This is a genomic window from Streptomyces peucetius (genome assembly GCF_025854275.1).
GTDB classification, from domain to species: domain Bacteria; phylum Actinomycetota; class Actinomycetes; order Streptomycetales; family Streptomycetaceae; genus Streptomyces; species Streptomyces peucetius_A.
In genome coordinates, this window is the sequence record NZ_CP107567.1 from 4,668,982 (window position 1) to 4,898,922 (window position 229,941).

Annotated in this window: 201 protein-coding genes, 3 tRNA genes, 7 pseudogenes and 2 riboswitches (1 of these 213 only partly in view); of the genes and pseudogenes, 88 read left to right on the forward strand and 123 right to left on the reverse strand. The window is 70.5% G+C overall.

The genetic code is table 11. From position 1 onward, the window contains the following. Positions 1-177 precede the first annotated feature (177 nt). Complete coding sequence (locus tag OGH68_RS21580; RefSeq protein WP_264246424.1) at positions 178-2,205, forward strand: tyrosine-type recombinase/integrase; 2,028 nt, start codon at positions 178-180, stop codon at positions 2,203-2,205. A gap of 58 nt (positions 2,206-2,263) precedes the next feature. Here OGH68_RS21580 and OGH68_RS21585 read toward each other — a convergent pair whose 3' ends face one another. The 6 genes and pseudogenes from OGH68_RS21585 to OGH68_RS21610 form a co-directional block, all read right to left on the reverse strand. After that, complete coding sequence (locus OGH68_RS21585; RefSeq protein WP_187065105.1) at positions 2,264-2,893, reverse strand: class I SAM-dependent methyltransferase; 630 nt, start codon at positions 2,891-2,893, stop codon at positions 2,264-2,266. Between the two features lie 77 nt (positions 2,894-2,970). Further along, a pseudogene (locus OGH68_RS21590) lies at positions 2,971-3,330 on the reverse strand (GGDEF domain-containing protein); the annotation flags it as partial. Then, positions 3,327-3,704 carry a hypothetical protein gene (locus tag OGH68_RS21595; RefSeq protein ID WP_264250464.1) on the reverse strand — a complete coding sequence of 126 codons (378 nt, stop codon included), beginning with the start codon at positions 3,702-3,704 and terminating at the stop codon, positions 3,327-3,329. The gene OGH68_RS21595 and the pseudogene OGH68_RS21590, both read right to left, overlap by 4 nt. 338 nt (positions 3,705-4,042) lie before the next feature. Beyond that, positions 4,043-4,552, reverse strand: coding sequence for a GyrI-like domain-containing protein (locus tag OGH68_RS21600; RefSeq protein ID WP_264246426.1), 510 nt, complete (start codon positions 4,550-4,552; stop codon positions 4,043-4,045). A gap of 114 nt (positions 4,553-4,666) precedes the next feature. Then, positions 4,667-5,323, reverse strand: a complete 657-nt coding sequence (locus OGH68_RS21605; RefSeq protein WP_264246429.1) for an NAD(P)H-binding protein — start codon at positions 5,321-5,323, stop codon at positions 4,667-4,669. Positions 5,324-5,401: 78 nt separating this feature from the next. Next, positions 5,402-6,634 carry an amidohydrolase family protein gene (locus OGH68_RS21610; protein ID WP_264246431.1) on the reverse strand — a complete coding sequence of 411 codons (1,233 nt, stop codon included), beginning with the start codon at positions 6,632-6,634 and terminating at the stop codon, positions 5,402-5,404. Between the two features lie 361 nt (positions 6,635-6,995). Between OGH68_RS21610 and OGH68_RS21615 the strand changes: the two genes are divergently transcribed. From OGH68_RS21615 to OGH68_RS21640, 6 genes are all read left to right on the forward strand, one after another. After that, positions 6,996-7,068: transfer RNA gene (locus OGH68_RS21615), tRNA-Thr, on the forward strand. Positions 7,069-7,114: 46 nt separating this feature from the next. Then, positions 7,115-7,187, forward strand: a tRNA-Met gene (locus OGH68_RS21620). 117 nt (positions 7,188-7,304) lie between these two features. Then, the gene (rpmG, locus tag OGH68_RS21625; protein ID WP_003956487.1) at positions 7,305-7,469 is read left to right on the forward strand and encodes a 50S ribosomal protein L33; all 165 of its coding nucleotides are present in this window, start codon (positions 7,305-7,307) and stop codon (positions 7,467-7,469) included. Positions 7,470-7,588: 119 nt separating this feature from the next. Next, positions 7,589-8,041 carry a MaoC family dehydratase N-terminal domain-containing protein gene (locus OGH68_RS21630; RefSeq protein WP_264246434.1) on the forward strand — a complete coding sequence of 151 codons (453 nt, stop codon included), beginning with the start codon at positions 7,589-7,591 and terminating at the stop codon, positions 8,039-8,041. Next, entirely contained in the window at positions 8,041-8,469 is a 429-nt protein-coding gene (locus tag OGH68_RS21635) for a MaoC family dehydratase (protein WP_264246436.1), read from the forward strand. The genes OGH68_RS21630 and OGH68_RS21635 overlap by 1 nt, the downstream gene beginning before the upstream one ends. Before the next feature lie 163 nt (positions 8,470-8,632). Further along, positions 8,633-9,688 carry a UDP-N-acetylmuramate dehydrogenase gene (locus OGH68_RS21640; protein ID WP_264246437.1) on the forward strand — a complete coding sequence of 352 codons (1,056 nt, stop codon included), beginning with the start codon at positions 8,633-8,635 and terminating at the stop codon, positions 9,686-9,688. A gap of 19 nt (positions 9,689-9,707) precedes the next feature. Here the strand turns inward: OGH68_RS21640 and OGH68_RS21645 are convergent. Beyond that, a pseudogene (locus tag OGH68_RS21645) lies at positions 9,708-9,968 on the reverse strand (NAD(P)H-binding protein); the annotation flags it as partial. On the opposite strand from OGH68_RS21645, the pseudogene OGH68_RS21650 reads away from it, so the two are divergent. After that, positions 9,958-10,188 (forward strand): annotated as a pseudogene (locus OGH68_RS21650) (TetR/AcrR family transcriptional regulator); the annotation flags it as partial. The pseudogenes OGH68_RS21645 and OGH68_RS21650 overlap by 11 nt on opposite strands. A gap of 9 nt (positions 10,189-10,197) precedes the next feature. Here the strand turns inward: OGH68_RS21650 and OGH68_RS21655 are convergent. Together OGH68_RS21655 and OGH68_RS21660 are read right to left on the reverse strand one after the other, a co-directional pair. Then, positions 10,198-11,226, reverse strand: coding sequence for an adenosine deaminase (locus OGH68_RS21655; RefSeq protein WP_264246440.1), 1,029 nt, complete (start codon positions 11,224-11,226; stop codon positions 10,198-10,200). Between the two features lie 119 nt (positions 11,227-11,345). Further along, the gene (locus OGH68_RS21660; RefSeq protein WP_264246442.1) at positions 11,346-12,572 is read right to left on the reverse strand and encodes a pyridoxal phosphate-dependent aminotransferase; all 1,227 of its coding nucleotides are present in this window, start codon (positions 12,570-12,572) and stop codon (positions 11,346-11,348) included. 227 nt (positions 12,573-12,799) lie between these two features. Between OGH68_RS21660 and OGH68_RS21665 the strand changes: the two genes are divergently transcribed. From OGH68_RS21665 to OGH68_RS21705, 9 genes are all read left to right on the forward strand, one after another. After that, positions 12,800-12,872, forward strand: a tRNA-Trp gene (locus tag OGH68_RS21665). Positions 12,873-12,977: 105 nt separating this feature from the next. Next, on the forward strand, positions 12,978-13,265 hold the full coding sequence (gene secE / locus OGH68_RS21670) for a preprotein translocase subunit SecE (RefSeq protein ID WP_264246445.1): 288 nt from the start codon (positions 12,978-12,980) through the stop codon (positions 13,263-13,265). Positions 13,266-13,338: 73 nt separating this feature from the next. Continuing rightward, positions 13,339-14,214: a transcription termination/antitermination protein NusG gene (gene nusG, locus OGH68_RS21675; RefSeq protein ID WP_264246447.1), complete on the forward strand. Its 876-nt coding sequence runs from the start codon at positions 13,339-13,341 to the stop codon at positions 14,212-14,214. Positions 14,215-14,381: 167 nt separating this feature from the next. Continuing rightward, positions 14,382-14,816: a 50S ribosomal protein L11 gene (rplK, locus tag OGH68_RS21680; RefSeq protein ID WP_005313632.1), complete on the forward strand. Its 435-nt coding sequence runs from the start codon at positions 14,382-14,384 to the stop codon at positions 14,814-14,816. A gap of 103 nt (positions 14,817-14,919) precedes the next feature. Beyond that, complete coding sequence (gene rplA, locus OGH68_RS21685) at positions 14,920-15,648, forward strand: 50S ribosomal protein L1 (RefSeq protein WP_100108591.1); 729 nt, start codon at positions 14,920-14,922, stop codon at positions 15,646-15,648. A gap of 1,077 nt (positions 15,649-16,725) precedes the next feature. Next, positions 16,726-17,256, forward strand: coding sequence for a 50S ribosomal protein L10 (gene rplJ, locus OGH68_RS21690; protein WP_264246449.1), 531 nt, complete (start codon positions 16,726-16,728; stop codon positions 17,254-17,256). Positions 17,257-17,365: 109 nt separating this feature from the next. Further along, on the forward strand, positions 17,366-17,749 hold the full coding sequence (rplL, locus tag OGH68_RS21695) for a 50S ribosomal protein L7/L12 (RefSeq protein WP_264246451.1): 384 nt from the start codon (positions 17,366-17,368) through the stop codon (positions 17,747-17,749). A 557-nt stretch (positions 17,750-18,306) separates the two neighbouring features. After that, a complete protein-coding gene (gene rpoB, locus OGH68_RS21700; protein WP_264246452.1) occupies positions 18,307-21,789 on the forward strand; it encodes a DNA-directed RNA polymerase subunit beta in 3,483 nt (1,160 codons plus the stop codon). A gap of 97 nt (positions 21,790-21,886) precedes the next feature. After that, a complete protein-coding gene (locus OGH68_RS21705; RefSeq protein WP_264246454.1) occupies positions 21,887-25,786 on the forward strand; it encodes a DNA-directed RNA polymerase subunit beta' in 3,900 nt (1,299 codons plus the stop codon). Between the two features lie 87 nt (positions 25,787-25,873). Here OGH68_RS21705 and OGH68_RS21710 read toward each other — a convergent pair whose 3' ends face one another. Together OGH68_RS21710 and OGH68_RS21715 are read right to left on the reverse strand one after the other, a co-directional pair. Then, entirely contained in the window at positions 25,874-26,962 is a 1,089-nt protein-coding gene (locus OGH68_RS21710) for a hypothetical protein (protein WP_264246456.1), read from the reverse strand. Next, entirely contained in the window at positions 26,959-27,249 is a 291-nt protein-coding gene (locus OGH68_RS21715; protein WP_264246457.1) for a hypothetical protein, read from the reverse strand. The genes OGH68_RS21710 and OGH68_RS21715 overlap by 4 nt, the downstream gene beginning before the upstream one ends. Positions 27,250-27,850: 601 nt before the next feature. Between OGH68_RS21715 and rpsL the strand changes: the two genes are divergently transcribed. The 5 genes from rpsL (at position 27,851) to OGH68_RS21740 (ending at position 35,095) form a co-directional block, all read left to right on the forward strand. Further along, the gene (gene rpsL / locus OGH68_RS21720) at positions 27,851-28,222 is read left to right on the forward strand and encodes a 30S ribosomal protein S12 (protein ID WP_003948652.1); all 372 of its coding nucleotides are present in this window, start codon (positions 27,851-27,853) and stop codon (positions 28,220-28,222) included. A 2-nt stretch (positions 28,223-28,224) separates the two neighbouring features. Then, positions 28,225-28,695, forward strand: a complete 471-nt coding sequence (gene rpsG, locus OGH68_RS21725; protein ID WP_006347241.1) for a 30S ribosomal protein S7 — start codon at positions 28,225-28,227, stop codon at positions 28,693-28,695. 38 nt (positions 28,696-28,733) lie between these two features. Then, positions 28,734-30,860 carry an elongation factor G gene (gene fusA, locus OGH68_RS21730; protein ID WP_264246458.1) on the forward strand — a complete coding sequence of 709 codons (2,127 nt, stop codon included), beginning with the start codon at positions 28,734-28,736 and terminating at the stop codon, positions 30,858-30,860. Between the two features lie 154 nt (positions 30,861-31,014). Next, positions 31,015-32,208: an elongation factor Tu gene (gene tuf / locus OGH68_RS21735; protein ID WP_100108599.1), complete on the forward strand. Its 1,194-nt coding sequence runs from the start codon at positions 31,015-31,017 to the stop codon at positions 32,206-32,208. Between the two features lie 259 nt (positions 32,209-32,467). Continuing rightward, positions 32,468-35,095 (forward strand): peptidoglycan recognition protein, encoded by a 2,628-nt coding sequence (locus OGH68_RS21740; RefSeq protein ID WP_264246460.1) that lies wholly within the window; start codon positions 32,468-32,470, stop codon positions 35,093-35,095. A gap of 171 nt (positions 35,096-35,266) precedes the next feature. Here OGH68_RS21740 and OGH68_RS21745 read toward each other — a convergent pair whose 3' ends face one another. Continuing rightward, complete coding sequence (locus tag OGH68_RS21745) at positions 35,267-37,423, reverse strand: PIG-L family deacetylase (protein WP_264246462.1); 2,157 nt, start codon at positions 37,421-37,423, stop codon at positions 35,267-35,269. A 259-nt stretch (positions 37,424-37,682) separates the two neighbouring features. Next, positions 37,683-38,930: an FG-GAP repeat protein gene (locus OGH68_RS21750; RefSeq protein ID WP_264246464.1), complete on the reverse strand. Its 1,248-nt coding sequence runs from the start codon at positions 38,928-38,930 to the stop codon at positions 37,683-37,685. On the opposite strand from OGH68_RS21750, the gene OGH68_RS21755 reads away from it, so the two are divergent. The 3 genes from OGH68_RS21755 to OGH68_RS21765 all read left to right on the forward strand — a co-directional run bounded on the left by OGH68_RS21755 (position 38,892) and on the right by OGH68_RS21765 (position 45,082). Continuing rightward, the gene (locus OGH68_RS21755; protein ID WP_264246465.1) at positions 38,892-39,686 is read left to right on the forward strand and encodes a LamG-like jellyroll fold domain-containing protein; all 795 of its coding nucleotides are present in this window, start codon (positions 38,892-38,894) and stop codon (positions 39,684-39,686) included. The genes OGH68_RS21750 and OGH68_RS21755 overlap by 39 nt on opposite strands. An 84-nt stretch (positions 39,687-39,770) precedes the next feature. After that, the gene (locus tag OGH68_RS21760; RefSeq protein ID WP_264246468.1) at positions 39,771-43,694 is read left to right on the forward strand and encodes a hypothetical protein; all 3,924 of its coding nucleotides are present in this window, start codon (positions 39,771-39,773) and stop codon (positions 43,692-43,694) included. A 260-nt stretch (positions 43,695-43,954) separates the two neighbouring features. Then, positions 43,955-45,082 (forward strand): LAETG motif-containing sortase-dependent surface protein, encoded by a 1,128-nt coding sequence (locus OGH68_RS21765; RefSeq protein ID WP_264246469.1) that lies wholly within the window; start codon positions 43,955-43,957, stop codon positions 45,080-45,082. Between the two features lie 112 nt (positions 45,083-45,194). Here the strand turns inward: OGH68_RS21765 and OGH68_RS21770 are convergent, their stop codons facing one another. The 6 genes from OGH68_RS21770 to OGH68_RS21795 all read right to left on the reverse strand — a co-directional run bounded on the left by OGH68_RS21770 (position 45,195) and on the right by OGH68_RS21795 (position 58,479). Continuing rightward, positions 45,195-47,012 (reverse strand): GMC family oxidoreductase, encoded by a 1,818-nt coding sequence (locus OGH68_RS21770; protein ID WP_264246471.1) that lies wholly within the window; start codon positions 47,010-47,012, stop codon positions 45,195-45,197. A gap of 56 nt (positions 47,013-47,068) precedes the next feature. Beyond that, the gene (locus tag OGH68_RS21775) at positions 47,069-48,691 is read right to left on the reverse strand and encodes a succinic semialdehyde dehydrogenase (protein WP_264246473.1); all 1,623 of its coding nucleotides are present in this window, start codon (positions 48,689-48,691) and stop codon (positions 47,069-47,071) included. Between the two features lie 111 nt (positions 48,692-48,802). Next, positions 48,803-50,449 carry a serine/threonine-protein kinase gene (locus OGH68_RS21780; protein WP_264246475.1) on the reverse strand — a complete coding sequence of 549 codons (1,647 nt, stop codon included), beginning with the start codon at positions 50,447-50,449 and terminating at the stop codon, positions 48,803-48,805. A 113-nt stretch (positions 50,450-50,562) separates the two neighbouring features. Then, positions 50,563-53,532, reverse strand: a complete 2,970-nt coding sequence (locus tag OGH68_RS21785) for a protein kinase (RefSeq protein ID WP_264246477.1) — start codon at positions 53,530-53,532, stop codon at positions 50,563-50,565. A 128-nt stretch (positions 53,533-53,660) separates the two neighbouring features. After that, positions 53,661-55,928 carry a serine/threonine-protein kinase gene (locus tag OGH68_RS21790; protein WP_413471014.1) on the reverse strand — a complete coding sequence of 756 codons (2,268 nt, stop codon included), beginning with the start codon at positions 55,926-55,928 and terminating at the stop codon, positions 53,661-53,663. Positions 55,929-56,772: 844 nt separating this feature from the next. Beyond that, on the reverse strand, positions 56,773-58,479 hold the full coding sequence (locus OGH68_RS21795; protein ID WP_264246480.1) for a glycerol-3-phosphate dehydrogenase/oxidase: 1,707 nt from the start codon (positions 58,477-58,479) through the stop codon (positions 56,773-56,775). Positions 58,480-58,721: 242 nt separating this feature from the next. Here OGH68_RS21795 and OGH68_RS21800 point away from each other — a divergent pair, with 242 nt between their 5' ends. Together OGH68_RS21800 and OGH68_RS21805 are read left to right on the forward strand one after the other, a co-directional pair. Further along, a complete protein-coding gene (locus OGH68_RS21800; RefSeq protein ID WP_264246482.1) occupies positions 58,722-59,945 on the forward strand; it encodes a nucleotide sugar dehydrogenase in 1,224 nt (407 codons plus the stop codon). Between the two features lie 137 nt (positions 59,946-60,082). Further along, complete coding sequence (locus tag OGH68_RS21805) at positions 60,083-60,568, forward strand: hypothetical protein (RefSeq protein WP_264246484.1); 486 nt, start codon at positions 60,083-60,085, stop codon at positions 60,566-60,568. A gap of 68 nt (positions 60,569-60,636) precedes the next feature. Here the strand turns inward: OGH68_RS21805 and OGH68_RS21810 are convergent, their stop codons facing one another. From OGH68_RS21810 to OGH68_RS21825, 4 genes are all read right to left on the reverse strand, one after another. Next, positions 60,637-61,761: a GuaB3 family IMP dehydrogenase-related protein gene (locus OGH68_RS21810; protein ID WP_264246487.1), complete on the reverse strand. Its 1,125-nt coding sequence runs from the start codon at positions 61,759-61,761 to the stop codon at positions 60,637-60,639. Between the two features lie 122 nt (positions 61,762-61,883). After that, entirely contained in the window at positions 61,884-63,383 is a 1,500-nt protein-coding gene (guaB, locus tag OGH68_RS21815) for an IMP dehydrogenase (RefSeq protein WP_264246490.1), read from the reverse strand. Between the two features lie 211 nt (positions 63,384-63,594). Next, positions 63,595-64,182 carry a sigma-70 family RNA polymerase sigma factor gene (locus OGH68_RS21820; protein ID WP_189886773.1) on the reverse strand — a complete coding sequence of 196 codons (588 nt, stop codon included), beginning with the start codon at positions 64,180-64,182 and terminating at the stop codon, positions 63,595-63,597. Between the two features lie 220 nt (positions 64,183-64,402). Then, on the reverse strand, positions 64,403-65,014 hold the full coding sequence (locus OGH68_RS21825; protein ID WP_003948568.1) for a response regulator transcription factor: 612 nt from the start codon (positions 65,012-65,014) through the stop codon (positions 64,403-64,405). A gap of 513 nt (positions 65,015-65,527) precedes the next feature. Here OGH68_RS21825 and OGH68_RS21830 point away from each other — a divergent pair. Then, complete coding sequence (locus tag OGH68_RS21830) at positions 65,528-65,869, forward strand: WhiB family transcriptional regulator (protein ID WP_264246493.1); 342 nt, start codon at positions 65,528-65,530, stop codon at positions 65,867-65,869. Positions 65,870-66,087: 218 nt separating this feature from the next. Here the strand turns inward: OGH68_RS21830 and OGH68_RS21835 are convergent, their stop codons facing one another. Continuing rightward, positions 66,088-66,984 carry a LysR family transcriptional regulator gene (locus tag OGH68_RS21835; RefSeq protein WP_264246495.1) on the reverse strand — a complete coding sequence of 299 codons (897 nt, stop codon included), beginning with the start codon at positions 66,982-66,984 and terminating at the stop codon, positions 66,088-66,090. 81 nt (positions 66,985-67,065) lie between these two features. Between OGH68_RS21835 and OGH68_RS21840 the strand changes: the two genes are divergently transcribed. From OGH68_RS21840 to OGH68_RS21855, 4 genes are all read left to right on the forward strand, one after another. Beyond that, on the forward strand, positions 67,066-67,770 hold the full coding sequence (locus tag OGH68_RS21840) for an MOSC domain-containing protein (protein WP_264246497.1): 705 nt from the start codon (positions 67,066-67,068) through the stop codon (positions 67,768-67,770). 269 nt (positions 67,771-68,039) lie between these two features. Beyond that, the gene (locus OGH68_RS21845; protein ID WP_264246499.1) at positions 68,040-69,551 is read left to right on the forward strand and encodes a multicopper oxidase family protein; all 1,512 of its coding nucleotides are present in this window, start codon (positions 68,040-68,042) and stop codon (positions 69,549-69,551) included. A 9-nt stretch (positions 69,552-69,560) separates the two neighbouring features. Next, complete coding sequence (locus tag OGH68_RS21850) at positions 69,561-70,334, forward strand: SDR family NAD(P)-dependent oxidoreductase (RefSeq protein ID WP_264246501.1); 774 nt, start codon at positions 69,561-69,563, stop codon at positions 70,332-70,334. 79 nt (positions 70,335-70,413) lie between these two features. Next, on the forward strand, positions 70,414-71,106 hold the full coding sequence (locus tag OGH68_RS21855) for an ester cyclase (RefSeq protein WP_264246503.1): 693 nt from the start codon (positions 70,414-70,416) through the stop codon (positions 71,104-71,106). A gap of 146 nt (positions 71,107-71,252) precedes the next feature. Here the strand turns inward: OGH68_RS21855 and groL are convergent, their stop codons facing one another. The 3 genes from groL to OGH68_RS21870 form a co-directional block, all read right to left on the reverse strand. Beyond that, complete coding sequence (gene groL, locus OGH68_RS21860) at positions 71,253-72,881, reverse strand: chaperonin GroEL (RefSeq protein WP_264246504.1); 1,629 nt, start codon at positions 72,879-72,881, stop codon at positions 71,253-71,255. A gap of 115 nt (positions 72,882-72,996) precedes the next feature. Then, positions 72,997-73,305, reverse strand: a complete 309-nt coding sequence (gene groES / locus OGH68_RS21865; protein WP_005313390.1) for a co-chaperone GroES — start codon at positions 73,303-73,305, stop codon at positions 72,997-72,999. 363 nt (positions 73,306-73,668) lie between these two features. After that, positions 73,669-74,631: a polysaccharide deacetylase family protein gene (locus tag OGH68_RS21870; protein WP_264246505.1), complete on the reverse strand. Its 963-nt coding sequence runs from the start codon at positions 74,629-74,631 to the stop codon at positions 73,669-73,671. Between the two features lie 90 nt (positions 74,632-74,721). On the opposite strand from OGH68_RS21870, the gene OGH68_RS21875 reads away from it, so the two are divergent. Next, the gene (locus OGH68_RS21875; protein ID WP_264246507.1) at positions 74,722-75,900 is read left to right on the forward strand and encodes a class I SAM-dependent methyltransferase; all 1,179 of its coding nucleotides are present in this window, start codon (positions 74,722-74,724) and stop codon (positions 75,898-75,900) included. Positions 75,901-75,933: 33 nt separating this feature from the next. Here OGH68_RS21875 and OGH68_RS21880 read toward each other — a convergent pair whose 3' ends face one another. The 7 genes from OGH68_RS21880 to tsaB form a co-directional block, all read right to left on the reverse strand. Continuing rightward, positions 75,934-76,584 (reverse strand): hypothetical protein, encoded by a 651-nt coding sequence (locus tag OGH68_RS21880; RefSeq protein WP_264246509.1) that lies wholly within the window; start codon positions 76,582-76,584, stop codon positions 75,934-75,936. A 10-nt stretch (positions 76,585-76,594) separates the two neighbouring features. Further along, a complete protein-coding gene (locus OGH68_RS21885) occupies positions 76,595-77,845 on the reverse strand; it encodes an RNA polymerase sigma factor (RefSeq protein ID WP_264246511.1) in 1,251 nt (416 codons plus the stop codon). Positions 77,846-77,879: 34 nt separating this feature from the next. After that, a complete protein-coding gene (locus OGH68_RS21890) occupies positions 77,880-78,236 on the reverse strand; it encodes a YciI family protein (protein ID WP_264246517.1) in 357 nt (118 codons plus the stop codon). A gap of 152 nt (positions 78,237-78,388) precedes the next feature. After that, positions 78,389-78,646, reverse strand: a complete 258-nt coding sequence (locus OGH68_RS21895; protein WP_264246519.1) for a hypothetical protein — start codon at positions 78,644-78,646, stop codon at positions 78,389-78,391. Then, positions 78,643-79,737 (reverse strand): tRNA (adenosine(37)-N6)-threonylcarbamoyltransferase complex transferase subunit TsaD, encoded by a 1,095-nt coding sequence (gene tsaD / locus OGH68_RS21900; RefSeq protein WP_264246520.1) that lies wholly within the window; start codon positions 79,735-79,737, stop codon positions 78,643-78,645. The genes OGH68_RS21895 and tsaD overlap by 4 nt, the downstream gene beginning before the upstream one ends. Further along, on the reverse strand, positions 79,737-80,195 hold the full coding sequence (gene rimI / locus OGH68_RS21905; RefSeq protein ID WP_264250209.1) for a ribosomal protein S18-alanine N-acetyltransferase: 459 nt from the start codon (positions 80,193-80,195) through the stop codon (positions 79,737-79,739). Before rimI ends, tsaD begins: the two co-directional genes overlap by 1 nt. A 20-nt stretch (positions 80,196-80,215) precedes the next feature. Then, positions 80,216-80,869 (reverse strand): tRNA (adenosine(37)-N6)-threonylcarbamoyltransferase complex dimerization subunit type 1 TsaB, encoded by a 654-nt coding sequence (gene tsaB, locus OGH68_RS21910; protein ID WP_264246522.1) that lies wholly within the window; start codon positions 80,867-80,869, stop codon positions 80,216-80,218. Between the two features lie 134 nt (positions 80,870-81,003). On the opposite strand from tsaB, the gene OGH68_RS21915 reads away from it, so the two are divergent. Then, positions 81,004-81,543: a hypothetical protein gene (locus tag OGH68_RS21915; RefSeq protein WP_264250211.1), complete on the forward strand. Its 540-nt coding sequence runs from the start codon at positions 81,004-81,006 to the stop codon at positions 81,541-81,543. Between the two features lie 60 nt (positions 81,544-81,603). Here OGH68_RS21915 and OGH68_RS21920 read toward each other — a convergent pair whose 3' ends face one another. From OGH68_RS21920 to OGH68_RS21965, 10 genes are all read right to left on the reverse strand, one after another. Beyond that, positions 81,604-81,813: a hypothetical protein gene (locus tag OGH68_RS21920; RefSeq protein WP_264250465.1), complete on the reverse strand. Its 210-nt coding sequence runs from the start codon at positions 81,811-81,813 to the stop codon at positions 81,604-81,606. Positions 81,814-82,002: 189 nt separating this feature from the next. Beyond that, positions 82,003-82,515, reverse strand: coding sequence for a tRNA (adenosine(37)-N6)-threonylcarbamoyltransferase complex ATPase subunit type 1 TsaE (gene tsaE / locus OGH68_RS21925; RefSeq protein ID WP_264246523.1), 513 nt, complete (start codon positions 82,513-82,515; stop codon positions 82,003-82,005). Continuing rightward, the gene (locus OGH68_RS21930; protein WP_264246525.1) at positions 82,487-83,731 is read right to left on the reverse strand and encodes an alpha/beta fold hydrolase; all 1,245 of its coding nucleotides are present in this window, start codon (positions 83,729-83,731) and stop codon (positions 82,487-82,489) included. Before OGH68_RS21930 ends, tsaE begins: the two co-directional genes overlap by 29 nt. Positions 83,732-83,743: 12 nt before the next feature. After that, positions 83,744-84,943: an alanine racemase gene (alr, locus tag OGH68_RS21935; RefSeq protein WP_264246527.1), complete on the reverse strand. Its 1,200-nt coding sequence runs from the start codon at positions 84,941-84,943 to the stop codon at positions 83,744-83,746. A 368-nt stretch (positions 84,944-85,311) separates the two neighbouring features. Further along, complete coding sequence (locus OGH68_RS21940) at positions 85,312-86,754, reverse strand: NAD(P)H-hydrate dehydratase (protein WP_264246529.1); 1,443 nt, start codon at positions 86,752-86,754, stop codon at positions 85,312-85,314. A 394-nt stretch (positions 86,755-87,148) separates the two neighbouring features. Beyond that, positions 87,149-87,517, reverse strand: coding sequence for a holo-ACP synthase (locus tag OGH68_RS21945; protein ID WP_264246532.1), 369 nt, complete (start codon positions 87,515-87,517; stop codon positions 87,149-87,151). A 6-nt stretch (positions 87,518-87,523) separates the two neighbouring features. Further along, the gene (glmS, locus tag OGH68_RS21950) at positions 87,524-89,371 is read right to left on the reverse strand and encodes a glutamine--fructose-6-phosphate transaminase (isomerizing) (protein ID WP_264246534.1); all 1,848 of its coding nucleotides are present in this window, start codon (positions 89,369-89,371) and stop codon (positions 87,524-87,526) included. A 36-nt stretch (positions 89,372-89,407) separates the two neighbouring features. After that, on the reverse strand, positions 89,408-90,175 hold the full coding sequence (locus tag OGH68_RS21955; protein WP_264246536.1) for a hypothetical protein: 768 nt from the start codon (positions 90,173-90,175) through the stop codon (positions 89,408-89,410). A 126-nt stretch (positions 90,176-90,301) separates the two neighbouring features. Beyond that, positions 90,302-91,114, reverse strand: a complete 813-nt coding sequence (locus OGH68_RS21960) for an ABC transporter permease (RefSeq protein ID WP_264246538.1) — start codon at positions 91,112-91,114, stop codon at positions 90,302-90,304. Continuing rightward, positions 91,111-92,145 carry an ATP-binding cassette domain-containing protein gene (locus OGH68_RS21965; RefSeq protein WP_264246540.1) on the reverse strand — a complete coding sequence of 345 codons (1,035 nt, stop codon included), beginning with the start codon at positions 92,143-92,145 and terminating at the stop codon, positions 91,111-91,113. Before OGH68_RS21965 ends, OGH68_RS21960 begins: the two co-directional genes overlap by 4 nt. A 161-nt stretch (positions 92,146-92,306) precedes the next feature. Here OGH68_RS21965 and coaA point away from each other — a divergent pair, with 161 nt between their 5' ends. Continuing rightward, a complete protein-coding gene (gene coaA, locus OGH68_RS21970) occupies positions 92,307-93,302 on the forward strand; it encodes a type I pantothenate kinase (protein ID WP_264246542.1) in 996 nt (331 codons plus the stop codon). Positions 93,303-93,450: 148 nt separating this feature from the next. On the opposite strand, the gene glmM is transcribed toward coaA, so the two are convergent. From glmM to OGH68_RS21990, 4 genes are all read right to left on the reverse strand, one after another. After that, complete coding sequence (gene glmM, locus OGH68_RS21975) at positions 93,451-94,809, reverse strand: phosphoglucosamine mutase (protein ID WP_264246544.1); 1,359 nt, start codon at positions 94,807-94,809, stop codon at positions 93,451-93,453. A 133-nt stretch (positions 94,810-94,942) separates the two neighbouring features. Further along, a complete protein-coding gene (gene rpsI, locus OGH68_RS21980) occupies positions 94,943-95,455 on the reverse strand; it encodes a 30S ribosomal protein S9 (protein ID WP_264246546.1) in 513 nt (170 codons plus the stop codon). Positions 95,456-95,496: 41 nt separating this feature from the next. After that, on the reverse strand, positions 95,497-95,940 hold the full coding sequence (rplM, locus tag OGH68_RS21985) for a 50S ribosomal protein L13 (RefSeq protein ID WP_264246548.1): 444 nt from the start codon (positions 95,938-95,940) through the stop codon (positions 95,497-95,499). A 536-nt stretch (positions 95,941-96,476) separates the two neighbouring features. After that, complete coding sequence (locus OGH68_RS21990; RefSeq protein WP_264246550.1) at positions 96,477-98,096, reverse strand: ABC-F family ATP-binding cassette domain-containing protein; 1,620 nt, start codon at positions 98,094-98,096, stop codon at positions 96,477-96,479. 56 nt (positions 98,097-98,152) lie between these two features. Between OGH68_RS21990 and OGH68_RS21995 the strand changes: the two genes are divergently transcribed. Continuing rightward, positions 98,153-99,139, forward strand: a complete 987-nt coding sequence (locus OGH68_RS21995) for a hypothetical protein (protein ID WP_264246552.1) — start codon at positions 98,153-98,155, stop codon at positions 99,137-99,139. On the opposite strand, the gene truA is transcribed toward OGH68_RS21995, so the two are convergent. From truA to secY, 10 genes are all read right to left on the reverse strand, one after another. Further along, the gene (gene truA / locus OGH68_RS22000; protein WP_264246554.1) at positions 99,110-99,994 is read right to left on the reverse strand and encodes a tRNA pseudouridine(38-40) synthase TruA; all 885 of its coding nucleotides are present in this window, start codon (positions 99,992-99,994) and stop codon (positions 99,110-99,112) included. The two genes, OGH68_RS21995 and truA, sit on opposite strands and share 30 nt — an antisense overlap. A 79-nt stretch (positions 99,995-100,073) precedes the next feature. Next, positions 100,074-100,598: a 50S ribosomal protein L17 gene (rplQ, locus tag OGH68_RS22005; protein WP_264246555.1), complete on the reverse strand. Its 525-nt coding sequence runs from the start codon at positions 100,596-100,598 to the stop codon at positions 100,074-100,076. Between the two features lie 107 nt (positions 100,599-100,705). Beyond that, entirely contained in the window at positions 100,706-101,728 is a 1,023-nt protein-coding gene (locus OGH68_RS22010; protein ID WP_003956430.1) for a DNA-directed RNA polymerase subunit alpha, read from the reverse strand. A gap of 122 nt (positions 101,729-101,850) precedes the next feature. Further along, complete coding sequence (gene rpsK / locus OGH68_RS22015) at positions 101,851-102,255, reverse strand: 30S ribosomal protein S11 (RefSeq protein WP_003948617.1); 405 nt, start codon at positions 102,253-102,255, stop codon at positions 101,851-101,853. Positions 102,256-102,319: 64 nt separating this feature from the next. After that, positions 102,320-102,700, reverse strand: coding sequence for a 30S ribosomal protein S13 (rpsM, locus tag OGH68_RS22020; protein ID WP_264246556.1), 381 nt, complete (start codon positions 102,698-102,700; stop codon positions 102,320-102,322). A gap of 190 nt (positions 102,701-102,890) precedes the next feature. Beyond that, the gene (gene rpmJ / locus OGH68_RS22025) at positions 102,891-103,004 is read right to left on the reverse strand and encodes a 50S ribosomal protein L36 (protein WP_003956441.1); all 114 of its coding nucleotides are present in this window, start codon (positions 103,002-103,004) and stop codon (positions 102,891-102,893) included. A gap of 56 nt (positions 103,005-103,060) precedes the next feature. Continuing rightward, positions 103,061-103,282, reverse strand: a complete 222-nt coding sequence (gene infA / locus OGH68_RS22030; protein ID WP_003956442.1) for a translation initiation factor IF-1 — start codon at positions 103,280-103,282, stop codon at positions 103,061-103,063. A 167-nt stretch (positions 103,283-103,449) separates the two neighbouring features. Further along, complete coding sequence (gene map, locus OGH68_RS22035; protein ID WP_264246558.1) at positions 103,450-104,292, reverse strand: type I methionyl aminopeptidase; 843 nt, start codon at positions 104,290-104,292, stop codon at positions 103,450-103,452. A 105-nt stretch (positions 104,293-104,397) separates the two neighbouring features. Further along, a complete protein-coding gene (locus tag OGH68_RS22040; RefSeq protein ID WP_264246560.1) occupies positions 104,398-105,063 on the reverse strand; it encodes an adenylate kinase in 666 nt (221 codons plus the stop codon). After that, positions 105,063-106,382 (reverse strand): preprotein translocase subunit SecY, encoded by a 1,320-nt coding sequence (gene secY / locus OGH68_RS22045; protein ID WP_264250213.1) that lies wholly within the window; start codon positions 106,380-106,382, stop codon positions 105,063-105,065. The genes OGH68_RS22040 and secY overlap by 1 nt, the downstream gene beginning before the upstream one ends. 345 nt (positions 106,383-106,727) lie before the next feature. On the opposite strand from secY, the gene OGH68_RS22050 reads away from it, so the two are divergent. The 3 genes from OGH68_RS22050 (at position 106,728) to OGH68_RS22060 (ending at position 108,600) form a co-directional block, all read left to right on the forward strand. Continuing rightward, positions 106,728-107,177 carry a hypothetical protein gene (locus tag OGH68_RS22050; RefSeq protein WP_264246562.1) on the forward strand — a complete coding sequence of 150 codons (450 nt, stop codon included), beginning with the start codon at positions 106,728-106,730 and terminating at the stop codon, positions 107,175-107,177. A 1-nt stretch (position 107,178) separates the two neighbouring features. Next, positions 107,179-107,835 (forward strand): hypothetical protein, encoded by a 657-nt coding sequence (locus OGH68_RS22055; protein WP_264246565.1) that lies wholly within the window; start codon positions 107,179-107,181, stop codon positions 107,833-107,835. Positions 107,836-107,964: 129 nt separating this feature from the next. Continuing rightward, positions 107,965-108,600 carry a LuxR C-terminal-related transcriptional regulator gene (locus tag OGH68_RS22060; RefSeq protein ID WP_264246567.1) on the forward strand — a complete coding sequence of 212 codons (636 nt, stop codon included), beginning with the start codon at positions 107,965-107,967 and terminating at the stop codon, positions 108,598-108,600. A gap of 79 nt (positions 108,601-108,679) precedes the next feature. Here OGH68_RS22060 and rplO read toward each other — a convergent pair whose 3' ends face one another. From rplO to OGH68_RS22170, 22 genes are all read right to left on the reverse strand, one after another. Then, positions 108,680-109,135: a 50S ribosomal protein L15 gene (gene rplO, locus OGH68_RS22065; RefSeq protein WP_264246569.1), complete on the reverse strand. Its 456-nt coding sequence runs from the start codon at positions 109,133-109,135 to the stop codon at positions 108,680-108,682. 1 nt (position 109,136) lies between these two features. Continuing rightward, positions 109,137-109,319, reverse strand: a complete 183-nt coding sequence (rpmD, locus tag OGH68_RS22070) for a 50S ribosomal protein L30 (RefSeq protein WP_005313525.1) — start codon at positions 109,317-109,319, stop codon at positions 109,137-109,139. Further along, positions 109,319-109,924, reverse strand: coding sequence for a 30S ribosomal protein S5 (rpsE, locus tag OGH68_RS22075; protein ID WP_018847493.1), 606 nt, complete (start codon positions 109,922-109,924; stop codon positions 109,319-109,321). Before rpsE ends, rpmD begins: the two co-directional genes overlap by 1 nt. Positions 109,925-109,970: 46 nt before the next feature. Beyond that, a complete protein-coding gene (gene rplR, locus OGH68_RS22080) occupies positions 109,971-110,354 on the reverse strand; it encodes a 50S ribosomal protein L18 (RefSeq protein ID WP_100108608.1) in 384 nt (127 codons plus the stop codon). Positions 110,355-110,357: 3 nt separating this feature from the next. After that, positions 110,358-110,897, reverse strand: coding sequence for a 50S ribosomal protein L6 (gene rplF, locus OGH68_RS22085; RefSeq protein WP_100108607.1), 540 nt, complete (start codon positions 110,895-110,897; stop codon positions 110,358-110,360). A gap of 21 nt (positions 110,898-110,918) precedes the next feature. After that, a complete protein-coding gene (gene rpsH, locus OGH68_RS22090; protein ID WP_005313538.1) occupies positions 110,919-111,317 on the reverse strand; it encodes a 30S ribosomal protein S8 in 399 nt (132 codons plus the stop codon). 208 nt (positions 111,318-111,525) lie between these two features. After that, positions 111,526-111,711, reverse strand: a complete 186-nt coding sequence (locus tag OGH68_RS22095; protein ID WP_003956452.1) for a type Z 30S ribosomal protein S14 — start codon at positions 111,709-111,711, stop codon at positions 111,526-111,528. 5 nt (positions 111,712-111,716) lie between these two features. Continuing rightward, positions 111,717-112,274, reverse strand: coding sequence for a 50S ribosomal protein L5 (gene rplE, locus OGH68_RS22100; protein WP_018847497.1), 558 nt, complete (start codon positions 112,272-112,274; stop codon positions 111,717-111,719). Continuing rightward, positions 112,274-112,597 (reverse strand): 50S ribosomal protein L24, encoded by a 324-nt coding sequence (rplX, locus tag OGH68_RS22105; protein WP_159688581.1) that lies wholly within the window; start codon positions 112,595-112,597, stop codon positions 112,274-112,276. Before rplX ends, rplE begins: the two co-directional genes overlap by 1 nt. A 2-nt stretch (positions 112,598-112,599) precedes the next feature. Beyond that, positions 112,600-112,968 carry a 50S ribosomal protein L14 gene (gene rplN / locus OGH68_RS22110; RefSeq protein ID WP_003956455.1) on the reverse strand — a complete coding sequence of 123 codons (369 nt, stop codon included), beginning with the start codon at positions 112,966-112,968 and terminating at the stop codon, positions 112,600-112,602. Between the two features lie 108 nt (positions 112,969-113,076). Next, complete coding sequence (gene rpsQ / locus OGH68_RS22115) at positions 113,077-113,361, reverse strand: 30S ribosomal protein S17 (RefSeq protein ID WP_264246571.1); 285 nt, start codon at positions 113,359-113,361, stop codon at positions 113,077-113,079. Next, positions 113,361-113,585 (reverse strand): 50S ribosomal protein L29, encoded by a 225-nt coding sequence (rpmC, locus tag OGH68_RS22120; RefSeq protein ID WP_017949657.1) that lies wholly within the window; start codon positions 113,583-113,585, stop codon positions 113,361-113,363. Before rpmC ends, rpsQ begins: the two co-directional genes overlap by 1 nt. Then, positions 113,585-114,004 (reverse strand): 50S ribosomal protein L16, encoded by a 420-nt coding sequence (rplP, locus tag OGH68_RS22125; RefSeq protein ID WP_005313579.1) that lies wholly within the window; start codon positions 114,002-114,004, stop codon positions 113,585-113,587. The genes rpmC and rplP overlap by 1 nt, the downstream gene beginning before the upstream one ends. Before the next feature lie 5 nt (positions 114,005-114,009). Then, entirely contained in the window at positions 114,010-114,840 is an 831-nt protein-coding gene (gene rpsC, locus OGH68_RS22130; protein WP_264246574.1) for a 30S ribosomal protein S3, read from the reverse strand. Then, positions 114,840-115,187: a 50S ribosomal protein L22 gene (gene rplV, locus OGH68_RS22135; RefSeq protein WP_058848120.1), complete on the reverse strand. Its 348-nt coding sequence runs from the start codon at positions 115,185-115,187 to the stop codon at positions 114,840-114,842. The genes rpsC and rplV overlap by 1 nt, the downstream gene beginning before the upstream one ends. Positions 115,188-115,230: 43 nt before the next feature. Then, positions 115,231-115,512: a 30S ribosomal protein S19 gene (gene rpsS / locus OGH68_RS22140; protein WP_264246576.1), complete on the reverse strand. Its 282-nt coding sequence runs from the start codon at positions 115,510-115,512 to the stop codon at positions 115,231-115,233. Between the two features lie 12 nt (positions 115,513-115,524). Then, entirely contained in the window at positions 115,525-116,361 is an 837-nt protein-coding gene (gene rplB / locus OGH68_RS22145) for a 50S ribosomal protein L2 (RefSeq protein ID WP_264246578.1), read from the reverse strand. A 40-nt stretch (positions 116,362-116,401) separates the two neighbouring features. After that, a complete protein-coding gene (gene rplW / locus OGH68_RS22150) occupies positions 116,402-116,725 on the reverse strand; it encodes a 50S ribosomal protein L23 (RefSeq protein WP_005313587.1) in 324 nt (107 codons plus the stop codon). Continuing rightward, complete coding sequence (rplD, locus tag OGH68_RS22155; protein WP_037773993.1) at positions 116,725-117,375, reverse strand: 50S ribosomal protein L4; 651 nt, start codon at positions 117,373-117,375, stop codon at positions 116,725-116,727. The genes rplW and rplD overlap by 1 nt, the downstream gene beginning before the upstream one ends. 5 nt (positions 117,376-117,380) lie before the next feature. Continuing rightward, positions 117,381-118,025 (reverse strand): 50S ribosomal protein L3, encoded by a 645-nt coding sequence (rplC, locus tag OGH68_RS22160; RefSeq protein WP_264246580.1) that lies wholly within the window; start codon positions 118,023-118,025, stop codon positions 117,381-117,383. A 14-nt stretch (positions 118,026-118,039) separates the two neighbouring features. Next, positions 118,040-118,348, reverse strand: a complete 309-nt coding sequence (rpsJ, locus tag OGH68_RS22165) for a 30S ribosomal protein S10 (protein ID WP_003948644.1) — start codon at positions 118,346-118,348, stop codon at positions 118,040-118,042. A gap of 423 nt (positions 118,349-118,771) precedes the next feature. Then, the gene (locus OGH68_RS22170; RefSeq protein ID WP_264246582.1) at positions 118,772-119,944 is read right to left on the reverse strand and encodes a hypothetical protein; all 1,173 of its coding nucleotides are present in this window, start codon (positions 119,942-119,944) and stop codon (positions 118,772-118,774) included. Between the two features lie 190 nt (positions 119,945-120,134). Here OGH68_RS22170 and OGH68_RS22175 point away from each other — a divergent pair, with 190 nt between their 5' ends. Continuing rightward, a complete protein-coding gene (locus tag OGH68_RS22175; RefSeq protein ID WP_264246584.1) occupies positions 120,135-120,599 on the forward strand; it encodes a hypothetical protein in 465 nt (154 codons plus the stop codon). Positions 120,600-120,647: 48 nt separating this feature from the next. Here the strand turns inward: OGH68_RS22175 and OGH68_RS22180 are convergent, their stop codons facing one another. Next, positions 120,648-120,824, reverse strand: coding sequence for a DUF397 domain-containing protein (locus tag OGH68_RS22180; RefSeq protein WP_264246586.1), 177 nt, complete (start codon positions 120,822-120,824; stop codon positions 120,648-120,650). Next, a pseudogene (locus OGH68_RS22185) lies at positions 120,821-121,021 on the reverse strand (Scr1 family TA system antitoxin-like transcriptional regulator); the annotation flags it as partial. The gene OGH68_RS22180 and the pseudogene OGH68_RS22185, both read right to left, overlap by 4 nt. Before the next feature lie 319 nt (positions 121,022-121,340). Between OGH68_RS22185 and OGH68_RS22195 the strand changes: the two are divergent. The 4 genes from OGH68_RS22195 (at position 121,341) to OGH68_RS22210 (ending at position 127,596) form a co-directional block, all read left to right on the forward strand. Then, the gene (locus OGH68_RS22195; protein WP_264246588.1) at positions 121,341-122,225 is read left to right on the forward strand and encodes a hypothetical protein; all 885 of its coding nucleotides are present in this window, start codon (positions 121,341-121,343) and stop codon (positions 122,223-122,225) included. A 124-nt stretch (positions 122,226-122,349) separates the two neighbouring features. Continuing rightward, a complete protein-coding gene (locus OGH68_RS22200) occupies positions 122,350-123,984 on the forward strand; it encodes an RNA ligase family protein (RefSeq protein ID WP_264246590.1) in 1,635 nt (544 codons plus the stop codon). A gap of 2 nt (positions 123,985-123,986) precedes the next feature. After that, positions 123,987-126,731 carry a poly(A) polymerase gene (locus OGH68_RS22205; protein ID WP_264246592.1) on the forward strand — a complete coding sequence of 915 codons (2,745 nt, stop codon included), beginning with the start codon at positions 123,987-123,989 and terminating at the stop codon, positions 126,729-126,731. A gap of 169 nt (positions 126,732-126,900) precedes the next feature. Continuing rightward, complete coding sequence (locus OGH68_RS22210; protein ID WP_413471015.1) at positions 126,901-127,596, forward strand: S1 family peptidase; 696 nt, start codon at positions 126,901-126,903, stop codon at positions 127,594-127,596. A 103-nt stretch (positions 127,597-127,699) separates the two neighbouring features. On the opposite strand, the gene OGH68_RS22215 is transcribed toward OGH68_RS22210, so the two are convergent. The 3 genes from OGH68_RS22215 to OGH68_RS22225 all read right to left on the reverse strand — a co-directional run bounded on the left by OGH68_RS22215 (position 127,700) and on the right by OGH68_RS22225 (position 129,740). Beyond that, positions 127,700-128,350: a hypothetical protein gene (locus tag OGH68_RS22215; RefSeq protein ID WP_264246597.1), complete on the reverse strand. Its 651-nt coding sequence runs from the start codon at positions 128,348-128,350 to the stop codon at positions 127,700-127,702. A gap of 231 nt (positions 128,351-128,581) precedes the next feature. Continuing rightward, a complete protein-coding gene (locus OGH68_RS22220) occupies positions 128,582-129,109 on the reverse strand; it encodes an SMI1/KNR4 family protein (RefSeq protein WP_264246598.1) in 528 nt (175 codons plus the stop codon). Between the two features lie 202 nt (positions 129,110-129,311). After that, positions 129,312-129,740 carry a DNA/RNA non-specific endonuclease gene (locus OGH68_RS22225; protein WP_264246599.1) on the reverse strand — a complete coding sequence of 143 codons (429 nt, stop codon included), beginning with the start codon at positions 129,738-129,740 and terminating at the stop codon, positions 129,312-129,314. A 607-nt stretch (positions 129,741-130,347) separates the two neighbouring features. On the opposite strand from OGH68_RS22225, the gene OGH68_RS22230 reads away from it, so the two are divergent. Further along, the gene (locus OGH68_RS22230; RefSeq protein WP_264246600.1) at positions 130,348-131,748 is read left to right on the forward strand and encodes a hypothetical protein; all 1,401 of its coding nucleotides are present in this window, start codon (positions 130,348-130,350) and stop codon (positions 131,746-131,748) included. 546 nt (positions 131,749-132,294) lie between these two features. Here OGH68_RS22230 and OGH68_RS22235 read toward each other — a convergent pair. Beyond that, positions 132,295-132,582, reverse strand: coding sequence for a chorismate mutase (locus OGH68_RS22235; RefSeq protein ID WP_264246601.1), 288 nt, complete (start codon positions 132,580-132,582; stop codon positions 132,295-132,297). Positions 132,583-132,894: 312 nt separating this feature from the next. Here OGH68_RS22235 and guaA point away from each other — a divergent pair, with 312 nt between their 5' ends. From guaA to OGH68_RS22250, 3 genes are all read left to right on the forward strand, one after another. Beyond that, positions 132,895-134,475: a glutamine-hydrolyzing GMP synthase gene (gene guaA / locus OGH68_RS22240; protein ID WP_264246602.1), complete on the forward strand. Its 1,581-nt coding sequence runs from the start codon at positions 132,895-132,897 to the stop codon at positions 134,473-134,475. Between the two features lie 101 nt (positions 134,476-134,576). Beyond that, positions 134,577-135,161: a Uma2 family endonuclease gene (locus OGH68_RS22245; protein WP_264246604.1), complete on the forward strand. Its 585-nt coding sequence runs from the start codon at positions 134,577-134,579 to the stop codon at positions 135,159-135,161. 101 nt (positions 135,162-135,262) lie between these two features. Next, the gene (locus tag OGH68_RS22250) at positions 135,263-135,784 is read left to right on the forward strand and encodes a DoxX family protein (RefSeq protein ID WP_264246606.1); all 522 of its coding nucleotides are present in this window, start codon (positions 135,263-135,265) and stop codon (positions 135,782-135,784) included. Here OGH68_RS22250 and OGH68_RS22255 read toward each other — a convergent pair. Further along, positions 135,691-135,990, reverse strand: coding sequence for a hypothetical protein (locus tag OGH68_RS22255; protein ID WP_264246607.1), 300 nt, complete (start codon positions 135,988-135,990; stop codon positions 135,691-135,693). The genes OGH68_RS22250 and OGH68_RS22255 overlap by 94 nt on opposite strands. After that, a complete protein-coding gene (locus OGH68_RS22260; protein ID WP_264246609.1) occupies positions 135,977-137,251 on the reverse strand; it encodes a PspC domain-containing protein in 1,275 nt (424 codons plus the stop codon). Before OGH68_RS22260 ends, OGH68_RS22255 begins: the two co-directional genes overlap by 14 nt. A 187-nt stretch (positions 137,252-137,438) precedes the next feature. On the opposite strand from OGH68_RS22260, the gene OGH68_RS22265 reads away from it, so the two are divergent. After that, positions 137,439-138,728 carry an ATP-binding protein gene (locus OGH68_RS22265; protein WP_264246611.1) on the forward strand — a complete coding sequence of 430 codons (1,290 nt, stop codon included), beginning with the start codon at positions 137,439-137,441 and terminating at the stop codon, positions 138,726-138,728. After that, positions 138,725-139,414: a LuxR C-terminal-related transcriptional regulator gene (locus OGH68_RS22270; RefSeq protein WP_264246613.1), complete on the forward strand. Its 690-nt coding sequence runs from the start codon at positions 138,725-138,727 to the stop codon at positions 139,412-139,414. Before OGH68_RS22265 ends, OGH68_RS22270 begins: the two co-directional genes overlap by 4 nt. A gap of 50 nt (positions 139,415-139,464) precedes the next feature. Here the strand turns inward: OGH68_RS22270 and OGH68_RS22275 are convergent, their stop codons facing one another. Beyond that, positions 139,465-140,508 (reverse strand): NlpC/P60 family protein, encoded by a 1,044-nt coding sequence (locus OGH68_RS22275; RefSeq protein ID WP_264246615.1) that lies wholly within the window; start codon positions 140,506-140,508, stop codon positions 139,465-139,467. Positions 140,509-140,856: 348 nt separating this feature from the next. On the opposite strand from OGH68_RS22275, the gene OGH68_RS22280 reads away from it, so the two are divergent. Next, positions 140,857-141,210: a hypothetical protein gene (locus OGH68_RS22280; protein WP_264246617.1), complete on the forward strand. Its 354-nt coding sequence runs from the start codon at positions 140,857-140,859 to the stop codon at positions 141,208-141,210. Between the two features lie 60 nt (positions 141,211-141,270). Here OGH68_RS22280 and OGH68_RS22285 read toward each other — a convergent pair whose 3' ends face one another. Continuing rightward, positions 141,271-142,431: a C40 family peptidase gene (locus tag OGH68_RS22285; RefSeq protein WP_264246619.1), complete on the reverse strand. Its 1,161-nt coding sequence runs from the start codon at positions 142,429-142,431 to the stop codon at positions 141,271-141,273. Position 142,432: 1 nt separating this feature from the next. Beyond that, a riboswitch (cyclic di-AMP (ydaO/yuaA leader) is annotated at positions 142,433-142,595 on the reverse strand. 251 nt (positions 142,596-142,846) lie between these two features. Here OGH68_RS22285 and pcrA point away from each other — a divergent pair. Together pcrA and OGH68_RS22295 are read left to right on the forward strand one after the other, a co-directional pair. Further along, positions 142,847-145,312, forward strand: coding sequence for a DNA helicase PcrA (gene pcrA / locus OGH68_RS22290; protein WP_264246621.1), 2,466 nt, complete (start codon positions 142,847-142,849; stop codon positions 145,310-145,312). A gap of 196 nt (positions 145,313-145,508) precedes the next feature. Further along, positions 145,509-146,081 (forward strand): dihydrofolate reductase family protein, encoded by a 573-nt coding sequence (locus OGH68_RS22295; RefSeq protein ID WP_264246624.1) that lies wholly within the window; start codon positions 145,509-145,511, stop codon positions 146,079-146,081. A 23-nt stretch (positions 146,082-146,104) separates the two neighbouring features. Here the strand turns inward: OGH68_RS22295 and OGH68_RS22300 are convergent, their stop codons facing one another. Next, entirely contained in the window at positions 146,105-147,667 is a 1,563-nt protein-coding gene (locus OGH68_RS22300) for a M23 family metallopeptidase (protein WP_264246625.1), read from the reverse strand. Positions 147,668-147,899: 232 nt separating this feature from the next. Further along, positions 147,900-148,715: an esterase/lipase family protein gene (locus OGH68_RS22305; protein ID WP_264246626.1), complete on the reverse strand. Its 816-nt coding sequence runs from the start codon at positions 148,713-148,715 to the stop codon at positions 147,900-147,902. A gap of 63 nt (positions 148,716-148,778) precedes the next feature. Between OGH68_RS22305 and OGH68_RS22310 the strand changes: the two genes are divergently transcribed. Together OGH68_RS22310 and OGH68_RS22315 are read left to right on the forward strand one after the other, a co-directional pair. Then, the gene (locus tag OGH68_RS22310) at positions 148,779-148,946 is read left to right on the forward strand and encodes a hypothetical protein (RefSeq protein ID WP_264246627.1); all 168 of its coding nucleotides are present in this window, start codon (positions 148,779-148,781) and stop codon (positions 148,944-148,946) included. Between the two features lie 146 nt (positions 148,947-149,092). Next, positions 149,093-149,500: a cobalamin B12-binding domain-containing protein gene (locus tag OGH68_RS22315; RefSeq protein ID WP_264246628.1), complete on the forward strand. Its 408-nt coding sequence runs from the start codon at positions 149,093-149,095 to the stop codon at positions 149,498-149,500. A 317-nt stretch (positions 149,501-149,817) separates the two neighbouring features. Here the strand turns inward: OGH68_RS22315 and OGH68_RS22320 are convergent, their stop codons facing one another. Both OGH68_RS22320 and OGH68_RS22325 read right to left on the reverse strand, forming a co-directional pair. Beyond that, the gene (locus OGH68_RS22320) at positions 149,818-151,440 is read right to left on the reverse strand and encodes a DUF5691 domain-containing protein (RefSeq protein WP_264246630.1); all 1,623 of its coding nucleotides are present in this window, start codon (positions 151,438-151,440) and stop codon (positions 149,818-149,820) included. A 26-nt stretch (positions 151,441-151,466) separates the two neighbouring features. Continuing rightward, positions 151,467-152,855 (reverse strand): SWIM zinc finger family protein, encoded by a 1,389-nt coding sequence (locus tag OGH68_RS22325; protein WP_264246632.1) that lies wholly within the window; start codon positions 152,853-152,855, stop codon positions 151,467-151,469. 133 nt (positions 152,856-152,988) lie between these two features. On the opposite strand from OGH68_RS22325, the gene OGH68_RS22330 reads away from it, so the two are divergent. The 6 genes from OGH68_RS22330 (at position 152,989) to sucD (ending at position 160,848) form a co-directional block, all read left to right on the forward strand. Then, a complete protein-coding gene (locus tag OGH68_RS22330; protein ID WP_264246635.1) occupies positions 152,989-153,414 on the forward strand; it encodes an MmpS family protein in 426 nt (141 codons plus the stop codon). A gap of 122 nt (positions 153,415-153,536) precedes the next feature. Then, positions 153,537-154,649: an ATP-binding protein gene (locus OGH68_RS22335; protein WP_264246638.1), complete on the forward strand. Its 1,113-nt coding sequence runs from the start codon at positions 153,537-153,539 to the stop codon at positions 154,647-154,649. After that, positions 154,646-157,060, forward strand: coding sequence for a DUF5682 family protein (locus tag OGH68_RS22340; protein ID WP_264246641.1), 2,415 nt, complete (start codon positions 154,646-154,648; stop codon positions 157,058-157,060). The genes OGH68_RS22335 and OGH68_RS22340 overlap by 4 nt, the downstream gene beginning before the upstream one ends. Continuing rightward, the gene (locus tag OGH68_RS22345; RefSeq protein WP_264246643.1) at positions 157,057-158,259 is read left to right on the forward strand and encodes a VWA domain-containing protein; all 1,203 of its coding nucleotides are present in this window, start codon (positions 157,057-157,059) and stop codon (positions 158,257-158,259) included. Before OGH68_RS22340 ends, OGH68_RS22345 begins: the two co-directional genes overlap by 4 nt. 501 nt (positions 158,260-158,760) lie before the next feature. Beyond that, positions 158,761-159,942 (forward strand): ADP-forming succinate--CoA ligase subunit beta, encoded by a 1,182-nt coding sequence (sucC, locus tag OGH68_RS22350; RefSeq protein WP_264246644.1) that lies wholly within the window; start codon positions 158,761-158,763, stop codon positions 159,940-159,942. Positions 159,943-159,963: 21 nt separating this feature from the next. Further along, positions 159,964-160,848 carry a succinate--CoA ligase subunit alpha gene (gene sucD, locus OGH68_RS22355; protein ID WP_264246646.1) on the forward strand — a complete coding sequence of 295 codons (885 nt, stop codon included), beginning with the start codon at positions 159,964-159,966 and terminating at the stop codon, positions 160,846-160,848. 74 nt (positions 160,849-160,922) lie between these two features. Here sucD and OGH68_RS22360 read toward each other — a convergent pair whose 3' ends face one another. Continuing rightward, positions 160,923-162,095 (reverse strand): helix-turn-helix domain-containing protein, encoded by a 1,173-nt coding sequence (locus OGH68_RS22360; protein WP_264246648.1) that lies wholly within the window; start codon positions 162,093-162,095, stop codon positions 160,923-160,925. A 146-nt stretch (positions 162,096-162,241) separates the two neighbouring features. Here OGH68_RS22360 and OGH68_RS22365 point away from each other — a divergent pair, with 146 nt between their 5' ends. Next, a complete protein-coding gene (locus tag OGH68_RS22365) occupies positions 162,242-164,062 on the forward strand; it encodes a DUF6350 family protein (RefSeq protein WP_264246650.1) in 1,821 nt (606 codons plus the stop codon). Positions 164,063-164,164: 102 nt separating this feature from the next. On the opposite strand, the gene OGH68_RS22370 is transcribed toward OGH68_RS22365, so the two are convergent. Then, positions 164,165-164,956 carry a hypothetical protein gene (locus tag OGH68_RS22370; protein WP_264246651.1) on the reverse strand — a complete coding sequence of 264 codons (792 nt, stop codon included), beginning with the start codon at positions 164,954-164,956 and terminating at the stop codon, positions 164,165-164,167. Positions 164,957-165,193: 237 nt separating this feature from the next. Here OGH68_RS22370 and purN point away from each other — a divergent pair, with 237 nt between their 5' ends. Then, a complete protein-coding gene (gene purN / locus OGH68_RS22375) occupies positions 165,194-165,811 on the forward strand; it encodes a phosphoribosylglycinamide formyltransferase (RefSeq protein ID WP_264246653.1) in 618 nt (205 codons plus the stop codon). Beyond that, complete coding sequence (gene purH, locus OGH68_RS22380; RefSeq protein ID WP_264246655.1) at positions 165,798-167,363, forward strand: bifunctional phosphoribosylaminoimidazolecarboxamide formyltransferase/IMP cyclohydrolase; 1,566 nt, start codon at positions 165,798-165,800, stop codon at positions 167,361-167,363. The genes purN and purH overlap by 14 nt, the downstream gene beginning before the upstream one ends. A gap of 107 nt (positions 167,364-167,470) precedes the next feature. On the opposite strand, the gene OGH68_RS22385 is transcribed toward purH, so the two are convergent. The 3 genes from OGH68_RS22385 to OGH68_RS22395 form a co-directional block, all read right to left on the reverse strand. After that, positions 167,471-167,737 carry a peptidoglycan-binding domain-containing protein gene (locus OGH68_RS22385; RefSeq protein WP_264246657.1) on the reverse strand — a complete coding sequence of 89 codons (267 nt, stop codon included), beginning with the start codon at positions 167,735-167,737 and terminating at the stop codon, positions 167,471-167,473. Between the two features lie 701 nt (positions 167,738-168,438). Next, complete coding sequence (locus tag OGH68_RS22390) at positions 168,439-169,182, reverse strand: peptidoglycan DD-metalloendopeptidase family protein (RefSeq protein WP_264246658.1); 744 nt, start codon at positions 169,180-169,182, stop codon at positions 168,439-168,441. A gap of 387 nt (positions 169,183-169,569) precedes the next feature. Further along, positions 169,570-170,115, reverse strand: coding sequence for a hypothetical protein (locus tag OGH68_RS22395; protein WP_264246659.1), 546 nt, complete (start codon positions 170,113-170,115; stop codon positions 169,570-169,572). Positions 170,116-170,359: 244 nt separating this feature from the next. Between OGH68_RS22395 and OGH68_RS22400 the strand changes: the two genes are divergently transcribed. The 4 genes from OGH68_RS22400 to OGH68_RS22415 all read left to right on the forward strand — a co-directional run bounded on the left by OGH68_RS22400 (position 170,360) and on the right by OGH68_RS22415 (position 174,671). Further along, positions 170,360-171,229, forward strand: coding sequence for a bifunctional methylenetetrahydrofolate dehydrogenase/methenyltetrahydrofolate cyclohydrolase (locus tag OGH68_RS22400; RefSeq protein WP_264246660.1), 870 nt, complete (start codon positions 170,360-170,362; stop codon positions 171,227-171,229). A gap of 27 nt (positions 171,230-171,256) precedes the next feature. Continuing rightward, a complete protein-coding gene (locus tag OGH68_RS22405; protein WP_264246662.1) occupies positions 171,257-171,871 on the forward strand; it encodes a DUF3017 domain-containing protein in 615 nt (204 codons plus the stop codon). A 112-nt stretch (positions 171,872-171,983) separates the two neighbouring features. Beyond that, positions 171,984-173,213: an NADP-dependent isocitrate dehydrogenase gene (locus OGH68_RS22410; protein ID WP_264246664.1), complete on the forward strand. Its 1,230-nt coding sequence runs from the start codon at positions 171,984-171,986 to the stop codon at positions 173,211-173,213. 468 nt (positions 173,214-173,681) lie between these two features. Further along, positions 173,682-174,671, forward strand: coding sequence for a malate dehydrogenase (locus tag OGH68_RS22415; RefSeq protein WP_264246666.1), 990 nt, complete (start codon positions 173,682-173,684; stop codon positions 174,669-174,671). A 147-nt stretch (positions 174,672-174,818) separates the two neighbouring features. On the opposite strand, the gene OGH68_RS22420 is transcribed toward OGH68_RS22415, so the two are convergent. Further along, positions 174,819-175,484, reverse strand: a complete 666-nt coding sequence (locus tag OGH68_RS22420) for a GOLPH3/VPS74 family protein (protein ID WP_264246668.1) — start codon at positions 175,482-175,484, stop codon at positions 174,819-174,821. A gap of 172 nt (positions 175,485-175,656) precedes the next feature. Then, positions 175,657-175,803, reverse strand: a pseudogene (locus OGH68_RS36480) (Scr1 family TA system antitoxin-like transcriptional regulator); the annotation flags it as partial. On the opposite strand from OGH68_RS36480, the gene OGH68_RS22425 reads away from it, so the two are divergent. Then, positions 175,735-176,805 carry a DUF6415 family natural product biosynthesis protein gene (locus tag OGH68_RS22425; protein WP_264250215.1) on the forward strand — a complete coding sequence of 357 codons (1,071 nt, stop codon included), beginning with the start codon at positions 175,735-175,737 and terminating at the stop codon, positions 176,803-176,805. The pseudogene OGH68_RS36480 and the gene OGH68_RS22425 overlap by 69 nt on opposite strands. On the opposite strand, the pseudogene OGH68_RS22430 reads toward OGH68_RS22425, so the two are convergent. The 3 genes and pseudogenes from OGH68_RS22430 to OGH68_RS22440 all read right to left on the reverse strand — a co-directional run. Beyond that, positions 176,768-177,046: pseudogene (locus tag OGH68_RS22430) on the reverse strand (hypothetical protein); the annotation flags it as partial. The gene OGH68_RS22425 and the pseudogene OGH68_RS22430 sit on opposite strands and share 38 nt — an antisense overlap. 109 nt (positions 177,047-177,155) lie before the next feature. Continuing rightward, positions 177,156-178,187 carry a hypothetical protein gene (locus tag OGH68_RS22435; RefSeq protein ID WP_264246670.1) on the reverse strand — a complete coding sequence of 344 codons (1,032 nt, stop codon included), beginning with the start codon at positions 178,185-178,187 and terminating at the stop codon, positions 177,156-177,158. Positions 178,188-178,239: 52 nt separating this feature from the next. Continuing rightward, on the reverse strand, positions 178,240-178,941 hold the full coding sequence (locus OGH68_RS22440; RefSeq protein WP_264246672.1) for a DUF6882 domain-containing protein: 702 nt from the start codon (positions 178,939-178,941) through the stop codon (positions 178,240-178,242). 176 nt (positions 178,942-179,117) lie between these two features. Here OGH68_RS22440 and OGH68_RS22445 point away from each other — a divergent pair, with 176 nt between their 5' ends. The 5 genes from OGH68_RS22445 (at position 179,118) to OGH68_RS22465 (ending at position 186,514) form a co-directional block, all read left to right on the forward strand. Continuing rightward, a complete protein-coding gene (locus OGH68_RS22445; RefSeq protein ID WP_264246675.1) occupies positions 179,118-180,605 on the forward strand; it encodes an aldehyde dehydrogenase family protein in 1,488 nt (495 codons plus the stop codon). Between the two features lie 18 nt (positions 180,606-180,623). Continuing rightward, positions 180,624-182,171, forward strand: coding sequence for a GMC family oxidoreductase (locus OGH68_RS22450; protein WP_264246677.1), 1,548 nt, complete (start codon positions 180,624-180,626; stop codon positions 182,169-182,171). Between the two features lie 11 nt (positions 182,172-182,182). Then, on the forward strand, positions 182,183-183,415 hold the full coding sequence (locus OGH68_RS22455; protein ID WP_264246680.1) for a quaternary amine ABC transporter ATP-binding protein: 1,233 nt from the start codon (positions 182,183-182,185) through the stop codon (positions 183,413-183,415). Between the two features lie 52 nt (positions 183,416-183,467). Continuing rightward, positions 183,468-185,453 (forward strand): ABC transporter permease, encoded by a 1,986-nt coding sequence (locus OGH68_RS22460; RefSeq protein ID WP_264246682.1) that lies wholly within the window; start codon positions 183,468-183,470, stop codon positions 185,451-185,453. Positions 185,454-185,539: 86 nt separating this feature from the next. Next, complete coding sequence (locus OGH68_RS22465; RefSeq protein WP_264246685.1) at positions 185,540-186,514, forward strand: ABC transporter substrate-binding protein; 975 nt, start codon at positions 185,540-185,542, stop codon at positions 186,512-186,514. A 301-nt stretch (positions 186,515-186,815) separates the two neighbouring features. Here OGH68_RS22465 and OGH68_RS22470 read toward each other — a convergent pair whose 3' ends face one another. Continuing rightward, positions 186,816-187,574, reverse strand: a complete 759-nt coding sequence (locus OGH68_RS22470; protein ID WP_264246687.1) for an isocitrate lyase/PEP mutase family protein — start codon at positions 187,572-187,574, stop codon at positions 186,816-186,818. A 10-nt stretch (positions 187,575-187,584) separates the two neighbouring features. Further along, complete coding sequence (locus OGH68_RS22475; protein ID WP_264246688.1) at positions 187,585-188,082, reverse strand: carboxymuconolactone decarboxylase family protein; 498 nt, start codon at positions 188,080-188,082, stop codon at positions 187,585-187,587. A 47-nt stretch (positions 188,083-188,129) separates the two neighbouring features. Between OGH68_RS22475 and OGH68_RS22480 the strand changes: the two genes are divergently transcribed. Next, the gene (locus OGH68_RS22480; protein WP_264246689.1) at positions 188,130-189,602 is read left to right on the forward strand and encodes a PLP-dependent aminotransferase family protein; all 1,473 of its coding nucleotides are present in this window, start codon (positions 188,130-188,132) and stop codon (positions 189,600-189,602) included. 519 nt (positions 189,603-190,121) lie between these two features. After that, the gene (gene putP, locus OGH68_RS22485) at positions 190,122-193,700 is read left to right on the forward strand and encodes a sodium/proline symporter PutP (protein WP_264246692.1); all 3,579 of its coding nucleotides are present in this window, start codon (positions 190,122-190,124) and stop codon (positions 193,698-193,700) included. Positions 193,701-193,849: 149 nt separating this feature from the next. On the opposite strand, the gene rocD is transcribed toward putP, so the two are convergent. Further along, positions 193,850-195,055: an ornithine--oxo-acid transaminase gene (gene rocD, locus OGH68_RS22490; protein WP_264246693.1), complete on the reverse strand. Its 1,206-nt coding sequence runs from the start codon at positions 195,053-195,055 to the stop codon at positions 193,850-193,852. Positions 195,056-195,203: 148 nt separating this feature from the next. After that, positions 195,204-195,294: riboswitch (ZMP/ZTP riboswitch) on the forward strand. A 43-nt stretch (positions 195,295-195,337) separates the two neighbouring features. On the opposite strand from rocD, the gene glyA reads away from it, so the two are divergent. Then, positions 195,338-196,606: a serine hydroxymethyltransferase gene (glyA, locus tag OGH68_RS22495; protein WP_264246694.1), complete on the forward strand. Its 1,269-nt coding sequence runs from the start codon at positions 195,338-195,340 to the stop codon at positions 196,604-196,606. A 363-nt stretch (positions 196,607-196,969) separates the two neighbouring features. On the opposite strand, the gene OGH68_RS22500 is transcribed toward glyA, so the two are convergent. The 3 genes from OGH68_RS22500 to OGH68_RS22510 form a co-directional block, all read right to left on the reverse strand. Further along, on the reverse strand, positions 196,970-197,707 hold the full coding sequence (locus OGH68_RS22500) for a hypothetical protein (RefSeq protein ID WP_264246696.1): 738 nt from the start codon (positions 197,705-197,707) through the stop codon (positions 196,970-196,972). Positions 197,708-197,852: 145 nt separating this feature from the next. Beyond that, complete coding sequence (locus OGH68_RS22505; protein ID WP_264246697.1) at positions 197,853-198,863, reverse strand: hypothetical protein; 1,011 nt, start codon at positions 198,861-198,863, stop codon at positions 197,853-197,855. Further along, the gene (locus OGH68_RS22510) at positions 198,856-199,539 is read right to left on the reverse strand and encodes an RNA polymerase sigma factor (RefSeq protein ID WP_264246699.1); all 684 of its coding nucleotides are present in this window, start codon (positions 199,537-199,539) and stop codon (positions 198,856-198,858) included. Before OGH68_RS22510 ends, OGH68_RS22505 begins: the two co-directional genes overlap by 8 nt. Here OGH68_RS22510 and trpS point away from each other — a divergent pair. From trpS to OGH68_RS22525, 3 genes are all read left to right on the forward strand, one after another. After that, positions 199,538-200,551 carry a tryptophan--tRNA ligase gene (gene trpS / locus OGH68_RS22515; protein WP_264246701.1) on the forward strand — a complete coding sequence of 338 codons (1,014 nt, stop codon included), beginning with the start codon at positions 199,538-199,540 and terminating at the stop codon, positions 200,549-200,551. The genes OGH68_RS22510 and trpS overlap by 2 nt on opposite strands. A 117-nt stretch (positions 200,552-200,668) precedes the next feature. After that, positions 200,669-201,250 (forward strand): 2'-5' RNA ligase family protein, encoded by a 582-nt coding sequence (locus tag OGH68_RS22520; protein WP_264246704.1) that lies wholly within the window; start codon positions 200,669-200,671, stop codon positions 201,248-201,250. Between the two features lie 94 nt (positions 201,251-201,344). Further along, positions 201,345-202,397, forward strand: coding sequence for a YihY/virulence factor BrkB family protein (locus OGH68_RS22525; protein ID WP_264246706.1), 1,053 nt, complete (start codon positions 201,345-201,347; stop codon positions 202,395-202,397). Here OGH68_RS22525 and OGH68_RS22530 read toward each other — a convergent pair. Next, entirely contained in the window at positions 202,345-203,544 is a 1,200-nt protein-coding gene (locus OGH68_RS22530; protein WP_264250217.1) for a D-alanyl-D-alanine carboxypeptidase family protein, read from the reverse strand. The genes OGH68_RS22525 and OGH68_RS22530 overlap by 53 nt on opposite strands. 178 nt (positions 203,545-203,722) lie before the next feature. Here OGH68_RS22530 and OGH68_RS22535 point away from each other — a divergent pair, with 178 nt between their 5' ends. Both OGH68_RS22535 and OGH68_RS22540 read left to right on the forward strand, forming a co-directional pair. Next, positions 203,723-203,995 (forward strand): SCO4848 family membrane protein, encoded by a 273-nt coding sequence (locus OGH68_RS22535; RefSeq protein WP_264246707.1) that lies wholly within the window; start codon positions 203,723-203,725, stop codon positions 203,993-203,995. A 17-nt stretch (positions 203,996-204,012) separates the two neighbouring features. Next, positions 204,013-205,503, forward strand: coding sequence for a metallophosphoesterase (locus tag OGH68_RS22540; RefSeq protein ID WP_264246708.1), 1,491 nt, complete (start codon positions 204,013-204,015; stop codon positions 205,501-205,503). Between the two features lie 24 nt (positions 205,504-205,527). Here OGH68_RS22540 and OGH68_RS22545 read toward each other — a convergent pair whose 3' ends face one another. Genes OGH68_RS22545 through OGH68_RS22555 form a run of 3 tightly spaced genes read right to left on the reverse strand, consistent with a single transcriptional unit; the run spans position 205,528 to position 207,187 of the window. Next, positions 205,528-206,250: a TetR/AcrR family transcriptional regulator gene (locus tag OGH68_RS22545; RefSeq protein ID WP_264246709.1), complete on the reverse strand. Its 723-nt coding sequence runs from the start codon at positions 206,248-206,250 to the stop codon at positions 205,528-205,530. 11 nt (positions 206,251-206,261) lie between these two features. Then, a complete protein-coding gene (locus OGH68_RS22550; protein WP_264246710.1) occupies positions 206,262-206,726 on the reverse strand; it encodes a thiol-disulfide oxidoreductase DCC family protein in 465 nt (154 codons plus the stop codon). 5 nt (positions 206,727-206,731) lie between these two features. Beyond that, the gene (locus OGH68_RS22555) at positions 206,732-207,187 is read right to left on the reverse strand and encodes a hypothetical protein (protein ID WP_264246712.1); all 456 of its coding nucleotides are present in this window, start codon (positions 207,185-207,187) and stop codon (positions 206,732-206,734) included. A gap of 145 nt (positions 207,188-207,332) precedes the next feature. On the opposite strand from OGH68_RS22555, the gene OGH68_RS22560 reads away from it, so the two are divergent. Next, positions 207,333-208,148: an alpha/beta fold hydrolase gene (locus OGH68_RS22560; RefSeq protein WP_264246714.1), complete on the forward strand. Its 816-nt coding sequence runs from the start codon at positions 207,333-207,335 to the stop codon at positions 208,146-208,148. Between the two features lie 87 nt (positions 208,149-208,235). Here OGH68_RS22560 and OGH68_RS22565 read toward each other — a convergent pair. From OGH68_RS22565 to OGH68_RS22600, 7 genes and pseudogenes are all read right to left on the reverse strand, one after another. Continuing rightward, positions 208,236-209,084, reverse strand: a pseudogene (locus tag OGH68_RS22565) (SMP-30/gluconolactonase/LRE family protein); the annotation flags it as partial. A 627-nt stretch (positions 209,085-209,711) separates the two neighbouring features. Next, the gene (locus tag OGH68_RS22575; protein ID WP_264246716.1) at positions 209,712-210,260 is read right to left on the reverse strand and encodes a hypothetical protein; all 549 of its coding nucleotides are present in this window, start codon (positions 210,258-210,260) and stop codon (positions 209,712-209,714) included. 159 nt (positions 210,261-210,419) lie between these two features. Then, complete coding sequence (locus OGH68_RS22580; RefSeq protein ID WP_005313123.1) at positions 210,420-211,178, reverse strand: succinate dehydrogenase iron-sulfur subunit; 759 nt, start codon at positions 211,176-211,178, stop codon at positions 210,420-210,422. Beyond that, complete coding sequence (gene sdhA, locus OGH68_RS22585) at positions 211,178-212,932, reverse strand: succinate dehydrogenase flavoprotein subunit (RefSeq protein WP_264246718.1); 1,755 nt, start codon at positions 212,930-212,932, stop codon at positions 211,178-211,180. The genes OGH68_RS22580 and sdhA overlap by 1 nt, the downstream gene beginning before the upstream one ends. Before the next feature lie 24 nt (positions 212,933-212,956). After that, positions 212,957-213,433: a succinate dehydrogenase hydrophobic membrane anchor subunit gene (locus OGH68_RS22590; RefSeq protein WP_264246719.1), complete on the reverse strand. Its 477-nt coding sequence runs from the start codon at positions 213,431-213,433 to the stop codon at positions 212,957-212,959. Positions 213,434-213,441: 8 nt separating this feature from the next. Next, on the reverse strand, positions 213,442-213,822 hold the full coding sequence (gene sdhC, locus OGH68_RS22595) for a succinate dehydrogenase, cytochrome b556 subunit (RefSeq protein WP_264246720.1): 381 nt from the start codon (positions 213,820-213,822) through the stop codon (positions 213,442-213,444). 235 nt (positions 213,823-214,057) lie between these two features. Continuing rightward, the gene (locus OGH68_RS22600; protein WP_264250218.1) at positions 214,058-214,573 is read right to left on the reverse strand and encodes a 2-oxo-4-hydroxy-4-carboxy-5-ureidoimidazoline decarboxylase; all 516 of its coding nucleotides are present in this window, start codon (positions 214,571-214,573) and stop codon (positions 214,058-214,060) included. Between the two features lie 273 nt (positions 214,574-214,846). Here OGH68_RS22600 and OGH68_RS22605 point away from each other — a divergent pair, with 273 nt between their 5' ends. Together OGH68_RS22605 and OGH68_RS22610 are read left to right on the forward strand one after the other, a co-directional pair. Further along, positions 214,847-216,448 (forward strand): beta-N-acetylhexosaminidase, encoded by a 1,602-nt coding sequence (locus tag OGH68_RS22605; RefSeq protein WP_264246721.1) that lies wholly within the window; start codon positions 214,847-214,849, stop codon positions 216,446-216,448. A gap of 276 nt (positions 216,449-216,724) precedes the next feature. Next, positions 216,725-217,285, forward strand: coding sequence for a hypothetical protein (locus OGH68_RS22610; RefSeq protein ID WP_264246722.1), 561 nt, complete (start codon positions 216,725-216,727; stop codon positions 217,283-217,285). 146 nt (positions 217,286-217,431) lie between these two features. Here the strand turns inward: OGH68_RS22610 and OGH68_RS22615 are convergent, their stop codons facing one another. Further along, complete coding sequence (locus OGH68_RS22615) at positions 217,432-219,054, reverse strand: peptidoglycan recognition protein (RefSeq protein ID WP_264246723.1); 1,623 nt, start codon at positions 219,052-219,054, stop codon at positions 217,432-217,434. Positions 219,055-219,103: 49 nt separating this feature from the next. Then, positions 219,104-219,538, reverse strand: coding sequence for a hypothetical protein (locus tag OGH68_RS22620; protein ID WP_264246724.1), 435 nt, complete (start codon positions 219,536-219,538; stop codon positions 219,104-219,106). Between the two features lie 478 nt (positions 219,539-220,016). Here OGH68_RS22620 and OGH68_RS22625 point away from each other — a divergent pair, with 478 nt between their 5' ends. The 3 genes from OGH68_RS22625 to OGH68_RS22635 form a co-directional block, all read left to right on the forward strand. Next, a complete protein-coding gene (locus OGH68_RS22625) occupies positions 220,017-228,713 on the forward strand; it encodes a DNRLRE domain-containing protein (RefSeq protein WP_264246725.1) in 8,697 nt (2,898 codons plus the stop codon). 93 nt (positions 228,714-228,806) lie between these two features. Further along, entirely contained in the window at positions 228,807-229,280 is a 474-nt protein-coding gene (locus OGH68_RS22630) for a hypothetical protein (protein WP_264246727.1), read from the forward strand. A gap of 203 nt (positions 229,281-229,483) precedes the next feature. Continuing rightward, on the forward strand, positions 229,484-229,941 hold the beginning of the coding sequence (locus OGH68_RS22635) for a hypothetical protein (protein ID WP_264246729.1). It continues 1,105 nt past the right edge of the window; only the first 458 of its 1,563 coding nucleotides appear in the window; its start codon is at positions 229,484-229,486; its stop codon lies off the right edge, out of view.

The window sequence follows — 229,941 nt, forward strand, 5'->3', positions numbered from 1 at the left end:
ACCAGTCCCGCGAGCACGCGCCCTGGCAACGACTGGGCCCGGTTGGCACCCGGTTGGATCGGAACGGCTGCTGGTCCCTCGCAACGGCAGGCATTGTCGGGAGGGCTGCTGAGTCTGATCTGCGCAGACGTTGTCAGGCCCGCCCTCCCGTGGCTGCTGTCACGGACCTCGGCCAACATGACGAGCCTACGTATCGGGCTGATCCCCGCCCGTGACCCGGGAGGATTCGCTCAGCTTGAAGCGATGATCGAATCTGCCACGTGGTCCTCCAAAGTCGGGCGTCACGCCCTGCACTCCCTGGTCAAGATCGTGTCCGCCAAGGGCGGCACCTTGGCGGACATCACCGTCGGCGACGCCGTGGAGTATCTCGCCGCACTCAAAGCAGCGAACAAAGCCGCGAACGTCAAAGCCCGCGGCAACACCCTTTTCTACGCCTGGCTGCGAGAGTTGGGCACCCTGCCCGCAGAAGCACCCAGTTCCTTGCGCTACCTGGCCAACACCAGTGGCCAGGTGTCGATGGAGCAGCTCGTCGACCGGTTCGGCGTCCGCTGCCGCCCTGTCCGAGATCTCTTGGTGGACTATCTCAAAGAGCGGCAGCCGGGTCTCGACTACACGTCCCTGAACAACTTGTCCCGGCACCTGGCCAGCAACTTCTGGGGTGACCTGGAACAACATCATCCAGGGATCGACTCTCTCCACCTAGCGCCCGAGGTGAGCGCGGCTTGGAAACAGAGATGCCGGACCCGCATCGAACGGCGCCGCGAACCAGACGGCGAAGTGCGTGAAGTAGTGACCGAACGCGCCAACGTCGCCAGCATCATGCTCTCCGTCCGGGCGTTCTATCTCGACATCGCCCAGTGGGCCATCGACGAGCCGGCACGCTGGGGGCCTTGGGCGGTGCCGAGCCCGATCAAGGACGCGGATGTCGCTGTCGTGAAAGACAACAAGCGGCGCAAAGCTCGGATGGACCACCGGACGAGGGAACGCCTTCCGGCTCTGCCTGCTGTCGCCCGAGCAGCTTCATCATGCCTCCACGCAGCCAAAGCCCGACTACAGGCACTGATGGACACCCGGCCAGGCGGTCGGTTCGCTTTTGCGGGCGACACCTTCATGCGGGCAGCGAAGGACGGAACGACCTGGGCGGTGAACATTGCCACCGGCCGGCGCGTCGACCTGGCCCTCGCGGAGAGCCGAGCGTTCTGGGCCTGGGCGATGGTCGAGTTCCTTCAGCACACTGGTGTCCGCATCGAGGAGATGCTGGAGGCCAGCCATCACAGCCTGATCCAGTACAGACTGCCCACGACCGGCGAGATTGTTCCCCTCCTGCAAATCGCGCCCTCCAAAACCGATGAGGAACGAGTCATCCTGGTCAGCCCGGAGCTCGCCGATGTGCTCAGCGCGATCATCGCCCGCATCCGCGACCCTCGCACCGGTGCCGTCCCCTACGTCTCCAGCTATGACATGGCAGAGAAGACCTGGAATCCGCAGATGCCACTGCTTTTCCAGTGGTGCCGCAGCGGCGAGAGCTCCCGCCTCTCCCCGAAGCTCCTGCGCGAAGCACTCCAGGAAGTGCTGGCCTCCACGAATCTGACCGATTCAGCCGGACAGCCTTTGGACTTCTCGCCCCATGACTTTCGGCGAATCTTCATCACCGACGCCATCCGCAGCGGCCTTCCCCCGCACATCGCGCAGGTCATCGCCGGGCACACCAGCATCAACACGACCATGGGATACAACGCCATCTACCCCGGCGAGGCCATCGAAGCCCATCGCGCATTCATCGCCCGGCGCCGAACGCTCCGGCCCAGCGAGGAGTACCGAACCCCCACCAACGAAGAATGGGATGCCTTCCTCGGGCACTTCGAGCGACGCAAACTGTCCATCGGAATCTGCGCTCGCGCATTCGGAACGCCCTGCATCCACGAACACGCGTGTATTCGATGCTCCATGCTCCGACCGGACCCGGATCAGAGACACCGCCTCGTCGAGATCCGCGACAACCTGATCGCCCGAATCACCGAAGCAGAACAGGAGGGATGGCTCGGTGAGATCGAAGGACTCCAAGTCAGCCTCGCCAGCGCAGAGGAGAAGCTCATCCAGCTCGATACAGAGCAAGTCCGTCAACGCCAAGTGATCAATCTCGGCATGCCCAGCTTCAGCCAGATCGCGACACGAATCAGTACGGCAAGAGGACCTTCAAGTTAGACGAGCTTCATCCACGCGGATGATCTACACCACCCTGACCCAGGCCACGGGCCACGCTCTACGGGCGGCGGGCCAGCAAGTGAGTGTCGAGGAAACCACGCTCGGACGCTGGGTCATGGAGCAACCGAGCAACTGTGACGAGCCCGGCCCCGGTCAGCATCGCGGCAAACTGCTCCGCCGGCCAGCTATAGGCGGGCGCCACCTTGTGGTCGAAGCGGACCGGCTTCGGTCCCTCGGTCCCGAAGAAGGACACCAGGAGCAGGCCCCCTGGTGCCAGGACACGCACCTGCTCGGCGAGCAGCACGGGCAATTCCTCAGGTGGGGTATGGATCATCGAGTAGTGGGCCAGCACTCCGCCGAGCGCGCCGTCCTCGACCGGCAGGGCCTCCATTCGCGCTTCGTCGAACCGCAGCGCCGGATGGGCCCGCCGAGCGTGGTCGACCATGGCCGGGGAGAGGTCGAGCCCGAAGGCGTCCAGCCCCAAGTCGTGCAGCATGGCCGTCAGATGACCGGGCCCGCACCCGACGTCGGCTGCCCGCAGGTTCCCCGTGGCACGCACGAGCTCGGCGAAGGTACCGATCATGTTCCGCGCGAACGGCTGCGTCTCCAGCCGATTAGCGAACATCGACGCGTACAGGTCGACGACCCCGTCATAGGCCGCCCTAGTCTCGTCCTGGTGGCTTAACACGGGAAGGAAACTAACACCTTCGCCGGTCGCAGCCGTTCTCCGGCCCTTCCCCTCAGGACTGATCGTCCCCTCACCTGATCACGGGACACCCTCGGTAGTTCAGAGAAGAACTCATCGCCCCCGAGCCGCCCGGCCACACCGGACGGGCCGACGTAGTGGGCGAGCCGCTGCGCTGTCGCCTTGAGCAGCGTGTCCCCGGCCGCGTGGCCGTACCGGTCGTTGATCTGCTTGAAGTGGTCGACGTCGGCGAGGACGACGACCGCCCGCTCATCGCGCAGTAGCGCGGTCGCGCGGCGGGTGAACCCCTCACGGGTCCGCAGCCCCGTGAGCGGGTCGCGGCGGGCGGTGCGTAGGCGGCGGCGCATCCAGAGCACGGGCAGCGCCCAACCTGCCGACACAGGCGCGGCGGTGGCCAGGGCGGTTAAGAGGGTGCTCATGCCGCTGCCCCCTCGCTGTCGGCGCTGTCCTCGGTGGTGTCGGTGTCGACGGGGTGCAGGCGCCGGCCGTCGGCCCGCTCGCTCAGCAGCGCGTCCCGCAGCACACGGGAGTTGGCTGCAGAGCAGTGGAGCGTGGTCCGGATCGCCTCCGCGTTGATCGCGTCATCCGGCCAACCCGCCGTGACCTCGCGGGCTTCGGCCAGCAGCTCCGCCGCGGTGCGCTGCCCCTTGCCCGGCTTCGCCCTGGCTTTGGTGGTGCGCTTGCGCGGCGGCTTCGGCGCCTCCCGCTCCGGCGGTGCGGGAGGCTCTGGGGTTAGCTCCTCGGGCGCCGCTTCCTCGCCTGCGGGGGTGACCTCCCCGAGCTTGAGGAGCACGCGCTCGCGGCGCGGGGTGCGTGTACGCCAGCGGCGGCCGTGCCGCTCACGCAGGTCCGCACGGGCGAGCTGCCGCTCGCGCTCCCGCCCGAGAGCGTCGGCGTAGGAGGTGATCTCCCACAGATGCGGTACAGGTGGGCGACCAGCACCCCCGCCTTGCGATGGCGGGAGCGACGCATCACCTGTGCCGCGACCGGCTGCCTCGCCGGGCCGTAGGCCACGGGCGTGGAGCCGGCGGCGGGATCAGCAGCAGGTTGGCCACGGTGAACACCGGGATCGCCACGTCCGTGGCCGTCTCGTTCGCGCGCGCCCTCCGTCAGCGGTGTCGGGGGGTGCCGTCAGTCGGTCAGGCGGAAGGCGAGCTCGATCTCCCACTTCGACATGTCCGTTTCCGCCCGCGGGTCGGTCAGATACGACTCCGTCCTGCACGCCCAGTGCTCGACGCCGTCGACGACCGTCATGTCCCACTGCAGCCCTTCCCGCGCCGCCCACTCGTGCATCGCGATGACGACGCCGACGAGCTGGGCGGGATGGCCGACGTGAGTGACGGTCGCGTAGCGGCCTGCCGGCAGGACGGCCACGCCGATGTCCCCTTCGGGCTCCGGCGCCGCCCGGACGGGCACGCCGGCCTCGATCACCGACTCGCCGTCCATGTCGACGGTGTTGTAGCGGAAGAACGGCGCTCCGGCGAGTTCCGTGTTGTTGCCGGCCAGCCAGTTGACGAGTTCGGGCAGCCGGTCGGCGATCCGGGCGAACGCGTCCATCCGTACCGAGCCGCGGATGTACGCGTAGAGCTGCTCCCCGCGCTCGACGACCATCGGCCGGATCTGCTGTGTGTGATTGCTCATGACTTCAAGGACCCCACAGGGAAACAGGATTCATCGGCGTGCATCGACGCCTCATGACGCCACATGGCCGCCGCATGACGCCGCATGTCGAACGGGGTGCTGCCGCCGGCGGCTTCAGTTCCCGGCGATGTCCTTCACCGCGACGGTGACCGGCGTCGAACCGCTGATCAGCTCCAGCGTCAGCCCCGCCGTGGCCGGTGTCTCCACCATCTCCGCGAGCACCGCCGCCACGTCGTCCCGCGGCACGGGGCCGCGCCCGGTCGAGACCTCCAGCCGGACCTGGCCGTTGCCCGCGTCGTCGGTGAGGGCGCCGGGCCGCAGGATCGTCCACTCCAGGCCGGTGCGGGACCGCACGTAGTCGTCGGCCGCGCCCTTCGCCCGCAGGTAGGCGTCGAAGACGTCGTCGCCCTTGTGTTCGGCGTCGGCGCCCATCGAGGAGACGACGATGCACCGCCGTACGCCCGCCCGTTCGGCCGCGTCGGCGAAGAGCACCGCCGCGGCGCGGTCCACCGTGTCCTTGCGCTCGGCGCCGCTGCCCGGGCCCGCTCCCGCGGCGAACACCGCGGCATCCGCGCCGTGCAGCACGGTCGCGACCTCTTCCACGGAGGCGGATTCCAGATCCAGGAGCACCGGTTCGGCGCCCGCTGCCCGCAGGTCGTCGCCGTGCTTCGGATTGCGGATGACGCCCGCGACCTCGTGTCCGGCCGCCGAGAGCAGCCGCTCCAGACGGAGCGCGATCTGACCGTGTCCTCCAGCGATGACAATGCGCATGCCTACGACGTTACGTCCGAAGCCCCGGCCGCGCGCAGGGACGGCAATTCCGACCGCCGGGCCGCTTCCGCCCGGACGTCACGGGCCTGGGCCCGGCCGCCCCTGGCGCGGCAGTTCGAACGCGGCCGTCGCCGCCGAGTCGCAGTACTCGCGCACCGCGCTCGTCCGGGCCACCACCCGCCCCCGGTGGATGACGATCCGGCTGTACCCGAGCGACAGCACGCCCGAGATCGCCTCCCCCCGGACCGCGAGCAGCTCCGCGGGGAAGCCGGCCTCGACCCGTACCTCCGGCAGCCCCATCACCGCGCGGGCGGTGCCGGCCACGCAGCCGTACGCGTCCGAGGGCCGCATGCCGGCCTGCGACGACAGGAGGTACGCGGCCTCCAGCGGATCCCCGCGTCCCACCGGATTGCACACGTCCCGCAGCGCCCCACTGCCCGCCGCGACCCGCACGCCTGCCGCCCGCAGCAGCCGTACCGGTGCGTTGCCGCGCTGCTCCACGCCGGCGCAGCCGCCCTGGGGCAGGGAGACGACGGCGACGCCCGCCGCCGCGAGCTGGTCCGCCGTCCGGGAGGCGATGTCCCTGGGCAGCCGGGCGAGACCGGCACACGGGCCGACGGTCACGCCGGGCCGCAGTCCGCCCGCCATGGCGGCGAGCCGTGCCAGCCGCGCCGGGTCGTCCCCATGGGTGTGGAGGTCGACGGGGCACCCGTACTCGGAGGCGAGGTCGAGGACCGCCTCCACGTACCCGGTCGGGTCGGGATCCGCGTCGGGGCAGCCGCCCACCACGCCCGCGCCCATCTTCAGCGCGTCCCGGAGGACGGCCAGCCCGTCCGCGCCTGCCACGCCCGTCAGCAGCCTGGGCACGGCGACGGCGGTCAGGTCGGCGAGCCCGCCCAGCGAGCGGCGGCTCTCGAGGACCGCCTCGAGCGGACCGAGGCCCTGTACGTCGCCGATCCGCACGTGCGAGCGCAGTGCCGTCGCCCCGTGGCCCAGTTGCAGCAGCGCGGCTTCGGTTGCGCGCCGTTGGACGTCGTGCGTGTCGTAGGAGACGGGCCCCGGGGTCTCGGCGCTGAGCGCCGTGTCGCCGTGGAGGTGCGGTTCCGCGGGGGCGGGCAGCAGCAGGAAGCCCGTCAGGTCCACGCGGGACGAGTGCGACGGGAGGGAGCCCGCAGTGCCGACCGCCTCGATCCGACCGCCGCTGAGCCGTACGTCGACCGTGCGGCCGTCCGTGAGCCTCGCACCGCAGAGCAGCAGCGCGGTGGAGTCCGCGGTGGCGCCGTCAGGGGGGTGCGGCTGGCTGTCGGGCATCGCGCTCCTGAGTGGGGCGTTCGGACTCGGGCGGCGTTCGCACACTGCCCGGGCGGTGTGGAGCCGTGGTGTGGGAGCCGGAGGGATCACACAGCGTGCTGTCGAGCCTAGGGGCGCGCGCGGTGCGCTTCGAGGAGGAGGGCAATAGTCGTACCGGTGCGGTCGCGTGTGACGCGCGGGACGGGTGAGGGGCTTCTGGTACGGGTGGGGTGACAGGCGTGTGACGTGCGCGTCCTGCCGGGGTGATGGACGAGGGACGACGCGGGAAGCGTGCTGTGCGCACGGGCCGGAAGGGGGCGGCCGGGCGCGCGGAAACGGATTTGGGCGAACGGCGGCGGACCGTGTAATGTCTTCATCGCTCGCCCCAATAGCTCAGTCGGCAGAGCGTCTCCATGGTAAGGAGAAGGTCTACGGTTCGATTCCGTATTGGGGCTCTGATGTAGGTGATCCTCGCCTTCGGGCGAGGGAAACCGACATCGCAGCGGTGTAGCTCAGTCGGTAGAGCAAGCGGCTCATAATCGCTGTGTCACCGGTTCAAGTCCGGTCACCGCTACACACAGTAGCCGATTGTGGGGTCGGTCCTCCGGTCGGCTACTCTCTTATGTGCCCCCATGGCCTTGTGGCATGGGTGGTGCCCCATCCGTCCATCGTCCGTCCAAGGAGCACTCACGTGGCTGCCACCGACGTCCGCCCGAAGATCACGCTGGCCTGCGTGGAGTGCAAGGAGCGGAACTACATCACCAAGAAGAACCGGCGTAACAACCCGGACCGTCTTGAGATGAAGAAGCACTGCCCGCGCTGCAACTCGCACACGGCGCACCGCGAAACTCGCTGAAACAGGCTCGTATACGAGGCCGTCCCCTTTGGGGGCGGCCTCGTGTCGTTTGTCGTGGGCAGTCGACCGTGCGCCCGCGGGCATTCACGTTGTGATCAATATCAGGAGGGAGCCAGTCCATGGCGCTCGACCAGTCGTTCGTGGGTCGGACCTATCCGCCCACCGCGCCGTACGAGGTGGGCCGGGAGAAGATCCGCGAGTTCGCCGAGGCGGTGGGGGACGATAATCCCGCCTACACCGACCGGGAGGCGGCCCGTGCGCTCGGTCACTCCGATGTGATCGCTCCTTTGACCTTTGCGTTCACGATCACCTTCAAGGCCGCCGAGCAGGTCGTCCACGACCCTCAGTTGGGGCTGGACTACAGCCGCGTGGTGCATGGCGACCAGAAGTTCGCCTACCGGCGGCCGCTGCGGGCGGGGGACCGGCTGACGGTCACCTCGACGATCGAGGCGATCAAGTCGCTCGCGGGCAACGACATCCTGGACGTCCGCGGCGACGTGCACGACGAGACCGGTGAACTCGTCGTGACCGCGTGGACGAAGCTGGTGGCGCGCGCCGCCGAGGAGGCGTGATGGCAGCGAAGATCTCTTACGCGGACGTCGAGGTGGGCACCGAACTGCCGGCGCAGAGCTTCCCCGTGACCCGGGCCACGCTCGTGCGGTACGCGGGCGCGTCCGGCGACTTCAATCCGATCCACTGGAACGAGAAGTTCGCCACCGAGGTCGGGCTTCCGGACGTGATCGCCCACGGCATGTTCACCATGGCGGAGGCGGCCCGTGTCGTGACCGACTGGGCCGGCGACCCGGGCGCGGTCGTCGAGTACGGGGTGCGCTTCACCAGGCCCGTGGTCGTCCCGAACGACGACAAGGGCGCACTGATCGAGGTCAGCGCCAAGGTCGCGGCGAAGCTGGACGACAACCGGGTCCGCGTGGACCTTGTCGTGACCAGCGCCGACCAGAAGGTGCTGGGCATGTCCCGCGCGGTGGTCCGGCTCGCCTGACGGGCATGGCGGACGGCATGAGGTAAGGGGCGCGCTTTCCAGGGAGGGGCGCCCCTTACACGTGCAACCGCAAGCGCAACCGCAACGTGGTCCGACCCGCCCGGCCGCTCACGGTCCGTGGCCCCGCCCGAGCGGCGGGGCCACGGACCGTACCCTTGTCCCCGTGCAGGAACTTCACGACGCCCCCCTCGCCCCCCTGACGACCTTCCGGCTCGGCGGCCCCGCGACCCGCCTCGTGGTGGCCACCACCGACGACGAGGTGGTCGCCGCCGTGCGCGAGGCGGACGAGGCCGGCACGCCGCTGCTGATCATCGGCGGCGGCAGCAACCTGGTCATCGGCGACAAGGGCTTCGACGGCACCGCGCTGCGTATCGCGACCCGCGGTTTCGAACTGAACGGGACCGGCCTGGAGCTGGCTGCCGGGGAGACCTGGACCGACGCCGTCGCCCGCACCGTCGAAGCCGGTCTCGGCGGCGTCGAGTGCCTCGCCGGCATCCCCGGCTCCGCGGGGGCGACCCCGATCCAGAACGTCGGCGCCTACGGCCAGGAGGTCGCCTCGACGATCACGGAGGTCGTCGCGTACGACCGCCGCAGCGGCGAAACGGTCGTCCTGCCGAACGTCGACTGCGGCTTCGCCTACCGGCACAGCCGTTTCAAGCAGGATCCGGAGCGTTATGTCGTGCTCCGCGTCCGCTTCGACCTGGAGGACGCGGGCGGGCTGTCCGCGCCCGTGAAGTACGCCGAGACCGCCCGTGCCCTCGGGATCGAGGTGGGCGAGCGCGTCCCGGTCGCGGCCGCCCGCGAGACCGTGCTCCGCCTGCGCGCGGGCAAGGGCATGGTCCTGGACGCCGACGACCACGACACCTGGTCCGCCGGGTCCTTCTTCACCAACCCGATCCTCACTGCGGCCGAGTACGAGACCTTCCTCACGCGGGTGCGCGACCGGCTCGGCGACGGGGTCGCCCCGCCCGCCTACCCCTCGGGCGATGGACGCACCAAGACCTCGGCCGCCTGGCTGATCGACAAGGCCGGCTTCACCAAGGGCTACGGCTCCGGGCCGGCCCGGATCTCGACCAAGCACACCCTGGCGCTCACCAACCGCGGCGAGGCCACCACCGAGGACCTGCTGGCCCTGGCCCGCGAGGTCGTGGCCGGGGTGCGCGACGCGTTCGGCGTGACGCTGGTCAACGAGCCGGTGACCGTCGGCGTCAGCCTGTAGCGCCGTCGGCGAAGAGCCTTCAGTACGCGACGCCGACGCCCTGCTTGAGGCTCGCCGGGTCATGGGTCATGGCCAGCATGGCGTGCGCGACGTCGGCTCGGCCGATCGCCCGCGCGCTGCGCGGATTTCCGCCGACGGCCGTGCGGTACTCGCCGGTCAGCGGCGTGTTCACCAGCTTCGGCGGCCGTACGGCGGTCCAGTCGGTCGCGCTGCGCGCCAGCTCGGCCTCCATGACCCGCAGATCGTCGTAGACGGGCTTCAGGACCGCCCCGACGACCGACCTCGACGCCTATCTGCGCACCGAACAGCAGGCCGGCCGCATCAGCCCCGGCGCCGACACCCACGCCGCCGCGTCGCTGCTGCTGGGCGCCTGTGCACAACGCGCCTTCGCCTACGAGATGGCTCCGGACCGCAAGCCGCCGCAGCCCCTCGACGACTTCGCGTCCGCCCTCGCGCGCACCCTGCTGCGCGGGATCTCGGCAGCCGACGGCCCGCGCTGACCGGGGCCTTCAGGCCGCTGGGCCGGCCAGCCAGTCGTCGACCCCGGCGAGCAGCTTCTCCTTGATGTCCTCGGGCGCCGCGGAACCCCGCACGGACTGGCGGGCCAGGTCCGCGAGCTCCGCGTCCGTGAAGCCGTGGTGCCGACGGGCCAGCTCGTACTGGGCCGCCAGCCGGGAGCCGAACAGCAGCGGGTCGTCGGCGCCGAGCGCCATCGGGACACCGGCCTGGTACAGGGTCCGCAGCGGCACGTCCTCCGGCTTCTCGTACACACCGAGCGCCACGTTCGACGCGGGGCACACCTCACAGGTGATGCCCTTCTCGGCGAGCTTGCGGAGCAGACGCGGGTCCTCCGCCGCCCGGACGCCGTGCCCGATGCGGGAGGCGCGCAGATCGTCCAGGCAGTCCCGTACGGACGCGGGGCCGGTCAGCTCGCCGCCGTGCGGTGCCGCCAGCAGCCCGCCCTCGCGTGCGATGGCGAACGCACGGTCGAAGTCGCGGGCCATGCCCCGCCGTTCGTCGTTGGACAGCCCGAAACCGACGATGCCCCGGTCCGCGTAGCGCACCGCGAGGCGGGCGAGGGTCCGGGCGTCCAGCGGATGCTTCATGCGGTTCGCCGCGACCAGGACGCGCATGCCGAGCCCCGTCTCCCGCGAAGCGGTGTCCACCGCGTCGAGGATGATCTCCAGCGCCGGGATCAGCCCGCCGAGCCGTGGTGCGTACGAGGTCGGGTCGACCTGGATCTCCAGCCAGCCCGAGCCGTCCCTGATGTCCTCCTCGGCCGCCTCGCGCACCAGCCGCTGGATGTCCTCGGGGTCGCGCAGGCAGGAGCGGGCCATGTCGTACAGCCGCTGGAAGCGGAACCAGCCGCGCTCGTCCGTGGCGCGCAGCTTCGGGGGCTCGCCTCCGGTGAGCGCCTCGGGGAGGTGCACACCGTGTTTGTCGGCGAGCTCCAGCAGGGTGGCGGGCCGCATCGACCCGGTGAAGTGCAGGTGCAGATGGGCTTTCGGCAGCAGGCTGACGTCTCGTTCGCGCTCCATTGAGTGATCCTGCCAAACGGCACCGGCCCGGGGCAGCCCTTTCCCCGATCGGGTTCTTGCCCGAACGCACAAACGGGCCCCCGGCCGGAGCCGGGGGCCCGTCGTGAACGGGGTCCGAATCAGTCGCGGGCCTCGGCCAGCAGCTTCTGGATCCGGGACACGCCCTCGACCAGGTCCTCGTCGCCGAGCGCGTAGGACAGGCGCAGGTAGCCCGGCGTGCCGAAGGCCTCGCCCGGGACGACCGCGACCTCGACCTCGTCGAGGATCAGGGCGGCGAGCTCCACGGAGGACTGCGGACGCTGTCCGCGGATCTCCTTGCCCAGCAGCCCCTTCACGGACGGGTACGCGTAGAACGCGCCCTCCGGCTCCGGGCACACGACGCCGTCGATGTCGTTGAGCATCCGCACGATCGTCTGACGCCGGCGGTCGAAGGCGGTGCGCATCTCGGCGACCGCGTCCAGGCTGCCGGAGACGGCGGCCAGCGCCGCGACCTGGGCCACGTTGGAGACGTTCGACGTGGCGTGCGACTGCAGGTTCGTCGCGGCCTTGACGACGTCCTTCGGGCCGATGATCCAGCCCACCCGCCAGCCGGTCATCGCGTAGGTCTTGGCGACACCGTTGACCACGACGCACTTCTCGCGCAGGGCCGGGACGAGCGCGGGCAGCGAGGTGAACTTCGCGTCGCCGTAGACGAGGTGCTCGTAGATCTCGTCGGTCATCACCCACAGGCCGTGCTCGGCGGCCCACTCGCCGATCGCGAGCGCGTCGGCCTCGCTGTAGACGGCGCCGGTCGGGTTGGACGGCGAGACGAAGAGGACGACCTTGGTCTTCTCCGTGCGCGCCGCCTCCAGCTGCTCGACGGAGACGCGGTAGCCCGTGGTCTCGTCGGCCACGACCTCGACGGGGACGCCGCCCGCGAGCCGGATCGACTCGGGGTAGGTGGTCCAGTACGGCGCCGGGACGATGACCTCGTCACCCGGGTCGAGGATGGCGGCGAACGCCTCGTAGATCGCCTGCTTGCCGCCGTTGGTCACCAGGATCTGGGCCGGGTCCACCTCGTAGCCGGAGTCGCGGAGGGTCTTCTCCGCGATGGCCTTCTTCAGCTCGGGCAGACCGCCGGCCGGCGTGTAGCGGTGGTACTTCGGGTTGCGGCAGGCCTCGACGGCGGCCTCGACGATGTAGTCGGGGGTGGGAAAGTCGGGTTCGCCGGCGCCGAAGCCGATCACCGGACGCCCGGCGGCCTTGAGGGCCTTGGCCTTGGCGTCGACGGCGAGGGTCGCGGACTCGGAGATCGCGCCGATGCGCGCGGAGACCCGGCGCTCGGTGGGAGGGGTTGCAGGGCTCATGCGGCCCATGGTCCCAGACGGCAATCGGAGGCGGCACACAGGTTTCGAGGAGCGGACAGAACCGGTCAACGGTGGCACCACGGGCCGGTCGGAAACGGACCGCGGGGCTTTGTGTTCGACGCCGCGCCTGGGAACACGTACACTCACTGGCTGTTGGCCCTCACCAGCCACGTCCGAGCCGGGCACTTAGTGCATCCGGGCGGATGCGGTAGGTTGGGGAACCACAAAGGGTCGTAGCTCAATTGGTAGAGCACTGGTCTCCAAAACCAGCGGTTGGGGGTTCAAGTCCCTCCGGCCCTGCTACACACTGCGCCAGACTGTGTGCGCATGCAGGTATTTCTATGCACAGCCGTGCGGCTCATCCGGACGCGGCACGGCCACGACCCGGGAATCAGGTGAGAGATCGTGACGGACGCCGTAGGCTCCATCGACATGCCTGATGCCGAGGACGAGAGCCCTGAGTCGAAGAAGAAGGCCCGCAAGGGCGGCAAGCGCGGCAAGAAGGGCCCGCTCGGTCGCCTCGGCCTCTTCTACCGCCAGATCGTCGCCGAGCTGCGCAAGGTCGTCTGGCCGACTCGTAGTCAGCTGACGACGTACACCACAGTGGTGATCATCTTCGTCGTGATCATGATCGGTATCGTGCTCGCGCTCGACTTCGGCTTCCAGGAAGCCGTCAAGTACGTCTTCGGCTGATCCGCGGAGGGCGCCGGACCCGGCGCCCCTTTCGCATGTTCCACCCATCTGTATCCAGGAAGAAGCAGCCACCGTGTCTGACCCGAACCTGAACGACGCCGACCGTTCCGGCGAGAGCTTCGAGTCCGCCGAGGACGAGCTCGACATCGTCGAGACGGCGGACGCCGTGGAGCCGGTCCAGGCCGAATCTGCCGACTCCGTGGCCGACGAGCCGGCCGAGGACGAGGAACCGCACGTCGAGAGCGTCGACGAGACCGGTGACGAGGCTGTCGAGTCCGCGGACGCCGACGCGCAGGAGCAGGAAGGGGCCGAGGAGGAGCCGGCGGCGCCGGTCGACCCGATCGCCGCTCTCCGCGACGAGCTCCGCGGCCTCCCGGGCGAGTGGTACGTGATCCACACCTACGCGGGCTACGAGAAGCGCGTGAAGGCCAACCTGGAACAGCGCGCCGTCTCGCTGAACGTCGAGGAGTTCATCTACCAGGCCGAGGTCCCCGAGGAAGAGATCGTCCAGATCAAGAACGGCGAGCGCAAGAACGTCCGGCAGAACAAGCTGCCCGGCTACGTGCTCGTCCGGATGGACCTGACGAACGAGTCCTGGGGCGTCGTCCGCAACACCCCCGGCGTCACCGGCTTCGTGGGCAACGCCTACGACCCGTACCCGCTGACCCTGGACGAGATCGTCAAGATGCTCGCCCCCGAGGCCGAGGAGAAGGCCGCCCGCGAGGCCGCCGAGGCCGAGGGCAAGCCGGCTCCGGCCCGCAAGGTCGAGGTCCAGGTGCTGGACTTCGAGGTCGGCGACTCGGTCACCGTCACCGACGGCCCGTTCGCGACGCTGCAGGCCACGATCAACGAGATCAACGCCGACTCGAAGAAGGTCAAGGGCCTCGTCGAGATCTTCGGCCGCGAGACCCCGGTCGAGCTCAGCTTCGACCAGATCCAGAAGAACTAGTTCCTTCTGGACCCAAGGCTTCCGAACAGGTCAGACCGCCTCTCGCAGGTTGTCTGACCTGCTCGGTTTTTGGCCGCGCATAGATACCCGTTATCGTTGTGCGGTATGCCTGCATCCGGATGATCGGATGGCAGGCGGAACACTCTCACTAGGACCCGGAGAGAGCAATGCCTCCCAAGAAGAAGAAGGTCACGGGGCTCATCAAGCTCCAGATCCAGGCCGGTGCGGCCAACCCGGCTCCGCCGGTCGGCCCCGCACTGGGTCAGCACGGCGTCAACATCATGGAGTTCTGCAAGGCCTACAACGCCGCGACCGAGTCGCAGCGTGGCATGGTCGTGCCGGTGGAGATCACGGTCTACGAGGACCGTTCCTTCACCTTCATCACCAAGACTCCGCCGGCCGCCAAGCTGATCCTCAAGGCCGCGGGTGTGGACAAGGGCTCCGGCGAGCCGCACAAGACCAAGGTCGCCAAGCTGACGGCTGCCCAGGTCCGCGAGATCGCCACGACGAAGCTCCCCGACCTGAACGCCAATGACCTCGACGCCGCGTCGAAGATCATTGCCGGCACCGCCCGTTCCATGGGCATCACGGTCGAGGGCTGACAGCCCCTTCGCGGCGTCCGATATCGAAGACGCCGCAGCCCCAGTGGTAGGACCAAGCGCTGGCCCGCACCACGACTCCACGCTCAACACATCAGGAGCAGAAGTGAAGCGCAGCAAGACTCTCCGCGCTGCGGACGCCAAGATCGACCGGGAGCGCAACTACGCCCCGCTCGAGGCCGTCCGTCTCGCCAAGGACACCGCAGCCACCAAGTTCGACGGCACCGTCGAGGTCGCCTTCCGTCTGGGCGTTGACCCGCGTAAGGCCGACCAGATGGTCCGTGGCACCGTCAACCTTCCGCACGGCACCGGCAAGACCGCCCGGGTCCTGGTCTTCGCGACCGGTGACCGTGCTGCGGCCGCGGAAGCCGCGGGCGCCGACATCGTCGGCTCCGACGAACTGATCGACGAGATCTCCAAGGGCAACCGCCTGAACGAGTTCGACGCGGTTGTAGCCACCCCGGACCTCATGGGCAAGGTCGGCCGCCTCGGCCGCGTGCTCGGTCCGCGTGGTCTGATGCCGAACCCGAAGACCGGCACCGTCACGATGGACGTCGCCAAGGCCGTCACCGAGATCAAGGGCGGCAAGATCGAGTTCCGCGTCGACAAGCACTCGAACCTGCACTTCATCATCGGCAAGGTCTCCTTCGACGAGACGAAGCTGGTCGAGAACTACGCGGCCGCGCTGGAGGAGATCCTCCGTCTGAAGCCGTCCGCCGCGAAGGGCCGCTACATCAAGAAGGCGACCCTGACCACGACGATGGGCCCCGGCATCCCGCTGGACTCCAACCGCACCCGCAACCTCCTCGTCGAGGAGGACCCGGCCGCGGTCTGAGACCGACGGTCAGGGCCCTGACGGGCTCGTGTGCTGTACGAGCGGCCCTCGCACCTCTGATGAGGCGCGGGGGCCGCTCCGTCGTCCCCCCGGCCCCGCTGCGCCCCCGTGCACGGGGGCCGGCAGGGCCCCCGGCCCGGCGCGGGCGCCGGCTCGCCGCGTCGTCGGCCGCTGCGGCCCCGTGCCGGCCGGCCCACCGGGGCCGGCGCGTCCGGGGCCCGAAGGCCCGTCGAGCGCGGAGGCGGCCACGAGCCCACCGCGCTGCTGGCCCGGTGCGGCCACTCGTCCGTTGTGCGGCCCGCCCCGGTGTGCCAGGGGTCCCAAATCCGCTGGCCCCTGTGCGGCTCGGCTCACCGCGCCGACGGCCCGGTGCGGCCCCGTGCCGGCCGTCCGCCGGGCCCGGTGCCTCACGGGTCCGAAGGCCCTTGTCCCGGTGCTTCAGGGCCGAAAGCCCGTCCAGCGCAGTGCGGCCCATGAGCCCGCTGCGCCGACGGCCCGGTGCGGTCAGTTGCCGTGGGGCGGCCGGTACCGGTGCGCCACAGGGCCCGGAAGGCCGTCGAGCCCGGTGCGGTCGACGGCCCGCCGCGCCGCGACCCGCTGCGTGCCCCCTCCGGCGGTCCGCCGGTAGCGGTGCCAGGGGCCCGAAGGGCCCCTGGCGCGCTGGGGCAACAGGGGCGGCTGGGGGTCCCGGTCCGGTGCGGCCGGCGGGGCCGGGACCGCCGGCAAGGGTCCGCTGCGCCTGCCAGGGGTTCGAGCCGGTGCGTCGGGGGGCGTGTGGGTGTCCGCGGGCCCGGCAGGGCCCCCGGGCGGGGCGTACGGGCGGATTTGCCTGGCGGCGATGCGTTCGCGTAGTCTTCCCCGGAAGCCAAAGACCGCTGGTCGTTGCCGTGCCCTCCTTCGGGGGTCCGGTGGCCGAAGGATCCGCTCAGCTGCGGACGACCCGCGCAGGTGCCTTGAGGAAGCGAGTTCCCGGAAGTGATTCCGGTCGAGCTGAGCCCCGTGCGCCTGCGCCGGGGCGTTTCGTTTTGTTCGGCCCCTTCTGAGCGGTCCTCATCACCCGGAAGGAGGCCGACGCTCATGGCAAGGCCCGACAAGGCTGCCGCGGTGGCCGAGCTGACGGAGTCGTTCCGCAGCTCGAACGCCGCCGTGCTGACCGAGTACCGGGGTCTCACCGTGGCTCAGCTCAAGGAGCTGCGCCGTTCGCTCGGTGAGAACGCCCAGTACGCCGTGGTGAAGAACACGCTGACCAAGATTGCGGCCAACGAGGCCGGGATCACCTCGCTCGACGACCAGTTCACTGGTCCGACGGCGGTTGCCTTCATCACCGGTGACCCGGTGGTGTCGGCGAAGGGTCTTCGTGACTTCGCCAAGGACAACCCGAACCTGATCATCAAGGGCGGTGTCCTTGATGGCAAGGCGCTGTCCGCCGATGAGATCAAGAAGCTTGCGGACCTCGAGTCCCGCGAGGTTCTGCTCGCCAAGCTGGCGGGCGCCATGAAGGGCAAGCAGTCCCAGACTGCCGCGCTCTTCCAGGCGCTTCCCTCGAAGTTCGTCCGCACCGCGGAGGCGCTTCGTGTCAAGCAGGCCGAGCAGGGCGGTGCCGAGTAATTCGGCTCGCGCATTGACCGCCGCCTGAGGCGACGGTCGCAGCGGGCCGAACGTACGCCCGCCTCACATGTACACACGGCACCTGCCGAATGAGTGGAAGGACGCCATCATGGCGAAGCTGTCCCAGGACGACCTGCTTGCGCAGTTCGAGGAGATGACCCTCATCGAGCTCTCCGAGTTCGTGAAGGCCTTCGAGGAGAAGTTCGACGTCACCGCCGCCGCCCCGGCCGCCGTCGCCGTCCAGGGTGGCGCCGCCGCCCCGGCCGAGGCCGCTGCCGAGCAGGACGAGTTCGACGTCATCCTCACCGGCGCCGGCGAGAAGAAGATCCAGGTCATCAAGGTCGTGCGTGAGCTGACCTCCCTGGGCCTGAAGGAGGCCAAGGACCTCGTCGACGGCACCCCGAAGCCGGTCCTCGAGAAGGTCGCCAAGGAGGCCGCGGACAAGGCTGCCGAGTCCCTCAAGGCCGCCGGCGCCTCCGTCGAGGTCAAGTGACTCGTCGGGGTCTGCTGACTCCCGCGCTGTAACGCGCACACGCTGAAGGGCGATCACCCAAGTGGGTGGTCGCCCTTCGGGGTTCCGGCGGAGGCTGCCTTGATCTTCCCGCCGCGGGGAGTATGGTGATCTTCGCCGTGCGCCCCTCACGGCGGCGGACGAGGACCCCTGAGCAGCAGCTCAGGGCAGGGGGCCTTGACGAACTGCACGCAGCGCGCAATTCTCAGGACGCGTCGTCACAACGATCCACGTTCCGAGGCATGGATCGACGACCGAACGGGCAGTATCGATGTGCGCCTCACGGCGCATGGGGTTCGCAGCGGAGATGAGAAAAACGAGGGTCTCGAGGGTCTCGAAAACCCGCACTGGACATCAGTGTGCCAAGTGGCTACACTGACCCTTTGCGCTGCCTGTTAGCTGCCCTCTGCCCGTCACCAGGGGCATGCCCGTGTTTGAGTATCGGATGAAGAACAGCCCTTAGCTGGGCTTTCTCCCTCCGTGCACAGCATGGGACCGGTACGCGCGTAGTGAGTCCGAGCCCTCGGAAGGACCCCCTCTTGGCCGCCTCGCGCAACGCCTCGACCGCGAATACGAACAACGGCGCCAGCACTGCCCCGCTGCGCATCTCCTTTGCAAAGATCAAGGAGCCCCTCGAGGTTCCGAACCTCCTTGCGCTGCAGACCGAGAGCTTTGACTGGCTGCTCGGTAATGCCGCATGGAAGGCTCGTGTCGAGGCGGCTCTCGAAAGCGGACAGGACGTCCCCACCAAGTCCGGTCTGGAGGAGATCTTCGAGGAGATCTCCCCGATCGAGGACTTCTCCGGGTCGATGTCGCTGACCTTCCGCGACCACCGCTTCGAGCCCCCGAAGAACTCGATCGACGAGTGCAAGGAGCGCGACTTCACGTACGCGGCCCCGCTCTTCGTCACCGCCGAGTTCACCAACAACGAGACCGGCGAGATCAAGTCCCAGACGGTCTTCATGGGCGACTTCCCGCTCATGACCAACAAGGGCACCTTCGTCATCAACGGCACCGAGCGTGTCGTCGTGTCGCAGCTGGTCCGCTCGCCGGGTGTCTACTTCGACTCCAACATCGACAAGACGTCCGACAAGGACATCTTCACGGCCAAGATCATCCCGTCCCGGGGTGCCTGGCTCGAGATGGAGATCGACAAGCGCGACATGGTCGGTGTCCGCATCGACCGCAAGCGCAAGCAGTCCGTCACCGTCCTCCTGAAGGCGCTCGGCTGGACCACCGAGCAGATCCTCGAGGAGTTCGGCGAGTACGAGTCGATGCGCGCCACCCTGGAGAAGGACCACACCCAGGGCCAGGACGACGCGCTGCTCGACATCTACCGCAAGCTGCGTCCGGGCGAGCCCCCGACGCGCGAGGCCGCTCAGACGCTGCTCGAGAACCTCTACTTCAACCCGAAGCGCTACGACCTCGCCAAGGTCGGCCGCTACAAGGTGAACAAGAAGCTCGGCGCGGACGAGCCGCTGGACGCCGGCGTGCTCACCACGGACGACGTCATCGCCACCATCAAGTACCTGGTCAAGCTGCACGCCGGCGAGACCGAGACGGTGGGCGAGTCCGGTACCCAGATCGTCGTCGAGACCGACGACATCGACCACTTCGGCAACCGTCGTCTGCGCAACGTCGGCGAGCTCATCCAGAACCAGGTCCGCACGGGTCTGGCTCGTATGGAGCGCGTCGTGCGCGAGCGCATGACGACCCAGGACGTCGAGGCGATCACGCCGCAGACGCTGATCAACATCCGGCCGGTCGTCGCCTCCATCAAGGAGTTCTTCGGCACCAGCCAGCTGTCGCAGTTCATGGACCAGAACAACCCGCTGTCGGGTCTCACCCACAAGCGCCGTCTGTCGGCTCTTGGCCCGGGTGGTCTCTCCCGTGAGCGGGCCGGCTTCGAGGTCCGTGACGTGCACCCGTCGCACTACGGCCGCATGTGCCCGATCGAGACCCCTGAAGGCCCGAACATCGGTCTGATCGGCTCGCTCGCGTCCTACGGCCGGGTCAACGCGTTCGGTTTCGTGGAGACCCCGTACCGCAAGGTCACCGACGGCCAGGTCACCGACGAGGTGGACTACCTGACCGCCGACGAGGAGGACCGCTTCGTCATCGCCCAGGCGAACGCCACCCTGAGCGACGAGCTGCGCTTCACCGAGGCCCGCGTGCTGGTCCGCCGTCGTGGCGGCGAGGTCGACTACGTCCCGCCGACCGAGGTCGACTACATGGACGTCTCGCCGCGCCAGATGGTGTCGGTCGCGACCGCCATGATCCCGTTCCTCGAGCACGACGACGCCAACCGTGCCCTCATGGGCGCGAACATGATGCGCCAGGCCGTTCCGCTCATCAAGGCGGAGGCCCCGCTCGTCGGCACCGGCATGGAGTACCGCTGTGCCACCGACGCCGGCGACGTCATCAAGGCGGAGAAGGACGGTGTCATCCAGGAGGTCTCGGCCGACTACGTCACCGTCACCAACGACGACGGCACGTACACCACGTACCGCATCGCCAAGTTCTCCCGCTCCAACCAGGGCACCTCGGTGAACCAGAAGGTCATCGTCTCCGAGGGCGACCGCGTCATCGAGGGCCAGGTCCTCGCCGACGGCCCCGCCACCGAGAACGGTGAGATGGCGCTCGGCAAGAACCTGCTCGTGGCGTTCATGCCGTGGGAGGGTCACAACTACGAGGACGCGATCATCCTGTCGCAGCGCCTCGTGCAGGACGACGTCCTCTCCTCGATCCACATCGAGGAGCACGAGGTCGACGCCCGTGACACCAAGCTCGGCCCCGAGGAGATCACCCGGGACATCCCGAACGTCTCCGAGGAGGTCCTCGCGGACCTCGACGAGCGCGGCATCATCCGTATCGGTGCCGAGGTCGTCGCCGGCGACATCCTGGTCGGCAAGGTCACGCCCAAGGGTGAGACCGAGCTGACCCCGGAGGAGCGCCTGCTCCGCGCGATCTTCGGTGAGAAGGCGCGCGAGGTCCGTGACACCTCGCTGAAGGTGCCGCACGGCGAGACCGGCAAGGTCATCGGTGTGCGCGTCTTCGACCGCGAGGAGGGCGACGAGCTTCCCCCGGGCGTCAACCAGCTGGTCCGCGTCTACGTGGCCCAGAAGCGCAAGATCACCGACGGTGACAAGCTCGCCGGCCGTCACGGCAACAAGGGCGTCATCTCGAAGATCCTGCCGATCGAGGACATGCCGTTCCTGGAGGACGGCACCCCGGTCGACATCATCCTCAACCCGCTGGGTGTCCCGTCCCGAATGAACCCGGGACAGGTCCTCGAGATCCACCTCGGCTGGCTCGCCAGCCAGGGCTGGAAGGTCGAGGGCAGCGAGGAGTGGATGCAGCGTCTGCAGGCCATCGGCGCCGACGAGGTCCAGCCCGGCACGAACGTCGCCACGCCGGTCTTCGACGGTGCGCGCGAGGACGAGATCGCCGGCCTCTTCGAGTCCACGATCCCGAACCGCGACGGCAACCGGATGGTTCAGCCGTCCGGCAAGGCCAACCTGTTCGACGGCCGCTCCGGCGAGCCGTTCCCGGACCCGATCTCGGTCGGGTACATGTACATCCTCAAGCTCCACCACCTGGTCGACGACAAGCTGCACGCCCGTTCGACCGGTCCGTACTCGATGATCACCCAGCAGCCGCTGGGTGGTAAGGCCCAGTTCGGTGGCCAGCGGTTCGGAGAGATGGAGGTGTGGGCACTCGAGGCATACGGAGCGGCCTACGCCCTCCAGGAGCTGCTGACCATCAAGTCCGACGACGTGACCGGTCGCGTGAAGGTCTACGAGGCCATCGTCAAGGGCGAGAACATCCCCGAGCCCGGCATTCCCGAGTCCTTCAAGGTGCTCATCAAGGAAATGCAGTCGCTCTGCCTCAACGTGGAGGTGCTCTCCTCGGACGGTATGTCCATCGAGATGCGCGACACCGACGAGGACGTCTTCCGCGCTGCGGAGGAGCTCGGTATCGACCTGTCCCGGCGCGAGCCGAGCAGCGTCGAAGAGGTCTGACGGGTCTGGCCGGGACCTCCCTGTGAGGTCCCGGCCCTGCCCCGGACCCCCTCAGACCATGATTGAGACACGACCCCGAAAGAGGGATTGACGCACAGTGCTCGACGTCAACTTCTTCGACGAGCTGCGGATCGGCCTGGCCACCGCGGACGACATCCGGACCTGGTCCCACGGCGAGGTCAAGAAGCCCGAGACCATCAACTACCGCACCCTGAAGCCCGAGAAGGACGGACTCTTCTGCGAGAAGATCTTCGGTCCGACCCGGGACTGGGAGTGCTACTGCGGCAAGTACAAGCGCGTCCGCTTCAAGGGCATCATTTGTGAGCGCTGTGGCGTCGAGGTCACGCGCGCCAAGGTGCGCCGTGAGCGGATGGGCCACATCGAGCTTGCCGCTCCCGTCACCCACATCTGGTACTTCAAGGGCGTCCCGTCGCGCCTTGGCTACCTGCTGGACCTGGCGCCGAAGGACCTCGAGAAGGTCATCTACTTCGCCGCTTACATGATCACGTTCGTGGACGAGGAGCGCCGCACGCGCGACCTGCCGTCGCTGGAGGCCCACGTCTCCGTCGAGCGCCAGCAGATCGAGAACCGCCGCGACGCCGACCTCGAGGCCCGCGCCAAGAAGCTCGAGACGGACCTCGCCGAGCTCGAGGCCGAGGGTGCCAAGGCCGACGTGCGCCGCAAGGTGCGCGAGGGCGCCGAGCGTGAGATGAAGCAGCTGCGCGACCGTGCCCAGCGCGAGATCGACCGTCTCGACGAGGTGTGGAACCGCTTCAAGAACCTCAAGGTCCAGGACCTCGAGGGCGACGAGCTGCTCTACCGCGAGCTGCGTGACCGTTTCGGCACGTACTTCGACGGCTCGATGGGTGCCGCGGCGCTGCAGAAGCGCCTGGAGTCCTTCGACCTCGACGAGGAGGCCGAGCGTCTCCGCGAGATCATCCGCACCGGCAAGGGCCAGAAGAAGACCCGTGCGCTCAAGCGCCTCAAGGTCGTCTCCGCGTTCCTGCAGACCAGCAACAGCCCCAAGGGCATGGTGCTCGACTGCGTGCCGGTCATCCCGCCGGACCTGCGTCCGATGGTGCAGCTCGACGGTGGCCGCTTCGCGACCTCCGACCTGAACGACCTGTACCGCCGCGTGATCAACCGCAACAACCGTCTGAAGCGTCTGCTCGACCTCGGTGCCCCCGAGATCATCGTGAACAACGAGAAGCGGATGCTCCAGGAGGCGGTCGACGCCCTCTTCGACAACGGCCGTCGTGGTCGCCCGGTCACGGGCCCCGGCAACCGTCCGCTGAAGTCCCTCAGCGACATGCTGAAGGGCAAGCAGGGCCGCTTCCGTCAGAACCTGCTCGGTAAGCGAGTCGACTACTCGGCGCGTTCCGTCATCGTCGTCGGCCCGCAGCTGAAGCTGCACCAGTGCGGTCTGCCCAAGGCCATGGCGCTGGAGCTCTTCAAGCCGTTCGTGATGAAGCGCCTGGTCGACCTGAACCACGCGCAGAACATCAAGTCGGCCAAGCGCATGGTCGAGCGTGGCCGCACCGTGGTGTACGACGTCCTCGAAGAGGTCATCGCCGAGCACCCGGTGCTGCTGAACCGTGCGCCCACGCTGCACCGACTCGGCATCCAGGCCTTCGAGCCGCAGCTGGTCGAGGGCAAGGCCATCCAGATCCACCCGCTCGTCTGCACCGCGTTCAACGCGGACTTCGACGGTGACCAGATGGCCGTGCACCTGCCGCTGTCCGCGGAGGCGCAGGCCGAGGCCCGCATCCTGATGCTGTCCTCGAACAACATCCTCAAGCCGGCCGACGGCCGTCCCGTCACCATGCCGACGCAGGACATGGTGCTGGGCCTTTTCTTCCTGACCACGGACGAGGAGGAGCGCAAGGTCATCGGTGAGGGCCGGTCCTTCGGCTCCACCGCCGAGGCGATCATGGCGTTCGACGCCCGGGAGCTCTCGCTCCAGGCGAAGATCGACATCCGCTTCCCGGTCGGCACCATCCCGCCGCGCGGCTGGACGTCGCCGGTGCGGGAGGAGGGCGAGCCCGAGTGGCAGCAGGGGGACTCGTTCCGTCTGCGCACCACCCTGGGCCGCGCGCTCTTCAACGAGCTGCTGCCCGAGGACTACCCGTTCGTCGACTACTCGGTGGGCAAGAAGCAGCTCTCCGAGATCGTCAACGACCTCGCCGAGCGCTACCCCAAGGTCATCGTGGCGGCGACGCTCGACAACCTGAAGGCGGCCGGCTTCTACTGGGCGACCCGTTCCGGTGTCACCGTGGCCATCTCCGACGTCGTCGTTCCCGAGGCGAAGAAGGCGATCGTCAAGGGTTACGAGGAGCAGGACGAGAAGGTCCAGAAGCAGTACGAGCGCGGTCTGATCACCAAGGACGAGCGCACGCAGGAGCTCATCGCGATCTGGACCAAGGCGACCAACGAGGTTGCCGAGGCCATGAACGAGAACTTCCCGAAGACCAACCCCATCTTCATGATGGTCAACTCGGGTGCTCGTGGAAACATGATGCAGATGCGTCAGATCGCCGGTATGCGTGGTCTGGTGTCCAACGCCAAGAACGAGACCATCCCGCGTCCGATCAAGGCGTCCTTCCGCGAGGGTCTGTCCGTGCTGGAGTACTTCATCTCCACGCACGGTGCCCGTAAGGGTCTGGCGGACACCGCCCTGCGTACGGCCGACTCGGGTTACCTCACCCGTCGTCTGGTCGACGTCTCGCAGGACGTCATCATCCGCGAGGAGGACTGCGGCACCGACCGCGGCCTCAAGCTCAAGATCGCGGAGCGTGGCGCCGACGGCACCCTGCGCAAGACCGAGGACGTCGAGACCTCCGTCTACGCCCGGATGCTCGCCGAGGACGTCGTCGTCGACGGCAAGGTCATCGCGCCTGCCAACGTCGACCTCGGTGACGTGCTCATCGACGCGCTGGTCGCGGCCGGTGTGGAGGAAGTCAAGACCCGCTCGGTCCTGACCTGTGAGTCCGCGGTCGGCACCTGTGCCTACTGCTACGGCCGTTCGCTCGCGACCGGCAAGCTGGTCGACATCGGTGAGGCGGTCGGCATCATCGCCGCCCAGTCCATCGGTGAGCCCGGCACGCAGCTGACGATGCGTACCTTCCACACCGGTGGTGTGGCCGGCGACGACATCACCCAGGGTCTGCCCCGTGTCGTCGAGCTCTTCGAGGCTCGTACGCCCAAGGGTGTCGCCCCGATCTCGGAGGCGGCCGGCCGCGTCCGTATCGAGGAGACCGAGAAGACCAAGAAGATCGTCGTCACCCCGGACGACGGCAGCGACGAGACGGCGTTCCCGATCTCGAAGCGTGCCCGTCTTCTGGTCGGCGAGGGCGACCACGTCCAGGTGGGCCAGAAGCTCACCGTGGGTGCCACCAACCCGCACGACGTGCTGCGGATCCTCGGTCAGCGCGCGGTCCAGGTCCACCTGGTCGGCGAGGTCCAGAAGGTCTACAACTCGCAGGGTGTGTCGATCCACGACAAGCACATCGAGATCATCATCCGGCAGATGCTGCGCCGTGTGACGATCATCGAGTCCGGCGACGCCGAGCTGCTGCCCGGCGAGCTGGTCGAGCGGTCGAAGTTCGAGACCGAGAACCGTCGTGTGGTCACCGAGGGCGGTCACCCCGCCTCCGGCCGTCCGCAGCTGATGGGTATCACCAAGGCCTCGCTGGCGACCGAGTCGTGGCTGTCGGCGGCGTCCTTCCAGGAGACGACCAGGGTCCTCACGGACGCGGCGATCAACGCCAAGTCCGACTCCCTGATCGGTCTCAAGGAGAACGTCATCATCGGTAAGCTCATCCCGGCCGGTACGGGCCTGTCCCGCTACCGCAACATCCGTGTCGAGCCGACCGAGGAGGCCAAGGCCGCGATGTACTCGGCCGTCGGCTACGACGACATCGACTACTCGCCGTTCGGCACGGGCTCCGGCCAGGCCGTTCCGCTGGAGGACTACGACTACGGTCCGTACAACCAGTAGAAGCGCGTGAGGAAGGGCGGTCACCCCATCGGGGTGGCCGCCCTTCCGCGTTCCCGCGCTCCGGACGTGCTTCCGCGACGCGGGTTCTCAGGTCCCGGAGACGGTCACGGACCAGGCGTCGTCGCTGTCGACGAAGACGGCGCCGATGCCGTGCAGGCCGAGCCGGAGAGACGACCGGCCCTCGCCCTCGGCGATCAGACGGCCGGCCCGGGGGTCATGGGCGTGGGGCTCACGGATGGCGAAATCCCCGTCGCCCCGGTGCTCGAACGTGGCCAGGCGGTGCCCGGCGCGGTTCAACAGCACCTCCGAGGCGTCACCGTGCACCGTGCCGTCGAGCGCGCGTGCCTGCCGGGCCGGGAGCAGGGCGGCCCGCCATGGTCCGTCCGTGCTGATCTCGATGGTGACGGCGCCTTCGACGGGCGCGGCCGGAGCGGGCACACGGACCAGGGCCGGGCCGTGCTCGCGGGAGGCCAGCTTCACGGCCCGCCGGCCGCGGCGGCCGACTCTGGCACACACCAGGAAACCGCTGGGGGAGCTGCCCTCGAACGCGAGGAGACACTTTCCGGTCCAGCCCTCGGGCCGGGGCATCCGCACGGTGGCCGAGCCACTGCCACGGCTCCAGAGGGCCGGGTCGTTCTCCCGCTCCCGGTCGTCGCCGTCGCCGGCGGACAGCCGCTTCAGGGCCCCGTGCCCACGGGCGAGGATCTGCGGCACCAGACCCGGCTCCGCGCGTTTCGCCTCCTCGTAGACGTCGAGTGCGATCTGCCAGTCGGCGGCGTGGACGCCGCCGTCGAGGGGGCGGCGCGCGAGCAGCTCCCCGTACCGGGTGACGGCCTGTTCGGCGGCCCGGTGCCCGGACAGGGGCGGCGCCGGTGGCAGCGCGTGGCCGGGCGTTGCCGCCACGGTGCGCGGCCGTCGCGGGGTGCTCGCCCGCTCGCGCAGCCGGCGCAGACGGAGGGAGAGAGCGACGCCGGAGCCGAGCAGCAGCGCACAGAAGAGCACCGGGGCGGCGGCGGTGCCGCCCGCCGCCGCGGCCAGCACCGCCAGGGCCAGTACGAAGCAGACCAGGTGCGTCACGACCGTACGGACGAAGACCGTGGTGCTCACGCCCGGCGGCGGGCGCCACGAGCCGGCGGGGTCGAGGCCGGCGGCGGGAGACGACGGGCGCGGGCTCATGACGTCTCCCGGGGCTGGGGCTGTCCGAGGAGCGCGAGATGGACCCGGCGCAGCGCGCGTGCCCCCACCGCGAGCACCGGTGGAACGTCGGCGGGAGGGAGAGTGTGGGCGAGGGCGAGCACGTCCACGACGACGGCGTAGTCGTCGACGACGGCCTGCGGTACGCCCGGCGCGCTCACGGCGGCGGCGTAGCCGCCGGCCACGTCTGCGTATTCCATGATGGTCAGGCGCACGTCGACGGTGGTGTCGTCGAGGTCGTGGGCGTTTCGGGCTCGGTGGTCGGTCACGGCGGACCTCCTCGTACCGGACGGTTCGGCTGACCGCATTGTCCGGGCGGGCACGTGCCGGGGTCAGGGCGTACGGGGAGCCGTCTTGAGTGCCGTCCTGTTGCCGACTTCCGGCAATGAGAGGGCTCCCGGCAGCTGCGGCCGGCCGTGCCCAGCGCCACGCCCGGCGTCGTTACGGATTCCCCGGGGCCCAGGCGCGCCGACCGCCGCCGTGCCCTGCCGGCCCTTCCCCGTCCTGCCGGCCGTGCCGTGTGTCACGCTGTGCCCGGTCCCGTGCCGCACCGCGGCCCTCGGCCGCGTCTGCCGCGGTGCGTGAGCCCTGCGGGAGCCCGGCTCGGGCGCAGGTCGTGCGGGACGTCCCGCGTGTGGGCATTTGTTTTGACCGGAGTCCATGCGATAGGTACGCTCAGACCTTGTGCCTGGGGTGTGCCTGGGCTCGTGTGCGTGTCTTCAACCGCATCGCGAGTCAGATATCGGCCACCGCAATCTGCGTTGCTTCCACCTGCTCGGTGGAGGTCTGCAGTATTCGACACACCCGACCGCGTGGGTCGGCGGTGTTTCAGGTTAGCTTCACTGACGGCACACAGAAACCGGAGAAGTAGTGCCTACGATCCAGCAGCTGGTCCGTAAGGGCCGGCAGGACAAGGTCGAGAAGAACAAGACGCCCGCACTCGAGGGTTCCCCTCAGCGCCGCGGCGTCTGCACGCGTGTGTTCACGACCACCCCGAAGAAGCCGAACTCGGCCCTGCGTAAGGTCGCGCGTGTGCGTCTGACCTCCGGCATCGAGGTCACGGCCTACATCCCGGGTGAGGGACACAACCTGCAGGAGCACTCCATCGTGCTCGTGCGTGGTGGCCGTGTGAAGGACCTGCCGGGTGTTCGTTACAAGATCATCCGCGGCTCGCTCGACACCCAGGGTGTCAAGAACCGCAAGCAGGCCCGCAGCCGCTACGGCGCCAAGAAGGAGAAGTAAGAATGCCTCGTAAGGGCCCCGCCCCGAAGCGCCCGGTCATCATCGACCCGGTTTACGGTTCTCCTCTGGTGACCTCGCTCATCAACAAGATTCTGCTCAACGGCAAGCGTTCTACCGCTGAGCGCATCGTCTACGGCGCCATGGAAGGCCTCCGCGAGAAGACCGGCGCCGACCCGGTCATCACGCTGAAGCGTGCCCTCGAGAACGTCAAGCCGTCCCTCGAGGTCAAGTCCCGCCGTGTCGGTGGTGCCACCTACCAGGTGCCGATCGAGGTCAAGCCCGGTCGCGCCTCCACTCTCGCGCTCCGCTGGGTCGTGGGTTACTCCCGCGCCCGCCGTGAGAAGACCATGACCGAGCGCCTCATGAACGAACTGCTGGACGCCTCCAACGGCCTCGGCGCTTCGGTCAAGAAGCGTGAGGACACGCACAAGATGGCCGAGTCCAACAAGGCCTTCGCGCACTACCGCTGGTAGTCGCTACCCACATCGAGACCGAGAGAAGATTGAGCCTTATGGCCACCACTTCGCTTGACCTGGCCAAGGTCCGCAACATCGGGATCATGGCCCACATCGACGCGGGCAAGACGACGACCACCGAGCGCATCCTGTTCTACACCGGTGTGAGCTACAAGATCGGTGAGGTCCACGACGGCGCTGCCACGATGGACTGGATGGAGCAGGAGCAGGAGCGCGGCATCACGATCACGTCGGCCGCGACGACCTGTCACTGGCCGCTCGAGGACGTCGATCACACGATCAACATCATCGACACCCCGGGTCACGTCGACTTCACGGTCGAGGTGGAGCGTTCGCTCCGCGTCCTCGACGGTGCTGTCACCGTGTTCGACGGTGTCGCGGGTGTCGAGCCGCAGTCCGAGACCGTCTGGCGTCAGGCGGACCGCTACGGCGTGCCGCGTATCTGCTTCGTCAACAAGCTCGACCGCACCGGTGCCGAGTTCCACCGCTGTGTCGACATGATCGTGGACCGCCTCGGCGCGACCCCGATCGTGATGCAGCTCCCGATCGGTGCCGAGGCCGACTTCAAGGGCGTCGTCGACCTCGTTCGTATGAAGGCTCTTGTCTGGTCCGCCGAGGCCACCAAGGGTGAGATGTACGACGTCGTCGACATCCCGGCCACGCACACCGAGGCTGCCGAGGAGTACCGCGGCAAGCTCGTCGAGACGGTCGCCGAGAACGACGAAGAGATCATGGAGCTGTACCTCGAGGGCCAGGAGCCCACCGAGGAGCAGCTGTACGCCGCGATCCGTCGTATCACCATCGCCTCCGGCAAGGGCGGCGACACCACGGTCACCCCGGTGTTCTGTGGTACCGCGTTCAAGAACAAGGGCGTTCAGCCCCTGCTCGACGCCGTTGTGCGCTACCTCCCCTCCCCCCTGGACGTCGAGGCCATCGAGGGCCACGACGTCAAGGACCCGGAGACGGTCGTCTCGCGCAAGCCGTCCGAGAGCGAGCCGCTGTCGGCCCTCGCGTTCAAGATCGCGAGCGACCCGCACCTCGGCAAGCTCACCTTCATCCGGGTCTACTCGGGTCGCCTGGAGGCCGGCACCTCGGTGCTGAACTCCGTCAAGGGCAAGAAGGAGCGCATCGGCAAGATCTACCGCATGCACGCGAACAAGCGTGAGGAGATCGACTCGGTGGGCGCCGGCGACATCGTCGCCGTCATGGGCCTGAAGCAGACCACCACCGGTGAGACCCTGTGCGACGAGAAGAACCCGGTGATCCTGGAGTCCATGGACTTCCCGGCGCCGGTCATCCAGGTCGCGATCGAGCCCAAGTCCAAGGGTGACCAGGAGAAGCTGGGTGTCGCCATCCAGCGTCTCGCGGAGGAGGACCCCTCCTTCCAGGTTCACTCGGACGAGGAGACCGGCCAGACCATCATCGGTGGTATGGGCGAGCTTCACCTCGACGTCCTCGTCGACCGTATGCGCCGCGAGTTCAAGGTCGAGGCGAACGTCGGCAAGCCGCAGGTCGCGTACCGTGAGACGATCCGCAAGACCGTCGAGCGTCACGACTACACGCACAAGAAGCAGACCGGTGGTACCGGTCAGTTCGCCAAGGTGCAGATTGCGATCGAGCCGATCGAGGGCGGCGACGCCTCGTACGAGTTCGTGAACAAGGTCACCGGTGGCCGCATCCCCAAGGAGTACATCCCTTCGGTGGACGCGGGTGCGCAGGAGGCCATGCAGTTCGGCATCCTGGCCGGCTACGAGATGACGGGCGTCCGCGTCATTCTTCTCGACGGTGGCTACCACGAGGTCGACTCCTCCGAGCTCGCGTTCAAGATCGCCGGTTCGCAGGCCTTCAAGGAGGCCGCGCGCAAGGCTTCGCCCGTGCTGCTCGAGCCGATGATGTCCGTCGAGGTCACCACGCCCGAGGACTACATGGGTGAGGTCATCGGCGACATCAACTCCCGCCGTGGCCAGATCCAGGCCATGGAGGAGCGCAGCGGCGCTCGCGTCGTGAAGGGCCTCGTGCCCCTCTCGGAGATGTTCGGCTACGTCGGAGACCTCCGCAGCAAGACCTCGGGTCGCGCAAGCTACTCGATGCAGTTCGACTCCTACGCCGAGGTTCCCCGGAACGTCGCCGAGGAGATCATCGCGAAGGCCAAGGGCGAGTAACTCACCCGAGTTCACGCTTTAGGCTTGTCACCGGAGCCTGCTGGGGCATTTCCTCCGACATCACGGAGGGAATGCCCCGGGCCCCGGCATCCCAGCAAAGATCACCTGGCGCCGATGAGTAAGGCGTACAGAACCACTCCACAGGAGGACCCCAGTGGCGAAGGCGAAGTTCGAGCGGACTAAGCCGCACGTCAACATCGGCACCATCGGTCACATCGACCACGGTAAGACGACCCTCACGGCCGCCATTACCAAGGTGCTGCATGACGCGTACCCGGACCTGAACGAGGCCTCGGCCTTCGACCAGATCGACAAGGCTCCTGAGGAGCGCCAGCGCGGTATCACCATCTCCATCGCGCACGTCGAGTACCAGACCGAGTCGCGTCACTACGCGCACGTCGACTGCCCCGGTCACGCGGACTACATCAAGAACATGATCACGGGTGCGGCGCAGATGGACGGCGCCATCCTCGTGGTCGCCGCCACCGACGGCCCGATGCCGCAGACCAAGGAGCACGTGCTCCTGGCCCGCCAGGTCGGCGTTCCGTACATCGTCGTCGCCCTGAACAAGGCCGACATGGTGGACGACGAGGAGATCCTGGAGCTCGTCGAGCTCGAGGTGCGTGAGCTCCTCTCCGAGTACGAGTTCCCGGGCGACGACCTTCCGGTCGTCAAGGTCTCGGCGCTCAAGGCGCTCGAGGGCGACGCCGAGTGGGGCCAGACCGTCCTCGACCTGATGAAGGCCGTCGACGAGTCGATCCCGCAGCCCGAGCGTGACGTCGACAAGCCGTTCCTGATGCCGATCGAGGACGTCTTCACGATCACCGGTCGTGGAACCGTCGTCACCGGTCGTATCGAGCGTGGTGTCCTGAAGGTCAACGAGACCGTCGACATCGTCGGTATCAAGACCGAGAAGACCACCACCACGGTCACCGGCATCGAGATGTTCCGCAAGCTGCTCGACGAGGGCCAGGCCGGTGAGAACGTCGGTCTGCTCCTCCGTGGCATCAAGCGCGAGGACGTCGAGCGCGGCCAGGTCATCATCAAGCCCGGTTCGGTCACGCCGCACACCGAGTTCGAGGCCCAGGCCTACATCCTGTCGAAGGACGAGGGTGGCCGTCACACCCCCTTCTTCAACAACTACCGCCCGCAGTTCTACTTCCGTACCACGGACGTGACCGGCGTCGTGACCCTCCCCGAGGGCACCGAGATGGTCATGCCGGGCGACAACACCACCATGTCCGTCCAGCTGATCCAGCCGGTCGCCATGGAGGAGGGCCTCAAGTTCGCCATCCGTGAGGGTGGCCGGACCGTGGGCGCCGGCCAGGTCACCAAGATCAACAAGTAATTGTTGCTCTGATCGACCTGTGCCGCTCCGGACGGAGCGTCATCTGAGGGCCCCCGGCCCGCCGTTCTTCGGCGGGCCGGGGGCCCTCGCCGTTGTGCCGCAGGGCCGCGGTCCGCGTGTGTTCACGTTCCCTTCCAGCCGTGCTCAGGCTTGATTCACCCCACCCCGGTCACGGGTGTGTCAGTGGCTGCCCGTAGCATTCGCCGGGTCAGCTGTGACATGTCCACTAAGGGGTGGGGACAACTTGAGATTGGGACGAGTGCGCGGTACCGCAATCGCCGCGGCGCTCGGTGTCGTAGCGGTCCTGGGCGTCCAGGGCATCGCGGGCGGCTCCGAAGCAGAGACACAAGCGCAGAACAAGACGGGCGAGGCTCCGTCGGCATACAGCGCACGTGCCGACGAGACCGGCCCGGTCAAGAGCAAGGTGCACAAGCTCGCCCTCACGTCCAAGGGCCGTGGCGAGGCCACCCTGTCGCGGCGTACCACCGAGCCGTTCGGCATGCTCGGTGTGTCGTGGCCCGACCCGGACGCCGAGATCGAGGGCACGATCGAGGCCCGCGCCCGTGACTCGGAGACCGGTAAGTGGTCCGACTGGATCGAACTGGAGCCGTACCTGCCCGGCCTGGACGGCGAGCGTCCCGCGGAGCGCGGCTCGACCGAGCCCGTCTGGGTGGGACACTCCGACGGCGCCGAGGTGCGGGTGAGCGACGGGGCGGCCTCCGGCAAGCTGCCGTCCGGCCTTCGCCTCGACATGGTCGACCCGATCGCGGAGGACGGCGCGAAGCAGGCCGGAGACGACCTGAACGCCGAGCCGGCCGCCTTTGCCGCTGCCGCGGCCGAGCCGGGCCCGCCGTCCACCGTTCCGCAGCCGCCGGTCGTCACCCGGGCCGAGTGGGGCGCCGACGAGAGCCTCAACGACGAGGGCCCGATCTACCTGGAGAACGGCGTCATCAAGGCCGCCTTCGTGCACCACACCGCCACTGGCGAGTACTCCTGCACGGAGTCGGCGGCCATCGTCCGGTCGCTGCACGTTTACCACGTGAAGACCAACGGCTGGCGCGACCTGGGCTACAACTTCCTCGTCGACAAGTGCGGCACGATCTTCGAGGGCCGCCAGGGCGGCATCGACCAGCCCGTCCAGGGCGCGCACACCTACGGCTTCAACTCCGAGTCGACGGGCGTCTCCGTCATCGGCGACTACACGGACGTCGGCGCGTCCGACGCCGCGCAGACGTCGGTGGCGCGGATGGCCGCGTACAAGCTCGGCCAGTACGGGGGTGACCCGGCGGGCAAGACGATGCTGGTCGCCGGCGCCACGCAGACGAACTACCACGGGCAGCGTTTCACCGCCGGGCAGTCGTACGAGTTCGACCAGATCTCCGGTCACCGCGACGGCTTCAACACCCAGTGCCCGGGCATGAAGCTGTACCCGCAGCTGCCCACCATCCGCACGCTGGCCGCCGGTCCCGTGCAGAACCTCAAGGTGACCTCGGTGGGAGGTGGCGCCGTTGCGGTCGGCAGCGGTTACGAGAGCCCCGGGCCGGTCACCGTCAACTGGTCCACCACCACGCCCAGCTCGCTGATCTCCAGGTTCGAGCTGCTGGTCGACGGTGCGACGGCGGCGACCGTCGAGGGGAACGCGCGCAAGGCCACGGCGACGCTGACGCCCGGCACGCACCGGGTGTCGGTCAAGGCCGTGCACCAGTCCGGAAAGGCGACCTCCGTCACCGCGGCAACGGTGACGGTGCCCCACCCGAAGAGCTACTTCCCGGTGACGCCGAAGCGGCTGATGGACACCCGTATCGGTCTGGGTGTGCCGAAGGCGCCGGTCGGTGACGGCGGTGTCGTCACCCTCGACGTCGCAGGCGTCCAGGGCATCCCGGCCACCGGCGTCGGTGCGGTGGTGCTGAACGTGACGGCGACCCAGCCCACGGCCCCGCACAGCTATGTGTCGGTCTACCCCGACGGCACGGAGCGTACGAGCGCCTCCAGCCTCAACTTCGTGCAGGGCCAGACGAAGCCGAACCTGGTGATCGTGCCGCTCGTCAACGGCAAGGTGAACTTCTACAACCGGGACGGAACGGTCCACCTGATCGCCGACGTCACCGGCTACTACATGAGCGGTGCCGCCGCCGCAGACGGGGCGACGCACTTCCCGGTGACGCCGCAGCGGCTGATGGACACCCGTAGCGGTCTGGGTGTGCCGAAGGCGCCGGTCGGTGACGGTGGTGTCGTCACCCTCCAGGTCGCGGGTGTCCAGGACGTGCCGGCCGACGTCAGCGCGGTCGTGCTGAACGTGACGGCGACCCAGCCCACGGCTCCGCACAGCTATGTGGCGGTCTACCCGGACGGCACGGAGCGTACGAGCGCGTCCAGCCTCAACTTCGTGCAGGGCCAGACGACGCCGAACCTGGTGATCGTGCCGGTGGTCAACGGCAAGGTGAACTTCTACAACTGGGACGGAACGGTCCACCTGATCGCCGACGTCACCGGGTACTTCAGGGCGGGCGGCGAAGGCGCGTCTCACTACAACCTCACGCCGAAGCGGCTGATGGACACCCGTAGCGGTCTGGGTGTGCCGAAGGCGCCGGTCGGTGACGGCGGTGTCGTCACCCTCCAGGTCTCCGGCGTCCAGGGCGTCCCCGCGTCGGGTGTGACCGCGGTCGTGCTGAACGTGACGGCGACCCAGCCCACCGCCCCGCACAGCTACGCGGCGGTCTACCCGGACGGCACGGCGCGCACGAGCGCGTCCAGCCTGAACTATGTGCAGGGGGAGACCGTCCCCAACCTGGTGATCGTGCCGGTGGTCAACGGCAAGATCAACTTCTACAACTGGGACGGAACGGTCCACCTGATCGCGGACATCACGGGCTACTTCAGCAAGTGATGTGACGCGGGAGCTGTGAACGACACAGCGGGATGTTCCGGGGCCTCGCCCTGGAACATCCCGCTGCGTCGTTTCCGCGCCAGGTTTCTGGGTGGGGTTCTGCACCGGGGTCCGCGTGAGGATCCGCGTGAGGTTCTGCGTGAGGATCCGGGTGGGGTCCCGCGCCGGGTCTCATGACGGGTCTCGCATCGCGATCCGTGCGGGTGGCGCTGCCGGGTCCTGGCCCGCCGTGGCCGCCGCCGTGCCCGGAGACCAGTTCCACGGGTGGGCGTCCGGTCCCAGCCCCACGACCGTGGGCCCGACGGCGTCGACGTGCAGCGCCGGAGCGTCCAGGGACAGCGCGCCGGCGGTACGGGTCAGCAGCCGGCCGGCGTGGTGCAGCTGGATCCGGCCGTGCAGGTCCCGCCCGAGCAGAACGTGGCCCAGCGGCCCTGCGGCGTCCGGCCCGGCGGCTTCGGGCGCTGCGGCCGCGGTGAGCGGCCCGTACCCGTCGAAGCGGATGCCGGGGAGCCGCTCGCCGGCCGCCGTGTACCGGACCGCCTCGGGGGACGCACTGCCGCGCGAGTCCGTCGGCGACTCACGCCGCCACGGCGCCTCCGTCCGGTACAGCAGCTGCACGGAGCCGCCCGTTCCCGGACCCGCCAGCACGGCGGGCCGGTCCACGGCGGCCGGGAGCCGGCCGGCGGGGCGGTGGCGCAGCGGCTCGCCGGGTGCGTCCTGCGTCCAGTGGTGGACCGTGTCGTGCCCCGTACCGAAGACATGGACCCGGCCGGCGCCGTCCACCACGGCGGACAGACCGTCCTGGACCGCGGCGTCCCCGTCCAGCGCATGCCACGCGCCCCAGCCGCCGTCGGCGTCACGGACCCGGCTGCTCACGCCCTTGTCGGCGTTGCGCACGAACAGATGGACCCGCCCGTCGGGCGCGGCGACGGCGACCGGCACACCGATGCGCCGCCCACGGCTGTCCGAGCGCTCCGGGTTCCCCAGCCCCCGCCATGCGTGGAACCCCCCGCCCGGCGTGCGCTGCTCGAGCAGCACGATCTCCCGGGCGTTGCCCCCTCGGTGTCCGTTGAGTTCGGAGAACCGCAGTGCGAAGACGAGCCGTCGGCCGTCCGCCAGTGCCGCCGTTCCCAGCGTCGGCGCGAGCGGTCCGCCGCCGAGATCGTCCGGCTCGCCCCAGTTCCCGCTGCCCCGCTCGGTCTCCCGCCAGCGCACGGCACGCAGTCCCAGCACCCCGTAGGCGACGAGGCGGCCGTCCGGCTCGGTGGCGACGGCCGGTCGGGCGCCGGGATAGCGGTGGTGCGTCGACCGCACCCAGCCCTTCTTGTTGGTCAGGGGCCGGGTCCCGCCGACGTTGTAGTCGCCGCAGCCCCCGCTGTTGCCGCACTCCCAGTCCGGGTCGCCGCCGTAGGGGACGAGGTTCGCCGCCTTTCGCGCGATCACCCGCTGCGGCAGGTTCTTCGGCCAGTGCCGGTTGTAGTAGCCGCGGAAGGAGGTCGCGACGAAGGCCGGTATCCCGCCGCCGTCCTTGGTGCTCTCGGCGACCCAGCGCACCATGGCCGCCCAGCTGAAGCACGCCACGGCGGTGTGGTCGGCGTGGTCCGAGAAGCCGGGCTGCTCGCTGTCCCGCTTGCGGGTCGCCTCGTCGCTGAACTGGATGTCCGGATCGGGGTCGAGGGTGTGGATCACGGTCGGCCGGTACCGCTCCATCAAACCCACGAGGACGTCTATGAGGTCGTCGTAGTCGTAGCTGTCGGCCCGGCGGACGGGGGAGTCGTCGGCGATCGCCGTCCGTATGCTCAGCGCGCGGTCGTGCCAGAGACTGGGCAGGGCCGTCCAGCGGCGCGGGGCGTGCATCGACAGATTGATGAAGACCAGCTCGACGCGGCGGTTGCCGTGGGCGAGCGTGTTGATCTCCGCCCGCCGGTCGCCGCGCAGGGTGGCGACGCCCTTCTGCCACTGGGCGAACTTGTCCAGGCCGAGCAGGCTCGCGTACGCCTGGCGCAGGCCCTGGTGACGGGCGGAGGAGTAGGCGCCCTTGTCGGCGGGCTCGTCGTCCCGCCCCGGTATGTGGTTGATGCCGTTGTGCTCGCCGGCCGTGACGTAGACGCAGACCAGGGGGACACCCGAGTCCAGCATCAGCTGGGCGTCCGGGTTCATGAAGTACAGGTCGTCGTCCGGGTGGGCGAGTATCTGCATCAGTTGCGCGCGCCGCGAGGTGGTGATGTGCATCCCGGGAGCCGGATCGGCCACGGGGCCGGTGCGCCGGGGAGACGGTACGGAACACGACGTGAGCGCGGTGGAGGCGGCCGCAGCCAGAGCGGCCATGGCCGCGACGACGCTGCGCCGCCGGGGCCGGTTCGCGGCAGGGCTCCGCCCTGACACAGCTCTCTCGTTCACTTGTCCTGCTCCGTCCGCTTCCCCCCGCAGCGCACGGGCGTTCGCCCCCGTCTGCGTACCGTGAAACTGCCCAGGTCGCGGCCGGCCCGGTCGAGGCCGTGCGCCGCGATCAACTAGACGGCGGACGGGGGCCGCGGGTTGCCTGCGCGTTCGCTTCCTGTTCGAGTGGGTTTGCTCACGGGTGTGCTCACGGCCGCGGCAGCGTGACCCCGAAAGCGTCGCCGTTGGTGCCGGCCGCCCAGCCCATCGACTCCTCGGACAGCACGGTCGCGGACTCCAGCGTTCCCGGCCGCACCTTGACGACCGTCACCGTGCCGGGCCCGTTCCCCGGTGCGCCGATCAGGGCTTCGTCCCTGCCGTTGCCGTCGGTGTCCAGGGCTCCGACGGTCCAGCCGAAGTGGTCGTCCGTGGCGTTGATGCCGGGCACACCGGCAGTGTCCTGCTCGATCCACACGGCTCCGGAGGCGGAGATCCCGTTGTCCGTGCCGCCGAAAAGCACCAGGGATGCACCGGAGCCCGCAGCGGTGCCGAGTTTCTCGCTGCGCATACCAGCTACGAGGTCGTCGATGCCGTCGCCGTCGAAGTCGCCGGCTGCCAGGGACGAGGCGAAGTAGTCCTCGGTCTCCGGGGCGCCGGAGATGCCGGGGGTGTCCTGGTCGAAGACACCGACCCGGGCGGGGGACAGCCCCTGTGCGTCGGCGTACAGCACCGCCAGCCGTCCTGCCGCGCCGGAGTCACGGACCTTCTCGTCGGAAGCGCCGATGGCCACGTCGACGTACTCGTCGTCGTTGAAGCGGCCGACGGCCAGTGCACTGCCGGCGAACTCTCCTATGCCGTCGACGCGTCCGGCGTCGAGGTAGGCACTCGACGCGGGGGAGTCGTCGATCGGGCCGAACAGCACATGGACGGACCCGCGATCCGAACTGCCGGCTATCTGCTCGCCCATGGTGGCCACGACCAGGTCGCCGGTGCCATCGCCGTTGACGTCGCCGACGGCGAGTTGTTCCCCGAAGCGGTCCTCCGGCTCCGGTGTGCCAGGCACCTGAGGCGTTGTCTGGTCGATGTAGTGCGTGGCGGCGGCGGAGAGGCCATCGGCGGAGCCGAGCATCACCTTGACGGTGCCGGCATTGCTGGCGCCGCCGGCATGGTCGAGGGGCTGTCCGACTGCCAGATCGTCGTAACCGTCGTTGTTGAGGTCGCCCGCCGCCAGCGAGTACGCAAAGATCTCGTCCCACCCGACCGCGCCCGGATAGCTCGCGGTGTCCTCGGTGTAGATGTTCGTTCGGGTGCCGTGGATGCCGCCGGACGTTCCGTAGTGGACCGACAGCAGGCCGGCCCCCTGGGTGGCACGGACGGCAAGCTGCGCGGTGAGTTCTGGAACGGCTCGCCCACCCCCGTGACCACGTCCCAGCCCGTCAACGACGGTGCCTGGCACCACGCTGCCCTGACCGCCGCAGGCAACACACAGACGCTCTACCTCGACGGCGCCGAGGTCGGCACCATCACCGGGGAGATCACCCAGTACGACCAGCGCTTCGTCTACCTCGGAGCGGGCTACTGGCGAAGCTGGCCCGCGGTCTCGGGCGACATCGGCCATTTCACCGGCGACATCGACGAGGCGGCTGTCTACGCACGCCCGCTCGGTGCCCGCACCGTGGCACAGCACCATGCGTCCGGTTCCGCCGCCCAGCAGCTCACCCAGGTGACGCTGCCCAGCGACCGGATCCACTCCGAAGTGCAGTACGACACCGCGCACGACCGGGTGTCGTCCTACACCGACGCCAATGGCGGCACCTACCTGCTCTCCGGCCACAAGTTGACCGACGCCGAAGGCAAACCCGCCACCGACGACCAGGAAGCGGTGCCCGCCGACCCGTCGGCCACCGTGACGGTCACCGACCCGGCCCAGCGCACCTCAGCTACCGCTACGACCCGCTCCAGGGCAACCGGCTCATCGCCCAGACCGACGCCGCAGGCAACACCGCCCACTTCGGATACGACACCGGGGGCTTCCTCGCCACGACGACCGGTCCTGACGGTACGGTCACCCGACTCGGTCACGACAAGCGCGGCAACAAGATCTCCCAGACCACCTGTCGGGACGCCGACGACGAAGCGAGCTGCCACACCCGGTACTTCGAGTACTTCCTCAATGAGGCCGACCCGCTCGACCCGCGCAACGACCAGCTGATCGCCGAACGCGATGCCCGCTCGTCGAGCGCGACGGACAACACCTACCGGCACCGCCTACGGTTACAGCGCCGCGGGCGACCGAGTGTCCACCACCACCCCGGCCACCGCGGACTTCCCCGACGGCCGCTCGGTGCGCCACACCTTCACGGCCGGCACCGAGACCGCGATCGGCGGCGGGACCGTCCCTGCCGGACTCCTGGCGACGACCACCGATACCAAGGGCGGCACGACCACACGGGCCTACACCGCCGCGGGCGACCTCGCCCGGGTGACCGATCCAGCCGGACTGGTCACCGAGTACACGTACGACGCGCTGGGCCGCCAGACCGGCAGCTCGGTGAAGTCCGATGCTCACCCCGAGGGAGTCACCGGCACCACCGTCTACGACGGTGAATCACGCCCGCTCACTGTCACCGGCCCGGTGGTCACCGACCATGTCACCGGTGACACGCACCAGGCGAGAACCACCTACACGTACGACGCCGACGGCCGCCCGCTGAGCGAGGCCGTGTCCGACGAGGCCGGCGACGACGCCACCCGCACGACCAGGCGGGCCTACGACTCGCACGGCCGGCTCGTCACCGTCACCGACCCGGCGGGGAGGATCGAGTCGTACGCCTACGACGCCCACGGCCACCAGACCTCCCGCACCCTCCCCGGTGACCGCACGTTCCGCTACGCCTATACGGCCCTCGGCCACCTCGCCGAGGTCACCTTCACCGGCTTCACGGGTGATCCGAACAGCCCGACGGCACCCAGCGACGTGGTGCTCGACTCCTACGCGTACGACCCCGCAGGGCGCCTCGCGGAGCACACCGACGCAATGGGCCGCACCACTCGGCACACCTACTACGACGACGGACTGCCCGCCCGCGAGATCCTCGCGGGATTCCACGATCCGGACGGCACCACCCGCGACCTGGTCCTGAGTGAGCGCCACTACGACGCGGCCGGAAACCTCGTGAAGGAGACCACCGGCAACGGCTCGGTTACCGCGACGCACGACGTCGACGCCGCCGGGCGTGTGACCGCAGAGGTCCTCGACCCGGCCGGGCTGGCACGCCGCACCGCCTACACCTACGACGCCGCAGGCGCGGTGATCTCCGAGACCCGCACAGGCGCCGGAGGCAGCCGCACCGAGAAGGTCACCTACCAGCGCGACGTGACGGGAGCCGTCACCCGGCAGACCGTCGAGAACGGTGCCGACGACGTCGTCACCACCTGGGACGTCGACGACCGCGGTCTGGTCCTCTCGGAGACCTCCCCGCGCGGAAATGTCACCGGCGCCGATCCGGCCGCTCACACCACCCACCATGTCTATGACGTCCTCGGACGTCTGGTGGAGACCCGTGCGCCGCCGGTGATTGTGGAGACGCAGCAGAACGGCGCGGCCTCGGCCCGCCCGACCAGCCGCGTCGGTTACAACACCTTCGGCGAGACCACGTCGGCGAAGAGTCCGAACGGGCACACCGCCCGTACGTCGTACGACGACCTCGGCCGCCTCCTCACCACCACTCTGCCCGCCTACACCCCGCCGGGCAGCAGCACTCCGCTGGCCGCCACCACCAGCCGCACCTATGACGCGGCCGGCAACCTGGCGACGGAGACGGACGCCCTGGGCGGTGTCACCACCTACACGTACGACCAGTTCGGCAACCTGGCCAAGGCCACCGGCCCCGCGCCGTCCGAGGGCGCTGCCGCTCCGGTCAGCACCTTCACGTACGACCTGCTGGGCGAGCAGCTCTCGGCCACCGGCTCGACAGGCTCCCGCACGGAGGCGACGTACGACGACCTCGGCCGGCAGATCACCTCGACCGTCTTCGAACGCCACCCGGCCGCCGGTGTGTTCACGACGACGCTGACGTACGACGACCGCGGCAACCTGGTCTCGTCGACCAGCCCCACCGGCATCACGACGGCGGGCTCCTTCAACGCGGCCGGCCAGCCGACCGCGACCACAGACGCTGCCGGGAAGAAGACCACCTACTCCTACGGCCCCACCGGACTGACCGACTCGGTCGCCACCCCGCAGGGCCGCACGACTCGCACTGCCCACGACCTCGCGGGCCGCGTCACGTCGGTCACCGACACCGACCCCGCCGGCACGGTGCTGCGCAGCCGGGCCTCCGCCTACGACGCGGAGGGCAACCCGGTCGAGGTGACCGACGAACTCGGCCACACCGTCCGCCAGTCGTACGATGCCGTCGGCCGGCTGACGAAGCTGGTGGAGCCGGTCGACGCCGACACGTCGATCACCACCACCTTCGGCTACGACGCCGAGGGCAACCGCACCCGGCTCACCGACGGACGAGGCAACACCACCTGGACCACGTTCACCAGCCACGGTCTGCCCGAGTCTGTCGTCGAACCGGCCACGACTGCCCACCCGGGCGCGGCGGACCGCACCTACACCACGGTCTACGACATCGCCGGCCGACCGGTGAAGGAGATCCAGCCGGGCGGCGTCACCCAGCAGCGAACGTTCGACGCCCTGGGCCGCATCACCGAGGTCAGCGGTGCGGGCGCGGAGGCACCCACCACCCCGGACGTCTTCGGCTACGACCTGGCCGGCCGTGTCACCTCGGTGAACGCACCCGGCGGCACCAACACCTACACCTACGACGACCGCAGGAACCTGCTCTCCTCGTCCGGCCCGTCCGGCACGGCGACGTTCCGCTACGACGAGGAAGGCCGGCTGACCGGGCGTACGGACGCGGCGGGCGACGCGACGTTCGGCTACGACAGTGCGGGCCGGCTCAGCACGGCCGCCGACCCGCTGACCGGTACGACGCAGACGTACGGCTACGACGCCGCCTCCCGCCTGAGTTCCATCGGCTACGGCTCCTCCGGCGCGACCCGGTCCCTCGCCTACGACGTCCTGGACCAGCTCGCCGCCGACACTCTCAAGGCACCGGACGGCACAACCACGGCGTCCGTCGGCTACAGCTACGACGACGCGGGCCGCCTCACGGGCAAGACCACCAGCGGTACAGCGGGCGCGGGAGAACAGAGCTACGCCTACGACTGGGCGGGCCGGCTCACGGGATGGACCGCGCAGGACGGCACGACCACGGCGTACACGTGGGACGCGTCCGGCAACCGGGCCGGTGCGGGCGACGTCACCGCCACGTACGACGAGCGCAACAGGCTGCTCACGGCGGGCGACGTCTCCTACACCCATTCGGCCCGCGGCACCCGGACCGGCAGCAGCGGCCCGGGCGGTGCCACCACCAGCGCGGCGTTCGACGCCCACGGCCGGATGGTCAGCAGTGACGGCACGGCCTACGCCTATGACGGCCTGGGCCGCCTGGTCAAGCAGGGCACGTCGGTTCTGAAGTACGCGGACCAGTCCAACAACCTGGTCAGCGGCAGTGGCCGTCTCGTCCTCCGCGGCCCCCACGGCGAGGCGGCGCTGGCGAGCGCGGCTGATGACGGCAGCGGCGCGGCGGCGGTCCTGTCCGACCAGCACGGTGATGTGACGGGCGCCTTCGCCCCGTCCACGGGTGCGCTGTCCCGCTCCTCGGCGTACTCGCCCTTCGGCGAGGTCACCGAGAGCACGGGAGCGGTCGGAGTCCTCGGCTACCAGGGCGAGTTCACCGACCCGACCACCGGCCGGGTCAACATGCACGTCCGAGGGCAGTTCGACCTCGGCGAAGCCCTCGAGTGCGGTGGCGTCGATGGTGATCGAGTAGCCCTCGGACGGGATCGGAGCCGGGTTCGGCTCGACGTCCGGGTCGTAGGTGCCCGGCCCCTCCACCCTGATCTCCACGTTGTGCTCGGTGGGATCGACGTTGCCGCCGCTCAGCGACAGGTCGAGCTTGTCCGTCCCCTTGATGGTGACGGGCACCGGGGCTTCCTCGGCGTGCGCGGTTCCTGTGACCCCCACGGCGGCGACCGCCGCGGCAGCCAGGCCGGCGAGTGCCGTCCGGCGCCACGTGGAACGGGCGGAGACGCGTCTGATGTCCACTCTCACTTCCTCCGGTACAACGGGAGCCACTTGGGGTGACACCTCGCACATGTGACCTCGCGGTCGCGGGGAACGTTGCACGATCGCCGATCACGGATTCGTCTCGGTCCGGCCGCGGACGCAGGGCGTGGCGCAGGTCACATGAGGATCCTGTGAATTCGCGTGCAACCAATCACCCTGGTCACAGGTCATGCATGCGTAACAACGACCTCCCGTGTTCGCACCCACGGTGGTGCCGGGGGTCGCACACCAGCCTTCGTGCCGCCTTCGGGCGGCACCCAGACTTCACTGAGGTCTCAATGAAGCTTCGCCGCGCCTTGGCCGTCGCTGCCGCGACTGCCGTCATCGCACCCGCCACCTTCCTGGCGGCGCCGGCTGCGTACGCGACGATCAGCAGCACCCCGATCGCATCCGAGACGGACACCGACAACCCGGGCACCGAAGACCCGGAGGGCGAGAAGTCCGAGGCCACGACCCCGGACACGACGACGCCGGACTCGACGGTCCAGGACGGCGACAAGCCCGACGCCACCACGCCGGACGACACCACGGACGGCGACACCACGACCCCGGACGACACCACGGACGGCGACGAGCCCGACACCACGACCCCGGACGACACCAAGGACGGCGACAAGCCGGACACCACCCCGGACGACGACGACAAGCCGGACACGGAGACTCCCGGCGATGAGGACCCCGAGGAGGAGTTCCCGCCGTACTGCGAGGAGCTGGACGAGAACTTCGAGGAGAAGGCACTCGGCCTCAAGCTCTCCGGACTGCCTGCCAAGATCGTCGCCGGCAGCGGCTGGGAGGACTTCAACCTCACCATCACCAACAACTCGAAGGCCGACCTCAAGGAGGTCGCCTTCTACGCCGAGGTCGAGAACTACGAGCTCGACGAGGACAAGTGGCTCAGCAAGCACGTCGAGCTGCAGTTCCGCCTTCCCGGCACCGACCAGTGGGAGCGGATCGGCAACGAGACGTACGCCGGTGACTACTTCTGGGGCGTCGAGACCATGAAGTCCCAGGACTTCGTGAAGATCGACCTGCGTGTCAGCATCGCCAAGGAAGCGCCTGCCGGTGACAGCTACGCCATCGGTTCCGGCGGCTACCTGGGCGACGTCGAGGGCCAGGAGTGCATCGCGGAGAGCGCGGGCGCCTGGGCGGACTTCACCGTCCTGAAGCCGGGCTCCTCGAACGAGAACCCGGGCGAGGCGAAGCCGGGCGAGGGCAAGCCGGAGGACAAGGGTCCCGACCCGAAGCCGCAGGGCGGCGTGAAGGAGCTCCCGGTCACCGGCAACCTCGCCGAGACCGGTTCCGACTCGAGCCTGCCCGTCATCGGCGCGGTCGGCGGTGTCGCCATCCTCGCCGGTGCCGGCGCGGTCTTCGCCATGAAGCGCCGCCGTGGTGACGCCACCGCGTAACCGCTGACGTCCGGCGCCCACGGGCGCCGGACCCCGTGAGCCACAAAGGCCGCTGCACTCGGAGGGGGGTGCAGCGGCCTTCGTGCGTCCGGAGCCCGGAGCCCGGGCCGGGTCACTTCTTCGGCGGGACCGCCGGCATGCCCAGGAACGGAAGCTTCAGCGCGCCGAACGCCCTCTCCGGGACCGCCGGGGACTTCGGCGCGACCGGGGACAGCCGCCGGTACTCCGCGCCCTGCGCCGGCCGCGGGTCGTCCTCGCCGTTGTTGGGCCAGAAGGACATCGCCCGCTCCGCCTGGGCCGTGATGGTCAGCGACGGGTTGACGCCCAGGTTCGCCGAGACCGCGGCCCCGTCCACGACCGAGATGCCGGGGTGGCCGTACAGCCGGTGGTACGGGTCGATGACGCCGGACTGCGGCGAGTCGCCGATCGGGCAGCCGCCGAGGAAGTGCGCGGTGAGCGGGGTGCCCATCAGTTCGCCGATGTTGGAGCCCGCGAAGCCGTTGATCTCCTCGGCGAGCAGCGAGGCCGCGCGCGTGGCCTCGGGGATCTGGGTCGGGTTCGGCGCGCCGTGCCCCTGGCGGGCGGTGAGCAGGCCCTTCCCGACGCCCTTCGGCTTGCGGTACGTGGTCAGCGAGTTGTCGAGGGACTGCATGACGAGGCCGATGATCGTCCGCTCCGACCAGCGCCGGTTGGAGAGCGCGCGCACCGCGAGCCACGGGTGCTTCGCCATGTTGCCGAGCCAGCCGGCGACCCGGCCCTTGACGCGGTAGGGCACCTGGAGGACGGTGAGGCCGCCCATCGCGTTCGAGCCCTTGCCGTAGCGGACGGGCTCGATGTGGGTGTTCTCGTCGGGGTGGATGGACGAGGTGATGGCGACGCCCCGCGTGAAGTCGACACGCTCCGCGCCGTGGCGCTTGCGGTAGCGCCGGTTGTCGGTCTGCGCGCCGACGAGGCCCTCGGAGTTGGTGCGGGTCAGCTCGCCGAGCCGTGCGGAAAGCCGCGGCAGCAGTCCGGCGTCCTTCATCCGGTGCAGCAGCGTCTGCGTGCCGTACGTACCGGCGGCGATGACGACGCGGCGGGCGGTGAACGTACGGCCCTTGCCCTTGCGCCGGTTGTCGCTCGGCAGGGTCTTGACGGCGAAGCCGCCCCGGGAGTCCTCGGTGACGGCGACGACGGACGTCATCGGGTGGACGACGGCGCCCGCCTTCTCCGCGAGGTACAGATAGTTCTCGTTGAGGGTGTTCTTCGCGCCGTGCCGGCAGCCCGTCATGCACTCGCCGCACTCGCTGCACGCCTTGCGGGAGGGGCCGACGCCTCCGAAGTAGGGGTCGGCGACCTCCTCGCCGGGCCTGGCCCTCACCGTGCCGTCGGCGTCGTCGCCGTCGCCGAAGAACACGCCGACGGGCGCCATGTGGAAGCTGTCGCCGACGCCCATCGCCTCCGCGGTCGCCTTCAGATGGACGTCGGAGGGGGTCATCGTCGGGTTGAGCCGCACACCGAGCATGCGCCGCGCCTGGTCGTAGTACGGCTTCAGCTCGTCCTGCCAGTCGGTGATGTCCTTCCACTGCGGGTCGTTGAAGAACGGCGCGGGCGGTACGTAGAGGGTGTTGGCGTAGTTGAGCGAACCGCCGCCGACGCCCGCTCCGGCCAGCACCATCACGTTGCCGAGCAGATGGATGCGCTGGATGCCGAAGAGGCCGAGGGCGGGTGCCCAGAGGTAGTTGCGCAGGTCCCAGGAGTTCTTCGGCAGCGAGTCGCGGGTGAAGCGCCGGCCGGCCTCGAGCACGCCGACCCGGTAGCCCTTCTCGGTGAGGCGCAGTGCCGAGACGGAGCCGCCGAAGCCGGAGCCCACGACGAGCACGTCGTAGTCGTACGCGACGCCGGCGCCCGCGTCAGCGTCCTGGTTTCGCGCAGGGGGTACCTCGGCCATGGCTCTCCTCGTGAAATGTGCGGGGCGTCCGGGGACGGGGGCGGCGGGTTCGGGGTTCAGCGCAGGCGCAGGGCCTTCATCGCCCTGAGGCTGACGCTCATGAAGGCCGCGTACTTCTCGTCGTCCATGCCGAACGACGGGGCCAGCGGCAGCAGCCGCTGCTGGGCCACGGTCTGGGCCTCCGTGTACTTGAGGATGCCCTCGGAGCCGTGGCGCCGGCCGAGGCCGGAGTCCTTCATGCCGCCCATCGGGGCCTGGACGCTGCCGTACGCGGGTGCGTAGCCCTCGTTGATGTTGACGGTGCCGGTGCGCAGCCTGGCGGCGACGGCGTGGCCGCGCCGGGCGTCCTTGGTCCAGACGCTGGAGTTGAGGCCGTACGGGGTGGCGTTGGCGCGGGCGATGACCTCGTCCTCGTCGGTGAAGCGGTAGACGGAGACGACCGGGCCGAAGGTCTCCTCCGTGCACACGGCCATCGGCGCCTCGACGCCGTCGAGGATGGTGGGCTCGTAGAAGAGCGGGCCGATGTCGGGGCGGGCGACGCCGCCCGCGACGAGCTTGGCGCCCTTGGCGACGGCCTCCTCGACGTGGCGGGTGACGGTCTCGAGCTGACGCTCGCCCACGAGGCAGCCCATGTCGGCGCCGTAGGCCAGGGAGTTGCCGAGTCGCATGGCCTTCGTGCGGGCGGCGAACCGCTCGATGAAGCCGTCGGCGATCGACTCGTGCACGTAGAGCCGCTCGATGGAGATGCACAGCTGGCCGGCGGAGGAGAAGCAGGCGCGCACGGCTCCGGCGGCGGCCTTCTCCACGTCGGCGTCGTGGAGCACCAGCATGGCGTTCTTGCCGCCGAGTTCGAGCGAGACGCCGACCAGGCGGGCGGCGGCGCCCTGCGCCACCTCGCGGCCCGTGCGGGTGGAGCCGGTGAAGGAGACGTAGTCGGCGTGCTTGACGACCTCGGGGCCGACGACCGGGCCGTCACCGAGGACGACCTGGAACACCTCCGCGGGCAGGCCGGCCTCGATGAGCAGGTCACGCGCCCACAGGGCGGTGAGCGCCGTCTCGGTGTCGGGCTTCATGACGACGGCGTTGCCGGTGACGAAGGCCGGCAGCGCGTCGCCGACGGACAGCTCCAGCGGGTAGTTCCAGGGCGCGATCTGTCCCACGACCCCGCGTGGGTGGCGCAGTTCGGTCGTCCTGGTGAGGACGGGGACCACGCCGGTGTGCCGCCTGGCCTTGAGGTACGAGGGTGCCTTGCGCCCGTAGTGGCGGGCGGCGACGGCGACGGCCTGCACCTCCTCGTGCGCGTGCAGCCGGGCCTTGCCGGTCTCGAGCTGAATGAGGTCGAGCACTTCGGCCTGGCGTGCGAGGACCAGGTCGTGGAAGCGCAGCAGGACGGCCGCGCGGGCCCGGACCGGGGTGGCGGCCCACGCGGTCTGCGCGGCGCGGGCGCGTTCGAAGGCCGCGGCCACGTCCTCGGGCGTCGACTCGGGCAGTTCGGCCAGCCGGTCGCCGGTGAACGGCGTGTGGTTGGCGGTACGGCCGGAGCCGGCGACGCCCTTGGTCAGCCGGGCGACCACGTCCGGGGTCACCACGTCGGCGGCGGTGCGCGCGCCGGCCGGGGCGGCGGCGGTCGGATTGGTGCCCGGGGCGGTGGCGGTGGCGGTGGCCTGCGAGTCCGTCATGGGGGCGAGAGTAGGCGTAGCGAAGCACTTTGGGTACCCGTCGGTAACACCTTTTCACCAGGTGTGCACGACCATGCCAGCGATCACTGGCACATAAGCCCTGATCAGGGGCTACTCACCGCTCGGAGGCCGCCATCCGCGCAACATGATGTCGAACTGCTCACGCGTCGTCGTCCAGTCCTGCGCGGGGCCCGACATGTAGAGGGCGTACTCCGTGCCGTCGTCCTCGTAGTACATCTGGTCGATCGCCCGCCGCGGGCCGGGGTGCTCGGTGCGCTCGGTCCAGGTGAACTCCCAGAGCGCGGAGAGCATCTGGTCCCGGAAGGTGTTGGGGTGCAGCTGCACCCGCCGGTAGTCCGGCAGCCGCTTCTCAAGATTCTTCTGCATGTCGAGCATGTGCATGTACGGGTTCTCGTGGTCGGGCGCCGGATCGATGCTGATACGGATGCGGTGCCGGCCGTTGTCCGGCGTGTAGTCGATCTGGTTGCCGTCCGTCTGACGCCGCCAGCCTTCGGGCACCCAGAGGCCGAAGCCCTCCGGGTCCTCGACGCGTTCCCAGCCCTTCGGGAGCCCGGACCGGTCCTCCGCCTCAGGGGTCTTCTCGGGCTCGCCCGCCGACCGGGTCCCACCACCCCCGCCGTCCCTGCCCGCGTACTGCGTCGCCAGGCCCGCTCCCCCGCCGACCACGGCCGCCAGGACCATGACGATCAGCGCGGTGCGTATCCGCCCGCCGCGACGCCTCGCGGCGGGCCCGGCCGCAGGTGCCGTGCCGGATTCCCCCGCATAGGGCTCCGACGCGGTACCGGACCCCGGTGCCGTACGCAACTCCGGTGCCCTGCGGGACTCGTGTGCCGCAGCGTGCTGGGCCATCCGCTGCGTCGGCACGCGCATCGGATGACGCATCGGCTCCGTGGCGTCCGGCGCACGTCCTTCCATGGCCCCGGTCAGCATCCGCTCGGCCTCGGCCGCGGAGGGGCGCGCGGCCGGGTCCTTGCGCAGCAGCGCCAGGATCACCGGACCGAGCCGCCCCGCCCGCACCGGAGCCGGCGGCTCCTCGTCCACCACGGCCTGCATGGTCGACAGCGGCGACGAACGCCGGAAGGGGGACGTCCCCTCCACCGCGGTGTACAACGTCGCACCCAGCGACCACAGATCGGAGGCGGGCCCCGGGTCATGACCCCGGACGCGCTCGGGCGCGAGATAGTCGATCGAACCGACGATCTCGCCCGTCCTGGTGATCGTCGCGTCGCCCTCGATGGCCGCGATCCCGAAGTCCGTTATCAGCGCCCGGCCGTCCCTGCCCAGCAGCACGTTGGCGGGCTTGATGTCCCGGTGCAGCACCCCGGCCGCGTGCGCGGCACCCAGCGCCCGCAGGACGTCGAGACCGATCCGCGCCGCCTCCCGCTCGTCGATCCGCCCCGGTTCCTTGGCGGCGTCCGCGAGTGAGGGCCCGTCCACGTACTGCATGACGATCCAGGGCCTGGCGTCGTGCTCCAGCACGTCGTGGACGGTGACGACTCCCGGGTGGCTGATGCGCGCGGCAGCCCGCGCCTCTTTCTGGGTACGGGCGTGCAGCACGGCCCGGTCGGCCTCCGACACGTACAGCCCCGCCGTCAACTCCTTGACAGCGACCACTCTGTGCAACACCTCGTCATGGGCGCGCCACACCTTGCCCATGCCGCCACGTCCGATGGCCTCGCCCAGCCGATAGCGTCCGGCGAGCAGCAGACCGGCGTCCGCACTTCGAGTTTCTTCCACGTACCCCGTCCCGTTCCTTGGAATGACAGGTTACGGAGGGGAAGCACGGCCATGGAACCTCGCACGCCTCAAGTGACCGCACTGTAATGCGCGTTCTGTGCGCGGCTGCACACTCAGCGGGTGGCACGGTAACTGCCAGTGGCCTGCTCGAAGATCTCGGTCACCTTGTCACGCTCCGCCTCGGGCCCGATCACCTGGACCACGTGGTAGACACCGTCCACGGCGAGCGCGAGGTTGCGCACGTACACCTCACGGCCGTTGCCGTCCTGCCACGTGAACTGGCCCTCGGCCATGGACCGTCCACCGACCTCGATACGGCGCAGCCCGCTCGCACTGGCCCACGACGAGTCACGGAAGGGCTGCAGTTCCGGCTCCTTGTCCCGCTGATAGGCCAGCGGGTCGTCGCCGTTCTGCCGCACGGTGTCCCGGCCGGGGACCACGATCAACGTGAAATCGCCCCCGGTGTAGCGGACTTGGCCGACGTCGTTGATCGGCCGGCGCTGCCACGACCGGTCGACGGCGATCCGGAAGCCCTCCGGGTCGTCGCGGAGCACATACCCCTCGGGGAGCTCGCCGGCCGGGGCGGAGGTCTGCGGCTGCTGCGAGCCGGGGGTGCCGCCGGCCGTGGGCGCGGAACCGCCCTCGCCGCCCGTACGGCCGGGGCTCGGCCCGGTACCCGACGGCTGCGCGCCCGCGTTCTGCCCCTGCTGCGGCGGCTGTTGCTCGTCGGACTTCGGCATGAACAGCACCGCGTACGCGATCGCGGCCACCAGGGCGAGCAGGATCAGCAGCAGGAGCGTACGCCCGAGCGCACGCGGCGCGCGCCCCGTGTTCCCGTACGACGTCCGGTACGACGTGTCGCGGGGCGGCACCTCGTACGGCTCCTCGTACGCGCGTACCGGTGGGACGGCTTCGGCACGCGCCCCCTCCCGGACCCGGCCCCGCTCGCGCCCCTTGGCCTTCTTGTGGCGGTGGCGGCCGTGCGCCGTGTCCGCCGCGCCCCGCCGGCGTCTGCGGACCAGTTCGCCCCGCCGGCGCACGATCGGCAGCCGTGATCCGTCGACCACACCGGCGGGCAGCGGCACGACGTCCGTACCGGCCTCCGGCTCGGGAGCCGACCGCACCAGCGAGCGCAGCCAGCCGCGCAGCTCCTCGAAGTCCGGGCGCTCCGTGGGGTCCTGACGCAGCAGCGACTCGACGACCGGCCGCAGCGGGCCGCACTCCTCCGCGAAGGCGGGCGGCTCCGCGCAGACCAGCTGGACCAGCTCGGCCGCGCTGTCCTCCGGATACGGCGCGTGCCCCTGTACGGCCCGGTACAGCAGCGCCCCCAGCGCCCACAGGTCGGTGGCCGGGCCGACCGGTGCGGCCAGCTGCCAGTTCTCGTGCACGGGGCCGGCCTGCTCGGGCGCCCACCGCTCGGTGACGGCACCGACGACGGTGATCCGCGCCTGGCGGGCGCGCTCTGCCGCCAGCGGGGTGGAGGGGCCGCTGTACGCGGGCGCCCTGGTGCCGGCGACGGCGTCGTCCCAGCTGCCGGCGGGTGCTTCGCCGCCCGTCGCGGGACGGCGCTGCGCATCGGCGCGCATGGCGTCGCCACCGCGGTGCCAGCTGCCACCGGCCACGCTTTCGTTCCGCGCCGACGGAAGGGCGGGGCGCACCCCGCCCGAATACCTGCCGCCGGTGCCTCCAGGACCCGCCGGGCCGCTGTCGGCACGCGCGACGGGCGACACCGGCCGGACGCCGCGCTCGCTGTCCGCACGGCGGACGCCGTAGGGGTCGTCGCGGTACGGGTCATGGTCACGCGGACCCGGCAGGGCGGGGCGGGCGGCGATGCCGCGGGGGCCGCCGCCTGCCACGGGCAGCGAACCGGGCCCCTCGCGGCCGGGGAACGGCTCGTCGTGCCAGATGCCCGCCAGCCTGGCCCGCCCGGGGCCTTCCTGGTCCGGATCGGCCCCGGGTGCGGTCCGGTCGGACCCGCCGTCGATGCGATACACGTCGTCACGGCCGTACCGGCCGCCGTGGTCGTACTCGTCGTGGGTGCCGCGGGCGTATCGGCCGTCGCGGCCCGTGCCTGCCGCGCCGCCCGCGCCGTCCGCGCCGGGGAGGGAGCCCTCGAAACCGGGCTCCTCGAAGTCCGCGTCGTCGTCCTCGTCCCGGAGACCGAGCCCGAGCAGACCGCGGCGTCCCTCGTCGGGCCGGCGCGCCCACCAGTCGGGGTCGAGGCCGTCCTGTTCCAGGGCCTCATGGCGTCGCACCGCGTCGGCGTCCTCCGCGTGGCGCCGGTCCTCGCCCGTTCGCGCCCCGGCCCGCGCCCCGGCGCGGTACGCCGCGATCGCGCCGGCCCGGGCGGCGCGCACGTCCGGCACTCCGGCCGCCGGGCCGCCGCCGTCGGGCTCGCTCACATCGTCGGCGACGGCGTGGTCGTCACCGGACTCGCCCCCGAACGCGCCCTCCGGCTCCGTGTCCGCCTCGGGTTCCGGCACGGGCGCGTACCCGCACAGCGCCTCCTCCGCCGCGCCGGACGCCAGCCCCGTGAGCACGATGCGTCCGTCGTCGCAGACGAGCACCGTACGGACGGTGATGTTGCGGTGGGTCCAGCCGTGCGCGTGCAGGACGCGCAGCGCGGTCAGCACGTCGGAGGCGACTTCGGCGGCCCGGTAGGGGCTGAGGGGCTTCTCCGCGAGCAGCGCGGCGAGCGGCCGGGCCGCGACCCGTTCGCTCACTATCCACAGCGAGCCGTCCTCGGCGAACACGTCGAAGACCTGGTCCAGCCGGGGATGGTCGGGGATCTGCGCGGCCGCCTGCGCCGCCTCGACGGCACGCCGCACCGCCGGGTCCGTGGGCCGCCGTGTCGTGCCGCCCCTGCCACCGCCCCGGGCCTGCCGGGGCACGGCGGCCCCGGCGAGACCGTCCCCGTCGACCACCTCCGCGTCCACGATCTCGGGCAACGGCACCTGCCGCACCAGGACTTCGTGCCCGCTGTAGGTGTCGAACGCGCGGGTCTCCGTGAACTCGTACGCGTCGGAGGGCGGCAACGGCAGGCGGTAGCGGTCGGCGAGCACCCTGCCCGCATAGTCGTCCACGACGCCTCCCCACCAGCGCGCTGTCCACGGCCGGAACCGGAACCACGCACGAAGCCGTCAATTCCGGTCACTCAGCGGCCCCTTGTGGCTGCGTACCGTCCGCGACCTCTCACGATACGTGCCCTCGGTCAGTCCTTGGGGCTGAACGTGGCGAACGCCGTCTCACGCAGCGTCCTGCACGCCTCGCCGTCCCACTCGCTCGCCTTGCACGTGACCATGATCGAATATCCGCGCTTCGCGTCGACCTTGAAGCCCCTGTTGAGGATACGTACCCGCTCGCCGCCCTCGTTGCGCTCGAACCTCCAGTCCGCGACGGTCGGATAGCCGTTGTACTCGACCGGGCCTATGCCGAGGTGCTTGTAGCCGTTGCTCGTGGCGCTCACACCGGCGACGGCTGCCGCCCACGCGGCCGCCGCGTCGTCCTTCGGGCTGTTGTTGAAGTCCACCTGGACCCGCGGAGTACCGCCGTCGACGCTGAACTTGCCGCCCGAGTTCTGGCCCGCCACACCAGTGAGCCTGAAGTTCTTGGGCATGGCCATGGTGAAGTGCCAGCGGTCGTTGGAGACCATCACGTATCCGGCAGGCAGCGTGTCCCCGCCCACCGGGTCGTCACCCTTCGGTTCGCCCGACGGGGTGCTGTCGGGCGTGCCGGAGCTCCCGCCCCGGTCGTCCTTGCCGGTGTCGTCACCACCGTTGTCGGGGCTCGCGTCGCTGCCCGTACCGCCGGTGGCCTTGTCCTCCCCGCCGCCTCCGTCGGCGCCGGCGGAGGCGGCCGTGTCGTTCTTGCCCTTCCCCTGGTTCGCCGGGTCGTCGTCACCGCCGAGGGCGAAGACGAGCACCGTGGACAGCACGACGAGCACGGCGACGACCGCGATGATCACCAGCGTGCGGCGCGGCACCACGTCGGTCAGCGGGGCCCGCACGGGTGCGGGCCTGCGGGCAGGAGCGTCCGGAGCGGGCTGCTGCCTCGTCTCCGCCTTCACGGCGGCGGCCGCGTTGCGCACGGAACGGAGCGCGCCGCGCAGCCGGTCGGACGCGGGGTCCTTCGGAGCGGCAGGCGCCGCGGGCGGCTCAGGCGGTACGGAGGGCAGACGTATGGCGCGGGTCGCCTCGGGCGACGGCTCGGGGACCGCGAGCGGCACGGGCGCTTCCGGCGCGTTCACCACCTGGGTCAGCAGGGCACGGGCGCCGGCGTCGTCCAGCCGCTGGGCGGGGTCCTTGGCGAGCAGGCCGTAGATGACCTCCTCCAAGGGGCCCGCGTTCTTCGGCGGGTCGAGCGGCTCGGTCATCACGGCGGTCAGCGTCGCGATCGCCGAGCCCTTGTCGTACGGCGGGCAGCCCTCGACGCTCGCGTAGAGCAGACCACCGAGCGACCACAGGTCCGCCGCCGGACCGGGCCTGTGACCACGGGCGCGCTCGGGCGAGATGTACGACGGAGCGCCGACGAGCATGCCCGTCGAGGTGATCGACGGGTCTCCTTCGACCTGCGCGATTCCGAAGTCGGTGAGCACGACACGGCCGTCGCGGCCGATGAGCACGTTGGACGGCTTCACGTCGCGGTGCAGAATGCCCTCGCGGTGCGCGGAACGCAGCACGTCGAGGATCGCCAGGCCCACCTCGGCGGCTCGGCGGGGCGTGAGGACGCCGTCCTCCCGGACGACCTCGGCGAGGGACTTGCCCTCGACGAGCTCCATGACGATCCACGGGCGGTCGTCCTCGTCGACGACGTCGTAGACGGTCACGGCGCTGTTGTTGCGGATACGGGCGATCGCCTTGGCCTCGCGCAGGGTGCGCGTGATCAGCCGGCGCTTCTCCTCGTCGTCGATGCTGCCCGGGAAGCGCAGCTCCTTGACGGCGACGGTACGCCCGAGGGTCTCGTCGACCGCGCGCCACACCGTGCCCATGCCACCGCGTCCGAGGACGCCGCCGAGGCGGTAGCGCCCGGCGAGCAACCGCCCTTCGGTGCCCGTGGCGCCGCGCCCCTTGGTCCCGGTCGTGGCGGCGGCCCCGGAGGCCGCGCGTCCGGCACCGGCCGGCTGGTCCGCCTCGGCGGGCTTCGCCCCGGCCATCCCTGCGCCCCGGCCGTCGGCGGCCGGCTTCTCGGCGGGTGCCGCAGCGGAGGACTCCGCCCCCGGCCTCTTCGCGTCGTCCTTCGGGGCCACGTCCTTGCCCGGTGCCGCCACGGCGTCCGGCGCGTCCGAGGCCGAGACTCCGTGAGCCTCGGCGCCCTGAGCCTTGACCCCCTGGCTCTCCGTCACGTTCCCTTCGAAGGCGGGCTGCTCGTCGTCGCGCTCCGTCGTGCTCCGGCCGTCGTCGGCCTGGGCACCGGCTGCGCCGGCGGCCCCGTCACGGCCCTGTGTGTCCGACGCACCGGACTCCGGAGCATCCTCGGCCACGTCCGCGTCCTTGCTCTCGCGCGCCGCCTTCAGGGCCGAGGCGGAGGCGGCCGGACCCGAGGCTGCCCCTCCCGAGCCGGAACCGGCGCCCCCACCGGCGGAGCCGGCTTCCGCGCCGGCGGCAGAACCCGCATCCCCGCCGGCGTAGCCGGCCCCCCGCTGGGGCTCCCGCGACTGCTCAGCCTCCGACATGCGTCCCCTCTGCGATCCCTGATCTTCGCCCGCGCCTGCCGCTCTCCGCGCGATGCGGTAACCCGCCCTGGAAGAGCGCCCATTGTCTCTCACTCCGGGACCGGTACGTCCTCCGGGTCCATCCTGTGGCACAAGGGACACGCATGGGTGGGCCACCCATCACACCGTCACCCGGCGTGAAACCCACCCCTGTACTGGTCGGAGCCCTGGCCCGTTCACCCAACGGGCCCCGTCCCGGGCGGGTTTCGGCCGTATCGCGGCCGGCGAAGACCGTCCCGCCCGCCCGCGCTGGGGGACGCCGACGCGACCTCCCGAGCGCGGGACCGGCCCGATTCGCGGCACCCGGGCCCCACGCGAGCTCACGGGACCGGCCCACGTCGCGGGACCGGCCGACCCGATACGTGCGGCCCCGGCCGACGTTTCCGCCCATCACCCAAGTCAGGGGAGCCGAGCCGGACTCGGGCCCACGCCTCGGGCCGGCCCGAGGCGTGAGGGAGCCGGCCCACGTCGTGGGAAGCCCCCGGGCCCCGGCGACGCCCCGCCACGGTGCAGAGCGGCACGCTCAAAGCGCCACGGTCCGGGGCGGCGCGGTCCGGGGCGGCGCGGCCCAGAACGGCACGCTACGGCGTGGAACGTTCGGAGCCGGCACGCTTCACAGCGGCACGATCTCCGGCGCTCCCAGCCGGGCCGCGTCCGCCGTCAGGTCGTCCGGCTGGCGCTGCGATTCCCGCTCCGCCTCGACCCGCTTCACGTAGTGCTCGACCTCCTTCTCGATCTGCGCCTTCTCCCAGCCGAGGACGGGAGCCATCAACTCGGCGCACTCGCGTGCGCTGCGCGTCCCCCGGTCGAACGTCTCGATCGAGATACGGGTGCGCCGCGTCAGTACGTCGTCCAGGTGGCGGGCTCCCTCGTGCGACGCGGCGTAGACGATCTCGGCCCGCAGATAGTCGTCCGCGCCGCCGATCGGGTCGCCGAGTGTGGGATCCTCGGCGACGAGGGCGAGCAGTTCCTCCGTCAGCGCGCCGTAGCGGTTCAACAGGTGCTCGACGCGCACCACGTGAAGGCCCGTCCGCGCGGCGATCCTCGCCCTCGCGTTCCACAGGGCGCGGTACCCCTCGGCCCCGAGCAGGGGCGTGTCCTCGGTGACGCACGCGGCCACCCGCTGGTCCAGGCCGTGCACCGCCGCGTCCACGGCGTCCTTCGCCATCACCCGGTACGTCGTGTACTTGCCGCCGGCCACGACCACGAGGCCCGGCACGGGGTGCGCCACCGTGTGCTCACGCGACAGTTTGCTCGTCGCGTCCGACTCGCCGGCGAGCAGCGGTCGCAGCCCCGCGTACACCCCTTGGACGTCGTCCCGGGTGAGCGGCACGGCCAGCACCGCGTTGACGTGCTCCAGCAGATAGTCGATGTCGGCGCTGGAGGCGGCCGGGTGTGCCTTGTCGAGGTCCCAGCCGGTGTCCGTCGTACCGACGATCCAGTGCCGTCCCCACGGGATGACGAACAGCACGGACTTCTCGGTCCGCAGGATCAGGCCGGTCGTGGAGTGGATGCGGTCCTTGGGCACGACCAGATGGATGCCCTTGGACGCCCGGACGTGGAACTGCCCGCGCTCCCCGATCAGCGCCTGGGTGTCGTCCGTCCACACCCCCGTGGCGTTGACGATCTGCCGGGCCCGGATCTCGTACTCGCCGCCGGCCTCGACGTCGCGCACGCGGGCCCCGACGACCCGCTCGCCCTCGCGCAGGAAGCCGACCACCCGGGCGCGGCTGGCGACTTGCGCGCCGTAGCTCGCGGCCGTACGCACCAGGGTCGTCACGAAGCGGGCGTCGTCCATCTGGGCGTCGTAGTACTGCAGGGCGCCGACCAGGGCGTCCTTCTTCAACGCGGGCGCGACCCGCAGTGCGCGCCGCCGCGAGAGGTGGCGGTGGACGGGCAGGCCCCGCCCGTGGCCCGAGGACACGGACATCGCGTCGTACAGCGCGACGCCCGAGCCCGCGTACAGCCGCTCCCAGCCCTTGTGCTGGAGCGGATAGAGGAACGGCACCGGCTTGACCAGATGCGGGGCCAGCCGCTCCAGCAGCAGTCCGCGCTCCTTGAGCGCCTCTCTGACCAGGGTGAAGTCGAGCATCTCCAGATAGCGCAGGCCACCGTGGATCAGCTTGCTCGACCTGCTGGAGGTGCCCGACGCCCAGTCGCGCGCCTCCACCAGACCGGTGAGAAGTCCTCGTGTCGCGGAATCGAGGGCAGTGCCGGCTCCGACCACGCCGGCGCCCACCACCAGCACGTCCAGTTCCCGCTCGGCCATCCCGGCGAGCGCTGCGGCGCGCTCCGCGGGTCCCAGTGTCGCTGTCCTCACTGCTGCCTCCCGTCGCCCCCGTGCGTTTCCTGCGGTCGGTCTCACAACGTCGAACTCACACGTCGATTCTGTCCGCAGTCGCCGACTTCAGCCACCGCCTGTGGATAACACTCGGACGGCCACGAGCCCACAATCCGACAGAACGGTCATATTTACGCCTAGTCTGACATTGCGCCTGCCCGTTCTGCCCACAGGGCTTGCGTTCACTGTCCCCTTCGGCTACGGGAAGGACGGCCACAGCCATGCCCGCAGATCTCGCCGTGATCGGACTCGGCCACCTCGGTCTGCCGCTCGCCCAGGCCGCCGTGGCCTCAGGCATCGAAACCATCGGCTACGACCCCGACCCGTGCCGGCTCGCGGAGCCCGCCGCAGGAGTGACGGCCGCCGACATCCGGCGCATGCTCTCCGGCGGATTCCGCAACGTCACCGACCCGGCCGAACTCGGCCGGGTCCGCACCGCCGTCATCTGCTCGCCCACGCCCATGGGCGCGGACGGCACGCTGGACCTGACCCCGCTCGCCGACGCCGCCCGGGCGCTCGCGTCCCGGCTGCGACCGCACACCACGGTCCTGCTGGAGTCGGCGGTCGAGCCGGGCACCACGGAGGACTTCCTGCGGCCGCTGCTCGAGGCCGGCTCCGGCCTGCGCGCGGGCCGGGACTTCCACCTGGCCTACTCCCCCAGCCGCACCGACCCCGGCCGCCGCACCCACGGCTACGCGAACACCCCGAAGGTCATCGGCGGCCTGACCCCTGCCTGCACGGAGTCCGCAGCCGCCTTCTACGCCCGGCTGACCGACAAGGTGGTCCGCGCCCGCGGCCTGCGCGAGGCCGAGACCGTCAAGGTCCTCGAGACCAACTTCCGGCACGTCAACATCGCGCTGGTCAACGAGATGGCGGTGCTCTGCCACGACCTCGGCGTCGACCTCTGGGACGTCATCCGCTGCGCCGAGACCAAGCCCTTCGGCTTCCAGGCCTTCCGCCCCGGTCCCGGCGTCGGCGGCCACGGCGTCCCCCTCGACCCCGGCCACGCCCCGGGCCGCGCCCTGCGCATGGTTGGTCTCGCCCAGGAGATCAACGCCCGGATGCCGCAGTACGTCGTCCGCCGCTGCGCCACCCTCCTGAACGAACACGGCAAGTCGGCCCGCGGCGCCCGCGTCCTGCTCCTCGGCGTCACCTACAAGCCGGACCTCGCCGACCTCCAGGGCTCACCGGCCACCGAGGTCGCCCGCCGGCTGATGGACCTGGGCGCGTCCGTGAGCTACCACGACCCCTATGTCCCGGACTGGCGCGTGGGCGAACTCCCCGTTCCCCGCGCCGACTCGCTGTACGAGGCGGCGGCCGCCGCCGACCTGACGGTCCTGGTGCAGCACCACCGCACGTACGACCTCCAGGGCCTGGCCGTCAAAGCCCAACTCCTCCTGGACACAAGGGGGGCGACGCCCGCGGGCGCGGCACACCGCCTCTGACGTCTTCCCCCTGAACCCGACGCCACCCTTACAACGGCCATATAACCGAATGTCGTTCTGTCGGGCCGGGCTGCTAGTGTCCGGGACCGCCGCTCGCACGATCGTGCGACGCGTTCGATCCCAGGGGGAATTCCACCATGAGTCAGCCCGTCCCGCCGCCGTCCGGCAACCCGTTCGCCGGTGGCGACCAGTACGCGCCCGCCCCGCCGCCGGCCCCGGTGCGCAACAACCTGGGACTCGGCATCGTCGCCGCCGTCGTCGCCGCGCTGGTCACGGCCGGCATCTACGGCGCCATCGCCGGTGCCACCGAGACCGAGGTCGGTTACGCGGCCGTCGCCGTCGGCTTCGTCATCGGTTTCGCCGCGGCCAAGGTCGGCGGACCCAACCCGGTGCTGGCCGTCGTGAGCGCCGTGCTCGGCGTCGGCGCCGTGTACCTGGGCCAGTTGGTCGGTATCGCGATGATCCTCGGCGACATGGGCGGCGGTTCGTTCGGCGAGATCTTCTTCCAGCACTTCGGCGACCTGACGAAGGTGTGGAAGGAGGCCGCGGACGGCATGACGTACGTCTTCCTCGTCCTCGCCGCGGTCACCGCGTTCGCCGGCGCCAAGAAGGCCAACGCCTGACGGTCACAGCGCACATGGGAAGGGCCCGGCACTCAGGTGCCGGGCCCTTCCCATGTGTTCTGCGGCGGTCAGCGGCTGTGCTGCGAGTCCGCCACCGTGACCTCGACGCGCTGGAACTCCTTGAGCTCGCTGTAGCCCGTCGTCGCCATCGCGCGGCGCAGGGCTCCGAAGAAGTTCATCGAACCGTCGGGGGTGTGCGAGGGCCCCGTGAGGATCTCCTCCGTGGTGCCCTCGATGCCCAGGTCCACCAGCTTGCCGCGCGGCACGTCCTCGTGGACGGCCTCCATGCCCCAGTGGTGTCCCTTGCCCGGCGCGTCGGTGGCGCGGGCCAGCGGCGAGCCGATCATCACCGCGTCGGCGCCGCAGGCGATCGCCTTCGGCAGGTCGCCGGACCAGCCGACGCCGCCGTCGGCGATGACGTGGACGTACCGGCCGCCGGACTCGTCCATGTAGTCGCGGCGGGCCGCGGCCACATCGGCGACGGCGGTCGCCATCGGGACCTGGATGCCCAGCACGTTCCGCGTGGTGTGCGCGGCGCCGCCGCCGAAGCCCACCAGGACACCCGCCGCACCGGTGCGCATCAGGTGCAGGGCGGCGGTGTACGTGGCGCAGCCGCCGACGATGACCGGGACGTCGAGCTCGTAGATGAACTGCTTGAGGTTCAGCGGCTCCGCTGCGCCGGAGACGTGCTCGGCGGAGACGGTCGTGCCGCGGATGACGAAGATGTCGACGCCCGCGTCGACGACGGCCTTCGAGAACTGCGCGGTGCGCTGCGGGGAGAGCGCGGCGGCGGTGACGACACCGGAGTCGCGCACCTCCTTGATGCGCTGCCCGATCAGCTCCTCCTTGATGGGGGCCGCGTAGATCTCCTGCAGCCGGCGGGTGGCGTTCGCCTCGTCCATCTCGGCGATCTCGTCGAGCAGCGGCTGCGGGTCCTCGTAGCGGGTCCACAGACCCTCGAGGTTCAGTACGCCCAGGCCGCCCATCTCGCCGATGCGGATGGCGGTCCGCGGGGAGACCACGGAGTCCATGGGAGCCGCCAGGAAGGGCAGCTCGAAGCGGTAGGCGTCGATCTGCCAGGCGATCGAGACCTCCTTCGGGTCCCGCGTACGCCGGCTCGGCACGACGGCGATGTCGTCGAACGCGTACGCCCGGCGGCCGCGCTTGCCGCGCCCGATCTCGATCTCAGTCACGTTTGTGGCCTTTCCTTCTGCATCTGCGCCTGGGCGCTACCAGTATCCCCGACGCACACGTGAGGGGCGGCCCCGGCAACCCCGGGACCGCCCCTGACACGCGGGGGACTGCTTTCTGCCGGCTACTTCCTGCTGTAGTTCGGCGCCTCGACCGTCATCTGGATGTCGTGCGGGTGGCTCTCCTTGAGACCCGCCGAGGTGATCCGGACGAACCGGCCCTTGCTCTCCATCTCGTCGACGGCGGCCGCTCCGACGTAGCCCATGGTCTGGCGCAGGCCGCCGACCAGCTGGTGCAGCACGGCCGCGAGCGGACCGCGGTAGGGCACCTGGCCCTCGATGCCCTCGGGGACGAGCTTGTCGTCGGAGGCCACCTCGGCCTGGAAGTAGCGGTCCTTCGAGTACGAACGGCCCTGGCCGCGGGACTGCATCGCACCGAGCGAGCCCATGCCCCGGTACGACTTGAACTGCTTCCCGTTGATGAAGAGCAGTTCACCGGGGGACTCCTCGCAGCCCGCGAGGAGGCTGCCCAGCATGACCGTGTCGGCACCTGCGGCGAGCGCCTTGCCGATGTCTCCGGAGTACTGCAGGCCGCCGTCGCCGATCACCGGGACGCCCGCGGCGCGGCAGGCCAGCGCCGCCTCGTAGATCGCGGTGACCTGCGGGACACCGATGCCGGCGACCACACGGGTGGTGCAGATGGAACCGGGTCCGACGCCGACCTTGACGCCGTCGACACCCGCGTCGATCAGGGCCTGGGCGCCGTCGCGCGTCGCCACGTTGCCGCCGATGACGTCGACGCCCACGCTGGACTTGATCTTCGCCATCCAGTCGAGGGCGTTGCTGTTGTGTCCGTGCGAGGTGTCGACGATCAGGAAGTCGACGCCCGCGCCGGCCAGCGCCTGGGCCCGCTCCAGCGCCTCCGGGCTCGCGCCGACGGCCGCTCCGACGAGCAGACGGCCCTCGCCATCCTTCGCCGCGTTCGGGTACTGCTCGGCCTTGACGAAGTCCTTGACCGTGATGAGGCCCTTGAGAATGCCGGCGTCGTCGACCAGCGGAAGCTTCTCGATCTTGTGGCGGCGCAGCAGCTCCATGGCGTCGACGCCCGAGATGCCGACCTTGCCAGTGACCAGCGGCATCGGGGTCATGACCTCGCGCACCTGGCGCGTGCGGACCGTCTCGAAGGCCATGTCACGGTTGGTGACGATGCCGAGCAGCTTGCCCGCGGCGTCGGTCACCGGCACACCGCTGATGCGGAACTTGGCACACAAGGCGTCGGCCTCGGCAAGCGTGGCGTCCGGGTGCACCGTGATCGGGTCGGTCACCATGCCGGACTCGGAGCGCTTGACCAGGTCGACCTGGTTCACCTGGTCCTCGATGGACAGATTGCGGTGCAGCACACCCACGCCGCCCTGGCGCGCCATCGCGATCGCCATGCGGGACTCGGTGACCTTGTCCATCGCCGCCGAGAGCAGCGGGATGTTCACCCGGACGTTCCTGGAGACACGGGACGAGGTGTCGACCGCGTTAGGAAGCACTTCCGACGCACCCGGCAGCAGAAGCACATCGTCGTAGGTCAGCCCGAGTGTCGCGAATTTCTCGGGCACTCCGTCGACGTTGGTCATGACACCTTCCCCAAATGGCCTTGATCCCTGCGAATGTCCATGCTAACGGCCCGAGAAGCCGTCTCATTCCACGATCAAGATCGATGAGCAGCTTTGGATATTCACACGACAGTTCACACGACGGTTCGCACGGCAGGTCGCACGGGCAGTCACCACGACAGGTCGCACGGCAGGCCGCACGGCAGTCATACGGAAAGGGCCGGTGAACGGTTCACTGCTCGGCCAGCGCCCGCAGCCTGCTGAGCGCACGGTGCTGTGCGACCCGGACGGCGCCCGGTGACATCCCCAGCATCTGGCCGGTCTCCTCAGCGGTCAGCCCGACGGCGACCCGGAGCACGAGCAGCTCGCGCTGGTTCTCCGGCAGATTGGCGAGCAGCTTCTTGGCCCACTCCGCGTCGTCGCTGAGCAGCGCCCGCTCCTCGGGACCGAGCGAGTCATCCGGCCGCTCGGGCATCTCGTCGGAGGGCACGGCCGTGGACCCTGGATGGCGCATCGCCGCCCGCTGCAGATCGGCGACCTTGTGGGAGGCGATGGCGAAGACGAATGCCTCGAAGGGCCGTCCGGTGTCCTTGTATCGCGGCAGCGCCATCAGCACCGCGACGCAGACCTCCTGGGCGAGGTCCTCGACGAAGTGCCGGGCATCACCGGGCAACCGGCTCAGGCGCGAGCGGCAGAAACGCAGCGCGAGCGGATGCACGTGCGCCAGCAGATCGTGCGTCGCCTGCTCGTCGCCGTCGACGGCACGGTGCACGAGTGCCCCGATGGCCCCCTGGGCGGTCACCGCCTCGTCGTCGCGCATCGGTCCATGGTGCCTTGGACCGCGGTCGTCCGCGGCACCGCGTCCCGTGTTGTGCACTGAAGCGTTATGAGCAGGTGCGCCGGAACTCATCTCCTGCGCCCTCCCCTCCCGCTCGACCGACTCGTCCCCGAGGAACTCCACACCTCAAGGATGCGGCATCACGCGGGAAACGGATGCCCTCGGGCATCCGTCGTCCCTCGCCGTCCCGTTCCTTCGGCCCTCAGCGGACCAGGCCCCAGCGGAATCCGAGCGCCACGGCGTGCGCCCGGTCCGAGGCGCCTAGCTTCTTGAACAGCCGCCTGGCGTGCGTCTTCACCGTGTCCTCCGAGAGGAAGAGCTCCCGGCCGATCTCCGCGTTGGAGCGACCGTGGCTCATGCCCTCGAGGACCTGGATCTCCCTCGCGGTGAGCGTGGGCGCGGCGCCCATCTCGGCCGAGCGGAGCCGGCGCGGCGCGAGCCGCCACGTGGGGTCGGCGAGCGCCTGGGTGACGGTCGCGCGCAGTTCGGCGCGTGACGCGTCCTTGTGCAGATAGCCGCGGGCGCCGGCGGCGACCGCGAGCGCGACTCCGTCGAGGTCCTCCGCGACGGTCAGCATGATGATCCGGGCGCCCGGATCGGCGGACAGCAGCCGGCGCACGGTCTCGACGCCGCCCAGTCCGGGCATGCGTACGTCCATCAGAATGAGGTCCGAACGATCGGCGCCCCAGCGGCGGAGGACTTCCTCGCCGTTGGCCGCGGTCGTCACGCGCTCGACACCGGGCACGGTCGCGACCGCGCGGCGGAGCGCCTCTCGGGCAAGCGGGGAGTCGTCGCAGACGAGGACGGATGTCATGACTGACCTCCGCGGCTCTCGCAGCTGTAGCGCGTCACCTTGAGCCTCCAGGCTGGGTACGTTTCGTCACCTGTGCGGTTGAACGCTCTCGGACATGTGCCCGAGCGCTTGTTCTTTCAACCGCCTCCGCCCTCTCAACGACGGTCACTCGAAAGAGTTACGGGTCGTACGCAGCACTTCCGCACGCTCCGTGAGGGGGCTGTCCGGCACGCGTGAGCGCCTGTGCCACCGGGCTGCCCGGGGGGCGACGGAGGACCGCTGAGGTTTCACGGCCCACGGGCGGAGCACCCGTGCACCACGGATGCGGGCCCTGCCCCATTCAGCGGCTTTTCTTCCCTTTTTCCGGTGTCTATGGCTAGATTCGCAATGAGTCATATTTACATCTACTTACACAGCAGATGTACGGTCGTTGGCACGGTGCTGGTGCCGGATCCGGCGCACGTCCGGTCGGCGTCCCGCCCGTTCCGACCTGGTCCTGTATCCACCCAGCACGGTTTCAAGGGGACATGCGCCATGGCAGATTTCTCTCGCCTTCCCGGACCCAACGCCGATCTGTGGGACTGGCAGCTCCTCGCGGCATGCCGTGGGGTCGACAGCTCGCTCTTCTTCCACCCGGAGGGCGAGCGAGGCGCGGCGCGCAGCGCGCGCGAGAACTCGGCGAAGGAGGTCTGCATGAGGTGCCCGGTACGGGCCGAGTGCGCGGCGCATGCGCTGGCCGTACGCGAGCCCTACGGCGTCTGGGGCGGGCTGACCGAGGACGAGCGCGAGGAGCTCATGGGACGGGCACGCCACCGGCTGATCCCTGCGACGAGCGCGGGGGGTGCAGGGGGTGCGGGGGGTGCGGGGGGCGGCTGACGAGCGCGCCGCGCGTACGAATCGAAGAAACGTTCCTGCATCACCGGCGCCACCACCGTCTGCTTGCGGCCCGCGAGTCGGCCCCACCGATGCGCCGTTGCCGCACCCCGGCCCCCGGCCCACGACCGGGGGCCGACGACCGTCCGGAGACGTCCGGGCCGTCCAGGGCCGTCCAGGGCCGTCCAGGGCCGGAGACCGTCCGTAGTCGTGGGTGCAGGTCAGCGGGCCGCCGCGCGTGACAGCTCGGTCAGGGTCGCGGAGACCGCGGGGACATGAGCCAGGTCGGGCAGGGTGAGTGCCACGATCTCGCGGTCCACGGCCGGCTCGACGGTCACCGGCCGGGCGCCCTTCGGCCGCACCGACTCCAGTGCCAACTCGGGCAGTACGGCCACACCGAGGCCCGCGCCGACCAGGCCGATCACCGCCGGGTAGTCGTCGGTGGCGAAGTCGATCCGCGGAGTGAAGCCGGCCTTCTCACAGGCGTCCACGAGCTGGCGGCGGCAGCGCGGGCAGCCCGCGATCCACGACTCCTCCGCGAGGTCGGCGATGGCGACCGACTCCGCTTCGGCCAGACGGTGACCCTCGGGAACCAGTCCGACGAGCCGGTCGGTGAGCAGGGGCCGCACCTCCAGGTCGTCCCACTCCGAGTCGGCGCCGACCACGCCGTACCGGAAGGCGAGCGCGATGTCGCAGTCGCCCTCGCGCAGCATCTCGACCGAGCGCGGAGGCTCGGCGTCGACCAGGGAGACCCGCGTGCCCGGGTGGGCCGCGCGGAGGGCGGCGAGTGCGGTGGGCACCAGAGTGGAGCTGCCGCTGGGGAACGAGACGAGGCGCACCCGGCCCGCCCGGAGCCCGGCGATCGCCGCGACCTCCTCCTCCGCCGCGGTGAGCCCGGCGAGGATGCCGGACGCATGCCGGACGAGCGCCTCACCGGCCTGGGTGAGGCGCATCTCGCGACCGGTCCGGATCAGCAGGGGGGTGCCCGCGGAGGTCTCGAGCGCCTTCATCTGCTGGCTGACCGCGGGCTGCGTGCAGCCCAGTTCGCGGGCTGCCGCGGAGAACGAGCCGGTGGCGGCGACGGCACGCAGGACACGGAGGTGGCGGGCTTCGATCACCTTTTCAGCATAAGCGACACTTGGAGACGTGAGCTGAAAACCGGAGGAAACTTTGAGGTGGGGTCGATTAGCGTGCCCGGCATGAAGCTCTTGACCGTGAACCTGGGGCGGCCCGTGGCCGTCGACTACTCCGACGCGCCGGGCGGCAGAACCGGGATCGACAAGCGCCCCGCCGACGGGCCCGTCCGGGTGACGGACCCGGGCCCCAAGGGGCAGGGGGCGAGCGGCCTGGCAGGCGACGCGGTCTGCGATCTGCGCCACCACGGCGGCTCCGACCAGGCCGTCTACGCCTTCGCACGGGAGGATCTCGACGCGTGGGAAAGGGAGTTGGGGCGCACCCTCACCAACGGCGCCTTCGGCGAGAACCTCACCACCAGCGGCCTGGACATCACCGGCGCGAAGATCGGCGAGCGCTGGCGCGTCGGCGACTCACTGGTGCTGGAGGTCACCTCGGGCCGCATCCCGTGCCGTACGTTCGCGAGCCGGCTCGGCGAGAAAGGCTGGGTCAGGCGCTTCACACAGAACGGCGCCTCCGGCGCGTATCTGCGCGTGATCGAGCCGGGCGAGATCCGCTCGGGCGACCCCATCCGGATCGTGCACCGGCCGTCGCACGACGTCACGGTGGGGATGGCCTTCAGGGCGGAGACGACCGAGCGGACGCTGCTGCCCCGGGTACTCGCTGCCGGCGAGGCGCTCCACGCGGAGCTGCTGGGGGACGCCCGCGCGTACGTCGCCAAGTACGGCACGGCACCCGCGAGCGGCACGGCTCCCGGCGCGACCGCCTGACCGGACGCAACGGCACCGCACGGCACGACCGGACCGCCTGACCGGACGGCAGGCACGGCACCGGCGATGCCCAGGCGCCCCGCACACAGGCACACAGGCACACAGCGCATGGACGCACAGATCGCACTGCCGCGCGAGCGCATGGCCGCGGGCCGCCCGGACGCAGGGACTCATGAGGGAAATCCCCGAGACGGCCGGTGCGTTGGATCGGGGACGGCTGGGGGCGTCCCCCGATACCGCCGGTCACGCGTGGCCTCGACGCTGAAGACATGTCCACTCTCAAGCGCGTCCTCGTGGCTCTCTGCTCCACGGCCGTCGTCCTCGTCCTCGCGCTCGGCGGCGGAGCGTTCTGGCTCTACTCGGGCTCCGATGTGTCCACGGCCGGTACGGAGTTCACCCGGGAAATGGCCGTGCCGCCGCTCGCCCCGTCGACGGTGCGCGGCGACGGCACCCGCGTCTTCGACCTGACGATGCAGGCGGGGCACAAGGAGTTCAGAGCCGGGTCGAAGACGCCCACCTGGGGCTTCAACGGTGACTACCTGGGTCCGACCCTGCGCGCGAAGCGCGGCGAGAAGGTCCAGGTCCGGGTCAGGAACACGCTCGACGAGCACTCCACGGTCCACTGGCACGGAATGCATCTGCCCGCGCGGATGGACGGCGGCCCGCACCAGATGGTGGCGCCCGGCGCGTCCTGGGCCCCGCACTGGACCGTCCACCAGCCGGCCGCGACCCTCTGGTACCACCCGCATCCGCACGGGCGGACGGAGAAGCACGTGCAGCGCGGACTGGCCGGGATGTTCCTGCTCGACGACGAGAGGTCGGCGAAGCTCCCGCTGCCGAAGAGATACGGCGTCGACGACCTGCCGGTCGTGGTGCAGGACGTGCGGTTCGACGGGGCGGACTTCGACCACGACCACCGGCTGATGGCGAACAGCGGCTTCCTCGGCGACCGGACGATGGTCAACGGCACGCTCGCGCCCTACAAGGTGGTCCAGGACGAACTGGTACGTCTGCGGCTGCTCAACGCCTCCACCGCCCGGGTCTACGACTTCGGATTCACCGACGGCCGGCAGTTCTCCCTCATCGGGACGGACGGCGGACTGCTGGAGGAGCCGGCCGCCTTGGAACGCGTACAGCTGTCGCCCGGCGAGCGGGCCGAGATCGTGGTGCGGATGGAACCGGGCGAGCGGGCCGTGCTGCGCAGCTTCCCGCAGAAGAACTACGGCGACTTCTGGCAGACCCGCTTCAACGGCGGTGACGACACCTTCGACGTCCTCCAGCTGCGGGCGGCCGACACCCTGCGCCCCTCCCCCGAGCTCCCCGCCGAACTCGGCGAACCGAAGCTGCCGGACGGCTCGGACTCGGTGCGCGGCCGGTTCTTCGGGCTGCAGACCTCCGGGATCAACGGCAAGGCCATGGCCATGGACCGGATCGACGAGACGGTCACCCGCGGCACGTCGGAGACCTGGACCGTGCGCAACCACGACGGCGTGCCGCACAACTTCCACGTGCACGATGTGCAGTTCAGGGTGCTCGAGGTGGACGGCAGGCAGCCGCCCCCGGAGCTGCGAGGGGCCAAGGACACGGTGTTCGTGCCCAGCGGGAGGACCGTGAAGCTCGCGATGCGGTTCACCGGGCCCGCCGACCCGGACACTCCGTACATGTACCACTGTCATCTGCTGTATCACGAGGACGGCGGCATGATGGGGCAGTTCGTGGTCGTGGAGAAGGGGCAGCAGGCGGGGAAGGTGCGTACGCCCCACCCGCACGCGGGGCATTAACGTGCCCGTATGACGACTGCACTGATCACGGGCGCGACCGCGGGTATCGGCGCCGCCTTCGCACGGCGGCTCGCGGCCGACGGCCACAACCTGGTGCTGGTGGCCCGGGACACCGCGCGGCTGCGGGAACAGGCCACCGAACTGCACGACCGCCACGGCATCGAGGCGGAGGTGCTGACCGCGGATCTGGCGGCCGAGGACGGCATCACCGCGGTCGAGCACCGTCTCGCGGACCGTACCCACCCCGTGGACCTGCTGGTCAACAACGCCGGCTTCGGCAACAAGGGCCGCTTCCTGGAGGTGTCGATGGCCGACGAGCTGACGATGCTGAAGGTGCACTGCGAGGCGGTGCTGCGCCTGACGGCCGCCGCGGCGGAGCCGATGCGGGAGCGCGGCCGGGGCGGCGTGGTGAACGTGGCGTCGGTAGCCGCGTTCGTGCCCCGCGGCACCTACGGCGCGTCGAAGGCGTGGGTCGTGCAGTTCACGCAGGGTGCGGCCAGGGACCTGGCGGGGACTGGGGTGCGTCTGATGGCGCTGTGCCCCGGATTCGTACGGACCGAGTTCCACCAGCGGGCCGGGATGGGCACGGACAACATCCCCGGCTGGATGTGGCTGGACGCCGACAAGCTGGTGGCGTCGGCGCTGGCGGACCTGGCCAAGGGGAAGACGCTGTCCATCCCCGACCCGCGCTACAAGGCACTGATGGGCGTGGTGAAGCTGACGCCGCGCGGCCTGCTGGGCGGGCTCACGTCGAAGACCGGCCGGAAGTACGGGCCGCAGTAGCGACATACCGCACGGAATGCGACCTGCATCACTAAAATGGAGGTGTCCCGTCGGGGGCCGCAGCGGCCCGGGAGGCGCCATGAAGTTCGTGCAGATCATCGACTACAAGACCGCCAGGTTCGACGACATGAACGCCGTCATGGACCAGTGGGTCGAACAGACCAAGGGCAAGCGGACCACCGGCCACGCCGTCACCGGCAAGGACCGCACCGAGAGCAACCACTACGTCGAAATCGTGGAGTTTCCGTCGTACGAGGAAGCGATGAAGAACTCCCGTCTCCCCGAGACGGACAAGATGTTCAAGGAGATGGTGGCGCTCTGCGACGGCATGCCGTCCTTCACCGACCTCGACGTGGTCCGTGAGGAACAGCTGAACGCGGCGACCGCCCGCCGCTTCTTCCACGAGATCGCCTCCGGCGGGAACCTCGACGCCATCGGAGAGGTGTTCGCGGCCGACTACATCGACCACGACATCGCCAACGAGGAGGACACCGAGACCGGCGCGGACGTCATACGCCGGGATCTGACCATGTGGCGCGACGCCTTCGACTTCACCTTCGAGCTCGACCGGCAGATCACCGAAGGGGACGACGTGGTGACGCTGTGGACCTGGAGTGGCAGGCACAAGGGCGACTTCCAGGGCATCCCCGCCACCGGGGAGCAGTGCACCATGACCGGGACGACGATCTTCCGCTTCGAGGACGCGAAGGTCAAAGAAGGCTGGTGGCACATGGACCTGATGCGCCTGATGCGGCAGCTCGGCGCCATGTGAGCCGCCGTCACGGGGAAGGCCCCCGGTCCGCGCTCGGCGGAACGGGGGCCTTCTTCTGCGCCTCTTCGACGCTTCGGGCTCTTCGACGCTGCGGCGCCTCTTCGAGGCTTCGGCGCCGCTCGCGTCGGTGAGTGACCGCGGATGCGTCAGTGGCTGTGGCCGTGACCGTGGCCGTGGCCCGCCTCGGCCTCATCCTCGGCCGGCTTCTCGACGACCAGGGTCTCGGTCGTGAGCAGCAGGGAGGCGATGGAGGCGGCGTTCTCCAGAGCGGAGCGCGTGACCTTGACCGGGTCGATGACGCCGGCCTTGACCAGGTCGCCGTACTCACCGGTCGCGGCGTTGAAGCCGCTGCCCGCCTCGAGCTCGGCCACCTTGGCGGTGATGACGTAGCCCTCGAGGCCGGCGTTCTCCGCGATCCAGCGCAGCGGCTCGACGGCGGCGCGGCGGACGACGGCGACACCGGTGGCCTCGTCGCCCTCCTTGCCCAGGTTGCCCTCGAGCACCTTCACGGCGTGGACCAGCGCGGAACCACCACCGGAGACGATGCCCTCCTCGACCGCGGCGCGGGTCGCGGAGATGGCGTCCTCCAGACGGTGCTTCTTCTCCTTCAGCTCCACCTCGGTGGCGGCGCCGACCTTGATCACGCACACGCCGCCGGCCAGCTTCGCGAGGCGCTCCTGGAGCTTCTCGCGGTCCCAGTCGGAGTCGGTGGACTCGATCTCGGCCTTGATCTGGTTGACGCGGCCGGCCACGTCCTCGGAGTTGCCGCCACCGTCGACGATGGTGGTGTCGTCCTTGGTGATGGTCACGCGGCGGGCGGTGCCCAGCACGTCCAGACCGGCCTGGTCGAGCTTGAGGCCGACCTCCTCGGCGATGACGGTGGCACCGGTGAGGGTGGCCATGTCGCCGAGCATCGCCTTGCGGCGGTCGCCGAAGCCGGGGGCCTTGACGGCCACCGCGTTGAAGGTGCCGCGGATCTTGTTCACGACCAGGGTCGACAGGGCCTCGCCCTCGACGTCCTCGGCGATGATCAGCAGCGGCTTGGAGCCGCCCGCCTGGATGACCTTCTCCAGCAGCGGCAGCATGTCCTGGATGGACGCGATCTTGCCCTGGTGGATCAGGATGTACGGGTCGTCGAGGACGGCCTCCATACGCTCCTGGTCGGTCACCATGTACGGGGACAGGTAGCCCTTGTCGAAGGCCATGCCCTCGGTGAAGTCGAGCTCCAGGCCGAAGGTGTTGGACTCCTCGACGGTGATGACACCGTCCTTGCCGACCTTGTCCATCGCCTCGGCGATGAGCTCGCCGACCTGCTGGTCCTGCGCGGAGAGCGCGGCGACGGCGGCGATGTCGGCCTTGTCGTCGATCGGACGGGCGGTCGAGAGGAGCTCGTCGGAGACGGCCTTGACCGCGGCGTCGATGCCCTTCTTCAGGGCGGCCGGGGAGGCGCCGGCGGCGACGTTGCGCAGGCCCTCGCGGACCAGCGCCTGGGCCAGCACGGTGGCGGTGGTCGTACCGTCACCCGCGATGTCGTTGGTCTTGGTCGCCACCTCCTTCACCAGCTGGGCGCCCAGGTTCTCGTACGGGTCCTCGACCTCGACCTCGCGGGCGATCGTGACACCGTCGTTGGTGATGGTGGGTGCGCCGAACTTCTTGTCGATGACGACGTTGCGGCCGCGGGGGCCGATCGTCACCTTGACCGTGTCGGCAAGCTTGTTGACGCCGCGCTCGAGGGCGCGACGGGCGTCCTCGTCGAACTTCAGGATCTTCGCCATGGGAGCGGTTCAGCCCTCTCGGAAAGTCGTGTTCAAAGAACCGCGCCCCTCGCCGCCCGGCAATCCGCGGGGTGACCAGGGGCGCAGCTCAAAGCAATGCAGGTGAAGCCGGTGCTTACTTCTCGACGATCGCGAGCACGTCGCGGGCCGAGAGGACGAGGTACTCCTCGCCGCTGTACTTCACTTCGGTGCCGCCGTACTTGCTGTACAGCACGATGTCGCCGGTCTTCACGTCGAGCGGCAGGCGCTCGCCGTTCTCGAAGCGGCCCGGACCCACGGCAAGGACGACGCCCTCCTGGGGCTTCTCCTTCGCGGTGTCCGGAATGACCAGGCCAGAGGCCGTGGTCTGCTCGGCGTCGAGCGGCTGGACCACGATGCGGTCCTCGAGCGGCTTGATGGCAACCTTGGAGCTGGCGGTCGTCACGATCCGACCTCCCCCTTCGGAGATCACGGGGTTAACTGATCTGAGGTGGCGACCAGGTCGATCCGTCGTCGCGGGTGCCGGACCTGCCCGTCGCTGTGTTGGCACTCTCACTCGGGGAGTGCCAGAGCCGAGACTATGACTGCGATTAGCACTCGGTCAAGCGGAGTGCCAATGTGGCGGCCCGCGCCGCTCGGATCCCGGCACGGACAGGCCCTGGGATCCGGTCCGCACAGGCCCCTCGGATCCGCTCCGCGCCGGCCCCTCGGATCCCGGTACGGACAGCGCCGCCGGGGTCCCGGTACGGACAACGCCAGGACGCCGCCCACGGTTCCGGGCTGTTGCCCGCGACTCCGTCCGGTCCGGTCAGACGTAGTCCTCCAGCCTGGCCACCGCGTACCCCTTCGCCGTCACCGTCTTCATCACCCGCCGGATCATGTCCGGCATGCTGCCCTTCCACTCCTCCTTGCCGCGGAAGTGCGTGAGGATGATGTCGCCCGGGTGCAGGTCCCGGTCCCACTCCCGCCACTCCATGTGGTCGGGGAACGCCTCCGCCGCCCACAGCGGCACGGCCTCGATCCCGCACTTCGCGGCGACGCGCAGGGTGTCCTTGTTGTAGTTCCCGTACGGCGGGCGCATCAGCCGGGGGCGGGTGCCGTACCGCTTCTCCAGCTTGTCCTGCTGGCCGCAGATCTCACGCTTCTGCTCGCTGTAGGAAAGCCCGGGCAGATACGGGTGGTTGAGCGTGTGGTTGTGGAGCGCCACCCCGCGGTCCCGCATCTTCTCGAAGTAACCGTAGTCGTCGTTGATCACGTAGTCGCTGAGGAAGGCGCTGTAGGGGATCTGCAGCTCGGACATCATCCGCAGCAGTTCCGGGTCCTTCTCCGCGCCGTCGTCGATCGTCAGGAAGACGATCTTCTCCTTGGTCGGCACGGTGGTGAACACCGGAGGAAGGCCCTCCCCGCCCTCCACCTCGAAGCCCTTGCGCGTGGTGATCTCCGGTTTGGCGTCTGGCGGCGGGGGCGCCGCGAGCGGGGTCTGCGCCAGCCCCCACTTCTTCGCGGCGGCGGCCCGGGCCTTCTGGCTGCGTCTGACCTTCTCCACGTACGCGGAGAGCGCCTCGGCGGGGCCGGCCGCCTCCGGCTTCTGCGCGCCCTGGGCCTGCGGGCCCTTCTGCGCCGACCGCCCGGTGGCGGTCCCGGTGGGGCTCGGGGCTCCCCCGGGCCCCTCGGCCGCACAGCCCGAACCGAGAGCGGCGACGACGAGAGCGGCCAGAGTCGCACGGGCCCGATACGCCCTCAACTTTCCCTTTTGTCGTACTAGCTGCATGGCGACGCATCCTGTCAGCGCCTCGCCCGCTCACCGGCCCGACACCGCCACCATGCGCGCACCATCCCCCGTCTGGCCCACAATGGCCCGGTGAACGACCTCGACCCGCTCGCCGCCCTTGCCGCACTGCGCACCGAGGAAGGCGGAGCGCTGCTGGCCTCGCTCGCCTCCTACGACCCGGCCCAGGAACTGTCCGTCGCGACGCGCCTGCGCCGCGAGCACCCGGCGGCACTGGTCTCCGCGGCCCTCGGACAGGCGCGGCTGAGACAGCGCGCGGCGGCCAAGTTCGGCGAGGCGGATGCCCGCCGGATGTTCTTCACCCCGAACGGCGTCGAACAGTCCACCCGCCGTACGGTCGCGGCCCACCGCGCCGCCCGTTTCGCCGCACTCGGGGTACGCAGCGTCGCCGACCTGTGCAGCGGCATCGGCGGGGACGCGATCGCACTGGCCCGGGCGGGCATCTCCGTCCTCGCCGTCGACCGCGACCCGCTCACGGCGGAGGTCGCACGTGCGAACGCCGAGGCGCTTGACCTGTCCGGCCTGATCGAGGTCCGCTGCGCGGACGTCACGGACGTCGACACCTCGTCGTACGACGCGGTGTTCGTCGACCCCGCCCGCCGGGGCGGCCGTGGCCGGATCTTCGACCCGGAGGCGTACTCCCCGCCGCTGTCCTGGGCCGTCGGCGCGGCCCGCACCCGCCCCCACGCCGCGCTGAAGGTCGCCCCCGGCATCCCCCACGAGGCGGTCCCCGAGGGCGCGGAGGCGGAGTGGATCTCGGACGGGGGCGACGTGAAGGAGGCGGTGCTCTGGTTCGGCACCGCGCCGTCAGCGGTCCGCGCCACCCTCCTCCCGGGTCCGCACACCCTGACCGGCCGCGACCTGCCGAACCCGCCGGTCCGGCCGGTCGGCCGCTACCTGTACGAGCCGGACGGCGCGGCGATCCGCGCCCACCTGGTCGCGGAGGTCGCGGAGGACGTGTCCGGCGGCCTCCTCGACGAGACGATCGCGTACATCACCTCCGAAGCGCTCCACCCGACGCCGTACGCGACGGCGTACGAGATCACCGATGCCCTGCCCTTCAACATGAAGAAGCTGAAGGCGCTGCTGCGCGACCGCCGGGTCGGCAACCTCACCGTGAAGAAGCGCGGCTCCGCGGTCGAACCGGAGGAGGTCCGCCGCAAGGTACGCCCCCAGGGGCCGAACGCGGCGACGGTGTTCCTGACTCGCGTCGCGGGCGCCCCGACGATGCTGATCGGCCGGCCCGCGTGACGCGCCGCCCGACCCGCCGGGCCCGTGCCGGCGTCAGCGGTGCGCCCCGCCCCGCACCGCGAACGGGAGCGCCGGAGGCGACACCAGCCGGAGCGCCCAGCGGTAGTGGCTCACCGCCTTCGTAATGCCGAGCAGGCCGGTGAGCCAGAGGATCAGACCCAGACCCATGAGCAGCACGACCCCGGCCAGGGTGTCGCCCGGCCGCGCGCCGGCCGGGGTGGTGAAGGAGAGCCACAGGCCGTACGCGCACAGCAGGAACGAGGGCAGGAACCAGAAGAGGCTCTGGGCCGGTGCGCCGTAGCGGGCGTCACCGGCCGGGTCGTGCGCCAGCGCACTCCACTGCCGCAGCCGTCCGCGCAGTTCCGCCTCATGGGCGATGCCGAAGCCGATGACCAGGCCCGTCGGGATCATGCAGCCGAGTCCGATGAAACCGAGGACCGCGCCGAAGAAGTGACTGAACAGGTCCGGCCCTTCCTCGAACGCCTGCAGCGCCGCACCGAAGATCACCCATCCGACCGCGAAACCGGCCACCACAAGCCACAGCAGCACCAGCCGTTTCGGGTCGACGCTCATCCGGAAGAGCTCGTCCATCGCCCGTCGCCGGTCGGCGAGCAGTGTCTCCCGGTCGGGCCAGCAACGTATGTCGACGGGCGGCGGAGGAGGAGGCAGGACACGGCGCGGCATGCCGACGAGGCTACCGGGCGCAGTCAGCCGCCCTGGCCAGCAGCATGTCCCGTTCACGGGCGTTGCGGGTCAGCGACGCCGCACGCTCGAACTCCGCCCGCGCCTCCTCCCGTCGGCCCAACCGGGCCAGCAGGTCACCGCGGACGCTCGGCAGCAAGTGGTAGTCCTTGAGCACCGGTTCGTCCGCGAGGGCGTCGACCAGTGGCAGTCCGGCTTCGGGACCGTCCGCCATCGAGACGGCCACCGCCCGGTTCAGCTCCACGACCGGGGACGGGTTCAGGGCCGCCAGTCGGCCGTAGAGGGTGGCGATCATGGTCCAGTCCGTGTCCTCGTACCGCACGGCCTGCGCGTGGCACGCCGCGATCGCGGCCTGCAGGGCGTACGGGCCGTACGGGCCGCCGCCCGCCCGGTGCAGCGCCTCGACGCCCCGGCGGATCAGCAGCCGGTTCCACCTGGTGCGGTTCTGGTCGGCGAGCAGCACCGGCTCGCCGGAGGGGCCGGTACGCGCCGGAATCCGGGACGCCTGGATCTCCAACAGAGCCGCCAGGCCGTGCACTTCGGACTCGTCCGGCATCAGCCCGGCCAGGACGCGGGCCAGCCGCAGCGCCTCCTCGCACAGCGCGGGGCGGACGAGGTCGTCACCGGCGGTCGCCGAGTAACCCTCGTTGAAGATCAGGTAGATGACGTCGAGCACGGACCCCAGCCGGGCGGCGCGATCCGTTCCGTACGGCACCTCGAAGGGAACGCCCGCCCTCGCCAGGGAGCGCTTCGCCCGGACGATGCGCTGTGCGACGGTGGGCTCCGCGGCCAGGAAGGCGCGGGCGATCTCCTCGGTGGTCAGGCCGCCGAGCAGTTTCAGCGTGAGGGCGATCCGGGCGTCCGTCGACAGCACCGGATGGCAGGCGGTGAAGATCAGCCGCAGCAGATCGTCGTCGATCTCCTCGGGATCCGACGGCTCGGCCGGCGGCCCCGCGTCCTCCAGGGTGCGCCCGACCTCCGCCAGTTTGCGGGCGTACGTCTCCTTGCGGCGTACGAGGTCGATCGCGCGGTGTTTGGCGGTGGCCATGAGCCAGGCTCCCGGCCTGTCCGGGACGCCCGACTCGGGCCACTGCTCCAGCGCGGCGACCAAAGCGTCCTGCGCGAGTTCCTCGGCGATGCCCACGTCCCGCACGATGCGGGCGACACCGGCGATGATCCGCGCCGACTCGATCCTGAACACCGCTTCCACCGCGCCCGCGGCGCCTGCTGCCGTCACGGCCACCCATCAGAGCAGCCGGAACGCGGCACCGGCAAACTCAGCCCTCGTCGATCTGGCGGAGCTCGCAGGTGATCGTCCACTGCTCGGGGTGGATCTCCAGGAAACGCTTGGTCCACTCGAGAGCCTCGGCCTTGTCCTTGCACTGCATCATCGCGTAGCCGCCCACGACTTCCTTCGTCTCGGTGAAGGGGCCGTCGGTGTAGGACAGCTTGCCGTCGGACCACGTCACACGGGTGCCCTCCGAGGTACGGGTGAGACCGGCGGTGTCCAGCATGACCCCGGCCTTGGTGACCTCCTCCAGCAGAGCGCCCATCCGCTCCTGGAAGTCCTGGGGGAAGTCGTCCTCGGGGATCTGGTTCTCCTCGATGCGAACCATCGAAAGGAAGCGCGGCATGGTGACTCCTCGGTCCCGGGAGGCGGGGCCGTTCCCCGCCTCTCACCCATGCGTCGAACGGGCCGCCGCCCGATCGACACCGTCGCCGAAGTTTTTCCGGAAAATCTCAGCCGCGGAAATCCCAGCCGGGCGATTCCCGCGGCCGAGCGGTCTCAGCCGAGCGACTCGAAGCGCCAGCGGTGCACCGGCCGGGTGATCACATCGTCGGCCGGTTCCGGAAGTTCGGGCAGCTCGGCAGCCACGTCGGCGGCCTCCCACCAGGTGATGACCAGCACCCGGTCCGGCCCCGCCCGGAACGTCTCGCGGCGCAGGGGCTCGCGCGCGAGCACCTGTGCGCGGGCCCACTCCAGCAGCTCCGCGCCGCGGTCCCAGGCGGCGCGGGCCTCCCACATCAGCGCGACGACGGTCATGAGTACAGATTGTCCTTGCTGACCTCGTGCACATGGTCGTGGTCGTGCGCGCCGGGCACATGGGGATCCGTCACCGGCAGCGAGGAGTCCGCAGACAGCTCCCAGTCCGACGCGGGCCGGTTGCGGGCCACCATCTCCGCGCCCAGCGCCGCCACCATCGCACCGTTGTCGGTGCACAGCTTCGGCCGGGGCACCCGGAGCCGGATCCCCGCGCGCTCGCACCGCTCCTGGGCGAGCGCCCGCAGCCGGGAGTTGGCCGCGACACCGCCGCCGATCATCAGGTGGTCGACACCCTGGTCCCGGCAGGCGCGCACCGCCTTGCGGGTCAGCACGTCGACGACCGCCTCCTGGAAGGAGGCCGCCACGTCCCGCACCGGCACCTCCTCGCCCGCCGCCCGCTTCGCCTCGATCCAGCGCGCCACCGCCGTCTTCAGACCGGAGAAGGAGAAGTCGTACGCCGGGTCCCTGGAGCCGCTCAGTCCGCGCGGGAACGCGATCGCCTCCGGGTCGCCCTCCTTCGCCAGCCGGTCGATCACCGGACCGCCGGGGAAGCCGAGGTCGAGCACACGCGCGATCTTGTCGAAGGCCTCGCCGGCCGCGTCGTCGATCGTCGCGCCCATGGGCCGTACGTCGGCGGTGATGTCGGGCGCGAGCAGCAGCGACGAGTGGCCGCCGGAGACCAGCAGCGCCATCGTCGGCTCGGGCAGCGGGCCGTGCTCGAGCTGGTCGACGCAGATGTGCGAGGCCAGATGGTTCACCCCGTACAGCGGCTTGCCCAGGGCGTACGCGTACGCCTTCGCCGCCGAGACGCCGACCAGCAGCGCGCCGGCGAGGCCCGGGCCCGCCGTGACCGCGATGCCGTCGAGGTCGCGGGCGCTCACGCCCGCGTCCTTCAGCGCGCGCTCGACGGTGGGCACCATCGCCTCCAGATGGGCGCGCGAGGCGATCTCCGGCACGACGCCGCCGAAGCGGGCGTGCGTGTCGACACTGGAGGCGACCGCGTCGGCGAGCAGGGTCGTGCCGCGGACGATGCCGACGCCGGTCTCGTCGCAGGAGGTCTCGATGCCGAGTACGAGCGGTTCGTCAGCCATCAGTTGGTCTCTGTTCCTTGTACGGTCAGTCGCATGACGAGGGCGTCGATGTTGCCGGGCTGGTAGTAGCCGCGGCGGAATCCGATGGGCTCGAAGCCGAAACGCTCGTACAGCTTCTGGGCCCTGGTGTTGTCCACCCGCACTTCGAGCAGCACCTCGTCGCACTCGAAGGCGGTGGCGTGCTGGAGCAGGTCGGTCAGCAGCCGGGAGCCGAGGCCGGTGCCCCACTGGCTCCTGTCGACGGCGATGGTCTGCACGTCACCGAGCCCGCCGGCCGCGGCGAGGCCCGCGTATCCGACGACCGCGCCGTCCTCGTTTTCGGCCACCACATAGCGGCGGGTGGCCCTCGGACCGCGGGAGTGCGCGAGTTCGGACCAGAACATGCCGGGCGACCAGGCATCCTCGGGGAACAGCTCGTGTTCCAGCTCCAGCACCGGCTCCAGGTCCCACCAGCGCATCTCACGCAGGGTGGAAGTGCTCACTTCGGGGTGACCACCTTGTAGTTCTTGGGAACCTGCGCGTCGGGCCGCCGCAGGTACAGCGGCTGCGGAGGCAGGAACTCCGCGCCGGCCGTCAGCCTCTCCGCCGCCAGCGCGGCCAGCGCGGCGGCGCTCACATGCTCCGGGCCGCGGGCGTCCGGGAACGTCTCCGGGTACAGCAGCGCGCCCGCGCCGACGGCCGGCAGCCCCGCGACCCGCTCCGCGATCTCCGCGGGACGGTCGACCGCCGCGTCGGTCGTACGGGTGCGGGCGTTGTCGTACCGCGCCCAGTAGACCTCCTTGCGCCGCGCGTCGGTCGCCACCACGAAGGGCTCGTCGAGCCCGGCCTCGTACGCCAGACCGTCCAGGGTGCACACCCCGTGCACCGGGACGCCGAGCGCCGACGCGAACGTCGCGGCGGTGACCAGTCCGACCCGCAGACCGGTGTACGGGCCCGGCCCGACGCCGACCACGACACCGGTGACGGCGTCGAGCTTCACTCCGGCCTCGACGAGCACGCCGTCGACGGCGGGCAGCAGCAGCTCCCCGTGGCGGCGCGCGTCCACACGGCTCGACGAGGCGACGACGGAAGCGCCGTCGTGGAGGGCGGCGGTGACGGCGGGCGTGGCGGTATCCATGGCGAGCAAGAGCACGCAAACAGCCTACGGCTCCGGCGGGGAAGCCATGGCGGCACCGTCGAACGGAACCACGGTGCTACCGTCACCCCGAGTACACACATTCGGGGATCCGAGAGGTGAGCAGGGTGGCACGGAGCAGCTCGGGACTCGTGGCCGGGCTCACGGCGGCCGCGTTGGCCGTCGTCGGTTTCCTCGCCTACCAGGCGTCGGCGAACGTCCCCGAGGACCTGTCCGCCTCGAAGCGGCCGAGCGCCGGCTCTTCGGCGACCTCCCCGGGCCCCACGTCGTCCGCCAAGCCGAAGGATCCGCTGACCGTCCCGGCCGGCTCCGGCACCGGCGTGCGTGTCGTGTACGCGCTCAGCGACCGGCGCGTGTGGCTCGTCGGCGCGAACGAGAAGGCGAAGCGGACCTTCGAGGTCATGCCCTCCACCGTCAGCCCGGAGCCCGGCACCTACACGGTGACCTCGCGCTCCGGCAACGTTTCCGGCTCCGACGGCGTGCCGATCGAGCACGTGGTGCGGTTCGCGACCGTGAACGGCGTGACCGTCGGCTTCAGTGCGGCGGTCGACGGCTCGATGGCCAGCCCGGACCCGGCCAAGAAGACGGGTGGCGTGCGCATGGAGCGGGCCGACGGGGACGCGTTGTGGGTGTTCGCGACGGTCGGCTCGAAGGTCGTCGTGGTTCCGTAATCCCCTTCGCGGCTCACCCCTACGGGTGGGCGCGTACGAGCCTCGTACGACCGCGTGCGGTCAGGCGGCGTCGCGGTGCGTACCGCCGTCACTCGTGCGGGGCGGCGTCGACACGGCGCTGGCCGCGGCGCACGAGGCCAGCAGGTCCCGCATCGACACGGTGGCCGAGGGCAGCGGCCTCGGTGCCGCCACCGGGGCCGGCCGTGACCGCGCCTCACGCTCCGCGCTGTGCTCCGCGCTCTGCTCCGCTGCGTGCTCCGATGCCGGCATGGACGCCTCCTGGGGTCCGGGGACGGGCAAGGTTAGGTAGACCTAACCCGGTCTCGGTACCATGTCATCACGCGCGACACCAAGGGCGCAATACTTTCCCGACACCGTGTCGGAACGTGCCCCGGCGGTTGAAGCGGTACGCCGCCCTCCCTCCCCGGCCCTCCGGGCACGCGAGGCCCGTCCATCGGGCTACGCCGAGAGGTCCACTCCCGCCCAGCGGGCCCCGTACCCGAGGAGCGTCACCACGCGGCGGTCGTCGTCCGTGTCGCCCACGACCCGGTGGATGATCACGTGCAGGCGGTCCTCCGAGAGGTCCTCGACCTTGCCGTCGCCCCACTCCACGACCACCACCGACTCGGGCAGCGACACGTCGAGGTCGAGGTCCTCCATCTCGTCGAGGCCACCGCCCAGGCGGTACGCGTCGACGTGCACCAGCGCCGGGCCGCCCGTCAGCGACGGGTGGACGCGGGCGATGACGAACGTCGGGGACGTGACGGCGCCGCGCACGCCGAGGCCCTCCCCGAGGCCGCGGGTCAGTGTCGTCTTGCCGGCGCCGAGCTCACCCGTGAGCATCACCAGGTCGCCCGGGCGCAGCAGCTTGGCGAGGGTGCGACCCAGGTCCTGCATCTGCTCGGGGGAGTCCACCGAGCGTCGTACGGAGGCGGCGGCGGTCTCAGTCGCCGGGATGTGCGGTGCTTCCATAGCGACCAACGGTAGCCGCTGCGGACACCGCCCCGGCCCGGACGAGAAGGTCCGCGATCCGGTCGGTGACCGTCTCCGGATGCTCCAGCATCACCAGGTGTCCGGCGTCGGGCACGATGACCAGCTCCGCACCGCGCAGGACGTCACCGATGGCCTCGCTGTGCGTACTGGGCGTGACCAGGTCCTTGTCACCCGCGAGGACGAGCACCGGCAGCTCCTGGAAGACGGTGAGGGCTTCCGTCTTGTCGTGCTCGGCGAAGGCGGGGTAGAACTCGGCGACCACGTCGATCGGGGTGGACTCGATCATCCGTTCCGCGAACCTGGCCACCGCGGGGTCGACGTCCTTGGAGGAGAACGAATACCGCTTGACGAGCCCCGCGAACAGGTCGGCGGTGGCCCGCCGGCCCCGTTCGACCAGCTCGGCCTGGGAGCCGAGGGCCCGCAGCACGCCCGGCAGCACGCGTCTGACCGCGTTCACCCCGGCCACCGGCAGGCCGTAGCTGACCTCGCCGAGCTTCCCGGAGGAGGTGCCGACGAACGCCGCGCCGACCACGCGTTCCCGTACCAGCTCCGGGTGGTGGGCCGCGAGGGCCATCATCGTCATGCCGCCCATGGAGTGGCCGACGAGGACCAGCGGCCCTCCGGGCGCCGCCGCGTCGATGACGGTCTTCAGGTCCCGGCCCAGCCGGTCGATGGTGACCGGCCGGCCGCCGGAACCGTCCTGCGACGTGCCCCGGGCGGAACGGCCGTGGCTGCGCTGGTCCCAGTGGACCGTGCGGACCAGGCCGCGCAGCGCGGCGCGCTGGAAGTGCCACGAGTCCTGGCTGAGGCAGTAGCCGTGGCTGAACACGACCGTCACCGGCGCCGGCGTCTTGTGCCCGAAGAGCCTGCGGCGGCGCGGTGCGGCGGCCTCGGGATCGACTTCGTCGACCTCGTAGTAGAGCGCCGTGCCGTCGTCGGCCAGGGCCTTCCCGGGGGTGCCGCGCAGGGCGCCGTACGGGCCCGCGGCGTCGAGTGCGAGCCGGGCCTTCCTGCGCATCCCGCGGCCGACGGTGAGCCGTTCGAGCGCGACACCCGCGGCGGCGCCCGCCGCGACCACGCCTATCGCCGCCCCGGCGAAGCCCGCGCGCCGCCAGTTGCCCGACGCCGCTTCCGCTGCCGCGGCAGCGGCGCCGACGGCGGCCTCGGCCACGTCCCCCGTACCGGTCTCGCTCACCGTGCCGCTCTCCTACTCGTGGGGGTGTTTCCCTGAGGTCTCGAAGGCCTCGGGGTCCTCGTTCAGGTGGACGCGCGGGACCCGCGTACCGATGCGTGTGACGATCTCGTACGCGATGGTGTCCGCGGCCTGCGCCCAGTCCTCGGCGCTCGGTTCGCCCCGGTCGCCCGGGCCGAACAGCACGGCCTCCGAACCCTCCGGGACCCGCTGCCCGCCGAGGTCCACGACGAACTGGTCCATGGCGACCCGTCCGGCCACCCGTCGCCATTCGCCCGCGACGAGGACCGGTCCGCGGCCGGAGGCGTGACGCGGGATGCCGTCCGCGTAGCCGACGGGGATCAGACCGAGGGTGGTCTCCGCGTCGGTGACGTAGTGGTGGCCGTAGCTGACGCCGTGGCCGGCGGGTACGTGCTTGACGAGGGCGACGGAGGCGGCGAGCGTCATCACGGGGCGCAGCCCGAAGTCGGCGGGCGTGCCCAGCTCCGGGCTCGGCGAGATGCCGTACATCGCGATGCCGGTGCGCACGAGGTCGAAGTGCGATTCCGGGATCGTGAGCGTCGCCGGGGAGTTGGCCATGTGGCGCACCTCCGGCTCGATGCCGGCCTTCTCCGCGTGGTCCACCATGTCGTGGAAGACGCCCAGTTGGGCGGCGATCGAGGGGTGGCCCGGCTCGTCGGCGCAGGCGAAGTGGGACCACAGGCCGGTGACGTCGACGAGACCGTCCTCCTCGGCGGCGCGGGCTGCGGCGACGAGTTCGGGCCAGTCGGCGGGCTGGCAGCCGTTGCGCCCGAGGCCGGTGTCGGCCTTGAGCTGGACACGGGCGGGCCGGCCCGCCTCCTTCGCCGCCGCGGTCACCTCTTCGAGCGCCCACATGCCGCTCACCGACATGTCGAGGTCCGCTTCGATGCCCTCGCGCCAGGGTCCGCCGGGCGTCCACAGCCAGCACATGATCCGGCCCTGGATGCCGGCGTCGCGCAGGGTGAGCGCCTCGTGGGGGGTGGCCGTACCGAGCCAGGTGGCGCCGGCTTCGAGCGCCGCGCGGGCGCAGGGCACCATGCCGTGGCCGTACGCGTCCGACTTGACCACGGCCATCAGCGCGGCCCGCGGGGCGCGGGCGCGCAGGGCGCGCACGTTGGCGCGCAGGGCTGCGAGGTCGATCTCGGCCCGTGCGCGCAGAGGTGCGGTTCGGCGGGGCGGTGCTGTGTGGCTCATCGCACTCAGTGTCTCAGAGCCGTACGACGGGATCCGTACGGCGGGCGGTCGCGTGCGTCACGGCGCGGGCGCCGGTGGTACGGGGGCGCGCGCCCTCGCACGTGCCGGGCGGCGCCGTCTCGCACGCGGCCCGTGGCCGGCCGCCGGTACGCGCAGGGTGCGCGCACGCCGCCCCACGCCGACCCGTGACCACGGCGTGTCGCCACCCGTGACCGCCGGGCAGGCGTGCACGCACGTGTCGTCCCCGGTGACGCCCGGCCGGCCCGACGTCTACGGCCGCCGCGAGCGGCACGTCGGCGGCACGGGCGGCCGGGGCGCGCACTCGCGTCATCCCTGGAGTCACCCGGGCGACGCCCGGCCCGGCGTCGTCAGCCGGCGCACACGTCCCGCCATGCCGCCGGGAGCGCCGCCGCCACCTCCGTCGCCGTGACCGGGGCGCCCTGCGCCGCCGCGTGACGGGCCGCCAGCCCGTGCAGATACGCGGCGGCCGAGCCCGCGTCCCGCGCGTCGAGCCCGGCGGCGAGCAGCGAACCGGCCAGCCCGGACAGCACGTCTCCGCTGCCCGCCGTGGCCAGCCACGGAGTGCCCATCGAGTTGACCCGGACCGGTGAACGCTCCCGGTCGGGCGCGGCGACCAGGGTCGTCGACCCCTTGAGCAGCACCGTGGCCCCGAAACGCGCGGCGAGTTCGCGTACGGAGTCGAGCCGCGCGGCCTCCACCGCCTCCCGCGCCACGCCGAGCAGCGCCGCCGCCTCTCCCGCGTGCGGGGTCAGCAGGGTGGGGGCCTGCCGGTCGCGTACGGCCGCGACGTCCAGCAGGCGCAGTCCGTCCGCGTCGACGAGCACAGGCACGTCGGAGGCGAGGACCTCCCGTACCGCGTCCGCGTCGTCGCCGAGCCCCGGTCCGACGACCCACGCCTGGACGCGGCCCGCCTTGCCCGGGGGGCCCGCGTGGACCAGGGTCTCGGGGAAGTGGGCGATCACCGCGTCCGCCGCCGGGCCGACGTACCGCACGGCGCCCGAACCGCCGCGCAGCGCCCCCGCGACCGACAGCACGGCCGCACCCGGATAGCGCGCGGAACCGGCGACGACGCCGACGACCCCGCGCCGGTACTTGTCGCTCTCGGCGGCCGGCACCGGCAGCATCCGGCCCACGTCGGCGTGCTGGAGTGCCTCCAGCTCCGGCAGGGACGGCAGGTGGTCCTCCAGGCCGATGCCCACGAGCCGCACGGTGCCCGCGTACTCCTTGCCCGGATCGACGAGCAGCCCCGGCTTGTACGTCCCGAACGTGACGGTCGCGTCCGCGCGCAGCGCCTCGCCCCGCACCTGGCCCGTGTCCGCCTCGATCCCGCTGGGCAGGTCGACGGCGACGACCGCGGCGTCCGAGCCGCGGGCGGCCCGGGCCACGGGGACCGCCTCGGCGCGCAGACCGCCGTGGCCGCCGATGCCGGTGATCCCGTCGAGCACCAGGTCGGCGGAGGCGAGCGCCTCGAACGGGTCGTCGGCGACATGACCGCCGGCCGCGAGCAGCGCCGTGAGACCGCCGCGGTGTACACGGTCGCGCGCGAGCGGCACGGCGACGACACCGGCGCCGCGACGCGCCAGCCGGGCCCCGGCGTACAGGGCGTCGCCGCCGTTGTCACCGCTGCCGACGAGCAGCACGATCCGTGCGCCGTACACCCTGCCCAGCAGCCCGGCACAGGCGGCGGCCAGCCCGGCGGCGGCGCGCTGCATCAGCGCGCCCTCCGGCAGCCGCGCCATCAGCTGTGCCTCGGCGTGCCTCACGGTCTCCACGCTGTACGCAGTACGCATGCCCACGAGTCTGCCGCACCTGCCCCTGGCGGCGCGCGGCCGTCACGGGGCCGGTCCCCCGCCCGCCAAAGACGTCACTCCGCGGGGCCGGCACGTGCCGGTCCCGTCGGGGCTCCGCCCCGAATCCCGCGCCTCGAACTCCCCACGACGGCCTGGCGGCCGGGGGTGAAGGTACCTCCCACGCCGCCGGGTGCAGGGGGAGTGCCCCCAGCAAGGCTGGATGTGCCCCCGGCCGAGGAACCACTGCCCCGGAGGGTGCGGACCGGGCCAAGCCCTGCGGGCAGGCCCGGTCCGCCGAAGGCCGCCCGGCGGGCGGGCCGGGGTCCGGGGCTGGAACCCCCGGTTGCGGGAAGGGGCAGGCAGGGGAAACGGTCCCGCGCAGCGGACCCGGGGCCTACCCCTCGGCGATGACCACCGCGGACGCGATGCCCGCGTCGTGACTGAGCGACACGTGCCAGGAGCGGACGCCGAGTTCGGCGGCGCGGGCGGCGACCGTGCCGTGGACGCGGAGCAGCGGGCGGCCGGAGTCCTCCACACACACCTCGGCGTCCGTCCACAGCAGGCCTGCCGGTGCGCCGAGAGCCTTCGCCAGGGCCTCCTTCGCCGCGAACCGCGCCGCGAGGGAGGCGTACCCGCGCTGCTCACCGCTCGGCAACATCAACTCCTGTTCCAGGAAGAGCCTTTCGGCCATGCCCGGTGTCCGCTTCATGGACGCGGCGAAACGGTCGATCTCCGCCACGTCGATCCCCACCCCGATGATCATTCGACCTCACTCCACCGTCACGGACTTCGCCAGGTTCCGCGGCTGGTCCACCTCGTTGCCGCGGGCCGTCGCCAGCTCGCACGCGAAGACCTGCAGCGGTACCGCCGCGACCATCGGCTGGAGCAGCGTCGGCGTCGCCGGGATGCGGACCAGATGGTCGGCGTACGGCACAACCGCCTCGTCCCCCTCCTCCGCGATCACGATGGTCCGGGCGCCACGGGCCCGGATCTCCTGGATGTTGGACACGATCTTGTCGTGCAGCACGGAGCGCCCACGCGGCGACGGCACGACGACCACCACCGGCAGGTCCTTGTCGATCAGCGCGATCGGCCCGTGCTTGAGCTCGCCCGCGGCGAATCCCTCCGCGTGCATGTAGGCCAGTTCCTTGAGCTTCAGCGCGCCCTCCAGGGCCACGGGGTAGCCCACATGGCGGCCGAGGAACAGCACCGTGTTCTTGTCCGCCAGGGAACGGGCCAGTTCCCGCACCGGTTCCATCGTCTCCAGGACCCGTTCGACCTGGCCGGAGATCTGCGCCAGGTCGCGGACGACGGCGCGGATCTCGTCCGCCCACTTGGTGCCGCGGACCTGGCCGAGATAGAGCGCCAGCAGGTAGCAGGCGACCAGCTGCGTCAGGAAGGCCTTCGTGGAGGCGACGGCGACCTCGGGTCCGGCGTGCGTGTAGAGCACGGCGTCGGACTCCCTCGGGATCGTCGACCCGTTGGTGTTGCAGATGGCGAGGACCTTCGCGCCCTGTTCACGCGCGTGCCGCAGCGCCATGAGGGTGTCCATGGTCTCGCCGGACTGCGAGATGGCGATCACCAGTGTCCGCGGGTCGAGGATCGGGTCCCGGTAGCGGAACTCGCTCGCCAGCTCGACCTCGCACGGGATGCGGGTCCAGTGCTCGATGGCGTACTTGGCGATGAGGCCCGCGTGGAAGGCGGTCCCGCAGGCGACGATGACGACCTTGTCCGCCTCGCGCAGCACGGACTGCGGGATGCGCACCTCGTCGAGGGTCAGCTCGCCGGACGCGCCGATACGGCCGAGGAGTGTGTCGGCGACCGCCTTGGGCTGTTCGGCGATCTCCTTGAGCATGAAGTAGTCGTAGCCGCCCTTCTCGGCGGCGGAGGCGTCCCAGTCGACGTGGTACGAGTGGACCTCCGCGGGCTCTCCGTCGAAGCCGGTGACCGTCACGGCGTCGCGACGGAGTTCCACCACCTGGTCCTGGCCCAGCTCGATCGCGGACCGGGTGTGGGCGATGAACGCGGCCACGTCCGACGCGAGGAAGGACTCGCCCTCGCCGACGCCCACCACCAGCGGCGAGTTCCGCCGGGCGCCCACCACCACGTCCGGCTCGTCCGCGTGGACCGCGACCAGCGTGAAGGCGCCCTCCAGTTGTCTGCACACCATCCGCATCGAGTCCGCGAGGTCCCCCGTGGAGGAGAACGACTCCGCGAGCAGATGGGCCACGACCTCGGTGTCGGTCTCCGACCGGAGGTCGTGGCCGCGCTCGGCCAGCTCGCCGCGCAGGGCCGCGAAGTTCTCGATGATGCCGTTGTGGACGACGGCGACGCGGCCCGCGTTGTCGAGGTGCGGATGCGCGTTGAGGTCCGTGGGGCCGCCGTGGGTGGCCCAGCGGGTATGGCCGATGCCGGTGGAGCCGCTCGGCAGCGGCCGCTCGACCAGTTCCTTCTCCAGATTGACGAGTTTGCCCGCCTTCTTCGCCGGGGCGAGCCCCCCGTCGGCGAGTACCGCGACTCCGGCCGAGTCGTAGCCGCGGTACTCGAGCCGCTTCAGCCCGGCGATGACCACATCGAGCGCCGACTGTCCGCCGACGTAACCCACGATTCCGCACATGGCGGCAGCCTACGGTTCCGAGCGTGTGCGGGCAGGTCAGCCGAGCTTGGCCGCCTGCGCGTCGATGACGGCGGTCGGCAGCGGAAGGACGCCCTCGGGAGCCATGAGGTTGTACGAGGAGAACGACACGAACGTGCCGCCCTTGCGCACGACCGCCACGTTGAACGGCAGCTTCTCCCCCTCCTGCTCGGCGGTCATCGTCCACGCGACGGCCTCGTCGCCGCCCGAGACCTTCGCCTCGGTCAGCTTCAGGATCTTCTGCTCGTTGCCGGCCATCGTCAGGGTGAAGCCGTCGGCGCAGCTCGCCCCCGCGGACTTGAGGGCCGAGAACGCGTCGGCCGCACCCTGGCCCTCGTAGGACGAGAGCGCGATCAGCGACGTCGTGATGTCGAAGGCGCCCTCGATCGCGCCGTCCTTGCCGGCGTTCTTCACGTCGGGCTCCGCGGTGGCCCTGACCTTCACCGTCGCAACCGGCTCGCCCATGGGCGCGGCGGCCACGGCCCTGGCGAGCGGCTCGCACTCGGCCTTGTCCGTCTTGACGTCCTTGGCGGCGATGTCGTCCTGCGGTCCGGCCTTCACGATCTTGTGTGCCTTGACGTCGCCCTGGACGAGCGCGACCTTCTCCAGCTCGGCCGCGGTCAGCGCCTTGGTCGCGGGCTCGGCGGCAGCGGACTCCTTGCCCTTGGCCTTGGTGTCGTCCTTCGTCCCCCCGCCGGAACCCTCGCCGCCACAGGCGCTGACCAGCAGAACCAGGGACGCCGCGGCGGCGGCCAGGGCAGTACGGCGTACAGCAGTGCTTCGCATGGCGCAAACTTCCTCGAATGATCGCAGCGACCCCTCCCGAGGCGGCGGCTCACGCCTGGCCGGCTCCGTATCGCTGCTGGTGAGCCGTACCTTAACCCGTGGCTCGGACACCGCCCGGCTGCGCTGTCACACCTTGGCCCGGTACGCCCGCATCGCCAGGGGACAGAACACCAGCGTGATGCCGGCCGCCCACACCAGCGACCACATCACCGGCTCTCCCACGGGGCCGCCGAGGAGCAGGCCGCGGAACGCGTCGGACAGATGGGTCACCGGGTTCACGTCGCTGAAGGCCTGCAGCCAGCCGGGCATCGTGTCGACCAGCACGAAGGCGCTGCTGGTGAACGTGATCGGGAAGATGAGCGTGAAGCCGAAGGCCTGCACCTTCTCCGCGTCACCCGCCAGCATCCCGATGAGCACCGCGCACCACGAGACGGCTGCCGCGAAGACCACCAGCAGCAACGCGCCCAGCAGGAAGCCCCCGAGACCGCCGGTCACCCGGAAGCCGAGCAGCAGGCCGAGACCGATCATCAGCAGCATGGCCCACACATGCTTGGTGAGGTCGGCGGCTATCCGGCCGACGAGTGGGGCGGAGCGTGTGATCGGCAGGCTGCGCAGCCGGTCGAAGACGCCCTTGGTCAGGTCGGTGTTGAGCGCCATGGCCGTGTACATGGTCATGAACAGGGTGTTCTGCACGATGATCCCGGGGAGCGCGTACTTCAGATACGCGTCCGGGGAACCGGCCATCTGCCCGCCCAGCACATAGGTGAACAGAAAGACGAACATGATCGGCGTGATGCTGTAGTCCACCAGCTCCAGCGGATTGTGCTTGACGGCCACCAGGCTGCGCCACGCCATCGTGAACGTCTGCCGCAGCCCGTCGAGCGGCTTCACCCTGCCGGGCCGCCGCCCCGATGCGACGGGCATCGTCGTCGCGGTCATGTCGGACTCACCGCCGTCTCCCTCCTCTGCTCGTCGTCCACGTGGCCGGCCTCGTCCGCTTCGCGGGCGGACTTGTCGGGCTGGTCGGACTCCTTCTGCGGCTCGGCCCGGTGGCCGGTCAGGGCCAGGAACACCTCGTCCAGCGACGACCGGCGCAGCGTCAGCTCGCCCACGGCTATCCCCTCGCGGTCGAGCGTGCGCACCACCGCCGGCATCAGCTCGGTGTCCTTGACGGGCACGATGACCGACTCGCCCTCGATCTGCGTCTGCGTCCCCGCCGCCTTGGCCACCAGCGCGTGCGTACGCGCCAGGTCGTCCGCGGCGACCGGCCTCACCTGCAGGACCTGTCCACCGACCTCGGACTTCAGGGCGTCCGGAGTGCCTTCGGCGATGACGCGGCCCTTGTCGATGACCACGATGTCGTCGGCGAGCAGATCCGCCTCGTTCAGATACTGGGTGGTCAGCAGCGCGGTCGCGCCGTCGGCTATCAGGGCGCGCAGCATGTCCCACAGCTCTCCGCGGCTGTGCGGGTCCAGGCCCGTGGTGGGCTCGTCCAGGAAGAGGATGCTCGGCCGGCCGACCAGGCTCGCCGCCAGGTCCAGCCGGCGCCGCATACCGCCGGAGAAGGTCTTCACGGCCCGGCCCGCCGCGTCGCCGAGCCTGAACCGGTCCAGCAGCTCGGCGGCCCGTGCCCTGGACTCCCGTCTCGGCAGACCGAGCAGTCGGCCGATGAGCAGCAGATTCTCCGTGCCGGTCAGATTCTCGTCGACTGCCGCGTACTGTCCGGTGAGGCCGATGAGGGAGCGCACCGCACCGGCCTCCCGGACGACGTCATGGCCCGCCACGGTGGCCCGTCCCGCGTCGGGCGTCAGGAGCGTGGCGAAGATCCGTACGGCCGTCGTCTTCCCCGCCCCGTTCGGCCCGAGCAGCCCCAGCACCGAACCGGTGCGGGCCGCCAGGTCGACACCTGCCAGCGCTTCGGTCTCCTTGAAACGCTTGGCCAAACCTTCTGCCTGGATCGCGTACGTCATAGGACACCCCTCGGGGATTTCGGACGTCGCGGGTCGGCGCCCACCTCATCGACAACTGTGACGCACGCCACTGACATTCCGGCCGGGAGCGGCCCGCCGCCCCTCCCCCGCGTGACCGAGCACACGGCCCACAACCGCGCCGTACGCACGACAATGGCCCTGTGATCACTTCGCCGCCACGGAGCGCCCACCGCCGGGCCGAGCATCCGTCGACCCCGTACGTCGACCTCACCCGCGCGGAGTGGAGCGCCCTGCGCGAAAAAACACCGCTGCCCCTCACCGCCGAGGAGGTCGAGCAGCTCCGCGGGCTCGGCGACGTCATCGACCTCGACGAGGTCCGCGACGTCTACCTGCCGCTCTCCCGGCTGCTGAACCTGTACGTCCAGGCCACCGCCGGGCTGCGCGGCGCCCTCAACACGTTCCTCGGTGACGCGGGGAACGGCCACGGCGAGCAGCGGGGCACGCCCTTCGTCATAGGGGTCGCCGGCTCCGTCGCGGTCGGCAAGTCGACCGTCGCCCGGCTCCTCCAGGCGCTGCTGGCCCGCTGGCCGGAGCACCCGAGGGTCGAGCGGGTGACCACCGACGGGTTCCTGTTGCCCATGAAGGAGCTCCAGGCCCGTGGGCTGATGTCACGCAAGGGCTTCCCCGAGTCGTACGACCGCCGGGCGCTGACCCGTTTCGTGGCCGACATCAAGGCCGGCAAGGACGAGGTCACCGCGCCCGTCTACTCGCACCTGATCTACGACATCGTCCCGGACGAGCGGCTGACCGTGCGCCGCCCGGACATCCTGATCGTGGAGGGGCTCAACGTCCTGCAGCCGGCGCTGCCCGGCAAGGACGGCCGGACCAGGGTCGGTCTCGCCGACTACTTCGACTTCAGCGTGTACGTCGACGCCCGTGCGGAGGACATCGAGACCTGGTACCTCAACCGGTTCCGCAAGCTGCGGGAGACGGCGTTCCAGGACCCTTCCTCGTACTTCAGGAAGTACACCCAGGTCTCCGAGGAGGAGGCGCTCGACTACGCCCGCACCATGTGGCGGACCGTCAACAAGCCGAACCTGCTGGAGAACGTGGCGCCCACCCGCGGGCGGGCCGCACTGGTGCTGCGCAAGGGCCCCGACCACAAGGTGCAGCGGCTGTCGCTGCGCAAGCTCTAGGGACGGGCGGGGCAGCTTCCCGGTCCGCGAGGCGGGCGGCCGCCCCGCACGACGCGGGCCCCTCGCACGCGCCTGCGCCCGGCCCGCGACTTCGCGTCGCGGGCCGGGCGCGGGCGTCGCCGAGGCCGGCACCGGCCTGGCGGGGGTCTCAGCCGAGCACGGACTTCACCACGTCGGCCAGCCGCCCCGCTACGGTGCGTGCCTGCTCGATGTCCGCGGCCTCGACCATGACCCGCACCAGCGGTTCCGTGCCCGAGGGACGCAGCAGCACCCGTCCGGTGGAGCCGAGCTCGCGCTCCGCCTCGGCGACCGCGTGCGACAGCTCTGCCGACGTCTGCACCCGGGCCCTGTCGACGTCCGGCACGTTGATGAGCACCTGCGGCAGGCGCTGCATCACCCCGGTCAGCTCGGCCAGCGAACGGCCGGTCGCCGCGAGGCGGGACGCCAGCATCAGGCCGGTGAGCGTGCCGTCACCGGTCGTGGCGTGGTCGAGCACGATCACATGGCCGGACTGCTCGCCGCCGAGCCCGAAGCCGCGCTCCTTCATGGCCTCCAGGACGTAACGGTCGCCGACCGCCGTCTGCACCAGCTCGACGCCCTCACGCTCCATGGCCAGCTTGAAGCCCAGGTTCGACATGACCGTGGCGACGACGGTGTTGCCGCGCAGCGTTCCCGCCTCACGCATGGCGAGCGCCAGCACAGCGAGGATCTGGTCGCCGTCGACCTCGTTGCCCTCCGCGTCCACCGCGAGGCAGCGGTCCGCGTCGCCGTCGTGCGCGATGCCGAGGTCGGCGCCGTGCTCGACGACGGCCGCCTTCAGCAGACCCAGGTGCGTCGATCCGCAGCCGTCGTTGATGTTGAGACCGTCCGGGTCCGCGCCGATCGTCACGACCTCGGCACCGGCGCGTGCGAACGCCTCCGGGGAGACACGGGAAGCGGCGCCGTGTGCCTCGTCGAGGACGACCTTCAGGCCGTCGAGGCGGTGCGGCAGTACGGCGATGAGGTGGGCGACGTACTTGTCGAAGCCCTCGTCGTAGTCCGTCACGCGGCCCACTCCCGCGCCCGTCGGCCGGTCCCACGGCTCACCGGTCCGGTGCTGCTCGTAGACCTGCTCGATACGGTCCTCGAGCTCGTCGGCCAGCTTGTGGCCGCCGCGGGCGAAGAACTTGATCCCGTTGTCGGGCATGGCGTTGTGGCTGGCGGAGAGCATCACGCCGAGATCGGCACCGAGCGCGCCGGTGAGGTACGCCACCGCCGGGGTCGGCAGCACACCGACGCGCAGCACGTCGACGCCGGCGCTCGCCAGCCCCGCCACGACGGCCGCCTCCAGGAACTCTCCGGACGCGCGGGGGTCACGGCCGACCACCGCGGTCGGGCGATGGCCCGCGAACGTGCCCGCTTCGGCGAGCACATGCGCCGCGGCGACCGACAGGCCGAGCGCGAGCTCCGCCGTCAGATCCGCGTTGGCGACGCCGCGTACACCGTCCGTACCGAAGAGTCGTGCCACTGTCGTCCTCCGAGAATGCTGGATGCTCGAACCGTAATACGCCCGGGGCGGGCGATAGACGAACGCCCCGGCAGCACGGAGTGCCGCCGGGGCGATCGAAAGGCCGTACAGGTGTCTGCAGGCCGCTTGCGCTTTAGCGCTTGCTGTACTGCGGGGCCTTACGGGCCTTCTTGAGACCGGCCTTCTTGCGCTCGACCGCACGGTCGTCGCGGGAGAGGAAGCCGGCCTTCTTGAGGGCGCCGCGGTTGTTGTCCACGTCGGCCTCGTTCAGCGCGCGGGCCACGCCGAGGCGCAGGGCACCGGCCTGACCGGAGACGCCGCCACCCGAGATGCGGGCGATGACGTCGTAGCGGTTGTCGAGCTCGAGCACCTTGAAGGGCTCGTTGACTTCCTGCTGGTGCACCTTGTTCGGGAAGTAGTCCTCGAGGGTGCGCCCGTTGATCTTCCACTTGCCGGTGCCCGGAACGATCCGGACGCGGGCGATGGCGTTCTTGCGACGGCCCAGGCCGGCGGCCGGCTGCGGCTCGCCGAAGCGGGACGCCATGGACTCGGTGGAGTACTCGCCCTCGACCGGAACCTCGGTCTCGGTGGTGTACTGCTCGACGTCAACCTCTTCGAGCGGGGTCTCGGCGGTGGTCTCAGCCACGATTCTCCTCAGATTCTTTTCGTCTTAGGGGGTGGCCGGACTTACTGCGCGACCTGGGTGATCTCGAACGGGACCGGCTGCTGGGCAGCGTGCGGGTGGTTCTCGCCCGCGTAGACCTTCAGCTTCGAGAGCATCTGACGGCCCAGGGTGTTCTTGGGGAGCATGCCCTTGATGGCCTTCTCCACGGCCTTCTCGGGGCTCTTCTCGAGCAGCTCGTCGTAACGGACGGAACGCAGACCACCCGGGTAGCCGGAGTGGCGGTACGCCATCTTCTGGGTCCGCTTGTTGCCGGACAGGTGCACCTTCTCCGCGTTGATGATGATGACGAAGTCACCAGCGTCAACGTGCGGCGCATAGATCGGCTTGTGCTTGCCCCGGAGAAGGGTAGCGGCGGTGGTCGCCAGACGGCCCAGGACGATGTCCTGCGCGTCGATGATGTGCCACTGGCGCGTCACATCGCCGGGCTTGGGGCTGTACGTACGCACGGTCGTAGCCTTCGCTTCTTCAGTGAGTGTGGTCCTGACAAGGCCACCCGGACGATCACGACAGCCCTGGCGGCACACGGGGACGCAACCCGTGCACCTGCCGCTGGTCATCGGCCCGGTGGACCGGCGTAAGGGCCCCTCACGTGAGATAGAGCAAGCCAATACGCATAACGAACCAGCAGAATACCCGTGGGGGCCCTGGCGGGTCAAAACAGGTCCCCGGCGCCGTCCGCGGGCGGCCGCTGCGCGGTGCGTCTCCCCTCCCCCGCCCCTTCCCGCTGTACCGATGTGCGGCTCAGCCGCGTGGCGGCGCAGGCCCCGGGCCCCGGGCCGCCCGCCGGACGGTGTCCGGGGCTCGCCCCGACCCCGGTACCGCGCTCCGCGCGGTGGCCTCAATCGCCGGCCGGGCTGCACAGCAGCCTCGGCCGGCGATTGAGGCGCGGGGGCACGGTGGGGCCCCCACCCCGCCAGGCGTAGGGGAGGAGCCCCCGAAACACCGCGCGGAGCGCGGTGGGCGGGCCCGGACGGGTCGGGAGCTACCGCGCGCGCTCGACCCTGCGCTCGTCCCACACCGGCTCCGGCGTCTCCCGGACGACCCCGTCGGAGCCGAAGACCAGGTACCGGTCGAAGGAGCGCGCGAACCAGCGGTCGTGCGTGACCGCCAGCACCGTGCCCTCGTACGCCTCCAGGCCCTCCTGGAGCGCCTCCGCCGACTCCAGGTCCAGGTTGTCCGTCGGCTCGTCCAGCAGCAGCGCCGTCGTGCCCGCCAGCTCCAGCAGCAGGATCTGGAAGCGGGCCTGCTGGCCGCCCGACAGCTTCTCGAACGGCTGGTCCCCCTGGCGCTCCAGCTCGTACCGCCGCAGGACCGACATCGCCCCGCCCCGGTCCTTGGCGTGCTCCGTCCACAGGATGTCGACGAGAGTGCGGCCCAGCAGCTCGGGGTGGGCGTGGGTCTGGGCGAAGTGCCCGGGAACGACACGCGCGCCCAGCTTCCACTCCCCCGAGTGCGCGACGGACTCCCCCGCCAGGAGCCGCAGGAAGTGCGACTTGCCGGAGCCGTTGGAGCCCAGCACCGCCACCCGTTCCCCGTAGAAGACCTCCAGGGAGAACGGCTTCATCAGCCCGGTGAGCTCCAGCCCGGCGCAGGTGAGCGCACGCACACCCGTCCGTCCGCCGCGCAGCCGCATCCTGATGTCCTGCTCCCGCGGCGGCTCCGGCGGCGGGCCGGCCTCCTCGAACTTCTTGAAGCGGGTCTGCATCGCCCGGTACCTGGAGGCCATGTCCGGGCTGTTCGCCGCCTGCTGCCGCAGGCGCAGCACCAGGGCCTTCAGCCTGGCGTGCTCCTCGTCCCAGCGCCGCTTGAGCTCCTCGAAGCGCGCGAACCGCTCCCGCCGCGCCTCGTGGAACGTGGCGAAGCCCGCGCCGTGCACCCATACGTCCGACCCTGCGGGTCCCGGCTCCACGGCCACGATCCGCTGCGCGGCCCGCGCCAGCAGCTCCCGGTCGTGGGAGACGAACAGGACCGTCTTACGGGTCTCCTTCAGCCGCTCCTCGAGCCACCGCTTCCCCGGCACGTCCAGATAGTTGTCCGGCTCGTCGAGCAGCAGCACTTCGTCGGGGCCGCGCAGCAGCGCCTCCAGCACCAGGCGTTTCTGCTCGCCGCCGGAGAGGGTCCGCACCTGCCGCCACTGGGCCTTCTCGTACGGCACTCCGAGCGCCGCCGTGGTGCACATGTCCCACAGGGTCTCCGCCTCGTACCCGCGCGCCTCCGCCCAGTCGCTCAGGGCCTGCGCGTACCGCATCTGCGCGGCCTCGTCGTCCACGGTCATGATCGCGTGCTCGGCGGCGTCGACGGCGGCCGCCGCCTCCCTGATCCGGGGCTGGGACACCGAGACCAGCAGGTCACGCACCGTGCGCTCGTCCCGGACGGAGCCGACGAACTGCCGCATCACCCCGAGCCCGCCGCTGACGGTGACCGAGCCGCCGTGCGGCTGGATCTCCCCCGCGATCAGCCGCAGCAGTGTGGTCTTGCCGGCGCCGTTGGCCCCCATCAGCGCCGCGACCGCGCCCTCGCCCACCCGGAACGAGACGTCCGCGAGGAGCGGACGGCCGTCCGGCAGGTAGTACTCGAGATGCCCGGCTTCTACATGTCCCATGGCGCCGATTCTGACGGCAGAGACCGCCCCCGCCCAACAGGTTTAGGATGCGCGGCATGAGCTTTGGGCAGGGGGGGCCTCAGTGGGGTTCCGGCGGACAGAACCAGAACCCGTACAACCAGGGCCAGTACGGACAGAACGAACACGGCCGGCCGAACCAGTACGGCCACGGGCAGGCACCGTACGGCCGGGACGCCGCCGACCCGTTCGGCGGCCGGCCGGACAGTGACTCCGGCACGCCCGACTGGGCCGCGCTCGCCGAAGCCTCCGCCGCCCGTACCCGCCGCAAGCGCTGGCTGATGGTGGGCGGTGGCGCGCTCGCGACCGCGCTCATCGCCGGCGCCGTGGCGACCGCGATCGTCACGTCCAACAAGGACAGCGGCGACAACGCCTCGGACAAGGACAGCAGTCAGCTCCCCGCACCGGCCGACCTGCCGCAGAACACGACCGCTCCGGAGCCCTCCTTCTCCTCCGTGGCGCCGCTGCCGCCGCCGGACCCGAGGGACTTCATATCCGACCGGAAGAAGGACACGCTGCCGCTGAGCGCGACGTCCCTCTTCCCCGGCAAGAAGCTGACGATGGGCGACCGCGTCTACGACAAGGGCACCCTGTCCCGCACCGGCAACTGCGCGTCCGCGGTCAAGGGCGGTCTGACCGGCGCTCTGGAGAACAACGGCTGCGAACAGGTCTTCCGCGCCACGTACAGCAAGGACGGCATCGCCGTCACGGTCGCCGTGGCCACCTTCGAGAACGCGGCGAAGGCGAAGAAGGCGCTGCAGCAGGCGTCGGGCAGTGTCGTACCGCTGCCGGGCGCGGGCGTGCCGACCTTCTGCAAGGGTGGGCCGGTCTGCCGTACCACCTTCAACTCCTACGGCCGCTACGCCTACTTCACGACCACCGGCTACACCACGGCCAAGTCCGTCACCAAGGGCGACACCAAGGCCTTCCGGACGGGCGACGACCTCGGTGAGTTCACGTTCCGTCAGATCCTGCGCCGCGGCGAGGCGCAGGCCTCAGCCGCAGTTTCCACAGCCGCCCAGTAGCGGGACGGACGGGACCGAGGGCAGCGAACGACGGTTGCGGGCCTCCTTGTTGCGGGCGGCCAGCAACGCGTCGGCCGGGTAGCCGACGGCCTCCAGCGTCAGCCCGTGCGGCCGTACGACATGGACGGCCGAGTCCCGCACTCCGGCGGCCAGGACCTGCGCGGGCCACTCGACGGGCCGGTGCCCGTCGCCCACGAACAGCAGCGCGCCGACCAGCGAGCGCACCATGTTGTGACAGAAGGCGTCGGCCTTCACGGTCGCGGTGACGACGCCGGACGGGTCGCGTTCCCACGACAGTTGCTGGAGCGTGCGGATGGTCGTCGCGCCGTCGCGCTTCTTGCAGTACGCCGCGAAGTCGTGCTCCCCGACCAGCCCGGCCGAGGCCTCGTTCATCGCGGCCACGTCCAACGGCCAGTCGTGCCACAGCACATGGCCCCGCAGCAGCGGGTCGACGCCGCCTGGGTTGTCCGTCACCCGGTACGCGTAGCGCCGCCATATCGCCGAGAAGCGGGCGTTGAACCCCACGGGCGCCTCCGCCACGCTCCAGATCCGCACATCGCGCGAGAGCCGCCCGGCGAGCCGCTTCAGCAGCTTGTCGCGGTGCTCGGCCCAGAGCTCCTCGGGCAGGTCCACGTGCGCCACCTGGCCGCGCGCGTGCACGCCGGCGTCGGTGCGTCCGGCGACGGTCAGCTCGTACGTGGTCCGCGAGCGCGTCACCGTCCGCAGCGCGTCCTCGATCTCGCCCTGCACGGTCCGCCGGCCACCGGCCTGCTTGGCCCAGCCGGAGAAGTCCCTGCCGTCGTACGAAAGATCCAGCCGCACCCGCACGAAGCCGGGCTCCACCTCGTCGCTCACGCGATCCATCCTCTCAACTCACGCGGAACGGGCCCGCCCCCAGTGGGAACGGGCCCGCTCGACGAACCTGAAATCAGGCTCAGGCGTCCTTCTCGCTGTCACCAGCCGCTTCCGCGGCGGGCTCGGCCGGAGCCTCGTCGGCCTTCGCCTCCGCGGCCTCGTCGGACGCGTCCTTCTTGAGGGCGTCCTCCTTGACCGCGCGCTTGGTGGCGGCCTCGGCCTCGGCCACGGTCGCCTTCTTCGCGATCTCGCCCTCGACGAGCTCGATCACAGCCATCGGGGCGTTGTCGCCACGACGGTTGCCGATCTTGGTGATACGGGTGTAGCCACCCGGACGCTCGGCGTAACGCGGAGCGATCTCGGTGAAGAGCGTGTGCACGATGCCCTTGTCCGTGATCGTCTGCAGCACCAGACGACGGTTGTGGATGTCGCCCTTCTTCGCCTTGGTGATCAGGCGCTCGGCGACCGGACGCAGGCGGCGGGCCTTGGCCTCGGTCGTGGTGATGCGGCCGTGCTCGAACAGCGACTTCGCCAGGTTCGCGAGAAGCAGCTTCTCGTGAGCGGCGCTGCCACCGAAACGGGCTCCCTTGGTGGGACGCGGCATGGGGTTTCTCCTTGTGATCTGCACCGGCCGTATCAGGTACCGGTGTCAGTGCCCTCCTGGCGGTCGCCGGAGGGTGTGCGGGGGGCCGAGGCCCCCCGCAAGCCTTCTCAGTACTGCTCGGTCTCGACGAAGCCCGCGTCCGCGTCGTCGTCGGCGCCGAAGGCGTCGGCGGCGGCGGTCGGGTCGAATCCGGGCGGGCTGTCCTTGAGGGCCAGGCCCATGCCGGCCAGCTTCGCCTTGACCTCGTCGATCGACTTCGCACCGAAGTTGCGGATGTCGAGCAGGTCGGCCTCGGAGCGCGCCACGAGCTCACCCACGGAGTGGATGCCCTCACGCTTGAGGCAGTTGTACGAACGAACGGTGAGCTCGAGCTCCTCGATCGGCAGCGCCAGGTCGGCGGCGAGGGCGGCGTCCGTGGGGGACGGGCCCATGTCGATGCCCTCGGCGTCGATGTTGAGCTCGCGGGCCAGGCCGAACAGCTCGACCAGGGTCTTGCCGGCGGACGCCATGGCGTCACGCGGGCGCATGGCCTGCTTGGTCTCGACGTCGACGATCAGCTTGTCGAAGTCGGTGCGCTGCTCGACTCGGGTCGCCTCGACCTTGTAGGTGACCTTGAGCACGGGGCTGTAGATGGAGTCGACCGGGATCCGGCCGATCTCCTGGCCCACCTGCTTGTTCTGCACGGCGGAGACGTAGCCGCGACCGCGCTCGACGGTCAGCTCCATCTCCAGCTTGCCCTTGCCGTTGAGCGTGGCGAGCACCAGGTCGGGGTTGTGCACCTCGACGCCGGCCGGCGGGGCGATGTCGGCAGCGGTGACCAGGCCGGGGCCCTGCTTGCGCAGGTACATCACGACCGGCTCGTCGTGCTCCGAGGAGACGACCAGCTGCTTGATGTTGAGGATGAGGTCGGTGACGTCCTCCTTGACGCCCGGCACGGTGGTGAACTCGTGCAGGACACCGTCGATGCGGATGGACGTGACCGCCGCACCCGGGATCGAGGAGAGGAGCGTACGGCGGAGGGAGTTGCCGAGCGTGTAGCCGAAGCCCGGCTCCAGCGGCTCGATGACGAACCGCGAGCGGTATTCGTCGACAACCTCTTCGGTCAGCGAGGGGCGCTGAGCGATCAGCATGGTGTTTTCCTTCAGTCGTGGACGCCCGCTATTTGACGTCCTCTGATACAGGGTACGGGCGGTACGTCCCTTTCGGGTCGTACCGCCCGGAACACCTGGTCAAGCAGTCAAGCAGCCGTGCGTCAGACGCGGCGGCGCTTGGGGGGACGGCAGCCGTTGTGCGGCGTGGGGGTGACGTCCTGGATCGAGCCGACCTCGAGGCCGGTGGCCTGGAGGGAGCGGATCGCGGTCTCACGGCCGGAGCCGGGACCCTTGACGAAGACGTCGACCTTGCGCATGCCGTGCTCCTGCGCGCGGCGGGCGGCCGACTCGGCGGCCATCTGCGCGGCGAAGGGGGTGGACTTGCGCGAGCCCTTGAAGCCGACGTGGCCGGCGGAGGCCCAGGAGATCACGTTGCCGGTCGGGTCCGTGATGGACACGATCGTGTTGTTGAACGTGCTCTTGATGTGCGCGTGGCCGTGAGCGACGTTCTTCTTTTCCTTGCGGCGCACCTTCTTGGCAGCGCCCTGACGTCCCTTGGGGGGCATGTCTTAACTCCTACGGAGGTGGTCGGTCCTACAGCGAAGACCGCTGATGAGCGTCCGCTGAGGACTACTTCTTGCCCGGCTTCTTCTTACCGGCGATGGCGCGACGCGGGCCCTTGCGGGTACGCGCGTTCGTGCTGGTGCGCTGGCCGTGGACCGGCAGGCCGCGGCGGTGACGCAGACCCTGGTAGCAGCCGATCTCGACCTTGCGGCGGATGTTGGCCTGGACGTCGCGGCGGAGGTCACCTTCCGTCTGGAAGTTGACGTCCACGTACTCGCGGATCTTGACCAGGTCCTCTTCGGCGAGGTCACGAACGCGGGTGTTCGGGTCGACACCGGTGGCGGCGAGGGTCTCCTGGGACCGGGTGCGGCCGATGCCGAAAACGTAGGTGAGGGCGACCTCGATGCGCTTGTCGCGCGGAAGGTCAACGCCTTCAAGGCGTGCCATTCATGGCTCCTGATGTAGTCGGAGGTCTTCCGCAGAGCCGTTCCGTGGCCGCCGCCCCTTGGACAAGAGAGGGAGGTACGGACCAGGTCCCCGGCCTCCACCGGAGGTGTCGCCGACCGTGGTCAGGCGTGCTCTGCGTATGTACGTATTTACTTGCGTCGCGCGAACTGCGAGTGCAGGTGGTCGTGCGTCAGCCCTGGCGCTGCTTGTGGCGCAGGTTGTCGCAGATGACCATGACCCGGCCGTGACGGCGGATCACCTTGCACTTGTCGCAGATCTTCTTGACGCTCGGCTTGACCTTCATGGGATGTGAGGTTCTCCGGGTCAGAGTCGGCACCTCGCGAGGAGGTGCGACAAGATCTACTTGTACCGGTAGACGATCCGGCCACGCGTCAGGTCGTACGGAGAGAGCTCCACCACGACCCGGTCGTCCGGGAGGATACGGATGTAGTGCATCCGCATCTTGCCGGAGATGTGCGCGAGGACCTTGTGACCGTTCTGGAGCTCCACCTTGAACATGGCGTTCGGGAGGGACTCGATCACGGTGCCCTCGATTTCGATGGCACCTTGCTTCTTGGCCACGCTTCGCCTTTCGAATCGGCTACCTTGATCGACTCTCGTCCCGTATGCGGACACACGGATACACGAGAGCCGACGCATCAGTCTACGTCAGGGCCATCCAAAAGACGAATCGGCCTTAGTCTGCCCACTGCGGGAGATCGTCAAGCCATAGGGGTCTCCCCCGGCCCTCAGGGCCGAGGGGAAGGGTCCGGCGCCGCCGTGACACCCAGCTCGGCCAGCTTCGCCCGGCCGCCGTCGCGGGCGGTGAGGACCAGCGGACCCTCCTCGGTCAGCGCGACCGAGTGCTCCCAGTGGGAGGACCAGGTGCCGTCGGTGGTGACGACGGTCCAGTCGTCGGCGAGGACCTCCGTCTTCGCCGTGCCGAGCGAGACCATCGGCTCGATGGCGAGGCAGAAGCCGGGCACCAGCTTCGGGCCGCGGCCGCGCTTGCGCGCGACGTAGTTCAGCAGGTGCGGGTCCATGTGCATCTCCGTGCCGATGCCGTGGCCGCCGTAGTCCTCGATGATCCCGTACTTGCCGGTCGCGGGGCGCGGCTGCCGGCGGATGCAGGTCTCGATGGCACGGGAGATGTCGACGAGCCGGTTGCCGTTCTTCATCGCGGCGATTCCGGCCCACATCGACTCCTCGGTCACCCGGGAGAGCTCCAGCAGCTCCGGAGCGTGACCGGTGCCCACGAAGGCGGTGTAGGCGGCGTCACCGTGCCAGCCGTCGATGATCGCGCCGCAGTCGATGGAGATGATGTCGCCGTCCTTGAGGACGGTCGCCTCGTCCGGGATGCCGTGGACGACGACCTCGTTGACGGAGGTGCAGATGGTCGCGGGGAACCCGCCGTAGCCGAGGAAGTTCGACTTGGCGCCGTGGTCGGCGATCACCTTGCGGGCGACCTCGTCGAGGTCCTTGGTCGTGGCGCCGGGCACCGCGGCCTCGCGGGTCGCCTCGTGGATGGCGGCGACGACCAGTCCCGCCTCGCGCATCTTCGCGATCTGCTCGGGGGTCTTGATCTGCACCATTGTGGCGGGCGCCTTTCTGAACAACGGGTTCGGGTCAATCAACGATACGGCCGCGGCGTCCGTAGGACACCGCGGCCGTAACTCACAGTCTTGTGCGGGAAGGGGTCAGGCCTCGGTGGCCTTGCCCACCTTCAGCGCCTCCATGGCGCGGTCGGTCACATCGTTGACCTTGCCGAGCGCGGAGATCGTGACCACCAGGTTCTGCGCCCGGTAGTAGTCGATGATCGGCTCGGTCTGCGTGTGGTAGACCTCGAGCCGCTTGCGCACGGTCTCCTCGGAGTCGTCGTCGCGCTGGTACAGCTCGCCGCCGCACTCGTCGCAGACGCCCTCCGTCTTGGCCGGGGAGTATGTCACGTGGAAAACGTGCGCGCTGTTGTTGCGGCACACCCGCCGTCCCGCGATCCGCTTGACGACCTCGTCCTCGGGGACCTCCAGGTCGAGGACGGCGTCCAGCTTGACGCCCTCGCCGGAGAGCATCCCGTCCAGTGCCTCAGCCTGACCCACGTTCCGCGGGAAACCGTCCAGCAGGAAGCCGTTCACCGCGTCCGGCTGGGACATGCGGTCCTTGGCCATCCCGATGGTCACCTCGTCCGGGACCAGGTTGCCGGCGTCCATGTACGCCTTCGCCTGCTTCCCCAGCTCCGTGCCCTGGGAGATGTTGGCGCGGAAGAGGTCGCCCGTGGAGATGTGCGGGATCGACAGGTTCTTGGCGAGGAACGCGGCCTGCGTTCCCTTGCCGGCACCGGGCGGTCCGACGAGGACGATTCGCATCAGCGGAGGAACCCTTCGTAATTGCGCTGCTGGAGCTGGCTCTCGATCTGCTTCACGGTCTCCAGACCCACACCCACGATGATGAGGATGCTCGTCCCGCCGAACGGGAAGTTCTGGTTCGCGCCTCCGAAGCCTGCCAACGCCATCGTCGGAACAAGAGCAATCAGACCCAGGTACAGCGAGCCCGGCCAAGTGATCCTGTTGAGCACGTAGCTCAGATACTCGGCAGTAGGCCGACCGGCCCGGATACCCGGGATGAAGCCACCATACTTCTTCATGTTGTCGGCGACTTCCTCGGGGTTGAACGAGATCGCCACATAGAAGAAGGCGAAGAACACGATCAGAAGGAAGTACGTGATGATGTAGTAGGGGTGGTCTCCCTTGACGAAGTGGGCTTCGATCCAGGTTTTCCAGCCGGACTGCGAGCTCGAGAACTGCGCGACGAGCGCCGGGATGTAGAGCAGCGACGAGGCGAAGATGACGGGAATCACACCCGCCTGGTTCACCTTGAGCGGGATGTAAGTGGACGTACCGCCGTACGACCTGCGGCCGATCATGCGCTTCGCGTACTGCACGGGGATGCGCCGCTGCGCCTGCTCGACGAAGACGACCAGCCCCACCATCGCGAATCCGACGAGGATCACGGTGCCGAACTCGATCCAGCCCTCGGCCAGGTCCCCCTCGAGCTTGATCTTCCACAGCGCGCCCGGGAAGCCGGCGGCGATCGAGATGAACATGAGGATCGACATGCCGTTGCCGATGCCCCGGTCGGTGATGAGCTCACCGAGCCACATGACGGCGGCGGTACCGGCGGTCATGGTGACGACCATTACGACCGTCGTGAAGATCGACTGGTCCGGCACGATCTCGTTGCCGACGGGGCAGGCGGCGAACAGAGCGCCGCTCCGGGCGGTAGCGACAAGGCCGGTGCCCTGCAGTACGGCCAGCGCCACCGTCAGGTAACGCGTGTACTGGGTGATCTTCGCCGTGCCGGACTGCCCCTCCTTCTTGAGGGCTTCCAGCCGCGGAATGACCACGGTCAGCAGCTGCAGGATGATGCTCGCCGTGATGTACGGCATGATGCCGAGCGCGAAGATGGTGATCTGCAGCAACGCTCCGCCGCTGAACATGTTCACCAGCCCGAACAGGCTGTTGCTGCCCTTCGTGGCCGCGTCGACACAGATCTGGACATTTTGATAACTGACACCGGGAACCGGGATGTGTGACCCGATCCGGTACAGAACGATGATGCCCAGCGTGAAGAGCAGCTTCTTGCGCAGGTCGGGCGTCTTGAACGCCCGGGCGAACGCGGTGAGCACGGTGCCTCCTGCGACCCCCGCGTTACGCGCGTGAGGGTGACGGTTTGTATGTGAGCGATTACAGAACACGGCAGCCGCACGCCAGAAGCGCAGACTGCCGGGCAAGCTAACAGCCGCTACCATACCCGGCCGTACAGCCAGCGGGAAACGTCTCCGAGGCCCGTCAACCCCGTACCGGTCGCTGGCGACCCTCCGGCTGTCGGACATCGGACTTTAGTCGAGTACCCATCCCGACCAAGAGCCGTGATGACACGGCATCCCGCCCTCAGAAGACTGTTCGAGCAGTTCCGGACCGACCGGCCGGAGCCGCTCATCGTAACGACCATCGTTCTGGGGGAATTACCTGTGAAGAAGTCACTCACCGTCGCGGGCGTCGCGTGCGTCGCCCTGCTGATGGGCGCCACCACCGCCACGGCTGGGACCGCCGACGCGCCGGAGTCCGCCGCACCGGCCGCCGCACCGCAGGCCGCCGCCGCAGGCTGCCACCTCAGGGTGTACACGCCGTGGAAGGAGAACATTTCGAGCACCGGAAGGAGCGACCACGCCCGCGGCAAGTACGCGACCGTGAACAACTGCAGCGGCTGGTACAACGCTGCGCTGCTGCAGTACCACCGCTGGCACGGCTGGACCCGCGTCGCCGGTACGGAGTGGGTCGGCAACCGCTCCACGAGCTACCTCCAGTGGAAGTGCCAGGGCAAGGGCACGTTCACATACCGCACCAAGGGCTCCGTCCGAGGCGGCAGTCCGGCCCGCGTCGCCTCGGCAACCAGCGCGGAACGCCGCTTCGCCTGCTGACGTGAAGCGTCTGTGGATGGCCCTCGCGGGCTGTGCCGCGGTGACGGCCACGGTCGTGGCCGTCACCGTCGGCGCCCCCGACGCGGGACGGAGCGCGGGTGACGAGGGCGGCGGGACCGAGGCGTCCGTCGCCCGCATCGAGTTCACGGAGGCGGTGGCGCTGGACACCGACCAGCCCGTGACAGCGAATCAGAAGGTGGAGATGTTCGCCGAGCACCGAGGCGACGCGGTCAGCAGGCTCCACTTCGTCATCACCCTCGACGGACGGATCGCGGAGGAACGCCGCTGGCGTGCCGACCGCCCCGAGTCCATCACTGCTCGGAGCTGGGCGTCCTGTACAACCATGGATGAGCCCACTCCCGCACCAAAGCCGGACAGCCTGGAGGTGATCCTGCGGGCGTACTTCGGGCCTCCCGACGTCCCGCGTGACGCGAAGAAGGTCGCCGGCGGCGCGAGCCGGTGGGAGACGCCCACGGGCATGATGCGTATGACGTACACCGACCTCGGCGGCCCCTATCCGGACCGGATCGTCGAGATCAAGGGGCCGGACGGCTCGATCGGCTCCACGATCAGCGGCACCCGGATCAGCGAGCACTCCGATCTCCCGGAGTGGCGAGCGGGCTGGCCGACCTGCAGGCCGTCCACCGGGGCGTCCTGAACCGGAACATTAGGTACTGCTCAATTGACTGTGCTCATGCAACCGGCGTCGCTACAGTCGTGATCACCCATGGGGGCGGGAACGGGGGAACGTACACCCGCCCTCGGCAGCGATCGCGAAGTGGGGGAAATGAGCACACCAAACCATGCACAGGCCCATGTCCTTGTCGTCGACGACAGCCCGACCCGCACTCTCGGCATCGTCCAGATCGTCAAAGAGTTCTCGTACGTGAAGGCGATCAGCACGTGCGCCTTCAGCGGCCTGGCCGAGGCTGTCGGCCACGCCGCGCCGGACCTCATCCTGCTCGGCGCGGCCGACTCACCCGACGGCGACCTGACCACCGTCGTCCGGCCGCGGGCGGGGAACCGCGCCGTCCGCTTCATCTCCTTCGGCTATGCGGCCCGCACCCGCATCACGCCGTCCAGCGTCTCGGCCGGTCTCCACGGGTTCCTGCCCAGCACGGCAACGCCGGAGGACTTCAACCGCGCCCTGTCCGCCGCCCTCGCGGGATTCACGTACTTCCCCCGCAACATGACGGAGGAGCTGACCGAGTACCGCACGCGGTTCCCGCAGCTGACACCCCGAGAACAGCAGGTGCTCGATCTGCTGTCCGACGGGATGAGCAACCACCGCATCGGGAGCTTTCTGGGCATCAAGGAGGCCACGGTGAAGATGTACGTGAGCCAGGTACTTGCCAAGCTCAAGGTCGAGAGCCGGCTCCAGGCCTGCCTCAAGGCCCGGGGACTCGCCTCGGCCGTGGCCTGACCACCGCCACGCACGCACGCAAAAGCCTGGCCGACTCCCCGAGGGGAACCGGCCAGGCTCAGTGCTGTCGAACCGGGACTCAGACGAGCTCGGTGACGGTGCCGCCGGCGGCGGCGATCTTCTCCTTGGCGGAGCCGGAGACGGCGTCGACCGTCACCTGCAGCGCCACGGAGATCTCGCCCTGGCCCAGGACCTTGACGAGGCTGTTCTTGCGCACGGCGCCCTTGTCGACCAGGTCGGCAACGGTGACCTCGCCACCCTCGGGGTAGAGGGCCGCGAGCTTGTCCAGGTTCACGACCTGGTACTCGGTGCGGAACGGGTTCTTGAAGCCCTTGAGCTTCGGGAGACGCATGTGGAGGGGCATCTGCCCACCCTCGAAGCGCTCCGGAACCTGGTAACGGGCCTTGGTGCCCTTGGTACCACGACCGGCCGTCTTACCCTTCGACGCCTCACCACGACCCACACGGGTCTTGGCGGTCTTGGCGCCCGGGGCGGGACGGAGGTTGTGGACCTTCAGCGGGTTGTTCTCCGCCATGTCAGTCGACCTCCTCGACCGTCACGAGGTGGCGGACGGTGTGCACCATTCCGCGGAACTCGGGGCGGTCCTCCTTGACGACCACGTCGTTCAGGCGCTTGAGCCCGAGCGAGCGCAGGGTGTCGCGGTGGTTCTGCTTGCTGCCGATGTACGACTTCGTCTGCGTGATCTTGAGGCGGGCCATTACGCACCCGCTCCCGCACGCGCACGGAGCAGAGCCGCGGGGGCGACGTCCTCGAGGGGCAGACCACGGCGAGCCGCGATCTCCTCGGGACGCTGCAGGCCCTTGAGGGCCGCCACGGTCGCGTGCACGATGTTGATCGCGTTGTCCGAGCCGAGCGACTTCGACAGGATGTCGTGCACGCCCGCGCACTCGAGCACGGCACGCACCGGGCCACCGGCGATAACACCGGTACCGGGGGCGGCGGGCTTGAGCAGAACGACGCCGGCAGCCTTCTCACCCTGGATCGGGTGAGGGATGGTGCCCTGGATACGGGGGACCTTGAAGAAGTGCTTCTTGGCCTCCTCAACACCCTTGGCGATGGCGGCCGGCACCTCCTTGGCCTTGCCGTAACCGACGCCTACGGTGCCGTCACCGTCACCCACCACGACGAGCGCGGTGAAGCTGAAGCGACGACCACCCTTGACAACCTTGGCGACGCGGTTGATCGCGACAACGCGCTCAACGTACGCGGTCTTCTCGGCGGCAGCTGCGCCACCGTCGCGACCCTTCCGGTCCCGCCGCTCGCCGCCACCGGCACCGCTTCCGCGGCGCTGGGGTCCAGCCATTGGAATTACCTCTCTCTGTTACGTCCGTTAGTCCCGGAACCGGGGCTCAGAACTTCAGCCCGGCCTCGCGGGCGGCGTCAGCCAGAGCGGCAATGCGCCCGGCGTACCTGTTGCCACCACGGTCGAACACGACGGCCTCGACGCCGGCGGCCTTGGCGCGCTCGGCGACCAGGGAACCGACCTGCTTGGCCTGGGCGCTCTTGTCGCCCTCGCCACCACGGATCGAGGTGTCCAGGGTCGACGCCGAGGCGAGCGTGTGGCCCGCGATGTCGTCGATGACCTGAGCCACGATGTGGCGGTTGGAACGCGTCACGACCAGGCGCGGACGCTCCGGCGTACCGGAGACGTGCTTGCGGACGCGGATGTGGCGGCGCTTGATGGCGGCGCGCTTGTACGCGTCACCCTTGGCGATCTTCACACCGTATGCCATGGCTTACTTACCCGCCTTTCCGACCTTGCGGCGGATGACCTCGCCCGCGTACTTGACGCCCTTGGCCTTGTACGGGTCGGGCTTGCGCAGCTTGCGGATGTTAGCGGCGACCTCGCCGACCTTCTGCTTGTCGATGCCCTCGACCGAGAACTTGGTCGGCGACTCGACCTTGAAGGAGATGCCCTCGGGCGCCTCCACCAGGATCGGGTGGCTGTAACCGAGCTGGAACTCCAGGTTGGAGCCCTTCGCGGCCACGCGGTAACCGACACCGCTGATCTCGAGCGCCTTGGTGTATCCCTGGGTCACACCGGTGATCATGTTCGCCACCAGCGTGCGGGACAGGCCGTGCAGGGCCTTGTTCTGACGCTCGTCGTTGGGACGGGTGACGTTGAGCACGCCCTCCTCGCCCTTAACAATCTCGATCGGCGCGGCGACGGTGTGCGTGAGCGTTCCCTTGGAACCCTTCACGGTGACCGTGCGGCCATCGATGGTGACGTCCACACCGGCGGGAACCTGGATGGGGAGCTTGCCGATTCGCGACATGAGCTTTTCCTCCGTTCCCGACTACCAGACGTAGGCGAGGACTTCCCCACCCACGCCCTTCTTCTGTGCCTGCTGGCCGGTCAGGAGACCGTGGGACGTGGAGATGATCGCCACGCCCAGGCCGCCGAGAACCTTCGGCAGGTTGGTGGACTTCGCGTAAACGCGCAGACCCGGCTTGGAGATGCGCTTGATGCCGGCGATCGAACGCTCACGGTTCGGGCCGAACTTCAGCTCCAGGACGAGGTTCTTGCCGACCTCGGCGTCCTCGACCTTCCAGCCGGTGATGAAACCCTCCTGCTGGAGGATCTCGGCGATGTGCGACTTGATCTTGCTGTGCGGCATCACCACGGAGTCGTGGTACGCCGAGTTCGCGTTACGCAGACGCGTCAGCATGTCTGCGATCGGATCAGTCATGGTCATGAATTGGCCTTCGGCCTCTCTCGCCGGGGTTTCCTGTATGCGCCATCCCTCTCCCCGCACAGAGGCGGGACGGGTGCGGCACGGGGACCTACGGCGTAGTAAGTCGTACGGGCGGCAGACGCCCAACCCTCCTAGCCTAAGCCATGGAGAGAAGGGCCCCTGCCGGCCCTCTGCTTACCGAGAGACTCCGGTTGTCCCGATTAAGGGACTACCAGGAGCTCTTGGTCACGCCCGGCAGCTCGCCACGGTGAGCCATCTCACGAAGGCACACGCGGCACAGGCCGAACTTGCGGTACACGGAGTGCGGACGGCCGCAGCGCTGGCAGCGGGTGTACGCACGCACACCGAACTTGGGCTTACGAGCAGCCTTGGCAATCAGAGCCTTCTTCGCCATCTCGCTTACGCCTCCTTGAACGGGAAGCCGAGGTGACGCAGAAGGGCACGGCCCTCGTCGTCGTTGGTCGCCGTGGTGACCACGGTGATGTCCATACCCCGGACGCGGTCGATCTTGTCCTGGTCGATCTCGTGGAACATGACCTGCTCCGTGAGACCGAAGGTGTAGTTGCCACGGCCGTCGAACTGCTTGGGGGACAGGCCGCGGAAGTCGCGGATGCGCGGAAGCGCGAGCGACAGGGTGCGGTCCAGGAACTCCCACATGCGGTCGCCACGGAGCGTGACGTGGGCACCGATCGGCTGGCCCTCACGCAGCTTGAACTGCGCGATGGACTTGCGGGCCTTGGTGACGGCCGGCTTCTGACCGGTGATCGTGGTGAGGTCGCGAATCGCGCCGTCGATCAGCTTGGAGTCGCGGGCGGCGTCGCCCACACCCATGTTGACCACGATCTTGACGAGGCCCGGGACCTGCATGACGTTCTCGTAGGAGAACTCCTCACGCAGCTTGCCCGCGATCTCCTCGCGGTACTTCGTCTTCAGACGCGGAGTGGTGGTGGTAGCCATCAGATGTCCTCACCCGTCCGCTTGGCAACGCGGATCTTGTTGCCCTCGTCGTCGAAGCGGAATCCGACGCGAGTCACGACCTTCTTGCCGTCCTTCTCCACGACGAGCTGAACATTGCTCACGTGAATCGGGGCCTCGGTCGTGACGATGCCACCGGTCTGCGAACCACGAGCGGTCTGGCCGGCCTTGGTGTGCTTCTTGACCCGGTTGACACCCTCGACAAGGACGCGGTCCTCGCGGGGGAAGGCCTGAATGACCTTGCCCTGCTTGCCCTTGTCCTTACCGGTGATGACCTGAACCAGGTCGCCCTTCTTGATCTTCATGCTTACAGCACCTCCGGCGCGAGCGAGATGATCTTCATGAACTTCTTCTCGCGCAGCTCACGGCCCACCGGGCCGAAGATACGGGTGCCGCGAGGGTCGCCGTCGTTCTTCAGAATGACGGCGGCGTTCTCGTCGAAGCGGATGTACGAGCCGTCCTGACGACGACGCTCCTTGACGGTGCGAACGATGACCGCCTTGACGACGTCACCCTTCTTCACGTTGCCACCGGGGATCGCGTCCTTGACGGTGGCGACGATGACGTCACCGATGCCCGCGTAGCGGCGACCGGAGCCACCGAGAACACGGATGCAAAGGATCTCCTTGGCACCAGTGTTGTCGGCGACGCGCAGTCGCGACTCCTGCTGGATCACGTCTATCTCCTGATTGTCTGCCGGTTCCCGGCGGGGGCCGTCCTCTTACGAGGGAGAGCCCCCACCGAGCCTGGCGGAACGAACTCGAAGGGTTACCCCTTCAAGCAATTACTTGGCCTTCTCGAGGATCTCGACGATGCGCCAGCGCTTGGTCGCCGACAGCGGCCGCGTCTCCATGATGAGGACGCGGTCGCCGACACCGGCAGCGTTCTGCTCGTCGTGCGCCTTGAGCTTGTTGGTACGGCGGATGACCTTGCCGTACAGCGCGTGCTTCACACGGTCCTCGACGGCGACGACGACGGTCTTGTCCATCTTGTCGCTGACGACCAGACCCTCACGGGTCTTGCGGAATCCGCGCGCTTCCTTGTTCTCAGTCACGTTGCTCTCGCTCATCAGGCGCTCTCCACCGTCTCGATGCCCAGCTCGCGCTCACGCATCAGGGTGTAGATCCGGGCGATGTCCTTGCGGACGGCCTTCAGCCGGCCGTGGTTCTCGAGCTGACCGGTCGCCGCCTGGAAGCGGAGGTTGAACAGCTCTTCCTTGGCCTCGCGGAGCTTGGCAACAAGCTCCTCGTTGCCCAGCTCGCGCAGCTCGGACGCCTTGGTACCGGCCGACATCACGCTTCACCTGCCTCGCGCTTGACGATCCGGCACTTCATCGGCAGCTTGTGGGCCGCGCGAGTCAGAGCCTCACGTGCAATCTTCTCGTTCGGGTAGGACAGCTCGAACATGACCCGGCCCGGGTGCACGTTCGCGACCCACCACTCGGGGGAACCCTTACCGGAACCCATGCGGGTCTCGGCGGGCTTCTTCGTCAGCGGGCGGTCCGGGTAGATGTTGATCCAGACCTTGCCGCCACGCTTGATGTGGCGGGTCATCGCGATACGAGCCGCCTCGATCTGGCGGTTGGTCACGTACGCCGGAGTCATGGCCTGAATGCCGTACTCGCCGAACGCAACCGTCGTACCACCCTTGGCCATACCGCGGCGCTTCGGGTGGTGCTGCTTGCGGTGCTTGACCCTACGGGGGATCAGCATTTCGGTCAGGCCTCCGTTCCGGTGCTCTCAGCAGCCGGAGCGGCGGCGGGAGCCTCGGCCTTGGGGGCCTCGGCAGCCGGAGCCTGCTGCGGCTTGCGACCGCGACCGCCACGCTCGCCACCGCGGCCACCACGGGCCGGGCGGTCAGCGCCACCACGGGCCGGGCGGTTGCCGGCGCGGGCAGCGGCGTTCTCGGCGCGGACCTCGGCGATGTTCTTGACGTCGCCCTTGTAGATCCAGACCTTCACGCCGATGCGGCCGAAGGTCGTCTTGGCCTCGAAGAAGCCGTACTCGACGTTCGCGCGCAGCGTGTGCAGCGGCACACGACCCTCGCGGTAGAACTCCGAGCGCGACATCTCGGCGCCGCCGAGACGGCCGCCACACTGGATCTTGATGCCCTTGGCGCCGGCCTTCATGGCGGACTGCATGCTCTTGCGCATGGCCCGACGGAAGGAGACGCGGGAGGACAGCTGCTCGGCAACGGCCTGGGCCACGAGCTGAGCGTCGACCTCGGGGTTCTTGACCTCGAGGATGTTCAGCTGGACCTGCTTGCCCGTGAGCTTCTCGAGGTCGCCGCGGATGCGGTCGGCCTCGGCGCCACGGCGGCCGATGACGATGCCGGGACGCGCGGTGTGGATGTCCACCCGCACGCGGTCACGGGTGCGCTCGATCTCAACCTTCGAGATGCCGGCGCGCTCCATGCCGGACGTCATCATCCGACGGATGGCGACGTCTTCCTTGACGTAGTCCTTGTACAGCTTGTCGGCGTACCAGCGGGACTTGAAGTCCGTGGTGATACCGAGCCGGAACCCGTGCGGGTTTACCTTCTGGCCCATTACCGGGTTCCTTCCTTGCTGCTGACGACCACGGTGATGTGGCTGGTCCGCTTACGGATCCGGTAGGCACGGCCCTGAGCACGCGGACGGAACCGCTTCAGGGTCGGGCCCTCGTCCACGTACGCCTCGCTGATGAACAGCGAAGAGGCGTCACTGTGGTCGTAGTTGTGCGCGGCGTTGGCAATGGCGCTGTCCAGCACCTTGCCGACCGGCACGCTCGCGGCCTGCGGGGCGAAACGCAGGACCGCCTGAGCCTCCGTGGCATCCATGCCACGGATGAGGTCCACCACGCGGCGGGCCTTCATGGGCGTGACGCGGATGTACCGCGCCTGGGCCCTGGCTTCCATGGTTGTCCCTTCGGTGTAAGTCATGAGTCGTTCCACCCCGCGGTTAGCGGCGCTTCGACTTCCGGTCGTCCTTGACGTGGCCGCGGAAGGTGCGAGTCGGCGAGAACTCGCCGAGCTTGTGGCCGACCATGGACTCGGTGACGAACACCGGGACATGGGTCTTGCCGTTGTGCACCGCGATCGTGTGGCCGAGCATGGCCGGGACGATCATCGAGCGACGGGACCAGGTCTTGATGACGTTCTTGGTGCCTGCTTCGTTCTGCGTGTCCACCTTCTTGATCAGGTGGTCGTCGACGAAGGGCCCCTTCTTGAGACTGCGCGGCATCTGAACCCGCTCCTAGCGCTTCTTGTTCGTCTTGCGGCGGCGGACGATGTACTTGCTGCTCGCCTTCTTGGGAGAGCGAGTACGACCCTCCTTCTGACCCCACGGGGAGACCGGGTGGCGACCACCGGAGGTCTTGCCCTCACCACCACCGTGCGGGTGGTCAACCGGGTTCATCGCGACACCGCGGACGGTCGGGCGAACGCCCTTCCAGCGCAGACGGCCGGCCTTGCCCCAGTTGATGTTCGACTGCTCGGCGTTGCCGACCTCGCCGACCGTGGCGCGGCAGCGGATGTCGACCAGGCGGATCTCGCCGGACGGCATACGCAGGTGGGCCATCTGGCCCTCCTTCGCCAGCAGCTGCACGGAGGCACCCGCGGAGCGGGCGAACTTCGCGCCGCCGCCGGGCCGCAGCTCGATGGCGTGGATGGTCGTACCGACCGGGATGTTGCGCAGCGCCAGGTTGTTGCCGGGCTTGATGTCGGCGCCGGGGCCGTTCTCGACCCGGTCGCCCTGGCTCAGGCCACGCGGGGCGATGATGTAGCGCTTCTCGCCGTCCGCGTAGTGCAGGAGCGCGATGCGCGCGGTGCGGTTCGGGTCGTACTCGATGTGAGCGACCTTCGCCGGCACGCCGTCCTTGTCGTGACGACGGAAGTCGATCACGCGGTAGGCGCGCTTGTGGCCACCGCCCTGGTGACGGACGGTCACACGACCGGTGTTGTTACGGCCGCCCTTGCTGTGCAGAGGGCGGACCAGCGACTTCTCCGGCGTGGACCGCGTGATCTCGACAAAGTCGGCGACGCTGGAGCCACGACGGCCCGGGGTCGTCGGCTTGTACTTGCGGATACCCATTTCTCAGTCCTCGTCCGATTCCGGACGATCCAGACCGCCGTCAGGCGGTCGGACCGCCGAAGATGTCGATACGGTCGCCCTCGGCAAGGGTCACGATGGCGCGCTTGGTGTTGGCGCGCTTGCCGAAACCGGTGCGGGTGCGCTTGCGCTTGCCCTGACGGTTGATCGTGTTGACCCCGGTGACCTTGACCGAGAAGACCGCCTCGACGGCCTGCTTGATCTGGGTCTTGTTGGAGCCGGGCGCGACGATGAACGTGTACTTGTTCTCGTCGAGCAGGGCGTAGCTCTTCTCGGAGACCACGGGCTTGACGAGAACGTCGCGCGGGTCCGTGAAGGTCTTGCTGGTTACGGTCGCCTCGGACATCAGACGTCGCTCCCTTCGGTCTCAGCGGCCTTGGGGCCAGACACGAAGGACTCGAAAGCGGCCTTGGTGAAGACCACGTCGTCGGAGACGAGCACGTCGTACGTGTTCAGCTGGCCCGGCTCCAGGATGTGCACCTGGGGCAGGTTGCGGGCGGACAGCCACGCGGCCTCGTCGGCGCGGTCGACGACCAGGAGCAGGTTCTTGCGCTCACTGATCTTGCCGAACAGCGTCTTCGCTGCCTTGGTGGAGACCTCGCCCTCGACCACGCCGGAGACGACGTGGATACGGGAGTGGCGGGCCCGGTCGGTGAGGGCACCGCGCAGGGCGGCGGCCTTCATCTTCTTCGGGGTCCGCTGCGAGTAGTCACGCGGCACGGGGCCGTGGACGACGCCACCGCCGGCGAACTGAGGCGCACGGGTCGAACCCTGACGGGCGCGGCCGGTGCCCTTCTGGCGGTAAGGCTTCTTGCCACCACCGCGGACCTCGCCACGCGTCTTGACCTTGTGCGTGCCCTGACGGGCAGCGGCCAGCTGCGCGACGACGACCTGGTGGATCAGCGGGATGCTGACCTTGGCGTCGAAGATCTCGGCCGGGAGCTCAACGGTCCCGGACTTGTCGCCTGCGGGCGACAGAATGTCAATGGTGCTCATAGTCCTCAGGCCCCCTTGGCCGCAGTGCGGACCAGGACCAGGCCGCCGTTCGGACCAGGAACTGCGCCCTTGATGAGCAGCAGACCCTTCTCCGCGTCAACGGCGTGAACGGTCAGGTTCTGGGTGGTGACCCGCTCGTTGCCCATACGGCCCGCCATGCGGAGGCCCTTGAACACACGGCCCGGGGTGGCACAGCCACCGATGGAGCCGGGAGAGCGGTGCTTGCGCTGGGTGCCGTGACCGGCGCCGAGGCCCTTGAAGTTGTGACGCTTCATGACACCGGCGAAGCCCTTGCCCTTGCTCTTGCCCGTGACGTCGACCTTGACGCCGGACTCGAACACCTCGGCAGTGATCTCCTGGCCCAGCGTGTACTCGCTGGCGTCAGGGGTGCGGAGCTCCACCAGGTGGCGGCGGGGGGTCACGTCGGCCTTGGCGAAGTGGCCCTTGAGGGGCTTGTTCACCTTGCGAGGGTCGATCTCGCCGAAGGCGATCTGGACCGACTCGTAGCCGTCGTTGTCGTTCGTACGGACCTGGGTGACGACGCAGGGCCCGGCCTTGACTACGGTCACCGGGACGACACGGTTGTTCTCGTCCCAGACCTGGGTCATGCCGAGCTTCTCGCCCAGGACGCCCTTGATCTGCTTAGCCATCTCTTCCGCGCCTCTCAGAGCTTGATCTCGATGTCGACGCCGGCCGGAAGGTCCAGGCGCATCAACGAGTCAACGGTCTTGGGCGTCGGGTCGAGGATGTCGATCAGGCGCTTGTGCGTGCGCATCTCGAAGTGCTCGCGCGAGTCCTTGTACTTGTGCGGCGACTTGATGACGCAGTACACGTTCTTCTCAGTGGGCAGCGGCACCGGGCCCGCGACCGACGCACCAGTGCGGGTCACCGTCTCGACGATCTTCTTCGCCGAGGAGTCGATGACCTCGTGGTCGTAGGCCTTGAGCCGGATGCGGATCTTCTGTCCCGCCATGGCTACTCAGTAGTCCTTTGTCTAGTGAAACGCTCTGGAACCCGGAGGGTCTTGCTCTCTTCTCCGACCCACGCGGTCGGGCGTGTCGCACTCCCTCTACGTAGATCTCCCGAAGGATTTCCCAACCGAGGGGGTGCGGCCTGCGGCCGCGTATCGGGGGAAGAGCTCCCGCCGAGTGCCTGGCCGGTACCCCGCTGACACTTCCCGGAAGATTCCCGTACGTCCGCCCCTGATCAGGGGCGACGAGTACTGTGGGACTCGCTTCCGGTCCTCCCGGCGGGAGGCGCGCAGCATCGGCACGCAACCGAGCAACCCGGACAGTCTGCCATACGGCTCGACGCCCTGGCCAATCGAGCCGAGAAGAGTACCCCGCACGGGTTGATCGTCAAACTGCGGCACGCGCGTTCCCCCTCCGGACGATCATCAGGTACGGGTCACCGTGCCGCACTCGTCCTCGAGGTCGGCCAGGTCACCTCTGCGGTCGTAAGGGTCGCGCACCGGACCCGAGGGGTCGGGGGACGTCATCAGCTCGGCCGTGAACTCCGGCTCGTAGTACCCGCTGCTCGTGCGGCAGTCGTGGTTGCCCGCGTAGTACGACCATCGCAGCGCGAACAGCTTGCCGGGGGTGGACGCCGTCCTGGCCGGGTCGTACAGGGCGAAGGTCAGTTGGCGGCGGACCACGGTCCTCGCCACCTCGGTCGAGCCGGGCTTCGCCCGGACCAGCGGATAGACGAACGTGTAGTCGGTACGCACCCGCACCTCGCCGTCGCGGTCGCCCTTCCCGAAGGTCATCCGTCCACGTGTCTTGACCACATCGCCCACCAGCCGCACGTCCCGAGGATCGAAGCGGCTGAAAGCGACCAGCGGGTCCTGCTCCTCGTCCGGCTCGCGCAGCGCCTTCTCCAGCCAGCCGCGACCGCCCCTCTGGAGCGGGTCGAGGATCTCCAGCGCGGCCTCCGGCCGCTCCCCCCGCACCGTGGCCGGGTCGATGTTGGCGGCAACGAGGAAATCCTTGACGCTCTTCAGCGCGTGCGCGACCTGCTTCCTGCTCATGCCGCCCACGGCCTTCGCCTCCGGCACCACGATCCCGGCCGCGCCGTCGGCCCAGCGCAGGGCGGGCGAGCCACGGAACGGCTCCTTGAGCGTCGGAGCGTCCGGGTACGGGTCCGCGGACGGCGCGGCCGTCGGCCGGGCCGTCTCCGGGGCGAGCGGCGCGGCCGCGACGTCGCTCTCGCCGCCGTCCGGGAGGTGGTCGGTGACCAGCTCGGGCCTGATGGCCACCACGGCGAGCCCGAGCAGAGCGAGCACGGCGACCGTGGACGTCACGCGCTTGCGCCGCGCCTTCGTCCCGTTCATCTCCTGCCAGGCCGGCCCGGTCCGCCAGCCCGGCGGCTGGGCCGGCGCCTTCGGCTTCCGGCCCCAGCGGTGCCCGCCCTGCCGGGCCGCCTCGGCATCCCGGGCCCGCAGCCGCTCGGTCACCATCCGGGCCCGGGCGGACGGCTCCTTCGGCGCGTCGGCCCCGGATTCCGCGTCACGGACGAACAGCGCCCACTCCTCGTCGGAGACCTGCTGCTTCTCCGGTTCGTCCTTGCTCACTGCATCCGCCTCGTCCGGTGTGGTGCTGACGTGAACATCCCACGAAAGCGATGAGGAGAGGGCAAGGGCCGGCCCCGGACCGTGATGATCACGTGACGCCGCCCAGTCCCACGGGACCCGCACGGCTCGTCACGGCGGACGGGACCTAAGATCCACACCGAGCTGCTGAATCATGATTCATGGGGGAAACATGCGCAGGACACTCACCGCGACCGCCTTCGTCCTGGCCGCGGCCCTGCTCACCGGCTGCGGAGGCAGTGGAGACAGCGGAGACAAGGGCGACAAGGCGGCCGGCAAGGAATCCCCCGCCGCCCAGCAGTCCCAGAAGCCGGAGGACTCCGCGCCCGAGGCCGCCACGGACGAGGGCACCCCGCACGAGGTGACCATCGAGGTGCAGGGCACGGGCAACAGCACGGTCATGTGGACCCTCGACGACTCCGGCTTCGAGAAGGTGACCCTCCCCTGGAAGAAGACGGCCACCATCGCCGCCCGGGGCGCGGAGCAGCAGGTCGGCCGCCTGGTCATCGTCACGCCCGGCACGGTCCGCGCCAACGGCAAGTTCGTGGCGGCGAAGTGCTCGATCACCGTCGACGGCAAGGTCGTCGCCAAGAGCGCTGACGACTCGGGCAAGCCCTGCGAGTACATGCTGAAGTAGCGCTGCTCGCCGGGGTCAGCGCTCCGACGCGTACGTCACGAACTCCGCTCAGGTGGCGGAGGTGACAAAGAGGCGGGGGCCGGGGACGTTCTTGGAGTCACGGACGAGGACGGCGTCGGGGGTGGTCGCGACCTCGACGCAGTCGGCATCACTACTGTTGCTGCTGTAGCTGCTCTTGTGCCCTTCCAGCGAAGAGTCGTCCCCGGAAGCAGTCTTGCGGATCATGCCTCTCCCAGCACTTGCTCGACGAAGGCCGGCGACTCCCGTGGGGTAAGAGCCTGGGATCGGATCATCCCATAACGCAGTTCGAGGAGTTGGAGCTGTTTCGGGTCGGTGACCGGACGCCCACTGAACGCTCCGTCAGAGCGCCCCACAGCCGTACCGTCCCCGAACTTCAGCACCTCGATGCCTCCGTCCAGTCCTGGCGACCGTCTGCCGAACCTCGCGCCCCGCCCACCGGCCGACGACGAGCAATCCGGCCGCGGGAGCTGGTCGAGGCGCTGTCCGACCGTTGGGGTGTGGTCACCGGGCCTGTTCCGCGCAAGACGGTGTGGGTGGAGCTGGACCGCGCGTCCCGACAGGCGCTCCCCGCCCCGCACAGGACTGCCTCACTCCTGCGGGTGAAGCTCCTCAACTCCACTTGGGCATCGCCCACTTGCCTGCCTACGCTCATCCGGCAAGAAGTGGACGGCATACACCAAAGGCATATGCCATCGTGCCCGTTCCCGGCATAGGAACAACATGGTCAGTTCGCCCCATGAGGCGATGCACCGCATCTTCCAGGAGTACCCGGAGCTGTTCTCCAAACTCTCCGAGGTACTCGGCGTCGCCATCCCACCACCCACAGCGGTCACCGTCCTGCCGACGGACCTGACCGAGAACAAACCGGTCGAACGTCGCGTCGACACGCTGTTGAGCCTGGAGACCGAGGAGTGCGGGTCGCTGATCCTCGCCGTCGAAGCCCAGAGCAAGAAGGACCCGGTCAAGCCGGCCGGCTGGGCCTACTACATCGCGTACCTGCTCAACAAGTACCGCAAGCCACCCCTGCTCCTCGTCGTATGCCAGGACCGCTCCACAGCGGAATGGGCAGGGCGGCCGGTCGACTTCACGGCAGCGGGGTGGCCGTCGCTCACCGTGCGGCCGCTCGTGGTCGGCCCGCACAACATGCCCCGGATGACGATGACGGCGGAGGCCCGCAAGGACCTGCCGCTCGCCACCCTGGCCGCGATCACACACGGCGCGGGCGCAGAGGCCTGGACCATACTGAAGGCGTTGACCGGCGCGCTGCGGGACACTCGGGACGACATCCGGTACCCGTTGATCGAATTCGTCTCGCAAGGCCTGGGCACACTGCCGGCCGCAGAGCTATGGAGGAAACTGGTGGCCGTGGACCTTTCTTTCTACACCTCGCCCCTCTCAGAAGAACTCCGGGACGAAGGCCGTGCGGAGGGCCTTGCCAAGGGCCGCGCTCAGGACATCCTCTTCATCCTGGAGAGGCGCGGCGTCGATGTGCCCGACGACGCGCGGGTCCGGATCATCGAATGCGACGACGCGGAGGCCCTGCTCCGCTGGCTGGACCGGGCCCTCACCGCCGCCTCTGCCGAGGATGTCTTCGGCGACGAGTAGCCCGGGACGACCAGGGCTGTTCGCCCCCCGCAGCGACCCGCCCTGCGGTGTTATTCGGTCGAGCCCCTGTCCCCGCCCCGCCTAAGGTGACCGGGCACGTCATTGACACGGGGGCTCGGTCATCATGCGTACGCACTATCCGCGGACCCGGCATCTGCCGTGGTCGCCCGGGGCGACCACGGACGATGTCCGGGTCACCGGCCTGGACGGGCTGCGCGGCCGGGAGGTCGTCGTCACCGAGAAGCTCGACGGCGAGAACACCACTCTGTACCGCGACGGGCTGCACGCCCGGTCGCTCGACTCCGCGCATCATCCGTCCCGGACGTGGGTCAAGGCGCTGCAGGGGCGGATCGGGCACCACATCCCCGAGGGCTGGCGGGTGTGCGGGGAAAACATGTTCGCCCGGCACTCGATCGCCTACGACGATCTGGACAGCTACTTCTACGGCTTCTCCGTGTGGGACGAGCTCGGCCGGTGCCTGGACTGGGACCGGACCGTGTGCTTCCTGCGCGATCTCGGGATTCCCGCGCCGCGCGTGCTGTGGCGCGGGGTGTTCGACGAGCGGGCGCTGCGCCGCCTGAGGCCGGACCTCACGCGCCAGGAGGGGTACGTCGTCCGGACCGCCGACGGCTTCATGGCCGAGGAGTTCGGGCAGCGGGTCGCCAAGTGGGTGCGGGCCGGACATGTGCAGACGGATACGCACTGGATGCACGCGGCCGTCGTCCCCAACGGGCTCGGGCCCCAGGCAGCACTGTGGGACGTACGGTCCGGCGCGGCGGTCGACACGAAGGCGCTGGGCGAGGGGGACGACGAGGCCGCCGTCCGGCTTGACCTGGGCGGGCGCACGGGGGACGACCGGCTCGCCGGCGTCCTGGCGGCGCTGCTGCACCGGGAGCGCCGCGCCGCGCTGGTTCCGAGGCTGGCGCCTTCGCTGGGGCTGCCGCTCGCCCGCCGGGTCGCCGACCTGGTCGGGCTGCAGGCCGGACTGCACCGGCCGTACCCGGACGAGGACCGCCGGGCGGGCCTGGTGCGGATGTCGTACGCCGTCGGTCTCGATGTGCTGCACGCCGTCGCCGCGGCGACAGCCGGGACCGCTCAGGCGCGGGACCAGGTGGCCTGGTCCGCGATGCACGCGGAGGAGGCCGGGCCGCTGGAAGGGCTGCCGGAGGTCTTCGCCGACCTGGAGCCGGACACGGCGGCCCGCTGCCGCGCCGAGGCCCGCGCGGCCTACGCGGACGGGCGGATCTCCGCCGCCGAGGAGGCCGTCGCGGCGACCTGGCGGTGGCGGGACGGCGGCTTCCCGCGGCTGATCCACCTGGTCGGCCCGTCCGGCAGCGGCAAGAGCACCTTCGCGCGGAGTCTCGACGGGATCGACGCGTACGTGTCCCTCGACGACCTCCGCGCCGCGCGCGGCTCCCGCGCCGACCAGAAGGCCAACGACGAGGTGCTGCGCACGGGGCTCGACCGGCTTGACACCGCCCTCGCCGCGGGCGGGACCGTGGTGTGGGACGCCACGTCGCTCAGCCCGCACCAGCGGTCCCTGGTCCATGCGGTGGCCCGCCGCCGAAACGCGCTGACCACCCACGCCGTGGTGCTGGTCGCCGAGGACGAGCTGCTGCGGCGCAACGCGGCCCGGGAGCACCCCGTACCGCCGCAGGTGCTGACCGCCCAGCTGCACCGGTTCGTGCCGCCGTACCCGGGCCAGGCGCACCGCACCTGGTACATCGGGGCAAGCGGGACCGTCGAGGAGGAGGCGTAGCCGTGCGTACCAGCGAGGAGATCTACCACCGCATCCGCTGGGACGCGCGCTTCGACCCGGCGCGCTTCGTGATCGGTGTGCGCAGGCGGGAGGCCGCGCCCAAGCGCATGCCGCTGTCGGCGTTCGAACCGGGCGGGGACATCCCCTGGCACCGGGTGCTCTTCTTCGAGGCGGACGGCGAGGTCGTGTGGGACCGGGCGACGGGCGTGGACCGCATCGACGACACCGAGGCCGGGCGGGTGCGTGAGGCACGACGGCTGCGGGCCCCGTTCTTCACGGCGCGGACGCCGTACGTGTGGGAGCGGGACGGCTGGGTGCCGGCGCCCGCGCCGCGGGGGGTCGCGGGCGGGCTGCGCGTACTGACCTGGAACACCCTGTGGGACCGGTACGACTCCGACCGCATCGACACCGCGCTGCGCCGCCCGCTGCTGATCGACGCGCTGCGCGACGCCGACGCGGACGTCATCGCGCTCCAGGAGGTCGAGCCCGCGCTGCTCGTCGTGCTGCTGCGGACGCCGTGGGTGCGGCACGCGTACACGCTGGCGACCGATCCGGCCGGGCGGGACGTCGACGAGTGCGGGCTGCTGCTGCTCAGCCGGCTGCCGGTACGGGAGGTGGGCCACCATGTCCTCGGCCCGCACAAGGCGGTCACCGCGGTCGTCGTCGACACGGCCGGCGGGCCGGTCACGGTCGCCGCGACCCATCTCAGCAGTGACCATTCGGACGACGGCGCGTCCCGGCGGGAGGCCGAACTGGCACGGATCGCCGAAGGATTGGCGGCGCTGGACGGGGACGTGATCCTGGTCGGGGACTTCAACGACAGCACCGGCGCGCCGCAGACGACGCTCGGGATGCGCGACGCGTGGAGCGAGGTGCACGGCCCGGCGGACGCGACGCCCACCTTCGACCCGGCCGTGAATCCGCTGGCCGCCGTCTCGTCCCTCACGGGTCGTGCGGGGCGGCTGGACCGGGTGCTGCTGCGGGCGGACGGGCTGGCCGTGGACGCGGCGGTCCTGCTCGGCGACGACCCGACGCCCCACGGGCTGTACATCTCCGACCACTACGGCCTGTCGGTCGAGCTCGGGCCGGTGCACGAGGGGCGGCGGGTTCTCGACGTACGGCCGACGGCCCGTACCGCCGTGGCGTGGCTGCCGCCCACCGAGCTGTGGCCGCCGATCCAGGCCGTCCGGCAGGACCACGACCCGCAGATCCACCGCTGGCCGCCGCATGTCAACGTGCTCTTCGGTTTCGTCGCGGAGTCCGACTTCGAGGCGGCGGCACCGCTGCTGACGGAGGCGCTCTCCGGGGTCGCCCCGTTCACCGCCCGGCTGCGAGGCGTGCACAGTTTCGGCCATCGCGAGGACGCGACGGTGTGGCTCGACCCGGCGGCGGACGACGAGCAGCCGTGGCAGGAGCTGCGGCAGGCCCTCGCCGAGCGGTTCCCGCGCTGCCGTGGCCGCCGTGAAGGCTTCACGCCGCATCTGAGCCTCGGCCGGACGAGGGACCCTCAGCCCCTGGCCGCCGAGTGCGAGACCCGTCTGCCTCCGCTCGCCGCCGAGGTGGGCGAGCTGGTCCTCCTGTCCCGCCGCGGCGACGAGCCGATGCGGGTACGGGCGACGGTGGCGCCGGGCACGGGCGAGGTGCGCTGGGTGCCGGACGAGGCTCCGCCCCCGCGAGAGGACGGGGACGCGTCGGGTGCGGCGGAACGCGTCGCGGAGGCGCTGGCCGAAGGGGCCGTCCATGTCGTCGGCTCCCGGCGCATGGGCTGCGCGCTGCCCGGCGCGGACCTGGACCTGGTCGCGGCACTGCCCGGTACACCCGGACTCGCGGACGTCCGCGCCCGGTTGACGGCCGCCCTGCCGGAAGCCTCGGACGTACGGGAGGTGGTCGGCGCCCGCGTCCCGGGGATGCGGCTGAACGTCGGCGGCCTGGACGTGGACCTGGCCGTCGTCGCCACCGGCGCCGTCGCTCCGGCCGAAGCGGTCGACCGGCGTGCCGAGCTGGGCGAGGACGCGGCGGTCGCGCTGAGCGCGATGAGCGACGCCGACGCACTGCTCGCCTCGGTCGGCGACCGCCACGCGGCGTTCGTTCACCTGGCGCGGCAGGTCAAGGCCTGGGCGCGGGCCCGCGGCCTGGACTCGGCCCCGTTCGGCGGGCTGCCGGGCCTCGCGTGGTCCGTGCTCGCGGCGCGTACCGTGCGCGACGCCGACGACCTGCGCCCTCCCGCCCTGCTCCGCCACTTCTTCGCCACCTGGGCGGCCTGGGACTGGCGCGAGCCGGTCGGCGGACCCGTACGCCGCCCCTACCTGCCGGTCACCGTCCTCACCCCGACCGCGCCGGTGCGCCCCTGCTCCGAGCAGGTCACGGCAGGGATGCGGGACCTGATCTCCCAGGAGCTGTTCCGCGCCTGGGAGCTGCTGGAGACCGGTTCCCCCGCCGAACCGCTGCTCGCCCGTCCCCCGCTGCACCGCCGCCACGCCGCCTGGGCGGTCGTGACGGTGTCCGACCCGTCGGAGGACGGCCGGGTCCGCGGCCGGATGCGCGCCCTCCTGTCGGCCCTTCCCGGCCCGGCGATCCACGCCTGGCCCCGCCCCTTCACCACGTCCCCCACCCGCTACGCGATCGGTCTCGGCCCGACCCCGCCGGACGCGGCGGGGCTGGCGGAGCTCGCGGCCCCGTGGCTGCGAGGGCTCGCGCACACGACGGTGACCCACGCGCTCGGGGGCGAGGTCCCGACCCTGCGGTGAAGCACGACGGACAGGCCCTGGACACCCGGCCATAGCACCGCGTTATGGCAGAACGCTATTACCCAACTCCGCCGTCCCCTGGCGATCCTGATGGTTCCTGGACACCCCCCACACGCGCCGGTGCGCGTGTCTTCGGAGATGAGGAACCTTGCGAATAACCAAGTTATTCATGGCACTTGCGGCTGCCCTGCTGGCCGCCCTGACCCTCGCGCCCACCGCCACGGCCGCCACATCCCCAGCGCCCGTGCCCAGCGGTCCGCAGCCGATCATCGGCGGCGGCTACGCGCAGAACGCCCCGTGGGCGGCCCGCCTGTTCTCGAACGGAAGAGAGACCTGCTCGGCGTCGATCATCGCGCCGACCTGGATCCTCACCGCCAAGCACTGTGTCACCGGCGGCGGCCTCGCCTTCCGTATCGGCAGCCTCGACCAGCACAGCGGCGGCACCGTCGCGTACGGCACCCAGACCTACACCCACAGCTCGGACCTGGCCCTGGTGCGGCTCGACCGCTCCGTCTCCGCGAGCTACGCGCGGCTCGGCCAGCCGGGCTCGGTGTACGTGGGCCAGAACGTCCAGGTCTACGGCTGGGGCGCCACCTCTCGGTGCGGCTCGGAGGCCAACTGCCAGTCGCAGTACCTGAAGGTCGCCAACGTGACCGTCACCGGCGGCTGCCGTGACGCCTACGGCGGCTCGGCGATCTGCGCCCGCCGCGGCGACGGCATCACCGCCGGCGGCGACTCCGGCGGCCCGATGATGGCGGGCGGCGTTCAGGTCGGCGTCGCCTCCACCAGCGACCGCCAGACCACCACGGCGTACACGAACGTGACGGCCTACCGCTCCTGGATCCAGTCCGTCGCGGGCGTCTGACCCGCACCGCCATCCGAGACCGGCCCCCTGCCCGTTCCTCTGGGCAGGGGGCCGGCCTTGCTCCTACCAGCGAGAGGAATGCAGGCCCGTTCCTGCTCCGCCATCACACTTCCCGATCACCTCGTGGAGCCTCCGGCTCCAACTCCGGCTCCGAAAGGGACAACCGGGGGGAGGTCCTGCGCTCCTCGGCGGCCGCCCGGGTCCCCCGGTCACGGGCCATCCCACCTCGGCCGGCAGCCAGAGCGGCACAGACGACCGTGAGGGTCGCAAGAGCGTATGGCAGGGGCGATTCCGGGACCCCAGACACGGTGGCACCCGCGCCGTCGATCAGCATCCTCACTCGCCAGTCCGCAAACACCGGGCCCCCAACGCCCAGCGCCGCTATCAGCAACGCGATCCCCAGCAAGCGCCCACGAACGGCGACGCTCGAGAATGGACCGGATCGAACCAGTCGCACAAGGCGCCACAGCAACCAGAGGATGCCCAGCACCGTTGCCGCCCCAGCCAAACCCGGAACCCGGTACACCAACCGCTGGCCGAAGCTTGCGCCATCGAGGACGAGCTCCGCGTAGCCGTCTTGCACCACCCGCGCTCCCGTGCCACGGGCAAGCTCCACGGCACCGCCCGGAACCTGTTCCATCATGACCGGCAACCGCATGTCAACGGATAAGAAGTCAGCGATGTGCAAAATCGGCAGCACAATATGCACCAGCAGCAAAAAGACCCCGAGTCCGGCCAATATCACCAGAACCATCCGCTCGACCCACACCTAATCGGGTGCCTCTTTACGCGACACTTTCGTACGACTCCCCTTTTACCTCAGACCACAATGCCCCGGCGAATTCGCCGGCTGGACGTGACACTGCCAGCCGCCGCAATGGAAGAATGCCCCACGTCTCGCAGACCTCCTTTTAGGAGGCAGGGAGCCGACAATCTGCTCAACCGCGTCGATTACCGGCAGATCCCCCGTTGTCAGAGCGGGCCATCAGTCCACCGCGACCGTCGGCATGCGCCCAGGGAAATTCGGGGGGAGGGCGTGCGGAAGGATCGTGCCCCGCACAAGGCCGGCCAGGTACCCGGTGAGGGTTTCTTCGACCTCCACCCAGTCGTCATTGTGCCCGCTGACGACGATGAGCCATCTTCCCGGGTCCGGGTGGCCTGTCTTCCAGAACCAGGTATCCCCTTCAGACGAGTCTCCCCACGGGATGAGCCCGCCGACCTCGGGGAAAGAAGCATAGCCGTGCGACATGTCGGAGTCGTGGAGGTCCTCCAGGTCCTCCAGGAACTCTTGGGCCACCGAGATGAACTCCGACTCCGCCCCGGGATCCGGAGAGTGCACCGACAGGAAATCATCCAGGATGAGTCCCGTATAGAACTCGGAGAGCTCCTTGAAGTCCTCGGGAAGCGGCGCACCCAGCTCGCGCTCGATGTACGTCCAATTGATTCCCCGGGGTTCGGGCCGACGAAATTCCAGAAGCGCCGGCAGGGCCGATTCGAGGTCTTGCAGACTCAACAGGTCACCTGCCGCTCCGCCTTGTTGGCCACGTACTTGCTCTCGAACAGGACCCGAGTGGGAGTTCTGGCTGTCATCGTAATACCCGTGGGCATTTCATGCATGCCATTGCCATAATCCAAAAAGCCAGAATACAGAACCGGCTCACCCTTGTCGAGCGCGGAAGCTATACGGTTCTCACACCGCTTCATCCCGGGGTCGTTCATCCGCCGATAGGCAGTGAACACTTCCCGGAAACCCACTCACCGCTGAAGCGGTCGCCGATTATGTGCGTGCGATGGTATTTCCACGCCTTGCCGTCACGTTCGGACTTCCAGCCGGGAGGCTCCGGGAAGGTGGAGGGTCGGGGCGTGCGGTCCTTCTTCTTCAGGTCCTTGGGGCATATGAGGGCGGCAGCACCGGTTGGGGCGCGACCGATCGTGGGGCCGTACCGGAACCGCTCGGACCTCGGACGGTCGCACGGATTGCCACCGGTGTCGGTGCCACCGCTGGATGAGGGACTCGGCGCCGGAGACGGAGCGAGTGCTGTGTCCCCACCGGCCTCCGGGCTGGGAAGCAGCCGGAAGTAGCCCCGCAACTCCTCAAGATCTACCTTCAGCTGCGCCTGGGAGTCGGTCAGCGAGTCCCGCACCGCCGCAACGTGCTGCGAATCCGTACCGTCGTCGCGCGTGGGCCGACCATGGAACGTGCTGAGAGCGGTCTTGATAAGCAGCAGCCACGGCGGTGGCGGCAGCGGAGGGCCGCCGGGTCCAGGACCCGGGCCGCCTCCGGGGCCAGGGCCTGGGCCGCGGCCGGGGCGGCCGCGGTCCGCCCTCCTCTTGTCGTCGAGCGCCCTTTGGTAGTTGACGGCCGCATCTGCCGCCGCGGCCGCGGCCGCGGCGTCGCGGCTCAACCTCAGAGCCTGGTCCCAGAGCGCGTCCGCAGCAGAGGACGCTGCCCACGCCATGGCGCCTGTTCCGGCGCCTGCCGCTGCTGCGGAGCTCGAGGACGGCCACCAGCTCGGCTTCTGCCAATGAAGGCCGCTGACCCAACTCGTGTCGATCGGGTGCTGGCGGTAGTACTCCGATGTCAGTGCCCCGACACCGGCTGCAATGACCACTCCCGCGGCCACCACGCACACACCACCGCAGATGAAGTGACCGCTCGGGTCGGTGTTCAGCAGCGGGCTTGCGTTGCCGTAGCCGTAGCGGTTGGCCTGGACCGACGGGAGCGGGTTCAGGGTCCAGGAGTCGCGGGAGGTGAAGCCGCCGTTCGCCGGGTCGTACCAGCGGGGTGACCTGGACGGACTGGTCGCGGTCTGCACGTCCGACAACCTCTACCCCGGTGACGTGCTCAACCCGAACTACGACCTCCGGGTCGAGGTCACGGACGAGAGCAAGGCCGGCGACTTCGGCAAGATCAAGGTGACCGGCCAGGGCGAGGGCCTCACCTTCAACGAGCACACCGTCGACGTGCTCATCGGCGGTCCCGAGCTCCGGATGAAGCAGCTGCCCGCCGAGCCCGCCGGCTTCGCCGCGGGCGACACGTACTCGGCGCCGCTCGGCTTCCGCAACGTCGGCAGCATGGCGGCCGACGGCGTGGTGCTCCGCTTCTCGGGCACCCGCGGACTGTCGTTCCCCGACACGTACGAGAACTGCGAGTACGCCGAGGAGAACAAGGAGGACCTGATCCACTACCGCAAGGTCGTCCTCTGCTCCTTCGAGGGCGACTTCGCGCCCGGCAAGGCCTGGGCGCTCAGCGCGCCGGTGAAGGTGAGGACCGCGGCCTTCGCGCTCGGCGACATCTTCGACTACCGCTTCACCGCCGTCTCCCCGAAGCAGGCGGAGCAGCTGCGCAAGGGACTCGACTTCCGTGCCGGGACCGGTGACGCGCTCACGCTGAAGCCGGCCGCGGCCACGTCCGGCGAGTACGTGCGGCACGCGGAGCGCGACCTCGCCACGAAGAACACCTACGACCTCGACCTGTCCGGCGGCCGCGCCGACGGCGCTCAGGGCGAGACGACCGAGGTCGACATCCGGATGAGCAACCACGGTCCGGCGTGGATCGGCGCGCTGCGCTCGGGCGGGGAGCCGTTCACCTTCCGGGTCAATGTGCCGGAGGGCGCGAAGGTCACCAAGAGCCCCGCTTCCTGCAACCCGATGAACACCGGGGACGACAAGGACGAGTCCCAGTACCTGTGCTGGGCCGCCACGCCGTTCCTGGAGGACGACAAGCGCAGCTTCCCGTTCGAGTTCCTCATCGAGAAGGTCGTCGCAGGCGCCAAGGGCCGGATCCACTTCCCCGAGTTCCCGGGGCAGGAGCCCAACCCCTGGGAGGGGGAGCCCGCCAACGACGACGGCTGGATCGTGCTGAACGGCACCGGTGACGAGGAGACCCCCGGTGACACCGGCGGCTCCGGCTCCACGGGCGGTTCGACCGGCGGCTCCGGCTCCACCGGGGGCTCCACCGAGGGCTCGACCGGCGGTTCCGGCGACGACGCCGCCACCGGCGGCTCCTCCGCCGGCACCACGGGCGGCAACTCCGCCCAGGGCGGCCTGGCCTCCACCGGCTCCACCGCCCTGCTGGCCGCGGGCGGCGCCGCCGTGGCGCTCGCCGCGGGTGGTGTGCTGTTCGTGGCGGCCCGCCGCCGCTCCGCCTGACCCGCTTCCGGCGTCGCGAAGGGCCCCGTGGACATCACGTCCGCGGGGCCCTTCCGTTGGGTCCCGGCGTCAGGGCAGCGCCGGTACCGGGGCGCGGCGCCGGGGGGTTTGCGCCGCGTCGGGAGAGGCCGCCGGCCGCCGGCGCGCGGGCGGCGCGCACGGACGGCTGTGGCCTGCGTGAAAGTGGTTGCGCAGAGCGGGACCTGCTCGTACTGCATCTGCTGGACGGGCTGCGGGGGGCGCAACCGTACGGACCGGATGCGGTCGGTGCCGGGCGTCCCCGGCGCCGACCGCCCTTGGGTGACCGGGCTGCTGTCCCCTGCCGACCGGTCACGCGCGCTGGGGCGAGGTCCCACGACGCACCTTCGGTACGTCACACGCCCCAGCGGAGCCACGCGTGGTTTCCTTCGAGGCCGCCCCTGGCTGGCACGGACAACGGGACCAACGAAGACCGGCCGGGCGCGTCACGCGCCGTACGGGTGAGGATGCGCCCGAACGCAGATACGCAGGCGTACCCGGGACGGCCGCCCGCCCGTCGGGCACTGGTCAGATCCGGCCCCGGCACAGCTCCAGCATCGTCATCGCGAGCGAGGTTCCCGGCTTGCCGAGGGCGTCCCGGTAGTGGGCCAGCACCTCCATCTCGCGCGCCAGGTTCACCCGGCGTCCGCCCGAGGCGATGCGGGCGTCCTGGATGACGGCGGAGACGGCCATCCGTTCCTGGATCAGGCCGATGATCCTGTCGTCGAGCGCGTCGATCCGCTCACGGGCGCCGCTGATCACGGTGGCGGCCGTCTCGGTGCGGGCGCCGGTCTTCTCGGTCTGGGTCACGGACATCTGAGGGGCTCCTCTGTGTGGTGGGGCCCCGGACCGGCACGACCCGGGAAAGCCGAAGCGCCCCGGGCCTTGTCGGCCCGGGGCGCCTGGGAAGTCGCTGTTCAGCAGATCAAGCAGCGCGACCATGGCAGCCGGACGGGCCGGTGCCATAGGTAAAGACGAAGGTCAGCTGCTTCTGCATGCGGCAAGTATGGACCGCCCCTGCCCGTGGAGGCCAAAACCGGTTCGGATGGTGAGACGAAAAGTGTTCTTCGGGGCGCCGGTAGAATCGACAAAGCAGCCCCCTTTTCTCCCCGCCGGAAGGCAGCCCCAGTGCCAGCAGCACCCTCCGCCGCCCCCGACGTCGTGCTCGTTGTCGACTTCGGTGCGCAGTACGCCCAGCTCATCGCCCGCCGCGTCCGTGAGGCCCGGGTCTACAGCGAGATCGTCCCGTCCACCATGCCGGTGGCCGAGATGCTGGCCAAGAACCCGAGGGCGATCATCCTCTCCGGCGGCCCCTCGTCGGTGTACGCGGAGGGCGCCCCGCGCCTGGACCGTGCGATCTTCGAGGCGGGCGTCCCCGTCTTCGGCATGTGCTACGGCTTCCAGCTGATGGCGACGACACTCGGCGGCACCGTCGACAACACCGGCGCCCGGGAGTACGGCCGCACGCCGCTGCACGTCTCCAAGCCCGGTTCGACACTCTTCGAGGGCACACCGGACGAGCAGTCGGTGTGGATGTCGCACGGCGACGCCTGCTCCGCAGCTCCCGAGGGCTTCACGGTCACCGCGTCCACGGACGTCGTGCCGGTCGCCGCCTTCGAGAACGACGAGAAGAAGCTGTACGGCGTGCAGCACCACCCCGAGGTGATGCACTCCACCTACGGCCAGCAGGTGCTCGAGCACTTCCTCTACCGCGGCGCCGGCATCGAGCCGAGCTGGACCACCGGCAACGTCATCGAGGAGCAGGTCGAGGCGATCCGCGCCCAGGTCGGCACCAAGCGCGCCATCTGCGGCCTGTCCGGCGGCGTGGACTCCGCGGTCGCCGCGGCCCTCGTGCAGAAGGCCATCGGCTCCCAGCTGACCTGCGTGTACGTCGACCACGGCCTGATGCGCAAGGGCGAGACCGAGCAGGTCGAGAAGGACTTCGTCGCGGCCACGGGCGTGCAGCTCAAGGTCGTCGACGCGCAGGAGCGCTTCCTGAAGGCGCTTGCCGGGGTGTCCGACCCCGAGGAGAAGCGGAAGATCATCGGCCGCGAGTTCATCCGGGTCTTCGAGCAGGCGCAGGCCGACATCGTGGCCGAGGCCGAGCACGGTGAGGACGTCGCCTTCCTCGTCCAGGGCACGCTCTACCCGGACGTCGTCGAGTCCGGCGGCGGCACCGGCACCGCCAACATCAAGTCGCACCACAATGTGGGCGGCCTGCCCGAGGACCTCGAGTTCGAACTTGTCGAGCCGCTGCGCAAGCTGTTCAAGGACGAGGTCCGCATGGTCGGCCAGGAGCTCGGCCTGCCGGACGAGATCGTCCAGCGCCAGCCGTTCCCGGGCCCGGGCCTCGGCATCCGGATCGTCGGCGAGGTCACGCGCGAGCGGCTCGACCTGCTGCGCGAGGCGGACGCGATCGCCCGCGAGGAGCTCACGGCGGCCGGCCTGGACCGCGACATCTGGCAGTGCCCGGTGGTGCTGCTCGCCGACGTCCGCAGCGTCGGCGTCCAGGGCGACGGCCGCACCTACGGCCACCCGATCGTGCTGCGCCCGGTGTCGTCCGAGGACGCGATGACGGCCGACTGGACGCGGATGCCGTACGACGTGCTGGCGAAGATCTCGACCCGGATCACCAACGAGGTCGCCGACGTGAACCGCGTCGTCCTCGACGTGACGAGCAAGCCCCCGGGCACCATCGAGTGGGAGTGACCTTCCCGCAAGGTCAATGCCGACGCCGTCGCTCATTCGTTCGAGTGGCGGCGTCGTCGTTTGCCGTGGCCGGGCCGCTCGTACGGACCGCAATTCCGGCCATGACCGTTGAGAGTGCGAGCACGTGGCCGATGCCTCCGCAGGACGGACACACCCTGGACGACCTGCTGACGCTGCCCAACCTGCCCCCGCACACCGAGCTGATCGACGGGAGCCTGGTTTTCGCCAGTGCGCAGCGGGAATTCCACAGCGTCGTGATCGACCGGCTCATGGCGGGACTGCGCCGCAGCATGCCGCCGGAGCTGAAGGCCGTGCGCCAGATGACCGTCGTGCTCGACAAGCGCAACGGCCCAGAACCCGATGTCTCCGTCGTTCGGGCCGAGGCCGTGATCAATCGTAGTCAGACCTGCTTCACGGCCGCAGACGTCCAACTCGCCGTTGAGGTGGTGTCCCCCGATTCCGAGGCCCGCGACCGCCACCGCAAGCCCCACCTCTACGCCGAGGTCGGTATCCCGCACTTCTGGCTGGTCGAGATGGGCGGCACCGACGAGCACCCCGTCGTCCACGTCTTCGAGCGCTCGGAGGTCACCAAGACCTACGCCCTGACCGGCATCCACCACGACCGGCTCAAGCTGTCCGTCCCCTTCGACATCGACATCGACCTCTCGGACGTCGACAACCTCTGACGGTTCCTCCTGTGTCACAGAGTGTGTCGCTAGCCTGGTGAGCGGCGTGGCCACGCCGTACGTATGGTCGGTTGACAGGTCGACTGAAGGCGGGACGAGTGATGACACACACGCAAGAGGCGGCATCGGACCACAGAAGGCTCGACGACGGGCCGAGTGGATGGAAGGAGCAGGCCGGCCGGTACGCACTGCTGCCGCTGCGCGTCTTTCTCGGCGTGACGTTCATCTACGCGGGCCTCGACAAGCTCACGGACAGCGCCTTCATGGCGGCCACCGGCACCGGCTCCATCGGGGAGCTGATGACCAGCGTGCGCGACACGTCCGCGATCCCGTCGCTCGTCGACCTGGCGCTGAAGAACCCGGAGGGCTTCGGTTACGCCATCGCCTTCGGCGAGCTGGCCGTCGGCATCGGCACCCTCGTCGGGCTGCTGGCCCGGCTCGCCGCCCTCGGCGGGGCGCTGATCTCGCTCAGCCTGTGGCTGACCGTCAGCTGGCAGACCGACCCGTACTACTACGGCAACGACCTGGCCTACCTGATGGCCTGGCTGCCGCTGGTGCTCGCGGGCGCGTCGATGTTCTCCCTCGACGCCCTGATCGCCGCGCGGCGGCGGCGCACCCCGTAGTGCAGCGCGGCCACCGTGCCCGCCAGGCAGAGGCCACCGAACAAGAGGGGGAACGCCACCCACCAGGGCGTGTGCCAGGCGCCGCCGGCGTCGCCGCCGTAGAGCAGGGCCGTGGCCAGTACGCACAGTCCGGCGATCATCCTGGCGGGCCGGAAGCCGTGCAGGTACGCACGACCGGGCCGGGACGCGGTCTCATGACTGGGCACGGGTCACCTCCACCTGTCCGATGCCCACTTCCAGCTTCAGCTCCAGCGTGCCCGCCGGCTTCGCGCCTGCCGGAGGCGCCAGCGTGCGTCGGCGGTCCTGGCTCGGGCCGACGTCGATGTCCTCCGCCGCCTCGCCGGGAAGCCGGATGTCGCCGATGCCGACTTCGGCGTCGATCTTCACCGTGGCGTCCTTCGGCAGCACGATCCTCAGTTGGCCCGCCCCGATCTCGGCCCGGGTCGACACCTGTGTGCCGGAGGGGACGGCGAGGGTGGACAGGTCGAGCGTGCCGGCTCCGGTGCCCAGCTCGTAGAACGGTGCGACGGCTGTGACCGACGCGGGCCGCCAGGTCTTCTCGCCCCAGCTCGTACTGATGTCCTTCGGCAGCGCGGTCGCACCCGCGAGCAGCACGGCCGTGACCAGCGTCAGCAGGATCGTGCCGAAGCCGGTGCGGCCCAGCACGGCGCTGATCAGCAGGCCCAGGCCGAGCACCGCCAGCGCGGCGACCAGCCCGATCTGCAGCGCGGTGCCCAGGGGCTGCCCCTCCCAGCTGAGCCCGGTCCCGAGCCCGCCCGCCAGCAGTGCCATGAGGAAGACCGGTCCGCCGATGCCCCGCGGGCAGCGGGTCTGCCGCGGCACGGGACCGCGGCCGGTGCGGCCCTCCGGCGCCGCGGCCTCGGCCAGTGCCGACTCGGGGCCCCACAGGTAGCCGGTCGGGACCGGCCCCGTCGTGCCGTCCTTGACGATCGGGTCGCGCCACCAGGAAGGGCTTTCCGGCACGGGCGGTGCCTTCGTCTCCGGCGGGGCCTCCGCGACCGCGTGCGCCGCCGCGTCCCTCGGCGCGCCGTCGTCCGTCACCAGCCGGCGGCGCTGGGACCACACGGCCGCGCCGGCGACCGTCAGGGAGAGCAGGGCCGCGAAGGAGAGCGTTCCGCCGTTGCCCAGCATGGAGAGGAAAAGCCCACAGCCGATCAGGGCGAGGAGCACGGCGGTCAGTGACGCGCCGTCGACCCGGCCGGTCAGCAGCCTGCGGAACTCGTTCTCCTCGTCGTCCTCCGACGGGAGCAGCAGCCAGGCGAACCCGTAGAAGATCAGGCCGACGCCGCCGGTCACCGAGAGCACGCCCACGGCGATCCGGAAGATCACCGGGTCCACGTCGCAGTAGCGGCCCAGTCCGCCGCACACACCGGCCACCACTTTGTGGCGGGGGGAGCGGCGCAGTTGGAGCGCCTCGGGGGGCGGGACGGTCGGCTGCTCTGTCATGGGTCCATGGTGACGGCCCGGACGGAGCGGCGGGAGCCCGGCCGACCCTGGCCCTTCCCTGATATCGGGCCCGGAGTCCACCAGGGGCCGGGGCCGGGGCCGGGCAACAGCGACTCGGGGCAGGTTGGGGGTGGTCTCGGGGACGACCCTGATACCACGCCGGTCCCCCGCGTGTGACGATCGGTGCATGCCAGTCGCCACACCGGGAACCACCGGCTCCTCCCACGCCCCCCTGCCGGAGGAGCCGGCGCTGCGCAGGCTGTACCGCAGCGCCGACGGACGGATGCTGGGTGGAGTGGCCCGCGGTCTGGCGGGCCATCTGGGGCTGCCCGTCGTCTGGGTGCGCCTGGTCTTCCTCGGACTGTTCCTGGCCGACGGCCTCGGCGCGGTGCTCTACGCGGTGTTCTGGATCGTCGTGCCCCTCGGGGTCGGCGGCCGGGCCGCCGAGCCGCGCTCGGTGTTCGAGACCACCCCCGGCGGGCGGCGCAGGCTGCGCAAGCCCGACAAGGGCCAGCTCTTCGCGATGCTCGCCCTGCTCCTCGGGGCCGCGGTCTTCGTCGGCAACGTCGACATGCGCGGCAGCAACCGCTACGTGTGGCCGACGCTGCTCATCGGCGCGGGCGTGGTCCTGGTCTGGCGACAGGCGGACAACGCCCGCCGCGCCCGCTGGACGGACGTCGGCCGCCGCCGGCGGCTGCTGCAGCTGGCCCGGGCGCTGGCCGGCGTCGCGCTCGTCGGCATGGGCCTGACGGTCTTCATGGTGGTGCGCGGCTCCGCCGCCCAGCTGGGCAACGTGCTGACCGCCGCGGTCGCCGTCATCGCCGGTGTGGCGCTGCTCGCGGGCCCCTGGCTGGTGCGGATGACGCAAGACCTCTCCGAGGAGCGGACCATGCGCATCCGCGCCCAGGAGCGGGCGGAGGTCGCGGCGCACGTCCACGACTCCGTACTGCACACCCTCACCCTGATCCAGCGGAACGCCGACGACGCGGGCGAGGTCCGCAGGCTCGCCCGCGCCCAGGAGCGGGAGCTGCGAAACTGGCTCTACAAGCCGGAGGGCACCGGCAAGGACGAAGACGAGGAACCAGCCACCCTCGCGGAGTCGGTCAAGAGGACGGCCGCCGAGGTCGAGGACAAGCACGGGGTCCCGCTCGAGGTCGTCGTCGTCGGCGACTGCCCGCTCGACGAGAAGCTGGCCGCGCAGATGCAGGCCGCGCGCGAGGCCATGGTCAACGCCGCCAAGTACGGTGGCGCGGGAGGGGCGGTGCAGGTGTTCGCGGAGGTCGAGGGCCGTACGGTGTTCGTGTCCGTACGGGACAGGGGGCCGGGCTTCGACCCGGACGCCGTACCGGAGGACCGGATGGGCGTCAGGGAATCGATCATCGGCCGTATGCAGCGCAACGGCGGGACGGCGCGGCTGCGTTCCGTGCCCGGGGACGGCACGGAAGTGGAGCTCGAGATGGAGAGGGCGGACGGATGACCGAGGCCGCAGAACAGACCGCTGAGCGACGGGTGCGGGTCGTGCTCGTCGACGACCACCGGATGTTCCGCACCGGTGTACAGGCCGAGATCGGGCAGACCGAGCGGACGGGCGTCGAGGTCGTCGGCGAGGCCGCCGACGTCGACCAGGCGGTCACCGTGATCACGGCGACCCGGCCGGAGGTCGTCCTGCTCGACGTGCACCTGCCCGGCGGGGGCGGCGTCGAGGTGCTGCGCCGCTGCGCCGCGCTGATGGGCGCCGCGGAGAACCCGGTGCGCTTCCTGGCGCTGTCGGTGTCCGACGCCGCGGAGGACGTGATCGGCGTGATCCGGGGCGGCGCCCGCGGCTATGTCACCAAGACCATCACCGGCACGGACCTGGTCGACTCGGTCTTCCGGGTGCAGGACGGCGACGCGGTGTTCTCGCCGCGGCTGGCCGGCTTCGTACTGGACGCCTTCGCCTCCACGGACGCGCCGCCGGTCGACGAGGACCTGGACCGGCTGACGCAGCGGGAGCGGGAGGTGCTGAGGCTGATCGCGCGCGGGTACGCGTACAAGGAGATCGCCAAGCAGCTGTTCATCTCGGTGAAGACCGTCGAGTCGCACGTGTCCGCGGTGCTGCGCAAGCTCCAGCTGTCCAACCGGCACGAGCTGACCCGGTGGGCGACGGCCCGCCGCCTGGTGTGAGAGGCAGTCGCCGGTCCGGGTGACGGAACCGCACTGCGGCAGCCCGGTCGTCACACGGGGCGGGTCGCTCCCGCGAACGGCATCTCGTCGATGGGTGCGACCCGCACCGGGGCGCCGGGACGCGGCGCGTGGATCATCTTGCCGCCGCCGACGTAGAGCCCGACGTGCGAGATGCCCGAGTAGAAGAACACCAGGTCACCCGGGGCGAGTCGGGAGCGGGGGATCCGTTCGCCGGCGTTGATCTGGGTGTACGTGGTGCGCGGCAGCGAGACGCCGGCGGAGCGCCAGGCGGCCTGGGTGAGGCCGGAGCAGTCGTAGGCGCCGGGGCCCGTCGCGCCCCAGACGTAGGGCTTGCCGAGTGCACCGTACGCGTAGGCGATGGCCTGTGCCGCCCGGCTGTTCGGGGCCCGCAGCGGGCCGCGCGAAGTGCCGGCGCGGTCGGCGGGGGCCGGAGCCGGATCGCCGCTGTTGTACGCGGCGCGCTGTTCGGCGGTGAGCCGGGCCAGGAGCCGCTCGGCGGCCGCGAGTTTGCCGCGGACCGTGGCCTTGTGACGGGCCAGTTCCTTGCGGCGGGCCTCCAGCGTGGCGATCTTCTCGGCGGCCTGTGCCTTGAGGTGGTCCAGGTCCCTCAACTGCCGCTGCACGCCGGCGATCGAGGCGGCCTGCCGTGCGCCGACCCGTTCGGCGCGGGCGGCGCGTTCCAGGTACTCGGCCGGGTCGGAGGTGAGCGCGAGGCGCAGGCCGGGGTCCATGCCGCCGTCACGGTACTGGGCGGTGGCGACCGAACCGAGCGCGTTGCGGGAGGTGTTCAGCCGCTCGGTCCTGCGCGCCGCCTCGTCGCGCAGTGCGTCGAGCGACCTGCGGGCGCCCTCCGTCTGCTCCTTGGCGCCGTTGTACTTCTCGGTGGCGACCTCCGCCTCCTGGTACAGCTTGTCGACTTCGGCCCTGACCTGTGCAGGGGTGGGACGGGGCTCGGCGTGGACCGTGCCCTCGAGCGCGGTGCCGGCCGTCGCGCCGGCGAGCGTGATCGTGACCGCGGTACGCGCGGCCGGCCCGCCGAGCGGGTGCCGCCTTGGTTTCCGGTGGGCTGCCACGAGGGCTTCCACGTCCTTCCGTCGTTCTCTGTCGCCGTACCCTTCGCATCCGGCGGCGGGCCGCTCGGGGGAGCGGTCCGCCGCCGGATCTCCCGGCGGTGGCGGCCGAGTGCCGTCCGGCTGCACGACGGCGGGTGGGGAGTCGGCCACCTGGGGCAGGACGCTAGACGTCACGGTCACGGGGGCGGGGTGAAAGGACCGCAAAGTGCCGAAGATGGACACTTGGGACCGGTTGCTGATCACCCGGTGGTCGTCGTGCGTCCGCATTGCCGTAGCCGGCCGACCGATGCGGCGGAGCGGGCCCACCTGCCCGACGGACGGTGATATGGGGAGGGTTAGGCTCCGGCCATGGACGTACTCACCAATGTCTTCGTCGCCCTGCACATCATCGGTATCGCCTCGCTGCTGGGCGGATTCCTGACCCAGATGAAGGCAATGGGAGAGGGCACGGCCCGCTTCAACCCGGCGATGCTGCACGGCGCGCTGACCATGCTGGTCACGGGCGTGGCGCTGGTGGGTCTGAACCAGGCGGACGACCAGGCGGTGAACAACCTCAAGATCGGCATCAAGCTGGCGGTCCTGGTGGTGATCCTGGGCCTGGTGTACGTCAAGCGGGACGAGGAGAAGGTCGACAAGGCGCTGTTCGGCGCGGTCGGCGGCCTGACCGTGGCCAACGTGTTCATCGCCACCCTCTGGACCTGATCCGCGCGGGACGGACCGGTGCCCGGGCGGCCGCGCCGCCCGGGCACTCGTGCGCCGGGATCAGGCGGGGCGGATGCTCCCGTAGACCGGCATGTAGTAGATGGACTCCTCGCGGACGTTCGTGCCCGGCTTGGGGGCGTGGATCATCTTGCCGTCGCCGATGTAGATGCCGACGTGGCTGATGTCGTCGTAGAAGAAGACCAGGTCGCCCGGGAGCAGATCGGCCGTCGCGACCCGGGTGCCGACCTCCACCTGGTCCCAGGTGGTGCGCGGCAGGTCCACCCCGGCGGCCTTCCACGCGGCCTGGGTGAGGCCGGAGCAGTCGTACGAGCTCGGGCCCGACGCACCCCAGACGTACGGCTTGCCGATCTGGGCGCGGGCGAAGGCGAGCACCTTGTCGGCCTTGGCCGCGTAGGTGCCGTCCTCCGTGCCGGTGCCCGGGTCCGTGGTGCCGGTGTCCGGGGCCGTCTCGCGTTCCTGGCGCTGCCGCTCGGCCTCGGCCTCGGCCCTCGCGCGGGCCTCCGCCTCGGCCTTCTCCTGGGCCTTGCGGCGCGCCTCCTCCTCCTTCTTCCGCTCGATCGCGGCGAGCCGTGCCTTCTCCTCCGCAGTCAGCTTCGACAGCAGGGTGCGTGCCTCGGCGAGCTTGGCCTGCACCGTCTGCTTGCTGGTGCGCAGGGCCTCCTGGGAGTCCGTGAGGGACTCGAGCCGCTTCGTCGCCTCCGCGCGCTCTCTGGCGGCTGCCGCCCGCTCGGTCTCGTACTCGGCGACCGCGGTGCGCTGCTGATCCGTCATCCGGTCCATCAGCTGTGTCTGGTCGAAGTACGCCTGCGGACTGTCCGCGAACATCAGCGCGGCGGTGGGCGTGACGGAACCGGTGCGGTACTGGGCGGCCGCGTAGTTGCCGAGGGCCCGGCGCGACTCGTTCAGCTTTTCGGTGCGCACGGCCGCCTCGTCGAGGAGCCGGTCCACCTCTTGGCGCTTCTCGGCGGTGGCTTCCTTCGCCTTGTTGTACTCCTGCGTGGCGCTGCCCGCCTGCCGGTACAGGTCGTCGACCTTCTTCTGCACCTCTTCGATGCTGGGCTTCGGCTCGGAGGGCGCGGCGGTCGCGCTCTGCGTGGAGAGCAGGGTCACACCGGCGAGGGCTGCCGTCGTGAATCCGACGGCGGGGGACTGCTTTGCGGTTCGGCTGCGGGGCTTGCGATGCGACGCCAAGGCCGGCATCTCCTTCTTCCGTGGACCGCCTACCGGGTTAGCTGTCGGGTTCGGGCGAACGGAAGGCGCCCTACGGACCGAGCGGAACGCGGTCCGATTCACCCCGGTACTGCATGGTGGGTCCCCGGTTCCGAACTCCGTGGACGGGAGGCCGGATTCGGCGCAGGCCGCCCGTTCGGCGTGGTTCGCCGGGAGGGGTGCGGGCCGCCTGGTCGAGCACGCTAGCCAACTCGTGCAGCTGCTGTGAAGGTTGATGTTCGATATGTCCGATACATTTTCGTGACCTTTTCTGCGGCCCGCTCCGGGCCGGGCCCCCGGTCACCGATCGGTCGCCCGGTGGATGTGGGCGGTCACCTACCGTGGCCGCCCCTGGTATCCGCGTGCGGCCACGATTGTCGGTCCGGCCGCCTAGACTCGTTAGGCGATGAGCAGCCTCTTTGACGACAGCTTCCTGGCGGACCTCCAGCCCCGAGCGGACGAGCACCCGCCGCCGCCCGAGGAGCCGGCTCCGGAGCAGATTCCGGACGACCTCTTCCAGGGCGCGTTCGACGTGCCTCCGGCCCGCGACGGGTACTACCGCGACGGCGCGCCGCGCCCCGTCGTGGACCCCGCCGCGCTGCTCGAAGGGCTGAACGAACAGCAGCGCGCCGCTGTCGTGCACACCGGGTCGCCCCTGCTCATCGTGGCCGGCGCCGGCTCCGGCAAGACCCGTGTGCTCACGCACCGCATCGCCCATCTGCTGGGGACGCGCCATGTGCACCCCGGCCAGATACTGGCGATCACCTTCACCAACAAGGCCGCCGGCGAGATGAAGGAGCGCGTCGAGCAGCTGGTGGGTCCGCGTGCGAACGCCATGTGGGTCATGACCTTCCACAGCGCGTGCGTGCGCATCCTGCGCCGCGAGTCGAAGAAGCTGGGCTTCACCTCGTCGTTCTCGATCTACGACGCCGCCGACTCGAAGCGGCTGATGTCGCTGGTCTGCCGCGATCTGGACCTGGACCCGAAGAAGTTCCCGCCGAAGTCCTTCAGCGCCAAGATCTCGAACCTGAAGAACGAGCTGATCGACGAGGAGGCCTTCGCCGACCAGGCTCTTGGGGGTACCTCCCAGGCGGGAGGCTCTGAGGGAGGCTTCGAGAAGACGCTGGCCGAGGCGTACCGGATGTACCAGGCGAGGCTGCGCGAGGCCAACGCGCTGGACTTCGACGACATCATCATGACGACGGTCCATCTCCTCCAGGCGTTCCCGGACGTCGCCGAGCACTACCGGCGCCGCTTCCGGCACGTACTGGTCGACGAGTACCAGGACACCAACCACGCTCAGTACACGCTCGTGCGCGAACTGGTGGGCACCGGTTACGAGGACCTGGACCCGGCCGAGCTGTGCGTCGTCGGTGACGCCGACCAGTCGATCTACGCCTTCCGCGGCGCGACCATCCGCAACATCCTCCAGTTCGAGGAGGACTACCCGGACGCGACCACGATCCTGCTGGAGCAGAACTACCGCTCCACCCAGACGATCCTGTCCGCAGCCAACGCCGTCATCGAGCGCAACGAGTCCCGCCGCCCCAAGAACCTGTGGACGAACGCGGGCGAGGGCGCCCAGATCACCGGCTACGTCGCGGACACCGAGCACGACGAGGCCCAGTTCGTCGCCGACGAGATCGACCGGCTCACCGACCAGGGCGAGGCGAAGGCGGGCGACGTCGCCGTCTTCTACCGCACGAACGCACAGTCGCGTGTGTTCGAGGAGATCTTCATCCGCGTCGGCCTGCCCTACAAGGTCGTCGGCGGTGTGCGCTTCTACGAGCGCAAGGAGGTCCGCGACGTGCTGGCCTATCTGCGCGTCCTCGCCAACCCCGAGGACAACGTCCCGCTGCGCCGCATCCTGAACGTTCCGAAGCGCGGCATCGGCGAGCGCGCGGAGGCGATGGTCGACGCGCTGGCGCTGCGCGAGAAGATCACCTTCCCGCAGGCCCTCAAGCGGGTCGACGAGGCCTACGGCATGGCGGCCCGCTCCGCCAACGCGGTCAAGCGGTTCAACGTGCTGATGGAGGAGCTGCGGACGATCGTCGACTCGGGCGCCGGTCCCGCGGTCGTGCTGGAGGCCGTGTTGGAGCGGACCGGCTACCTCGCCGAGCTGCAGGCGTCCACGGACCCGCAGGACGAGACCCGCATCGAGAACCTCCAGGAACTGGCGGCCGTGGCACTCGAGTTCGAGCAGGAGCGCGGGGACGAGGAGGGCGCCGGCACGCTCGCGGAGTTCCTGGAGAAGGTCGCGCTCGTCGCCGACTCCGACCAGATCCCCGACGAGGACGAGGAGGGCACCGGCGTCATCACGCTGATGACCCTGCACACCGCCAAGGGCCTCGAGTTCCCCGTCGTGTTCCTCACCGGTATGGAGGACGGCGTCTTCCCGCACATGCGGGCGCTGGGGCAGACGAAGGAGCTGGAGGAGGAGCGGCGCCTGGCGTACGTGGGCATCACCCGCGCCCGCGAGCGGCTCTACCTGACCCGCTCGTCGATGCGCAGTGCCTGGGGCCAGCCCTCGTACAACCCGCCCTCGCGGTTCCTCGAGGAGATCCCCGAGCGGCATCTGACCTGGAAGCGGACGGGCCCGATGGCCGCCCCTGCCGGGCCCACGTCCGGCATCGCGTCCTCGTTGTCGTCCGCGCGTTCGCGCGGCGGTGCCTCGGGCTTCGCCACCCGGCGTACGAGCGACAAGCCGGTGATCTCGCTGGCGGTGGGCGACCGGGTCACGCACGACCAGTTCGGCCTGGGGACCGTGATCGAGGTCAAGGGCTCCGGCTCGGAGGCACAGGCGACGATCGACTTCGGGGACGAGAAGCCGAAGCGGCTGTTGCTGCGGTACGCGCCGGTCGAGAAGCTCTGACGCAAGGCGGGCTCGCTGCTCGTCGGGTTCGCGGTTCGTCGGGCTCGCTGCTCTGCCGAAACCGGTGGGCGGCGATCGATGAGTTTCCGTGTGATCCGCGGTCTTCACTGACAGTTGGTGCACGCGGCCGCGAGGCCGGCCACAACGGCACCTGCCGCACTGCTGAGAACCAGTCACGAGATCCAGGAGATCCACGATGCGCACCCTGATCAGCACCGCCTTCGTCTCGCTCGACGGCGTGATGGAGGCCCCCGGCGGGGAGCCCGGTTACCGGAACTCGGGCTGGACCTTCAAGGACATGGAGTTCGTCCCGGAGGCATTCGAGATCAAAGGCCGGGAGCAGAAGGAAGCCACCGCGATGCTGCTGGGCCGGGCCAGCTACGAGGCGTTCAGCCCCGTCTGGCCGGACATGGACGAGTTCGCCGACTACAGGCCGATGCCGAAGTACGTCGTCTCCACCACGCTCACCGAGGACGACCTGGTGTCGAACTGGGGCGAGCACACGATCCTGCGCTCGCTCGACGAGGTTGCCGCGCTGAAGGAGACGGAGGGCGGCCCGATCATCATGCACGGCAGCGCCGCCCTCAACCGGAGCCTCTCGGACGCCGGCCTGATCGACCGCTACCACCTGCTCGTCTTCCCGCTGCTGCTCGGCGCGGGCAAGCGGCTGTTCAGCGACACGGACAAGGACACCCAGAAGCTGAAGCTCGTCGAGCACGAGGCGTACGCCAACGGCCTGCAGAAGAACGTCTTCGACGTCGTCCGCTGAGGACCTGAGGACGCCCCGGGCGGCTAGGTGGGGTCGATGCCGTGGCTGCGCAGCCACGGCAGCGGGTCGATGGCCGCGCCGCCGCCGGGCCTGACCTCGAAGTGGAGGTGCGGGCCCGTGGAGTTGCCGGAGTTGCCCGAGTAGGCGATGACATCGCCGGCCTTGACCGAACCGCTGCGGATCTTGGTGCTGCTCAGGTGGCAGTACCAGGTCTCCGTGCCGTCCGCCGCCGTCACGATGGCCATGTTGCCGTAGGCGCTGTTCCACTGCGTGCGGACGGTGCCGTCCGTGGCGGCCATGACCGGGGTTCCGTACTGGACGGGGAAGTCGATACCGGTGTGCAGCGACATCCAGTTGACGCCGGACTGACCGTAGTACGCGCTCAGCTGGTGCAGCTTCACCGGCAGCATGAACTTGGGGCGCAGCGCCTCGCGGCGTGCGGCCTCCTCCTCGCGCTTCTTCTTCTCCGCCGCCTGGCGCGCCTTGAGGTCGAGGCGCTCCTGGGTGCGGGAGGCGCGGTCGCCGAAGTCGCGGGCGTCGGCGCTGAGCGCGGCGAGCTGCGTGTCCATGGCGTTGTTGGCGGCGACCGGCTCCACGGAACCGGGGTCGGGGGCCGCCACGTTGCCCTTGTCGTCCTGCGTCTCGCCGCCGAGGCCGCTCACGGAGGCGGCGGCGACGCCGGCCACGCCCATCACGCAGGCGGACGGCACGGCGACGGTGAGGAGAGCGGAGCGCTTGGCCGGCGTACGGCGGCGGCCGCGGCCACCACCGGCACGGCGGACCGGGCGCGGTTCGACGGGGGTGGCCGCCACGACGGGAACGGCGGCCATCGTCCGGGTCAGCGCGTTGTGGTCCGAGTCGTCCTCGGTTCCGGTGACTTGGGGCTCGGCCTGCTCGCCCTCGTCCGCCGGCTCGTACTCCGCCGCGTAGGCGGCTTCCGGACCGGTCGGCTGCTCGGCCGCGGGTTCCGTTTCGAAGGCGGCGGACTCGTACGCGCCGCTTTCGTACCCGCTGCTGTCGTACGTGCTGTTGTCGTACGTGCTGTTGTCGTACGCGTCATTTGTCTCGTACGTGCCGTACGACTCGTGCGGTTCGTACTCGGCGGGCTGCGGGAATCCCTGGTCCGGAACGAACTGTTGGGGGACCAGGCCGTCCGGCGTGGCGGTCGTGGAGTTCCACGCGGTGGCGTCGTAGCTGCCGGTCTCGAAGGTGCCCGGCGCCCACTGGGCGGTCGCGTCGTGGGCGAAGGTCGCCGCGGCCGTCTCGTACTGGCCGGTTCCGCCCGTCTCGTTCCAGGCGCTCGCGTCCCACTGGCCGCTGGTGTCGTACTGGCCGGTCGTGTCGTACTGCGCGTACTGCTGCTGCTCGTAACCCTGGTCCTGCGGCGGCTGTTGGGCCTGCTGTGCCGAGCCGGCGTAGGCGTCGTATCCGACGGCGGGGGCGGCACCGGTGTCCCACTGGGACGCGTCGTACTGGCCGCTGTGGTCCGCCTCGCGACTGCCCGGGAGGGCGCCGAAGAGCGGGTCGGAGTCGAAGCTGCCGGTGGCGTAACCGCCGTACCCGGCGTGGGCGTGCTGGTCGTTCACCAACTTCTCTCTCGCCTCGGCAGCAGGACCTGTTTTCCGGGAGCCTGTTTGCACAGGGGGTCCCCGGGGGAAGCAGTGGCGCGACTGTACCCGGCGGTACGCGACGGCGACAATCTTCGGCGGCATCTACGCAATCAGGAAACGGGCATTCGGTCGCGTTTCGGCGGTCTCGGGTCGGAGCTTTGGCCCTACGTTCGAGAAATGTTCGATCGGTCGGTGCCGATCGGTCGGCTCAAGCGACGGAAGCGGACGCCGAAGAGGAGCCGGCGGAAGGGGTGCGAGACCCGTCCATGTCCGACACACCCGACTCGAGTGCCTCGCGGATGCTGTCGGCGACCGCGGGGTGAACCGGCAGTGCGAGATGGCCGATTCCGCTCACCTGCACGTTCTGTGCGAGAAGGTCCGGATGGTCGACGCGGGCCGTCTCGACGGGTGCCATGATCCGGTCGAGATCGCTCCAGAAGCTGATGAACCGGGTGCGGCAGCCGGGAGCAGGCAGCCGCAGCTCCTCGATCACCGGCGAACCCGGCCGCATCTGCCGCACGATCGGATGCGCGCTCGCGAGCGGCGCCACGGTGGTGCCCGAGTGCGGGGTGCCGAGCGTGACCAGCGTGCGTACGCGACGGTCGCCGCCGAGGCGCTGGACGTAGTAGCGGGCGATCAGGCCGCCGAGGCTGTGTCCGACGATGTCGATCTCGTGCCGGCCTGTGCGCGCGCAGATCTCCTCCACGTGGCGGCCGAGCAGATCCGCGGCGGCGCGGATGTCACAGGTGAGGGGCGAGTAGTTGAGGCATTCGACCGGGTGCGGACCGCGCCGGGCGAGGGCCCGGCGCAGCAGTACGAACACCGAGCGGTTGTCGGCGAAGCCGTGGAGCAGCACGGTCGGCACCACGGCCGGTGACCTCGGCAGCGCGGGCGGGGAAGGGCGGCGGCGGGGGCGGCGCTCCGGGGTGAGGCCGGTGGGGTAGAGGATCAGATGTCCGGCGAGGATCACCAGCTCCAGTGCGGTGGCCCGCAGGAGCGCGGCGGGCAGACGTGGGGTCCTCACGACGACCTCCCGTACGGCACGGCGGGGGCGGCTCTCCCCCGCGTGCCCTCATGGGAAGCGCGCATGACCGAGGCCGGTGCGCGGTGCGGCGTCTCCCGCGCCCCGGCGTCGCCGTACCGCCGGGCCGTGCGGCTGTCGGCGCGGCGGTACGGCGACCTGTGGTGGACCTGCGGCGACCTCCCGTTGCGTCCGTGCCTGCGGGGCCGCGCGGGGGGCGTGCGCGGTGCCTGACGCGGGTACGACGCTCAGCGAAAATGTCCCACGTGTGATTTCCCCCTCCCCGCGTGCCGCGAAACGGCGACGTGCGGGATGCTGGAGATAACGTTCGTTCACTTCCCCGCGTCTCGGTACGGCCCGCGGGGAGCCAGGAGGCAGTGATGGGTGTGACTGGTCCGATCCGCGTGGTGGTGGCCAAGCCGGGTCTCGACGGCCACGACCGCGGCGCCAAAGTGATCGCGCGGGCGCTGCGCGACGCCGGTATGGAGGTCATCTACACCGGGCTCCACCAGACGCCCGAGCAGATCGTCGACACGGCGATCCAGGAGGACGCCGACGCGATCGGCCTGTCGATCCTCTCCGGCGCGCACAACACGCTCTTCGCGAAGGTCATCGCGCTGCTCAAGGAGCGCGACGCGGCGGACATCAAGGTCTTCGGCGGCGGGATCATCCCGGAGGCGGACATCGCGCCGCTGAAGGAGCAGGGCGTGGCGGAGATCTTCACTCCGGGTGCGACGACGGCGTCGATCGTGGACTGGGTCAACGCGAACGTCCGCGTGGCCGCGTAGCCCGGGACCGGCCACGTTTCTCCGTGCGCGGCCCGGTCCAGGCCGTCGGTGTCCGGGCGGGCCCGATCGCCCTTGCCGACAAGCGGTCGCCGGCGCGTACCGGCCCTGATGGGGAGGTGCCACCGGCCCTCGTGGGTGACCACCGGGCGAGGGGCGGGGCCGAGGAGTGGGGTGCCCGGACGTGAGGCGTCGTGAGGCAGGGCTGGGCAGGTGCGGGAAGGCAGTCCGGGTGCCGCGTCGCGGAGGTCCCGGCCCCCGCAACCACTCACCGGCGCAGCCGCCCCGCAACCCGGCCCGGCCGTCGGGCGCTTCGCGACCTACCGGGTCAGTTCCTCGGACATCGTCGCGCGCAGCCGCAGCGTCGAGACAAGGCGCTGGAACGCCTCCGACCAGTAGCTTCCCGCGCGCGGTGAGGCGTCCTCCTGGTCGTCCGGCGTTGCCGTGAGGATCTCCAGGCGGCCCGCCTCGTCGGGGGACAGGCAGCGCTCCGCGAGCCCCATCACGCCGCTGAAGCTCCAGGGATAGCTGCCGGCGTCCCGGGCGATCTCGAGGGCGTCGACGACGGCCCGGCCCAGCGGCTCCGCCCACGGCACCGCGCACACGCCGAGCAGCTGGAACGCTTCCGACAGGCCGTGCGCGGCGATGAACTCGGCCACCCAGGAGGCGCGATCGTCGTCCGGCAGCGCGGCGAGAAGCTTCGACCGCTCGGCCGGCGACGTCGTGCCGGGCCCGGTCGACGGGGGTGTGGCGGGCGAGCCCAGCAGGGCGCGGGACCAGTCCGCGTCGCGCTGCCGCGCCGCCGCCCGGCACCATGCCGCGTGCAGTTCGTCCGCCCAGTCGTCGGACACCGGCAACGCCACGATCTCGTCGGCCGTCCGCCCGCCGAGCCTGCCCGGCCAGACGGACAGCGGGGCCGCCTCGACGAGCTGGCCGAGCCACCAGGACCGTTCGCCGCGTCCCGACGGCGGGGTCGGGACGATGCCGTCACGCTGCATGTCCGCGTCGCACTCGTGGGGCGCCTCCACGGTGATCGCCGCCGTGGTGTCTCCGCTGCGGTCGATCGCGACGCAGGACGCGGCGCGTGCGGCCATGCGGCCGGCGAGCGCGGAGCGCGGCAGCGCGGAGAGGAGTTCCGCGGCCGTGGACCGGACGTTCCTGCTGCGGTCGGACAACGCCTGCTCCAGGAACGGCTCGTCCGCGTCGGACAGTCCCGCCCGCAGGGAGTCGAGGAACATCAGCCGGTCCTCTGCCCGCTCCGTGGACCACGTCGAGCCGAGCAACGTCCGGGCGGCACCGGAGTCATGGGCCCGTACCGTGGCGAGCAGCGCGACCCGTTCCGCGAACAGTCCTTCCTCCCACAGCGTGCGCACGGCTTCCGTGTCGTCCACGGCGGGCAGGACGGAGCCCGCGGATCCGCCGCGCAGCGCGTATTTCCACTCGGGGTTGAGCCGGGCGAGCCACAGACCGCGCGGCCCGGCGAACTCCAGTGCCTGCGGGCGCAGGTCCGTGCGGGCGCGGGCGGCATCGAGCAGCGCGGGGAGGACGGACGCGGGCGCCCGGTCCCCGTGTTCGTTGGCGGCGGCGAGCCATTGGGGAAGCAGCTCGGTCAGATCAGGGGCGGTGCCGCGTCTGCCGCCGGAGGCGGCGGGACCGGCACGGTCGGCCAGCAGTTGCACGAGCCGCCGCCGCGCCGGCTCCGGCAGGGCACGGCGGGCGTCGTGCGGCGCGGGCTCCGGCGCCCGGCCGGCCGGCGCCGCGGGCCGCAGTCCCGCCCGGCGCCGTACGGTGTACAGCGCCGCGGCGTCGAGCAGCGCGACGGGTGCGTCCTTGCCCACGGGTGTCAGTCCGGCCTGCGGCGTCCGGCGGTCGGTGCCGAGCAGCGCCGAGGTGACGATCTCTTCCCACGGTGACGTACGGGACGTACTGGTGGTGCGGGTCATGTGGTCTCCCTCGCGTTCCTGGGCGTTCAGATCAGCGGGACCGTTTCGGACATGTCCGCGGGCCACGCCGTCAGCGGCACGAACCCCCGGTGGCCGAACTCGCCGAAGACGGTGACCGGCCGGCCGCCGGCGAGCGCCACGAGTTTCCACAGTCCGGGGCGGGCGAGCGCGACGGGTGCGACGGGCAGCGCGTCGCTGCCGTCGGCGTCGACGAGCTGCCAGCCGTCTCCGTCCGGCACGGGCACGACCTCGGTGAGGGTGACCGGCCACGAATCCAGCCACGGGTCGTCGCGCAGAGCCTGCCCGTACGCGTCGACCGCGGAGGCACACGGTCCGCCCGGCGGCGGTGCGTCGATGGCGACCGGCAGGGTGAACTGCTCGCCCAGTTCGGCCCTCGGACCGCTGCCGGTGTGCGCGGTGGCCTCGGCGTCGATCATCAGCCCCACGGGGAGCGCCTGCTGCGGCGCCCGGCCCGCCGCACCGAAGGACAGCAGCAGCACGGCCCGCCGTGACGCGCGTCCGTACAGCCAGATGCGGCGTGTGGTGAGCTTCCCGTCGAAGGAGTCGTACTGGGCGAGGATCAGCCAGCGGTCGCGGACGGCCGGGCCCTCGGCGGCGGAGGGAAGCCCGACCCTGGTGCGGACCGTGGCGGCGAGGCGCTCCGGAAGCTGCTCGCGCCCCAGCCAGGCGGTGTCCAGCAGATGGACCAGGGAGCATTCCTCCAGGAGCCGTACCGGCCAGCCGGGGCCCGAGCCCGGGATCGCCCCCATGTCCCTGACCCGTGCGGCGAGTCCCGGAGCCTGGGCGTCGACCATGCGGGCGGCGGTCTCCTCCCACAGTCCGTACCCGGACTGTTCGGCCGCCGCGAGGCCGCCGCGCAGCAGATCGGCGAGTCGCTGTTCCAGTTCGCCGGCGCCCGCGGTGATCCGCTCGGCGCGGCGCTCGGCCCGCCGTCCGGCGGCGTCCGGGTCGGCGCTCTTCGCGGCCGCGCCGGGTCCGGTGTCCGCCTGCTCGCGGCCGGCGGCTCGCCTTCTGCGACCCGACAGCCATTCCTCCGCCCAGTCGGGCACGGAGCCGGAGCCGGACTCCGGGACCGTCTGCTCGTCGGAGGCCCAGAGCAGCAGCAGTGCCAGCGCGTGCTTGCACGGGAACTTCCGGCTCGGACAACTGCACTTGTACGCGGGGCCGGTGGTGTCCACGACGGTCTGGTACGGCCTGCTGCCGCTGCCCTTGCACAGACCCCACACGGCCCCGGAGCCGTCGCACCCCGCGGCGGACCACGGCCCGGCAGTGCCCAGCTTGCTTCCCGCCCTGCGTGACGCGTCGTCAGGAGCCAGGGACAACACCTGCTCCGTCGCCCAGCGGGCACCCTGAGCCAGGGCGCCCGCCGCCGTTTCCCCGTTTGTCAGAAGCATGGGAACGACGCTACGGCCGACCACTGACAATCGCCCCGGCCCGCGAATTGCCCCGCTCCCGCACGCTGTTGGCTTCGTGTCCCCTTTGCTACGTTGAGACGGTCGGCAAACCATGGCATTCGGGGGATACACCATGAAGCGCTCCAACCGCACGGCGCTCCGCGCCGTCACAGCTGTCGGCGTCGTCACCGCCCTGGTCTTCGCCCTCGCCGCGTGCTCCGACGAGGCGGTCGAGCAGATCGACAAGGCGGTCGACGAAACGTACGAGGTGACGTACGAGGTCACGGGCAGGAACGTCGACTCGATCCAGTTCCACGACGGTGGCGGAGATGCGCTGAACCCGAAGATCGAAACGGTGGACAGGCCCACCCTGTCGTGGAAGAAGACGGTGACGCTGCGCGGCATCATGCCCGCGGCCGTGATGCCGGTCGCCGCCGATCCGGCCGGCGCCGAGGTCATGTGCAGGATCACGCACCAGGGCAAGGTGCTCGCGGAGGAGGCGGGGGAGGGGCTGCTGACCTCGGGCGGCTGCGTGGGGGAGTCCCCGGTCGGCGGCTGACCGCCTCCGAGCACCGCGCGTTTCAGTCCTGACCTGCGGTCATGTCGCCGTGCCGGGGCGGCTGTCAGTGGCATGGTGCACGGTTGTCCCCACATCGGGTCGAACGATCTGGAGGGGGATCCATGACCGTGTCAGAAACCGTCGCGACGACCGGAGCCGAGGCCCTGCGGCCACACGCGGAGGAGGCGTTCGCCGACGAACTGCGGGCGCTGGCCGCGCTCGACGACCGCCCGCGGCCGGTGAACTGGCGGATGTCGCCGTGGGCCGTCGCCACTTATCTGCTCGGCGGCACACTCGCCGACGGCACGGTGATCACACCCAAGTACGTGGGGCCCCGCCGGATCGTCGAGGTCGCCGTCACCACGCTCGCCACCGACCGCGCCCTGCTGCTCCTCGGCGTGCCGGGCACCGCGAAGACCTGGGTGTCGGAGCATCTGGCCGCGGCCGTCAGCGGTGACTCGACCCTCCTCGTGCAGGGCACCGCCGGCACCCCCGAGGAGGCCATCCGCTACGGCTGGAACTACGCCCAGCTGCTGGCGCACGGCCCCAGCCGCGACGCGCTCGTCCCCAGTCCGGTCATGCGCGCCATGTCCGAGGGCATGACCGCCCGGGTCGAGGAACTGACCCGTATCCCGGCCGACGTGCAGGACACGCTCATCACGATCCTGTCGGAGAAGACGCTCCCCGTCCCCGAGCTGGGGCAGGAGGTGCAGGCCGTCCGCGGTTTCAACCTCATCGCCACCGCCAACGACCGCGACCGCGGGGTCAACGACCTGTCGAGCGCCCTGCGCCGGCGGTTCAACACCGTCGTGCTGCCGCTGCCCGAGACGCCGGATGCCGAGGTCGACATCGTGTCGCGGCGCGTCGACCAGATAGGGCGCTCCCTCGACCTGCCGGCCGCGCCGGAGGGCCTGGAGGAGATCCGCCGCGTGGTCACGGTCTTCCGCGAGCTGCGCGACGGCGTGTCCACCGACGGCCGCACGAAGATCAAGTCCCCGTCGGGCACGCTGTCGACGGCGGAGGCGATCTCCGTCGTCACCAACGGTCTCGCCCTGGCCGCGCACTTCGGTGACGGCGTGCTGCGGCCGGGGGACGTGGCGGCCGGGATCCTCGGCGCGGTCGTGCGCGACCCGGCGGCCGACCGGGTCGTCTGGCAGGAGTATCTGGAGACCGTGGTGCGCGAGCGGGACGGCTGGAAGGACTTCTACCGCGCCTGCCGCAAGGTGAGCGCATGACCGGCCCGCTCCTGCTCGGAGTCCGCCACCACGGACCGGGCTCGGCCCGGGCGGTGCGGGCCGCGCTGGAGGCGGCCGCGCCCGCGGCCGTACTGATCGAGGGCCCGCCGGAGGGCGACGCCCTGCTGCCGCTGGCCGCCGACGAGCAGATGCGTCCGCCGGTCGCCCTGCTCGCCCACGCCACCGACGACCCGGGCAGAGCCGCGTTCTGGCCGCTGGCCGAGTTCTCCCCCGAGTGGGTGGCGATCCGGTGGGCGCTGGCCAACGACGCCGCGGTGCGCTTCATCGACCTGCCCGCGGCGCACTCGCTCGCGCTGACCGACGAGCCCCACGACGAGCCCCACGACGGGCCAGGGGAGCCCGGCGGGCCCGGGCCGTCCGGGGAGGGGGCACAGGACACCGCGGAGGTACGGGTGGACCCGATCGCGGTGCTCGCCGCCACGGCCGGGTACGACGACCCGGAGCGCTGGTGGGAGGACGTCGTCGAACTGCGCGGCGGCTCCGGACCGGCGGCGTCGTCCGCGGCGGGCGTGCCCGCCCGCCCCGTGAGCGCGGCACCGGCGGACGCGGCGGTGGGTGTCGCCGGCGAGGACGCCGGTCCGTTCGCGCCGTTCGCCGCGCTCGAGGAGGCCATGACCGCCCTCCGGGAGACGTACGGCCACGGCGGACACGACAGGGACCTCGTCCGCGAGGCCCATATGCGGCTCCGGCTCCGCGCTGCCGGAAAGGAGTTCGGGGACAGCGCCGTCGCCGTCGTCTGCGGCGCATGGCACGTCCCGGCGCTGGCGGCGAAGTCGACGGTCACCGCCGACAAGGCCCTCCTCAAGGGGCTTCCCAAGGTCAGAACCGAGACGACCTGGGTGCCCTGGACCCACCGCAGGCTGGCCCGCCGCTCCGGGTACGGCGCGGGCATCGACTCGCCCGGCTGGTACGGGCACCTCTTCGGCGCGCCCGACCGGCCCGTCGAGCGGTGGATGACCAAGGTCGCCCGGCTGCTGCGCGACGAGGACCGCATGGTGTCGTCGGCCCATGTCATCGAGGCCGTCCGGCTCGCCGGGACGCTGGCCGTCATGCGGGGCCGGCCGCTCGCCGGGCTGACCGAGACGGTCGACGCCGTCCGGGCGGTGATGTGCGACGGCTCCGACGTGCCGCTCGACCTCGTCAGGGACCGGCTCATCGTCGGCGACGTCCTCGGGGAGGTCCCCGAGACGGCGCCCGCCGTGCCGCTCCAGCGGGACCTGACCCGGCAGCAGCGCAGCCTGCGGCTCAAACCCGAGGCGCTCGAGCGCGAGCTGGACCTCGACCTGCGCAAGGAGACCGACGCGGCCAGGAGCAGGCTGCTGCACCGGCTGCGGCTGCTCGCGGTCGGCTGGGGCGAACCGGCCACGGGCCGGGGGAGCACCGGCACGTTCCGGGAGAGCTGGCGGCTGCGCTGGGAGCCGGAGCTGTCCGTGAAGGTCGCGGAGGCCGGTGTCTGGGGCACCACGGTGCTCGCCGCCGCCACCGCCAAGGCCGAGGCGCGGGCCGTCTCCACGGCAGCGCTCGCCGAGATCACCGCACTCGCCGAGCAGTGCCTGCTCGCCGAACTGCCCGACGCGCTCCCCGTGGTGATGAGGGCGCTCGCCGACCGGGCCGCTCTCGACGCCGATGTGGGCCGCCTTGCCCAGGCACTCCCCGCGCTGGCCCGTTCCCTGCGGTACGGCGACGTGCGGGGCACCGACACGGCCGCGCTCGGCGAGGTCGCCGCCGGGCTCGCCGAACGGATCTGCGTCGGCCTGCCGCCCGCCTGCACCGGACTCGACGCGGACGGCGCGGCCGGGATGCGCGAACATCTTGACGGCGTGCACACCGCCGTCGGCCTCCTCCCGGACACCGGCGGTACGGGCGAGCGCTGGCGGTCCGTGCTGCACAAACTCGCCATCCGCGACACCGTCCCGGGAGTGATCCGCGGACGCGCGGCCCGGCTGCTGCTGGACGAAGGGCGGCTCGAGGAGGACGAGGCGGCGCGCCTGATGGCTCTCGCGCTCTCCCCGGGCACGCAGCCGGCCGAGGCGGCGGCCTGGATCGAGGGCTTCGTCGGCGGTGCGTCCGGCGGAGGGCTGCTGCTGGTCCACGACGAGCGCCTCCTCGGCCTCGTCGACGCGTGGCTGACCGGCGTACCGGCGGACTCCTTCACCGACGTGCTGCCGCTGCTGCGCCGCACCTTCTCCGCGTACGAACCGGGGGTGCGCCGCACGCTCGGCGAGCTCGTCCGGCGAGGGCCGGGGGCGGCGGAAGGGCCGGCGCGGACGGACGCCGCCGCACCGGGCTTCGGGCCCGGCCTCGACACGGCGCGCGCGGACGCGGTGCTCCCCGTGCTGCGGCTGCTGCTCGGCATCGACGACAACGACCTGGCGGGGGTGGCCCGATGACTGCGGACACGAGCACGCACACGGACGACGAGCGGCTGCGGCGGTGGCGGCTGGTGCTCGGCGGCGAGTCCGGCGCGGACGGCACCGGCCGCGCGCTCACCGGCACGGACGCGGCGATGGACGGAGCGCTCACCTCCCTGTACGGCGGCAGGGGCGCAGGCACGGGTACGGGATCCGGCAGCAGGGACCGCGGTGGCGCCAGGTCGGCGGGGCTCGGCGCCTCCGCGCCGTCGGTCGCCCGGTGGCTGGGCGACATCCGCACGTACTTCCCCAGCTCGGTCGTCCAGGTCATGCAGCGCGACGCGATAGACCGGCTCGGCCTCTCCGCCCTGCTGCTGGAACCGGAGATGCTCGAGGCCGTCGAGGCGGACGTACACCTCGTCGGCACCCTGCTCTCCCTCAACAAAGCCATGCCGGAGACGACGAAGGAGACCGCCCGGGCCGTGGTCCGCAAGGTCGTCGACGAACTGGAGAAGAAGCTCGCCACCCGCACCCGGTCGACGCTCACCGGCGCGCTCGACCGCTCGGCGAGGATCAGCCGGCCGCGCCACCGTGACATCGACTGGGACCGCACGATCCGGGCGAATCTGGGGAACTACCTGCCGGAGTACAACACCGTCGTCCCCGAGCGGCTCATCGGCTACGGCCGCGCGTCGCAGGCGGTGAAGAAGGAGGTCGTGCTCTGCATCGACCAGTCCGGATCGATGGCCGCGTCCGTCGTCTACGCGTCGGTGTTCGGCGCCGTGCTGGCCTCGATGCGCTCCATCGCGACCCGGCTCGTCGTCTTCGACACGGCGGTCGTCGACCTGACCGACCAGCTGGACGACCCGGTGGACGTCCTGTTCGGCACCCAGCTGGGCGGTGGGACCGACATCAACAGGGCGCTGGCGTACTGCCAGTCGCAGATCACCCGCCCCGCCGACACCGTCGTCGTACTGATCAGCGACCTCTACGAGGGCGGAATCCGCGACGAGATGCTGAAGCGGGTGGCGGCGATGAAGGCGTCCGGGGTGCAGTTCGTCACTCTGCTGGCACTCTCCGACGAAGGTGCGCCGGCCTACGACCGTGAGCACGCGGCAGCCCTCGCGGCACTCGGGGCACCGGCGTTCGCCTGTACCCCGGACCTCTTTCCGGATGTCATGGCGGCAGCCATCGAAAAGCGACCGCTCCCGATACCGGACGTGGCTGCCCACCGCTAGCAGCACGCGTCCGGTACCGGGCCCGTCACCGGACCGGCCCACGGCGTGGCCATTGCGACGAACGTCACGGGCGACGCCGCGCCGCTCGCCGGAAACACGGCCGGCCGGGCGCGGGGCGTCGTGTCCGACGCGACACCGGGCTCCCTGCCGTACGGCATCCGGGCAATGGCCCGGTCAGGCACCTGTCAGGTGTCTGACCAGGTGTCCAGCGCCGGCCGGGACGTCCCCGCGGTCACTTGGGCGTCACTGCCACGCCTCGGTACGGGGCCGCGCCGGCCCGGTCCGTCCGCCCCGCCGGGGCGGAATCTGTGACCGTAATCACCGCTCGGGTGTGATCTGCGATTTAGGGGCGAACGTCCGGCGGGGATAACCTGCCAGGCGGACATGCCGCGCCCACGGACACCGTGTGTGCCTCCCTTGTGACAGACGCAGTCACGTTGCCCTTCGCGGCACGCCCACGCAGACAACGAACCGCGATCATCAGAAAAGGGACGGACGCGCGTGGACCTGTTCGAGTACCAGGCGAGGGACCTCTTCGCCAAGCACGGTGTACCGGTGCTGGCCGGTGAAGTCATCGACACGCCTGAGGCGGCGCGCGAGGCCACCGAGCGGCTGGGCGGCAAGTCGGTCGTCAAGGCGCAGGTGAAGGTCGGTGGCCGCGGCAAGGCCGGCGGCGTCAAGCTGGCCGCCAGCCCGGACGAGGCTGTCGCCCGTGCGACGGACATCCTCGGGATGGACATCAAGGGCCACACGGTCCACAAGGTGATGATCGCGGAGACCGCTCCGGAAATCGTCGAGGAGTACTACGTCTCGTACCTCCTCGACCGCACCAACCGCACCTTCCTGGCCATGGCCTCCGTCGCCGGCGGCATGGACATCGAGGAGGTCGCCGCGACGACCCCCGAGAAGCTGGCGAAGGTCCCGGTCGACGCCAACGAGGGCGTCTCCATCGAGAAGGCCCGCGAGATCGTCGCGCAGGCTCAGTTCCCGGCCGAGGTCGCCGAGAAGGTCGCCGAGATCCTGGTGACCCTGTGGAAGACCTTCATCGCCGAGGACGCGCTCCTCGTCGAGGTCAACCCGCTGGCCAAGGTCGCGAGCGGTGAGGTCCTCGCCCTCGACGGCAAGGTGTCCCTCGACGAGAACGCCGACTTCCGCCAGCCGGAGCACGAGGCCCTCGAGGACAAGGCCGCAGCCAACCCGCTCGAGGCTGCCGCCAAGGCCAAGAACCTCAACTACGTCAAGCTCGACGGCGAGGTCGGCATCATCGGCAACGGCGCGGGTCTGGTCATGTCGACCCTCGACGTCGTCGCCTACGCCGGTGAGGCCCACGGCAACGTGAAGCCCGCCAACTTCCTCGACATCGGCGGCGGCGCCTCCGCCGAGGTCATGGCGAACGGCCTCGAGATCATCCTCGGCGACCCGGACGTCAAGTCCGTGTTCGTCAACGTCTTCGGTGGCATCACCGCCTGCGACGAGGTCGCCAACGGCATCGTCCAGGCCCTCCAGCTCCTCGCCTCCAAGGGCGAAGAGGTCACCAAGCCGCTGGTCGTGCGCCTCGACGGCAACAACGCGGAGCTGGGTCGCAAGATCCTCTCCGACGCCAACCACCCGCTGGTGCAGCGTGTGGACACCATGGACGGTGCGGCCGACAAGGCCGCCGAGCTCGCCGCTGCGGCCAAGTAAGGGAAGAGGGACTGTAGAACCATGGCTATCTTCCTGAACAAGGACAGCAAGGTCATCGTCCAGGGCATGACCGGTGCCACGGGCATGAAGCACACCAAGCTCATGCTGGGTGACGGCACCAACATCGTCGGCGGCGTGAACCCGCGCAAGGCCGGCACGTCCGTCGACTTCGACGGCACCGAGGTACCGGTCTTCGGCACCGTCGCCGAGGCGATGGAGAAGACGGGCGCGAACGTCTCCGTCCTCTTCGTGCCGCCGGCCTTCGCCAAGGCCGCCGTGGTCGAGGCCATCGACGCCGAGATCCCGCTCGCGGTCGTCATCACCGAGGGCATCGCCGTCCACGACTCCGCCGCCTTCTGGGCGTACGCGAAGTCCAAGGGCAACAAGACCCGCATCATCGGCCCGAACTGCCCCGGTCTCATCACGCCGGGCCAGTCCAACGCCGGCATCATCCCGGGCGACATCACCAAGCCCGGCCGCATCGGTCTCGTGTCCAAGTCCGGCACGCTGACCTACCAGATGATGTACGAGCTCCGTGACATCGGCTTCTCCTCCGCCGTCGGCATCGGTGGCGACCCGGTCATCGGTACGACGCACATCGACGCGCTCGCCGCGTTCGAGGCCGACCCCGACACCGACCTGATCGTCATGATCGGTGAGATCGGCGGCGACGCCGAGGAGCGTGCGGCCGACTTCATCAAGGCCAACGTCACCAAGCCGGTCGTCGGCTACGTCGCGGGCTTCACCGCCCCCGAGGGCAAGACCATGGGCCACGCCGGCGCCATCGTCTCCGGCTCCTCCGGCACCGCGGCGGCCAAGAAGGAGGCCCTCGAGGCCGCGGGCGTCAAGGTCGGCAAGACGCCGACCGAGACGGCCAAGCTGGCGCGCGCGATTCTCGCCGGCTGACCTTCCGCAGTACATGTGTGGGCCCGCCCCCGGTCACCCGGGGCGCGGGCCCGCGCGCGTACCGGCGCGGCCGCTCAGTCCGGCATCGGCACCAGGCGCTCCGGTCCGCCGCTCACCGTGTCGCGCAGCGCCCTGTCCTCGGCCGTCAGCACGTGCGGGCCGTGCTGGGGCGCGGGCACGCCTTCGATCTGCCGGGCCGCCGACATCGGCGGTTCGTACTGTCGCGGGGCGGTGATCACCGTGAAGACGGTGGCCGCGGCAATCAGCGCGGTCGCCGTGGCGACCGTCCGCGTCCACGTCCGCGCCCGGCGCTCGCAGTCGCTGCGCACGGTGCACGCCGGCGTCGTGAGCGGCTCGGGCCCGGCGCCGGACAGTGCCCGCAACCGGTCCCGCAGCAGGCTCGTGTCCGCCAGTTCGGGGAGCCGTTCGGCCAGTGCCTCGCGCGCGTGCAGAAGACGGTTGGCGGCGGCCCGGGTGCTGGCCTCCGTCTCGGCCGCGGTCTCCGGCAGGCCGAGCCCCAGGCCGTCGTGGAGCAGCAGGGTGCGGCGGTAGGCCGGGGCGAGTTCCTGGAACGCTTCGAGAAGTGAGCCCCGGGGGTCGTCCGCGGGCAGCTCGTCGGGGTAGCGGTGGACGGCCCGCAGCCGGTTCCACGGGGACATGGCGTACTCGTACGCGACGGCCCGCACCCAGCCCGCCGGGTCGCGGTCCATGGCGACCTCCGGCCAGCGCTGCCAGGCGAGGTGGAACGCGTGCTCGACCGACTCGAGGGAGAGCCGGCGGCGGCCGCTGAGCAGATACGTCTGGCGTACGAGCCCCGGGGCAGCACTCTCGTACAGCGCGTCGAATGCCTCCTCCGGCCCGGGCGCGGGCGGCCGCGGCGCCACCAGGACGGGAACGGCGGCGGGAACGGGGACGGGGCGGTCCGTCGCGGCCGGGGCGTCGACGGCGGCGGGCCGGGACTCCGGCGGCCGTTCCCCGGCCCCGGGAGCAGAGGGTGCGCGGCCCCGGTCCACGGGCGGCTGCTCTTCCTGTGCGGCGAACGACCCGAGCAGCCTCGCGTACGTCTCACGCTTGCGCCCCCTGGGGTTCGTCCGCCCGGTCTCCCAGGAACGGACCGTCACCCGGGTGACGCCGACGGCCGTCGCCACGGCGTCCTCCGAGAGCGACCTGGCCTCCCGGAGCCTGCGCCGCTCCTTCGGAGGCGGCAGGGGGATGCCGGATCCGGAGCGGGTGGTGCTCTTGGTCATGACGGGCCCCCAGCGGCACAGCACTCGACGAAAAAGCACATAAACGTATCTTGAGCGACACATCGGTCGTTGGCTCGTTACACGGATAAAGCGCGTGTCGTTGGCAGCATGGCCGCGTGACCCAAGTGACCGGACAGAGCCCCCCGATGCCGCAAACACCTGTCGCCGTGCAGGGCGGCACATCGGTCGCGCTGGTCGCCTCGCTGGTGCGCGGCGCGACGGCCGCCGGACTCGGGCTCGGACTGATCACCGTGTTCGTGATGGTGATGTGGGTCAGCTCGCCCTTCCTGGACAGCGACCCGGGCGACGCGCTGCGTGTCGCGGCGGCGCTGTGGCTGCTGGCCCACGGCACCGAACTCGTACGGGCGGACACCCTCACGGGAGCCCCCGCACCCATGGGGGTCGTGCCGCTGCTCCTCGTCGCCCTGCCGGTCTGGCTGGCGCACCGCGCGGCGCGCGACGCGCTGGAGCCGGACCCGGGCCGGCCGAGGCCGTCGGCGTGGAGCGCGCCGACGATGGTGGCCAGCGGGTACGTGCTGGTCGGAGCGCCGGTCGTGCTCTACGCCGCGGGTGGCACCTTCGCCGCGGACCCGCTGAGCGCGCTGTTCCATCTGCCGCTCGTGACGCTCCTGGCGGCGGCCTCCGGTGCGTGGAGCGCGAGCGGACGTCCGCTCGGCCCGCTGCCGTCATGGGTGCCGCAGGGACTGCGGGTCGCCCTGGCCCGCACCAGGGTCGCGGCCGCCCTGCGGTCCGCCGGCGCGGGTGTGCTCGCGCTGCTCGGCGGTGGTGCGGTACTGGTCGTGACCTCGGCGGTCTGGCACGGGCGGGCGGCGCAGGAGTCGTTCCTGACGTTGTCGGGGGAGTGGTCGGGCCGGGCGGCGATCGCGCTGCTGGCGCTGGCGCTGTTGCCCAACGCGGCGGTCTGGGGCGCCGCCTACGGCCTGGGGCCCGGCTTCGCCCTCGGCACGGGCGCGACGGCCACACCGCTCGCCCTGGCCGGCACGCCCGCCGTGCCCGACTTCCCCCTGCTCGCGGCGGTACCGGAACAGGGGCCCGGCACACCGCTGCACTGGGCGGCCGCCGCGGTTCCGGTCGTCGCGGCGGCGGTGGTCGCCTGGTTCACGGTGGGCGCGGCGGCGCCTCGGTACGGGGCCCGCGAGACGGCCTGGCGGTCCGGCCAGACCGCGCTCACGGCCGCGCTCGGCGCGGTCGGCTGCGCCGGGCTCACGGCCGTGCTCGCCGCGTCGTCCGGCGGCCCGCTCGGCACGGGCCGGCTCGCCGCGTTCGGGCCCGTGTGGTGGGCGGCCGGCCTCGCGGCGCTGGCCTGGACCGCCGGCTTGGGCGTCCCGCTGGCGCTGGCCCTGCGGGCCTGGCGCCTGCGGACGCCGGTGCGGGGGTGGTGGCGTGGGCTGCTGCCCCGGCGGTCCGCGGAGGCTGCCGACGGGGCGCCGCGGTGGTGGCGTGGGCTGCTGCCCCGGCGGTCCGCCGAGGCTGCCGACGGGGCGCCGGCGGCGGTCCCCGTGGCGCCCGTCGCCGAGTCCCCGGCGCCGGACACGGACGTCGGCGCGGACCTGGACACGGAGCTGGGCGCTGACCTCGGCGCGGACTCCGGCAGGGAGCTCGGCACGGGCCTCGACGCCGGGTCCGGCACCGGGTCCGGTCTCCTCGACGACGAGAGCGAGCTGTACGACTTCCTGCCGGTGGACACGTGTGCCGAGCGCGCGCCCCGCAAGGACCGCTGGGCGGCGCTGAAGGAGTCCTCCGGAGGGCTGATGCCGGACTTCCCGCCGATGCCTGTGCCGACGCCGACGCCGAGGCCGACGCCGACGCCCGACGTCGGGACCGAGACCGGGCCCGAGTCCGGGCCGGCGGTGCCACCCGTTCCCGCCCGGCCCGAGGGCGACGAGGACACCTCCCGGACACCCGAGCCGCCGCACGAGCCGACGGAGGACGACGGCTCCCGGTAGCAACCGCCGGTCCGGGACGGAGCACACGGGCCGGACGCGCGCCCGGACGGCGGCCTGAGGCCCGCTACGAGCGCGAGGGCCCGGACGGCCGCGTGGGACCTGCTATTCCTTCACGCCCAGAATGCCCCGCAGGGGCTCGGGAAGTTCCTCGTTGCAGGCGAGCTGACCGGACTTGGTCAGCGCGTCGTTCACACAGGTGTAGTAGTCGCGGTAGACCAGCTGTGCCGTGAACGACGCGGCCACGATCAGCAGCGCGATGCTCGCCATCACCAGGCCGCTCACGGCCGCCGTGATCTGCGGCCTGTTCGACGCGGCAGGAGCGGACGCCGACGCGTGCGACGGCGGGGGCGGGGGGTTCGACGGCGTGCCCCCCGTCGTCAGGGCGCCGGCGGACACCCGGCTCCCGGGCTTGGCGCGCAGGGAGCTGATGCTCCAGTACAGCGCGAGCGCCCCCAGCAGCAGAGCGATCTCGGGGAAGTCGAACAGTGCGAAGAAGAACGCCCACATACCCGACAGCAGCGCGTACCGGGCGCGGCGCTGCGCCGGGTCCGTCGGGTCCCAGCGCAGGCCACCGGGCCCGCCGGGTCCGCCGTTCCCGCCAGGACCGCTCTGCCCGGAGCCCGGGCGGCCGCCGAAGCCGCCGCCCGAACGGCCGGGTTGACGGCTGCTCCACCGGCCACCGCGGCCTGATCCCGACCCCGGTCCGGAGTCGCGGTCGGAGCCGTCGGAACCGGAGGGGTCGGAGGACGAGGAGTCGTCGTTCGACGAGGGGTGGCGCGGCTGCCACGGCTGGTCGGGCCTGCCCTCCGGCGGCGGCGCGAAGGGGTTGTTGTCGTCCGTGGACTGGCGCTCCCGCGGCAGCAGGAGGTCCGTACGACGGCGTCGGTCCGGCATCTGGTGAACGTCTTCCCCTCGTCATGCCCGTGATCGGGTCCGTCTGGGCGCGGTCCCTGCCCCCAGACGCTACCTTCCGGCCACGCCCCCGTCCCGCGGGGGCCGTTCTGTGTGCCGGTATCGTTGCTGACGGTCGACCTCTTCGTAGAGTTCCCCGTATCAGGGGATGCGACGCGTTTGTACGACCGCACAAAGTCGCACCGTAAGCCGCACCGTAACGCGAAAAGAGTTCCTCCCGTGGCTGCCGCCCGCCTCGTCGTCCTGGTCTCCGGATCGGGCTCGAATCTCCAGGCCCTGCTCGACGCGATCGCCGCCGATCCCGAAGGATTCGGGGCGGAAGTCGTCGCCGTGGGCGCCGACCGCGGCGAGATCGCCGGTCTCGAACGCGCCCGGCGCGCCGGGCTGCCGACCTTCGTCTGCCGGGTGAAGGACTTCGCCACCCGTGAGGAGTGGGACGCCGCCCTGACCGAGGCCACCGCCGCGTACGAGCCCGACCTCGTCGTCTCGGCCGGCTTCATGAAGATCGTGGGGAAGGAATTCCTCGCACGGTTCGGCGGGCGCATCGTCAACACGCACCCCGCGCTGCTGCCCAGTTTCCCCGGTGCCCACGGAGTGCGGGACGCGCTCGCGTACGGCGCGAAGGTCACCGGATGCACCGTCCACTTCGTCGACGACGGCGTCGACACCGGACCGATCATCGCCCAGGGCGTGGTCGACGTACGGGACACGGACGACGAAGACGCTCTCCACGAGCGCATCAAGGAAGTCGAGCGATCGCTGCTCGTCGAGGTCGTGGGGCGTCTCGCCCGGCACGGCTACCGCATTGAGGGACGAAAGGTTCATGTCGGTGAATAAGTCGGGTAACAAGCCCATCCGTCGCGCACTGGTCAGCGTCTACGACAAGACGGGTCTTGAGGAGCTTGCCCGCGGGCTGCACGAGGCCGGTGTCGAGCTCGTGTCCACCGGCTCGACCGCCTCGAAGATCGCCGCCGCCGGTGTCCCCGTGACCAAGGTCGAGGAGCTGACCGGCTTCCCCGAGTGCCTGGACGGCCGCGTCAAGACGCTGCACCCCCGCGTCCACGCCGGCATCCTCGCCGACCTGCGCCTGGACGCGCACCGCGAGCAGCTCGCCGAGCTGGGCGTGGAGCCGTTCGACCTGGTCGTGGTGAACCTGTACCCGTTCAAGGAGACCGTCGCCTCCGGCGCGAGCCCCGACGAGTGCGTCGAGCAGATCGACATCGGCGGCCCGTCCATGGTCCGCGCCGCCGCCAAGAACCACCCGTCCGTGGCGGTCGTCACCAGCCCCGCCCGCTACGCGGACGTGCTCGCGGCCGTCCGCGAGGGGGGCTTCGACCTGCCGGCGCGGGGGCGGCTCGCCGCGGAGGCCTTCCAGCACACCGCCGCGTACGACGTGGCCGTCGCCTCCTGGTTCGCGTCCTCGTACGCGCCCGCCGACGAGAGTGGCTTCCCCGACTTCCTGGGCGCCACCTGGGAGCGCGAGAACGTGCTGCGCTACGGCGAGAACCCGCACCAGCCCGCCGCGCTCTACACCTCCGGCAGCGGCGGCCTCGCACAGGCCGAGCAGCTGCACGGCAAGGAGATGTCCTACAACAACTACACGGACACCGACGCCGCGCGCCGTGCCGCGTACGACCACTCCGAGCCCTGTGTCGCGATCATCAAGCACGCCAACCCGTGCGGCATCGCCATCGGCGCGGACGTCGCCGAGGCGCACCGCAAGGCGCACGCCTGCGACCCGCTGTCCGCCTTCGGCGGTGTGATCGCCGTCAACCGCCCGGTGTCCGTGGCGATGGCCGAGCAGGTCGCCGAGATCTTCACCGAGGTCATCGTCGCGCCCGGTTACGAGGACGGCGCGGTCGAGGTCCTGGCCAAGAAGAAGAACATCCGCGTGCTGCGGGCCGACGGTGCCCCGGCGAACCCGGTGGAGCTCAAGCCCATCGACGGCGGCGCGCTGCTCCAGGTCACCGACCGCCTCCAGGCCGAGGGCGACGACCCGGCCGGCTGGACGCTCGCCACCGGCGAGGCGCTGTCCGCCGACGAGCTCGCCGAGCTGGCCTTCGCCTGGAAGGCGTGCCGCGCGGTCAAGTCCAACGCGATCCTGCTCGCCAAGGGCGGTGCTTCCGTGGGCGTCGGCATGGGCCAGGTCAACCGGGTCGACTCCGCCAAGCTGGCGGTCGAGCGGGCCGGTGAGGAGCGGGCGCAGGGCTCGTACGCTGCCTCCGACGCGTTCTTCCCGTTCCCCGACGGTCTGGAGATCCTGACCGCGGCGGGCGTCAAGGCCGTCGTGCAGCCGGGTGGTTCGGTCCGTGACGAGCTGGTCGTCGAGGCGGCGAAGAAGGCCGGCGTGACGATGTACTTCACGGGGACGCGGCACTTCTTCCACTGATGCGCCCCGTCGGACCGCCGCATGCCGCGGCGGTCCGGCAGCGGTGGCCCGCCCCCGCACGGGGGCGGGCCACCATGTCGTTCGGGAGGGCCGCACGCGGCCGGTGGTCAGGTCCGCTCGCGCAGTGCGCCCCAGGTGTCGGGGCCGACCACACCGTCGACGAGGAGCCCCTTGTCGCCGTAGCGCGTGATCGTGGTGCCGGAGTAGTGGGTGCACTGCGAGATCCACGCCGGTGCGACCGGTTTGGGCGTGGTCCCGGCCGGGCCGGGGTGACACCGGGCCGCGGCGCGGCCGTCTCGCGGCCGGGAGCGGAGCTGTCGACGGCCGTCGGCGACAGGGAGGACGCGGACCGCACGGGGTGGTCGGCGGCCCATGCGCAGGACTCCTCGGCGCCCCGCCCCCTCGCAGACGTGGGCCGGCACGGCGGGCCCGGGCAGTGTCGATCTGCTCGCCGTAGCGGTCGCGCAGCTTGTTCACGTAGTGCGCTTCGCGCTCCGCGCCGATCGCACGCAGACGCACCCGGCGCGCGCACTCGGCGTCTGCCACGGCGATGGCGGTCTCCGCATCGAACGCGGCGTCCGCGGGCTGCTCAAGGGCGATGTCGACGGCGGCCTGCCTGACGTCGCCCGGGCCGCAGTACGGGTGGCCCTCGGCCCGCATGCACCGGGACCAGGCCGCCAGCGCGGCGGCGAACCGCTCGTCCTGCATCAGGTCGGGGACGTACGACGGCGTACGTCGCCGTGCGGCTGTAGTTGCTGAGCGACCAGTACGTGTCCGTCGCGGTGATCCGGCCCGCACAGCGCGAGACGCCGCCGTGCGGAATGGTCAGCAGGGAGTGCGTACCGGCCGATGCTCCCCCGGCCGAAGCGGAGGGTCTCTCCAGGCGACAGCCATACCGGGCCCCGGCACCACGATGATGGTGTACATGAACTCATCCCTTCCCCCAAGGTGCCGCCGTGAGGGTAGGGAACGCCGATAAACATCTGCATGACATGCAGGCCGGTACGGCGCCACGCGTGATCGCGCGGCGCCGTACCGGCCGAAGGCGTCAGGCGTTCATGCGCTCATGCCGTGCTCAGCACTCGCCGCGCCAGTGGAAGCGGTCGATCGTCCTGCCGCAGTCCGGGAAGTTCCCCCGCCCCTCTGCCGTGCCGTAGTGGAGGCACATGCTGCCGCCTTCCCTGAAGTACACCTGCACATGGTCGTATCCCGGCTGCGGATCGCCGTTGTTCCAGAACGACTTGCGCAGGCCGCAGGCGCTGCTGGGCTCGTCGGTGTCCGACCTGCAGACCGTGCCGGTGCCGTCGGCGCCGGAGTAGAAGCAGACGCTGCCCGCCGGGCAGTCCTGCCAGGCGGCCGGTGTGTCCGAGCAGTTCCGGCTGGTGCCGTCCGGCCATTCCCTGTTGGTGCCCGTGTACTGGACACCGTCGAAGTGCACGGCCACGCGGTGGCGTACGTCGGTGAAGTCCCCCGATGCCAGATAGCGCTGCTCGTAGTGCAGATGGGCCCAGCCGGAGGCGCCCGTCGTCCCGATGCGTCCGATCCGGGTGGACGGCAGGACCGTCTGCCCCTTGCGGACGTAGGTCGTGGGCGCGTCCTTGAGGTGGTAGTACGCCGTGAACCAGCCGTTGCCGTGACTGATCTGGATGGTGTTCCCGGAGCCGTTGTCCCAGTGGGTGGCGGAGACCGTGCCGGCGGCGGAGGCGAGGACCGGCTTGCCGTCGGAGCCGGTGTTGCCCTTCACGAGGATGTCCAGTGCCGGGTTGTGGTCGGAGCCGTAGGTGTTGAGCTGCCACGCCGTGCCGCACGGGAACGGCATCCGGAACGGCGGCTTGGCCGCCGCCGTCGTGCCGGCGGCCCGGCCGGACCCTCCGGTCGGCCGTGGCGGAGACGGTCCCGCCCGCCAGCCCGAGCACCGCGACCCCCGCGAGCAGCACGGCCCGCAGCCTGCCCGGCCGGCCGGGCCGCGTCCGTCCGTGCATGTACCGCAGCATGATCCCCCCAGTGGACGGTGCCGACGCCGTCTCCTCGGGCGGCATCGGCACACATGCTGGGGCCGGGGGCACCTCCCGGGACACCTCGGACGTACGAGGGTGTGTGCCGGGACCGGCCGGGCGAGGGTTGCCCCCGGGCGCCCCGGAAAGGTCGAAGGCCGTGAACCCGCCGGGGCGGGTTCACGGCCTTCGAAGCGGCAGCGCGGCGGGACTTACGCGCGCTGACGGTTGAACCAGGCGCCACCGTCGGACTTGCCGACGAACACGGCGACGAGGATCGCGAGAACGGTGTGCACCAGGCCCACCAGGATGAACGGGTAGATACCGAGCACCGCGGTGATGATGCCGAACACCATGGCGGCGATGCGGATGCCGTTGCCGCCGCTGCCGAACTTGGCACCGAGGACGATGGCGAACACACCCCACGCGAGGATGAGCGCCACCACGAACCAGATGACGCCGATGGAATAGTCGGCGGCCTCCTGGAACTGCAGCTCGTCGCGGAGTGCCGGGTCGTCCTTGGCCGCGCTGACGCCGAAGGCGGTCAGTGCGCCGAGGATCACACCGATCATCTGGAGACCGCCGATGACGAACAGCATCACGCGGGCCGCCTTGACGCCGCCCGGCATCTCCTGCGGACCGACCGGCGCGTAACCGCCGCCGCCGTACGGCTGGACCGGCGGGGCCTGGGGGTAGCCGTAGCCGGGCTGCTGGCCCTGCTGCTGGCCGTAGGGGTTGTTCGGGTCGCCGAAGCTCATGGCGGGTTCCTCCGTGTGAAATGCGGGGACGACGCGGTCCGAGCGGAGGAACTGCACGGTCTTTACTGTTTTGCCCCCCGGCACTGCCCGCGGCACTGCGCGGCTCATCGTCGTCTGAGAGTTGACTTTTTGTCCAGCCGGTATCCGTATGTGTTGTGCAAGTGCAACCTGTTGGCCATCCGATCGTCGAGACGCGGGGCGAGCGGATTGGAACCGGGGCGGGTGCATCCGCGAGGATGGGGGTATGACTGCCCAGATTCTCGATGGCAAGGCCACCGCAGCCGCGATCAAGTCCGAACTGACCGCCCGCGTGGCGGCCCTCAAGGAGCGGGGTGTCACGCCCGGCCTCGGGACCCTGCTCGTCGGGGACGACCCGGGGAGCCGCTGGTACGTCAACGGCAAGCACCGTGACTGCGCACAGGTCGGCATCGCGTCGATCCAGCGCGAACTGCCCGACACCGCCACCCAGGAGGACATCGAGGCGGTCGTACGGGAGCTCAACGAAAATCCCGAGTGCACCGGTTACATCGTTCAACTGCCCCTTCCCAAGGGCATCGACGCCAACCGGGTGCTGGAGCTGATGGACCCGGACAAGGATGCGGACGGGCTGCACCCGATGAGCCTCGGCCGGCTGGTGCTCGGCATCGAGGGGCCGCTGCCGTGCACCCCGTACGGCATCATCCAGCTGCTGCGCCACCACGGCGTGGAGATCAAGGGCGCGAACGTCGTGGTCGTCGGGCGCGGCATCACCATCGGACGGCCGATGCCGCTGGTGCTGACCCGGAAGTCCGAGAACGCGACGGTGACGCAGTGCCACACCGGTACGCGTGATCTCTCCGCCCATCTGCGCCAGGCCGACATCATCGTCGCTGCCGCCGGTGTGCCGCACCTGATCCGGCCCGAGGACGTCAAGCCGGGCGCGGCCGTGCTCGACGTCGGCGTCAGCCGCGACGAGGACGGCAAGATCGTCGGCGACGTCCACCCGGATGTCGCGGAGGTGGCCGGCTGGGTCGCCCCGAACCCGGGCGGTGTCGGCCCGATGACGCGGGCGCAGCTGCTGGTCAACGTGGTCGAGGCGGCCGAGCGCGCGGCGTCGGCCGGGTCCGCGGCCTGACGGGTGGCTGACCCCATGGAGGTACGCATGGACAACGGCGCCGCCCACGGTTCGGGCGACGCCGCCCGGCAGGCCGGGCCGGACGCCTCGGGCGACGCCGGGGCCGGCCGTCCCGCGGCCGGCGGGACGGCGGCCGGCGGCGATGTGCCCGGCCGCGAGGTCGAGGCCGAAGCCGACGCCGAGGCGGGCGCCGGGGCCGCCGAGACGTCCGGGGAGCCGGAGGACGGTCCGGAGGACCGCCGGACAGGGTCCCGGCGGCCGCCCGCCGTTACGACCGACACCGCGCGCCCCGAGGGCGGCGGTCGCGCCGCGTCCGGGGACGCTCCCGCCCCCGCCCGCCAGTGGCCGCTGCTGAGCGTGCTCGCCCTGGTCGGCGGCGGCCTGCTGTTCGTCGGCACCGACGCGTTCGCCGACGCGGTCCGGGTCGGCACGATCCTGATCGGCGCCGGACTGATCCTCGGCGCCGTGCTGCGCCGCGTCACTCCGTCCGTCGGCATGCTCGCCGTTCGCTCCCGGTTCACCGACATGATCACGTACGGCCTGCTCGGCACGGTGATCGTGCTGCTCGCGCTGGTGGCGCAGCCGAAGCCGTGGGTCGATGTGCCCTTCCTGGAAAACGCGGTTCATTTCACGGTGCGTTAGCGCCGGGGTCCGAAGTGTCGCCCTCTCGCGCGAGTAGCGTGATTCGGAGATGGCCCGTTCGTCACCCACCGTGGCAGCGGACCGGTTGCCGCGCGAGAGGGACGTTCACCCGATGGCCAAGATCAAGGTAGCCAACCCAGTCGTCGAGCTCGACGGCGACGAGATGAGCCGCATCATCTGGCAGTTCATCAGAAACAAGCTGATCCTGCCGTACCTCGATGTCGAGCTGCACCGCTTCGACCTGGGCATCCAGCATCGCGATGCCACCGGCGACCAGGTCACCGCCGATGCCGCCGACGCGATCGCGCGGCACGGCGTGGGCGTCAAGTGCGCCACGATCGGGCCCGACGAGGCGCGGGTCGAGGAGTTCAACCTCAAGGCGATGTACCGATCGCCCGACGACACGATCCGCGAAGCCCTCGGCGGTGTCGTCTTCCGTGAGCCCGTCGTCCTCAAGAACGTTCCCCGCCCCGTGCCGCGCTGGACGAAGCCGGTCGTCGTCGCCCGGGGCGCCTTCGGTGACCAGTACCGGGCCACGGACCTCAAGATCCCGGGCCCCGGCACGCTGACGATGACGTACCTCCCCGAGGACGGCTCGGACCCGGTCGAGGTCCAGGTGCACGCCTTCCCCGGCCCCGGTGTCGCGATCGGCATGGCCGATCACGACGCGTCGGTCCGCGACTTCGCGCGCGGCTCGTTCCGGTACGCCCTGGCCCGCGGGCTGCCCGTCGTCCTGTCGACGAGGAACACCGTCCTCAGGAGGTACGACGGCCGGTTCAAGGACCTCTTCCAGGAGGTGTTCGACGCCGATTTCGCGACGGAGTTCGACCGGGCCGGCCTGACGTACGAGCACCGTCCCGTCGAGGACATGGCGGCGGCGGCGCTTGCGTCGGAGGGCGGCTTCCTGTGGGCGTGCAAGAGCCACGACGGCGACGTCCAGTCGGCCGCCGTCGCGCAGGGCTTCGGCTCTCCGGGGCTGATGACCTCGGTCCTGGTGTCCGCGGACGGCAGGACGGTCATGGCGGAGACGGCGCACGGCACGGTCACCCGGCACTACCGCCGGCACCAGCACGGCCGGGCGACGTCGACCGACCCGATCGCCTCGGTCCACGCCTGGTCACGTGGCCTCGCGCATCGGGGGAGGCTGGACGGCACACCGGAGGTCGTCCGCTTCGCCGAGGTGCTCGAGCAGGTGTGCGCGGAGACCGTCGAGGGCGGCCAGATGACCAGGGACCTGGCGCTGCTGATCTCCCCCAACCAGCCGTGGCAGACCACGGAGCAGTTCCTGGACACGCTCGACGCCGCCCTGCAGAAGAAGATGGCGGACCGCCTGCCGCTGTGAGTCGCCGGGCCCCCGGTACAGCCCCCGTTGCAGGGCGACGGCGCCCGTCCTCTCCCCCGAGGGAGGACGGGCGCCGTCGTGGACCCAGAGTCATGCACGCGCCAAGGTCGTTCAAGGGACGGCTGTGGCCTGTGGCACGGAAGTGACCATTCCGCCATGGTGTGACCGTCGTGCTACGGCGGCGGGGCTCGACCGGCTCCGTACACCCCGATGGCGGCAGTGGCGGACCCGGCGGACACGAAGGCGTGCACGCTCAAGGCCGGGACGGACGGCTGCACTTCCGGGCAGTGACGCGCGCGCGGCCGCGACGGCGTGAGGCGCGCCACAAGGGGGTGGGGATTGGGCCGGGCACGGGTCGGATAGCCTGACCGCTGGAAATCTCTTCACGTCAAGATTCGGCCCGGGCGTGGAGATGAGGTCCCGCACGAGGGGCAGGGCCCCACCGCCAGCTGTCTTACGGAGATCGCCATGACCCGCACTCCCGTCAACGTCACCGTGACCGGCGCGGCCGGCCAGATCGGCTACGCGCTGCTCTTCCGCATCGCCTCCGGCCACCTGCTCGGCGCGGATGTGCCGGTCAAGCTGCGCCTGCTCGAGATCCCGCAGGGCCTCAAGGCCGCAGAGGGCACCGCCATGGAGCTCGACGACTGCGCCTTCCCGCTGCTCAAGGGCATCGAGATCACCGACGACCCGAACGTCGGCTTCGACGGCGCCAACGTCGCGCTGCTCGTCGGCGCCCGTCCCCGCACCAAGGGCATGGAGCGCGGTGACCTGCTCTCCGCCAACGGCGGCATCTTCAAGCCGCAGGGCAAGGCCATCAACGACAACGCCGCGGACGACATCCGCGTCCTGGTCGTCGGCAACCCGGCCAACACCAACGCCCTGATCGCCCAGGCCGCCGCCCCGGACGTACCGGCCGAGCGCTTCACCGCCATGACCCGCCTCGACCACAACCGCGCGATCTCGCAGCTGGCCGCCAAGACCGGCGCCGCCGTCTCCGACATCAAGCGCCTCACCATCTGGGGCAACCACTCGGCGACCCAGTACCCGGACATCTTCCACGCGGAGATCGCCGGCAAGAACGCCGCCGAGGTCGTGAACGACCAGGCCTGGCTGGCCGACACGTTCATCCCGACCGTCGCCAAGCGCGGCGCGGCGATCATCGAGGCCCGTGGCGCGTCCTCCGCCGCCTCCGCCGCCAACGCCGCGATCGACCACGTCCACACCTGGGTCAACGGCACCGCCGAGGGCGACTGGACCTCCATGGGCATCCCGTCGGACGGCTCCTACGGCGTTCCGGAGGGCCTGATCTCCTCCTTCCCGGTCACCTGCAAGGACGGGAAGTACGAGATCGTCCAGGGCCTGGACATCAACGAGTTCTCCCGCACCCGCATCGACGCGTCGGTGCAGGAACTCGCCGAGGAGCGCGCCGCGGTCCGCGACCTCGGCCTCATCTGACGCACCGCGCCTGCGGTTCTCCGCCCCCGGTGGCTTCGGCCACCGGGGGCGGGCGCGTGTCGTTGGGGCTGCGGGGAATCCGTTCAGCGACGGACCCCGCCGGGGCCGGACGCAGCATTCCCCGTGTGGGCGTACACCTGCGGGGCGTCAGCCCGTGGCGGCGACCGTCGTTGCCACCGTGACCGCGACCATCGCGGCCTGCATGTTGCGGATCGCTTCACGTACGCTCTCGCCCGCCCACTGGCCGTCGGCGATCGCCGTCATCCGCGGGGCGACCTGCTTGCGCGGGAGGTCGGGGAAGGCCAGGCGGTGCAGCTTGGCGGAGTGGATCAGTGCGACCAGGCCGGCCGTGCGGTCGTCCGGGGCGGCGTCGTGGAGGACCACCGAGGCCAGGCGCTCGCGGAGTTCGCGCTCGGCCGCACCGTCCGCCTCGGGGTAGCGCCTCACCGGGAACAGGCCCAGCACCCTGTGCTGCTCCTCGGCCACCAGGCCACGCTCCCGCAGGCTGTCGATCGTGGCGCCGACAGCCTTGGAGTGGTCCTTCGTCAGCCAGTCGGTGACCTTCCGCGGCTTGCTGCGCTGGGCGGCCCAGGCCGCGAGCTGCTCCAGGCGGCCGTCGAGGAGGGCGACCCCGGTGGGGGCCTGGTCCGTGACGCGAACCCGGCCGTCGCTCACCGAGACCCGACCGGCCAGCACCAGGTCGAGCAGGATGCCGCCCGCCACGGCCCACCCGGCGGACTGCCGGTCCTTGGCCGCCCCGGACTCGTCGTCCAGCGACAGCAGCATGATCTCCTCGCCCAGCGTGACAGCCATGCGTGTTCCCCTCGGTCGGTAGTCCTTGATCAGTGGGACGAGGGGGCGGTCCGGTCAGTTCCCTTGTGGGCGCTCCGCCACTCACACCTGCCGGCAGTCGCGACAGTCGCGGCAGCACTTCGAGGTAGGCGCACATGTCCTCGTCACGCGGCTCGACCAGGGTGAAGGGACCGCCGAGCCCTGCGTGGCAACCGAGCGCGGTCGGCCTCACCTGGATCTCGATGTGCCGGTGCTGCCCGAGCTCCAGAAGATGGAGCAGCTGTGCGCGCATGACCTCCGGTTCGCCGACGGTCCGTTGCAGAACGACCTCTTCGAGGATGAAGCTCAGCGACGGTGCCGGCTGCCGCGTCAGCAGCTGCTGCCTGGCCGGCCGGGCCCCACCCGGCGTTCGATCTCCTCGTCGTCGAGCGCCGGAAGGTGCGCGACGTGCACGGCTCTCGCGTACTCCTCCATCTGCAACAGCCCGTCATGCGAACGGGGACAGGTGCTCGCGACGGCGGCCCGAGCGCTGGAAGGCATCGGGTTCGAAGACGCCCAGAAGACGGTGCAGTTGCTCAGTGTCCACATCGGTCTGCTGGTGGCCCAGGTCGAGGAGCTGGCCCTCGCGCTTCCCGTCGGCGAACAGGGCCGCTGCCACGCCCTCGCCTCGGTCGGCGAGGCGTGCCGCAAGACGCGCGCGGGCGGCGTGGCAGGGTCCGGCCCGCAGCGGCGGGCGGAACAACTGGCCCGCGTGTGCCGGGCGCTGCTGCACCACTGGGAGCGGCCCGGTCGGCGATGGCGCAGGATGGGGCGCATGTCCTCGACCACCGCGATACCTGACGCCGTCCACCTGGCCACGGACACCGGCCAGAACTCGGTGGTCGTATTCGGGATCGTGATCCTCGGCCTGCTGGTTCTGATCACGCTGTGCGTGTACCTCTTCCCGGCGTTCGCCGCGCGCGGCCGTTTCAGCGCACCGACCCTCGCCGGGACGCTGCGGGACGTGGCGCTGGTGTGTGTGACGGTGGCGCTGGCGATCTATCTGTTCGGCCTCATGTGCACCGTCCGTCTGGAGAACGAGTGGTACACGTGCGGGCCACAGCGGTACGGGTACTCATCGCCGGTGGACAGGCCCGGCCTCGAGAACATGGAGGACAGCCTGTTTCCCGTGAGCTCCGTCTGCCGCTGGTCGGACGGATACGCGTACGACTTCGTGCCGGCCTTCGTGAACCCCGTGGTCTTCACGCTGCTGTCCCTCGCGGCGATCGGGGTCATCGCGGCGGGTGCGGCACTGACGCACACGGGCGCCAGGCGGGATCTGGCAGCTCGGGATCGTCACTGAGTACAGCGGCGCCGATCGGTGCTCCGGAGAGGAGGCCCGGTCTCGTCGGCGCGCCACATCACTGGCTCGTCAGCGTCCTGCCGGACCATGCATTCGTGCCACTCGGGCTGGGCGATGCCGTTCAGACCCGCGGTGCGCACTCGGTGCCGTTCCACCCCTGGTCACCGATCCGGTCGAGCATCCGCCTCTCGAGACGCACCCACGTGTCACGGTCCGTCCGTGCCCCGACCGAGCGGCGCTGCATTCTCGAGGCGCCGCGCCCGCGGCGATCACACGAGGAACAGCGCATGCGGTCCTCGGACACGCCGGGGCCGAGCGTGACCTCGCCGCGCGGCGCGCCGGCGCTTCCGTCAGCCGGTCGGAAGGCCGAGGCCGTAGTACGTGACGTGGTAGTCGCCGACGTACGTGCCCTCGCCGCCGACGATCAGGTCGGCCGGCTCCCGCACCCCGACGGCCTTCGCCGTGGCCACGAGCGTCTCCGCCAGTGCCCGGCCCTTGGGCTCGCCGGGGCCGCCCGCGTCGACGCGCCACACCGGGTCGTCGTCGTCCCACTGCTGTGCGGTCGCGGGGTGATCGGCGACCGTGCCCCAGCCGAGGGCGGCCGGGTCGGCGTCGTCCGGGGCGAAGCAGGCGATGGAGAGCCGTTCGCCGCAGGCGAGGTCGAACAGAAGCGGCGCGTCGTCGTCCGTGCGCCCGTAGAGCGGCATGCCGATCCGTATGCCGAGGGCGGCCGCTTCCGCGGGCAGCGGGCCGAGGAAGTACGCGAGCGAGGAGGTCACGGTCTCCCAGCTGCGGGCGCTCCAGCCGCCGGGGAAGCCGAGGCCCGCGTTGGCGGGGTCGCGGCGGGTGCCGAAGTAGCCGCTGATCGAGTGCTCCTCCCCGATGCCCTGCCGCCAGAACCAGTTCTCGGCCGGGCCGGTGGGCTGCAGGACGAGTTCGGGGCCGATGCGCCCGGCGCGCAGCTCCAGGGTGTTCCGCTCGCCGCGCCAGCGCAGGAACGGGTTGCCCCATGAGGGGCCGCCTGCGTGGAACGGGCCCATCTCGCCGTGCGAGCCCATGATCGGCGCCTTGCCGAGCGCGGCCGTCAGCTCCTCGCGTACGGCCGCGAAGGCCGCCGCCTGCGCCGTGTCGCCCGGTTCCGGCTGCCCCAGCGGGACCACCAGGCCGACGTACTCCTCACCGCCGGTGTAGCGCTCCTCGTACGGGCCGACCGGGGTGAGCCGCGCATCGCCGGTCGGCAGGCCGGTGCCGAGGACGGGCCCGGCGGCCCCGCCGGTCCAGGTCCAGCCGAGCGTGGCGGCCATGGTCCGCAGGCCGTCCGTGGTCCAGCCGCCGGGATCGGCGGAGACGAGCCGCTGCGCCAGCTCGGTCGTCGAGTTCATGTCCGTGCCCCCTGTTGTCAGGTCGTGCCTCGTGCTGTGTGAATCGAGTGGATCAAGGGGACGCGGGCGCCCCCGAATTGACGTGCACCGAGGCGATGCGGTCGAGGTCGTCGAAGAGGACCTCGACCGTGCCGCCGTTCGGGAGGCCCGCGCTCATCCGGTCGTCCGTGTGGCGCACGGGAAGGTCGTGGTGGTCGAAGTAGCCGGCGACGGAGCGGCGTGCGGAGCCGCCGACGAGGCCCGTGCCGGTGAGCAGGACGCGCGGAAGGGTGATGGCGTCGGGTTCGGCGCGGGGGACCTGGGGGTCGTCCGTGACCATGTACGCGCGGCCGTCGGGCGAGGCCTGGACGCCGATGTAGCCGGCGGCGCCGAGCACGCCCATCGCCGTGAAGGCGAGGGTCTCGACGGCGCGGCGGGGGTCGTCGTGACCGGCGAGGGGGACCAGCTCGTCGGTGAACTCGGGCAGGCCGCGGGTCTGCCCGTACGCGCGGAGCCGTTCGGCGGCCGCGGCCACCGGTGAGCCCGCGAAGCCCGGGTTGGCCCAGGCCCACAGCCACGACTCCGCGTTGACGTCGAACGTTCCGAGGAGTGAGATCCTCAGCTCCCTTCCGGACTGCCGGTACAGGCGCTGTCCGAGGTCGGCGCTCCACTCGCCCATGGGCATGAACTCGTTGAACGTCTCGAGCTGCTGCGCGCCCCAGGCGGCGTGCTGCTCGGTGAGGTGGAGGAACTGGGCGCTGAAGGTCGTGGCCATGATCCGACCCTATGGGGCGCCGTCGGCGGTCGTCCGGGCCACCGGGGAGGCCGCGCCGTGAGCCGGGTCACTTTCCGTCAATCGTTGCGCATGGTTTTTGCGGTTGGGGGCAGGCGGCCAGATCGCTGGGTCGTACGACCAGTGGAACAAATCGGTAACGAAGGGCTAAACGCGACGTGTCGGCAGTGCAAAAGACCATCCACGTGGGCGGAGAGTGGCTGACAGCCGCCTCCGGCGCCACGCGCGAGATCATCGACCCTGTCGACGCGACCACGTTCGCCGTCGTCGCGGAGGGTGGCCTCGCGGACACGGACGCCGCCGTCGCCGCCGCGCGTGACGCGTTCGACAACGGGCCCTGGCCCTCGACCCCGGTCGCCGAGCGCGCGGCCCTGCTGCGACGGGTCGCGGCCCTCCTCGAGCGGGACCGGGAGAAGATCGGCGCCCTCGAGAGCCTGGACGCGGGCAAGACCCTCGAAGAGGGGCGCGTCGACGTCGACTGCGTGCGCGACGCCTTCGTCTACTTCGCGGACCTCGTCATGAACGAGAGCGGCGGACGCGTCGTCGACGCGGGGTCCGACGACATCCACAGCGTGGTGGTGCACGAGCCGCTCGGGGTCTGCGCTCTGATCACGCCGTGGAACTACCCACTTCTGCAAGCGAGTTGGAAGATTGCCCCGGCTCTGGCCGCGGGCAACACTTTTGTCGTCAAGCCCAGTGAGATCACCCCACTGACCACCGTCGCGCTGATCGGTCTGCTGGTCGAGGCCGGGCTGCCCGCCGGCGTCGCGAACATCGTCACCGGTGCCGGCGACCCCGTCGGTGCCCGGCTGGCCGACCACCCCGGCGTGGACCTCGTGTCCTTCACCGGAGGGCTCGCCAGCGGCACCAAGGTCGCCCGCGCGGCCGCCGACAGCGTCAAGAAGGTCGCCCTCGAACTCGGCGGCAAGAACCCCAACGTCGTCTTCGCCGACGCCTGCACCACCCCCGAAGGCTTCGACACCGCCGTCGACCAGGCCCTCAACGCCGCGTTCATCCACAGCGGCCAGGTCTGCTCCGCCGGATCGCGGCTCATCGTCGAGGAGTCGCTGCGCGAGCGGTTCGTCGCCGAACTCGCCCGCAGGGCCGAGAAGATCCGCATCGGCCGCGGCACCGACTCGGGCGTCGAGTGCGGTCCCCTCGTCTCCGCGCAGCAGCTCGCCAAGACCGAGGACTTCGTCGCCTCCGCGCTCGCGGAAGGCGCGGTCCTGCGGGCCGGCGGCGAGAAGCCCGAGGGCCCCGGATACTTCTACCGGCCCACCGTCCTCGACCACTGCCACCGCTCCATGCGCGTGATCCGCGAGGAAATCTTCGGCCCGGTCCTGACCGTCGAGACCTTCCGCACCGAGGAAGAGGCCCTCGCCCTCGCCAACGACACCGAGTACGGCCTCGCCGGCGCCGTGTGGACGGCCGACGCCGGACGCGCCCGGCGGATGGCCCGGCGGATGCGGCACGGCACCGTCTGGATCAACGACTTCCACCCCTATCTGCCGCAGGCGGAGTGGGGCGGCTTCGGCAAGTCCGGCATCGGACGCGAGCTGGGGCCCACCGGACTCGCCGAGTACCGCGAGGCGAAGCACATCTACCAGAACCTCGCCCCGCGCCCCGTGCGCTGGTTCGCGGGCTGAGCCAAGGAAACGCACACCATGACCGACCACATCCACGAGTACGACTATGTCGTCGTCGGCGGCGGCACCGCCGGCTCGGTGATCGCCTCCCGCCTCACCGAGGACCCCGGTGTCACCGTGGCCGTCATCGAGGGCGGCCCGAGCGACGTCGGCCGTGACGACGTGCTGACCCTGCGCCGCTGGATGGGCCTGCTCGGCGGGGAGCTCGACTACGACTACCCGACCACCGAGCAGCCCCGCGGCAACTCGCACATCCGGCACAGCCGTGCCCGCGTGCTCGGCGGCTGCTCGTCGCACAACACCCTCATCGCGTTCAAGCCGCTGCCGTCCGACTGGGACGAGTGGGCCGAGGCCGGCGCCGACGGCTGGGACGCCGCGGCCATGGACCCGTACTTCCACAAGCTGCGCAACAACATCGTCCCCGTCGACGAGGCCGACCGGAACGCGATCGCCCGCGACTTCGTCGATGCCGCGCAGACCGCGCTCGAAGTGCCGCGCGTCGAGGGCTTCAACAAGAAGCCCTTCCACGAGGGCGTCGGCTTCTTCGACCTCGCGTACCACCCGGAGAACAACAAGCGTTCGTCGGCGTCGGTCGCCTACCTGCACCCCTTCCTCGACCGGCCGAACCTGCACATCGCCCTGGACACCTGGGCGTACCGGCTGGAGCTGGACGGGACGCGGGCGACGGGCGTGCACGTCCGCGCCAAGGACGGCGAGGAACGGGTCGTACGGGCGCGGCGCGAGGTACTGGTGTGCGCGGGCGCCGTCGACACGCCCCGGTTGCTGATGCACTCCGGCATCGGGCCGCGCGCCGACCTGGAGAGGCTCGGCATACCCGTCGTCCACGACCTGCCGGGTGTCGGCGAGAACCTGCTCGACCACCCGGAGTCGGTCATCGTCTGGGAGACCCACGGGCCCATCCCGGAGAACTCCGCGATGGACAGCGACGCCGGACTCTTCGTACGGCGGGACCCCGAGTCCGAGGGCCCCGACCTGATGTTCCACTTCTACCAGATCCCCTTCACCGACAACCCGGAGCGCCTCGGCTACGAACGCCCCGCGCACGGTGTGTCGATGACCCCGAACATCCCCAAGCCCCGCAGCCGCGGCCGGCTCTACCTGACCAGCGCGGACCCCGAGGTCAAGCCGGCGCTGGACTTCCGTTACTTCACCGACGAGGACGACTACGACGGCCGCACCCTCGTCGACGGGATCAGGATCGCCCGCGAGATCGCTGCGCGGGAGCCGCTCGCCGGCTGGCTGAAGCGCGAGGTCTGCCCGGGACCGGAGGTCACCTCCGACGAGGACATCAGCGAGTACGCGCGCAAGGTCGCGCACACCGTCTACCACCCGGCCGGAACCTGCCGGATGGGTGCCGTCGACGACGAACTCGCCGTCGTCGCACCGGACTTGAGGATCCGGGGCCTCGAAGGCGTCCGGATCGCCGACGCGTCCGTCTTCCCGACGATGACGGCTGTCAATCCGATGATCGGCGTCCTCATGGTCGGGGAGAAGTGCGCCGACCTGTTGGGCGCGGAAGCCGACAAGAGGGGCGGGAACCGATGAAGTCAGATCCCATGAAGCAGGCAGAGTCGATGGAGTCGGAGCCGAAGTCGCAGTCCGAGCCGCAGTCGGAGCCGAAGGCCGGGACGAACGCGTCGGACGCGAACGTCTTTGTGACCGAGGTGTCGGACGCCGGCGTGCCGGAAACGGCGGAGCCGGTCGCGAAGGCCGGCGGACCCGACGATGCCGCCGACGACGGCGGGCAGCCCCTCGTCTTCTCCGTCCGTGACCTGTGGAAGGTCTTCGGCCCGAAGGCGGCCAAGGTCCCGGCCGACCCGGAGCTCGCCGCCCTGAACCCCGCCGAGCTGCGCGAACGCACCGGCTGCACCGCCGCCGTACGTGACGTCTCCTTCGACGTCCGCAAGGGCGAGGTGTTCGTCGTCATGGGCCTGTCCGGCTCCGGCAAGTCGACGCTGGTGCGCTGCCTGACCCGGCTGATCGAGCCGACGTCCGGGTCGATCGCCATCGACGGCGAGGACGTGCTCTCCATGGACACCACGCGGCTGCGGGAACTGCGCCGCCACCGTGCCTCCATGGTCTTCCAGCACTTCGGTCTCCTGCCGCACCGGTCGGTCCTCGACAACGTCGCCTACGGCCTGGAGATCCAGGGCATGGGCAGGGCCGCGCGCCGCTCGCGCGCCGCCGAGGTCGTGGCGAAGGTCGGCCTGGAGGGCCTGGAGCACCGCAGGCCCGGCCAGCTGTCCGGCGGTCAGCAGCAGCGTGTCGGACTGGCACGTGCCCTTGCCGTCGACCCCGAGGTGCTGCTCTTCGACGAGCCGTTCAGCGCGCTCGACCCGCTGATCCGCCGCGACATGCAGGAGGAGGTCGTGCGGCTGCACCGCGAGGAGGGCCGCACGATGGTCTTCATCACCCACGACCTGAGCGAGGCGCTCAAGCTGGGCGACCGCATCGCGCTGATGCGCGACGGCCGGATCGTGCAGCTCGGTACCCCGGAGGAGATCGTGGGCGCCCCCGCCGACGACTACGTACGGGACTTCGTCCGTGACGTGCCGCGCGAGCAGGTCATGACCGTGCGCACCGCCATGCGCCCCGCCGTCGACGGCGACGGCGAGGACGGCCCGGCGCTCGCCCCCGGCGCGACCGTCTTCGAGGCGATCGAGGCCGTGGCCCGCACCGGACAGACCGCGCGCGTCGTCGAGGGCGGCCGCTGTCTGGGCGTCGTCGGCCATGCGGACCTGCTGGCGGTCGTCGCGGGCACGACCGCCCCCAAGGGGGTGGCCGCGTGATCCACGGACCGCACCCGGCGCCGCGCCGGCACACCGACGGGCGGTGGCCCCGATGACCGCCGCCGTGTCCGCGCCCGCCGCGGAGAAGAAGAACATCACCGGACCGTCGCTGCGCGACGTCCTGCGCCACCCCGTCAAGGGCAAGCTGCTGGCGCTCGCCGCGCTCGCGGTCGTCCTCGTGCCCGCCGGGATCATGCTGTGGGGCAGCGGCACCTGGCCGGCGGCGCTGCACGTCGACATCTCCGGACCGCTCGACGACGCCAACCGGTGGGTGATCGACAACCGCGACTCCCACCCGCTCTTCCTCTACTTCCTGCTGCACCTGTCCAACACCGCCACCGACGCGGTCGGCGGCGTGTACGACGTGCTGCACTCGATGGGCTGGCTCGGAGTGCTCGCCGTCGGCGTCCTCGTCGCCTGGCGCGCCGCCGGACTCGGCCGCGCGGGCGCCAAGGTCGCCGCGACCGCCTTCGGCGCGTTCGCGCTGTGCGGGTTCCTGGGCATGTGGGACGCCACGCTGCTGACCATCGCGCTGATGGTCGTCGCCGTGGCGCTGGCCGCGCTGCTCGGTGTGCTGATCGGTCTGGCGGCCGGCCTGTCCGACCGGATCAACCGCGCGCTGCGGCCGGTGCTGGACACGATGCAGGTCCTGCCGGCCTTCGCGTACCTGCTGCCGTTCGTGCTGGTCTTCGGCACCGGCACACCGGCCGCGCTGTTCTGCACCGTCATCTACGCCGCCCCGCCCATGGCCCGTCTCACGGCGCTCGGCCTGCGCGGCGCCGACCCGTCGGTGCTCGAGGCCTCCGCGTCGCTCGGCGCGAGCCCGTGGCAGCGTCTGCGGACCGCCCGGCTGCCGCTCGCCCGCCGGCAGATGCTGCTCGGCCTCAACCAGACGATCATGATGGCGCTGTCGATGGTCGTCATCGCCGCCCTCGTCGGCGCCGGCGGCCTCGGTGAAGAGGTCTACTCGGCACTCTCCACCGTCGACGTCGGCAAGGCGCTCACCGCCGGTATCCCGATCGTGCTGATCGCCATCTGGCTCGACCGCACGACGGGGGCCGCCGGTGACCGCATCGGGAGCAGCGTCCCGGGCGGCGGCCTGCTGCACGGCCGCTCCGGCTGGGCCCTGGTCGCGGCGGGTGTCGCCGTGGCCGTGTCGGCCCGCTTCCTGATCGGCGGGGCGTGGCCCGAGGCCTGGACGTTCAACATCTCCACGCCCGTGAACAAGGCGCAGAGCTGGGTCACCGAGCACTTCTCGTCCGGCATCCCGGTGCTCGGCGGCACAGAGGTCTGGTCGGAGCAGTTCACCCTGTGGATCCTCAACCCGCTGCGGGACGGCCTGCTCTGGCTGCCCTGGTGGTCGGTGCTGCTGATCGTCGCGGCCCTGGCCTGGGTCGTCGGCACCTGGGCGACCGCGCTGACGGCCACGCTGGCCATGTCGGCGATCGGTGTGCTCGGCGTGTGGACGAAGTCCCTGAACACGCTCTCGCAGGTGCTGGCCGCGCTGGTCGTCACGCTGGTCCTGGGCGTGCTCGCGGGCATCGTGTGTGCCCGCGCGGGACGCCTCGAACGCCTGTTGCGGCCCGTTCTCGACGCCATGCAGACGATGCCGCAGTTCGTCTATCTCATCCCGGTCGTGGCGCTCTTCGGCGTCACCAGGGCCTCGGCCATCATCGCCGCGGTCGTGTACGCGCTGCCCGCGGTCGTGCGCATCACCGCACAGGGCCTGCGCGAGGTCGACCCGGCGGCCATGGAGGCGGCACGTTCACTCGGCGCCTCGACCAGGCAGCAGCTCTTCCAGGTCCAGCTGCCGCTCGCCCGGCCCGCCCTTCAGCTCGCCGTCAACCAGGGCGTCGTGCTGGTCCTCGCGGTGGTCGTCGTCGGCGCACTCGTCGGCGGTGGGGCGCTCGGCTACGACGTGGTCAAGGGCCTGTCCCGCGGCGAGATGGGCCTCGGCATGACCGCCGGCCTGGCGATCGTCTGCCTCGGCCTCGTCCTCGACAGGGTCACCCAGCCCGCCGCCCGCAAGCGTCACTGATCCGTCCGTCCGATCTGTCCGATCCGTCTGTGAGCCCTCGAAGACCCACCACCGACGTCCCCGTCACGAACAGCAGGAGCACCATCATGATCATGCGAAACCGCACCAGAGCCATCCGTACCGCCACCGCCGTCGTCGGCGCCCTGGGCGTCCTGACGCTCAGCGCGTGCAGCGCCGCGGAAACCGGCAAGAGCCAGGACGCGGCCGGCGGTGACAAGACCGTGAAGCTGACCGTTCCCTCCTGGGTCGGTGCGCAGGCCAACACGGCCGTCGCCGAGTACATCCTCGAGAAGGAGCTCGGCTACACGGTCAAGTCCCAGCAGATGGGCGAGGTGCTCGCCTGGGACGCGCTCTCCAAGGGCGACGTCGACGCGATCATGGAGGACTGGGGCCACCCCAAGGAGGAGAAGCGGTACGTCGAGGAGAAGAAGACCGTCGTCAAGGGCGGCGACCTCGGTGTCACCGGCCACATCGGCTGGTTCGTGCCCAAGTACTTCGCCGACGCGCACCCCGACGTGACGGACTGGAAGAACCTCAACAAGTACGCCAAGGAGTTCGCGACCGCCGAGAGCGGCGGCAAGGGCGAGATCCTCGAAGGCTCCCCGGACTACGTCACCAACGACGACGCGATCATCAAGAACCTCGACCTGAACCTCAAGACCAACTACGCGGGTTCCGAGGCTGCGCAGATCACGGCCATCAAGAAGTACGTGAAGGAGAAGAAGCCCTTCCTCACGTACTGGTGGACGCCGCAGTGGCTCAACGCCGAGGTCGAGCTCGTCGAGGTCAAGCTGCCGGAGTACAAGGAGGGCTGCGACGCCGACCCGAAGAAGGTCGCCTGCGCCTACCCGAACACCCCGCTGCAGAAGTTCCTCAACGCCGACTTCGCGAAGAACGGCGGTGACGCCGCCGAGTTCCTGAAGAACTTCAAGTGGTCGACCGAGCAGCAGAACGAGGTCGCGCAGATGATCGCCGGGGAGAAGCTCTCTCCCGAGGCGGCGGCGGAGAAGTGGGTCAAGGCCAACGAGTCGACGTGGAAGGCCTGGCTGCCGAAGAAGTAACGCCCTGAGCGGGCCCGGGCCCGAGGTCCAGGTGCAGGCCGGCACCCCCTGGGCCTCGGGCCCGGTTCCGGTTCCGGCCCCGGCTCCGGTTCCGGTTCCGGCCCCGGTTCCGCTGGAGCCGGGCCGGGCCCCGAGCCGTCGTTCCCATGCGCCGCGGCGCGCCGACTGGGCCGGCCGCGCGGTCTTCGCCGGCTCCACCGCCGACTTGAGGCTCAGCCCCGGGGCAGCTTCGCGCAGGGCCTTGATCGCCGGGATGGAGTCCGCCGGGCCCGTCCGCCCGCCGCGTCGAGACGCTGACGCTTCACCACCCATGCCCTTGCCCGTACAGCTCGCGGGCGATGCCGGCCACGGCGGCCTGCGCCCGGCGCTGGAGCCCCGGACCGAAGGTGATCCGGTTCGCGCCCAGGCGACCCAGCTCCGCGACCGGCAGGTCGGAGACGGGCCCGGAGGGCGACACGGAGGCGTACACGTTGATCGGGACGTCCGTCGCCGCCCGCAGCAGCGGGAGCCGCGTCGGCGGCACAGTGATCGGATACACGCAGTCCGCGCCCGCCTCCGCGTACAGCCGGATGCGCTCCACGGCCTCGGCCGGGTCGTTCACCCCGCGCACGAACGTGTCGACGCGGGCGTTCACGAACAGTTCGTCACCGGCCTCGGCGCGGACCTCCGCCAGCCAGTCGGCGTGCCGGCGCGGGTCCTTGAGCGTCTTCGTCGCACCGTCGGTGTCCTCGAGGTTGCAGCCGACCGCCCCCGTCTCCAGGACACGGGCCACCAGTTCCTTCGGCGGCAGCCCGTAGCCGTCCTCGATGTCGGCGCTCACGGGGACGTCGACGGCCCGTGCGATACGGGCGACGGCGGCGAACATCTCCTCGGGCGGAGTCGCGCCGTCCTCGTACCCCAACGACGCCGCGACCCCCGCGCTCGGCGTCGCGAGGGCGGGGAAACCGGCGTCGGCGAACGCGCGGGCGCTCGCGGCGTCCCACGGCCCCGGCAGCACCAGCGGATCACCGGCCTCGCGGCCGTGATGAAGGGCGTGGAACGTCCGCACCTTCGTCGGCATCCCGTCCCCCTCAGTGCTTCAGCGAGCCGGGCGTGTAGTGACCGGGCGTCAGGCGGGCCGTCACGCCGAAGCGGTTCCAGGCGTTGATGACCGTGATCGCCGAGATGAGATGGGCCAGTTCCGTCTCGTCGAAGTGCTTGGCGGCCTTCTCGAAGACCTCGTCCGGGACGAAACCGTCGGTGAGCACCGTCACCGCCTCGGTCAGCTCGATCGCGGCGATCTCCTTCTCCGTGTAGAAGTGCCGCGACTCCTCCCAGGCGCTGAGCTGCACGATCCGCTCCACCGACTCGCCGGCCGCCAGCGCGTCCTTGCTGTGCATGTCGAGGCAGAAGGCACAGTGGTTGATCTGTGAGGCGCGGATCTTCACCAGCTCCAGCAGCACCGGGTCGAGATGCCTACGGGCGGCCTGGTCCAGCCTGACCATGGCCTTGTAGACGTCGGGGGCGTGCTCGGTCCAGCGGATGCGCGGTGCCTGCTCGGGGGCGTTGGTCTCGTTCGTGGTTGTCATGGGTACGACCGTAGAGCGTCGGTGGCGCACCGGTATGGTCCACTTTCATGACGGATTCACGGGCCACTTCCGGCGCCGACACCACCTTCGCCGCCTTCAGGGCGGTCGGCGTGGATCTCCATCTCGAACCGCGCGGGCCGGGGCTGCGCCAGGGGCTGACGGACGCCCTGCGGGACGCGGTGCGCAGCGGGAGGCTCGCGCCGGGGGTCCGGCTGCCGTCGTCCCGTTCGCTCGCCGCCGACCTCGGGATCGCCCGCAACACCGTCGCCGACGCCTACGCGGAGCTGGTGGCGGAGGGCTGGCTCACGGCACGGCAGGGGTCGGGTACCCGGGTGGCACGCCGTTCGGCGCCGCGCAAGGCCGCCACCGGCACCGTCAGGGCGCGCCCGGCGCGCGGCCGGCCCGCGTACAGCCTGCTCCCCGGCAGCCCCGACCTGGCGTCCTTCCCGCGTTCGGAGTGGCTCAAGGCGGCCCGCAGAGCGCTGGGCGCCGCACCCCACGAGGCCTTCGGCTACGGGGACCCACGCGGCCGCGTCGAGCTGCGGACCGTGCTCGCCGACTACCTGGCACGGGCCCGTGGCGTGTACGCCGACCCCGAGCGCATCGTGATCTGCGCGGGCTTCGTCCACGGGCTCATGCTGATGGGCAAGGTGCTGCGACAGCGACGGGTCAGGGACGTGGCCGTCGAGTCCTACGGACTCGATGTGCACCGGAACCTGCTGACCGACGCCGGGCTGCGCGTCCCGGCACTGCCCCTCGACGAACTGGGCACCGACACCGCCGGGTTGGGCGAGCACGACCTGCGGAACGTCGGCGCCGTGCTCATGACGCCCGCCCACCAGTTTCCGGTGGGGCTGCCGCTGCACCCCGACCGGCGGGCGGCCGCCGTCGACTGGGCGCGCCGGTCGGGCGGCGTGATCCTCGAGGACGACTACGACGGGGAGTTCCGTTACGACCGTCAGCCCGTCGGCGCGCTCCAGGGCCTCGATCCGGAGCGCGTCGTCCACCTGGGCACGGCGAGCAAGTCGCTGGCCCCCGGGCTGCGGCTGGGGTGGATGGTGCTGCCTCAGGACCTCGTCGACGAGGTGCTGGAGGCGAAGGGCGGCCCGGAATGGATGTCGAGCGCACCGGACCAGCTCACCCTTGCGGAGTTCATCACCTCCGGTGCGTACGACCGGCATGTGCGGGGCATGCGCCTGCGCTACCGGCGCCGCCGCGACGAGCTCGTGCGGCACCTCGCCGCGCACGCACCCGGCGTCCGGGTGAGCGGTATCGCGGCCGGGCTGCACGCGGTGCTCGAACTGCCACCGGGGACCGAGCAGTCGGCCGTCCGGGCGGCGGCGTGGCAGGGCCTGGCGGTCGAGCCGCTCGGCCGCTTCAGGCACCCGGACACCGCACCGGGCCGGGACGCACTCGTCGTCGGCTACGCGACCCCGCCGGACAGCGCCTGGGCAGGCGCGCTCGACGCGCTGTGCCGGTCGATGGGCCAGGGCCTTTCGGTGTCCGGCGATCCGGACTGATCCGGCCGGGCGGGTCCGCCGGGCCGAAAGACCGGGGCCGGGTCGTGTCCGGGCGCCGGGACCTGCCCGATGCCGGGCCGCCGGGCCGCCGGGCCGTCGTACCGGTCCGATGCCGGGCCGCCGGCCGTCGCGTTGCCGCCCCGGCCGTGCCTGCCGCGCCATCGGGCCCACCCGCGCCGCCACGCCGTCCCGGCGTCCGTCGGCCGGTCAGCGTGGTGCGATCCGTTCCAGGCCCCAGTCCAGGTCCTCCTCGCTTCCCCTCTCCCGCCGCGGCGGGACCCGCGTACTCGGCCGAAGTCCACAGCGGGCGCATCCCGGACGGCGAGCCGCCGGGGCGCTGTCGGCGCTCGCGCCATCGGCTGCTGGACTCCATGTCCGGCTCCAGCCGGACGTGGAGCCCGGGGTGAAATTCTCCCCAGCAGCCATCTTCAGCCAAGAATCGGTACATTTGTGCCAGGGTGAGCTGCCGCTCAGCCGACGCTGCTGCTTGCGGTCATCCGCCTCCCGAGCGAGGAAGACATGTCCGACCTGAGCGCGCCGGTCCTGGTCACGTTCATCGTCTATGTGGTGGCCGTGGTCGCGGTGGGAGTCTGGGCGTACGCCCGGACCCGGACCTTTGCCGATTTCGCACTGGGTGGCCGCAGGCTCAGCGCGCCGGTCGCGGCGCTCTCCGCCGGCGCGAGCGACATGTCCGGCTGGCTGTTCCTCGCCCTCCCCGGAGCCGTCTATGCGGCCGGCATCGGCGCGAGCTGGATCGCAGTGGGCCTGGCCGCCGGAACCTATCTGAACTGGCTGCTCGTCGCCCCGAGACTGCGCACGTACACCGAGCGGGCCGGCAACGCCGTCAGCCTGTCGGCCTATCTGGAGGAGCGTTTCGAGGACCGCACCCGGATGCTGCGGATGGTCTCGGCCGCCGTGACCGTCGTGTTCTTCACCGTCTACGTCGCCAGCGGTCTGGTGGCCGGAGGGCTGCTGTTCGAGCAGGTCTTCGACGTCCCCTTCGAACTCGGGGTGCTGCTGACCGCCCTGGTCATCGTGACCTACGCGTGTCTCGGCGGCTTCCTCGCCGTCAGCCTGACACACGTCATGCAGGGCACCTTGATGTTCGTCGCCCTGCTGGTGCTCCCCCTGGTCGGCGTCACGGCGCTCGGGGGCTTCGGTTCCCTGGACGAATCCCTCGACAGCAAGACGCCGAGCCTGCTGGACGTCGGGGCGGAGGCCAATTTCGTCGACGGCCGGTGGACGGCGGGCGGGTCGCTCGGCGCCGTGGCGATCGTGTCGCTGCTCGCCTGGGGCCTCGGCTACTTCGGCCAGCCGCACATCCTGGCCCGCTTCATGGGCATCCGCAGTACCCGGGCGGTCCCGGCGGCCCGGCGCATCGGAACGGTCTGGGTGCTGGTCGTGCTCGCCGGCGCCACGCTCGTGGGCCTCGTGGGGGTCGCGCGGCTCGACACGCCCCTGAACAACCCGGAGACGGTGTTCATCGTCCTGAGCGAGACCCTGCTCAACCCCTGGGTCGCCGGGCTGATGCTGGTCGCCGTGCTGGCCGCGATCATGTCGACGGCGGACAGCCAGCTCCTGGTGTCGTCCGTCGCCCTCACGGAGGACTTCTACCGCGCGTTCCTCAGCCGGCGCGCGTCGGACCGGACGCTGGTGTGGGTGGGCCGCGGGGCCGTGGTGGTGGTGATCCTCGTCGCTTGTGTGATCGCGCTCGGCGGCGGCGGAGTACTGAACATCGTCGCCTACGCCTGGGCCGGTTTCGGCGCGGCGTTCGGGCCGGTCGTCCTGCTGTCGCTGTACTGGCCGCGGATGACCTGGGCGGGGGCCATGGCCGGGATCGTGTCGGGCGCGGCCACGGTGCTCCTGTGGGACCGCATCAATCCGCTGCTGGGGCCGCTCGAGTCGGACATCTACGAGATGGTTCCGGGCGTGCTCGTCGCCACGGTCGCCGCGCTGGTCTTCGGCAGGTTCGTCGGCCGGCCGCCGCAGCGAGCCTTCTGGCGGATGCCGGGGGGCGGGGTCAGCCAGCTGCTGCTCGTACCGTTCCTGTCCGACGCGCCGGTCGGTGTGGCGGTCCTCGACACCGACCTGCGCTACGTCTGGGTGAACAAGATCCTGGGACGGCTGCTCCCCCCGGACCGAAGGCTGGGGCGCCAGGTGAAGGAGGTGTTGCCGCAGCCCGTGGCAGAGGCTTTCGAGGAGAGGATGCGGACCGTCCTGCGGACCGGGGCTCCGGTGATGGACCACGAGTTCCGCGCCGTCGATCATCCCGCGCCCTACCGGGAGCGGGCGTACTCGGCCTCGTTCTTCGGCATGAGGGACCGGCGCGGTCGGCAGGTGGGCGTCTGGTACATGATCATCGACGTCACCGAGCGCCGACGTGCACAGGAGCGCCTCGCCCTCCTGAACGAGGCCAGTGCCCGCATCGGCAGCGCGCTGGATGTGGAGCTGACGGCGCAGGAACTGGCCGACAACGCCGTGCCCGCTCTCGCCGACTTCGTCGCCGTCGACCTGCTGGAGTCGGTCATCAGGGGCGAGGAGCCCGCTCCCGGGCCGGTCGACCTCGGCCCGGTCATCCGCCGCGCGGGGCAGAGATCGGTCCGCAAGGGCAACCCGGAGGCGCGGCTGGCCGTGGGGGAGGTGGTCCAGCGTGCCCCGTCCTCGCCCGTCGCGCGCTGCCTGCTGGAGAGCAGGACCCTGGTGGAGGACCTGGAGCGCTCGCCCGAGGAATGGGTGGCCATGGACCCGTCGCTGGGCTCGGCCATCCGCCGGTTCGACCTCCGCTCGGTGATGGTGGTGCCGGTACGGGCCCGTGGCGTCACGCTGGGCGTGGCGACGTTCGTCCGGTCCGGGCCTCGCACGTGGCCCTTCGAGGAGGACGACGTACGTCTCGCCGAGGAACTCGTCTCCCGTGCCGCCGTGTCCATCGACAACGCGCGCCGCTTCACCCGTGAGCGGACCGCTGCCCGGTCGATGCAGCGCTATCTGCTGCCGCAGGAAGTGACCGGCGGATCCGCGCTGGACGTGGCGTCCTGGTACTGCCCTGCGGACGCGCCGACCGGCGTGGGCGGTGACTGGTTCGACGTGATCCCCCTGTCCGGGGCACGGGTGGCGTTGGTCGTCGGCGACGTGGTCGGGCACGGCATCAACTCCGCGGCGACGATGGGGAGGCTCCGCACGGCGGTGCGCACTCTCGCCAATCTGGACTTTCCCCCCGACGAACTGCTGGCCCACCTGGACGACCTGGTCATCGGCCTCATGCAGTCGTCAGGCAGCGACGAGGCGGCCCGGGCCGAGAACGAGAGTGTGAGCGCCGCGATGATGGGTGCCACCTGCCTGTACGCCGTGTACGACCCGGTCACCGGGATGTGCTGTATGGCCAGGGCCGGTCACCCCCCGCCGGTGATCGTCGCCCCCGACGGCACCGTCGAGTTCCTGGACCTGCCCGCCGGACCGCCGATCGGCCTCGGTTCCCTGCCCTTCGAGTCCGTGGAACTGGAACTGGCCGAGGGCAGCCTGATCGGGCTCTACACCGATGGCCTCGTTCGGGCCCCGAACCGGGACATCGACGTCGGCCTCTCCCGGTTGAGGGAACGGCTCATGGTGCCCGGCCCGTCGCTGCGGGAGATCGGCAACAACGTCGTCGACGCACTGCTGGCCGTCCCGCCGTCCGATGACGCCGCCCTGCTCCTCGCCCGGACCCGTCTGCTGGGATCCGACCGGGTCGCCTCCTGGGACCTGCCCTCGGACCCCGCTGCCGTTGCAGATGCCCGCAGCGTCGCCGCCCGGCAACTGGCGGCATGGGGCTTGGATGACCTGACGTTCACCACGGAGCTGATCGTCAGCGAGCTGGTCACCAACGCCATCCGTCACGCCACCGGGCCCATCGTCCTGAAGCTGATCCGGGACCGCGCCCTGATCTGCGAAGTGTCCGACGCCAGCAGCACCTCGCCCCGCCTTCGTCATGCCCGGACCACGGACGAGGGAGGGCGGGGGCTGCTGATCGTCGCGCAGCTCGCCCGGCGTTGGGGGACGCGTTACACGAACGCCGGGAAGATCATTTGGACGGAGCAGGGCTTCCCCGACCTGCTCGACTGAGCGAGCGACCGCGCCGCGCGAACACGCCTCCGACCAAGAACACGCCTCCGACCAAGAACACGCCTCCGACCAAGAACTTCCCAGCCTTGGAGCCAGTGCGCGGGTGCTGCCGGGCGCCGCGGCGCTGGGCCGCGACGCCCGGTCGTCCGTCAGGCCGTCAGTACGGCGCTGATCCGGTCGAGGCCCCAGTCCAGGTCCTCCTTGCTGATCACCAGCGGCGGGGCGATCCGGATCGTCGGCCCGTGCGTGTCCTTCACCAGCACCCCCAGATCCACCAGCTTCTCCGAGACCTCCCGGCCGGTGCCGTGCTCAGGAGCGATGTCCACACCTGCCCACAGACCGCGCCCGCGCACCGCAGTCACCGCGCCGCTGCCCAGCAGCGAGCCCAGTTCACGGTGGAGATGCTCACCCAGGTCGGCGGCGCGCCGCTGGAACTCACCGGTGCGCAGCATCGCCATGACCTCCAGGGCGACGGCGCAGGCCAGTGGATTCCCGCCGAACGTGGAACCGTGCTCACCCGGCCGGTGGACACCGAGCACCTCGGCCGAGGACACCACGGCGGACACCGGTACCACGCCGCCGCCCAGGGCCTTGCCGAGCACATACATGTCCGGCACCACGTCCTCGTGTTCGCAGGCGAAGGTCCGTCCCGTCCGGCCCAGCCCCGACTGGATCTCGTCCGCGACGAACAGTACGTTCCGCTCACGGGTGATCCTGCGGACGCCGGCGAGGTAGCCGGCGGGCGGGACCAGCACGCCCGCCTCGCCCTGCACGGGCTCCAGCAGTACGGCGACCGTGTTCTCCGTGACCGCCGACTCCAGCGCGGTCAGGTCCCCGTACGGAACGATCTCGAAGCCCGGTGTGTACGGCCCGTAGTCGGCCCGGGCCTCCGGGTCGGTCGAGAAACTGATGAGCGTGGTCGTCCGGCCGTGGAAGTTGTCGGACGCCACGACGATCTTTGCCATGTTGGCCGGCACCCGCTTGACCCGGTAGCCCCATTTGCGGGCGGTCTTGACGGCCGTCTCCACTGCCTCGGCGCCGGTGTTCATCGGCAGGACCATCTCCATGCCGCACAGTTCCGCGAGCTGGGCGCAGAAGTCGCCGAACCGGTCGTGGTGGAAGGCGCGGGAGGTCAGCGTGACCCGTTCGAGCTGCGCCTTGGCCGCCTCGATCAGCCGGCGGTTGCCGTGGCCGAAGTTGAGTGCCGAGTACCCGGCGAGCAGGTCGAGGAAGCGGCGGCCCTCGACATCCGTCATCCAGGCGCCGTCCGCCGTGGCGACGACGACCGGCAACGGGTGGTAGTTGTGCGCGCTGTGCGCCTCGGCAGCGGCGAAGGCGGATGTCGTTCTCGACACGGGTGCTCCGATCGTCGTGTTCGGCTCTCGGCAGGGCGGAACGACCCGGTGCTCCGTCGCGCCCGTCCTCCCCTCCATCGTCGCGCTCCGTCCGCGGCTCGCAGTGTGGACGGCCCGGCGCGCCGCCCGACCGGCCGCTAGTGTGTTCGTCACGCACGGCGACTGGCGTACGGGGAAGCGACCCCGAGGAAGCCGTGCGCGGGTATACGCGCGAGGTGCCGCCCGCCTGGGCACCCCGGGACCACGACCGACGACCACGGATCGCCCCGGAGGACCAATCCCATGACCCTTCCCCTTTCCCATCCCGCGCTGTCCGCGACCGACCCCGAGCTCGCTGCGCTCGTCGGCGCGGAGGAGCGGCTCCAGGCCGACACGCTGCGGCTGATCCCCAGCGAGAACTACGTCTCCCAGGCCGTGCTGGAGGCTTCCGGCACCGTCCTGCAGAACAAGTACAGCGAGGGCTACGCCGGCCGCCGGTACTACGAGGGCCAGCAGAACATCGACCAGGTCGAACTGCTCGCCGTCGCCCGCGCCAAGTCCCTCTTCGGCGTCGAGCACGCCAACGTCCAGCCCTACTCCGGCTCCCCGGCCAACCTCGCCGTCTACCTGGCCTTCGCCGAGCCCGGCGACACCGTGATGGGCATGGCGCTGCCGATGGGCGGCCACCTCACCCACGGCTGGGGCGTCTCCGCCACCGGCCGGTGGTTCCGCGGCGTCCAATACGGCGTGCGCCACGACACCGGCCTCGTCGACTTCGACGAGGTGCGCGACCTGGCCCTCAAGGAACGGCCCAAGGTCATCTTCTGCGGTGGCACCGCACTGCCGCGCACCATCGACTTCGCCGCCTTCGCGGAGATCGCGCGGGAGGCCGGGTCCGTGCTGGTCGCCGATGTCGCGCACATCGCCGGCCTGATCGCGGGCGGCGCCCACCCGTCGCCCGTGCCGCATGTCGACGTCGTCTCCACCACCACCCACAAGACCCTCCGCGGGCCGCGCGGCGCGATGCTCATGTCCCGAGAGGAGCACGCCAAGGCCATCGACAAGGCGGTCTTCCCCGGCCTGCAGGGCGGACCGCACAACCAGACCACCGCTGCGATCGCCGTCGCCCTCCACGAGGCGTCCAGGCCCTCCTTCCGTGACTACGCCGCGCAAGTCGTGGCCAATGCCAAGGCGCTGGCCGGAGAACTCCTCGCCCGGGGCTTCGATCTCGTCTCCGGCGGCACCGACAACCACTTGATCCTGATGGACCTCACCTCCAAGGACGTCCCGGGCAAGGTCGCGGCCAAGGCACTGGACAGGGCCGGGATCGTCGTCAACTACAACACCGTCCCTTACGACCCGAGGAAGCCCTTCGACCCCTCCGGCATCCGTATCGGTACGCCGTCCCTCACCTCCCGTGGTCTCGGTGTCGAGCACATGGCCGCGGTCGCCGCATGGATCGAGCGGGGCGTCGCCGCCGCAGGCAAGGGCGACGAGGACGAGCTCACCGCCATCCGCGCGGAGGTGGCGGAACTGATGAGCGCGTACCCCGCGCCGGGCCTGCCCACGTGACCGAGTGACCTGTGGCTGCCCGGCCCCGGCCCGGACCCACGCGACGCCATGACCCGGACCGGCCCCGTGCCCACCTGCCCCCGTGCCCGCCCAGTCACCTGGCCGGGTGGCCATGTGACCGTGTGACCTCGGGCCGGCGGCCTGCCCATGTGGCCGTGCGGCCCCGTGCCCGCCCGGCCACGCCCCCCGAACCGGCCACGCCCCCCGAACCGGCCACGCCCCCCGAACCGGCCACGCCCCCCGAACCGGTCGCGCGGGCCGGGCCCGGCCCGCGCCTCGCCACTCGCCCGGATGCGACCAGGTAGGTCCTGGGCGTCCCGGTCCGGCCGGGAACGGGCAGCCTCCGCGCCCGAGAGTGCGGGCCTAGTCGTCCAGGAGCTGTTGCCGTGGGCCCGGATCGACGGGCCGTGCGGGGCCGCCGAGGAGCGGGCGCGGCAGGCGGCGCGCCAGGGGGCGGAGGGTGACCGCGAGAGCCGCGCCGGCCGCGAGGCCCGGTACCGACCACCACCAGCCGGTGGTGACCGCCGGGTCCGCCGCGACCGGCAGTGGCTCCTGCTCGGACTCCTCCGCCGCGGTGATCGCGCCGTCCGCCGAGCCCTCCACCACGCTCTCGTCCTGCTCCCAGGCGGGCGAGTACCCGGCCCCGCCGCCCCCGGACGGCGACTTCGCCCCCATCAATCCCAGCTTGGACAGCAGCCCGGTCAGCTCTTCCGGATTCCCCGCCCGGTACCACGTGTCCTGCTTGGCGCCGGTCTCGATCGACGTGTTTATCCACACGGCGTCCGCCCCCTCGGCCGGATACACACGGTCGACCCGCCACGGCTGCACATCGTGGATCATCCAGGTCACATTGATCAGCCTCGTCCCGGCCGCCATGTCCAGCGACGGTGGCCGCTCCGTGTGTCCGTCCGTCCCGGCGGGGCCCAGCAGGGCCATCAGCTTCTCGTACTCAGCGTCGGTGTAGTACAGCGCGGTGATCTCACCGCTCTCCGGCGAGGAGAGCAGCACGCTCGTCGGCCCGCCCGCCGCAGCGCCGGGCGCGAACGCCCAGGTCAGTGCGAGCAGCGCCACCAGTGCGGCAAGTCGTCGTAACAGTCGCATACTTCCCCCAGCCGACGTCCGGCCCGGACCCTCCGGCCCGCGTCACCTCTGGTACACCGCCCGACCGCCGGAGGTTCCACCCTCGGGCCGGGAATCCCGGAATCAGTGCCGGTCCCGCACCGCCGGTCCTCATCACCGCAGGCCCCTACCGTGCCGACTCGGCGATCTCCTTGGCCCGCTGCACCGACGCCACGCCCTCCAGCCGCAGCGTGGTGTTTCCGTCCCCGCTCGTCCACAGCAGGGTCGGGCCCGCCGTCCGTTCCGCGCGCACCCAGCCCTCGCCGCGTACGTCGGTCATCCCGAAGCGCAGCCGGTGAGGCTCTTCGAACCACAGCCCTGTCCGCGATTCTGTTCCCGCCCCCGTTTCCGTCCCGTCGTCGGCGAGGGGCACCCACCGGGGCATCAGCCGGGCCTGTTTGGCGAAGCCGAGGTCCAGCCTCGCCGGGAACTCGTCCAGCCGGACCGTACGGCCGTTCTCCCGCCAGCACAGGCTCACCACCGAACGCCCCTGCGATCCCACGGTCACCGACACGGCGTCCGGATCGCCGAGCGTGCCCGGCACCCGGGGCGTGAAGCCGGCCAGCCGGCCGGCCTCTGCCGGAGCGACCGGGTCCGTGCACCACGGCACGGCCGAGGCCGCCCGCGGCGGCGCCGTCGGGTCGTGGCGCACCTCGACGCCGCCGAAGCCGAACCACTCGGCGACCCCTGCCCGCACCGGCGGGGTGAGCACCATGACCACCAGCACGCCGGAGAGGCCCACGGACACCGCACGCCACCGTCTGCGCAGCCACCGCACCACCCGGCGCGGGAACAGCCCTCGCGGCCCACGCCCCCCACGCAGCGGCCCACGCCCCCCACGCAGCCGTCCCGGCCCACGCAGCGGCCCGCGTCGCCGCACCGGCGGCGGGGCCGGCGCTGCCGACTCGGCGAGGAGCTGGGCGAGCACCCGCTCGGCCATCGTCTCGCCGTCCACGTCCGGGATCCGGACTCCGCGCCCCAGCCGGCGCAGCTCCTCCGCGAGCCCTTGGGCAGACTCCTCGGGGGACTCCTTCGCCGATTCCTCCGCCGATTCCTCCGTCGGCTCCTTGTGCCGGCGGCCGTCCTCCGCGCCCGCCGCAGCGGAACGCTCCTCACGGCCACCGTCCCCGTCAGCCATGCCCCTCACCTTCCTCACCTCCCTCACCGCCTATGCGCTCCGCCAGCCGTGCCAGCGCGCGGTTCAGCCGGGACTTCACCGTGCCCCGCGGGCAGCCGAGCGCCTCGGCCGTCTCCGCCTCGTCCATCTCCAGCAGATAGCGGTGGACGACGACCTGCCGCTGCTCCTCACTCAGCTCCGCCAGCGCCGTCAGCAGCAGCCCCCGCCGCTCACGGGCCACGGCCGCCAGCGCCGGATCCGCCGACTCCGGTATCAGCGGCTCGGCGGCGAGCAGCAGTGCCTCCCGGTCGGCGACCGCACGCAGCCGCACCGCGGAACGGACGGTGTTCCTCGTTTCATTGGCCACGATCCGCAGCAGCCACGGCCGGAACGCCGCCCCGTCCCGGAAGCGCCCCAGTGCCTGGTACGCCTTGAGGAACGCGCTCTGCACCACGTCCTCCGCGTCCGCGCCCGCCCCGAAGACCACCGCGGCGCGCAGCGCGACGGCCGTGTGCGCGCGGACCAGCTCCGCGTACGCCTCCGGCTCTCCGGCGCGCACACGGGCGATCACCGCGCCCTCGGCGTCGACGATGCGGCCCCCCTCCGGACCCCGCTCGAGGGTCCCCTCCCGCGTCCTCACACCTTTGATACACCGGCGGCCGGAGATCGGTTCCACACCTGAGAGAATGGTGTGCATGGCCTCTGACCGACCCCGTGTGCTCTCCGGAATCCAGCCCACCGCAGGCTCGTTCCACCTCGGCAACTACCTCGGTGCCGTCCGCCAGTGGGTGGCGCTGCAGGAGTCCCACGACGCGTTCTACATGGTCGTGGACCTGCATGCGATCACGATCCCGCAGGACCCCGCCGAGCTGCGTGCGAACATCCGCCTCGCGGCCGCCCAGTTGCTCGCCGCCGGCCTCGACCCCGAGCGCTGCACCCTCTTCGTACAGAGCCATGTGCCCGAGCACGCACAGCTCGCCTGGGTGATGAACTGCTTCACCGGCTTCGGCGAGGCCTCCCGGATGACGCAGTTCAAGGACAAGTCCGCCAAGCACGGCGCCGACCGGGCCTCCGTGGGCCTGTTCACCTACCCGATCCTGCAGGTCGCGGACATCCTGCTGTATCAGGCCAACGAGGTCCCGGTCGGGGAGGACCAGCGGCAGCACATCGAGCTCACCCGCGATCTGGCGGAGCGGTTCAACGGCCGCTTCGGCCCGACGTTCACCGTCCCGAAGCCGCACATCCTGAAGGAGGTCGCGAAGATCTACGACCTCCAGGACCCGTCGGTCAAGATGAGCAAGTCGGCCTCCACGCCCAAGGGCCTGGTCAACCTGCTCGACGAGCCGAAGACCACCGCGAAGAAGGTGAAGAGCGCGGTCACCGACACCGACACGGTGATCCGCTTCGACGCCGAGGAGAAGCCGGGCGTAAGCAACCTGCTCACCATCTACTCCACCCTCACGGGTACGGCGATCGCCGATCTGGAGCAGAAGTACGAGGGCAAGGGCTACGGTGCGCTCAAGACCGACCTCGCCGAGGTGATGGTGGACTTCGTCACACCCTTCCGGGCCCGTACACAGGAGTACCTGGACGACACGGAGACGCTGGACTCCATCCTGGCCAAGGGCGCGGAGAAGGCACGTGCGGTCGCCGCGGAGACCCTGGCCGACACGTACGACAAGTTGGGATTCGTCCCCGCGAAGCACTGAGCCGGGACCAGCCGCAGGGTCCGTGACCAAGGACTCTGGCCACACCGAGGGTGCAGCCGCCACACTGGCGGCTGCACACCCGCTCACCGATCCGCCCCGACATCTGAGGAGAACGACGTGGGGACCGTAACGCTCGGCGTTTCGATCGCGGTCCCGGAGCCCTACGGCAGCCTGCTCCAGGAGCGGCGCGCGGGCTTCGGGGATCCCGCCGCGCACGGCATTCCCACCCACGTCACCCTCCTGCCGCCCACCGAGGTCGACTCCTCCCTGCTGCCCGCCGTGGAGGCGCACCTGGAGGCCGTCGCGTCGGCGGGCCGGCCGTTCCCGATGCGGCTCTCCGGCACCGGCACCTTCCGCCCGCTGTCTCCCGTCGTCTTCGTCCAGGTCGTCGAGGGCGGCGCGGCCTGCAGCTGGCTGCAGAAGCGGGTGCGGGACGCGTCCGGGCCGCTGGTGCGGGAGCTGCAGTTCCCCTACCACCCGCATGTGACGGTGGCGCACGGCATCTCCGAGGACGCGATGGACCGTGCCTACGAGGAGCTGGCCGAGTACCGCGCGGAGTGGACCTGCGCCTCCTTCGCGCTCTACGAGCAGGGCGCGGACGCGGTGTGGCGCAAGCTCAGCACCTACACCTTCGGGGGCGGCGTCACCGGTGTGCCCCCGCAGGGCGCCCCGGTCGACGAGCACGCCACCACCCTCTGAGGCACGCCCCCGGCGGTCGTCACGCAGCGTGGCATCCGCAGGCCCCGGCGTGCCGCCGGGCCTGCCGTGCAGGACGGCGGGTAGGCGTACTCGCATGGACTGGCTGATCAAGCTCCCCGTCGTCGGCCCGCTCGTGCAGCGGTTGATGCGTACCCACGCCTGGCGGTCGTACGAGACGCTCGACCGGGTCCACTGGACGCGTCTCGCGGCCGCGGTCACGTTCCTCAGCTTCCTGGCGCTCTTCCCGCTGATCACCGTCGCCGCGGCGATCGTCGCCGCCGCGCTCGACCAGCAGGCGCTGGACAAGCTCGACGAGAAGCTGTCCGACCAGGTGCCCGGCATCTCCGACCAGCTCGACATCGACGGTCTCGTCGCCAACGCCGGCACGGTCGGTGTCGTCGCCGGCGCGCTGCTGCTGCTCATGGGCGTCGGCTGGGTCGGCTCGATGCGGGAGTGCCTGCGGGCCGTGTGGGAGCTCGACGACGAGGACGAGGGCAATCCGGTGGTCCGGAAGCTCAAGGACGTGGGGGTGCTGGCCGGACTCGGCGGCATCGGCCTGGCCTCGTTCGCCGCCTCGGCGCTCGGCTCCACGACGGTCGGCTGGACCGCCGACCGGCTGGGCCTGGAGGGCGGCGGGATCGGCGGGGTACTGCTGCAGATCGCCGCCGTCGCCGTGGGTGTGCTCGCGAACTTCCTGATCCTGCTCTACGTGCTGACCATGCTGCCCGGCGTCCAGCCGCCGCGCCGCCGGCTGGTCGTGGCGGCGCTGATCGGCGCGGTCGGCTTCGAACTGCTCAAGCTGCTGCTCGGCAGCTACATCAGCGGTGTCGCGTCACGCAGCATGTACGGTGCCTTCGGCGTCCCGATCGCCCTGCTGCTGTGGATCAACTTCACGGCGAAGCTGCTGCTGTTCTGCGCCGCGTGGACGGCCACGCCGAGCCTCGACGAGGACGCCGCCGACGAGAAGCGTGCCGACGAGCCCCCGGCCGGCGAGAGGCCCGCCGACGAGCCCCCGGCCGACGACGAGCCCGTCGGCGGGAAGCCCGCCGACGACAGGCCTGTCGTCAGGAAGCCGACCGGCGGTCGGGGCCCCGCTACGGGCGCGGCTCCTGGCGCGGCCGGTCCGGCAGCGGCCACCGGCGCCTGAGCAGGAACATCGCGGCCCCGAGACCTGCCAGCACGGCGCCGGCGATGCTCAGTGCGACGCCCATGCCGCTCGAGCCGGTCTGCGAGGCGGCGACCGGTTCGGCGGCCTCGTCCTTGCCCCCGTCGTTCTTGGCGGGCTCCGGGGCGGGGGACGTCGCAGGCTGTGCCGACGCCGGCGGGACGAGTTCACCCACCGGGGTCACTTTGCCGGCCGCCGCGAACCCCCAGTCGAGCAGCCTGCCCGCCTCCTTGTAGACGGCCATGCTCTCGTCCGACTCCGGGTGCATGACGGTGACGAGCAGCACCTTGCCGTTGCGCTCCGCGACCCCGGTGAACGTCGAGCCGGCCTGGGTGGTGGTGCCGTTCTTGACGCCGGCGATGCCCTTGTACGGGGTGACGCCGTTCGCGCCGGTGAGCAGCCGGTTGGTGTTCTGGATCTTGAACGTCTCGCGCTTCTTGCCCTTCTTCTGCTCGCCCGGGAAGTCGGCGCTCACCGTCGAGCAGTACTCGCGGAAGTCCTTCTTCTGCATGCCGCTGCGCGCGATCAGCGTCAGGTCGTACGCGGACGACACCTGGCCGGGGGCGTCGTAACCGTCGGGGGAGACGACCTTGGTGTCGAGTGCCTGCAGTTCCTCCGCGTGCTCCTGCATGTCCGCGACGGTCTGGTCCACGCCGTTGTTCATCGCCGACAGGACATGGACGGCGTCGTTGCCGGAACGCAGGAAGACCCCCAGCCACAGGTCGTGGACCGTGTAGGTGTGGTTCTCCTTGATCCCGACCAGGCTGCTCCCCGCGCCGAGGTCGGCGAGCTCTTCCGGGGCGACCTTGTGCACGGTCGTCTTCGGCAGCTTGGGCAGCAGTGTGTCCGCGAAGAGCATCTTCATCGTCGACGCGGGAGGCAGCCGCCAGTGCGCGTTGTGGGAGGCGAGCACGTCTCCGCTCTCCGCGTCCGCGACGATCCAGGACCGGCCGGTGACCCCCTTGGGGATCACCGGCGCTCCGGGGCCCAGCCGGACCTGTGTGCCCGGCTTGGCGAGCTGCGCGCCGCCGACCGAGGACATGACAGCCGGAGGCTTCGGCTTCTTCCGGCCCGGGTTCTCGTCGTGCGTGGCCGCGAAGGACGGGACAGCGGTCATCGCGGGCAGCATCGCGGCGGCGAGGACCGTCAAGGCGGCCCGTCGCGCGGTGGTTTTCAGAGCAGACACGGACGAGAACGTACAGGGCCCCGTTGAAAATATGGAGATCGGCCCGCTGTTCGGCGTGAACTGACGCCGGGACAGACCACCCCGGAGAACCCGGCCGGGGGACGGCCGCGATACTGGGCTCATGAAGCTCAGCCGCTCCGTCTCCTGGTTCCTGCTCGCGTTCGGGGTGTGGAGCTGGTTCATCTGGATCACTTTCGTCAAGAACCTGTGGCAGGACGCCAGCGGGCTCGCCTTCGACGACGCGGGTGATCCCACCGGTTACTTCTGGGTCCATCTGCTGCTCGCCGTCACGTCCTTTGTTCTGGGGACGGTCATCGGAGTCATCGGGTTGCGCGGTGTGCGCGCCCTGCGCCGTGAGCACGGCCAGGGAACCCGGGGAACAAGGAACGGCTAGGGGACGGGGAGCGGATCGTGGCGGCAGTCGTCGTGCTCGTGATCATTCTGGTCGTCGCCCTGCTCGCCGGGGTGCACTGGTACGTGTGGCGGCGGCTGGTCCGCGACACGACCGCGCGGGGCACAGCCGCGCGAAGAATCGGTACGGCGGCGGTCTGGGTCCTGCCCCTGCTGTCCTTCGCGGCCCTCGCGTCGGGCCGGTCCGGTGCGCCGTTCTGGCTGGAGCGGATCCTGGCGTGGCCGGGGTACCTCTGGCTCGCGGTGCTGCTCTACCTGGTCCTGGCGCTGGTCGTGGGCGAGGCGGTCCGGCCCCTGCTCCTCCGGGTCCTGGAGCGGCGTGCCGCCGGTGCGGATCACCCGAACGAGACCGCGGCCCCTTCGACGCCGCCGGCGTCCGCGACTGTGCCGGTCCGGCCCGAAGGGCCCGCCGCCTCTGCGAACGACACGCCGGTCCCCGCCGGGACCGCCGCCTCACCTGAAGCGGCCGCCCCTGGCGAGTCGGCCCGTCCGGCGGGCGCCGCGGTCGCCGTCGACGCCGCGCCGCCGACCGGGCAGGCGGCCGGCCCTGAAGAGGGCACAGCCGCCGCAGGCGACGCGCCGCGCACCGGCGACGCGCCGGGCGCCGCCGCAGGCGCCCAGGACGTGGCAGCCCCCGACCGGGCCCGGCCGGCAGGCGCGGCCGTGTCGCGGCGGCTGTTCGTGTCGCGGATCGTCGGCGGCGCGGCCGCCGCCGCCGCGCTGGGGACCGTCGGACACGGCACGTACGGCGTCCTGGGCGGCCCCCGCGTCAAGCGCGTCACCGTTCCGCTCGCCAAGCTGCCGCGCGCCGCCCACGGCTTCCGTGTCGCCGTCGTCAGCGACATCCACCTCGGACCGATACTCGGCCGGGCCCACACACAGCGCATCGTCGACTCGATCAACGCCACCCAGCCCGACCTCGTCGCCGTCGTCGGCGACCTGGTGGACGGCTCGGTCGCCGACCTCGGGCCGGCGGCCGAGCCGCTTGCGCAGCTCCGCTCCCGCCACGGCTCGTTCTTCGTGACCGGCAACCACGAGTACTTCTCCGGCGCCGACGAGTGGGTCGACCACGTCCGTGAGCTCGGTCTGCGTCCGCTGCGCAACGAGCGTGTCGAGATGGCCGGCGGCTTCGACCTCGCGGGCGTCGACGACGTGGCCGGGGAGGACGAGGGCCAGGGCCCCGACTTCGTACGGGCCCTCGGCGACCGCGACCGTTCCCGCGCGGCCGTGCTCCTCGCGCACCAGCCAGTCGTCATCCACGACGCCGTCGAGCACGGTGTGGACCTGCAACTGTCCGGTCACACGCACGGCGGACAGCTCTGGCCGGGCAATCTGCTGGCCGGGCTGGCCAACCCCACCGTTGCCGGCCTGGAGCGCTACGGCGACACCCAGCTGTACGTCAGCCGTGGCGCGGGCGCGTGGGGCCCGCCGGTGCGCGTCGGGGCGCCGTCCGACATCACCGTCGTGGAGCTCGCGTCGCGCCAGGCGTAGCCGCCGCCACCCGCGGGCCGGGCCTCAGGCCTTCTTGCGGGCGGCCGCGGTCTGCGCCATGCCGGGCAGGAAGTCCGTGAACAGCTCGTGCACGTCGTGGACGAGCGGGCGCAGCACCCGGAAGCGGGCGAGCGCCACGCCCCGGGCGGTCAGCCGGGCGCCGCGCTGGGCGAGACGCCTGCTGCGTTCGCTGTTCTCGGAGCGGTCGAAGACCCAGTACAGGACCAGGCCCATCTGGGAGAGCCACATCAACTCCGGCAGGACCTCCCGCAGTTCCTCCGCCACCTTCGACTTCGACCCGGCCAGCACCTCGCGGTGGACGTCGATGGCGGTCTCGCGGGCGTGCTCTGACTCGGGGGAGAAGGGGCTGAGCGGGCTCTCCGGGTCGGCCGCGTTCTTGAAGAACTGGGCCGAGAACTCGTGGTACGGCGCGGCGATGTCGAGCCAGGCGGTGAGCACCCCGGCCAGCCGGGACTCGAGGTCGGTCTCCTTGTCCAGTACGGGCCGCACCGCCGCCTGGTGCTCGGCGGCGATCCGGTCGTAGAAGCCCTGGACGAGGTGTTCCTTGGAGCCGAAGTAGTAGTAGGCGTTCCCCACCGAGACTCCGGCCTCCTTGGCGATGGCCCGCATCGTCGTCTTGTCGTAACCGCGTTCCTGGAAGAGCCGGAGCGCCGTCTCGAGGATGAGCGTGCGGGTCTGTTCGCTCTTGGGGGCCTTCGCTTCGGTAGGGTCGTTCGCTTCAGTCACGGTGCCCGAGCCTAGTCGGGTACCGAACACCGGTCGCCGCAGGGAGCGGTGCCCATGCCTCCGGAGCCCGCATCCGCCCCCGCGCCGCCCGCCCCGGCACCGCCCGCCCCCGCGCGACCCGCTCCGATCGCCTCGCGGTACCTGGCCGCCGCGAGCATCGTGACGCGCACGAAGGGCGCGCCCGCCTCAGTGGCGAGCCAGTGGGCCTTGGGCCGGTGTTCGGCCAGGGCCCAGAGGCAGACGATCCAGGCGGCCTGACCCGAGTAGATCTGGCCCCGGTCGCCGATGACGGTGATCTCGCGCATGGTCCGGGCGTGATCGAGCTCCGGGTATCTGCGCCGTGCCTCGGCCGACCCCGCGGGCACCAGGCGCAGCGGCACGAGCTGCGGCTGCCGCAGCAGCCAGCCCCGCAGATGTACGCACAGGGAGCAGCCGGCGTCGTAGAGGACCGTCAGCGACCGGATCGCGATGCTCATCGATGTCACGCCCCGGCGGGGCCGGCGGCGGGACCCGCGGCGGGCGCGGCCCACGGGCCCGCGGCGGACTGTGGTGTCCAGCCCTGGGGGCCGACCGGCGGGGTCTGCTCGCGCTCCATGACCCGGCGGCGGCGGATCTTGTTGAGCACATAGACGTTGCCGAGGTGCATGACGCCGAGGACGAGCAGCACCACGCCGATCTTGACCGACAGGGCCTCGAAGAGGCCGCGGGCCTCGGTGATCTCGTCGGCGGACTTGAGGTAGAGCGCCACGAAGCCGAGGTTGACGAGGTAGAAGCCGACCACCAGAAGGTGGTTCACGGCGTCCGCGAGCTTCTCGTCCCCCTTGAGCACGTCGGCGAGGAAGATCCGTCCGTTCTTGCTGAGGGTGCGAGCGACCCAGACGGTGAGTCCGATGCTGATCAGCAGGTAGGCGACGTACGCGACAACAGTGAGGTCCATGCCCCACCTCCCTTGAACATGTTCAAAAGCTGACGGTCATGACTGTAGACCTGTCTTTGAACATGTTCAAGTGGGTGCCGTGCCTGGCGCGGACAGGCGGAAAAGGCAGAGCGCGGAGGAGGGTCAGGGTCGTAACGTCACCCGGATGACGCTGTCTTATGACGAAGCCGGTGAAGGCCCTCCGGTCGTCCTGCTCCACTCCTCCGTGTGCGACCGGCGCATGTGGGACGCGCAGTTCCGGTCGCTGGCGGCCGCCGGGCACCGCGTGGTGCGCTGCGACTTCCGCGGCTACGGTGCGACGCCCGTGGCCGACCGCCCCTACGCGGACGCAGGCGACGTTCTCGGCCTGATGGATGCCCTCGGTGTCGAACGGGCAGCCCTGGTCGGGTCCTCCTTCGGCGGCCGGGTCGCCCTGCTGGCGGCGGCCGCTGCCCCGGAGCGGGTGTCCGCGCTGGCGCTGCTGTGCGCCGCCCCGCTCCCCGGCCAGGAGCAGAGCGCCGAACTGGCCGCCTTCGACGCCCGTGAGGACGCGCTCTTCGAGACGCGCGACCTCGCCGGCGCGGCCGCGCTGAACGTGGCCACCTGGCTCGGCCCTGACGCGGACGAGGCGGCGAGGGGCGCCGTGTACGAGATGCAGCTCCACGCCTTCGAGGTGCAGACGGCGGCGGAGGAGGCCGTGGAGACCGAGGGCGCGCCTCATGTCCTGTCCGGCGGCAGGGTCACGGGGCTGCCCGACTTCTCGGCGTTCGCCTCACCCTGCCTCGCGGTGTCCGGCGCCCACGACCTGCCGGACTTCCGCCGGGCCGCGGCCCGCGTCCCGGCGCTGCTGCCGAACGCCCGTCACCTCGAACTCCCCTGGGCCGGCCACCTCCCGTCCCTGGAACGGCCTGGCGAGACGGGCGCGCTGCTGACCGGTTTCCTGGCCGGAGCGGCACTCCCGGCGGCCGTGAACGCCGCCTGAGCCGGAGCCCGCCCTGGTGCGGGCCCTCGAGCCGGAACCCGCCCCGGTGCGGGCGGCTGCGTCCGGGCCCGCACCGGGGCGGGCGGCTCAGGCGCGGCGGATGCGCGGGGCGCCGGTCACGGAGAGGACCAGGGAGTACAGCGAGGTCGTGGCCGTGATGAACAGACGGTTGTTCTTGGGGCCGCCGAAGGCGATGCTGGAGACGGCCTCGGGGACGCGGATGCGGCCGATGAGGGTGCCGACGGGGTCGTAGCAGTGGATGCCGCCGTGCATCGCCGCCACCCACAGCCGGCCGTCGTCGTCGAAGCGGATGTTGTCGAACCGGTCGTCGTCGCCCGTCGCCTCGGCGAACACCTTCCCGTCGTCGAGTGTGCCGTCGTCGCGGGCATCGAAGACGCGGATGTGGCCGGCGACGGTGTCGGACACGTACAACTGCCGCTCGTCGAGGGAGGAGACCAGGCCGTTGGGGCCGCCGAAGCCGTCGGCGACCCGTCGTACGGCACCGGTCGACGGATCGATCCGGTAGACGTCGCGGCCGTCCATCTCCGGCTCGGCCCGGTGGCCCTCGTAGTCGCTGGTGATGCCGAACGTGGGGTCGGAGAACCAGATCGAGCCGTCGGAGCGCACCACCGCGTCGTTGGGGCTGTTGCAGCGCCTGCCCTCGAAGCGGTCGGCGAGGACGGTGATCCTGCCGTCCGCCTCGGAGCGGGTGACCCGGCGGTTGCCCTGTTCGCACGAGATCAGCCGGCCCTCGCGGTCGAGCGTGTTGCCGTTGCTGTGGCCGGCGGGGGAGCGGAAGAGGCCGATCGCGCCGCTCTGTTCGTCCCAGCGCGGCATGCGGTCGTTCGGTATGTCGCTCCAGATCAGCTGGCGCCAGACCGGGAGGTAGACCGGCCCCTCGGCCCGGCGGCAGTCCCCGTGCAGCCGCTCGAGCCGGGTCGTCGGCCTGGAAGAGGGATTGGGCGGACGTCTTCGCCGCGATCCCGGAGATCCAGGAAGCGCACGTCATCGCCGACGGCGCGTCGGTCCTGGTGAAGGTGCGCACAGCCGCCGCCGAGCATCCGCAGGACGTGCTGCGGCCGCCGTACGCCGCGAAGGGATGGAAACTGCTTGCCGAGAACGGCGTTTGGGGTGATTTAGCTCCATCGTGTGATGACCGGCCTCCGGGCTTGCGGCCTGCGGTGCAGGCCGGAGTGGCGTGGGCAACGCGATCTGGGACGCCGGGCATGGTGCCAGCGCGCGGGGCCCCTGCTCCACCAGCGAGATGGTTCAGGGCCTCTCCGTCGCCTCTGGCCGTGTTCAGATGGTCAGGTCGTGAGGGACTCCGCCCTTCCGGGGCCGGACCACGGACAGGATCCGTGTCGCCGCCCGGAGGCGAAAGCGGACGACCAGTGCGTCCAAGACCGTTCGGGGCGTGCCGGTGCACGGGTTCACTCCCGCTCACTGCCCAGGAACGGTGAGCGGTACACGGTCGACCGTCGCGCTGGAGACGCTCTTCGAACGACCCGTCTCCCCGCTGGACACACCCCGGCCTGACCCCGGTGCCTGGCACCGGGGTCGGGGCTACATGCTGCTCAGTGAGCGGGCGTAGTTGATCTGGCCCATCACCATCTGGAACGTCTCCGGTCCCTGGGCCGGGATCATCGTCGAGTGGTGCTTGCCGCCGCTGGTGACCGTGACCTGGATGAAGCCCGTGGTCGTCTTCTCCTTCATCAGGAGGAAGAGCAGGCCCAGCAGGCAGAAGATGAAGAAGACGATCGCGAGCACGATCGCGTGGGTCGGGATCTTCTCCTCGGTCCGCGACATGTCCGTCGCGTTCCACACGGCGCCCTTGAGCGGCATCGTGCCGGCCGGGGTGATGATGGAGTCGCCCGTCACCGTGATGTCTCCGATGGACACCAGCGGCGTGCCGCCCGCCGCGGCGGGCGGCCCCGCGTACGGCATCGGGACGCCGGCGGGCTGGGTCTGCGCGTAGGCCGGGGTCTGACCCTGGGGATAGCCGTATCCGGGCGTGGGGCCCGGGTAGCCGTAGGCCGGCGTGCCACCGGGCGGCTGGGCCGGGCCCCACTGGTACTCGGGCTCGCCGTCCTGGTACGGATTGGGCGTCGTCATGTTCTCGTCCCCGCTTTCGCACTGCCTCAGATCAGACCTTCCCCGATCCTGCCAGGTGCGCCCGGGTCGGTGAAGCCCGTTCGGACGTACGGACAGGGCCCCGGCTCCTCCAGGGGAGCCGGGGCCCTTGACGCCGTGTCACACGGAGCGGGACGTGTGTCAGAAGCGACGCGTGATCAGCGCGCGCTTCACTTCCTGGATCGCCTTGGTGACCTCGATACCGCGCGGGCAGGCGTCCGTGCAGTTGAACGTGGTGCGGCAGCGCCACACGCCGTCCTTGTCGTTGAGGATCTCCAGGCGCTGCTCCCCGGCCTCGTCACGCGAGTCGAAGATGAAGCGGTGCGCGTTGACGATCGCCGCCGGGCCGAAGTACTGGCCGTCGTTCCAGAACACCGGGCACGAGGACGTGCACGCGGCGCACAGGATGCACTTGGTGGTGTCGTCGAAGCGCTCGCGGTCCTCCGCGGACTGCAAACGCTCGCGGGTCGGCTCGTTGCCCTTCGTGATCAGGAACGGCATCACGTCGCGGTACGCCTGGAAGAACGGCTCCATGTCCACGACGAGGTCCTTGAGGACCGTCAGGCCCTTTATGGCCTCGACCGTGATGGGCTTCTCCGGGTTGATGTCCTTGATCAGCGTCTTGCAGGCGAGCCTGTTCTTGCCGTTGATCCGCATCGCGTCGGAGCCGCAGATGCCGTGCGCGCACGAGCGTCGGAAGGTGAGCGAGCCGTCGACGTCCCACTTGATCTTGTGGAGGGCGTCGAGGACGCGCTCCTTGGGGTCGATCTCGATCTGGAAGTCCTCCCAGACCGCGTGCTCCGACACCTCGGGGTTGAAGCGGCGGATCCGGAAGGTGGCGGTGATGTACGGGGAGTCGGCGAAGCCGGCTTCCCGCTTCTCCAGGGTCGGGGTAGCCATCAGTACTTACGCTCCATCGGCTGGTAGCGGGTCTGGACGACCGGCTTGTAGTCGAGACGGATCGACTGGGTGCCGTCGTCGCCCACCTCGCGGTACGCCATGGTGTGGCGCATGAAGTTGACGTCGTCGCGGTTCGGGAAGTCCTCGCGGTAGTGACCGCCGCGGGACTCCTTGCGGGCGAGCGCGGAGACGGCCATGACCTCGGCCAGGTCGAGCAGGTTGCCCAGCTCGATGGCCTCCAGCAGGTCCGTGTTGAACCGCTTGCCCTTGTCCTGGACGGACACGTTGAGGTAGCGCTCGCGCAGCTCGGCGATCTTCTCGACCGCGGTCTTGATCGTCTGCTCGGTGCGGAACACCATCACATTGGCGTCCATCGTCTCCTGGAGCTCCTTGCGGAGCACGGAGACCCGCTCGGAGCCGGTGGAGCCCAGCAGCCGCTCGACCTGCTCGGCGACGAAGGACGCCGGGTTCTCCGGAAGCTCGACGTAGTCGGTCTTCGCCGAGTACTCGGCGGCGGCGATGCCGGCGCGCTTGCCGAAGACGTTGATGTCCAGGAGCGAGTTGGTGCCGAGGCGGTTGGCGCCGTGCACCGAGACGCAGGCGACCTCGCCGGCGGCGTACAGGCCGGGCACGACGGTGGTGTTGTCCATCAGGACCTCACCCTCGACGTTGGTCGGGATGCCGCCCATGGCGTAGTGCGCGGTCGGCTGGATCGGGATCGGGTCCGTGTAGGGCTCGATGCCGAGGTACGTCCGCGCGAACTCGGTGATGTCCGGGAGCTTGGCGTCCAGCTGCTCCGGCGGCAGGTGGGTGAGGTCCAGGTAGACGTGGTCGCCCTCGGGGCCGCAGCCGCGGCCCTCGCGGATCTCCGTGTAGATGGAGCGGGAGACGACGTCACGGGACGCGAGGTCCTTCATGACCGGCGCGTACTTCTCCATGAAGCGCTCGCCGTCCTTGTTGCGGAGGATGCCGCCCTCACCGCGGGCGCCCTCCGTCAGCAGGATGCCCATGCGCCAGATGCCCGTCGGGTGGAACTGGAAGAACTCCATGTCCTCCAGCGGCAGACCGCGCCGGTAGCAGGCGGCCTGGCCGTCACCGGTCAGGGTGTGCGCGTTGGAGGTCACCTTGAAGAACTTGCCGGTGCCGCCGGACGCGTAGATCACGGCCTTGGCCTGGAAGACGTGGATCTCGCCGGTGGCCAGCTCGTAGGCGACCACACCGGCGGACTTCTTGACGCCGTCGACCTCGGTGATCAGCTGGTCCAGGACGTAGAACTCGTTGAAGAACTCCACGCCCTCCTTGACGCAGTTCTGGTACAGCGTCTGGAGGATCATGTGACCGGTGCGGTCCGCGGCATAGCAGGACCGGCGGACCGGCGCCTCGCCGTGGTTGCGGGAGTGGCCGCCGAAGCGGCGCTGGTCGATGGTGCCGCCCGGGGTCCGGTTGAACGGCAGGCCCATCTTCTCCAGGTCGAGGACGGCGTCGATGGCCTCCTTCGCCAGGATCTCGGCGGCGTCCTGGTCGACCAGGTAGTCACCGCCCTTGACCGTGTCGAAGGTGTGCCACTCCCAGTTGTCCTCCTCCACGTTGGCCAGCGCGGCGGCCATGCCGCCCTGCGCCGCGCCCGTGTGGGAGCGGGTGGGGTAGAGCTTGGTCAGCACGGCGGTGCGGCTGCGCTTCGTCGACTCGATGGCGGCGCGCATGCCGGCGCCACCGGCGCCGACGATGACGGTGTCGTACTTGTGGATCTTCATGGGTGGATTACCTCAGCCCCGTGCCTAGCGGATGTTCGGGTCGAAGGTGAAGATCACCAGCGTGCCCAGAAGGATGGTGAACACCGTGGCGGTGTACAGCAGGCCCTTGAGCCACAGGCGCGTGTTCGGACGCTCCGCGTAGTCGTTGATGACGGTACGGAGGCCGTTGGCGCCGTGCAGCATGGCAAGCCACAGCATCAGCAGGTCCCAGGTCTGCCAGAACGGGGACGCCCAGCGGCCGGCCACGAAGGCGAAGCCGATCTTGGAGACGCCGCCGTCGAGCACCAGCTGGATCAGCAGGTGGCCGATGACCAGGACGACGAGGAGCACGCCGGACAGGCGCATGAACAGCCATGCGGCCATCTCGAAGTTCCCGCGGGTCGAGCGCGGGGTCTTCTTGGTGCGCTTGCGCGGGGGCTCGATGAGCGGGGCCGGGTTGTCCGCGTCGTAGACGTGGGCGCCTTCGACGGGACCGATCGCGGAAGTGGTGTCAGTGGACATGTCTGGCCTCAGCTCCCGAAGACTTCGCGGACGGCGTGGCCGAGCACGGGGTAAAGGGCGCCCACCATCAGTACGAACCAGACGGCCATCACGGACCAGAGCATCTGCTTCTGGTAGCGCGGGCCCTTGGACCAGAAGTCCACGGCGATGACGCGCAGGCCGTTGAGCGCGTGGAAGAGGATCGCGGCCACGAGGCCGTATTCCAGCAGCGCGACGATCGGCGTCTTGTAGGTGGCGACGACCTCGTCGTACGCCTCGGGCGAGACGCGGACGAGAGCGGTGTCCAGCACGTGTACGAACAGGAAGAAGAAGATGAGGACGCCGGTGACTCGATGAGCCACCCAGGACCACATTCCTTCCCGGCCGCGGTACAGCGTTCCAGCCGGCACGGAAGAACCCTCCGGGAGCGGGGATTGGGGCCTGCCGGCTTGGGGTGTCGGTCTGGCCCGGCCGGGTACGGTCCACCGGCCCTGGCCATCGTAGCGACGTGTTGTCGGTTCGTTCGCCCGGGGTCCACCGGTGTGATCAAACAGGCAATCAATCAGCCTCGGACGGACCAATCCCGCCGGCCGTTCCGTCCGCCGTCCTGCCCGGTCGTTCCGCCGGGCCGTCCCGGCGGCCGGACTACGGGGTGGCAGCGCCCGCGATGTCGGACTCGGGGTGTTCGGACATGGTGTGCGCCAGCCGGGAGCGGACGAGAGCGCGCAGTTCATCGGCCGAAATGGCCCTCTCCTCGTCCGGTTCATGGGAAAGTCTGCTCCGGATACCGGCCAGTACCTGATCCAGGTACTCGTCGGGCCGGTAGGCGTCGAGACAGATGACGAACGCATGTCCGAATTTGCTCTCGTATGCCGCGTGCGCCGCGGCCAGTGCGGTGTGGGCGGCCTGCGGGGCGCTCGGTGGCAGCCCGGTGGACGATTCGCGGGCCAGCACCTGGTGGACGTCGGCGGGGCTGAGGTCGTATCCGGCCTCGTCGCAGGCGGCGAGGAGGGACTCGAGGTCGGGGTAGGGGCGGTGGGCGACCACGCGGCGCGCCCAGTGGCGACTGCCGCAGCAGGCGAGCACGATCGCTTCCGCGGCGTCCGCCGGAGCGCCGTTGAAGTGCTCGAGCCCCGGCTCCGGGCGACGCTGGGACGGTATGGCAGAAGGGGCGGCGGTGCCCCGGGTGTGGTGGAGTGTCGGCGGTCGCTTCGGGAAGCCGCCGTGGGATTCGCTGGTCAGCGGGGGCTCCTCGAAGGGCAGCGGGACGGTAGGGAAGGGAGAGAAGGGTGTGTCGTAACGCTATCGACAGGGACGCGAAGCTGTCCGACGGATGCGCGAATTTCACCCGGACGGGAGAGTTTGCACCGAGGTAATGGACGCAGAAGGGGGTGCTTGTACGGGGTTTCGCCGCTTTTGGGAGGTATCAGAACGATGTGGCTCTCTCGCAGGATCCGTCTCACCGGTGCGACAACCGCCACGGCCGTTGTCTTCTCGCTGACGCTGGCCGGCTGCTCGGACGAAGGGGCCCCCGACCCGGGCAGCGCCCCGCCGGACCGGGTGGGGACCACGTCGGAGGCCGCCGCCCCGAGCCCGAGCCCCACCCGCACCTACCCGCTCTCCGAAGAGCCCGCGACCATCCCCTCGGTCCGCAGCCACCAGGCCGCCCGCGGCCCCGGCTGGAGCCGGACCGACAGCGGCGGCGTCGTCGTGGCCAAGGGCAGCGAGGCCCTGTCCGACGAGGGCAGGCTGCTCGCCCAGGAGCTGAAACTCACCTACCGCGGCGCGGTCGCCGCCCGCGCCGGCGACGTGGAGCTGGCACTCGCCGGGGACGGCGCCGCCGAGTCGTACACGCTCACCACCAGCGGCGGGCGGGTACGGATAACCGGACCGGACGAGGCCGGTGTCTTCTACGGCACCCGGACCCTGAAGCAGGCGGTGCGCTCCGGCGGCTCGATGCCCGAGGGCGTCGTACGCGACCGGCCCGACCGCCCCCAGCGCGGACTGAACCTGGACATCGCGCGCAAGCACTTCACGGCCGGGTGGATCGAGGACCGGCTGCGGGAGATGGCCGACCTCAAGCTCAACCAGCTCGGCCTGCACTTCTCCGACGACCAGGCCTTCCGCATCGAGTCCGACTCGCACCCCGAGGTGGTCTCCGAGCAGCACCTCACCAAGGACGAGGTGCGCCGCATCCTCGCGCTCGCCGACCGTCTCCACATCACGGTCTTCGGCGAGATCGACTCCCCGGGACACCTGGGCGCCGTGCTGCGGGCGCATCCGCAGCTCCAGCTCCGCAACACCCAGGGCGTGCCCCGGCGCGGAGCCATCGACATCTCCCAGCCCGACGCGGCCCGCATCATCGACGACCTGCTGCGGGAGTACACGGCGCTCTTCCCCGGCGCCTGGTTCCACGTCGGCGCCGACGAGTACCAGGCGCTCACCGTGAGCAACCCGGCCGCCTCCTACCCGCAGCTGGCCCGCGCCGCCACCCAGAAGTACGGCGCCGGGGCCACCATCGAGGACCTGGCGGAGGGCTGGCTGAACGACCGCGCCGCGGTGGTCCGCGAGGCCGGGAAGACCCCCAAGGCATGGAACGACGGCTTCTTCAGCGGCGGGAAGGTCACCCCGGACAAGAGCATCGAGGTCGATTACTGGACCGGCAAGGAGATCGGGGCGCGGCAGCCGGTGGAGTACCTGGCGGAGGGCCGCCGGGTGGTGAACCTCAACGACGAGTTCCTCTACTACGTGCTCGGCGAGCCCAACCAGTTCACGTACCCCACCGGCCGCCGCATCTACGAGCAGTGGACGCCGATGGTGCTGCGCGGCACGCAGGCGGTGCCGGAGAAGTACTCCGCCCAGATCCTGGGCGGCCGCTTCGCCGTCTGGTGCGACCTGGCGAACTCCCAGACCCAGGACCAGGTCGCGGCCGGCATCCGCCGCCCGCTCCAGGCGACGGCGCAGAAGCTGTGGGACCCGCGGCAGCCGGAGCGGGACTGGCAGTCGTTCGACCAGCTGGCGCGGAAGCTCGGTTGACGGGCGGGAGCGCCAGGGCACGAGGGGCCGACGGTCGCGGTGTGAGCCCGCCCGGGGGTGTGCGGACTCACACCGCGGTCACGTCAGGACGGGCCAACTGCGCTGCGCGCGGGCCCAGTTCCTGTGAGGGGAAGGTAACAGAGGTGTGGCGCAATTGTGTGCGAACGCCCTGCCGGAACGGTAACGTTCCGGCCACACTGTGACGTATTCACGCCACCGGACGCAGTAGGGACAGGTACAAGGGCAAGTACTTCGTCCGCGACGGAAGGCGGCCGTATGACCTCCAAGAGCCTGACGGGACTCATCGCACAGGCGGATGAGCGTGGCCTGGCCGCGAGCGGGCTCGCGTGCGTGGACCGCTGCCTGCCGCTGCTCGCGGTGGAGGACGACATGCTGCGCTCGCTGTGGGCGGCAATGGCCGGCGGCGAGGAGGCATGGGCCGGCGAACTGGCGGCCGTGAGGCAGGCCATGGAGGGCCTGTCGCCCGACGACGAGGACGCCGCCCTGGTCCGCGGCATGCTCGGCGCGGCCCCCTCCAACTGGTCCGCCGGGCCCCTGCGCGAGTGGGCCGACGGCTGCTCGCTCGCCGCCCTGGAGGTGCACCGCCGCTTCGACGTGGGCGCCTGCGGACCCCAGACCCTCGAACGCTGCCGCGAGGGCGACCCCGAGGGCGCCGGGCCGTTGGTGGCGGGGGAGTTGCGCAGGCAGATGCAGATTCTGGAGATCCTCGCGGAACCGGCCGGCGGCACCGGGCTGCGCCACGCGCTCGAGGCGTCGACGGAGGGCCGCCGCATTCTGCGCGCCGCGGTCTCGCGCCGGGCGCGCGTCACGGGCTAGACGGCGCGGAGCTCGTCCCCGCGTCGGGCGCGTGGCCGTCGGGCCGTGCCCGCGTCGCGCCCGTGTTTGTGCTGTGTGCCTCTGCGCCCGTGCGGAACGACCGCCTCCCGCCACACGGGCGGGAGACGGCCGTCAGGCCGGCAGGGTCAGCGCGTCGCGTACACCGAGGCGCCCGCCGTGCGGCGGATCTCCGGCAGCGCCGAGTAGAGCGTGGCTCCCGGGCAGAGCGTGGCGTAGCCGTCACGGTGACCGGAAATGGTGTTGAGCGTGGCCTGCTCGCCCGTCTTGTACACGCCCGTGTCACCGGCCGCGGTGAGCGTCACCTTCGCCTCCGGGTCGACGCCGTGCAGAGCGAGCTTCCAGGCGGAGATGTCGGCGATCGCCTGCTTGGCCGCGGCGGTGGGCGTGCCGCCGTTCTCGTAGTCACCGAGGAGCGAGACGCCGGACGAGTAGCCGTTGAAGCCGTACGTGTGGGCTCCGCGGACGGGCTTGTCGACGCCGCCCGCGCGGCCCTCGAAGACCGTTCCGCACTTGTCGACGAAGAAGTTGTAGCCGACGTCGTTCCAGCCGTTCGTCTTCACGTGGTACGTGAGGATCGCCCGGATGATGGCCGGCGACTCGGCACAGTCGTAGTTGTTCGTGCCGGCGGTGTGGTGGACGAACACCGCGTCGACCTTGTCCAGGTAGGAGGGCGGGTCCGCGACGAGTGACTCGTCCGCGCCCCACTCGGCCCGGCTGACGATCGCCGGTGCGGCGGGGCTCGTCGGCCCCGTCGACTCGGCCGGCTCCGGCTGGGTGCTCGGCTTCGCCGTGGACTCGTCGGTCGGGACGGAGGCGCTGGGCTCCGCCGTCGGCTCCTGGCTCGGGGCGGGAGCGCTCGGTCCGGCGGTCGGCTCCTGCGGCTCGGCCGTCGGATCCGTCGTCGGCTCGGCCGTCGGCTCCGCGGAGGGGGCCGGGGGCGTCGGCTCGGCGCTCGGGCTGCTGGGTTCCGCCGTCGGTTCCTGGCTGGGGGCGGGAGCGCTGGGCTCCTGCGTCGGCTCCGCGGAGGGCGCCGGGGCCGAGGGGGAGACCGGCTCGTCGGTGACCGGGGTCCCGGTCGGCTCCGACGGGGGAGAGGAAGGCTCGGGGGCCGTGCTCGGGTCGGTGTCACCGCCGGAGCCCGAAGGGCTCGGGGTGGCCGTCGCGGTCTTCTTGGGCTTGGCGGACGGCTTGCCCTCCCCGTTCCCCTTGCCCTGTCCCTTGTCGTTCTTCGTCTCGCCGGGGTCGATCATGTCGAGCCGCAGCGCCTCGGGCACTGCGGTCTCCTTGCCGTCGGCCACGACACGGGCCTCGATGGCGTCCGAAGGACCGACCCACAGCGGCTCGGACGCGCCGCGGACCTTCGAGGCGTCACCCTCCTCCGTCTCCGGTGCCTGGATGTCGAAGTCCAGATCGCGCCATTCGGTCCAGGTGCCGCTCTCCGCGCCGCGGGTGCGTATCTGCGCCGTGCCCTCGAAGTCGTCGGCGCTGTCTTCCCAGGAGACGCCGACGAGCGAGAAGAGCTGCGTCTCCGTACGCGGCAGTTCGCGCTTCTTGGTGTCCTTGCCGTCCAGTGCCAGGGTGTGGGCCTTCGCAGGACGGGTGTTGTCGTCGGTGCCGGCGTTCTCGGAACCTGTGGTGACGGCCACGGCCGTCACTCCGGTGCCCGCCAGGACGACGGCTCCCGCTGCCAGCCAGATGGTGCGCGGTGCTTTTCTCGCCCGCCGCGCGCGGGTCGCTCTCGGACTCATGCCATCCCTCGTGAACCTTGTACGCGAATGCCGTTGCTGTACGCGCTGATCAGTTGTCGGTGGCAGGCAGCTCGCCCGCGCAGGTGGCGCGGCCGAACTCGCCCATGGCGGTGGCTCGCTGGACGTGCTGACCCCGGATCGCGAGGGTGCAGGCCGCCTGGCCGCCCTTCTCGCCGAGGACGATCGCCACGGTCGGCGCCTTGCCCAGCGGCACCTGGACGGTCTTCTTCCACGGGAGTTCGGCGCCCCGTACGACGGTCGCTGAGCCGTCCTCGCTGCGGGCGAGGTACGAGATCTCGACCGGGCCCTCGCCGGTGACCTCGTACGTCACCTCGGCGGTCGGCACCGTGGGGGCCGCCTTGGGTTCGTCCTCGGTGTTGAGCACGCCGTAGCCGACGAGACCGCCGCAGGCGAGCAGCAGGACGGCGGCGATCGCCACTCCCGCCCGACCGCCGCCGGTGCCCTTTTCCGGGTTCTTGTTCACCGTCCCGGTGTCGGGAGTCTGCTTTTCGTTTGTTTCCGAATCGCTGCTTCTCTCGCCGGTGGTCTCCGGGCCGGCCGCCGCCGTTTCCGCAGTCTCCGTGTCCGGCGTCTCGTCGGACTTCGGCTCCGGAGCTGCGCTTTCCGTGGATTCCTTGGATGACATGAACGGGGCCCGGCTTTCGGTGAGTCGGATCGATTCTGCTGACGTCGAACCGGGCGGTTATACACCACGCGGAGTGCGCCACGCGAGCGATGGGACAAAAGGTGCGGAGCAGCGGCGTTTCCGGGGTCCGTTCGCCCTGAATGTCCGTGGGGTTGACGGGACGTCACTCCAGTGATCGATAATCCGCTGCCGCGCCCGTGAGCTGGCCTTTCGCCTGCTCGCGGGTGGTAGTGGCAGTCATGCTCCAAGCCGGGCGGAATCCCCTGCTCCGGCTCGTTCGGCGTGCCCGTTTCGCCTGCGGCGGGGCCGGCCGCCGATGTCGAAAGGCAACGACGTGAAGGTGCCATACAGGAGATATCTCTCCTGTCTGGTGGTCGCGGCGGTGGCGGGCACGCTACTTCCGCAGGTCGCTTATGCGGCCCCACCCTCGGAGCCCGAGAAGGACGACGGCGAGTCAATTGTCGATACCGTCGCCGAGTGGTTCGAAGATGACGGCAAGGAAAACAAAGAGCCGCCTTCCTACGGCAATCGTGGAATAGCCGACCGGCAGAAGCTCGCCAAGGGAAAGAACGATCCGAAGGCGGAGCGAGTCAAGGAACTGACCTCCCGCCGTACGCCCTCGGCGCGCTTCTGGCAGCTCTCCGACGGCCGGGTCGAGGCAGAGCTGTCGGCCGCGCCGACCTCCTACAAGGACAAGGCCTCCCAGTCCTGGAAGAGCATCGACACCCGGGTCAGGGCGGTCAGGGCCAAGGGTTTCGACTTCGCCAACACGGCGAACACCGGCCGCAGCTGGTTCGGCTCCGACCCGGAGAAGCTGCTGCGCTTCGAGACGGCCGAGGGCGGCCAGTCGGTCACTCTCGGCATCGAGGGCGCGGCGAAGAACCTGAAGCCCGAGGCCCAGGGCAACACGGTCACCTACCAGGGTGCGGTGAACGGCGCCGATCTGGAGTATCGGGTCGGTCCGGGCCGGGTGAAGGAGAACATCGTCCTGGCCGAGCGGCCCGACGGTCCGGTGACGTACACCTTCACCCTGGACACCGAGGGCCTGACGCCGAAGGCCCGCAAGGACGGGTCGATCGCGTTCTTCGGCGAGCTGCCGAACACGCCGGTGCTGGTCATTCCGGCCCCGTACATGACGGACGCGAAGAAGTCCGCGTCCTCGCCGTACGGGTTCGAGTACAGCGCCGCCGTCAGCCAGAAGCTCACCCGTGACGGGGACGGCTGGAAGCTGACCGTCACGCCGGACGCGAAGTGGCTGGCGGCGAAGGAGCGCCAGTACCCGGTGGTGGTCGACCCGACGATCACCATCGCGCCCTCGCCGTCCGGTTCGCAGGACACCATGGTTCTGTCCGACTCCGCCTCGACGAACTTCAACTCGTCCTGGAAGTTGTCCGTGGGCAAGACCTCCAGCAGCGCCCAGGCCCGGTCGCTGCTGAAGTTCCCGCTGGACGAGATCCCGGCCGGGGTGAAGGTCGACGGCGCCCGGCTGGGCGTCTACTTCGACCAGACGCACACCACAGGCGGCAACGACGTCACGATCGAGGCGCACCGCGCGACCGGCGCCTGGGACGAGTCGACGGCCACCTGGTCCAACACCAGCGGCCTCGTCGGTGAGCTGTCGGGCACCAGCGTCCAGGCGGACGACGGTGACGCCGGGACGACCGCGGCGACGGGTGTCTGGCCGGCGTCCGGCTCGACTTTGACCCAGTACGCGATCGGCCAGGACTACCACTACAACAAGGACTCGGTCGCCGGCGACACGTACACCTGGCAGCCGAAGGTCACCGACACGGCCACCTACCGCGTCGACGTGCACTACGTGCCGGCCACCGACCGGGCGACGAACGCCCCGTACACGGTGACCCACCGCGACGGCAGCCAGACCTTCACCGTCGACCAGTCGGCCGGCACGAACGGTGTGTGGACCTCGCTGAACGGCGGCAAGCAGCTGCCGTTCACCAAGGGCACCGTCGGCAAGGTCGTCCTCGGCGACGGACCGGCCTCCACCTCCACCGCGGTCGTCGCGGACGCGGTGCGCCTGGTGAACCCCGCCCAGATCGTCAAGAACAAGGGCGAGTACAACCAGTGGCACGAGTTCCCGGTCGCCGACACCGTGCAGAAGTGGGTCAACGGCACCGCGAATCACGGCTTCGTGCTGACGGCGAAGGACGAGTCGTCCACCGCACCGCTCGGCGGTCCCCGCTACGAGGCCGGTGACGGCTACTACGGCGGCGAAACCTCCAGCATCCCGCGTCTGACCGTGACCTGGGGCCGCGTCGGTACCGCGCTCGACTCGCCGACCGTCGTGCACTCCACCGGCCCCGAGCTGCACTGGCCGGCGTACAAGAACACCAGCGGCGACACGGGCGCGGACATCGTCGAGTACCAGCTGCACCGCTCCACGCAGCAGGACTTCACCCCGTCCGCGGCGACGCTGATCGCGCCGATCGACAAGGCGGCCACCGCCTACACCGACACCACCGCGGTCCCGACACCCGACTCGAGCTCGAGCGAGATCGGGAAGTCGTACTACTACCAGATCGCGGTCAAGACCGAGGACGGTGACCTGCTCGGGTCCCCGACCCGTGTCGTCGGCATTCCCAAGGCCGGCCGGACGATGAAGATCATCCAGGGCAGCCAGGGCGGCGTCACCGACACCACCCTCTCCTCGCAGCAGCCCACCACCAACCAGGACACCATCCAGTCCTGGGGCGTCGGCCAGAATTGGCTGAGCGTCGGCAACAACTCCGGCACCTACGGCACGACCCGCGCCGTGCTGAAGTTCCCCACCAGCGACATCCCGGCCACCGCCACGGTGCTCAACAACCGGATGTACATGTGGGGCGCGGAGACCACCACGGGCAGCACCGGAGCGATCTACGAACTCCACGCCCTCACGAGGGACTTCGCCGAAACCAGCGCCACGTGGAACAACGCCACCTCCACCACCGCCTGGACCAGCCCCGGCGGTGACATGAACGCCGCCGTCTCCGACACGGTCGCCAACATGTCGGACGTCGGCCGCCACTGGTGGGACGCCACCAGCCTGATGCAGAGCTGGGTGGAGAACCCGGCCGGCAACAAGGGCGTCGCGGTCAGGCTGCAGGACGAGTCCTCCTCCGGCCCGCAGGAGCGCACCCTGTTCCTGTCCGCCGAAGCGGCCGACCCGCAGCTGCGCCCGTACATGCAGGTCATCTACGTCGACTCGACCACGCAGTCCACGTACTACGCGCCCACCACCCCGTCGCGGATGACCCCGAACACCACCTACACGGTGGACTTCACGGTCACCAACACCACGTCCTCGCAGTGGACGGAGGGTGAGCGGGAGCTGTCCTACACCTGGAAGCTGCCCGACGGCACGGACGTGACCACCGGCGGCAACCAGCTCGCCACCCCGATCCCGGCCCTGGCGCCGGGCAAGTCGGCCACCATCCAGGCCCAGGTCGCCACCCCGATCAACTCGGACTCCGGCAACAAGCGCAACGAGTACGTGCTCGGCTGGGACGTCCGCAAGATCTCCGACGGCACCTGGCTGTCCGCCGGCACCGGCGGCATCCCGGCGCTGAAGCAGAACGTGGCGGTCGAGGACCCCACCTCCAACCAGCTCGGCCTGGAGAAGTTCTACTCCTACACGGGCAAGAACACCGGCGCCGGCTCCACGGTCATGAACAACCTGGCCGCCGGCAACACCGTGTGGCAGTACAACGCGTTCACCAACCCCGGCCGGGGACTGAGCACGTTCGCCCGGTTCGCCTACAACAGCCTCGACACGAGCGACACGGTCGCCGGACACGGCTGGTCGTTCCAGGCCGCCGGACCCATCCGGCTCGGCGCGCCGCTGGACTTCCACCCCAACCCGAACCCGACGGAGATCCGTCTCCCGGACGGTGACGGCACCACGCACGTCTTCCGCTGGGACAGCGTCAACAGCGTGTGGAAGGCCCCGGCGGGTGTCCACTACAAGGTCACGATGAAGTCGGGCCTGGACTGCAAGCCGACCAAGGACCCGGTCCCGGACGCCTGGACGCTCACCCGCCCCGACGGCACGCGGTTCCTGTTCGGCTGCGACGGCTACATGACGTCGACTGTCGACAAGAACGGCAACACGCAGACGTTCACGTACGAGGAGCGCAAGTCCAACAACAAGCCGACCAAGTTCCTGACCTACATCACGGACCCGGCCGGCCGTCAGTCGCTCACCGTCGACTACTACAAGAAGGGTGACGCGTCCTACGAGTACATCGACGACACGGGCGCGAAGGTCACGGGCTCGAACCTGACCAACTCCAAGATCTACGACCACGTGAAGTCCATGACGGACATCTCCGGTCGCAAGATCGCCTTCTACTACACCGACAAGGGCCTGCTCGGCCAGATCACCGACGGCGTCGGCTCCAGCCAGCCGAAGAACTTCACGTTCACCTACGACGCCACGCAGGGGAACAAGAACGTCAAGCTGGTCAAGGCCACCGACCCGCGCGGCAACGCCACGAACCTGGCGTACTACGCGCCCCAGGCCGGGGACGACCCGAAGTACCACTGGTGGACCAAGACGATCACCGACCGTCTGCAGGGCACCACGGGATTCACCTACGCGGTCAACGCCACGAACACGAAGTTCACCGACACCAAGGTCACCGACGCCGAGTCGCACGCCACCGACTACGTGACGGACGACTTCGGCCGCCCGGTCCAGACGACCAACGCCAAGGCGCAGACGACGAAGATGTCGTGGGATGCCGACAACAACGTCACGTACCTGGAGGAGGCCAACGGCGCCAAGACCGCGTACTGCTACGACCAGAAGACGGGCTACCCGCTCTGGCAGCGCGACGCAGAGAACAACAAGGCCGGCGTCCCGCCGTCGTCGGACTGCGCGCCCGGCACCTACCCGCCGAACTCGCAGCAGTACAGCTACCAGACGCGTCTGGACGGCTTCTCCGCCGACCTGTTCACCAAGACCTCACCGGAGGGCCGCAAGTGGCAGTTCGGCTACGACACCTTCGGCAACCTGAAGACGGTCACCGACCCCAAGGGCGTCGCCACCACGACGACGGGTGACTACACCACGTCGTACGAGTACGACGCCTACGGCCAGATGACCAAAACGACCGACGCCAACGGCAACCCGACGACGAACAGCGACTTCGGCCCCACCGGCTACCCGGCCACCATCACCGACGCGCTGAACAAGTCGACGACGTTCGTCTACGACGAGCGCGGCCAGGTCACCCAGGTCACCGACGCCCTCGGCAAGAAGACCACACAGACGTACGACACCTTCGGACGTCCGCTGGTCAAGACCGTGCCCAAGGACCAGGCCACAGGTGACCTGATCACCACCCCGGCCCCGGTCTACGACGCCAACGACAACGTCACCTCGTCTACCGCGACCAACGGGGCGATGTACAACGCGGTCTACGACGCGGCGGACCAGGCCGTGTCCACGTCGGATCCCAAGGACACGTCGGCCGCGGCAGCGAGAACGACGACCTACACATACGACAAGGCCGGAAACGTCCGCACTGTCACGGAACCGAAGGGCACGCTCACGACGGCGGACCCGTCGGACTTCGTGACGACCCTGACGTACGACGAGATCTATCAGCTCACGACGGTCGAGGACGCCGTCGGAGACAAGATCTCATACGCGTACGACAATGTGGGCAACGAGACGCTGGTCGTTGATCCGAAGAAGAACGCAACCACCGACGCCACCGACTACACCACGAAGACCACTTACGATCTGAATCACCGGGTCACGTCGGTCACCGATGCGGCAGGGCATACGACCAGGCAGTCCTATGACAAGGACTCGCTCGTCGTGTCGATGACAGACGCGGAGAACAACACCAGCACCGTCACCTATGACGAACGGGGTATGCGGACCGAGGTGAAGGTCCCGCATGACGGCACATCCCCGATCACCTACCGGACGACGAAGTACGAGTATGACCAAGCCGGTAACACCACCAAGGTGATCACGCCTCGCGGTGTCGAGACAGCGGTCGCGGACGACTTCACGTCGCGGACCCAGTACGACGCCCTGAATCGTCCAGTGAAGCGGTACCAGCCGTACGATCCGAACGACGCCCGCTACAACGACCCGAACGTCTACATCCAGACGTTCTACGATGCCGTAGGCCGAGTGGCGAAGACGTCGCTGCCGCCGTCGGACGGTCAGACGGTCCGCAACGACGCCACGTACAGCTACTTCGACAACGGCTGGACCAAGTCCTCCAGCGACCCGTGGGACATCACCACTACGTACGACTACAACGAACTGGGCCAGCAGACGGCCCGGACCCTCACATCGGCCGGGGGCCCCTCGAACCGCGCGATGACGTGGTCGTACTATCCGGACGGCAAGCTCAAGTCCAAGTCGGACGACGGCGTCCCGGTCGGCAGCGCGGTGGTCCTGGTCGACAATTCGGACACTCAGAACACGTCCTCCACCGGTACGTGGGCAAAGGGGGACGCCACCGGCCAGCACGGCTACGACCACCAGGTCCACGCCGCCGGGACCGGAACCGATACCTTCACCTGGACGCTCAACATCCCGAAGGACGGCACGTACACCGCGTACGTGAAGTATCCGAAGGTCACTGGCGCCGCGACCACGGCGAAGTACACCGTCACACACGCCACCGGCTCGGTGGACGTGACCAAGGACCAGAACGCCGGCACCGGTACCTGGGTCAGTCTCGGCTCGTACACCTTCACCCAGGGCAATGCGGCCGAGCTGAAGCTGTCTCAGAACAGTTCGGCGCTCGTGGTCGCCGACGCCGTCAAGCTTGTCCGTGACACCACGGGCGAGACGGACACGGAGAAGCGCAGCTTTTCCTACACCTATGACGTCAACGGCAACATGACGTCGATCGACGACACCTCGTCCGACGCCCGCATCGACGCCTACACGATCACCTACACGGGGCTCAATCAGGTCCAGAAGGTGACCGAGGCGCTGGCAGGCCAGGAGAAGAAGGCGACGTCGTACACCTACGACGCCAACGGCCTCGCAGAGACGGTCACCCACCCCGACCAGCACTCGGCCTACACCTACGACGTGCGTGACCTGGTCAAGACTGTCACGGTCGGGAAGACGGCCACGGACACCTCACCGAAGGCAACCTCTTACACGTACACCGACCGCGGCCAGAAACTGAAGGAGACCAAGGCCAACAGCAACACCGTCGACTACACCTATTACCGCGACGGTGTCGTCAAGTCGGCGACGGAGAAGAAGTCCAACGGCACCCTCGTCTCCTCGCACACCTACGCCTACGACCCCAACGGCAACAAGGCGCAGGACATCGCGAAGAAGATGAGCGCCGACGACCACGCGGCGTACCTCGACTCCACGACCGACTACACCTACGATCCCGTCGACCGGCTTGCGAAGCTGGTCAAGACCGGTAACGGTGCAGGGACGGAAACGTACGTCCACGACGACAACGCCAACGTCATCAGCCAGACCGTCAAGGGCACGTCGACGACGTTCCACTACGACCGCAACCGGCTGCTGAGCGCGACGACTTCGGGCACCATGGCGGACTACAACTACGACCCCTTCGGCCGCCAGAATTCCATCACTAGCGGCGGACAGGTCATCTCCCGGACTGTCTACGACGGCTTCGACCACGTCGTGGAATCCCAGAAGATGGACGACACGGGAGCCCTGAAGTCGACCACTTACACCTTCGACCCGCTGGACCGCACCAGGTCGAAGACGGCGGACGGCAAGACCACCGACTTCACCTACCTCGGACTGTCCAGCGAGGTGCTGAACGAAGAGGTCGCCGGTGAGCTGACCAAGTCCTACCAGTACAGCCCGTGGGGTGAGCGACTCTCCCAGATCAAGCACAACTCGGACGGCACAACCGAGGACGGGTACTACGGCTACAACAGCCACACCGACGTAGAGACTCTCACCGACGGCAACGGCAACACCAAGGCCACGTACGGCTACACCGCCTACGGTTCCGACGACACGTCGGAGTTCACCGGTGTCGACAAGCCCGACCCGGCCGATTCCGCCAAGGAGGAGTACAACCCCTACCGCTACAACGCCAAGCGCTGGGACGCGCAGTCCGGAACCTACGACATGGGCTTCCGTGACTACGACCCCGGTCTGAACCGCTTCACGACCCGCGACATGTACAACGGGGCGCTGGCGGACATGGGGCTCGGCAGTGACCCCTACACGGGCAACCGATACGCGTTCACCGGCGGCAACCCCGTGAGCCGGGTCGAACTCGACGGGCACTGCTTCGGCTGGGGCTGGTGCGAGGACGCGGTTGACGCGGGCGGGGACGCTCTGGACTCGACCCTGGAGTGGGCCGACCACAACTCCGACGCGCTGTCGGACGCGGCCGGCAGCCTGCTCGAAATGGCTGCCGGTGTCGGCACCATGGCCGGCGGTGCCGCGCTCGTCGCCGGTTCCGTGGGCGGATGTGCCGCGGGGGCCATTCCTACCCTCGGCACGATCTGCATCGCCAGCGTGGCCGGTGTGGCCGGTGGCGCCAGCCTCATCACGGCGGGCGCATTCGTCTCCGTCCACGGTGCCATGGGGCTCGGGGACAGCATCGCCCGGATGGAGAGCACCGGAGGGGGCGGGGGCGGAGGCTCAAGCTCCGGCAAGTCCACCGACGTGGGCGCACAAAACCCGGACGTCATTTGGTCGACGGAAAAATTCGACGGCTGGCAGCATGTGCTCGACGGTCACCGGATCGGAGGAAAGGATTACGACGCGGAGTGGAAGGGAGCGTTCATTGGGAAGGAAAAGAAGGTCAAGGCCTGGATTCAGCAGGTCGTGAAGAACAATGAGGCACAGAAGAACACCGGAGACCGTGACGGCTGGGTCTACGAGGGGCGGGTCAATGCCGGTCCCAACGGTGTCGGGGTTCTGAGCGACAAGCAGAGTCAGGGACTGTCGCACAAGACGGCATATGGAATCAAGGTCGTCCTCAATCCGGACGGGAGCCTGCGGACTGCTCACCCCATTCCGTAGCCACTCAGCGTGATACCGTTCCGGTGCCTGCGCCGGCAGGAAACCTGCCGGCGCAGGCACTCCTCGCAACAGTACGAAGGGTTCAGAGAAAGAATGTTTCTCCTTGAGTTCGATCGAGAATCGATGCGTGAGCCTTCGGAGAAGCAGGTCGCCGCACTGGCCACGGCCAGCGAGATGGACCTGCGCTACGCCTACTTCCAGGCCCGCGTGTCCCTGGCTGCGGATGGCTTCAAAACCGAGACGTTTCCAGTGCCGCTTCTCGACTTCACACACTGCACACTGCTGGCGGCGCGTTCTGTTGCGGGCGGAGAAAGCGGTCAAATCAGTTTTACCGAGAGCAGCATGCTGATCTACTTCACTCCGCAGGGTGCAGATGTGAAGGTGTTGCGTTCGTGGGATCCCGTTTCAGGTTCATGCGGCGCGGAAGAATTTCTGGAAGCAGCCTCCAGGTTCTCCACGGAAGTTCTGGATCATATAATTGATCGGTATCCGGAATTTCGACAGAATCCGTATTCTGAAGCAATAGGGCGCATGGTTCAGGGGATTACTGCCGCTCGCGGCAAGTAGGTTGTGCAAGGGTGCGGCTCCGGCAGCTTGTCTGCCGGAGCCGCACCCTTATGCGCGGTTGGGCGACGCGTTGTCGGCGACGGTGGCGTTCCTGGTGACATGCGTCGCGTTCTGTTGGACTCCTCGACACCTGGCGCGGTCGACCGCGCGGCGCATTCCCCAATCGGGGACATGATCGCGTCCGGTGCCGAGCCGCTGCACCGATGACCCGTTTCCAGTGGGACTACGACGTCCGTACCCACCCGAAGGGACTCGGCCTCGATTCCTTCACCTGGCAGCTGAACATCCCGCAGGACGGCACGTACGAGGTCTTCGTCCGGCACGGTGACGTGACCGGCGCGGCGACCGACGCCCCGTTCAAGATCACCCACGCGGGCGGCGAGGTCACCAAGCCCGTCGACCAGACCACCCGTTCCGGTGAGTGGGTCTCACTGGGCTCGTACTCCTTCACGGCGTCGGGCACCCAGAAGGTCACCCTGTCCGACCTGGCCGACGGCACGGTCGTCGCCGACGGCCTGAAGCTGGTCCGCTCCAACACGGGCGAGACCGACAACGAGAAGAAGGACTTCACCTACCGGTACGGAGTCAACGGTCCGCTGACCGAGGTCAAGGACCTGTCGCCGGGTGCGAAGACCGACACCTACTCGATGACCTACGACGA

Excerpts from the sequence above, each read along its gene's own strand:
- OGH68_RS21580 (WP_264246424.1), top strand. The coding sequence starts at position 178 with ATGACGAGCCTACGTATCGGGCTGATCCCCGCCCGTGACCCGGGAGGA.
- OGH68_RS21600 (WP_264246426.1), bottom strand. The coding sequence starts at position 4,552 with ATGAGCAATCACACACAGCAGATCCGGCCGATGGTCGTCGAGCGCGGG.
- OGH68_RS21605 (WP_264246429.1), bottom strand. The coding sequence starts at position 5,323 with ATGCGCATTGTCATCGCTGGAGGACACGGTCAGATCGCGCTCCGTCTG.
- OGH68_RS21610 (WP_264246431.1), bottom strand. The coding sequence starts at position 6,634 with ATGCCCGACAGCCAGCCGCACCCCCCTGACGGCGCCACCGCGGACTCC.
- OGH68_RS21630 (WP_264246434.1), top strand. The coding sequence starts at position 7,589 with ATGGCGCTCGACCAGTCGTTCGTGGGTCGGACCTATCCGCCCACCGCG.
- OGH68_RS21635 (WP_264246436.1), top strand. The coding sequence starts at position 8,041 with ATGGCAGCGAAGATCTCTTACGCGGACGTCGAGGTGGGCACCGAACTG.
- OGH68_RS21655 (WP_264246440.1), bottom strand. The coding sequence starts at position 11,226 with ATGGAGCGCGAACGAGACGTCAGCCTGCTGCCGAAAGCCCATCTGCAC.
- OGH68_RS21660 (WP_264246442.1), bottom strand. The coding sequence starts at position 12,572 with ATGAGCCCTGCAACCCCTCCCACCGAGCGCCGGGTCTCCGCGCGCATC.
- rplK (WP_005313632.1), top strand. The coding sequence starts at position 14,382 with ATGCCTCCCAAGAAGAAGAAGGTCACGGGGCTCATCAAGCTCCAGATC.
- rplJ (WP_264246449.1), top strand. The coding sequence starts at position 16,726 with ATGGCAAGGCCCGACAAGGCTGCCGCGGTGGCCGAGCTGACGGAGTCG.
- rplL (WP_264246451.1), top strand. The coding sequence starts at position 17,366 with ATGGCGAAGCTGTCCCAGGACGACCTGCTTGCGCAGTTCGAGGAGATG.
- OGH68_RS21710 (WP_264246456.1), bottom strand. The coding sequence starts at position 26,962 with ATGAGCCCGCGCCCGTCGTCTCCCGCCGCCGGCCTCGACCCCGCCGGC.
- rpsG (WP_006347241.1), top strand. The coding sequence starts at position 28,225 with ATGCCTCGTAAGGGCCCCGCCCCGAAGCGCCCGGTCATCATCGACCCG.
- fusA (WP_264246458.1), top strand. The coding sequence starts at position 28,734 with ATGGCCACCACTTCGCTTGACCTGGCCAAGGTCCGCAACATCGGGATC.
- OGH68_RS21745 (WP_264246462.1), bottom strand. The coding sequence starts at position 37,423 with ATGGCCGCTCTGGCTGCGGCCGCCTCCACCGCGCTCACGTCGTGTTCC.
- OGH68_RS21765 (WP_264246469.1), top strand. The coding sequence starts at position 43,955 with ATGAAGCTTCGCCGCGCCTTGGCCGTCGCTGCCGCGACTGCCGTCATC.
- OGH68_RS21770 (WP_264246471.1), bottom strand. The coding sequence starts at position 47,012 with ATGGCCGAGGTACCCCCTGCGCGAAACCAGGACGCTGACGCGGGCGCC.
- OGH68_RS21775 (WP_264246473.1), bottom strand. The coding sequence starts at position 48,691 with ATGACGGACTCGCAGGCCACCGCCACCGCCACCGCCCCGGGCACCAAT.
- OGH68_RS21800 (WP_264246482.1), top strand. The coding sequence starts at position 58,722 with ATGCCCGCAGATCTCGCCGTGATCGGACTCGGCCACCTCGGTCTGCCG.
- OGH68_RS21805 (WP_264246484.1), top strand. The coding sequence starts at position 60,083 with ATGAGTCAGCCCGTCCCGCCGCCGTCCGGCAACCCGTTCGCCGGTGGC.
- guaB (WP_264246490.1), bottom strand. The coding sequence starts at position 63,383 with ATGACCAACGTCGACGGAGTGCCCGAGAAATTCGCGACACTCGGGCTG.
- OGH68_RS21820 (WP_189886773.1), bottom strand. The coding sequence starts at position 64,182 with ATGCGCGACGACGAGGCGGTGACCGCCCAGGGGGCCATCGGGGCACTC.
- OGH68_RS21825 (WP_003948568.1), bottom strand. The coding sequence starts at position 65,014 with ATGACATCCGTCCTCGTCTGCGACGACTCCCCGCTTGCCCGAGAGGCG.
- OGH68_RS21830 (WP_264246493.1), top strand. The coding sequence starts at position 65,528 with ATGGCAGATTTCTCTCGCCTTCCCGGACCCAACGCCGATCTGTGGGAC.
- OGH68_RS21840 (WP_264246497.1), top strand. The coding sequence starts at position 67,066 with ATGAAGCTCTTGACCGTGAACCTGGGGCGGCCCGTGGCCGTCGACTAC.
- OGH68_RS21845 (WP_264246499.1), top strand. The coding sequence starts at position 68,040 with ATGTCCACTCTCAAGCGCGTCCTCGTGGCTCTCTGCTCCACGGCCGTC.
- OGH68_RS21850 (WP_264246501.1), top strand. The coding sequence starts at position 69,561 with ATGACGACTGCACTGATCACGGGCGCGACCGCGGGTATCGGCGCCGCC.
- OGH68_RS21855 (WP_264246503.1), top strand. The coding sequence starts at position 70,414 with ATGAAGTTCGTGCAGATCATCGACTACAAGACCGCCAGGTTCGACGAC.
- groL (WP_264246504.1), bottom strand. The coding sequence starts at position 72,881 with ATGGCGAAGATCCTGAAGTTCGACGAGGACGCCCGTCGCGCCCTCGAG.
- OGH68_RS21870 (WP_264246505.1), bottom strand. The coding sequence starts at position 74,631 with ATGCAGCTAGTACGACAAAAGGGAAAGTTGAGGGCGTATCGGGCCCGT.
- OGH68_RS21880 (WP_264246509.1), bottom strand. The coding sequence starts at position 76,584 with ATGCCGCGCCGTGTCCTGCCTCCTCCTCCGCCGCCCGTCGACATACGT.
- OGH68_RS21890 (WP_264246517.1), bottom strand. The coding sequence starts at position 78,236 with ATGCCGCGCTTCCTTTCGATGGTTCGCATCGAGGAGAACCAGATCCCC.
- OGH68_RS21895 (WP_264246519.1), bottom strand. The coding sequence starts at position 78,646 with ATGACCGTCGTCGCGCTGATGTGGGAGGCCCGCGCCGCCTGGGACCGC.
- tsaD (WP_264246520.1), bottom strand. The coding sequence starts at position 79,737 with ATGGCTGACGAACCGCTCGTACTCGGCATCGAGACCTCCTGCGACGAG.
- rimI (WP_264250209.1), bottom strand. The coding sequence starts at position 80,195 with ATGCGCTGGTGGGACCTGGAGCCGGTGCTGGAGCTGGAACACGAGCTG.
- OGH68_RS21920 (WP_264250465.1), bottom strand. The coding sequence starts at position 81,813 with ATGCCGGCATCGGAGCACGCAGCGGAGCAGAGCGCGGAGCACAGCGCG.
- tsaE (WP_264246523.1), bottom strand. The coding sequence starts at position 82,515 with ATGGAAGCACCGCACATCCCGGCGACTGAGACCGCCGCCGCCTCCGTA.
- alr (WP_264246527.1), bottom strand. The coding sequence starts at position 84,943 with ATGAGCCACACAGCACCGCCCCGCCGAACCGCACCTCTGCGCGCACGG.
- OGH68_RS21940 (WP_264246529.1), bottom strand. The coding sequence starts at position 86,754 with ATGCGTACTGCGTACAGCGTGGAGACCGTGAGGCACGCCGAGGCACAG.
- OGH68_RS21945 (WP_264246532.1), bottom strand. The coding sequence starts at position 87,517 with ATGATCATCGGGGTGGGGATCGACGTGGCGGAGATCGACCGTTTCGCC.
- glmS (WP_264246534.1), bottom strand. The coding sequence starts at position 89,371 with ATGTGCGGAATCGTGGGTTACGTCGGCGGACAGTCGGCGCTCGATGTG.
- OGH68_RS21955 (WP_264246536.1), bottom strand. The coding sequence starts at position 90,175 with ATGCGAAGCACTGCTGTACGCCGTACTGCCCTGGCCGCCGCCGCGGCG.
- OGH68_RS21960 (WP_264246538.1), bottom strand. The coding sequence starts at position 91,114 with ATGACCGCGACGACGATGCCCGTCGCATCGGGGCGGCGGCCCGGCAGG.
- OGH68_RS21965 (WP_264246540.1), bottom strand. The coding sequence starts at position 92,145 with ATGACGTACGCGATCCAGGCAGAAGGTTTGGCCAAGCGTTTCAAGGAG.
- OGH68_RS21990 (WP_264246550.1), bottom strand. The coding sequence starts at position 98,096 with ATGGGACATGTAGAAGCCGGGCATCTCGAGTACTACCTGCCGGACGGC.
- OGH68_RS21995 (WP_264246552.1), top strand. The coding sequence starts at position 98,153 with ATGAGCTTTGGGCAGGGGGGGCCTCAGTGGGGTTCCGGCGGACAGAAC.
- rplQ (WP_264246555.1), bottom strand. The coding sequence starts at position 100,598 with ATGCCGCGTCCCACCAAGGGAGCCCGTTTCGGTGGCAGCGCCGCTCAC.
- OGH68_RS22010 (WP_003956430.1), bottom strand. The coding sequence starts at position 101,728 with ATGCTGATCGCTCAGCGCCCCTCGCTGACCGAAGAGGTTGTCGACGAA.
- rpsK (WP_003948617.1), bottom strand. The coding sequence starts at position 102,255 with ATGCCCCCCAAGGGACGTCAGGGCGCTGCCAAGAAGGTGCGCCGCAAG.
- rpsM (WP_264246556.1), bottom strand. The coding sequence starts at position 102,700 with ATGGCACGCCTTGAAGGCGTTGACCTTCCGCGCGACAAGCGCATCGAG.
- rpmJ (WP_003956441.1), bottom strand. The coding sequence starts at position 103,004 with ATGAAGGTCAAGCCGAGCGTCAAGAAGATCTGCGACAAGTGCAAGGTG.
- map (WP_264246558.1), bottom strand. The coding sequence starts at position 104,292 with ATGGTGCAGATCAAGACCCCCGAGCAGATCGCGAAGATGCGCGAGGCG.
- OGH68_RS22040 (WP_264246560.1), bottom strand. The coding sequence starts at position 105,063 with ATGCGAATCGTCCTCGTCGGACCGCCCGGTGCCGGCAAGGGAACGCAG.
- OGH68_RS22060 (WP_264246567.1), top strand. The coding sequence starts at position 107,965 with ATGAGCACACCAAACCATGCACAGGCCCATGTCCTTGTCGTCGACGAC.
- rplO (WP_264246569.1), bottom strand. The coding sequence starts at position 109,135 with ATGGCGGAGAACAACCCGCTGAAGGTCCACAACCTCCGTCCCGCCCCG.
- rpmD (WP_005313525.1), bottom strand. The coding sequence starts at position 109,319 with ATGGCCCGCCTCAAGATCACGCAGACGAAGTCGTACATCGGCAGCAAG.
- rpsE (WP_018847493.1), bottom strand. The coding sequence starts at position 109,924 with ATGGCTGGACCCCAGCGCCGCGGAAGCGGTGCCGGTGGCGGCGAGCGG.
- rplR (WP_100108608.1), bottom strand. The coding sequence starts at position 110,354 with ATGGCATACGGTGTGAAGATCGCCAAGGGTGACGCGTACAAGCGCGCC.
- rplF (WP_100108607.1), bottom strand. The coding sequence starts at position 110,897 with ATGTCGCGAATCGGCAAGCTCCCCATCCAGGTTCCCGCCGGTGTGGAC.
- rpsH (WP_005313538.1), bottom strand. The coding sequence starts at position 111,317 with ATGACCATGACTGATCCGATCGCAGACATGCTGACGCGTCTGCGTAAC.
- OGH68_RS22095 (WP_003956452.1), bottom strand. The coding sequence starts at position 111,711 with ATGGCGAAGAAGGCTCTGATTGCCAAGGCTGCTCGTAAGCCCAAGTTC.
- rplE (WP_018847497.1), bottom strand. The coding sequence starts at position 112,274 with ATGGCTACCACCACCACTCCGCGTCTGAAGACGAAGTACCGCGAGGAG.
- rplX (WP_159688581.1), bottom strand. The coding sequence starts at position 112,597 with ATGAAGATCAAGAAGGGCGACCTGGTTCAGGTCATCACCGGTAAGGAC.
- rpsQ (WP_264246571.1), bottom strand. The coding sequence starts at position 113,361 with ATGAGCGAGAGCAACGTGACTGAGAACAAGGAAGCGCGCGGATTCCGC.
- rpmC (WP_017949657.1), bottom strand. The coding sequence starts at position 113,585 with ATGTCGGCCGGTACCAAGGCGTCCGAGCTGCGCGAGCTGGGCAACGAG.
- rplP (WP_005313579.1), bottom strand. The coding sequence starts at position 114,004 with ATGCTGATCCCCCGTAGGGTCAAGCACCGCAAGCAGCACCACCCGAAG.
- rpsC (WP_264246574.1), bottom strand. The coding sequence starts at position 114,840 with ATGGGCCAGAAGGTAAACCCGCACGGGTTCCGGCTCGGTATCACCACG.
- rplV (WP_058848120.1), bottom strand. The coding sequence starts at position 115,187 with ATGGAAGCCAGGGCCCAGGCGCGGTACATCCGCGTCACGCCCATGAAG.
- rpsS (WP_264246576.1), bottom strand. The coding sequence starts at position 115,512 with ATGCCGCGCAGTCTCAAGAAGGGGCCCTTCGTCGACGACCACCTGATC.
- rplB (WP_264246578.1), bottom strand. The coding sequence starts at position 116,361 with ATGGGTATCCGCAAGTACAAGCCGACGACCCCGGGCCGTCGTGGCTCC.
- rplW (WP_005313587.1), bottom strand. The coding sequence starts at position 116,725 with ATGTCCGAGGCGACCGTAACCAGCAAGACCTTCACGGACCCGCGCGAC.
- rplD (WP_037773993.1), bottom strand. The coding sequence starts at position 117,375 with ATGAGCACCATTGACATTCTGTCGCCCGCAGGCGACAAGTCCGGGACC.
- rplC (WP_264246580.1), bottom strand. The coding sequence starts at position 118,025 with ATGGCTAAGCAGATCAAGGGCGTCCTGGGCGAGAAGCTCGGCATGACC.
- rpsJ (WP_003948644.1), bottom strand. The coding sequence starts at position 118,348 with ATGGCGGGACAGAAGATCCGCATCCGGCTCAAGGCCTACGACCACGAG.
- OGH68_RS22175 (WP_264246584.1), top strand. The coding sequence starts at position 120,135 with ATGCGCAGGACACTCACCGCGACCGCCTTCGTCCTGGCCGCGGCCCTG.
- OGH68_RS22180 (WP_264246586.1), bottom strand. The coding sequence starts at position 120,824 with ATGATCCGCAAGACTGCTTCCGGGGACGACTCTTCGCTGGAAGGGCAC.
- OGH68_RS22195 (WP_264246588.1), top strand. The coding sequence starts at position 121,341 with ATGGTCAGTTCGCCCCATGAGGCGATGCACCGCATCTTCCAGGAGTAC.
- OGH68_RS22200 (WP_264246590.1), top strand. The coding sequence starts at position 122,350 with ATGCGTACGCACTATCCGCGGACCCGGCATCTGCCGTGGTCGCCCGGG.
- OGH68_RS22210 (WP_413471015.1), top strand. The coding sequence starts at position 126,901 with ATGGCACTTGCGGCTGCCCTGCTGGCCGCCCTGACCCTCGCGCCCACC.
- OGH68_RS22215 (WP_264246597.1), bottom strand. The coding sequence starts at position 128,350 with ATGGTTCTGGTGATATTGGCCGGACTCGGGGTCTTTTTGCTGCTGGTG.
- OGH68_RS22235 (WP_264246601.1), bottom strand. The coding sequence starts at position 132,582 with ATGTCCGTGACCCAGACCGAGAAGACCGGCGCCCGCACCGAGACGGCC.
- OGH68_RS22245 (WP_264246604.1), top strand. The coding sequence starts at position 134,577 with ATGACCGTTGAGAGTGCGAGCACGTGGCCGATGCCTCCGCAGGACGGA.
- OGH68_RS22250 (WP_264246606.1), top strand. The coding sequence starts at position 135,263 with ATGACACACACGCAAGAGGCGGCATCGGACCACAGAAGGCTCGACGAC.
- OGH68_RS22260 (WP_264246609.1), bottom strand. The coding sequence starts at position 137,251 with ATGACAGAGCAGCCGACCGTCCCGCCCCCCGAGGCGCTCCAACTGCGC.
- OGH68_RS22265 (WP_264246611.1), top strand. The coding sequence starts at position 137,439 with ATGCCAGTCGCCACACCGGGAACCACCGGCTCCTCCCACGCCCCCCTG.
- OGH68_RS22270 (WP_264246613.1), top strand. The coding sequence starts at position 138,725 with ATGACCGAGGCCGCAGAACAGACCGCTGAGCGACGGGTGCGGGTCGTG.
- OGH68_RS22280 (WP_264246617.1), top strand. The coding sequence starts at position 140,857 with ATGGACGTACTCACCAATGTCTTCGTCGCCCTGCACATCATCGGTATC.
- OGH68_RS22285 (WP_264246619.1), bottom strand. The coding sequence starts at position 142,431 with ATGCCGGCCTTGGCGTCGCATCGCAAGCCCCGCAGCCGAACCGCAAAG.
- pcrA (WP_264246621.1), top strand. The coding sequence starts at position 142,847 with ATGAGCAGCCTCTTTGACGACAGCTTCCTGGCGGACCTCCAGCCCCGA.
- OGH68_RS22295 (WP_264246624.1), top strand. The coding sequence starts at position 145,509 with ATGCGCACCCTGATCAGCACCGCCTTCGTCTCGCTCGACGGCGTGATG.
- OGH68_RS22310 (WP_264246627.1), top strand. The coding sequence starts at position 148,779 with ATGACCGAGGCCGGTGCGCGGTGCGGCGTCTCCCGCGCCCCGGCGTCG.
- OGH68_RS22315 (WP_264246628.1), top strand. The coding sequence starts at position 149,093 with ATGGGTGTGACTGGTCCGATCCGCGTGGTGGTGGCCAAGCCGGGTCTC.
- OGH68_RS22320 (WP_264246630.1), bottom strand. The coding sequence starts at position 151,440 with ATGACCCGCACCACCAGTACGTCCCGTACGTCACCGTGGGAAGAGATC.
- OGH68_RS22325 (WP_264246632.1), bottom strand. The coding sequence starts at position 152,855 with ATGCTTCTGACAAACGGGGAAACGGCGGCGGGCGCCCTGGCTCAGGGT.
- OGH68_RS22330 (WP_264246635.1), top strand. The coding sequence starts at position 152,989 with ATGAAGCGCTCCAACCGCACGGCGCTCCGCGCCGTCACAGCTGTCGGC.
- OGH68_RS22335 (WP_264246638.1), top strand. The coding sequence starts at position 153,537 with ATGACCGTGTCAGAAACCGTCGCGACGACCGGAGCCGAGGCCCTGCGG.
- OGH68_RS22340 (WP_264246641.1), top strand. The coding sequence starts at position 154,646 with ATGACCGGCCCGCTCCTGCTCGGAGTCCGCCACCACGGACCGGGCTCG.
- OGH68_RS22345 (WP_264246643.1), top strand. The coding sequence starts at position 157,057 with ATGACTGCGGACACGAGCACGCACACGGACGACGAGCGGCTGCGGCGG.
- sucD (WP_264246646.1), top strand. The coding sequence starts at position 159,964 with ATGGCTATCTTCCTGAACAAGGACAGCAAGGTCATCGTCCAGGGCATG.
- OGH68_RS22360 (WP_264246648.1), bottom strand. The coding sequence starts at position 162,095 with ATGACCAAGAGCACCACCCGCTCCGGATCCGGCATCCCCCTGCCGCCT.
- OGH68_RS22365 (WP_264246650.1), top strand. The coding sequence starts at position 162,242 with ATGCCGCAAACACCTGTCGCCGTGCAGGGCGGCACATCGGTCGCGCTG.
- OGH68_RS22370 (WP_264246651.1), bottom strand. The coding sequence starts at position 164,956 with ATGCCGGACCGACGCCGTCGTACGGACCTCCTGCTGCCGCGGGAGCGC.
- purH (WP_264246655.1), top strand. The coding sequence starts at position 165,798 with ATGTCGGTGAATAAGTCGGGTAACAAGCCCATCCGTCGCGCACTGGTC.
- OGH68_RS22385 (WP_264246657.1), bottom strand. The coding sequence starts at position 167,737 with ATGGGCCGCCGACCACCCCGTGCGGTCCGCGTCCTCCCTGTCGCCGAC.
- OGH68_RS22390 (WP_264246658.1), bottom strand. The coding sequence starts at position 169,182 with ATGCCGTTCCCGTGCGGCACGGCGTGGCAGCTCAACACCTACGGCTCC.
- OGH68_RS22395 (WP_264246659.1), bottom strand. The coding sequence starts at position 170,115 with ATGAGCTTCGGCGACCCGAACAACCCCTACGGCCAGCAGCAGGGCCAG.
- OGH68_RS22400 (WP_264246660.1), top strand. The coding sequence starts at position 170,360 with ATGACTGCCCAGATTCTCGATGGCAAGGCCACCGCAGCCGCGATCAAG.
- OGH68_RS22405 (WP_264246662.1), top strand. The coding sequence starts at position 171,257 with ATGGACAACGGCGCCGCCCACGGTTCGGGCGACGCCGCCCGGCAGGCC.
- OGH68_RS22410 (WP_264246664.1), top strand. The coding sequence starts at position 171,984 with ATGGCCAAGATCAAGGTAGCCAACCCAGTCGTCGAGCTCGACGGCGAC.
- OGH68_RS22415 (WP_264246666.1), top strand. The coding sequence starts at position 173,682 with ATGACCCGCACTCCCGTCAACGTCACCGTGACCGGCGCGGCCGGCCAG.
- OGH68_RS22420 (WP_264246668.1), bottom strand. The coding sequence starts at position 175,484 with ATGGCTGTCACGCTGGGCGAGGAGATCATGCTGCTGTCGCTGGACGAC.
- OGH68_RS22425 (WP_264250215.1), top strand. The coding sequence starts at position 175,735 with ATGGAGCAGCTGTGCGCGCATGACCTCCGGTTCGCCGACGGTCCGTTG.
- OGH68_RS22435 (WP_264246670.1), bottom strand. The coding sequence starts at position 178,187 with ATGAACTCGACGACCGAGCTGGCGCAGCGGCTCGTCTCCGCCGATCCC.
- OGH68_RS22440 (WP_264246672.1), bottom strand. The coding sequence starts at position 178,941 with ATGGCCACGACCTTCAGCGCCCAGTTCCTCCACCTCACCGAGCAGCAC.
- OGH68_RS22450 (WP_264246677.1), top strand. The coding sequence starts at position 180,624 with ATGACCGACCACATCCACGAGTACGACTATGTCGTCGTCGGCGGCGGC.
- OGH68_RS22455 (WP_264246680.1), top strand. The coding sequence starts at position 182,183 with ATGAAGCAGGCAGAGTCGATGGAGTCGGAGCCGAAGTCGCAGTCCGAG.
- OGH68_RS22460 (WP_264246682.1), top strand. The coding sequence starts at position 183,468 with ATGACCGCCGCCGTGTCCGCGCCCGCCGCGGAGAAGAAGAACATCACC.
- OGH68_RS22465 (WP_264246685.1), top strand. The coding sequence starts at position 185,540 with ATGATCATGCGAAACCGCACCAGAGCCATCCGTACCGCCACCGCCGTC.
- OGH68_RS22470 (WP_264246687.1), bottom strand. The coding sequence starts at position 187,574 with ATGCCGACGAAGGTGCGGACGTTCCACGCCCTTCATCACGGCCGCGAG.
- OGH68_RS22475 (WP_264246688.1), bottom strand. The coding sequence starts at position 188,082 with ATGACAACCACGAACGAGACCAACGCCCCCGAGCAGGCACCGCGCATC.
- OGH68_RS22480 (WP_264246689.1), top strand. The coding sequence starts at position 188,130 with ATGACGGATTCACGGGCCACTTCCGGCGCCGACACCACCTTCGCCGCC.
- putP (WP_264246692.1), top strand. The coding sequence starts at position 190,122 with ATGTCCGACCTGAGCGCGCCGGTCCTGGTCACGTTCATCGTCTATGTG.
- glyA (WP_264246694.1), top strand. The coding sequence starts at position 195,338 with ATGACCCTTCCCCTTTCCCATCCCGCGCTGTCCGCGACCGACCCCGAG.
- OGH68_RS22500 (WP_264246696.1), bottom strand. The coding sequence starts at position 197,707 with ATGCGACTGTTACGACGACTTGCCGCACTGGTGGCGCTGCTCGCACTG.
- OGH68_RS22505 (WP_264246697.1), bottom strand. The coding sequence starts at position 198,863 with ATGGCTGACGGGGACGGTGGCCGTGAGGAGCGTTCCGCTGCGGCGGGC.
- trpS (WP_264246701.1), top strand. The coding sequence starts at position 199,538 with ATGGCCTCTGACCGACCCCGTGTGCTCTCCGGAATCCAGCCCACCGCA.
- OGH68_RS22510 (WP_264246699.1), bottom strand. The coding sequence starts at position 199,539 with ATGCACACCATTCTCTCAGGTGTGGAACCGATCTCCGGCCGCCGGTGT.
- OGH68_RS22525 (WP_264246706.1), top strand. The coding sequence starts at position 201,345 with ATGGACTGGCTGATCAAGCTCCCCGTCGTCGGCCCGCTCGTGCAGCGG.
- OGH68_RS22530 (WP_264250217.1), bottom strand. The coding sequence starts at position 203,544 with ATGCTGCCCGCGATGACCGCTGTCCCGTCCTTCGCGGCCACGCACGAC.
- OGH68_RS22535 (WP_264246707.1), top strand. The coding sequence starts at position 203,723 with ATGAAGCTCAGCCGCTCCGTCTCCTGGTTCCTGCTCGCGTTCGGGGTG.
- OGH68_RS22550 (WP_264246710.1), bottom strand. The coding sequence starts at position 206,726 with ATGAGCATCGCGATCCGGTCGCTGACGGTCCTCTACGACGCCGGCTGC.
- OGH68_RS22555 (WP_264246712.1), bottom strand. The coding sequence starts at position 207,187 with ATGGACCTCACTGTTGTCGCGTACGTCGCCTACCTGCTGATCAGCATC.
- OGH68_RS22560 (WP_264246714.1), top strand. The coding sequence starts at position 207,333 with ATGACGCTGTCTTATGACGAAGCCGGTGAAGGCCCTCCGGTCGTCCTG.
- OGH68_RS22575 (WP_264246716.1), bottom strand. The coding sequence starts at position 210,260 with ATGACGACGCCCAATCCGTACCAGGACGGCGAGCCCGAGTACCAGTGG.
- OGH68_RS22580 (WP_005313123.1), bottom strand. The coding sequence starts at position 211,178 with ATGGCTACCCCGACCCTGGAGAAGCGGGAAGCCGGCTTCGCCGACTCC.
- sdhA (WP_264246718.1), bottom strand. The coding sequence starts at position 212,932 with ATGAAGATCCACAAGTACGACACCGTCATCGTCGGCGCCGGTGGCGCC.
- OGH68_RS22590 (WP_264246719.1), bottom strand. The coding sequence starts at position 213,433 with ATGTCCACTGACACCACTTCCGCGATCGGTCCCGTCGAAGGCGCCCAC.
- OGH68_RS22605 (WP_264246721.1), top strand. The coding sequence starts at position 214,847 with ATGTGGCTCTCTCGCAGGATCCGTCTCACCGGTGCGACAACCGCCACG.
- OGH68_RS22610 (WP_264246722.1), top strand. The coding sequence starts at position 216,725 with ATGACCTCCAAGAGCCTGACGGGACTCATCGCACAGGCGGATGAGCGT.
- OGH68_RS22615 (WP_264246723.1), bottom strand. The coding sequence starts at position 219,054 with ATGAGTCCGAGAGCGACCCGCGCGCGGCGGGCGAGAAAAGCACCGCGC.
- OGH68_RS22625 (WP_264246725.1), top strand. The coding sequence starts at position 220,017 with ATGTCGAAAGGCAACGACGTGAAGGTGCCATACAGGAGATATCTCTCC.
- OGH68_RS22630 (WP_264246727.1), top strand. The coding sequence starts at position 228,807 with ATGTTTCTCCTTGAGTTCGATCGAGAATCGATGCGTGAGCCTTCGGAG.